At 35.4% G+C, this 189,531-nt stretch carries 185 protein-coding genes, 1 rRNA gene and 1 pseudogene; 94 read left to right on the top strand and 93 right to left on the bottom strand.

Going from position 1 to position 189,531, the window contains the following annotated elements:
* Positions 1 to 142: 142 nt before the first annotated feature.
* The 4 genes from CRV04_RS08930 to CRV04_RS08915 all read right to left on the bottom strand — a co-directional run bounded on the left by CRV04_RS08930 (position 143) and on the right by CRV04_RS08915 (position 5,040).
* Positions 143 to 778: a type II secretion system protein gene (locus CRV04_RS08930; RefSeq protein WP_128996498.1), complete on the bottom strand. Its 636-nt coding sequence runs from the start codon at positions 776 to 778 to the stop codon at positions 143 to 145.
* 3 nt (positions 779 to 781) lie between these two features.
* Positions 782 to 1,993: a glycosyltransferase family 39 protein gene (locus CRV04_RS08925; protein ID WP_128996497.1), complete on the bottom strand. Its 1,212-nt coding sequence runs from the start codon at positions 1,991 to 1,993 to the stop codon at positions 782 to 784.
* Positions 1,990 to 2,559 (bottom strand): anthranilate synthase component II, encoded by a 570-nt coding sequence (locus tag CRV04_RS08920; protein ID WP_128996496.1) that lies wholly within the window; start codon positions 2,557 to 2,559, stop codon positions 1,990 to 1,992. The genes CRV04_RS08925 and CRV04_RS08920 overlap by 4 nt, the downstream gene beginning before the upstream one ends.
* A 120-nt stretch (positions 2,560 to 2,679) precedes the next feature.
* Positions 2,680 to 5,040: a methyl-accepting chemotaxis protein gene (locus tag CRV04_RS08915; RefSeq protein ID WP_128996495.1), complete on the bottom strand. Its 2,361-nt coding sequence runs from the start codon at positions 5,038 to 5,040 to the stop codon at positions 2,680 to 2,682.
* Between the two features lie 189 nt (positions 5,041 to 5,229).
* Here CRV04_RS08915 and CRV04_RS08910 point away from each other — a divergent pair, with 189 nt between their 5' ends.
* From CRV04_RS08910 to CRV04_RS08895, 4 genes are read left to right on the top strand one after another with little or no spacing between them, the layout of a single operon-like run.
* A complete protein-coding gene (locus tag CRV04_RS08910) occupies positions 5,230 to 6,237 on the top strand; it encodes a Fe(3+) ABC transporter substrate-binding protein (protein ID WP_128996494.1) in 1,008 nt (335 codons plus the stop codon).
* Positions 6,238 to 6,246: 9 nt separating this feature from the next.
* Positions 6,247 to 7,848 carry an ABC transporter permease gene (locus CRV04_RS08905; protein WP_128996493.1) on the top strand — a complete coding sequence of 534 codons (1,602 nt, stop codon included), beginning with the start codon at positions 6,247 to 6,249 and terminating at the stop codon, positions 7,846 to 7,848.
* Position 7,849: 1 nt separating this feature from the next.
* A complete protein-coding gene (locus CRV04_RS08900) occupies positions 7,850 to 8,848 on the top strand; it encodes an ABC transporter ATP-binding protein (protein ID WP_128996492.1) in 999 nt (332 codons plus the stop codon).
* A gap of 37 nt (positions 8,849 to 8,885) precedes the next feature.
* On the top strand, positions 8,886 to 11,153 hold the full coding sequence (locus tag CRV04_RS08895) for a transporter substrate-binding domain-containing diguanylate cyclase (protein ID WP_128996491.1): 2,268 nt from the start codon (positions 8,886 to 8,888) through the stop codon (positions 11,151 to 11,153).
* 100 nt (positions 11,154 to 11,253) lie between these two features.
* On the opposite strand, the gene CRV04_RS08890 is transcribed toward CRV04_RS08895, so the two are convergent.
* On the bottom strand, positions 11,254 to 13,071 hold the full coding sequence (locus CRV04_RS08890) for a menaquinone biosynthesis decarboxylase (protein WP_128996490.1): 1,818 nt from the start codon (positions 13,069 to 13,071) through the stop codon (positions 11,254 to 11,256).
* Positions 13,072 to 13,269: 198 nt separating this feature from the next.
* Positions 13,270 to 14,556 carry an adenosylmethionine--8-amino-7-oxononanoate transaminase gene (locus CRV04_RS08885; protein ID WP_128996489.1) on the bottom strand — a complete coding sequence of 429 codons (1,287 nt, stop codon included), beginning with the start codon at positions 14,554 to 14,556 and terminating at the stop codon, positions 13,270 to 13,272.
* 133 nt (positions 14,557 to 14,689) lie between these two features.
* Between CRV04_RS08885 and ovoA the strand changes: the two genes are divergently transcribed.
* The 21 genes from ovoA to CRV04_RS08780 all read left to right on the top strand — a co-directional run bounded on the left by ovoA (position 14,690) and on the right by CRV04_RS08780 (position 40,668).
* The gene (gene ovoA / locus CRV04_RS08880; RefSeq protein WP_128996488.1) at positions 14,690 to 16,549 is read left to right on the top strand and encodes a 5-histidylcysteine sulfoxide synthase; all 1,860 of its coding nucleotides are present in this window, start codon (positions 14,690 to 14,692) and stop codon (positions 16,547 to 16,549) included.
* Entirely contained in the window at positions 16,537 to 17,697 is a 1,161-nt protein-coding gene (locus CRV04_RS08875; RefSeq protein ID WP_228126520.1) for a MalY/PatB family protein, read from the top strand. Before ovoA ends, CRV04_RS08875 begins: the two co-directional genes overlap by 13 nt.
* Positions 17,698 to 17,837: 140 nt before the next feature.
* Positions 17,838 to 18,200 carry an NADH-quinone oxidoreductase subunit A gene (locus CRV04_RS08870; protein WP_128996487.1) on the top strand — a complete coding sequence of 121 codons (363 nt, stop codon included), beginning with the start codon at positions 17,838 to 17,840 and terminating at the stop codon, positions 18,198 to 18,200.
* Positions 18,191 to 18,706 (top strand): NADH-quinone oxidoreductase subunit B, encoded by a 516-nt coding sequence (locus tag CRV04_RS08865; protein ID WP_128996486.1) that lies wholly within the window; start codon positions 18,191 to 18,193, stop codon positions 18,704 to 18,706. Before CRV04_RS08870 ends, CRV04_RS08865 begins: the two co-directional genes overlap by 10 nt.
* Positions 18,699 to 20,333, top strand: coding sequence for an NADH-quinone oxidoreductase subunit D (locus CRV04_RS08860; protein WP_128996485.1), 1,635 nt, complete (start codon positions 18,699 to 18,701; stop codon positions 20,331 to 20,333). The genes CRV04_RS08865 and CRV04_RS08860 overlap by 8 nt, the downstream gene beginning before the upstream one ends.
* Positions 20,333 to 20,809, top strand: a complete 477-nt coding sequence (locus tag CRV04_RS08855; protein WP_128996484.1) for an NADH-quinone oxidoreductase subunit NuoE family protein — start codon at positions 20,333 to 20,335, stop codon at positions 20,807 to 20,809. Before CRV04_RS08860 ends, CRV04_RS08855 begins: the two co-directional genes overlap by 1 nt.
* A 14-nt stretch (positions 20,810 to 20,823) precedes the next feature.
* A complete protein-coding gene (gene nuoF / locus CRV04_RS08850) occupies positions 20,824 to 22,071 on the top strand; it encodes an NADH-quinone oxidoreductase subunit NuoF (protein ID WP_128996505.1) in 1,248 nt (415 codons plus the stop codon).
* A gap of 32 nt (positions 22,072 to 22,103) precedes the next feature.
* On the top strand, positions 22,104 to 23,390 hold the full coding sequence (locus tag CRV04_RS08845; protein WP_128996483.1) for a citrate synthase: 1,287 nt from the start codon (positions 22,104 to 22,106) through the stop codon (positions 23,388 to 23,390).
* A 38-nt stretch (positions 23,391 to 23,428) separates the two neighbouring features.
* Positions 23,429 to 24,847 (top strand): NADH-quinone oxidoreductase subunit G, encoded by a 1,419-nt coding sequence (locus CRV04_RS08840; protein WP_128996482.1) that lies wholly within the window; start codon positions 23,429 to 23,431, stop codon positions 24,845 to 24,847.
* 11 nt (positions 24,848 to 24,858) lie between these two features.
* The gene (locus tag CRV04_RS08835; protein ID WP_128996481.1) at positions 24,859 to 26,142 is read left to right on the top strand and encodes a complex I subunit 1/NuoH family protein; all 1,284 of its coding nucleotides are present in this window, start codon (positions 24,859 to 24,861) and stop codon (positions 26,140 to 26,142) included.
* 1 nt (position 26,143) lies between these two features.
* Positions 26,144 to 26,656, top strand: coding sequence for a NuoI/complex I 23 kDa subunit family protein (locus CRV04_RS08830; RefSeq protein WP_128996480.1), 513 nt, complete (start codon positions 26,144 to 26,146; stop codon positions 26,654 to 26,656).
* Positions 26,649 to 27,161, top strand: a complete 513-nt coding sequence (locus CRV04_RS08825) for an NADH-quinone oxidoreductase subunit J family protein (RefSeq protein ID WP_128996479.1) — start codon at positions 26,649 to 26,651, stop codon at positions 27,159 to 27,161. Before CRV04_RS08830 ends, CRV04_RS08825 begins: the two co-directional genes overlap by 8 nt.
* On the top strand, positions 27,158 to 27,469 hold the full coding sequence (nuoK, locus tag CRV04_RS08820) for an NADH-quinone oxidoreductase subunit NuoK (protein WP_128996478.1): 312 nt from the start codon (positions 27,158 to 27,160) through the stop codon (positions 27,467 to 27,469). Before CRV04_RS08825 ends, nuoK begins: the two co-directional genes overlap by 4 nt.
* Entirely contained in the window at positions 27,469 to 29,358 is a 1,890-nt protein-coding gene (gene nuoL, locus CRV04_RS08815; protein ID WP_128996477.1) for an NADH-quinone oxidoreductase subunit L, read from the top strand. Before nuoK ends, nuoL begins: the two co-directional genes overlap by 1 nt.
* 1 nt (position 29,359) lies before the next feature.
* Entirely contained in the window at positions 29,360 to 30,841 is a 1,482-nt protein-coding gene (locus tag CRV04_RS08810) for a complex I subunit 4 family protein (RefSeq protein WP_128996476.1), read from the top strand.
* Positions 30,838 to 32,337 carry an NADH-quinone oxidoreductase subunit N gene (locus CRV04_RS08805; protein WP_128996475.1) on the top strand — a complete coding sequence of 500 codons (1,500 nt, stop codon included), beginning with the start codon at positions 30,838 to 30,840 and terminating at the stop codon, positions 32,335 to 32,337. The genes CRV04_RS08810 and CRV04_RS08805 overlap by 4 nt, the downstream gene beginning before the upstream one ends.
* A 288-nt stretch (positions 32,338 to 32,625) precedes the next feature.
* Positions 32,626 to 33,408, top strand: coding sequence for a fumarate reductase cytochrome b subunit (locus tag CRV04_RS08800; RefSeq protein ID WP_128996474.1), 783 nt, complete (start codon positions 32,626 to 32,628; stop codon positions 33,406 to 33,408).
* Positions 33,408 to 35,393 (top strand): fumarate reductase flavoprotein subunit, encoded by a 1,986-nt coding sequence (locus CRV04_RS08795; RefSeq protein WP_128996473.1) that lies wholly within the window; start codon positions 33,408 to 33,410, stop codon positions 35,391 to 35,393. The genes CRV04_RS08800 and CRV04_RS08795 overlap by 1 nt, the downstream gene beginning before the upstream one ends.
* Positions 35,393 to 36,124, top strand: a complete 732-nt coding sequence (locus tag CRV04_RS08790; RefSeq protein ID WP_128996472.1) for a fumarate reductase iron-sulfur subunit — start codon at positions 35,393 to 35,395, stop codon at positions 36,122 to 36,124. The genes CRV04_RS08795 and CRV04_RS08790 overlap by 1 nt, the downstream gene beginning before the upstream one ends.
* A gap of 186 nt (positions 36,125 to 36,310) precedes the next feature.
* On the top strand, positions 36,311 to 38,656 hold the full coding sequence (locus CRV04_RS08785) for a dynamin family protein (protein WP_128996471.1): 2,346 nt from the start codon (positions 36,311 to 36,313) through the stop codon (positions 38,654 to 38,656).
* Positions 38,653 to 40,668, top strand: a complete 2,016-nt coding sequence (locus CRV04_RS08780; protein WP_128996470.1) for a dynamin family protein — start codon at positions 38,653 to 38,655, stop codon at positions 40,666 to 40,668. The genes CRV04_RS08785 and CRV04_RS08780 overlap by 4 nt, the downstream gene beginning before the upstream one ends.
* A 10-nt stretch (positions 40,669 to 40,678) precedes the next feature.
* Here CRV04_RS08780 and nhaA (CRV04_RS08775) read toward each other — a convergent pair whose 3' ends face one another.
* From nhaA (CRV04_RS08775) to CRV04_RS08765, 3 genes are all read right to left on the bottom strand, one after another.
* Positions 40,679 to 41,968 (bottom strand): Na+/H+ antiporter NhaA, encoded by a 1,290-nt coding sequence (nhaA, locus tag CRV04_RS08775; RefSeq protein ID WP_128996469.1) that lies wholly within the window; start codon positions 41,966 to 41,968, stop codon positions 40,679 to 40,681.
* Between the two features lie 203 nt (positions 41,969 to 42,171).
* Positions 42,172 to 42,381: a YgaP family membrane protein gene (locus CRV04_RS08770; protein WP_128996468.1), complete on the bottom strand. Its 210-nt coding sequence runs from the start codon at positions 42,379 to 42,381 to the stop codon at positions 42,172 to 42,174.
* Between the two features lie 51 nt (positions 42,382 to 42,432).
* The gene (locus CRV04_RS08765; protein ID WP_128996467.1) at positions 42,433 to 44,352 is read right to left on the bottom strand and encodes a sensor histidine kinase; all 1,920 of its coding nucleotides are present in this window, start codon (positions 44,350 to 44,352) and stop codon (positions 42,433 to 42,435) included.
* Positions 44,353 to 44,413: 61 nt separating this feature from the next.
* On the opposite strand from CRV04_RS08765, the gene CRV04_RS08760 reads away from it, so the two are divergent.
* From CRV04_RS08760 to CRV04_RS08705, 12 genes are all read left to right on the top strand, one after another.
* Positions 44,414 to 44,929: a YgjP-like metallopeptidase domain-containing protein gene (locus CRV04_RS08760; RefSeq protein WP_228126518.1), complete on the top strand. Its 516-nt coding sequence runs from the start codon at positions 44,414 to 44,416 to the stop codon at positions 44,927 to 44,929.
* Positions 44,930 to 45,259: 330 nt separating this feature from the next.
* The gene (locus tag CRV04_RS08755) at positions 45,260 to 46,906 is read left to right on the top strand and encodes an acetolactate synthase large subunit (RefSeq protein ID WP_128996466.1); all 1,647 of its coding nucleotides are present in this window, start codon (positions 45,260 to 45,262) and stop codon (positions 46,904 to 46,906) included.
* 33 nt (positions 46,907 to 46,939) lie between these two features.
* Positions 46,940 to 48,331 (top strand): aldehyde dehydrogenase family protein, encoded by a 1,392-nt coding sequence (locus tag CRV04_RS08750; protein ID WP_128996465.1) that lies wholly within the window; start codon positions 46,940 to 46,942, stop codon positions 48,329 to 48,331.
* 81 nt (positions 48,332 to 48,412) lie between these two features.
* Positions 48,413 to 49,336, top strand: coding sequence for a hypothetical protein (locus CRV04_RS08745; protein ID WP_128996464.1), 924 nt, complete (start codon positions 48,413 to 48,415; stop codon positions 49,334 to 49,336).
* 72 nt (positions 49,337 to 49,408) lie between these two features.
* Positions 49,409 to 49,633 (top strand): hypothetical protein, encoded by a 225-nt coding sequence (locus tag CRV04_RS08740; RefSeq protein ID WP_128996463.1) that lies wholly within the window; start codon positions 49,409 to 49,411, stop codon positions 49,631 to 49,633.
* A 331-nt stretch (positions 49,634 to 49,964) separates the two neighbouring features.
* Positions 49,965 to 50,198 (top strand): hypothetical protein, encoded by a 234-nt coding sequence (locus CRV04_RS08735; RefSeq protein ID WP_128996462.1) that lies wholly within the window; start codon positions 49,965 to 49,967, stop codon positions 50,196 to 50,198.
* A 42-nt stretch (positions 50,199 to 50,240) separates the two neighbouring features.
* The gene (locus CRV04_RS08730; RefSeq protein ID WP_128996461.1) at positions 50,241 to 50,480 is read left to right on the top strand and encodes a hypothetical protein; all 240 of its coding nucleotides are present in this window, start codon (positions 50,241 to 50,243) and stop codon (positions 50,478 to 50,480) included.
* On the top strand, positions 50,477 to 51,595 hold the full coding sequence (locus tag CRV04_RS08725) for a peptidase M42 (protein WP_128996460.1): 1,119 nt from the start codon (positions 50,477 to 50,479) through the stop codon (positions 51,593 to 51,595). The genes CRV04_RS08730 and CRV04_RS08725 overlap by 4 nt, the downstream gene beginning before the upstream one ends.
* Positions 51,596 to 51,602: 7 nt before the next feature.
* Positions 51,603 to 52,016, top strand: a complete 414-nt coding sequence (locus CRV04_RS08720; RefSeq protein WP_128996459.1) for an ester cyclase — start codon at positions 51,603 to 51,605, stop codon at positions 52,014 to 52,016.
* Positions 52,013 to 52,729, top strand: a complete 717-nt coding sequence (locus CRV04_RS12990) for a 2OG-Fe(II) oxygenase (RefSeq protein ID WP_228126517.1) — start codon at positions 52,013 to 52,015, stop codon at positions 52,727 to 52,729. Before CRV04_RS08720 ends, CRV04_RS12990 begins: the two co-directional genes overlap by 4 nt.
* 86 nt (positions 52,730 to 52,815) lie before the next feature.
* Positions 52,816 to 53,043 (top strand): hypothetical protein, encoded by a 228-nt coding sequence (locus tag CRV04_RS08710; RefSeq protein WP_128996458.1) that lies wholly within the window; start codon positions 52,816 to 52,818, stop codon positions 53,041 to 53,043.
* 71 nt (positions 53,044 to 53,114) lie between these two features.
* Complete coding sequence (locus CRV04_RS08705) at positions 53,115 to 53,849, top strand: phytanoyl-CoA dioxygenase family protein (protein WP_128996457.1); 735 nt, start codon at positions 53,115 to 53,117, stop codon at positions 53,847 to 53,849.
* Here CRV04_RS08705 and CRV04_RS08700 read toward each other — a convergent pair.
* From CRV04_RS08700 to CRV04_RS08690, 3 genes are all read right to left on the bottom strand, one after another.
* Entirely contained in the window at positions 53,846 to 55,696 is a 1,851-nt protein-coding gene (locus CRV04_RS08700) for an ATP-binding protein (protein WP_128996456.1), read from the bottom strand. The genes CRV04_RS08705 and CRV04_RS08700 overlap by 4 nt on opposite strands.
* A 78-nt stretch (positions 55,697 to 55,774) precedes the next feature.
* Entirely contained in the window at positions 55,775 to 56,146 is a 372-nt protein-coding gene (locus CRV04_RS08695) for an acyl-CoA thioesterase (protein ID WP_128996455.1), read from the bottom strand.
* A 63-nt stretch (positions 56,147 to 56,209) separates the two neighbouring features.
* A complete protein-coding gene (locus CRV04_RS08690; protein ID WP_128996454.1) occupies positions 56,210 to 56,998 on the bottom strand; it encodes an NUDIX hydrolase in 789 nt (262 codons plus the stop codon).
* Positions 56,999 to 57,087: 89 nt separating this feature from the next.
* On the opposite strand from CRV04_RS08690, the gene CRV04_RS08685 reads away from it, so the two are divergent.
* Positions 57,088 to 57,993: a DMT family transporter gene (locus CRV04_RS08685; RefSeq protein ID WP_128996453.1), complete on the top strand. Its 906-nt coding sequence runs from the start codon at positions 57,088 to 57,090 to the stop codon at positions 57,991 to 57,993.
* On the opposite strand, the gene CRV04_RS08680 is transcribed toward CRV04_RS08685, so the two are convergent.
* The 7 genes from CRV04_RS08680 to CRV04_RS08650 form a co-directional block, all read right to left on the bottom strand.
* Entirely contained in the window at positions 57,994 to 58,782 is a 789-nt protein-coding gene (locus CRV04_RS08680) for a class I SAM-dependent methyltransferase (protein ID WP_128996452.1), read from the bottom strand. It lies immediately after the preceding gene.
* Positions 58,779 to 59,699, bottom strand: coding sequence for a bile acid:sodium symporter family protein (locus CRV04_RS08675; protein WP_128996451.1), 921 nt, complete (start codon positions 59,697 to 59,699; stop codon positions 58,779 to 58,781). Before CRV04_RS08675 ends, CRV04_RS08680 begins: the two co-directional genes overlap by 4 nt.
* Positions 59,700 to 59,746: 47 nt before the next feature.
* Positions 59,747 to 60,100, bottom strand: coding sequence for an EF-hand domain-containing protein (locus CRV04_RS08670; protein ID WP_228126516.1), 354 nt, complete (start codon positions 60,098 to 60,100; stop codon positions 59,747 to 59,749).
* Positions 60,101 to 60,291: 191 nt separating this feature from the next.
* Positions 60,292 to 60,840 carry a cysteine hydrolase family protein gene (locus CRV04_RS08665; RefSeq protein WP_128996450.1) on the bottom strand — a complete coding sequence of 183 codons (549 nt, stop codon included), beginning with the start codon at positions 60,838 to 60,840 and terminating at the stop codon, positions 60,292 to 60,294.
* Positions 60,841 to 61,061: 221 nt separating this feature from the next.
* Positions 61,062 to 61,631: a TetR/AcrR family transcriptional regulator gene (locus CRV04_RS08660; RefSeq protein ID WP_128996449.1), complete on the bottom strand. Its 570-nt coding sequence runs from the start codon at positions 61,629 to 61,631 to the stop codon at positions 61,062 to 61,064.
* Between the two features lie 115 nt (positions 61,632 to 61,746).
* On the bottom strand, positions 61,747 to 62,364 hold the full coding sequence (locus tag CRV04_RS08655; RefSeq protein ID WP_128996448.1) for a Crp/Fnr family transcriptional regulator: 618 nt from the start codon (positions 62,362 to 62,364) through the stop codon (positions 61,747 to 61,749).
* 217 nt (positions 62,365 to 62,581) lie between these two features.
* Complete coding sequence (locus CRV04_RS08650) at positions 62,582 to 63,211, bottom strand: c-type cytochrome (protein ID WP_128996447.1); 630 nt, start codon at positions 63,209 to 63,211, stop codon at positions 62,582 to 62,584.
* A gap of 121 nt (positions 63,212 to 63,332) precedes the next feature.
* On the opposite strand from CRV04_RS08650, the gene CRV04_RS08645 reads away from it, so the two are divergent.
* On the top strand, positions 63,333 to 64,592 hold the full coding sequence (locus tag CRV04_RS08645; protein ID WP_128996446.1) for a cytochrome-c peroxidase: 1,260 nt from the start codon (positions 63,333 to 63,335) through the stop codon (positions 64,590 to 64,592).
* A gap of 54 nt (positions 64,593 to 64,646) precedes the next feature.
* Here the strand turns inward: CRV04_RS08645 and CRV04_RS12985 are convergent, their stop codons facing one another.
* The 3 genes from CRV04_RS12985 to CRV04_RS08630 form a co-directional block, all read right to left on the bottom strand.
* Complete coding sequence (locus tag CRV04_RS12985) at positions 64,647 to 65,099, bottom strand: DUF4242 domain-containing protein (RefSeq protein WP_228126515.1); 453 nt, start codon at positions 65,097 to 65,099, stop codon at positions 64,647 to 64,649.
* A 68-nt stretch (positions 65,100 to 65,167) separates the two neighbouring features.
* A complete protein-coding gene (locus tag CRV04_RS08635) occupies positions 65,168 to 65,464 on the bottom strand; it encodes a DUF4242 domain-containing protein (RefSeq protein ID WP_128996445.1) in 297 nt (98 codons plus the stop codon).
* A gap of 248 nt (positions 65,465 to 65,712) precedes the next feature.
* Complete coding sequence (locus CRV04_RS08630) at positions 65,713 to 66,690, bottom strand: hypothetical protein (RefSeq protein WP_128996444.1); 978 nt, start codon at positions 66,688 to 66,690, stop codon at positions 65,713 to 65,715.
* Positions 66,691 to 66,875: 185 nt separating this feature from the next.
* Here CRV04_RS08630 and prpB point away from each other — a divergent pair, with 185 nt between their 5' ends.
* The 4 genes from prpB to prpF all read left to right on the top strand — a co-directional run bounded on the left by prpB (position 66,876) and on the right by prpF (position 73,069).
* Positions 66,876 to 67,760: a methylisocitrate lyase gene (gene prpB, locus CRV04_RS08625; RefSeq protein WP_128996443.1), complete on the top strand. Its 885-nt coding sequence runs from the start codon at positions 66,876 to 66,878 to the stop codon at positions 67,758 to 67,760.
* A 55-nt stretch (positions 67,761 to 67,815) separates the two neighbouring features.
* Positions 67,816 to 68,922 (top strand): citrate/2-methylcitrate synthase, encoded by a 1,107-nt coding sequence (locus CRV04_RS08620; RefSeq protein ID WP_128996442.1) that lies wholly within the window; start codon positions 67,816 to 67,818, stop codon positions 68,920 to 68,922.
* A gap of 171 nt (positions 68,923 to 69,093) precedes the next feature.
* A complete protein-coding gene (gene acnD / locus CRV04_RS08615; RefSeq protein ID WP_128996441.1) occupies positions 69,094 to 71,685 on the top strand; it encodes a Fe/S-dependent 2-methylisocitrate dehydratase AcnD in 2,592 nt (863 codons plus the stop codon).
* A gap of 211 nt (positions 71,686 to 71,896) precedes the next feature.
* The gene (gene prpF / locus CRV04_RS08610) at positions 71,897 to 73,069 is read left to right on the top strand and encodes a 2-methylaconitate cis-trans isomerase PrpF (RefSeq protein ID WP_128996440.1); all 1,173 of its coding nucleotides are present in this window, start codon (positions 71,897 to 71,899) and stop codon (positions 73,067 to 73,069) included.
* A gap of 113 nt (positions 73,070 to 73,182) precedes the next feature.
* Here the strand turns inward: prpF and CRV04_RS08605 are convergent, their stop codons facing one another.
* On the bottom strand, positions 73,183 to 73,482 hold the full coding sequence (locus CRV04_RS08605; RefSeq protein WP_336470502.1) for a monooxygenase: 300 nt from the start codon (positions 73,480 to 73,482) through the stop codon (positions 73,183 to 73,185).
* A gap of 112 nt (positions 73,483 to 73,594) precedes the next feature.
* Between CRV04_RS08605 and ung the strand changes: the two genes are divergently transcribed.
* Positions 73,595 to 74,245, top strand: coding sequence for a uracil-DNA glycosylase (ung, locus tag CRV04_RS08600; RefSeq protein WP_128996438.1), 651 nt, complete (start codon positions 73,595 to 73,597; stop codon positions 74,243 to 74,245).
* 1 nt (position 74,246) lies between these two features.
* Here the strand turns inward: ung and CRV04_RS08595 are convergent, their stop codons facing one another.
* The 8 genes from CRV04_RS08595 to CRV04_RS08560 form a co-directional block, all read right to left on the bottom strand.
* On the bottom strand, positions 74,247 to 75,662 hold the full coding sequence (locus CRV04_RS08595) for a transporter substrate-binding domain-containing diguanylate cyclase (RefSeq protein WP_128996437.1): 1,416 nt from the start codon (positions 75,660 to 75,662) through the stop codon (positions 74,247 to 74,249).
* A gap of 90 nt (positions 75,663 to 75,752) precedes the next feature.
* Complete coding sequence (locus CRV04_RS08590) at positions 75,753 to 76,295, bottom strand: hydrolase (RefSeq protein WP_128996436.1); 543 nt, start codon at positions 76,293 to 76,295, stop codon at positions 75,753 to 75,755.
* Positions 76,296 to 76,462: 167 nt separating this feature from the next.
* Positions 76,463 to 77,401 (bottom strand): hydroxymethylbilane synthase, encoded by a 939-nt coding sequence (gene hemC / locus CRV04_RS08585; protein WP_128996435.1) that lies wholly within the window; start codon positions 77,399 to 77,401, stop codon positions 76,463 to 76,465.
* Between the two features lie 3 nt (positions 77,402 to 77,404).
* The gene (locus tag CRV04_RS08580; RefSeq protein WP_228126514.1) at positions 77,405 to 78,241 is read right to left on the bottom strand and encodes a DsbA family protein; all 837 of its coding nucleotides are present in this window, start codon (positions 78,239 to 78,241) and stop codon (positions 77,405 to 77,407) included.
* 12 nt (positions 78,242 to 78,253) lie between these two features.
* Entirely contained in the window at positions 78,254 to 80,317 is a 2,064-nt protein-coding gene (locus CRV04_RS08575; RefSeq protein ID WP_128996434.1) for a DNA polymerase III subunit gamma/tau, read from the bottom strand.
* Complete coding sequence (gene murI, locus CRV04_RS08570) at positions 80,310 to 81,062, bottom strand: glutamate racemase (RefSeq protein WP_128996433.1); 753 nt, start codon at positions 81,060 to 81,062, stop codon at positions 80,310 to 80,312. The genes CRV04_RS08575 and murI overlap by 8 nt, the downstream gene beginning before the upstream one ends.
* Positions 81,063 to 81,182: 120 nt before the next feature.
* On the bottom strand, positions 81,183 to 82,373 hold the full coding sequence (locus CRV04_RS08565; RefSeq protein ID WP_128996432.1) for a sensor histidine kinase: 1,191 nt from the start codon (positions 82,371 to 82,373) through the stop codon (positions 81,183 to 81,185).
* Positions 82,364 to 83,422, bottom strand: coding sequence for an FIST C-terminal domain-containing protein (locus CRV04_RS08560; protein ID WP_128996431.1), 1,059 nt, complete (start codon positions 83,420 to 83,422; stop codon positions 82,364 to 82,366). Before CRV04_RS08560 ends, CRV04_RS08565 begins: the two co-directional genes overlap by 10 nt.
* Before the next feature lie 195 nt (positions 83,423 to 83,617).
* Here CRV04_RS08560 and CRV04_RS08555 point away from each other — a divergent pair, with 195 nt between their 5' ends.
* On the top strand, positions 83,618 to 84,292 hold the full coding sequence (locus tag CRV04_RS08555) for a uracil-DNA glycosylase family protein (RefSeq protein WP_128996430.1): 675 nt from the start codon (positions 83,618 to 83,620) through the stop codon (positions 84,290 to 84,292).
* A 3-nt stretch (positions 84,293 to 84,295) separates the two neighbouring features.
* Here the strand turns inward: CRV04_RS08555 and CRV04_RS08550 are convergent, their stop codons facing one another.
* Both CRV04_RS08550 and mutY read right to left on the bottom strand, forming a co-directional pair.
* A complete protein-coding gene (locus CRV04_RS08550; RefSeq protein WP_128996429.1) occupies positions 84,296 to 84,490 on the bottom strand; it encodes a zinc ribbon domain-containing protein in 195 nt (64 codons plus the stop codon).
* Positions 84,491 to 84,525: 35 nt separating this feature from the next.
* Positions 84,526 to 85,479 carry an A/G-specific adenine glycosylase gene (gene mutY, locus CRV04_RS08545; RefSeq protein ID WP_228126513.1) on the bottom strand — a complete coding sequence of 318 codons (954 nt, stop codon included), beginning with the start codon at positions 85,477 to 85,479 and terminating at the stop codon, positions 84,526 to 84,528.
* Positions 85,480 to 85,671: 192 nt separating this feature from the next.
* On the opposite strand from mutY, the gene CRV04_RS08540 reads away from it, so the two are divergent.
* A complete protein-coding gene (locus tag CRV04_RS08540; RefSeq protein ID WP_128996427.1) occupies positions 85,672 to 87,363 on the top strand; it encodes an L-lactate permease in 1,692 nt (563 codons plus the stop codon).
* A gap of 321 nt (positions 87,364 to 87,684) precedes the next feature.
* Here the strand turns inward: CRV04_RS08540 and CRV04_RS08535 are convergent, their stop codons facing one another.
* Positions 87,685 to 88,428, bottom strand: coding sequence for a TRM11 family SAM-dependent methyltransferase (locus CRV04_RS08535; protein ID WP_128996426.1), 744 nt, complete (start codon positions 88,426 to 88,428; stop codon positions 87,685 to 87,687).
* Between the two features lie 161 nt (positions 88,429 to 88,589).
* Here CRV04_RS08535 and CRV04_RS08530 point away from each other — a divergent pair, with 161 nt between their 5' ends.
* Both CRV04_RS08530 and CRV04_RS08525 read left to right on the top strand, forming a co-directional pair.
* A complete protein-coding gene (locus CRV04_RS08530) occupies positions 88,590 to 89,420 on the top strand; it encodes a DNA adenine methylase (protein WP_128996425.1) in 831 nt (276 codons plus the stop codon).
* A complete protein-coding gene (locus tag CRV04_RS08525) occupies positions 89,420 to 90,637 on the top strand; it encodes a type II restriction enzyme (protein WP_128996424.1) in 1,218 nt (405 codons plus the stop codon). Before CRV04_RS08530 ends, CRV04_RS08525 begins: the two co-directional genes overlap by 1 nt.
* 153 nt (positions 90,638 to 90,790) lie before the next feature.
* Here CRV04_RS08525 and rho read toward each other — a convergent pair whose 3' ends face one another.
* Both rho and CRV04_RS08515 read right to left on the bottom strand, forming a co-directional pair.
* Positions 90,791 to 92,146 carry a transcription termination factor Rho gene (gene rho, locus CRV04_RS08520; protein ID WP_128996423.1) on the bottom strand — a complete coding sequence of 452 codons (1,356 nt, stop codon included), beginning with the start codon at positions 92,144 to 92,146 and terminating at the stop codon, positions 90,791 to 90,793.
* Between the two features lie 206 nt (positions 92,147 to 92,352).
* Positions 92,353 to 92,949 carry a peroxiredoxin gene (locus CRV04_RS08515; protein ID WP_128996422.1) on the bottom strand — a complete coding sequence of 199 codons (597 nt, stop codon included), beginning with the start codon at positions 92,947 to 92,949 and terminating at the stop codon, positions 92,353 to 92,355.
* A gap of 199 nt (positions 92,950 to 93,148) precedes the next feature.
* On the opposite strand from CRV04_RS08515, the gene CRV04_RS08510 reads away from it, so the two are divergent.
* The 6 genes from CRV04_RS08510 (at position 93,149) to CRV04_RS08485 (ending at position 96,505) form a co-directional block, all read left to right on the top strand.
* On the top strand, positions 93,149 to 93,409 hold the full coding sequence (locus CRV04_RS08510; RefSeq protein WP_128996421.1) for an NADH-quinone oxidoreductase subunit I: 261 nt from the start codon (positions 93,149 to 93,151) through the stop codon (positions 93,407 to 93,409).
* A 111-nt stretch (positions 93,410 to 93,520) separates the two neighbouring features.
* On the top strand, positions 93,521 to 93,934 hold the full coding sequence (ndk, locus tag CRV04_RS08505; RefSeq protein ID WP_128996420.1) for a nucleoside-diphosphate kinase: 414 nt from the start codon (positions 93,521 to 93,523) through the stop codon (positions 93,932 to 93,934).
* A 13-nt stretch (positions 93,935 to 93,947) separates the two neighbouring features.
* Positions 93,948 to 94,322: a DUF177 domain-containing protein gene (locus CRV04_RS08500; RefSeq protein WP_128996419.1), complete on the top strand. Its 375-nt coding sequence runs from the start codon at positions 93,948 to 93,950 to the stop codon at positions 94,320 to 94,322.
* Positions 94,323 to 94,336: 14 nt separating this feature from the next.
* Positions 94,337 to 94,489 carry a 50S ribosomal protein L32 gene (rpmF, locus tag CRV04_RS08495; RefSeq protein WP_044417204.1) on the top strand — a complete coding sequence of 51 codons (153 nt, stop codon included), beginning with the start codon at positions 94,337 to 94,339 and terminating at the stop codon, positions 94,487 to 94,489.
* Entirely contained in the window at positions 94,489 to 95,490 is a 1,002-nt protein-coding gene (gene plsX / locus CRV04_RS08490) for a phosphate acyltransferase PlsX (protein ID WP_128996418.1), read from the top strand. The genes rpmF and plsX overlap by 1 nt, the downstream gene beginning before the upstream one ends.
* A gap of 16 nt (positions 95,491 to 95,506) precedes the next feature.
* The gene (locus CRV04_RS08485) at positions 95,507 to 96,505 is read left to right on the top strand and encodes a beta-ketoacyl-ACP synthase III (protein ID WP_128996417.1); all 999 of its coding nucleotides are present in this window, start codon (positions 95,507 to 95,509) and stop codon (positions 96,503 to 96,505) included.
* Between the two features lie 12 nt (positions 96,506 to 96,517).
* Here the strand turns inward: CRV04_RS08485 and CRV04_RS08480 are convergent, their stop codons facing one another.
* Positions 96,518 to 96,976 (bottom strand): hypothetical protein, encoded by a 459-nt coding sequence (locus tag CRV04_RS08480; RefSeq protein WP_128996416.1) that lies wholly within the window; start codon positions 96,974 to 96,976, stop codon positions 96,518 to 96,520.
* A 40-nt stretch (positions 96,977 to 97,016) separates the two neighbouring features.
* Here CRV04_RS08480 and CRV04_RS08475 point away from each other — a divergent pair, with 40 nt between their 5' ends.
* Positions 97,017 to 97,652, top strand: a complete 636-nt coding sequence (locus CRV04_RS08475) for a transglutaminase-like cysteine peptidase (protein WP_128996415.1) — start codon at positions 97,017 to 97,019, stop codon at positions 97,650 to 97,652.
* Here CRV04_RS08475 and CRV04_RS08470 read toward each other — a convergent pair.
* Genes CRV04_RS08470 through CRV04_RS08460 form a run of 3 tightly spaced genes read right to left on the bottom strand, consistent with a single transcriptional unit; the run spans position 97,634 to position 100,062 of the window.
* Positions 97,634 to 98,209 carry an aminotransferase class IV gene (locus tag CRV04_RS08470; protein ID WP_128996414.1) on the bottom strand — a complete coding sequence of 192 codons (576 nt, stop codon included), beginning with the start codon at positions 98,207 to 98,209 and terminating at the stop codon, positions 97,634 to 97,636. The two genes, CRV04_RS08475 and CRV04_RS08470, sit on opposite strands and share 19 nt — an antisense overlap.
* A gap of 17 nt (positions 98,210 to 98,226) precedes the next feature.
* Complete coding sequence (locus CRV04_RS08465; RefSeq protein ID WP_128996413.1) at positions 98,227 to 99,180, bottom strand: aminodeoxychorismate synthase component I; 954 nt, start codon at positions 99,178 to 99,180, stop codon at positions 98,227 to 98,229.
* A gap of 6 nt (positions 99,181 to 99,186) precedes the next feature.
* Positions 99,187 to 100,062, bottom strand: a complete 876-nt coding sequence (locus CRV04_RS08460) for an aspartate carbamoyltransferase catalytic subunit (RefSeq protein ID WP_128996412.1) — start codon at positions 100,060 to 100,062, stop codon at positions 99,187 to 99,189.
* A gap of 210 nt (positions 100,063 to 100,272) precedes the next feature.
* Between CRV04_RS08460 and CRV04_RS08455 the strand changes: the two genes are divergently transcribed.
* From CRV04_RS08455 to CRV04_RS08445, 3 genes are all read left to right on the top strand, one after another.
* On the top strand, positions 100,273 to 100,959 hold the full coding sequence (locus tag CRV04_RS08455) for a response regulator transcription factor (RefSeq protein WP_128996411.1): 687 nt from the start codon (positions 100,273 to 100,275) through the stop codon (positions 100,957 to 100,959).
* 79 nt (positions 100,960 to 101,038) lie between these two features.
* Positions 101,039 to 102,220, top strand: a complete 1,182-nt coding sequence (locus tag CRV04_RS08450; protein ID WP_128996410.1) for an aminotransferase class III-fold pyridoxal phosphate-dependent enzyme — start codon at positions 101,039 to 101,041, stop codon at positions 102,218 to 102,220.
* A complete protein-coding gene (locus CRV04_RS08445) occupies positions 102,201 to 103,379 on the top strand; it encodes a TolC family protein (protein WP_128996409.1) in 1,179 nt (392 codons plus the stop codon). The genes CRV04_RS08450 and CRV04_RS08445 overlap by 20 nt, the downstream gene beginning before the upstream one ends.
* A gap of 9 nt (positions 103,380 to 103,388) precedes the next feature.
* On the opposite strand, the gene pyk is transcribed toward CRV04_RS08445, so the two are convergent.
* The gene (pyk, locus tag CRV04_RS08440; RefSeq protein ID WP_128996408.1) at positions 103,389 to 104,834 is read right to left on the bottom strand and encodes a pyruvate kinase; all 1,446 of its coding nucleotides are present in this window, start codon (positions 104,832 to 104,834) and stop codon (positions 103,389 to 103,391) included.
* Between the two features lie 145 nt (positions 104,835 to 104,979).
* Between pyk and CRV04_RS08435 the strand changes: the two genes are divergently transcribed.
* From CRV04_RS08435 to CRV04_RS08410, 6 genes are all read left to right on the top strand, one after another.
* Complete coding sequence (locus CRV04_RS08435) at positions 104,980 to 105,990, top strand: SAM-dependent methyltransferase (RefSeq protein ID WP_128996407.1); 1,011 nt, start codon at positions 104,980 to 104,982, stop codon at positions 105,988 to 105,990.
* Positions 105,990 to 106,520 carry an ankyrin repeat domain-containing protein gene (locus tag CRV04_RS08430; RefSeq protein WP_128996406.1) on the top strand — a complete coding sequence of 177 codons (531 nt, stop codon included), beginning with the start codon at positions 105,990 to 105,992 and terminating at the stop codon, positions 106,518 to 106,520. Before CRV04_RS08435 ends, CRV04_RS08430 begins: the two co-directional genes overlap by 1 nt.
* 91 nt (positions 106,521 to 106,611) lie before the next feature.
* Positions 106,612 to 106,812 (top strand): sulfur carrier protein ThiS, encoded by a 201-nt coding sequence (gene thiS / locus CRV04_RS08425; protein WP_128996405.1) that lies wholly within the window; start codon positions 106,612 to 106,614, stop codon positions 106,810 to 106,812.
* Positions 106,812 to 108,893, top strand: coding sequence for a molybdopterin oxidoreductase family protein (locus CRV04_RS08420; protein WP_128996404.1), 2,082 nt, complete (start codon positions 106,812 to 106,814; stop codon positions 108,891 to 108,893). Before thiS ends, CRV04_RS08420 begins: the two co-directional genes overlap by 1 nt.
* Positions 108,880 to 109,212 carry a YraN family protein gene (locus tag CRV04_RS08415; RefSeq protein WP_128996403.1) on the top strand — a complete coding sequence of 111 codons (333 nt, stop codon included), beginning with the start codon at positions 108,880 to 108,882 and terminating at the stop codon, positions 109,210 to 109,212. The genes CRV04_RS08420 and CRV04_RS08415 overlap by 14 nt, the downstream gene beginning before the upstream one ends.
* Positions 109,213 to 109,342: 130 nt before the next feature.
* Positions 109,343 to 110,836: a c-type heme family protein gene (locus CRV04_RS08410; RefSeq protein WP_128996402.1), complete on the top strand. Its 1,494-nt coding sequence runs from the start codon at positions 109,343 to 109,345 to the stop codon at positions 110,834 to 110,836.
* A gap of 2 nt (positions 110,837 to 110,838) precedes the next feature.
* Here CRV04_RS08410 and CRV04_RS08405 read toward each other — a convergent pair whose 3' ends face one another.
* Entirely contained in the window at positions 110,839 to 111,513 is a 675-nt protein-coding gene (locus CRV04_RS08405; protein ID WP_128996401.1) for a DUF502 domain-containing protein, read from the bottom strand.
* Positions 111,514 to 111,640: 127 nt separating this feature from the next.
* Here CRV04_RS08405 and CRV04_RS08400 point away from each other — a divergent pair, with 127 nt between their 5' ends.
* From CRV04_RS08400 to mqnE, 6 genes are all read left to right on the top strand, one after another.
* Complete coding sequence (locus CRV04_RS08400; RefSeq protein ID WP_128996400.1) at positions 111,641 to 113,257, top strand: cation:proton antiporter domain-containing protein; 1,617 nt, start codon at positions 111,641 to 111,643, stop codon at positions 113,255 to 113,257.
* Between the two features lie 267 nt (positions 113,258 to 113,524).
* Entirely contained in the window at positions 113,525 to 114,622 is a 1,098-nt protein-coding gene (locus CRV04_RS08395) for an aminotransferase class I/II-fold pyridoxal phosphate-dependent enzyme (RefSeq protein WP_128996399.1), read from the top strand.
* Positions 114,619 to 114,858 (top strand): hypothetical protein, encoded by a 240-nt coding sequence (locus CRV04_RS08390; protein WP_128996398.1) that lies wholly within the window; start codon positions 114,619 to 114,621, stop codon positions 114,856 to 114,858. Before CRV04_RS08395 ends, CRV04_RS08390 begins: the two co-directional genes overlap by 4 nt.
* 9 nt (positions 114,859 to 114,867) lie before the next feature.
* Entirely contained in the window at positions 114,868 to 115,515 is a 648-nt protein-coding gene (locus CRV04_RS08385; protein WP_128996397.1) for a carbonic anhydrase, read from the top strand.
* Positions 115,512 to 115,838 carry a hypothetical protein gene (locus CRV04_RS08380; RefSeq protein WP_128996396.1) on the top strand — a complete coding sequence of 109 codons (327 nt, stop codon included), beginning with the start codon at positions 115,512 to 115,514 and terminating at the stop codon, positions 115,836 to 115,838. The genes CRV04_RS08385 and CRV04_RS08380 overlap by 4 nt, the downstream gene beginning before the upstream one ends.
* A 14-nt stretch (positions 115,839 to 115,852) precedes the next feature.
* On the top strand, positions 115,853 to 116,914 hold the full coding sequence (gene mqnE, locus CRV04_RS08375) for an aminofutalosine synthase MqnE (RefSeq protein WP_128996395.1): 1,062 nt from the start codon (positions 115,853 to 115,855) through the stop codon (positions 116,912 to 116,914).
* A gap of 76 nt (positions 116,915 to 116,990) precedes the next feature.
* Here mqnE and CRV04_RS08370 read toward each other — a convergent pair whose 3' ends face one another.
* The 4 genes from CRV04_RS08370 to CRV04_RS08355 are packed head-to-tail and all read right to left on the bottom strand — an operon-like array spanning position 116,991 to position 120,804.
* The gene (locus CRV04_RS08370; RefSeq protein WP_128996394.1) at positions 116,991 to 118,589 is read right to left on the bottom strand and encodes a hypothetical protein; all 1,599 of its coding nucleotides are present in this window, start codon (positions 118,587 to 118,589) and stop codon (positions 116,991 to 116,993) included.
* Between the two features lie 11 nt (positions 118,590 to 118,600).
* Positions 118,601 to 119,218: a lysophospholipid acyltransferase family protein gene (locus CRV04_RS08365; RefSeq protein WP_128996393.1), complete on the bottom strand. Its 618-nt coding sequence runs from the start codon at positions 119,216 to 119,218 to the stop codon at positions 118,601 to 118,603.
* 1 nt (position 119,219) lies between these two features.
* On the bottom strand, positions 119,220 to 120,539 hold the full coding sequence (gene miaB, locus CRV04_RS08360; protein WP_128996392.1) for a tRNA (N6-isopentenyl adenosine(37)-C2)-methylthiotransferase MiaB: 1,320 nt from the start codon (positions 120,537 to 120,539) through the stop codon (positions 119,220 to 119,222).
* Between the two features lie 22 nt (positions 120,540 to 120,561).
* Positions 120,562 to 120,804, bottom strand: coding sequence for an HP0268 family nuclease (locus CRV04_RS08355; protein WP_128996391.1), 243 nt, complete (start codon positions 120,802 to 120,804; stop codon positions 120,562 to 120,564).
* A 167-nt stretch (positions 120,805 to 120,971) separates the two neighbouring features.
* Between CRV04_RS08355 and nusA the strand changes: the two genes are divergently transcribed.
* From nusA to CRV04_RS08340, 3 genes are all read left to right on the top strand, one after another.
* Positions 120,972 to 122,144 (top strand): transcription termination factor NusA, encoded by a 1,173-nt coding sequence (gene nusA, locus CRV04_RS08350; protein WP_128996390.1) that lies wholly within the window; start codon positions 120,972 to 120,974, stop codon positions 122,142 to 122,144.
* A complete protein-coding gene (gene cysS, locus CRV04_RS08345) occupies positions 122,144 to 123,547 on the top strand; it encodes a cysteine--tRNA ligase (protein WP_128996389.1) in 1,404 nt (467 codons plus the stop codon). Before nusA ends, cysS begins: the two co-directional genes overlap by 1 nt.
* Positions 123,548 to 123,631: 84 nt before the next feature.
* Positions 123,632 to 125,608 carry a BCCT family transporter gene (locus tag CRV04_RS08340; protein WP_128996388.1) on the top strand — a complete coding sequence of 659 codons (1,977 nt, stop codon included), beginning with the start codon at positions 123,632 to 123,634 and terminating at the stop codon, positions 125,606 to 125,608.
* Between the two features lie 271 nt (positions 125,609 to 125,879).
* Here CRV04_RS08340 and rpsR read toward each other — a convergent pair whose 3' ends face one another.
* The 7 genes from rpsR to CRV04_RS08305 all read right to left on the bottom strand — a co-directional run bounded on the left by rpsR (position 125,880) and on the right by CRV04_RS08305 (position 131,871).
* Positions 125,880 to 126,137 carry a 30S ribosomal protein S18 gene (gene rpsR, locus CRV04_RS08335; RefSeq protein WP_128996387.1) on the bottom strand — a complete coding sequence of 86 codons (258 nt, stop codon included), beginning with the start codon at positions 126,135 to 126,137 and terminating at the stop codon, positions 125,880 to 125,882.
* A gap of 14 nt (positions 126,138 to 126,151) precedes the next feature.
* Entirely contained in the window at positions 126,152 to 126,673 is a 522-nt protein-coding gene (locus CRV04_RS08330; RefSeq protein WP_128996386.1) for a single-stranded DNA-binding protein, read from the bottom strand.
* Positions 126,674 to 126,694: 21 nt separating this feature from the next.
* Positions 126,695 to 127,048: a 30S ribosomal protein S6 gene (gene rpsF, locus CRV04_RS08325; RefSeq protein WP_128996385.1), complete on the bottom strand. Its 354-nt coding sequence runs from the start codon at positions 127,046 to 127,048 to the stop codon at positions 126,695 to 126,697.
* Between the two features lie 67 nt (positions 127,049 to 127,115).
* Positions 127,116 to 128,096 carry a DNA polymerase III subunit delta gene (gene holA / locus CRV04_RS08320; RefSeq protein WP_128996384.1) on the bottom strand — a complete coding sequence of 327 codons (981 nt, stop codon included), beginning with the start codon at positions 128,094 to 128,096 and terminating at the stop codon, positions 127,116 to 127,118.
* Positions 128,097 to 128,110: 14 nt separating this feature from the next.
* Positions 128,111 to 128,986 carry a carbon-nitrogen hydrolase gene (locus CRV04_RS08315; RefSeq protein ID WP_128996383.1) on the bottom strand — a complete coding sequence of 292 codons (876 nt, stop codon included), beginning with the start codon at positions 128,984 to 128,986 and terminating at the stop codon, positions 128,111 to 128,113.
* 1 nt (position 128,987) lies between these two features.
* Entirely contained in the window at positions 128,988 to 130,001 is a 1,014-nt protein-coding gene (locus tag CRV04_RS08310; RefSeq protein ID WP_128996382.1) for an agmatine deiminase family protein, read from the bottom strand.
* Between the two features lie 10 nt (positions 130,002 to 130,011).
* Positions 130,012 to 131,871, bottom strand: a complete 1,860-nt coding sequence (locus CRV04_RS08305; protein WP_128996381.1) for an RNB domain-containing ribonuclease — start codon at positions 131,869 to 131,871, stop codon at positions 130,012 to 130,014.
* A gap of 95 nt (positions 131,872 to 131,966) precedes the next feature.
* Between CRV04_RS08305 and CRV04_RS08300 the strand changes: the two genes are divergently transcribed.
* Genes CRV04_RS08300 through CRV04_RS08285 form a run of 4 tightly spaced genes read left to right on the top strand, consistent with a single transcriptional unit; the run spans position 131,967 to position 136,931 of the window.
* Positions 131,967 to 132,728, top strand: a complete 762-nt coding sequence (locus CRV04_RS08300; RefSeq protein ID WP_128996380.1) for a substrate-binding domain-containing protein — start codon at positions 131,967 to 131,969, stop codon at positions 132,726 to 132,728.
* Positions 132,729 to 134,798 (top strand): PAS domain-containing sensor histidine kinase, encoded by a 2,070-nt coding sequence (locus CRV04_RS08295; RefSeq protein ID WP_128996379.1) that lies wholly within the window; start codon positions 132,729 to 132,731, stop codon positions 134,796 to 134,798.
* Between the two features lie 48 nt (positions 134,799 to 134,846).
* The gene (gene ilvC / locus CRV04_RS08290; RefSeq protein ID WP_128996378.1) at positions 134,847 to 135,869 is read left to right on the top strand and encodes a ketol-acid reductoisomerase; all 1,023 of its coding nucleotides are present in this window, start codon (positions 134,847 to 134,849) and stop codon (positions 135,867 to 135,869) included.
* 48 nt (positions 135,870 to 135,917) lie between these two features.
* Positions 135,918 to 136,931 (top strand): divergent polysaccharide deacetylase family protein, encoded by a 1,014-nt coding sequence (locus CRV04_RS08285; RefSeq protein ID WP_128996377.1) that lies wholly within the window; start codon positions 135,918 to 135,920, stop codon positions 136,929 to 136,931.
* A 23-nt stretch (positions 136,932 to 136,954) separates the two neighbouring features.
* Here the strand turns inward: CRV04_RS08285 and CRV04_RS08280 are convergent, their stop codons facing one another.
* On the bottom strand, positions 136,955 to 137,977 hold the full coding sequence (locus tag CRV04_RS08280; RefSeq protein ID WP_128996376.1) for a cytochrome-c peroxidase: 1,023 nt from the start codon (positions 137,975 to 137,977) through the stop codon (positions 136,955 to 136,957).
* A gap of 151 nt (positions 137,978 to 138,128) precedes the next feature.
* Here CRV04_RS08280 and CRV04_RS08275 point away from each other — a divergent pair, with 151 nt between their 5' ends.
* The gene (locus tag CRV04_RS08275; protein WP_128996375.1) at positions 138,129 to 138,902 is read left to right on the top strand and encodes a DNA-processing protein DprA; all 774 of its coding nucleotides are present in this window, start codon (positions 138,129 to 138,131) and stop codon (positions 138,900 to 138,902) included.
* On the opposite strand, the gene CRV04_RS08270 is transcribed toward CRV04_RS08275, so the two are convergent.
* The 8 genes from CRV04_RS08270 to CRV04_RS08235 form a co-directional block, all read right to left on the bottom strand.
* Entirely contained in the window at positions 138,897 to 141,074 is a 2,178-nt protein-coding gene (locus CRV04_RS08270; RefSeq protein WP_128996374.1) for a heavy metal translocating P-type ATPase, read from the bottom strand. The genes CRV04_RS08275 and CRV04_RS08270 overlap by 6 nt on opposite strands.
* The gene (locus tag CRV04_RS08265; RefSeq protein WP_128996373.1) at positions 141,074 to 141,439 is read right to left on the bottom strand and encodes an ArsR/SmtB family transcription factor; all 366 of its coding nucleotides are present in this window, start codon (positions 141,437 to 141,439) and stop codon (positions 141,074 to 141,076) included. The genes CRV04_RS08270 and CRV04_RS08265 overlap by 1 nt, the downstream gene beginning before the upstream one ends.
* Before the next feature lies 1 nt (position 141,440).
* Positions 141,441 to 141,647, bottom strand: coding sequence for a heavy-metal-associated domain-containing protein (locus tag CRV04_RS08260; RefSeq protein ID WP_128996372.1), 207 nt, complete (start codon positions 141,645 to 141,647; stop codon positions 141,441 to 141,443).
* Positions 141,648 to 141,734: 87 nt separating this feature from the next.
* Positions 141,735 to 142,922 (bottom strand): Na+/H+ antiporter NhaA, encoded by a 1,188-nt coding sequence (gene nhaA / locus CRV04_RS08255; RefSeq protein WP_128996371.1) that lies wholly within the window; start codon positions 142,920 to 142,922, stop codon positions 141,735 to 141,737.
* A 54-nt stretch (positions 142,923 to 142,976) separates the two neighbouring features.
* Entirely contained in the window at positions 142,977 to 144,275 is a 1,299-nt protein-coding gene (gene murC / locus CRV04_RS08250; RefSeq protein WP_128996370.1) for a UDP-N-acetylmuramate--L-alanine ligase, read from the bottom strand.
* A gap of 9 nt (positions 144,276 to 144,284) precedes the next feature.
* On the bottom strand, positions 144,285 to 144,863 hold the full coding sequence (locus CRV04_RS08245; protein ID WP_128996369.1) for a hypothetical protein: 579 nt from the start codon (positions 144,861 to 144,863) through the stop codon (positions 144,285 to 144,287).
* Entirely contained in the window at positions 144,850 to 145,986 is a 1,137-nt protein-coding gene (locus tag CRV04_RS08240) for a succinyldiaminopimelate transaminase (RefSeq protein ID WP_128996368.1), read from the bottom strand. The genes CRV04_RS08245 and CRV04_RS08240 overlap by 14 nt, the downstream gene beginning before the upstream one ends.
* Positions 145,987 to 146,010: 24 nt before the next feature.
* On the bottom strand, positions 146,011 to 147,441 hold the full coding sequence (locus CRV04_RS08235; protein ID WP_128996367.1) for a COG3400 family protein: 1,431 nt from the start codon (positions 147,439 to 147,441) through the stop codon (positions 146,011 to 146,013).
* A 140-nt stretch (positions 147,442 to 147,581) separates the two neighbouring features.
* On the opposite strand from CRV04_RS08235, the gene tgt reads away from it, so the two are divergent.
* From tgt to CRV04_RS08220, 3 genes are all read left to right on the top strand, one after another.
* Positions 147,582 to 148,703 (top strand): tRNA guanosine(34) transglycosylase Tgt, encoded by a 1,122-nt coding sequence (tgt, locus tag CRV04_RS08230; protein WP_128996366.1) that lies wholly within the window; start codon positions 147,582 to 147,584, stop codon positions 148,701 to 148,703.
* Positions 148,704 to 148,780: 77 nt separating this feature from the next.
* Complete coding sequence (gene gatC, locus CRV04_RS08225) at positions 148,781 to 149,071, top strand: Asp-tRNA(Asn)/Glu-tRNA(Gln) amidotransferase subunit GatC (protein WP_128996365.1); 291 nt, start codon at positions 148,781 to 148,783, stop codon at positions 149,069 to 149,071.
* 161 nt (positions 149,072 to 149,232) lie between these two features.
* Complete coding sequence (locus CRV04_RS08220) at positions 149,233 to 149,574, top strand: arsenate reductase family protein (RefSeq protein WP_128996364.1); 342 nt, start codon at positions 149,233 to 149,235, stop codon at positions 149,572 to 149,574.
* A gap of 22 nt (positions 149,575 to 149,596) precedes the next feature.
* Here CRV04_RS08220 and CRV04_RS08215 read toward each other — a convergent pair whose 3' ends face one another.
* The 4 genes from CRV04_RS08215 to serB all read right to left on the bottom strand — a co-directional run bounded on the left by CRV04_RS08215 (position 149,597) and on the right by serB (position 154,672).
* Positions 149,597 to 150,958 (bottom strand): class II 3-deoxy-7-phosphoheptulonate synthase, encoded by a 1,362-nt coding sequence (locus CRV04_RS08215; RefSeq protein ID WP_128996363.1) that lies wholly within the window; start codon positions 150,956 to 150,958, stop codon positions 149,597 to 149,599.
* Positions 150,959 to 151,030: 72 nt separating this feature from the next.
* Complete coding sequence (locus tag CRV04_RS08210; protein WP_128996362.1) at positions 151,031 to 153,037, bottom strand: FIST N-terminal domain-containing protein; 2,007 nt, start codon at positions 153,035 to 153,037, stop codon at positions 151,031 to 151,033.
* 12 nt (positions 153,038 to 153,049) lie between these two features.
* Positions 153,050 to 154,042 carry a transaldolase gene (locus CRV04_RS08205; protein WP_128996361.1) on the bottom strand — a complete coding sequence of 331 codons (993 nt, stop codon included), beginning with the start codon at positions 154,040 to 154,042 and terminating at the stop codon, positions 153,050 to 153,052.
* Positions 154,043 to 154,051: 9 nt separating this feature from the next.
* Positions 154,052 to 154,672, bottom strand: coding sequence for a phosphoserine phosphatase SerB (gene serB, locus CRV04_RS08200; RefSeq protein WP_228126512.1), 621 nt, complete (start codon positions 154,670 to 154,672; stop codon positions 154,052 to 154,054).
* A gap of 68 nt (positions 154,673 to 154,740) precedes the next feature.
* On the opposite strand from serB, the gene CRV04_RS08195 reads away from it, so the two are divergent.
* Both CRV04_RS08195 and ruvX read left to right on the top strand, forming a co-directional pair.
* Positions 154,741 to 155,658 (top strand): methylenetetrahydrofolate reductase, encoded by a 918-nt coding sequence (locus CRV04_RS08195; protein WP_128996359.1) that lies wholly within the window; start codon positions 154,741 to 154,743, stop codon positions 155,656 to 155,658.
* Complete coding sequence (ruvX, locus tag CRV04_RS08190) at positions 155,655 to 156,041, top strand: Holliday junction resolvase RuvX (protein WP_128996358.1); 387 nt, start codon at positions 155,655 to 155,657, stop codon at positions 156,039 to 156,041. The genes CRV04_RS08195 and ruvX overlap by 4 nt, the downstream gene beginning before the upstream one ends.
* Here the strand turns inward: ruvX and acpS are convergent.
* The gene (acpS, locus tag CRV04_RS08185) at positions 156,038 to 156,388 is read right to left on the bottom strand and encodes a holo-ACP synthase (RefSeq protein WP_128996357.1); all 351 of its coding nucleotides are present in this window, start codon (positions 156,386 to 156,388) and stop codon (positions 156,038 to 156,040) included. The two genes, ruvX and acpS, sit on opposite strands and share 4 nt — an antisense overlap.
* Positions 156,389 to 156,426: 38 nt before the next feature.
* Here acpS and CRV04_RS08180 point away from each other — a divergent pair, with 38 nt between their 5' ends.
* The 4 genes from CRV04_RS08180 (at position 156,427) to tilS (ending at position 160,623) form a co-directional block, all read left to right on the top strand.
* A complete protein-coding gene (locus CRV04_RS08180) occupies positions 156,427 to 157,386 on the top strand; it encodes an ABC transporter permease (RefSeq protein WP_128996356.1) in 960 nt (319 codons plus the stop codon).
* Positions 157,387 to 157,482: 96 nt separating this feature from the next.
* A complete protein-coding gene (gene panC, locus CRV04_RS08175) occupies positions 157,483 to 158,304 on the top strand; it encodes a pantoate--beta-alanine ligase (RefSeq protein ID WP_128996355.1) in 822 nt (273 codons plus the stop codon).
* Between the two features lie 17 nt (positions 158,305 to 158,321).
* Entirely contained in the window at positions 158,322 to 159,662 is a 1,341-nt protein-coding gene (rimO, locus tag CRV04_RS08170) for a 30S ribosomal protein S12 methylthiotransferase RimO (protein ID WP_128996354.1), read from the top strand.
* Entirely contained in the window at positions 159,652 to 160,623 is a 972-nt protein-coding gene (gene tilS, locus CRV04_RS08165) for a tRNA lysidine(34) synthetase TilS (protein WP_128996353.1), read from the top strand. Before rimO ends, tilS begins: the two co-directional genes overlap by 11 nt.
* Here the strand turns inward: tilS and CRV04_RS08160 are convergent.
* The 12 genes from CRV04_RS08160 to CRV04_RS08105 all read right to left on the bottom strand — a co-directional run bounded on the left by CRV04_RS08160 (position 160,609) and on the right by CRV04_RS08105 (position 170,676).
* On the bottom strand, positions 160,609 to 160,884 hold the full coding sequence (locus CRV04_RS08160) for a hypothetical protein (RefSeq protein ID WP_128996352.1): 276 nt from the start codon (positions 160,882 to 160,884) through the stop codon (positions 160,609 to 160,611). The two genes, tilS and CRV04_RS08160, sit on opposite strands and share 15 nt — an antisense overlap.
* Positions 160,860 to 161,216 (bottom strand): flagellar export chaperone FliS, encoded by a 357-nt coding sequence (gene fliS, locus CRV04_RS08155; RefSeq protein WP_128996351.1) that lies wholly within the window; start codon positions 161,214 to 161,216, stop codon positions 160,860 to 160,862. Before fliS ends, CRV04_RS08160 begins: the two co-directional genes overlap by 25 nt.
* A 70-nt stretch (positions 161,217 to 161,286) precedes the next feature.
* Positions 161,287 to 162,867 (bottom strand): flagellar filament capping protein FliD, encoded by a 1,581-nt coding sequence (gene fliD / locus CRV04_RS08150; protein WP_128996350.1) that lies wholly within the window; start codon positions 162,865 to 162,867, stop codon positions 161,287 to 161,289.
* A gap of 12 nt (positions 162,868 to 162,879) precedes the next feature.
* The gene (flgK, locus tag CRV04_RS08145; protein ID WP_128996349.1) at positions 162,880 to 164,754 is read right to left on the bottom strand and encodes a flagellar hook-associated protein FlgK; all 1,875 of its coding nucleotides are present in this window, start codon (positions 164,752 to 164,754) and stop codon (positions 162,880 to 162,882) included.
* Positions 164,755 to 164,843: 89 nt separating this feature from the next.
* On the bottom strand, positions 164,844 to 166,760 hold the full coding sequence (locus CRV04_RS08140; RefSeq protein ID WP_128996348.1) for a FlgK family flagellar hook-associated protein: 1,917 nt from the start codon (positions 166,758 to 166,760) through the stop codon (positions 164,844 to 164,846).
* A gap of 135 nt (positions 166,761 to 166,895) precedes the next feature.
* Complete coding sequence (locus tag CRV04_RS08135; RefSeq protein WP_128996499.1) at positions 166,896 to 167,576, bottom strand: flagellar basal body L-ring protein FlgH; 681 nt, start codon at positions 167,574 to 167,576, stop codon at positions 166,896 to 166,898.
* A gap of 25 nt (positions 167,577 to 167,601) precedes the next feature.
* Positions 167,602 to 168,021: a hypothetical protein gene (locus tag CRV04_RS08130; RefSeq protein ID WP_128996347.1), complete on the bottom strand. Its 420-nt coding sequence runs from the start codon at positions 168,019 to 168,021 to the stop codon at positions 167,602 to 167,604.
* Between the two features lie 10 nt (positions 168,022 to 168,031).
* A complete protein-coding gene (locus CRV04_RS08125) occupies positions 168,032 to 168,577 on the bottom strand; it encodes a flagellar basal body-associated FliL family protein (protein ID WP_128996346.1) in 546 nt (181 codons plus the stop codon).
* 12 nt (positions 168,578 to 168,589) lie between these two features.
* Positions 168,590 to 169,066, bottom strand: coding sequence for a MotE family protein (locus CRV04_RS08120; RefSeq protein ID WP_128996345.1), 477 nt, complete (start codon positions 169,064 to 169,066; stop codon positions 168,590 to 168,592).
* Between the two features lie 8 nt (positions 169,067 to 169,074).
* On the bottom strand, positions 169,075 to 169,479 hold the full coding sequence (locus CRV04_RS08115; protein WP_128996344.1) for a flagellar FliJ family protein: 405 nt from the start codon (positions 169,477 to 169,479) through the stop codon (positions 169,075 to 169,077).
* Between the two features lies 1 nt (position 169,480).
* Complete coding sequence (locus CRV04_RS08110) at positions 169,481 to 169,744, bottom strand: flagellar biosynthetic protein FliQ (RefSeq protein WP_128996343.1); 264 nt, start codon at positions 169,742 to 169,744, stop codon at positions 169,481 to 169,483.
* 2 nt (positions 169,745 to 169,746) lie between these two features.
* The gene (locus tag CRV04_RS08105) at positions 169,747 to 170,676 is read right to left on the bottom strand and encodes a hypothetical protein (RefSeq protein WP_128996342.1); all 930 of its coding nucleotides are present in this window, start codon (positions 170,674 to 170,676) and stop codon (positions 169,747 to 169,749) included.
* A gap of 92 nt (positions 170,677 to 170,768) precedes the next feature.
* On the opposite strand from CRV04_RS08105, the gene CRV04_RS08100 reads away from it, so the two are divergent.
* Both CRV04_RS08100 and fliM read left to right on the top strand, forming a co-directional pair.
* A complete protein-coding gene (locus CRV04_RS08100) occupies positions 170,769 to 171,818 on the top strand; it encodes a flagellar basal body P-ring protein FlgI (RefSeq protein ID WP_128996341.1) in 1,050 nt (349 codons plus the stop codon).
* Between the two features lies 1 nt (position 171,819).
* The gene (gene fliM, locus CRV04_RS08095; RefSeq protein WP_128996340.1) at positions 171,820 to 172,917 is read left to right on the top strand and encodes a flagellar motor switch protein FliM; all 1,098 of its coding nucleotides are present in this window, start codon (positions 171,820 to 171,822) and stop codon (positions 172,915 to 172,917) included.
* Positions 172,918 to 172,940: 23 nt separating this feature from the next.
* On the opposite strand, the gene pyrC is transcribed toward fliM, so the two are convergent.
* The 5 genes from pyrC to CRV04_RS08070 form a co-directional block, all read right to left on the bottom strand.
* Complete coding sequence (gene pyrC, locus CRV04_RS08090; RefSeq protein WP_128996339.1) at positions 172,941 to 173,954, bottom strand: dihydroorotase; 1,014 nt, start codon at positions 173,952 to 173,954, stop codon at positions 172,941 to 172,943.
* Positions 173,954 to 174,292, bottom strand: coding sequence for a P-II family nitrogen regulator (locus tag CRV04_RS08085; RefSeq protein WP_128996338.1), 339 nt, complete (start codon positions 174,290 to 174,292; stop codon positions 173,954 to 173,956). The genes pyrC and CRV04_RS08085 overlap by 1 nt, the downstream gene beginning before the upstream one ends.
* 61 nt (positions 174,293 to 174,353) lie before the next feature.
* The gene (locus tag CRV04_RS08080) at positions 174,354 to 175,541 is read right to left on the bottom strand and encodes an ammonium transporter (RefSeq protein WP_128996337.1); all 1,188 of its coding nucleotides are present in this window, start codon (positions 175,539 to 175,541) and stop codon (positions 174,354 to 174,356) included.
* 208 nt (positions 175,542 to 175,749) lie between these two features.
* Positions 175,750 to 176,088: a P-II family nitrogen regulator gene (locus CRV04_RS08075; protein WP_128996336.1), complete on the bottom strand. Its 339-nt coding sequence runs from the start codon at positions 176,086 to 176,088 to the stop codon at positions 175,750 to 175,752.
* 49 nt (positions 176,089 to 176,137) lie between these two features.
* The gene (locus CRV04_RS08070) at positions 176,138 to 177,352 is read right to left on the bottom strand and encodes an ammonium transporter family protein (protein ID WP_128996335.1); all 1,215 of its coding nucleotides are present in this window, start codon (positions 177,350 to 177,352) and stop codon (positions 176,138 to 176,140) included.
* 215 nt (positions 177,353 to 177,567) lie between these two features.
* Here CRV04_RS08070 and CRV04_RS08065 point away from each other — a divergent pair, with 215 nt between their 5' ends.
* From CRV04_RS08065 to CRV04_RS08055, 3 genes are all read left to right on the top strand, one after another.
* On the top strand, positions 177,568 to 178,434 hold the full coding sequence (locus CRV04_RS08065) for a hypothetical protein (RefSeq protein ID WP_128996334.1): 867 nt from the start codon (positions 177,568 to 177,570) through the stop codon (positions 178,432 to 178,434).
* 63 nt (positions 178,435 to 178,497) lie between these two features.
* Positions 178,498 to 179,247 (top strand): DNA-binding transcriptional response regulator, encoded by a 750-nt coding sequence (locus CRV04_RS08060; protein WP_128996333.1) that lies wholly within the window; start codon positions 178,498 to 178,500, stop codon positions 179,245 to 179,247.
* Positions 179,247 to 181,790: a [protein-PII] uridylyltransferase family protein gene (locus CRV04_RS08055; RefSeq protein ID WP_128996332.1), complete on the top strand. Its 2,544-nt coding sequence runs from the start codon at positions 179,247 to 179,249 to the stop codon at positions 181,788 to 181,790. Before CRV04_RS08060 ends, CRV04_RS08055 begins: the two co-directional genes overlap by 1 nt.
* Positions 181,791 to 181,816: 26 nt before the next feature.
* On the opposite strand, the gene CRV04_RS08050 is transcribed toward CRV04_RS08055, so the two are convergent.
* From CRV04_RS08050 to CRV04_RS08020, 7 genes are read right to left on the bottom strand one after another with little or no spacing between them, the layout of a single operon-like run.
* A complete protein-coding gene (locus CRV04_RS08050) occupies positions 181,817 to 182,146 on the bottom strand; it encodes a YnfA family protein (RefSeq protein WP_128996331.1) in 330 nt (109 codons plus the stop codon).
* A gap of 3 nt (positions 182,147 to 182,149) precedes the next feature.
* Positions 182,150 to 182,383 carry a thioredoxin family protein gene (locus CRV04_RS08045; RefSeq protein WP_128996330.1) on the bottom strand — a complete coding sequence of 78 codons (234 nt, stop codon included), beginning with the start codon at positions 182,381 to 182,383 and terminating at the stop codon, positions 182,150 to 182,152.
* Between the two features lie 12 nt (positions 182,384 to 182,395).
* Positions 182,396 to 183,358, bottom strand: coding sequence for a permease (locus CRV04_RS08040; protein ID WP_128996329.1), 963 nt, complete (start codon positions 183,356 to 183,358; stop codon positions 182,396 to 182,398).
* Positions 183,359 to 183,757 carry an arsenate reductase ArsC gene (locus CRV04_RS08035; protein ID WP_128996328.1) on the bottom strand — a complete coding sequence of 133 codons (399 nt, stop codon included), beginning with the start codon at positions 183,755 to 183,757 and terminating at the stop codon, positions 183,359 to 183,361.
* Positions 183,754 to 184,308 carry a manganese efflux pump MntP gene (locus CRV04_RS08030; RefSeq protein ID WP_128996327.1) on the bottom strand — a complete coding sequence of 185 codons (555 nt, stop codon included), beginning with the start codon at positions 184,306 to 184,308 and terminating at the stop codon, positions 183,754 to 183,756. The genes CRV04_RS08035 and CRV04_RS08030 overlap by 4 nt, the downstream gene beginning before the upstream one ends.
* 8 nt (positions 184,309 to 184,316) lie before the next feature.
* Positions 184,317 to 185,567: an arsenic transporter gene (locus CRV04_RS08025; protein ID WP_128996326.1), complete on the bottom strand. Its 1,251-nt coding sequence runs from the start codon at positions 185,565 to 185,567 to the stop codon at positions 184,317 to 184,319.
* The gene (locus CRV04_RS08020; RefSeq protein ID WP_128996325.1) at positions 185,567 to 185,875 is read right to left on the bottom strand and encodes an ArsR/SmtB family transcription factor; all 309 of its coding nucleotides are present in this window, start codon (positions 185,873 to 185,875) and stop codon (positions 185,567 to 185,569) included. Before CRV04_RS08020 ends, CRV04_RS08025 begins: the two co-directional genes overlap by 1 nt.
* A 232-nt stretch (positions 185,876 to 186,107) precedes the next feature.
* Here CRV04_RS08020 and CRV04_RS08015 point away from each other — a divergent pair.
* Together CRV04_RS08015 and CRV04_RS08010 are read left to right on the top strand one after the other, a co-directional pair.
* Positions 186,108 to 186,485, top strand: a pseudogene (locus CRV04_RS08015) (Fur family transcriptional regulator); the annotation flags it as partial.
* Positions 186,486 to 186,740: 255 nt separating this feature from the next.
* Positions 186,741 to 187,076, top strand: coding sequence for a GlpM family protein (locus CRV04_RS08010; protein WP_228126511.1), 336 nt, complete (start codon positions 186,741 to 186,743; stop codon positions 187,074 to 187,076).
* Between the two features lie 34 nt (positions 187,077 to 187,110).
* Here the strand turns inward: CRV04_RS08010 and tkt are convergent, their stop codons facing one another.
* Together tkt and rrf are read right to left on the bottom strand one after the other, a co-directional pair.
* Positions 187,111 to 189,021, bottom strand: a complete 1,911-nt coding sequence (tkt, locus tag CRV04_RS08005) for a transketolase (protein WP_128996323.1) — start codon at positions 189,019 to 189,021, stop codon at positions 187,111 to 187,113.
* Positions 189,022 to 189,414: 393 nt separating this feature from the next.
* Positions 189,415 to 189,530 (bottom strand): 5S ribosomal RNA (gene rrf / locus CRV04_RS08000).
* Position 189,531 lies beyond the last annotated feature (1 nt).

The following is a 189,531-nucleotide window of genomic DNA, read 5'->3' as shown; positions in this document are numbered from 1 at the left end:
ACAAACCTCTTCTTTTAAAGAACTCTTCAGACCAAAACTTTCTATCGTTCCTCTGAAATTGGACGGGAATTATAGACAAATTCTTACCCCTTGTCAAGGGTTTAATCTAAATATTGGCTTAAATTTTGAAAAATGTCTGTTTTTACTGAAAATGGATGTATCCTGTGATGGGTTCTACCACAATTGTGCGGCTTTGCTTACCATTAGAGAGTCTGATATTACAAGGTTTATCAACCAAATAGGCATCAGAATCATACTCAAGAATTGACAGACGAGAGTAGAGTTTACCATCATAACCAAAAGAGAGTTGCCCAATGGTAGAGGTATCATTACAACTGATTTTAACCTCTGTGATACCAAACTCTTTTGTTAAAAGTGTAAAAGCACTTCTATCTTTTCTCTTTTCACATTGATTATTGTTATAGATATACTTTTGTGTAAGTGGATCTTTAAGTGTTTCATCTTTTGCAATTTGTCCTGTCTTATTAGTATCACTGTAGATTGCATAATAAAGACCATCACTCTCATTGGTACAGTTTAAGAATTTTAATGTCCACCTTTTTTTATGCCATAATGCATCATCAGAACTGTAAGGATTATTTAGCATTGCTTGATAACGTGTCTGTTGCAAATAGAGTATCAAACGTTTTGCTGCTGTGTCTAATTTTGAATTTAAAGGGTTTAAATGAGGCAATATCATCCATGCAACTAAACCAAGAAGTGCTAAAACCAAAATCAACTCTAAAAAACCAAACGCTTTTTTAGATTGCCCCAGCATGACTTACTTCTTTAAGTTGACATAATAAATATTTAATATGTTGGTATTAAAATAATCGATTTGAAATTTTTTATCGTATACATTTAAAGGTTTGATGGATATAAAATTGGTGCTTTTTTTATCTGTATGTATGCCATAAAACTCTAGGCGTTTTAAAAGTTTATAGTCATTTGAAGTCACCGTATAAATATTGCTTTTTTGTAAAAGCTGTGCAATTTCATCGGCAAAGTGATAATTATATGCAAAATGGTCATCACTTTGTTTGAGCATCAAATAAATGGGTTTATTGAACAAAATAACACCTACATTTACAAATAATAAAAAGAGTGTTAATGCTGCAACTTTATAATGCTTATCTCTGAACCTTGGCAGTCGCACTCTTAAAGAGTGAAAAAAGAGTTTCATCATCAAAGGTACTGTTACAACCACAAACGGTGCAAAATCTTCTATGTATATCTTTTGTCGAAAAGAGAGCAGAAAAGAGAACAGAAAAGCCGTCATGGATACGTACCAATAAATTGAACGTTTTCCTTTTACACCAATACGATACATGCTGTAAAAAAAGTACAAAAAAAGCAGTGGTGAAAAAATTGATGCATAAATCGCAAAGGTATCTAGTATGTGGCTTTTGGGTTTTCCAAAGGTATCAAAGCCAAAAATATACATCGATAAACCAAACAAAATAAGCGAAATAATAAAAAGCTGATTTTGTCGATTTTTCATGGCATAAAAGAAGAGTGCTAAAAACAAAATGGCAAACGAGTTGTCTAAAAAAACAAAAATAAAAAGCAATACATAGTTGTGTCGATTATACGTTCTGTAATAATAAAGATATAAAATGGTACAAAAAATAACGATGATGGAGTTATTGACAAGCAGTGAAGCTCCAATAATTCCCGGTAAAAACATAAATATGAGCACGGAAATCAATCGGTCAGATTCATATTTAAAATAATCTGCTGTCATTTTATACATCAAAATAACACTTAAAACATAAAAAAGGATAAAAGGAAATCGAAGAGCTATGTTACTTTGACCTAAAAAATAGACAGAGAGATTACTCAAATAGTGCAGTAAGTTCTTCTCATCATAAAAAGTGAGTGCTTCTTTGTAACTGATACTTAAATTGTCTGCAATTAAAAGTAAAACGGCCGTAAACAAAAAGAGCACAAACCCCAATATATTTACATGCCAGTTTTGAGTTAAGTGTCTCATAGTTTTAAAAAATTATCAATCATTTCATACCCATATTCACTCATAATCGATTCGGGATGAAATTGTACTCCATAAACTTGTTTATCTTTAATCTCTAAAGCCATGATTTCATTGTCATCACAACTCATAGCAGTAGGAATAATTTGACTGGGTAATGTATCTTTTTTCACAATCAAAGAGTGGTATCGTGTTTGAGTAAACTCTTTTGGTAAACCCTTAAAAATAGGACTCTCTTTGATTATTTTGATTTTTGAAATTTTTCCATGCATCATATTACTTGCACGTACCACTTCACCACCAAATACTTGTGCAATACTTTGATGCCCCAAACAAATACCAAAAATTGGTTTGGTGTTAGCAAAATGTTCAATGACTTCCAGACAAACACCTGCTTCATTCGGTGTTGCAGGTCCAGGAGAGAGAATGATTTTTTCAGGATTCAATGCTTCAATCTCTTGGACACTCATCTCATCGTTACGAATAACCTTTAAGTCCGCACCCAACTCTAAACAGTATTGAACGATGTTATACGTAAAACTGTCATAGTTATCAATCATTAATATCATTGTAATAGTTACCTTCAATTTTAAAAGTTTCAAACTCTTTGAACTTTATAATTCTAAATATTTATAAAAGAACCATTATAACCAGTACAATATTGTTTTTACATTAAGTTATTGACTAAATCAAACCTCATCACTCTCCTCATTCGCATTCATCTTTTTCTTACCTATAAACTCTTTTTTCTCAACTTCTTGCAAAATCTGTCTTGCGATATGTTGAGTCTCTTCTGCAATCTCATGACTCAAATTTGCCACACTTGCATTTTGTTGGGTTTGTCGATCCAACGCTGCAATCGCATCATTGATTTGCTCTATTCCTGTTCGTTGCTCTTGACTTGAAGACTCCACGCTTTTAATTAATCCTAAATTCTCTTGAATATTACTTTTTAAAGCAGTGTACCCTTCAATCATCTGTGTAGAGATCACTTTTCCTTCATTGGCTTTAATGGTCGCAGCCTCTACAATACTTTTAATCTCTTTGGCTGCTTCCGCACTTCTTGCTGCTAGATTTCGAACCTCTTGTGCAACCACAGCAAACCCTTTTCCTGCTTCTCCAGCTGTGGCTGCTTCTACTGCAGCATTGAGTGATAAAATATTCGTTTGAAATGCAATTTGATCAATGACCGTAATGGCTTCATTAATGGCAATGACTTCATCATTGATACTGTCCATCGAACTCGTTGTTTTATTTGCCATATCTTCACCCTCTTGCGCAGAAGCCGAGACTTTATTGGCCACATCAACCATTTGCAAGATGTTTTGACTGCTGCTTGCAATATTGGACGTGATTTCTTCTAATGCGGCGGCTGTTTGCTCTAAACTTGCTGCAGATTCATTTGAAGCTGTATTTAATGTCGTCACTGTTTGTAAAAGTTTTTGTGCGTTGTGTTCTAAACTCATTCCATTGTTCATATTATTCATCAACATTTCATTGATAGTATCTGCCAAAGAGTTCAAGGCTTGTGCCACACGCCCATCTGCTTTTTGAAGGCGATGTGTAAAGTTGAGTTTTTTAAACTCATTCAAGGCTTCATCAATCACATTGAGATTATTATTGATCTTATTTGAAATCAGATCAAGCATGTTATTAAAAATATTTTTAAGTTCTTCTAACCCTCTATTGCCCGTTGTATGAGTTACCCTTTGAGTTAAATTTCCTTGGTTGACCTGTTGAACAACACTTTTTACATCATTGATGACTTTTTCATCTTGTTCAATAAGTTTTTTAGTCTGTTCAATATTTTCATTGACAATTTTAGACATGGAACCAATTTCATCGTCATTGTGAATTTCTAATTTATCCACGGTGGTTTTCTCTTTGTTTAAATAACTGAAAAAGTCCAATAACCCTTTTTCAAATGAACTCAATGGTTTATTCACTTGTTGCGTAATAAAAAAGATGACAACAGCCATCACAAGCAAAGAAATAACAAGAGCAATCAACACAATACCCCAAACAATAGAGGAAATCTTTTCATCGGATTGTTCTTGCATTTTTTCAATGTGCTCTGCAATTTCATCTGTATATGCACCTGTTCCAATCATCCATTGCCAATCATCAAATCCCATTACATAACCAATTTTTTCATAGGGTTTATCATCATTGGGTTTGAAAAAATCATATTTAACAGATCCACTACCTTTTTTAGCCACATCAATGAGTTCTTTAATAAAATAGACACCTTTTTTACTCTTAAGATGCATCAAATTTTTACCCACTAATTCAGGTTTAATAGGAAGCACTAAATTTACACCATCATAATCATAAACATAAAAATAACCATTTTTACCATAACGCATCAGTTCAAGCTCATGCAAGGCTTGTCGCTTTAACTCATTGGTAATATTATCTAAATATGCTCCTGTTCCAATCACCCAGTTAAAAGGTTCAAACAGTTTTACATAAGAGACTTTTTCACGAGGTGGTTTATTGGGAACAACTTGTTCATAAGAGACCAATCCTTGTTTATTTTTTAATGCCAAATCTATAAAATTTAGAATGTGAGGTTTGGGATATCGTTTTCCTTCTTTGGTTGGATTAATCGGATGTTTTAAAACAATAGCATCTTTGTTATACACAAAAAAGTAACCATTGTTTGTACCATAACGTGCGGAACCAATCGCATCCAATAAAACTTTTTTTAACTCTGCTTCAGAGACTTTGCCTTTAAATTTTTTATATAAATCTTCCAACATAAAAAACAGAAAGTTCATTTGCCCTTCCAGATCATTTTTTATATCCTGTTTGATTTTATTGATGTCTGATTTTTTGTGATACTCTTCAACCACATTTACAGCAAACTGCACATATGACTTCAGCTCTTTTTCTTGTGCAGCATATGCATTTTTTTCATATTCTTGGATATTCTCTTGTGTCAAAGTATTCAATGAGTGAATGGCTTTAACAGCAATAAGCGTTGCCACTAAAATAATGGTACACACCACGATTAACAGCAGTTTTGATTTTATCGATAACGATTTCATACGGTCTCCCTCTTAAGCAAAGCATTCTTTTTGTAAATAACAATCCAGTGATTATATCACAAAAAATTACAAAAATAACTTTTTAATGACAACAATTGCAACTGATAATCATTCTTAATATTAAGCATACTTAAAGTTTTGTTACATTAGAATTCAATAACAATTATCAATAATAAAAAGGACAGACCAATGTTTAAAAAAATGCTTTTAAGTAGCCTTCTGTTAGCAAACTCAATTTTTGCAGCTTCAGAAGTCAATATATATTCTCACAGACATTACGATACAGACAAACAACTCTTTAAAATGTTTGAAGAAAAAACCGGCATTAAAGTCAATGTTGTTAAAGCCGATGCAAGTGCTTTAATAAAAAGAATTCAAAGTGAAGGGAAAAACTCACCTGCGGACGTTTTAATCACTGTTGATGCCGCTGGACTTTTTCAAGCGAAAGACCAAGGTCTTCTGCAATCTATTCAATCAAATTACCTAACTTCACATATTCCTGAAAAGTTCAGAGATAAAGACAACCAATGGTTTGCCCTTACAAAAAGAGCACGAGTATTTGTTTATAAAGTAGGTTCAGATATTCCAAATGAACTTAAAACTTATGAAGATTTAGCAGATCCTAAATTTAAAGGTCAAGTAATGGTACGTTCATCAAACAACGTTTACAATCAATCTTTACTCGCTGCAGTCATTGCACACCATGGAGAAGAGTATGCACTTAATTGGGCAAAAGGAGTGGTTGCAAATATGGCACATGATCCTAAAGGAAATGACCGATACCAAGTAAAAGCTGTGGCCAATGATATTGGAAGCATTGCGGTTGCCAACACATACTATATTGGTAAAATGGTTGACAACCGAGATATTTCACAAGCAGAAGCCGTTAAGAAAGTGAAAATTCTTTTTCCCGTATTTGAAAATGGTGGAACACATGTGAATGTGAGTGGTGCAGGAGTTGCGAAATATGCACCCAATAAAGAGAATGCGATTAAATTTATTGAATTCCTAGCGTCAAAAGATGCGCAAGATCTTTTTGCAAATGGAAACTTCGAGTACCCTATTTTAGCTGAAGTAGAAAAAAATGATATTTTGAAATCTTGGGGAACATTTGAAGAAGACAACATCTCAATGAATCTTTTAGGTGAAAACAATAAGACAGCTGTTAAAATCTTCGACCAAGCAAACTGGAGATAAACAAACAAGTTGAAACAGATTAATTCGCTCAGTATCAGCAGTGTTATTTTAACATTGCTGATATGCATCCCTGCTGTACTTATTTTTATTCATATCTTTTTTGGTGAAAGCAACAACTGGCAACATCTGGTGGACACGGTTTTATATGAGTATGTCTTTAATTCACTCTATATTATGTTGGGTGTTGCAGTACTGACTTCCATCATTGGTTTCTCAACTGCTTATATCACGACCATGTTCAAGTTCAGTTTCTCTGACTTTTTTCACTATGCTTTGATTCTTCCTTTTGCTATTCCAACCTATATTGTGGCCTATATTTATGGAGGAATGTTTGATATTACAGGAAGTGTTACGACGTTTATTCTAAACCTTTTAAACATGAAGATTTCTGAAGTCTACTTTTTTGACATCATGTCCATCGAAGGAGCCATCATTGTGATGTCGTTGGTTCTTTATCCTTATGTCTATTTGGTTTCAAAAACCTATTTGCGAGCGGAGTCTGCTTCTATTATTGATGCCTCTAAAACCTTAGGTCTTTCACAGTGGCAAATTTTTTATAAAGTCATTATTCCCATCTCTCGTCCAGCCATTGTTGCAGGGGTAATTTTAGCTGTTATGGAAGCAGTGGCAGATTTTGGAGTAATGGACTATTTTGGGGTTTCTACTTTTGTAACAGGTATTTTTAGAACTTGGTTTGGTATGGGAAGTGTAGAGGATGCCTCACGTTTAGCAGGGATGTTGATGCTTTTTATTTTCTTGCTTATATTCTTTGAAAAATACCAACGTAAAAACAAGCAGTATAAAAGCAGTGGAAAAGATTTTAAACCCATCAGTAAAATCCAACTGCATGGAAGCAAAAACATCTTGGCATTTTTAGCATGTTTTTTCCCATTTTTCTTTGGGTTTTTACTCCCATTTTTTCAAATGAGTTACTGGTTTTATCTCTCATATGAGTATGTGATTGATGAGGATTTCTTTACCGTTCTTACTCAAACACTTGTTATTGCAACTTTCAGTGCGCTTTTAATCACTCTCATGGCCTTTGTTTTTGTTTATAATGTCCGTCTGAGCAAAAGCCATTTTTCAGATATGCTCACACAAATTTCAAAATTGGGATACTCCATTCCAGGTGCAGTAATTGCAGTAGGAATTTTAAGTTTCTTTACACTCCTTGATAAAAACATCTTGGCTGCTTTTGATGCAAACTTTTTAATCAGTGGAACCATTGCCGCAGTCATCTTTGGATATTGTGTACGTTTTTTAGCCATTGCCATTAACAACTATGAATCAGGTTTTTCGAAAATACCTTTTACCTATGATGATGCATGTAAAACCATGAACATCAAGCAAAAACGTGTTTTATGGTATGTGATTTTACCTTTGATTAAAAACTCTGGCTTGGCCGCATTTATTATTGTCTTTATTGAAATCATCAAAGAGTTACCACTGACAATGATATTGCGCCCCTTTAACTATGATACCTTAGCTGTATTAACCCATGAATTAGTAATGCAGTCTCAAATAGTTGAATCAAGTGTACCTTCAATGTTCATTGTGGGATTGGGAATAATATCGGTGCTCATATTGGCACGTAAAATGATTAAGGATTAATATGTTTGGAATCAAACTCAAAGATTTTGGAATTTCATTTGGAAATATGGAAATTCTAAAAAACGTCTCTTTTGATGTAAAAGAGGGAGAAATTGTAACTATTTTAGGTCCCAGTGGAAGTGGGAAAAGTACCATTTTAAGAAGCATCGCTTCTTTGCAAGACTCATTTGAAGGAGAGATCCTTTTAAATCAAACCTGTTTAATTTCAGGAAACCAAAAATGTAATAAAGACATTGGCTACATTTTTCAAGATTATGCGCTGTTTCCGCACTTGGATGTCAAAGAAAACATTGGTTTTGCCTTGTACAACCTTCCAAAAATTGAAAAACAAAGAAGAGTGGATGAACTTTTAAAACAGTTTGATTTGGTTGAACATCGAAACAAACAAATTCACGAGCTCTCTGGTGGTCAACAACAACGTGTTTCAATTGCAAGAACCATTGCATATAATCCAAAAATCCTGCTTTTAGATGAGCCTTTTTCAAACCTTGATTCTATTTTACGACATAAAACCAAACTCTGGTTAAAAAACATCATTAAAAATCTTGGATTAAGTGCTATTTTAGTTACTCACGATAAAAAAGAGGCGTTAAGCATCTCGGATAAAATTGGAATTCTACAAAACAAAACACTCGTACAATTTGGAACACCTCAAGAGCTTTTTTTCAAACCAGCCAATTTATATATTGCAAATTTCTTGGGTGAAATCAATATTTTACCCAAAGCATTGATGCAAGATTTACGTATAGATATCCCCGAACATCAAACACCCATAATTCGAATTAATCAATGCCATTTAACTTCAACCCCCTTAGATACAAACCAAGAACTTCTTGTTAAACAAAGCTCTTATTGTGGTGATTATTTTGAACTTGTATTACAATTTACAAAATACTCTGGACACTCTATAACGGTGCATTGTGCACAAGAGCATGAAATAAACAGTACTGTTTACATAAACTTACAAAAAGGAAACATTCTAAAAGTTAATACGCAATAGTTTGGCAATTCCATAAAAAATAGATTATAATTGTTAGATGAGACAATTATTTTTTATACAAATCATTTTTTTATTGTTCCTCACTCAACTGCAAGCACATGAACCTTTGAGAAAAATCTCAGTGCAACTTTCATGGTTGCATCAATTTCAGTTTGCAGGTTATTATATTGCCAAAGAGAAAGGGTATTTTAAAGAGTACGGTTTAGACGTACACTTTAAAGAGATGAACAACAGCGTTGATTTAGTACAAGATGTGCTCACTCAAAAGTCAACTTATGCAGTAGGACGTTCTTCGATTATAATAGACAGACTCAACGGCGAAGAGATTGTTGCACTCAGTGCAATCTTTCAACACTCTCCATTGGTACTTCTGACTTTACAAGAAAAACATATCAAAAATGTAGAAGATTTAAAAAACAAACGAGTGATGCTTACAACCGATGCTAAAAACACCGTTGCTATTCACGCTATGACCGCAAGCAAAGGCTTATCACTTAAAGATATCACGTTCCAACCACATACATACAAACTGGTTGACTTACTCAATGATAAAACCGATGCCATGGGTTCTTACCTCTCTAATGAACCCTATATTTTAAATTCAAAAAATATTCCATACAACATATTAAACCCACAAGATTATGGTTTTGATTTTTATGATGGCATTCTTTTTACTTCTAAAAAAGAGTTGATGCTCAACCCCATAGATGTGCACAACTTTCATGAAGCAGTGTTAAAAGGATGGACATATGCTTTTGAAAACATTGGTGAAACCATCAATATCATCTACCATAAATACAACACGCAAAATAAAAGTTTAGATGCGCTCATTTACGAAGCCTATACCCTCAAAGATTTAGCAGAATATGAACAAGGAAATTTAGGGAATCTCTCTCAAAGCAAAATTGAAGAGATTGGTAAAATCTACTCTTTATTAGGTTTTACAAAAAATGAAACCCGCTTTAATTTAGATAACTTTATTTATGATGCCAACTTAGTGATATTTACTCAAAAAGAGAACGATTATATTGCCCACAATGAGTTTATTTATTATAAACAAGAGTTTGAACCATTCTATCTTGGTCATCATGGTATTGCCGCAGATTTTTGGGCATTGATTCAGAATAAAACGCTCTTAAACGCTCATTCAAAAACTATACGTAACAACAAAAATGGCCGAGAAACAATCAAAAAAGAGCTCAACAGTGTTAAATTGACTTTAACACAAAATGATATTCATGAAAAAAATGTGCTCTTTTCAGAACCCATTCAAAGCTATAAATATGCCATTGCCACAAGAAACGATGAAGGATTTATTTTTAATACCAACATTCTCAGCGGCAAATCCATTGTCATACGAAAAAATGCATCCATCAACAATCTCATTAAACTTCAATACCCCAATATTAACTTTATTGAAGTGAACAGCATGAAAACAGGTCTACAACTCGTTGCCAATGGAGATGCATATGGTGCTATTGAACTTTTGCCTGTGTTAATCTACCATATCAAAGAGGAACAGTTTTCGAACATTAAAATCTCTGGAACAACCGAGTTCAGTCAAGAATTACGGTATATGATCCATCCCGATAACCACACATTAAAGACAATTATTGACAAAGCCATTACTAAAATTTCAAAAGATGAAATTAAAACCATTGAAGAGAAATATTTTCAAGTACGTTATGAAACCTCGACGGACTATACCATGGTGTATAAAATTGGTCTGCCTTTAACACTCTTTTTATGTGTGGTGGTGTTTTATAATGTGCGTTTGAGAAAAGAGATACAAAAAAGAAAAATCATGGAGCAAAAACTCTATAATGCAGCTACCATTGATAAACTCACTGAAACATTCAATCGACGAAAAATTGACTCTAAATTCAAAGAGAAGATCGAGTTATCAAGTCGATATGATCGACCATTTTCCATCATTTTTTACGACATTGATGACTTTAAAAAAATCAATGATGTGCATGGTCACTCACTTGCAGACACGGTGTTACAAGACTTAAGTCAACTCATCAAGACCAATATTCGTTCAACCGATTATTTAGGACGATGGGGAGGAGAAGAGTTTCTGATTTTACTGCCAGAAACCAATCTTGAAGAGGCAAAAACCATGGCCAATCACCTCAAAAAGTTAACTGAAAACTATCAATTTAAAATTGGTCAACAAGTGACGTGCAGTTTTGGAGTAACTGACTTTAAAGACAATGATACGCAAGAGAGCATGTTAAAACGTGTCGATGAATTGATGTATTATGTTAAACGACATGGGAAGAATAGTGTTAAAGCAGAATAGTATTTATTACTAAAACATAAAATCCATATTTTTTGTAAGGAGAAGCAAAAGCAACCTTGTACTAAAGGTACAAGGCAAATTTTACGTGCAAAAAAGGGGTTTAGTTACATAATCTGAACTGTTTCTCCAATACCTCATCCACTTCTATAATCCCTCTTTCAACCAGTGAATCAATCACTGATTTGGTACAGTCCACATCATCTGGCCATCGTCGTTTGAAGTTATCAAAACTGTTTTTATTGGTTGCATCCACACCCAACGTGTGCCCATCTATAAAGAGGTCTCTGTTTGAATCAATGTTATTGGTCACTCTCCATACAAGCATGTATGGGTTATCCACACTGTTCTTTTTGTCATCCACAATGATTAAGATTTTGATATGATCAAAGAGTGATTTCAGCTCTTCAAAAAGATATTTTTGATTGCGTGTTTTATCCACTGTAATCACACACACAGGGTTTTTGGTATGAACGCCATACTGTTTAAGCGCTTTAATTTCAGAAGTTATGGTTTGCATTTTAGATAACAACTCTTCATCGCTTAAGAGTGTGATACCCACTTCTTCAATCTCTTCACCCGTACAATCTAATCCCAGTTTTCCACCCACAGCAAATTTTGGACTTGAGTGGTCAAGGGCATCGACTACTCCTCGTGAGACCAACATCTCTTCTAGGTCAATTCGATTTAAAATGTGCTCTATTATAGCATCGTGCTCAGTTAAATCGGGTGCATCTTCTCCCACAAAAATGGCATGTTTGACAAAACTCATTTGCCCTACTCCCCAAAAAGCATGCATCATCTGGCTTGCGTGTCCTGGGTAAAGCGTTTTGATTTTGGCTAAAATAAGGTTATGAAACACCCCATTTTCTGGCATATAATAATCAATCAAATCGGGTGCTGTGGTTTTAAGAAGCGGCAAAAAAATACGCTCTGTTGCATGTCCCATATATTTATCTTCCAATGGTGGTTTTCCCACAACTGTGGCTAAATAAGTAGGCTCTTTTTTATGCGTAATGGCCGTAACTTCCATAAATGGATACTCTTCTTCAAGGGTGTAATACCCTGTATGGTCACCAAAAGGCCCTTCAATTCTCATCTTACTTGGATCCACAAACCCTTCAATGATAAAGTCATTATCTTTTGGTACATAGATATCATTGGTGATGGATTTAACGAGTTGTGCATTTTTGTTTTTAACAAACCCATACAACATCAACTCAAAAATTCCAATAGGCAACGGTGCTTGTCCACACCATATATACATCGGATCCCCACCAATACCAATTGATACTGGCATCTTTTTACCCGCTTTTTTATACTCATGGAAAAAGTGATTTGAGTCTTTATGAATTTGCCAGTGCATTCCTAATGTTTGGTCATCATAGACTTGCAGTCGATACATTCCTAAATTTTTAAGTTCTCCATTGAGTGAAGTCGTATAGACTTGTCCCATGGTAATAAAGGGACCACCGTCTTGCTCCCATGTCGTTAAAATAGGTAAATCAGATAGTTTAGCATCACTTCCAAGTTTAATGACTTGTTGACATGCCCCTTTTCCTTTGAGTTTTTTAGGAATGGTATTTTTGAGCGCAAAGAGTTTCCCAAAAGTTGAGAGTTTTTCAGAAAAAGTTGATGGTGGCTTCATCTTAAGTAAGCTCTCAATTTCTGCACCAATTTTGTCTCCATCACCAATAAAGAGTTTTACTGCTTCTTCGTTACAAAAAACGTTCATTAATACAGGAATATCAAACTTTTTATTGTTTTTTCTGTCCACCACATTGGTAAATAAAATTGCTTTTGAATCAGGTCGTTTCACCTCAACATATGCCACATGAGGTACCTCTAAATAGATATCCAACTCTTCATCAATGATTTTTAACAAATGATGTTTTTTTAAAAGTTCAATTGCTTCTTTCATATTATTTTATCCTTTAAATTTGTTCCAAAAAAAGGTGCCTAAAAAATAAATTTTTTAAGGGAGCCTAGTAAGGGGAACCCCATTTATAAATATCTACTTTTAACACAATTTATAAAAAATTGTTAAAGTAGCAAACTCTAAAGAGAACAAACGAGTTGTTCCTATAATTTTTTAATATTGTAGCCAATTCTTGCTTTTTTATATTTTTGTTACGATGTCATATGTCGTGTCAATCATCTTTTTTAACTGTTCTTGAGTAAAAATGTATGGTGGCATAAAATAAATCACATGCCCCAATGGTCGTATATACACACCTTGTTTTAATGCCTCTTGAAAAATAGTCAACCCAATACGTTCACTTGGGGCATACCCTTTTAGTTCAATGGCACACACCATTCCTCTTTGACGTATCTCTTGAACATTGGGTAAATCTTTAAAACGCTTCGTTTGCTCTTTTATGAACTCTATTTTGGCTTGATTGTTTTCAATCACGTTCTCATTTTCAAAGATATCCAATACCGCATTGGCAACCGCACACGCTAAGGTGTTTCCCGTATAAGAGTGAGAATCTAAAAAAGATTTCCCTTCACTGTAATCACAATAAAAAGCATCATAAATATCATTGGTAAACAGCACCACAGAAAGAGGCATATACCCACCTGTAATTCCTTTAGACAGACATAAAAAGTCAGGCGTTACATTGGCTTGTTCAATTGCAAAAAGTGTGCCCGTTCGTCCAAATCCTACAGCAATCTCATCAGCAATTAAAAAGACCCCAAACTCATCACACAGTGCTCTTAGCTTTGTAATATATGAAGCATCATACATTTTCATAGACCCCGCACACTGAATAAGTGGTTCAATCACCACAGAGTTTACTTTGCCTTTATTCTCTTCAAGCACCCGTCTCATATCTGCAATGGCTTCATCTTCAGGAACCAAACTTGGGCTTTTTGCATGTACAGATTTAATGAGAATCTCTTCATACACCTCTTTATATAACCCCGTATCACTGACTGCCAAAGCTCCCATGGTTTCACCATGATAAGAGTTTTCAAGTGAGACAAACAAAGGCCGGCTCTCTCCTTTGTTTTTAAAGTATTGAAATGACATTTTCAGGCTGATTTCAATGGCACTTGAACCATTGTCCGCAAAAAATATTTTTTGCAACGGTTCAGGTGTTAGGGAGACCAAACGTTTTGCTAAATCAATGGCAGGCTTATGAGTAAACCCTGCAAAAATAACGTGTTCTAAATCTTGGAGTTGTTCATTGATTTTAGCGTTGATGTACTCATTTGAGTGCCCAAAAATATTGACCCACCAACTGCTGATACAGTCTAAATAGACATTATTTTCAAAATCTTCAATAAAAGCACCCTTCCCTTTTTTTATCGGAATAAGTGGCAATGTTTCGTAGTCTTTCATTTGTGAACAAGGGTGAAAAATATGTTTTAAATCTTCTTGCATAAGTTCGTTATTGGTCATAAAATACCTTTCGTTAAAAGTTTTCTTATTATGTATCGTAGTGTTGCTTATTTTCAAATTAATATGCTTTATTACTTAAGTAAAAGTTTCTTTTAACTATTATTATAAAGAGAAAAAAAGAAGGTACTAAGTGATGAATAAAGAACTGATAACGCGTAATATTAACTTATCTACTGGCACTGTTGAAAGCAAACGAAAAGAGATTTTAAACTATTTTTTAAAAACCTATGAAACTTTTGAAAAACTCTTTGATGATGTGTTTGTCAATGACGATGTTTTCTATTTACAGCCCGAACCTTTACGACACCAACTTATTTTTTATTATGGACACACAGCAACTTTTTATATCAATAAGATGATTTTAGGGGGGTATATCACCGAACGTATTAATCCCAAATATGAATCCATGTTTGCCATTGGGGTGGATGAGATGTCATGGGATGATTTAAACAAAGAGAACTACGCTTGGCCAAGTGTTCAAGAAGTCAGAGATTACCGAACAAAAGCTAAAGAGGTTGTCAGCAACTACATACAAACTTGCACCTTCACGCTTCCTATTGATTGGGATAACCCCATGTGGGTTGTAATGATGGGAATTGAACATGAAAAAATTCATATTGAGACCTCATCCGTGCTACACCGGCAACTTGATATAAAGTATGTCAAGCCCAACTCTTTTGGGCTTGAATGTACAAGCTATGGGAAAAATCTAAGTAACGAACTATTAGAAGTTCCAAGTATGAATATCACGTTAGGAAAAGATAAAAGCAATGCTTATTATGGATGGGACAATGAGTATGGAGAGTATCAAGAGAGCACACCTGCTTTTAAAGCCTCTAAATATCTGGTGAGCAACGGTGAGTTTTTAGAGTTTATTCAAGATGGTGGATACTGCAATGATGCCTTTTGGAGTGAAGAGGGAAAAGGTTGGAAAGAGTACCAAAAAGCGCAATACCCAACCTTTTGGATTAAAGAGGGTGAAACTTTTAAATACCGAACCATGACCAATATCATTGATTTACCACTGAATTGGCCTGTGGATGTTAATTATTTAGAAGCAGAAGCTTTTTGTAACTGGAAGAGCAAAAAAGAGCATAAAAACATCACACTACCCAGTGAAGCATTATGGCATGCCTTACATGAACACACACAAACACCCGATGAACCACAATGGGGTAAAAAAGCACCTGCAAACATCAACTTAGAGCATTTCACGTCATCGTGTCCTGTGGATATGTTTGAATTCAATGGTTTTTACGATGTCATAGGAAATGTATGGCAATGGACTACTACCGCTATTGATGGTTTTGAAGGGTTTGAAGTACACCCCTTGTATGATGATTTCTCCGTGCCCACATTTGATAATCGACACAACATCTTTAAAGGGGGCTCTTACATCTCATGCGGAAATGAAGCACTGAAGGATTCTCGTTATGCCTTCAGACGACACTTCCCTCAACATGCAGGATTCAGATATGTGGAAGTGCCAGCTTCATACAATCAAAAACCAGATGTGAAACCAAACATTGAAGAGGATGAGTACGCCAACTTCTTTAAACTCGCTGTTAAAACAGTGCAACACTATAATAAAACCTTTAAGAAAAACTCAGCTTTGAACTTGGGATGTTATTATGGAACGGCGGCATTTGAGTTAGCAAAAGAGTATAAAAACATTGTAGGAATTGATTTTACAGCCAGAAACATCCTCAATGCGCAAGCTAAAAAAGAGCAAGAAGTAGTGCACAACTGCCAATTTTGGCAAGGGGATGGGTGCAATTTAAAACCTCATTTTAAAGGCTATGACCTTATTTTAATCACCACGGATTTTGACGAGCTTTATAATCTTGAAGCCTTTTTAAGTGACATTCCAACACGTCTGAACAGTGGTGGATTGTTAGTTATCCAAGGACGAAATATCGAAGATGATAAACTCATTGAAGAGAGATTATCTTTGACACTTCACAAAATAGAAAACAATGTATGGAGCAAATAGTGTACAGTTTTGATAAAGAAGTCAACAGAAACCATACCCAATGTGCCAAATATGATGGTTTAGAGAAGTATTTTGGTGTCAATGATGCTTTTCCTATGTGGGTAGCAGACATGGATTTTGAAACCCCTGCATTTATCAATGATGCCATTATTAAAAGAGCACATCATGCGGTATATGGTTATGGGATTGTTACAGAGAGTCTGCAACAAAGTGTTGTAAACTGGATGCAAACACAGCATGGTTGGAAAATTCAAAAGAAGTGGCTGACTTTTTTAAATGGAGTCGTTCCTGCTTACAGTGCTGCTTTAGAAGCTTTCAGTGAAGTCAATGATGAAATCATCGTACAAACGCCTGTTTATTTTCCACTCTTTCAAAGTATCAAACACAACAAACGAAAAGTTGTCTATAACCCTTTAAAAGAACAAAATGGCTACTACACCATGGATTTAGAAGATCTCAAATCTAAAATCACCCCTAAAACCAAAATATTCACACTCTGTTCTCCGCACAACCCCGTAGGACGTATTTGGAGTAAAGAAGAGCTTGAAGCCCTTGCCAAAATCTGTTTAGAACACAACATCACCATTATCAGTGATGAAATTCATGCGGATATTACTTTTAAACCCTTCACACCCCTTGCAAGTATCTCTAAAGAGATTGCCAATATCACCGTTACTCTCAATGCAGCAGGGAAAACTTTTAATATTGCAGGGCTTAATGCTGCGTATGCTATTACCTGCAATGAAGCTCTCAAAACCAAATTAGATGAAGTGGTTAAAGCAAGAGAAATTGGCTCAATTAATGTTTTTGGAACCATTGCCATGGAAGCAGCCTATACGTATGGTCAAGAATGGGTCAAGGAACTCAAAGAGTACTTATTACAAAATATTTTGGTTACAAAAGAGTTACTGAAAAATACAAATATCAAACTCTCTCAACCTGAAGCCACATACTTACTTTGGCTCGATTTTTCATGTTACGATTTGACACACTTGCAAATCAAAGAGCGACTTTTAAAAGAGGCAAAAATAGCTTTAAATGATGGATTAACATTCGGGAAAAACGGCTCTAAGCACTTCAGACTCAACGTTGCATTGCCTGTCACAAGACTTAAAAAATACTTAAATATTATTGCTAAAACATTTTAGTTAGACCCAAAAAAGATAAGAAAAAAGTATTACATTTCTTCTCATTTTAGAAATTTTATTTTTTTTACTTATCTAATAATTTACTTGTATTTATAAATATTGTACAATCATTTCATAATTAATCATATGGGAATAAAACTATGTCAAATGAACTTCTTTTATCATCAGTCATTTTTGTCTTAGTTGGAGTTGTTTTAGTATCAGTATTTTTACTGTCACGATTCCTCGGACCACAAAACAAAGATGATGTTGAAAAAAACACGGTATACGAATCAGGGGTATCTCACCCAATTGGTGGAACAAAGCTACGATTTGCAGTTAAATTCTATTTAGTTGCCATTCTTTTCGTACTGTTTGATGTAGAGATCATTTTTATGTTTCCATGGGCTGTAAACGTTAAAGAGTTAGGAATATTAGGTCTGACCGAAATGTTTATGTTTATGGCTTTACTGTTTGGTGGTTTAATTTATATTTATAAGAAAAAGGCTCTTTCATGGGATTAGGAGTAGAATCTGTATTTGGCGATTCTGTCGTCACAACGAAACTAGACACCGCTGTTAACTGGGCACGTTCATACTCAATGTGGCCAATGGTATTTGGTACAGCATGTTGTGGTATTGAGTTCATGTCCGTTGCAGCAGCAAAATATGATTTATCAAGATTTGGAGCAGAGGTTGTTCGTTTCTCTCCAAGACAAGCGGACCTGATGATTGTTGCAGGAACCATCTCTTTTAAACAAGCACCTGTATTAAAGAAAATCTACGACCAAATGTGCGAGCCAAAATGGGTTATCTCAATGGGAGCCTGTGCTTGTTCAGGTGGTTTTTATGACAACTATACCACCGTTCAAGGAATTGATGAAATCATTCCAGTTGATGAATACATTGCAGGTTGCCCTCCACGACCAGAAGCTGTTTTAGATGCCATCATGAGAATTCAAAAAAAATCTGAAGATGAATCGATCATCAAAGAGAGAGCAAAAAATTTCAAGGGGTATTTAGATGCTTAAGCCAGATATGATTGTAAACCCTAGTGAACTTAAATCGACCATTAAAAATTTAAAAGATAAAGAGAGTTTCACCCTTCTTTTAGATATTACTGCGATTGACTACTTAAAATTCCCAGTCAAACAGCCCACACGTTTTGCATTGGTATATATCTTAAGAGATGCCTCATTTAAAAAAAGTGTCACCATTAAAACATATGTCGATGATGCCACATTAAGCGTGCCATCACTTACAGACATCTATTTTGCTGCTGATTGGGCAGAAAGAGAGACGTTTGACCAATATGGAATCAAATTTGAAGGTCACCCAAATTTAAAAAGAGTGTTAAACCACCACCAATTTGAAGGTCACCCATTAAGAAAAGATTATAACATCACAGACCGACAAATCTGTACTGAAACAGAAGGCTTAATGGATGAAATGCCAAAACTTCTTACTTCAAAAGGGTACACACAACAAGAGCAAGATGACATGATGTACTTAAATATCGGTCCATCTCACCCGGCTTCACACGGTACCATCCGAAACTTCTTAGCATTAGAGGGTGAAACAATTAAAGCGTGTGTTACAGAAATTGGATACTTACATCGAGGTTTTGAAAAGAGTTGTGAAACGCATACGTATTCACAAATTATTCCTTATACTGACCGATTGAACTACTGTAGTGCCATTTTAAACAACATTGGTTATTGTAAAACCATTGAAGAGATGTTAGACATCCAAATCACAGACCGAGCTCAATTTATCAGAGTGATTATTGGTGAGTTATCACGAATCATTGACCACATTGTTTGTAATGCTGCCAACATGGTTGACCTAGGTGGACTTACAAACTTCTGGTTTATTTTCTCTGCACGGGATAAAGCGTATGACCTTCTTTCAAAACTAACAGGAGCAAGACTGACGAACTCTTACACAAGAGTGGGTGGTTTAGAGTATGACTTGTATGATGGTTTTGCTCAAGATTTAGAAGATGTTTTAAAAGCCGTTGAACAAGGAACTGTTGATGCGCTGAGCTTAGTTGAACACAACCGAATCTTCCACGACAGAACGCAAGATGTGGGTGTGATTACAAAAGAGTTTGCAATCAGTGCGGGTATTACGGGAGTGAATTTAAGAGCTGCAGGTGTGAATTATGATATTCGAAAAACAAATCCTTATTATCACTATGACTCATTTGACTTTGACGTGGTTCTTGGAAGTCATGGAGATGTCTATGACCGAATCATGTGTAAATTTGAAGAGATGAGACAAAGTATTCGAATCATCCGACAAGCAATGAAAAACTTACCCGATGGTGAAGTCAATGTCTATGCACCAGATGTACTTCTGCCAGCTAAGAAAGATGTTTACGGAAACATTGAAGGGTTAATGAACCAATTCAAATTAACATTTGAAGGGATTAAAGTGCCACAAGGTGAATACTACAGTGCAACGGAAGCTGGAAACGGTGAATTAGGTTTCTACGTTGTAAGTGATGGTTCAGGGACACCGTATAAGGTTAAATGTAGACCACCGTGTTTCTATGCCTTAGGTGCATATTCAAAAATTGTAGAGGGTGGAATGATTGCTGATGCAGTTGTTACTATGGCTTCTATGAACTTTATTGCTGGGGAGTTTGACAGATAATGGGAAAATTTACATTTACGCAAGAGAACGAAGAAAAATTCCAAACCATTGCAAAAAAGTATCCAAAGATTGATTCAATGATGCTTCCTGGACTTTGGTTGGTTCAAGAGCAAGAGGGTTGGGTGAGTCCTGATGCCATGATTTTTATTGCAGACAAACTGGGAAAATCTCCTATTGAAGTCTATGAATTTGCAACATTTTATACGATGTTTAACCTCAAACCAATTGGTACATACCACATTGAGTTGTGTAAAACACTCTCATGTATGATCATGGGTGCACCTGAATTGAAAAAATTCATCAAAGATACTTTAGGAATTGGACCAGGCGAAACAACCGCCGATGGGAAATTTACTCTCAGCGAAGTGGAGTGCCAAGGCGCATGCGGTGGAGCACCAATGATTGCATTGAACCACCAATATCATGAGAACTTAACCGTTGATAAGTTAAAAACTATCATTGAGGAGTGTAAATAATGGGTGCAAATGAGATGATTGTAAAAATTGTAAGTAAAAACTTTGACATCCCTGATTCACATAAATTGGAAGTGGCATTAAAACATGGACGATATGAATCAATCGATAAACTCTTCACAATGGCTCCAGATGAAGTAACCGAAGAGGTTTGCAAAAGTGGTTTACGAGGAAAAGGTGGAGGTGGTGCACACTGTGGACCCAAATGGAAACTGATGCCACCAGTAGATGAGCGACCACGATATTTAATCGTCAATGGAGATGAGTCTGAACCAGGTACATTTAAAGACCGACAAATCTTCCAATATGACCCGCATTTATTGATTGAGGGAATCATCTGTTCATCATACGCCATTGGCGCGCATGATGCTTTTATCTATATTCGAGGTGAATACAAATGGTTCATTGACAGGCTCAATGAAGCCATTGAGGAAGCATATACTGCTGGAATCATTGGTGAAAAAGTGATGAACAAATATGACTTCAGAATGGACATCACTGTTCATAGAGGTGGTGGAGCTTATATTTGTGGGGAAAAGTCTGCACTGATTGAATCCGTTGAAGGTAAAAGAGGACACCCACGACTTAAACCACACGGGAAAGAGTGTGAGTGGTTCTATGATATGCCAGCAACTGTCAATAACGTTGAGACGATTTCATCTGTTCCAAACATTGTTTTAAATGGCTATGAGTCATACACCAAATATGGGACAGAAAAAGCGCCAGGAACCATGCTGTTTGCAATGAGTGGTCCTGTTAAAAACCCAGGCGTTTATGAACTTCAATATGGTTGTAAAATGACGGATGTCATCAATGAAATTGGTGGAGGAATGAGAGATGGACTTACATTAAAAGCTGTTATTCCAGGTGGAGCTTCATGCCCTATTTTAACCGCCGAAGAAGTTGAAAAAGCCTACTTAGACTATGAATCAATGTGGGACATTGGTTCAACGTTAGGAACAGGGGGAATGATGATCATTCCTGAAGGAACTTCGATGGTAGATGTTGCGAAGAACTTGATTGAGTTTTATCACCACGAATCGTGTGGTCAATGTACACCTTGTCGAGAGGGGACAGGATGGATTGATAAAATTCTTAAAGGAATTATCGAAGGAGTCGGTAAAGAAGAGGACTTAGATACAATTCTTGATGTGTGTGAAACCATGAATGGTAAAACAGTATGTGTATTTGCACCTGCGGTTAAAGATATCATTAAAAGTATCGTTCAAAAATTCAGAGATGAATTTATTGCTGAAATTAAATAAATTAAAAATTAAATTATAAACAGGAGAAAAACATGGCGAAGAATACAATGACGTTGACAGACAACAGAAATGGTAAATCATACGAGTATGATATTGTAAGTGGTACAAGAGGACCAGACGTAGTTAATATCTCTACATTCTATAAAGATTCTGGTATGTTCACTTATGACCCAGGTTATACGTCAACTGCAAGTTGTGAATCTAAAATTACTTTCATTGATGGTGAAAATTCAGAGTTAAGATACAGAGGTTACCCAATCCAAGAGCTTGCTGGTAAACACTCGTATTTAGATGTTTGTTACTTATTAATGAGAGGAAGATTACCTTCTCCTGAAGAGTCAAAAGGTTTCGATTTAGAGATCCGACACCGATCTTTCATCAACGAAGGTTTAGTACGAATTTTTGACGCATTCCCAGATGGTGCACACCCAATGGCGACACTTGGTGCAGCAGTGATGGCTTTATCAACATTTTATAAAGAGCACTTAAACTTAGAAGATGAAGCTGAGTTTAAAGAGATGAGAAGAAGAATTGTAGCAAAAATGCCTACAATTGCTGCGATGGCTTATAGAAACTCTATTGGGGTTCCAATGATTTATCCAGATGTAGACCGATACTTCACTGAAAACTTCTTATACATGTTAAGAGCTTACCCTGGTGGAAAAATGAAAAACCTAGGGAACGGCTTAAAAGATGAAATCAAACAAGTTGAAGTGGATGCATTAGATGCTATTTTTACACTGCATGCGGATCATGAGCAAAATGCCTCTACAACAACTGTTAGAAACGTTGCTTCAACTGAAGCGCACCCATATGTGGCTATTGCTTCGGGTATTGCTGCATTATGGGGATCTGCTCACGGTGGTGCCAATGAAAAAGTGATGGATCAATTACGAATGATTGGGGATGTTAAAAACGTGCCTTCATACATTGCAAAAGCAAAAGACAAAAATGATCCATTCAGATTGATGGGATTTGGTCACCGAGTTTATAAAAACAGGGACCCAAGAGCAGAGACTTTAAAAGGGTTACAAGACAAATTAAGAGAAGAGTTAAATCTTGACTCTCAACTGTTAGACGTCGCAGCAGCAGTTGAAGAAGCAGCACTTAAAGATGACTACTTCAAAGACAGAGGATTGTATCCAAACATCGACTTCTATTCAGGTGTTATTTTAACAGCACTTCGAATTCCAGTAGAGATGTTTACACCAATCTTCGTTATTGGTAGAACCGTAGGATGGATTACACAATGGTCAGAATTAAAACAAGATCCAGCACACAGAATTGCAAGACCAAGACAATTATATACAGGTAAATAATAAATTTTTTTTAAACGGTCAAAAGGAGATAACAAAATATGGGTGAAATGGTTAAGATATCAGTAAATGATCAAGAGTTAGAAGCAGCAAAAGGGAGTTTACTTATTGATGCTTTGATAAAGGAGAATATTCATATTCCCCACTTTTGTTATCACCAAGCCCTTGGTAAAGATGGAAACTGTCGTATGTGTATGGTGGAAATCGAAGGGCAAAAACGTCCACAAATTGCATGTGATACACCAGTTAAAGAGGGTATGATTGTTCGTACCAAAGGTGAAAAAATTGAAGGTGTAAGAAGAGATATCTTAGAGCTTCAACTTGTAAACCACCCTCTTGATTGCCCAACATGTGACCAAGCAGGTGAATGTAAACTACAAGACTACTATATGGACAGTGGTTTTTATGTCAACCGAGTGAATGTTCAAAAGAACCATGCACTCAAAAGCGTTGACTTAGGTCGAAACGTTATGTTAGACCAAGAGCGATGTGTTTTATGTACACGTTGTGTTCGATTCTTTAAAAACGTCACCAAAACCAATGAACTCGGTGTTCATTCAAGAGCTGACCACTCTGTGATTGGAACGTTTCCAGGAATGGAACTTCAAAGTGAATACTCAATGAACGTTGTTGATTTATGCCCCGTGGGAGCTTTAACAAGTAAAGATTTTCGATTCCAACAAAGAGTGTGGTTCATGGAATCATTTGAAGCGATTTGTAATGGGTGTTCAAAAGGGTGTAATATTCATGTGGATCATAGAAAAGGGAAATATGAAGATGACGCCATTTTCAGATTCCGACCACGAGTCAATGAGGCAGTGAATGGACACTTCATTTGTGATACAGGACGTCTTTCATATCACCAAGAAAATGAAGAGCGATTTGTCAGCTCTTTATTAAACAAAAGTGAAGAGAACATCAATAACATCAAAGCTTCATTTGTAAAAGCTCTTAACGACAACCAAAACATCTTGTTTGTTGTTTCTCCTACACTTTCATGCGAAGAGTTAAAAGCAGCTCAAGAGTTGGCTGTAAAAACAAAAGCAACGATTAATGGATACTCTCCACAATACATTGATGAAGCGTTTAAAGATGAGTTGCTTCATACCAATGACCGATCTTGCAACAGAAAAGCATTTGAAGAGATCAACATCAATGAAGATGAAAAGGTGTTTAATAATGCTTTACAAAGCTCAACCTTAATCATCATTCTAGAAAACAGTTATTTTGAAGATAAAACAGAGTTACTCAAGGGGAAAACTGTGGTGAACTTCACTTCACATAACTCAGCTGTGAATGAAGTTGCAAATATCGCCGTTGCAACCAAATCATTCTTAGAAAAATCGGGAACGTACATCAATGTTGATGGCATTAAACAAGAAGTCATTTCACAAATGAAAAAAGAGAATCCTAGTGTGGATGTGAAAGAGTTCTTAGATACCATCAACAGAATGCTTTAAAAAGGAACAAAATGGATTTCGTATCAGTTATTATCATAATTGTTAACATTCTACTGGCTGTGAAACTTGCAGTTGGTACGACACCCATCTTAGTATGGTGGGAGAGACGGGTTGCTGGTTTCATCCAAGGACGAACCGGACCTAACCGATGTAATATTGCGGGTATCAGGCTGGGTGGTTTGATTCAAAGTATTGCAGATATGTTAAAACTAGTATTTAAAGAGGACTTTACTCCAGGACATATCAAGTATAAGTTCTTCTTTACAATTGCGCCTGCAATTGTATTCTTTTGTTCTTTATTAACATTCGCTGTTATTCCATTTGCTGATACCCTCTTTATTGATGGTCAAGCACATATGATGCAAGCCATTCCAATGCATTTAGGAATCATGTGGTTTTTAGCATATGCAGGACTTGCAACCTATGGAATCATTCTAGGGGGTTACTCTTCAAACAGTAAGTATGGTCTTTTAAGTTCGATTCGTACAACCGCACAAGTTATCTCTTATGAAGCTTCAATGGCATTAGCAATCATCTCAGTGATTTTATCGTATGGTTCAATTCACTTAAATGATATGGTTACAGCACAAGGTGAATTACTCTTTGGTTTCTTACCATCATGGGGAATTATCATTCAGCCATTAGCTGCTCTTATTTTCATCGTGTGTGCGTTTGCTGAAGCCAACCGAACACCGTTTGATATTGCCGAAGGTGAGTCAGAAATTGTTGCTGGGTATCACACAGAGTACTCTGCAATGAGATTTGGTCTTTTCCAAGTAGGTGAATTTGCTGCCATGGGTGCATCAGCTGCATTTATTACCACTTTGTTCCTTGGTGGTTATCACATCCCTTGGATGGACACAGCAACACTTAAAGCCAACATTGACAACGTGTTAATGGTATTGATTCTTTTAATTCCAGTATTAACACTTCTTTTCATTGGTTGGATGCAAAAAAACAACACTTGGGATAATCCAAATGACCCACGAGCAAAAGAGACTGCTATTCTGACCAAAGTATTCTTAGGTCTTGGTGGAGTTGTTACGGTTTCTTTGGCGTATGTTTTTTTAAGTGGCTTAAGTGAAAACGGTGTCAACATTGCAACAGCCGTGATTCAAATCAGTACATTCATGTTGAAATTCTTTTTTGTATGTTTTGTATTTATTTGGGTGAGATGGACGCTACTGAGATTTCGATATGACCAACTGCAAATGCTTGGTTGGAAAGTATTGTTGCCATTGGCATTATTAAATATTTTTATTACAGCATTAGTTGTTGTATTCGCAGGAAGTTAATATGGGTGTAAAAGTAATTGAACGACACGGAAGCTCGTTAAAAGACAGACTCTATATCCCTGCTATTGCAGGTGGTATGAAGACGACATTTAAAAAGTTCGTAACCAACTTAAAAGACACATCAAACTTAGAGACACTGCAATATCCAGAGGTTCAACCTACAGATATTACAGAACGATACCGAGGGGTTCATCGTTTGACTAAATGGGATGATGGAAGTGAGAAGTGTGTTGCATGTTATATGTGTGCAACAGCTTGTCCTGCTCAATGTATCTTTATTGATGCCGAAGAGAGAACCGATGGGGTATCTGAAAAACGTCCTAAAGAGTTTAAAATTGATCTTTTAGAGTGTGTATTTTGTGGTTATTGTGTGGATGCTTGTCCGTGTGACGCGATTCGAATGGACACAGGAATTTTCAGTTTTACAGGGGATAAAAGAGAAGATTTTGTGGTCGATAAAAAACGTTTAATGTCTCATGAAGCGTACACAAAAGAGGAGTCTGATAATGATTGATTTTATGTTTGTTGCACTGGGTTTCTTTGCTATTACCGGTGCAATTGCAATGCTTTTATATAAAAGCCCTATTTATGCCGCTTTAGGACTTTTAATCTCAGTATTGTCAATTGGAGGATTGTTTGCATTATTAAGCGCTTCATTTATGTTTATGGTGCAACTCATTGTGTATGCAGGTGCAATCTTAACGCTGTTGTTGTTCATCTTAATGTACTTAAATATCAATGAAGAGGATCTGCCAAAGGAGCCAAATCGAAACTTTTTAATTGGTTTGGGTATTGCCATTATGGTACCTATTAATGCACTGATTTTAGATGCGGTTTCAAAACTGCCTGCAGCAGACATGTCCGTTGTTGCAGAAGGTTTTGGTGGAATTAAAGAGCTTGGTTTAAAACTCTTTACAGAGTGGTTGGTACCATTTGAGTTGATTTCAATCTTGCTTTTAGTGGCGCTTGTGGGTGCCATTGTATTAGCCAAGAAAAAAGATAGAAAGGAGTTAAATTGACTAGTTTATTAGGTTACGCAACCATCTCTATGATCCTCTTTTCTATTGGAGTCATTGGAGTCATTGCACGAAGAAACATCTTTATTATTTATATGTCCATTGAGTTGATGTTAAATGCAATCAACCTCTTCTTGGTTACATTTGCACGATACCATTTCAACATGGATGCACAAATCATCTCTATTATGGTCGTAGCAATTGCTGCAGCAGAAGCAGCTATTTTCTTATCTGTGATTATCTTACTGTTTAGAAGTAAAGGTAAACTTGATACAGATATCTTTACTGAATTAAAACAGGAGGTAGAATAATGCATACTTCTTTTTTAGTTTGGATTATTTTAGCACCACTGATTGGTTCTATTTTAAATGCAGCTTTTTACATCTATCACATTAAAAGAAAGCCTCTTCCAGAGTCACTGTTTGCTTGGATTGGAACAGTAACTCCGTTTCTTGCTTTTCTTTTTACACTGTGCTTATTTACTCAAATGTACCAGACTGGGGTCACATTTGAGCAGTCTGTATTTACTTGGATGGACATTGGTGGTTTAACCATTGAGATGAAATTCTTAGGGGATAACCTTGCAATTTTCATGTCAATGTTTGTTACGTTTGTTGGATGGTTGATTCACATCTATGCTGTTGGATATATGAAGGGAGATGAAGGGTTTGGTAAATTCTTCGCTTACTTCAACTTGTTCTTAGCATCAATGTTGATCCTTGTGCTTGCAGATAACCCAATTATTCTTTTCATCGGATGGGAAGGCGTTGGTGTTTGTTCATACTTGCTTATCTCATTTTATTACACCGATGCGCAAAATGTTATTGCAGGTAATAAAGCGTTTATTGCAAACCGTGTGGGTGATCTTGGGTTTATCCTTGGGGTTGTTACACTCTTCTTCGCATTGAACAAAACAGGATTAAGCTTCTCAGACATGGAAGCAAACATTGATTTGGCTTCAGGAAGCATGTTAGCTGTTGCAGGTTTCTTACTCTTTGTGGGTGCAATGGGTAAATCAGCACAAGTCCCTTTATATGTATGGCTTCCAGATGCGATGGCAGGTCCAACACCAATTTCAGCACTGATTCACGCAGCAACCATGGTTACTGCAGGGGTATATATGGTGGCACGTTTCCACTTCTTATATACAGGAGTGGAAGACATTGGATTGTTCATTTCATACATTGGCGCCATTTCAGCACTGCTTGCAGCCGTGATTGCAACACGACAAACGGATATTAAAAAGATTCTTGCTTACTCTACAATGAGTCAGTTGGGCTATATGTTTATTGCTGTGGGTCTTGGTTTTTACAGTTCAGGGCTTTTCCATGTATTCACACACGCCTTTTTTAAAGCGATGCTGTTCATGGGAGCAGGTGCAGCTATTTTAGCTCTACACCACGAACAAAACATCTTCAAAATGGCTCAACACAGAGTGTACCAACCCATTGTAAAAGCAACTTTTTTAATTGGGGTCATTGCGATTTCAGGTATTCCTCCATTTTCTGGATTCTTCTCAAAAGATGCAATTTTAGCTGCAGCATACCAAGAGGGTGAGTTTGTTCTCTATGGAATTGGTATTTTCACGGCATTCTTAACAGCATTTTATATGTTCCGATTGTATTTTGTTGTATTCGTTGCGCCAAATGGTCATGACGTACACTATGCATCAACTGATAAAACCATCACCTTCCCTCTTTTAGTCTTAGCTATTGGGGCAGTGTTTGCAGGGTTCTTAAACTTTCCAGCCATTTTTGGTGGAAGTCATATGGTCGATACATGGTTGGCACAAACCAACTCGATTGAGTTACACATGTCGCACGCTACAGAGTATATCTTGATGTTATCAAGTATCGTGGTTGCGTCACTTGGTATTTTAGTGGCGTACTTAAAATATGGTAAATATGATGTATCTGTAGAAGAGAAAGAGGATGGCATCATTGGAAACAAATTCTACATTGATGAGTTATATGACATTCTGTTTGTAAAATCTTTACAAAAAGTGAGTCAATTCTTCGACAAAGTTGTGGATGACAAAATTGTGGATGGTTTTATTATGATGGTCAGCCGAGAGTTTATCGAATTCGGTAAAAAACTTGCGTTTTTACAAAATGCAAACGTAAGATTTTATGCATTGTATATGCTTATAGGTATGAGTTGTACATTCTTATATCTTTACAACACACTAATAGGACAGTAGAATGGGTACGGATTTATTATCATTTATTATTTTTCTACCGGCGTTTGTTGCTTTCATTTTAATGGTGACAACAACGAAGGTTGAAGATGTTAGAAATATTGCATTTATTACGACAATAATCACGCTTGTTCTTGTTTTAAAACTTTACTTGAACTATGACCCAGAGAGTGGAATGCAGTTTGTTATCAATGTACCTTGGATTTTAAAATATGGGATCAACTATTATGTGGGTGTAGATGGGTTCTCATTAACCGTTTTAATGATGATTGCTATTTTAATTCCTTCAGCATATTTACTTCTTTGGGATGGACGAACTAAAGGGTACTGGATTAACATGCTTCTTGTTCAAACAGGGGTAACCGGAGCCCTTTTATCATTGGATATCATTCTATTCTACTTCTTTTGGGAAATGATGTTACTGCCAGTATTCTTAATGATTGGTAACTTTGGTACGGGAGATAAAATATTTACAACCATTAAAGTAACAGTTTATACCATGTTTGGTTCATTGTTGATGTTCGTTGCCATTATCTATTTAGGAGTTGCTTACTTTAATGAGTTTGGTCTATGGAGTTTCCAATACTCTGATTTAACTCAAATCACAAACTTGACTTACGCTGAAGAGTTCTGGCTCTTTTTGGCATTCTTAACCGCATTTGCCATTAAGATTCCCCTCTTTCCATTTCATACATGGATCATGGATACGTATAAAAATGCACCAACAGGTGCCGTGTTCTTGCTCTCATCTATTATGGCAAAATTGGGTATCTACGCAGTAGTACGGTTTATGATTCCACTCTTTCCAGAAATATATATCCAATTCTCATCTTGGTTTGTATTTATTGGATTGTTTGGTCTGATTTACTTTGGTATTGCCGCATTGATGCAAGATGACATCAAACGAATGTTCGCTTACTCATCGGCTTCACACCTTTCATTTATTGCTGCGGGTATCTTTTCACTGAATGATTATGGGGTAAGTGGGGCACTGTACTTAGTAATTGCTCACGCCATTGCAACGGGGGCATTGTTCTTACTTATAGGAATTTTATACCATCAAACTGGATATAAAACCATTAAAGATTTAGGGGGCATTGCAAAACAAGCACCTATTTTTACATTTATCTTTGCGATTATGCTGTTTGCAAACGTGGGTCTACCTGGAACAAACGGATTCGTTGCAGAGCTTTTAATTATCTTTGGTATTTACCAATTTAATCCCATCATGGGTTATGTTGCAGCGGTTACGGTTTTAGTTGCTGCTTCATTCATGTTATGGATGTTCCAACGAGCAATTTTACAAAAAAGAGAAGGACCAGCTCTTAAAATGAGAGATTTAAAAATCAAAGAGATTCTTGGTTTGGCTCCATGGGTCATCTTAGTTATCCTTATGGGGGTTTACCCAGATCCATTTATCGATAAATTCGAACCATCAGTGATTCACTATTTAACTGATATCTTAAAATTAGGAGCTGCAAAATGATGGAAGTAATGAACATATTGCCAGTTCTTATTGTATTAACTGGTGCCTTGGTATCGATGTTCTTAAGTATGTACGATAAATTCTCAATGAAGTATCATATTGGGGTTTCTGTACTTTTCTTAGTATTGGCACTGGCTTTTGCTGTTTATCCAGCAGGAGAGATTTATGCCATTCAACCTTTCAGTGATTATTTCAATGACCTATTGATTTTTGATACATATTCAAACTTTTTTACCATTGCATTGATTGTGGGAGCGTTGCTGGTTATTTTAATTGGTGAACACTATTTACAAGCACACTCATTCTTTAAAGGGGAATTCTTATCTATTTTAATGTTCTCACTTTTTGGTATGATTTTATTGGCCAATGCCAATGAACTTATTACGGCCTACATTGCACTTGAAATTGCTTCATTCGCTGTATACGTAATGGTAGGATTTAACACACAAAATCCCATTCGAGTTGAAGCGGTATTTAAATACTTAGTACTGGGATCATTTATTGGTGCATTTTACTTATTGGGGGTGGTTCTGATTTTTGGCGCAACGGGGACCACTCAATTAACAGAGTTAACACAATACATTCTTTCTCACTCAAATGGTGAGTTAACACTGGTGTACATTGGTTTAACACTGATTATATTTACATTTTTCTTTAAAATTGCAGCGTTCCCATTCCAATCATGGGTACTTGATGTGTATCGAGGTGCACCTATTTTAGTTACTGCGTATATGGCGTCGGTATTTAAAATTGCCATTTTCTCTTTCTTCTTAAGAGCCTTTTTACAAAGTTTCCCAACACTTCAGGATTTCTGGGATCCAATCTTAACAGTATTGATTGTGTTCACATTGACGTTAGGTACATGGTTGGCCATCACACAAAAAATTGTTAAAAGAATGTTAGCAGCTTCTTCAATCGTGCACACAGGGTACTTACTCTTAGCATTTATTGCTGTGGGTGAAAACATAGAGAGTGCCTACTCAATCATTTTTTACCTTATTGCATACCTTTTAACTGCCATTGGTTCATTTGGTTTGGTATCGCATATTATTGCCCAAACAAAAGTGAGAGTTACGTATGATGATTTTAAAGGTTTGGCACAAGAGCGACCATTCCTTGCAGCAATGATGACGATATTTATGTTCTCTCTTGCAGGGATTCCATCAACCATTGGGTTTATCGCAAAACTCTATGTATTTACGGAAGCGATTAATGCAGGTTACATCTATTTAGCCATCTATGCCATTTTAGCAACGTGTGTCTCGGTGTACTATTACTTCAAATTGATTGCGATGATGTACTTCTATCCAAGCAATAAAGAGCTTGAAGAAGAGACTTTTGATGATTCAAGAATCTCGACATACGCCATTGCTTTGATTGCAATTTTAATCATTTGGGGTGGTGTAGGATCAGCACTGTTATTCTTCATGCCAATTCCAAGTATTGACGGAATATTTGAGTTAGTACAAATATCTGTGAAATCACTTTTTCTATAGTATGGTAATGTGTTAATATGTAACACTCATTTCATACAATTATCATAAAGCTTAAGAGTGCTTAAGTTTTCCACTAAAGCCCCTTAATTGGGGCTTTTTTACATATTGAATATTCATTCAAAAACAATTTCTGTACAAAATTTTTATGGATTTTGAAGCAATTTTTTGCTATTCTTTTGCTACAAAATTTAACTACAACTATAATACTAATAACTTACATTTATATTACATAAGTTTTTATTATTATACATGTATTAAAGATAAATTCAACCAATGAAAGGATTAACTATGAGTGACCTAATAGAGGGTTATATAGGTACAACAGTTGAGAGAAAGAAAAGTCGAGTACCTGCTAAACTTGATTACATTCAAAGTGCGACAGGTTTAATTCTTGGACTTTTTATGTGGGGACATATGTTTATGGTTGCCTCAATTTTAGTCAGTAAAGATTTTATGTACGCTGTGACTAAATTTTTTGAAGCCAGCTTTATTTTTGATGGAGGAAATCCTTTATTGGTTTCTATTTTGGCTTTGGTCATTTTTATCATTTTCATTACACACGCCGCTATGGGTATGCGAAAACTTCCAGGTAACTTTAAACAGTATCAAGTAATGAAGGCTCATGCAAACAACATGGGTCATGAAGACACTAAACTTTGGTTCACTCAAGCATTCACAGGTTTTGCAATGTTCTTCTTAGGTTCTATTCACTTATACATCATTATGACAAATTCAGATGCAATTGGTCCATATGCAAGTGCAGACAGAGTTTGGTCTGAGTGGATGTGGCCACTTTATATTCTTTTATTATTAGCGGTTGAATTACACGGTACAATTGGTTTATATCGACTCTGTGTTAAGTGGGGATGGTTTGATGGAAACGATCCTAAAGCTTCACGAGCACGACTTAAAAAAATCAAAAAAATCCTTACAGTATTTTTCTTAGTACTTGGATTTGCAACACTTGCAGCATACATGAAAATTGGTATGGAGCATGCAGACAGAGCGGGTGAAAGATACAATCCAACACTTGCACAAGTTGAATCAACGATTATGGAGGGAATTAAATAATGAAAATTAATTACTGTGACGCATTGGTTATTGGTGGAGGGCTTGCAGGTTTAAGAGCTGCAGTTGCTGCACAAAAAAAGGGTTTAAGTACAACAGTTTTATCTTTAGTTCCTGTAAAAAGATCACACTCAGCTGCAGCTCAAGGTGGGATGCAAGCATCTTTAGGTAACTCTAAAATGTCAGATGGTGATAACGAAGATTTACACTTTGCAGATACGGTTAAAGGAAGTGACTGGGGATGTGACCAAGATGTAGCAAGAATGTTCGTGCACACTGCACCAAAAGCAATTCGAGAGTTAGCATCTTGGGGGGTTCCTTGGTCAAGAGTTAAAGCTGGAACACGTGAAGCCGTTATCAATGCTAAAAAAACAACGATTACAGAAGACGAAGACCGACATGGACTTATCACATCAAGAGATTTTGGTGGAACTAAAAAATGGCGAACATGTTATACTGCCGATGCAACAGGACACACTATGCTGTTTGGTGTTGCTAACGAAGCTTTAAAACATGACGTTGATATTCGAGACAGAAAAGAAGCATTAAGCTTAATCCACGAAGATGGACGATGTTATGGTGCAGTTGTAAGAGATTTAATCACGGGTGAATTAGAAGCATACGTTGCTAAAGGAACTTGTATTGCTACAGGTGGATATGGAAGAGTATTTAAACAAACTACAAATGCTGTAATTTGTGAAGGTACAGGTCAAGCAATCGCAATTGAGACTGGTATTGCAACATTGGGGAATATGGAAGCAGTACAATTTCACCCAACACCAATCGTGCCATCAGGTATTTTATTAACTGAAGGTTGTCGAGGTGATGGTGGAATTTTGAGAGACGTTGATGGTCACCGATTCATGCCAGATTATGAGCCAGAGAAAAAAGAGCTTGCTTCAAGAGACGTTGTTTCAAGAAGAATGATCGAGCACATCAGAAACGGTAAAGGGGTTCCTTCACCTTATGGTTACCACGTATGGTTAGATATCTCTATTCTTGGTCGAGAGCACATCGAGAAAAACTTAAGAGACGTACAAGAGATTTGTCAAATCTTTAATGGTATTGATCCAGCAGATGAAGGTCCAAAAGGGTGGGCGCCAGTATTACCAATGCAACACTACTCTATGGGTGGTATCAGAACAAAACCAACAGGTGAGTCTCAAAACTTAAATGGACTGTTTGCTTGTGGAGAAGCTGCTTGTTGGGATATGCATGGGTTTAACCGACTTGGAGGAAACTCAGTATCTGAAACAGTTGTTGCTGGTATGATTATTGGTAACTACTTTGCAGATTACTGTTTAGAAAATGATGTAACAATTCCAACAACAACGGTTCAAAAATTCTTAGATGAGCAAGATGCTTACTTAGATGAGATTTTAGCTTACAATGGAAATGAAAACATCTATAAAATCAAAAACAGAATGAAAGAACTTATGGATGAAAAAGTAGGTATTTTTAGAGATGGTCCACACTTAGCTGAAGCTGTTGAAGAGTTAAAAGAGTTATTACAAAAAACAAAACAAATCACTGTTGCTTCTAAAGAGAGAGCAGGAAACCCTGAACTTGAAGATGCGTACAGAGTACCAAAAATGTTAAAAGTTGCGTTATGTGTAGCTAAAGGTGCACGAGACAGAACAGAATCAAGAGGAGCTCACTACAGAGAAGATTACCTAAAACGAGATGATGCAAACTGGTTAAACAGAACATTGACTTCTTGGCCAAATGCCGATGCTTTAGAGCCAGAAATCACTTATGAGCCATTGGACATCATGAAAATGGAGATGCCTCCAGCATTTAGAGGGTATGGTGCTAAGGGTATGATTATTGAGCATGAGCTTTCTGCAAAACGACAAGCTGAAGTGGATGAAATCACTGAAAAAATGCAAGCAGAAGGTAAAGATAGGCATGAGATTCAAGATGCATTGATGCCGTTTGAATTACCTATGAACTATAAAGAGAAAAATGAAAGAGCAGGAGATAAGTAATGAGCACACAAAAAGGTAGAGAAATTACAATTTCAGTACTTAAATTCAATCCAAGAAGTGCGGTTTCTAAACCACACTTTGTGGATTATAAACTAGAAGAGACTCCAGGAATGACTCTTTTCATTGCTTTAACAAAAATCAGAGAAGAGATTGACCCAGACTTATCTTTTGACTTCGTATGTCGAGCAGGTATTTGTGGTTCGTGTGGTATGGTGGTTAATGGTAAACCAGCCCTTGCTTGTAGAACACTTGTTGCAAGTTACCCTGAAGGAAAATTAACATTAATGCCAATGCCAGCATTTGAACTCATCAAAGACTTATCAGTAAATACTGGTAAATGGATGGATGGTATGTCTAAAAGAGTGGAATCTTGGATTCACTCAGATCATGAAGTCGATATTTCCAAACTTGAAGACAGAATTGACCCAGATGTGGCAAACGATACATTCGAATTAGACCGATGTATTGAGTGCGGTATTTGTGTTGCTTCTTGTGGTACTATGCTTATGAGACCTGATTTTGTAGGACCTGTTGGGTTAAACAGGGTTGCACGTTTTGAAATCGATCCACATGATGCACGAACTGCAGAAGACTACTATGAATTAATCGGTGATGATGACGGTATCTTTGGATGTATGTCATTAATGGCTTGTGAAGACCACTGTCCTAAACACTTACCATTACAAAACAAAATCGCTTACTTAAGAAGAAAGCTTGTAGCACTTCGATAAGCACTTTAAAGATGGGGGATATTCCCATCTTTATTCTTCAAAAAAACAGAAAAAGTTAATCAGCTTGATACAATGGCTGATTAACTTTTTCTATTTTAGGGCTATTTAAATTAGTTCATAAATTTAAAAAAAATTTTAGTTAGTAAAACGCATTGAAACACGAGAGCATCAATAAAAAGGGGTAACATGAATTTGGCCAATAACTACTTTTTACTCTATCACGGTACACAAATTGAGAAAGAGACAACATTTAATACCAATCAATATAAAAATAAAGCAGACTTTTTTGATATTGCCGCGTTGGTTCTATCTCCCACACGCAAAAATGCACAAAACTTTATTGGTCTGAATTCATTTAAAGAACTCGCTGAACAAATCTCAGACAGAGCACCTCACAATCTCAATGACTTATTGCAACTTCAACACTGTTTGATTGATGCCATTACAATTGATACACAAAATGAGGATTTAGAAAAACTCAATAAAGCCTTTACCTATTTAAAAGAGGAAGGAGTATTAGAAGAGGCCAACTACAATAAACTGCTCTCACTTTTTGACCCAAGTGAACTCTCCTCTAGAAATGATGAGAAAGAAACACTACCAACACACCATAACGATGAAGAGAAAAAAAGCTTCCATGAACACAAAGAGCAACTTGAAACATTGATTGCTGAACTTAAAACGCTATTTAACTCTGCAGAGTTCAAAGAGGAACTGGATAGCACACAAACGTACATGAACACACAAAAGTTCTCTATTGGTATTACTGGGGTTATGAATGCGGGTAAATCAACCATGCTTAATGCGCTTATGGGAAAAGAGATTTTAGGTAGTGCCGTTGTTCCAGAGACGGCCAATTTAACCATTGTAAAGTACAATGAAAACCCCAGTGCCAATGTCTTTTTTTGGAACAAACATGAGTGGGAGAACATTCACAGAAGTGCCACAGAGATTGAATCGATTGCTCAATTTTTACAAGAGACCAAAGATACTTTTGGGGATGAGTTAGAAGAGTATATTCTCCCTCAATCACGTTGTGAAGAGGTCGATATTAATAACTTAGCACTTTATACCTCTGCTGAAGCCAGCGGAAAAAAATGCAATTTAGTAAAATATGTTGAACTCAAATCGGATTTAGAGTTTTTAGCTGATGGCATTGAAATTGTGGATACTCCAGGATTGGATGACCCTGTTATTCAAAGAGAAGAAATCACTAAAGAGTACTTAAGTCAATGTGATTTGATGATACACTTAATGAATGTAAGCCAGAGTGCCACACTCAAAGATGTTGCGTTTATTATTGATGCCTTGTTGTATCAAAATATCTCCAAACTTTTAATTGTGATAACTCGAGCAGATATGGTCACTCCTAAAGAGCTTGAAGAGGTGATTAACTACACCAAAAGTTCGATTGAACAACAACTCAAAGCCCAAAACAAAGACAGTAAACTGGACTATATTTTAAATACCATTAAGTTTATTCCTATTTCGGGGCGTATGGCACTGTTACATCGAACAGGACGAGCACAAGAGGCCATTGATGCAGGTTACACTTTAGAGGATACAGGGATTTTAGAAATAGAGAATTATCTCAAAGAGACCCTATTTGGAAAAGATTCAAGCAAAACAGATTTGATTGTCAAATCGACCAAAACACAACTTCAAAAAACCATTGAAAAAGAGGTCAAATCCCTCAATTATGAAATCCTTCTTTTATCAAAATCTAAAGAAGAACTCGAAGCTGATTTACAAGAGTTTAACACTAAAAAAAGCACCAATGAGAAGATTTTTCAAGCCATGAGAGAGGACATTCATGTCTATAAAAATGATGCAAAAAACTACATGGAAACCTTGGAGACATTTTTAGAAAATGAGCTTTTAGATTTGCAAGTAGTAATCAAACAACGCATCTTTAATGACGTGCGATACTCATTTGAAAAGACAAAAAAACGTCCTGCTTCCTCACGAATTAAAACCATCATTGAAACGGCCATTAAAGATGGTATCATTGATGTGGTTCGAGACTATAGATATAAGTTTATTAAAAAATCTCAAGACATTGGAGAAGTGTGTGAACAAAAATATCACGATTTCGGATTTGTTCTAAGCCATAAAAATGACAACTTTGATGCTCGAGGTTTCTTTCAAGATGACTTTAAATCAGGGTTTTTAACCAGTTCCAATGAGGTATTGGTCACTCGAATTATTAATGAAGTAGCAAAAAGTAAAGCCAATAAACTGCCTGAAATGGACAGAAATATTGAGAAGTTTATCAAAGAGGAGTTTGAACCCATTGAAAGAAACATCAAAAGCAAAGCCAATGAAGTTTCTACTCAACTTATTGAGAGCTTCTTTAAAGCACTGCAAGAGCCATTGGATGTTTTTGAAGCCAAGCTGATTAAAGATGAAAAAACACTTCAAAATCAAATTGCACAGTTTGAAGAAAATGAAAAAAACAAAGAGAGTTTAACTCTTGAACTTCATCAAAAAATCAAGCAACTTGAAAACATTAACAAAGGACTTAAATCATGAGTATCTTAAGCAGTTTTGTTAAAGAGTATAAAGCCAACTTTGAACAAAAAGAAGAAGTTTTTGAGCAAGGATTAGTCGGTGACATCAAACGTGTGCGAGCCGCACTTTTGGATTCAAAATTTTTGCCTTCAAGTAAACTCAAAAATATTTTAGATAAACAAATACGCCGTGCCCGTTACCCAATGGAAGTTGCAATTACGGGACAATTTTCTTCAGGAAAATCAACCTTTTTAAATGCCCTACTTTCACGCAATATTTTACCAACAGGAATTACGCCTGTTACCTCTAAAGTAAACTTTATTAACTATGGAGAAGAGTACAAACTCAAAATCACTTATAAATCTGGAGCAGAAGAGTACGCACCCATTGATGCCATTGCAGAGTTTACAGACCAACGTCAAAAAGACATGGACGATATTAAATATCTGACACTCTATGCCCCTATGGATATCTTAAAAGATATCTCATTTGTCGATACCCCTGGTTTGAATTCGCAATCTCAAAGTGATACCGATACTACACGAAAAGTATTAAGAGACGTGGGTGGAATTATCTGGTTAACACTTATTGATAATGCAGGGAAAATGAGTGAGGCAGAAGTTCTGGAAGAGTACATGGAGCACTTCAAAAACAAATCATTGTGTGTTCTTAACCAAAAAGACAAATTCACCCCTGAACAAGTGGAGACCACCACCAAATATGTGAGTGAAAAATTTGCGAAATATTTTGCACAAGTCACACCTATTTCAGCAAAAATGGCATTGGAAGCTCGAGCTTTAGAAGAAGATGTCTTAATACAAGCCGAATACAACAAAGTCATTGACGAATTTAAAAAAGATTTAAAAGAGAATGATGTAGAAGATCTGCACTTTTTTGATGAAAAATTCAAAGCTTATAAAGAGGCAGTCAAAGCCATTCAGAATAAAGACAGCAGTATCAATCAACAATTCATCAAAGAATCCAATATTCAAGAAGTGCTTGACTTTATTGAAGAAAAAATCCGACCCCAAGCCGCTGAAGCAAAAGAGTTTGCGATTAAAAAAGATTTACGAAGTTTTTGCGATATTTTAATCAAAGAGTATGAAACCATCATTGCGGTATTTGATTCATTGGCAGATGTACTTAAAACAAGTGAGAGTGATATTTTAGAGAAGTTTGACCGTGTGCAACAAACCTATTCAAAAGAACTCTTTAGCATCTACAATGCACTTGAAGCCATCATGGAAAAGATGGCCAATGAGACTTTTAAAAATATCAAAAAACAAAAAGCGCACAGATATGAACAGAAGAACTCACTTTTAAGTAAAGATAAGTATGAAAAAATTGAGTATGAGACATACTGGATTGATTCAGACAATGTCTATAAAAATCTCTTTTACGATGACCAAACAGTGGATAAACTCTTTAAGCGAGCGATTAAAGAGCTTAAACAAATTGAGCTTTCAAGTGCAGAAGATTTTAGAAATGTCTATCGAACCCTTAAGCACAACGTCCAACGTTGGCAAGAGCCTTATGAACTTATCAGAAAGCATCGTGAAATTGCTTCTGATTCTGAGTTTTCTATTACACGACACTTTGCAGCCAAAGCGTATGAGAATATTTTAAGAAACTACCATCGAGCCATTTTAGAAAACATCTCAGCACTTCGTAAAAAGTTTGCTTATTTTAATGGTGCATTGAGTTACAGCTACATTCAAACCACACAAGCAACCATTGCGCACTTTGAACAACAAATTGCTGAATCTGTGGCACTGTATGAAAAAGAACCGACGAAATTTACCATTCATCATCCAAGAGAAGATGAAATCCTGACCAAACTCAAAGCCAATTTTGGATTTGAAAAAATAGAGGATTTTTTAACCTCAAAACGAAACTACTTGTTTAAAATTATCAAATACTCAAAAGAGCAATATTTGGAAATCAATCAAGAGCGAATCGAATTTGTTGAGTCTAAAAAAAGTCTTTATTTAGATAAAATCAATGATTTAAAAGCGATTAAAAAAAGCATTTAAGCAAGAGACGTTAATACTCTCTTGCTTTGGCATTTTTCATAATTAATAAAACGCCAATAACCGCAGCGATAAACGAAGCAAAAAATACACCCAATTTCACAGCATCAATCAGACTTTCATCTAAAAATGCCAAATGCGTGATGAAAATTGACATGGTAAACCCAATCCCTCCTAAGAAACCAACCGCCATGATATCACTCCAGTTCATCTCATCGGGTTTTTGAATCAGCTTCATTTTAGTCGCCAAATAAGTAAATCCAAAGATACCAATAGGTTTTCCAACAACAAGCCCTAATACCACCCCTAAAACAATCATAAAATGCGTCGATACGGTAGAAGGATTAATCACCACGCCCGCATTGGAAAACGCGAACAGAGGCATAATAAAAAAAGCTGAGAAGTTGTGTAAACCATGTTCGAGTTTCACTAAAGGATTTTGCACATTATCATAAGCATATGCAATGTTTTCTAATGCATCCATCTGCTTATGACTTAAAAGATTAATCGAATTAGAGTGTTCCTCAAACTCTTTAATGGCATACTGTGTGCTTTCTATAAAATGTATCTCATTGATTTTTGAACGAATAGGAACAGCAAAAGCTAAAAGTACTCCTGCAATGGTTGCATGTATTCCAATTTTATGAATAAAAATCCATAACAATACTCCTAAAATCAAATAAGGCCAAAGTTTAGTGATACCTTTAAAATTCATCAACCACATCATGGCATAAATGACAATGGCTGGTAAAAAGTATTGAGATTGAATTTCTGCTGTATATACAGTGGCAACGACTAAAACAGCACCCAAATCATCCACCACTGCAAGTGCCACTAAAAAAAGTTTAATAGCAGGATTAACACGTTTTCCTAAGAGCATCAAGATACCCAAGGCAAAAGCAATATCTGTGGCCATTGGAATACCAAATCCAAGTGGGTTATCTAAGTTTAATCCCACATAAATAAGTGCAGGTACAACCATACCACCTAAAGCTGCCACAACAGGAAAAGAGGCTTTTTGCACACTTGAAAGTTCACCACAAGCGAGTTCTCGTTTGATTTCTAAACCCACCATTAAAAAAAACAGCGACATTAAACCATCATCAATCCAATGTGTTAAGTCCATAGAGATGGTGGAATCACCTAAAGTCACCCCTAAAGGCATGTGCCATAATTGGTAGTATTCATCTCCCCACGAAGAGTTGGCTACCACAACAGCTAAAAAGGTCGCGATAAAAAGAATAATACCACTGAGCGACTCTTTTGAAACATATCTTTGAAAACTTTTCAACTGACTTATCATACAAAATCCTGTAAAATTTTTTTTATTTTATCAAGGGATTCTTATGCTTATATTAAATATTTCCCTTAAATAGGGATTGGGAATTAACTTTTGTTGATTTTATAGGCAAAGTAAAGACCTAAAATAAGAAAAACTGCAAGATAGAGATACGGATGCTCTGGAACAGGCATGGTTAAAACTCCTTTATAATTTTAAAGAGGAGTTTACTCCTCTTTTTTTTCGCACGACTCTTTTTTGCATGACGTATTAATTTTTAAAGGACAATACAAAGGGCACCATCCGATTAAACCCGTTGCTAAAGGAATAATTCCAATAACTCCCAACCAACTTTGAGCCACAACCCCATAAGCAATAATCGCAATACCTACAATAATTCGAAGTGTTTTATCAATTCCACCTACATTTTTTTGCATCATACATCCTTTTATAATATAATAATAAATTATACAAAAAAGTTGTCACATTCAGATTTCTTTCGGTAATTCAATGGTAATCATTGCCCCTTTATGGTGCTCATTGTCATACTCAAATTCAATATTTTGTGCACTGATCTTCCCTTTAAGATGTTTGGTTACAATCTCTTTACACATATAAAGTCCAATACCCGTACCATGTTTACTCTGTTTGGTGGTAAAATAAGGATCAAAAATCTTTTCAACAATCTTTTCAGGTATCCCAAAACCACTGTCTTTAATTTTAATGATCACCTTATTGTTCTGTTCATACACATCAATAAAAATAAGTTTTTGACCCTTTAATGTGCTTAATTGATCTTTGGCATTATTAAAAATATTGATTAAGACCTGTATGAGTTCATTGTCCAAAGAGTAGAGTTGTACTTCTTGGATATTTTTCACAAAAACAATACCTCTGTTTTGAAACTGTGCTTGAATGAGTTTAAAAGTTTTTTCAAATGCATCTTCAATCATAAAATGCTTTTTTGTTTTTTGTGGAATAAAAAAATTTCTAAAATCATCAATGGTTTGTGCCAAATATTGAGCTGAAGTAGTAATTACATCTAAAAATGAATCAAACTCTTTTTGATTGAGACTCTTCATTTCATATTTCAAACTCAATCCCGTAGCACTTGAAGTGATTGCGGAAAGTGGCTGCCTCCATTGATGTGCAATGTTGCCTATCATCTCTCCCATGGCGGCCATTTTTGATTGTTGCGCCAAAATATTTTGCTGAATAGCATCGTGTTTGGCATGCTCATTAATGGTTCTCTTATACTCATTAAACTTATTTTGAAGCATTTTAGAGACATAGGTTGAAATAAGTAAAAGAATCAAAGTTAAACTTGCTGTTGCCAAAATAATCTTAAGCACGTGCTCATCAAACTCTCTGTCAATATCTTTTTTCATGGATGTTAAAAGACGTTTCATATCATCTTCATAAAAACCTTTCCCAATAATCCAATTCCACGGCTTAAATCCTATTACATAACTGGTTTTTTCAACAAATTCAGAATCATTCTTATGGTGTTCATACTCTATATATCCTCCTGCATTTTCAGCTCTGCTTTTTATGTGTGAAAAAGAGATTTCATTGGAGAGATTTTTTTGTAATTGAGGCAAATCTTGTGCTAAAAAAAGGTTTTTGTCTTGTAGTTTTTTATTGGGATGTAAAAGAAAATCACCCTCATAATTGAGAATAAACATGTAATTATTATTAGACGATGTGAGCCGTTCAATGGTTTGCAAAATATGTTTTTGTTGTGCTTGTTCAAACTCATCGACATACTCTCCCGTACCAATATACCAACCATACGGTTTAAACTTTTTATTAAATCCGATTTTTTTATAACTGTGTTCAAAGTCATTGGGTTTATGATACGACCAAGAGAGGAACCCTTCATTCTCTTTTTTAAGTTGTTCAATAATTTCACGTGTTAAATAACGTCCTGAGCCCTCTTTAAAGTTATAAAAGCTGCTGCCTTCAAGAGATTTATTAATGGGCAATAAAATACATTTATAATCAAAAGAGTAGATAAAAAAGTAGCCTCTTCCATCATTAAAACGAATTGCTCTTAACGCATCTTTGATGAGTTTTGTAACAGCATTTTTCCCTTTATGTTGGTGTTCATTGTAGATTTCTGTCGCAATGGCATGTGCTTCATAGACTCTGTGTTTCAAAGATTCACGCAGTTTTTTTTCTGTAGAGGCTTGCTCTTTTTGAATATAGGTGTGTATCTTTTCAACATCATTTTTTATCTCTTTTTTGCTGGAAAGCATAAAGTTTTGTTCCAACTCTTTTTTTTCTATTTCATACGAGATTTTATTCTCTGTATATAAAAAAAATGTTAAAACTACTGCCAAAAAAAGAATAAATATTGCAGGAGAATATTTAATTATTTTTAATATACGTTGTTCACTTTTATACATTATTTAGCCCTTGAAATGCAAATTCTATCAAATTTTATTTAACAAATCAACAATATTATTTATGTTACAATTTGGCATGTATAACTTAAAATATATTCAACACTATCCAAAAGAGTTGCAACAACAAGTCACTCATCTGATTCAACAGAACAGATTAAAAGATTATTTGCTTCAAAAATATCCCCAAATGCATGATGTCAACAATGACAAACGGTTGTATGAATTTGTCATGGAGTATAAAAATGAACACTTTAAAAAGTATCAGCTTTCAAAAGTTGCCTATGACTCCAAATTGCAATGTAACAACTCTTTAGGAAACAACATTTTCGTCACACGTATTCAAGGCAATAAACTCAAAACCAAAAACAATATCAATATTGCTACGGTGTTTAAAAAAGCACCTTTTTCTTTTTTAGAGATGATTGTGGTGCATGAACTTGCTCATTTGAAAATCAAAGAGCACAACAAAGCGTTTTACAACTTATGTCAACATGTTCAAGAAAACTATGCACAAATTGAGTTCGATTTTAGACTCTTTTTAACCCACATTGAGCATGATAAAAATCCTTTTACCTGATTTTTTTACATCTTAATGACATAAGGGTGTAAACAAAATGTCTCAATTTTTTCGGGTAATAACGTAACACAGCTCCAAAAATTCCCTAAAAAAACCCTTATTTCTTTAAAAAAGCCTTAAAATAGGCTTTCTTAAGTTTTTATCCACTTGCATCGCTATTTTTTGTATATATAATGACCTATAAAAGAAGGTGATATGCCTCTTTTTTTCCTTTTTTACACACTTTAGTCGTTTCAAGTAGCATTATGTGTATAATCTACAGTTTAAGTTTAATTTTCATTTAACATTTATTTTGAGAAACTAACAAAAATTAAAACAATTGGAGAAAATATGAAAGCTTCAGATCTATTTGTAAAAGCTTTGGAAAACGAAGGTGTTGAATATATTTTTGGTATCCCAGGTGAAGAGAACTTGGACCTTCTTGAATCATTACGAGAATCTAAAATCAAACTTATTTTAACAAGACATGAGCAAGGTGCAGGTTTTATGGCAGCGACCTATGGTCGATTAACAGGTAAAGTGGGTGTATGTTTAGCAACACTTGGGCCTGGAGCAACCAACTTTGCAACAGCTGCAGCGTATGCACAACTTGGTGGTATGCCAATGTTGATGATTACAGGACAAAAACCAATTAAAAAATCGAAACAAGGGCGATTCCAAATTGTTGATATTGTTGGTATGATGAAACCCATGACAAAATATGCAAAACAAGTTGTAAATGGTAATAACATCCCTTCAATGGTAAGAGAAGCATTCAAAATTGCAACTTTAGAGCGTCCAGGTGCCGTTCATATTGAACTTCCTGAAGATATTGCTGCGGAAGAAGTGGATGACAACATCTATCCAGTGCAAACATTCAAATACCCATATGCAGATAAAACAGCCATTTTAGATGCGGTTAAAATGATTGAAAAAGCAAAACGACCATTGCTTTGTATTGGTGGTGGGGCAAACCGAACACGAATCGGCAATGCATTAACAGATTTCGTTAACGACACAGGTATTCCATTCTTCTCTACTCAAATGGGTAAAGGGGTTATTGATGAGAACCACAAACTTTGTTTATCAACTGCGGCACTCTCTAAAGATGACTTTATTCACTGTGCCATTGACAGAGCGGACTTAATCATCAACGTTGGTCACGATGTTATTGAAAAACCACCATTTTTCATGGAAAATACGCCAGATGCAACCAAAGTTTTACACATCAATTTCTTCCCATCTGAAGTAGACGATACTTATTTCCCACAAATGGACCTTATTGGGGACATCGCTTCAAACATGAACCAAATCACCAACGCCATTTCAAAACAAGAGCACTGGGATTTTGATTATTATGTACGATTAGCCGATGAGATTCGAACACGATTGAACAAATACTTTGGTGATACACGATTCCCAATCTTACCTCAAAAAGCTGTAAGAACCATCCGACAAACACTCAATGATGAAGATATCGTTACTCTTGACAACGGAGTATATAAAATTTGGTTTGCAAGAAACTACCGATGTGCACAACCAAATACACTTCTTTTAGATAATGCTCTTGCAACAATGGGTGCAGGTCTTCCATCTGGAATGGGAGCTAAAATGGTACATCCTGAAAGAAAAGTTGTTTCTGTGTGTGGTGATGGTGGATTCATGATGAACTCACAAGAGCTTGAAACGGCTGTAAGATTAGGTTTAGACTTAACTGTTATTATTCTAAATGACAATGCATACGGTATGATCAAATGGAAACAAGCAGGTATGGGATTTGATAACTTCGGTCTTGACTTAGGAAACCCTGATTTTGTTAAATATGCAGAGTCATATGGAGCAACAGGTCACCGACCAACATCTTGTGAAGAGTTTGAAAAAACACTTTCTGAGTGTGTAAATGGAAAAGGTGTTCATTTAATTGATTTAGCAGTAGATTATTCACTCAATCACGCCATTTTAAATGAACTGTTAGCTAAAAAAGAGTGTATGCTATAATAAACAAAATTTATCAATAATAAAAGGAATGCAATGAGTACAATAGAAGTAACATCACCATTTGACGGAAAAGTAGTAGGAGAAGTACCATTTAAAACAGTTGAAGAAGTAGAAGCAGCGATTGATTTAGCACATGCAACTTTCTTAGACCACAAAAATGCTTTACCTAAATACAAAAGAGTAGAGATCTTAGAAAAAGTTGCTGAGATCATGTCTTCTCAAGTTGATGAGTTAACAAAACTGTGTGCGAGCGAAGGTGGTAAACCTTGGATGGATTCACAAGTTGAAGTTTACAGAGCCATCAATGGTGTTAAACTTGCTATTGAAGCATTAAGTGCACAAGAGGGGAAAGAGATTGCAATGGGTCACACTGCTTCATCTGCAAACAGAATGGCATATACATTTAAAGAACCTATTGGAGTGGTTGCAGCAATTTCTGCATTCAACCACCCATTTAACTTAGCCGTTCACCAAGTCATTCCAGCGATTGCAGTGGGGTGTCCAGTTGTAATTAAACCTGCAACTCAAACTCCAATGTCTGCAATTCGATTGGTTGAAATCTTAGAAGAAGCAGGTCTTCCAAAAGGTTGGGCACAAGCAGTTGTTTGTGATAGAAACGGTGGAGAACTTTTAGCAACATCTCCAAAAGTAAATTTCTTAACATTTATTGGTTCTGGTGCAGTTGGATGGTACTTAAACTCTAAAGTTGCAAACGGTACAAGAGTAGCGTTAGAGCACGGTGGAGTCGCACCTGTTATCGTTGAGCCAGATGCTGATATTGCTGATTTAATTCCGTCAATTGGTAAAGGTGGTTTCTACCATGCAGGTCAAGTGTGTGTATCGGTTCAAAGAGTATTTGTACACGAATCAATTTGTGAAGAAGTAGCAACTAAATTAGCCAATTACGCTTCTAACTTAGTTGTAGGAGATCAGTTAGACCCTAAAACGGAAGTAGGTCCATTAATCAACAACAATGAAGTTGACAGAGTTGAAGAGTGGGTCAATGAAGCTATAACTAAAGGTGGAAAAATCTTAACTGGTGGTAAGAGAATCTCTGCATCGTGTTATGAACCAACGGTTATTTTAAACCCTGCAGATGATGCACTTGTGTCAACTAAAGAGGTATTTGGACCAGTTGTTTGTGTTTACTCTTACAACGATATGGAAGAGGCAATTGACAGAGCAAACCAATTAGAAGTCTCTTTCCAAGCAGCCGTATTTACTAAAAACATCGACAATGCATTAAGAGCAGTAAAACGACTTAATGGTACGGCCATTATGGTCAATGACCATACTGCATTCAGAGTTGACTGGATGCCATTTGGTGGTGCAAAAGCATCAGGACTTGGATTAGGTGGTATTCATCACTCTATGGAAGAGATGACCAACGAAAAAATGATGGTTATCAAATCACCTGTGCTGTAATCACACACCATTTTCTTTCTTTTAAAAGGGAGGCCTTCGGGCTTTCCTTTTTTTTATACACAATTTTGATACAATAATTTCATGAAAAAAGTAATGACTCTGTTATGCCTGAGCACATGGCTCTTTGGCTTCTCACTAGAAACACTGCAAAGTAAGTTTTACACTGATGTAATTGAGAAGAACATCTATAAACACCATTTTCAATCTTTTTTGCAAAAAGAGTGCACTATTACCGATGAATTCTGTATTGACAAAACCATACAGCGTCTAAAAACGTGGGAATCCACACAAGATAATCGATATTTACAATACCGTCTTAATGAACGTTCACAAGAAATTTTATTAACGCCTTTGCAAGTTCAAAAAATAAAAAACCAAATTCTTAAATTGGTTCAAACCAAAAATATCACAACATCACAGTACATCACTTTTATCAATTTGCAACTGCAACGTTTGAGTATTACTTTTTATGATGCGTCAAACAAAGAGGTATACATCATTGGAACGGACCTGATTTCAACAGGCAACATGGAAAAAGAAAAAGAGGTCAAAAAAGGAGAAGACCACTATTTAAAAACACCCAGTGGCATTTTTAAAAACCTCAAAGGATGGCGTTCAGATGGGGAGTTTAATCCCGTTAAAAAAACTTTAGGATATGGTCAAAAAGGTCGATTTGTTTTCTACTTTGGACGACAACCCTCCGTTCGATACAACACTTTTGACAAAAATAATAATAAAATCTCTAATCCTTTGGATTACAAACTGATTAAAGATGATTTAGAGTTTGCCATGCATTCACATGAATCAACTAAAAAAATGGGGCAACCCCACTCACATGGATGCATTCGAATCACACATGAACTCAACCTTTTTTTAGATGAAGAGTTAATCTTGCATGCCAATAATTTAAAAAATGGTCGTTGGATGAATCTCTCAAAAGCTCCTGAAGATTATAAGAATAAGAGTTATTCCGGTCAATATCTGCTCGTTGTGGATAAAATTTAATAGACTCTTGTTTAAATTTGTATTATAATAGCCAAGGGATAACCCCAACTTCAAATCAAATAGGTTAATGACGTGGATGATTCAAACTCTGTTAAAAGTACGTACCGTGCGTATGATCCCATTTATGACAAAGTAGCGGAGATTTCTACACTTATTCGGGCAAAACAAGACTTCGATGGTGCAGCAAAAATTGCATTAGAGAATAACATTACACTCGAAGAAATTGTCAATAAAACCATGAAACTTGGTATTTTTGATATTGCAAAACTGGCAGATCATATCAACAAACTCAAGTAAAGCTTCAATTTTTTTAAAAAATCTCACTTTTTTGCTTTTTTGCTTTAAAAAAAAGTCCATTTTTTTAAAAAATTTCATTGCTATAAAAGCCTAAAAAAGCCACCTCTTAAAAAAAATCATTTTTTTTAAATTCATTTTGAAATTTTTTTTCAACTTTTAGTTTATAATTCGATAAGTAGAATAAGGAAACGCTCGTTCAGAGGTCTCAAAAACTTCCCGCACCGCCAAATGCATAGAAAAGTTTTTGAGAATTGTTGATGTGTACTCTGCTATAAGAGTGCACTCATAGTAACAAATTAAACTTACTCGTAAGTTAAACAGGAGAAAGCCGATGTTAAAGTTTTTGTTGGTGCCATTATTGGTGTTCAACTTGTTCTTGTATGCCAATGAGATGCCATCAAGCCAAGAGGATTTACAAGTCAATGATGTGTGTGATACACTCTATGACCAATGTATTGAAAAATGCGATGAAAAAGAGACTGAAAATGTTGCATGTTATTCTAAGTGTGAAAACATTTACGAAGAGTGTGTGATTAAACAAGAACAACAAATTCAACAACAGTAACCCTTATTCTCCTTATTCTACAGATTGTCTCGGGAGAATAAAATGAGCGAATTTCTTTTAACAGATGAACAAAAACGAGAAGAGAAGAAAAAAAGAGATCTGTTAAGACAGTTAATCTGTGAAGTGGTACACGAATATAAAAACAATCGACGTTTGGATTCAGCCTCTTCAATCATAATTAATAACAATATTACATTTGAGGATATCGTTAACAGTACCGTTAAATTAAATATTAACAATTTAGCTGTACTTGCAGACAGAGTAATCAGTTTAAAACAATGAAAAAAAAGAGTAAAGAAGAATCACTACAAGCAATTGAAGGCATTAAGAACTTTGTTGCATTTTTAGACATGTTGAAACAACTCATTCGAACCCCATCAGTAATCGGTTCGGAACACTCTTTCTTTCTTTATTTAAAAAGAGAGTTAGAAGAGATTGGAATTCAAACATACTATTATGATGGATTATTAGTAGCACAAGGAAGCCATCCAAATCATGGAATGCTCAGTGCTCATATTGACCGTCATGGATTAGTTTGTACGGGTCCCAACGAGTTTCAATATGCTGCGTTTTTAGCTAAAAACCGCTCTGATTTAAAAGGAAACTCTGTATCAGAACAGACCTTTCAACAAATCACATCACGCTATTTAAATCAAAAAGTACAAGCGTATGAACCTTGGAGTGGAAGCTATTTAGGTATGGGTGAAATCACCAAAAGTTATATGTGTCCAGAGATTAATAACTTGGTATTTGAAATCAATGGCTTGGAACATTTGCAACCAGGAACGCCCATAGCCTTTAACGATAAACTGGAGAACAAAAGTGGTATTTTAAGTGCACAACTGGACAACGTTATCAGTGCAGCGATTATCATCTATTTGTATCAAAATGGGTATCAAGGTACTGCATTTTTCACTGCACAAGAAGAAGCAGGAAAATCGTGGCGTTATGTGCATGAGTGGTTTCAAAAAAAGAGACTCTTTACCAATGAATTGTTGGTTTTAGACACCAGTCCATATGATACAAGAGAACAAGCCGATGCGCAACAGATTGTTTTACGAAACAAAGATGCCAATGCACGATTCAAGTCACCATTGCTAAAGACACTTAAAACATTTTGTCATCACAACAACATAGCGTTTTCATGCAAAGATATGTACATTCAAGAGTTGAATAAACTAAGAAAAGAGAAACACCAACCTCTTCTGTCATTAGGTAGTACAGAGATGGGAAGAATTACAAAAGAGTCGCGAGGTGCCATTCAAGGAACCACACTGCAAATACCAACAACAGGTTATCATACTGTTGAAGAGAGTGCTTCAGTGTTATCGGTTAAAACGGTACTGTATATATTAACGCAACTCTATATTAAACAAAAACAAGAAAAAGGGAAATAACGCCATTATGAAAATAAAATCAAATAAAGAGTTAGTCAAACTCTACTATGAAGAGCTTTGGAATAAAAACAACAAAGACTACATTGACATCTTATTTGATGATAATATCACGTTCCACGGTTCATTGAACATCAATGCTGTGGGGAAAAAAGAGTTTGAAAAGTACATGGACAATATCTTAACAGGTATTCCAAATCTTTTCCACGGTATTGAAACCATGATTTGTGAAGGTGATGCAATTGCCGTTCGAGCCATTTATAATGGAACACACAAAGGTAAGCTTTTTAACTTTGAAGCAAGCGGAAATAGAATCAAATATAACGGTGCTTCATTTTTCAGATTTCAAGAAGGGAAAATTGTAGATATTTGGGTATTGGGAGATTTAACCAACCTCTACAGTCAATTGGAGAAAAAAACATGACACAAATCAGCAATAAAATCTATTGCGATGACTTTTTGCTCCATGTGGATATGCCAACAAAACTGTTGCCCAATCCATACCATGACTTGCCATTTTTAGTGATTAAAAACTTTTTATCATCTGAAAACTGTGAGCATATTTGTGATGCCATTCAAGAAAGCAACAATGCATGCGATGCTAAAATACGCAAAAGTTCTGATTTGGTCTTGGATGAAGCACTTAAAACCGATATTCGAAAGACAAAGATTTATGACTTGGAAACCTTGTATACCAACGTATATAAGAGTGTTTTTTTAGAGCATAAAGAGGAGATTGAAGCATTTTTTTCTGTGGTATTAACCACTTCAACGCAAATTCAAATGCTTGAGTATACGAAAGGGTCATTCTATAAAGCACACAGTGATGACTCCAATGTATTGCTCAAAGAGAGTGAGATTGTGGGTTTTTTACCCGTGGCACCACAAAGAAAAGTGACTTCCGTTCTGTTTTTAACAGAGCACGATGAAACACTGACTACGCCATACTCATTCAGTGGAGGAGAGCTTGTTTTTAACTATTTGTATGATGAAACACAGCAAAATGTAAAACTCTCTCCACAAAAAGGGGACATGGTATTGTTTTTAAGTAATCCATTTTTTACACATGAGGTTCTACCTGTAAAAGAGGGATATAGGCTGACATTGGTACAGTGGCATGATGCAATTGTGCAATAAATGTCTGAAAAAATTTAAAATAAAATCATAAAAGCGTTAAAAAAATACGCTAAAATTATTGTATAGAAATATAAGAGGATTGAGTAATGGATTCGATTATTTATGAGCTTAGAGCAAACAATGTTACAGAGGAACACATTGAGCTCATCATGTCAAAAATCAAAAACAGATTATCTGAAGAGAATCTGGATGCTGAACTGCAAAAATTAGGTTATGACAAAATTTTTACAGTCGATTATGATGATTACTATGATGACGATATTGATGACTTTGAATCAATGCACAAAAGTTCATACCGAGATTTTGAAGAGTAAAACTTACTTTTCAATTTTTTCATCAGTTTTAAGATTGTACAATTACGCTTTAATACAACCAAAGAGATAGTATGCAATTAAATCAAGAACAACTGAATGAATTCAATAAAAATGGTTTTTTAGTTTTACGCAACTTTGCACCACAAACGTTGTGCGAAGCAATATTGCACAAAGCAAAACAACATTTAGAAGCCAAACAGCTTCCCATAGAGAGTGAACAAGAGTATCTCCAACAAGAGGACTCTTCAGTTACAGTACGACGACTGCGACAAGTTTATAAAAGAGAAGCTGTTTTCCAAGAGTGGATGACATATGATGAAATTCGCCCTATTTTAAAACAGGTTTTAAAAGATACCCCTGTACTGACACTCGCACACCACAACTCTATTATGACCAAAATGCCTCAAATCAGTTCTCGCACCTTTTGGCACCAAGATGTACGATACTGGAACTTTGAAACCTCTGATTTGGTCTCAGTATGGTTGGCATTGGATGATGAGTATTTAGAAAATGGTTTATTGGAGTTTATTCCTGGCTCACACACACTTCAACTTGAAAAAGAGCAGTTTGATGAGATGAGTAATTTTTTAGATGATCACCAAAAAAACAAAGCCCTCATTGAACAAAAAGTGCACACCAATTTACATCAAGGAGATGTGGTTCTTTTTCATTGTAAAACCTTGCACCATGCAGGAAAGAATATCACGGATCAAGCTAAAATCTCTTTTGTATATACGGTTAAGGCAGCCCATAACAAAGCTCTTAAAGACACACGAAGTGACTTTGAAGAGGTTGTTTTAGACTAAATCTCTAAAGGAAGCTCCATGACAAAACGAGCTCCTAAAGAGCTGTTGTGTACATACATCTTTCCTTTTAAATGGTCATGAACAATTTTGCGACTCATATGAAGTCCTATTCCTGTACCTCTGCTTTGATGTTTGGTGGTAAAGTACAAATCAAACACTTTTGGTAAAATCTCTTGAGGAATTCCTCCTGCATTATCTTCAATGGAAATAACAACCGTTTCATGGATATTTTCAACATTTAAAACGATCTGAGGATTTTTTATTTTTCGCTCTAAAATAATATCCCGTGCATTGTTAATAACATTGATAAAGACTTGTATGAGCTCTTTTGGAATGGTTTTAATCCGTATTGGTTCCACCGTGTAATTTTTATGTAATTTAATATTATTGGATTTTAATGAATCATTGACAATACTCAAACCTTGTTCTAAAACCTCTTGTACACTTGCTTCTTGAATACTTCGATCATCTTTGACAAAATTCCTAAACGTATCAATGGTTTCAGAGAGATATTGCGTACTTCTTGTAATCCCATCCAAATAATTATACAGCCCCTCTTTGTTTAAAACTTCCAGTTCATAATGCAATTTAATTGCAGAAGAGGATGAAGCAATAGCACTCAAAGGTTGTCGCCATTGATGTGCGATGTTCCCTATCATTTCTCCCATTTGAGCCATCTTTTCTACTTCAAAAAGTTGTAACTCATGCTCTCGACTTTTTTGAACCTCTTTTTTAATTCGCACCTCTAAGGAGTTATTTAATTCTTCGAGCTCTGCTCTTTTTTGTCTGAGTTTTTGTGTACTCTCTTTAATTCTTATAAGCAAATTCTCTCTGAAATTCACCTCTTTATAAATCAAAATAAAAATCAAAATATTGATCAATGTAAAAAGACCATAACTGTAATAACTCTCTTCTTGCAAGTGAGCCAATTCATCGCTGTCTTGATAAACGACAAAATATGCCATCTTTTGATTTTGAATATTAAACAGAGGTAAGAAAGTCGCAATTTTATGTTTGTGCCCTTCACTTGTTTTTCCCAACTCAATTTCTAAACTGAACTCTTTGTTCATACGCATTTTTTCATTGATGGTCTGTTTTAAATCATTTTGAAAAACTTTATAAATTTGTTGCTCTTCTTGTTTGATTTTACGAATGGCTTCTCGCACCAATAAAATATAGGCTTCGCTCTCAATGCTTTTAGAGTAGTAATCTTTATACTCTTCAAAAATCTTACGATCATACACCTCTTTATTAATTAAAAAATGAGTATGTACATCAAACACCTCTTCGACTTTATGAGCAAAAGCTTTAACACTAAAGGAGGTCTCTACACTTCCTAAATACTCTTTTTTTGTATTAAATAAAGGATACACATAACGAAATCCAGGAACCACACGCCCCATTTCTAAGCCCATAATGGGTTTGTGATATTTGTTGACAGACTCTACACTGTAGCGAATATTTGTAAGGTCATCCCCAAAACGTTCAGGTTTATGCATACGCAAAAAAGAGTCATTATTGGGAAGATGAAAATGAATCTGTTTAAAGTTAATCGATGAAAGATAGATATAATCTTCTTTAAGAAGATTATACAACCTTTCTCGTTCTTTGTGTGCAAAGGCATTAATGATTTCGGGTTTATTGATGTACCCTTTAAAGACGGTATTTGCAAGAGTTTCAAAAGAGTTATATACGGTATTAAATTGGGTGGTTACCACTTTATTGGCTGCATTTAAAAGTGTGATTTTTTTAGAATCACTGATTTGATTGATTACGAATACAATCACCATTTCGCACAATAAAAATGCGCCAATGATGTAGAGATTTTTTCTGTTTTTTTTCGTCACTGTAGCCTCAAAAATCTTTAGATAACACTATAGTAACGAAGAGATAATTAAAAGAAAACTTATCACAAAAATGTTATTTTAAAAATCTGCTCCATCTGCGAGTTTATGGACTGTTGGGCGCTTATTGTAGTCCAATGCAACGATCACAATCTCATCAACTTGAATGATGACTTGATTGGTGGTTTTATTACGTAATTCACACTTCACTGTAATGGAGGTTTTCCCCACACGTACAATTTCGACCCCAGAAACTAAAATATCTCCAATATTGGCTGAACTTTTAAAAACCACTTCCGACATCTTCACCATAGCAATACGATTAGTATCCAGTAAGTTTGCTGCAAAAATAATAGCGTCTTCATCTACCCATGCCAATGCCATACCACCAAATAGAATTCCTGCTGCATTTAAATGCGGATACATGACCATTCGTTGTGTACCATACTTCATACTTCTTCTCCGAACTTTTTTCTAATTAATATATACTATATCTTTATTTAAAAAAAGGAATGTTTAATAACTCATTTGCGTTATTTTATCTAATTTAAACAGTTCATACGTTTTGGGGATTTTCTTCAAACTTTCCAAATCAAAAGGCTTTAAGCCTTTGGTATTAAGTGCCAAAGAGATGAGCTCTTTATTGTATTCAAGTACCTCATCATCGTTTAAATACTCTTGCACATCCACCCATTTTGCATCGACAATTTCGGCAGTGTCACTGATATTAATCTCTGCACTTAATGGCGTGGCTTTACAGATAATATACAAATTGCTTTTATCAAATTGATGTGGGTAGAAATGACCCAATGAGATGATGGAATCAAACACCACATCCACCCCTGTCTCTTCTTTGACCTCACGTGCAACTGCTGTTGAAATCATCTCACCATCATCAATATGACCACCAGGTAATTTATACGTTGTTTTAGAGATACGTTCTTGTATGACCAATACTTCATTGGCATCATTAAGCACCACTACACCCACACCCAAGGTATGATTGGATGCTGTAGGAATGATAGGATTATTGGCAATCTTTTTCACCATTAACAGTCGCGTGGTTTGACAGGTATGAAAGGTAAAACCATGCATGCTCAAATAAGGAATTAAATAGGAGTGTTCAATATCCAAATATATCCATAAAAGATTACGTTTTCCCTCTTTAAGTTGTTGGATGAGTTGTTGTAAATTTTTTTCAAATTGCTCTTTATTATTAGGGATGCTTTCACTTTTAACGGTTACGCCATTATAAGGGTCAAATACCACTTCAAAACACCCAATCGATTCTGTAAAATATTCCATTATTTTCCTTTGTGGTATTATAACAAGCTCTTTTGAAACTTATATAAAAATTTTATATAACTTCAATCCAAGATATATTAAAATGCCACATGCAAACAAATTATGAACACATTAAAATCTATACACTTTTAGCACTGTGCGTGCTTTTTTGGTCGGCAAACTTTATCTTAGGACGATACTTACACGATGCACTCTCTCCCATAACTTTGGCTTTTTACCGATGGATGGGTGTATTTTTTTGTATTTTGCCTTTTTTAATTAAAGAGTTTAAACCCATCATGCAGGCTTTAAAAAAAGATTTCATCTATTTAAGCATACTCTCCATACTCTCTGTGAGTTGCTTTAATACGTTTTTATATATTGGCTTACAAGATACCATGGCTACGAATGCATTGTTAATCAACTCTGTTTTCCCTATTTTAGTGCTTGTATTGGCTTTTATTATTTTAAAAGATAAAATCAGTCGATACCAACTTTTAGGAATTGCATCTTCAACGGTTGGGGTTGTTTTTATTGTATTACAAGGGGACTTTCAAAAAATCAGCACGTTTGAACTCAACAGAGGTGATTTATTTGTGATGTTGGCTTCTTTGTCTTGGGCCATGTACTCCGTACTGTTGCGTTATAAAAAAATCACGCTCAATCCCTTGCAGTTTCTCACAACAACGGTCACCATAGGCTTGATTGTACTGAGTCCATTTTATTTTATCTATACTGATAACTTTGCCTATGATTGGATTGAAGTGAAACTGCATTGGCACTTTATTGCTTTTATTATTATCTTTCCCTCTATTTTATCGTTTCTTTTTTGGAATCATGGAATTTTAGAAATCGGGGCCGAAAAAACAGGACAATTCACACACCTTATGCCTATTTTTGGTGCCATTCTGGCTTTTATTTTTTTAAATGAAATGCCAAAATTCTACCACCTCTTAGGAGTGGTATTTATTTTCAGTGGAATTTATTTTTCACTGTTTCTAAAACGTAAACGCTGATTACTTCTCCCAAGCAATCAGTGCCCAGTAGTTATACTGTTCCGCTTGAGCATCTTCATCATCTAAACCATCATAATAGTCTTCAAGCTTCTCAATCTCCTGTGAAGTTAACGTATCCAGACTCCATTGCACGCTCTTTATAAAATTTTCTTTGGAGTCATACTGCTCTCGTCGCCCTTCACTTTTTAAGTACGTCAGTGTTGGATTAATACCCATGCCATATAAAATATTTAATACATAGATATAATCGGGTTTATCAAATATCTGTTTATTTAGCACTTTTAAGATTTTTTTATCTACAAAACTGCCACCCACTTTATAGGTGATATAGACTCTTTTTTTGGCTTTAGCATTGATTTTTGTTAGGGCATCTTTCATGTCCACAACTTCCATTGATCGTGAAGCTAAAACTATATCAGCTTCTGGAATATCCTTCCAATCATCTTCCCAAGAAGCTTGTATAGGTGAGATATTTTGCACACTCTGTTTTTGCATGTTTTCATTCAACAATTCCAACATCACATCAGAGTAATCCAAAGCATACACTTGTTTCACTTTTTGGGCTGCTTTGATACTGATATTTCCCACTCCACACCCCACATCAAGAAAAGAGGAACACTCATCAAAATTGATGTGAGAAAGCAGTTCGTCGTTATAAATGCTTTTATGAATCTTTTTATTCATAGAAGGTGCTTTTTTATTCCATGCTTGTCTATCTTTGAGTTTAAATGTTGAAGCTTGTTTTTGTTTCTTATACAACTCATTAAAATCAATATCTTGGTAATTCATCTGTTTTCCTTTTCACTTTTTTTCACCCAATACCCTGCAATAATTGAACCAGAGATATTATGCCAAATACTAAAAATGGCGCCAGGTAATGCGCCTAAAGCGGTAAAATATTTCATGGCTAATACCACTGCCAATCCTGAGTTTTGCATCCCAACTTCAATGGCGACGGTTTTACAACTTTTATAATCAAAGCCAAACCATTTGGTGATATAAAAACCACCCACTAATCCCACAAAATTATGGCAAATAATAGCCAACATCAATGACAATGCAATGGTGGCGATTTTTTGTTGATTTAATCCAATGATAATACCAATAATAAATACAATTGCTATAATTGATAAAAATGCGAAGAAATCATGCCTTTTATCAATAAAACGATGAAAATAATGATTTAAAATAAGACCCACAACCACGGGAATAAAGACAATTTTTAAAATACTTAAAAGCATACTTGTTGCCGGTACGGGTACGGTTTGCCCCACATACAAAAGTGTCAAATAAGGAGTCACAATAATAGAAAGCAGTGTAGAAACCACTGTCATGGTAATAGAAAGAGCCACATCTGCTTTGGCTAAATAAGCAATCACATTAGATGCCGTACCACCTGAAACCGCTCCTACAAGCACCATCCCCACTAACAGTTCATTCGATAATTCAAACAATTTTGAGATAATAAATGCTGCCAATGGCATCAATAAAAACTGCAATGAAACAGCCAAAGCGATCATTTTAGGACGTTTTAATACACGTTTGAAATCTTCAATTTTAAGGGTAATTCCCATACAAAACATAATGGTAATAAGCAGTGGAATAATCCAACTTTTAAAGCCAACAACTAAGTTGGGTTGAAGATATGATAAAAGGGAAAAAAGAATAGCCCAAAGAGGGAAAAGTGTAACACTTTTTTTTAACATGCAACTCCTAAGTCATCATACTCAATAGAGTATGAAAAATTCATACTCTATTGTTGCATATTTCCTTTGAAGCCCTTATTAGCTCTGTTTTCTTGCATACGTTCGTTTTGACCTTTTAAAAGCTCAAGCTCACTGATTTTACCATCTTTATCTTTATCAAAAGCATTAAAATCAGGGGCATTGCCTGCATTTCTCATGGGCATTCCCATATTGGCTTTTTGCTCCATACGTTTTGCACGAACGTCATAAAACTCTTTTTCACTGATAAAACCATCTTTGTCCACGTCATACATCTCAAATGACATGGGTCCACGTACAGGCATATTTTCAGCACTCAAACCAAATGGCACAATACAGAATAATGACACTAAAAGTGCACCTATTTTCAGTTGCGTTTTCATGATATACTCCTTATTTTTTCTCTATTTTTATTATACTCTTTTTAAAAATAAAAGCACATCAAGGAGTAAAAATAAATCTCGAATAAACAATGCATATAACTATAATACTAAAAAAGATTCACATAGTTTCAGCCATTGCTATGGCGGTTATGCTAAACAGAAATAAAAGATAAAACCATCCCTTTTAAACTCTAAATCAATGGCAACAACTCGTGTGTACTTTTGACTTTGGCAAAAAGGTAATTTAACCCTGCCATAAAAGCATGATGCACCTCGTTAGCTGAGACAACTTTATCACTAAACGTTAAATCTTTTGTTGCACATGCATCGTGTGCCACTTCACACACATACCCTTTATCAAAAGCTGCACGAACCGTTGAATCGACACACATATGACTCATCATTCCACATATGACTAACTCTTTTACTTTCAAAGATTCTAAAACATCTTCCAAATTGGTCTCTAAAAAACTGTTAGGATAATGTTTTTTTATCACTGTTTCATTGCTATTGGGAGCCACATTTTTATGTATCTCTACTCCTTGCGTATTGGGCATAAAAAATGTTGCACCTTTCCGTATATTCACATGTTGTATATGAATGATGGGCAATTTTTTTATTCGAAATGCATTTAAAAGAGCTTGCGCATTTAAACTCGCTTCTTTTGAACACACCAATTCACATTTTCCTTCTTTAAAATAATCATTTTGAATATCAATAATGACCAATGCTTTATTCATCTTTTTTCCTTTTTTATTCCTACATATGCATCTATCGTTTAGACTTTTTCACTGAGAGTCATAACAATGAGTAAAATCAATGATGTGCATAATATAAGGGTTCCAATTATTTGTGACATGAGATACTCCTTGTAAAAATATCATCCATCAAATACTTGACTGTTTAGTCAATTAACACTATAGCAGAAACTTGACTGATTAGTCAAGTTTTTTTAAATAATCTATTTTTTAAGGGTATTTAGAAAATATTCAAGTTGAGAGATACACGTATGAAAATACGTTCCATCTTGTGATTTTTTAGCTGTACCTAAGCACCCTTCAATGGAAGCAACCACATACATAGAGAGTGCTTTTGTATCAGAGTGGGTGATTTCATTGTTAGCAACGGCTTTGTTTAAAACCTCTTCAATGATGCTTTCAAATTTGATATACACACGCTCCAGTGCAATTTTAAAATCGCTGTCTTTAGGTGAGAGCTCTTGTACTAAGTTATTAAGTTTACAACCACAAGAGAAATCAAAACTGTTTCTCTCTTTGATTAAATCCATCAAAGCTTCACAGATATTATTCTCAACTTTAAGAAGTACTGAGTATTTATCTTCAATATAGTTTTTTACTCGCTCATCAATCACTGCCAGCACCAACTCTTTTTTTGATTTAAAGAAGTGATACATGCTTCCTTTGTTCATATTGGCTTTTTTTAAAATCTTATCCACCGATGTTGCTGCGTAACCATTGTGATAAATCTCTTCAAAGGCAATTCGTAATAAATGTTCTTTACTTGTTGGCAATAAGACTCCTTTGTTTTTTTATATTGTAGCATGAGTTGAACAATCAGTCAACTACATACTATTTTTATAGTTATTCAAAAAACTTTGAGTTAAGTACTTTGAACAAAATAGGAGTCTATGTAAGTGCTATTACTCCTCGACCCAATTTAATATATCCTTGTTGTTCAAGTTTTTTAAGATTTCTACTTACTGTTTCTCGAGTCACTCCAATGATTGAAGCAATTTTGTCATGGGTGATTTTGATACTATCTCGACCTTGCACATATAACCAGTTCAATAACCGTTGTTCAATAGTAGTGAATTTAACATCTGAAATCAAAGCTATTAAAGAGTTTAACCTTTTACCAAAAATATCCATTTTAAACTCACGAAAAGCAGGAGAAGTATTGATAAGCCATAATACCGTCTCTTTAGGTATTAACCAACCTTCAATTGGAGTAATGGTTTGTGCTGTTGCTAATGTAGCCGAAGAGCTGATGGTACTAAAAAGATTTACTATACATTGACTACCACTATTTAATTCATAAAGTGTCATCTCTTCAACCCCAATTTCATTAGGTTGAATATATACTTTTACACTTCCACTTTTTAAAAATAGTACATCGTTGCAAATATCTCCTGTATAATATAGAATATGCTCACTTGGAATAATCACACTTCTTGCATTTTGCATTACTTTATTTTGTTCTTGTTCATTTAAACCATTAAAACAGTGATAATCTAAAAGTTCCATAACTTTCCTTTTGTTTTATATTGTTATTGTGGCAAAAAGGTTTTTATAGCATTATTAATTACTAACATTTCTGTTTTTTACAAATAAAAAATAGTAACTCAATCTAAGTAATGGAATAAATCCAATAACTAAGATAAAATAGTTACTATTTAGATATCCATAATAAATTAAAGAAAAACCCACAATCAGTCTTAATATGACTCCAAAAAAAGTAAGATTACAGTTTGTCATACTTTTTCCCTAATTCTCTAATATACATCGCAATAGATTTCATTTGAGCCATAGTTAATCTACCTTTAAAACTTGGCATGGTACCAATAGCTCCTTTTTTTCCATCATGTAATATTGTCATGATTAAATCATCAGTATAGTTTTTAATATTAGGTGCTATATATGCAATGCCTTGTGCATTCTCTCCATGACATGAAGCACATCTATCCCATAATTTTGGTTTTGTTCCTTTGAATCCTTTTGCAACATATTGAGCAATTTCATTTATCTCATGTTTATCAATAAGCCCTGATGGCATAGCTGACGAGTAGTGACTAATAAAATTCTTTGCACCATTTTCTATAGCATGAATCACTGATTTTTTAGATATTCTTTTTGTATGATCATGCGCTTTACCTTTATTTCCTTTACCATCTTGCCCGTGACAGGAAGTACAATAAACCATATATAAATTTTCTCCTGTTTTGACTATTTGAGTATCTATTGATTTTTGCTGTACAATTTTTATTTTTTGTTCAGGATATTTATTAAAATACATTAAATTGACTACTGTGTATACTTTTGATATTAATAATGTAACTATAATTGTAATCCCGCCTATAATGATATATTTCATTTTTCTTCTCCTTATTGTCTATTTATAAAACTATATCTGCTAATTTTATTTTTTTATGTGATTGCTATCACAAACCAAAACAGACTTTTTAACTAAGATTAGAACAACTAAAGGAGAAAATATGAAATGCATATTAATAATACTAATGAGTATATGTCTATTTGCAACTGAGGATTTTGAACTTATTACAAAAGCTTATAAAAATGGGCTGCGACCAGTGCCAAGTGATCTTGAATCATTATTACTTGAGTTAAAACTAGAGTATAAAAATGTATCAAAAGAAAAAGTAGTATTGGGTAAAAAGTTATTTTTTGAAAAAGAGTTATCCAAAAACAGAGATATCAGTTGTGCTTCATGTCATAATTTTAAAAAAGGTGGTGCCGATGGAATTCCAACAGCAATAGGACATAAAGGATTAAAAAATCCTTTCCATTTAAATACACCAACTGTTTTAAATACTGCTTTTTCAAAAAAACTGTTTTGGAATGGGGAAACTGATACTTTAAAAGAACAGGCGAAAGGTCCTCTTCAAGCTCCATTTGAAATGGCAATAACACCTGAACTAGCAGAAAAAAGAATAAAAGAAAAAACACCATATAAAGAACTTTTTAAATATGCTTTTGGAAGTGATAAAATTTCTTTTGAAAAAATTGTAGAGGCTATAGCAGTTTATGAAAAGACTTTGGTTACAAAAGGAAGATATGATAAGTTTTTAACGGGTAATGAAAATGCTTTAAGTTCGAATGAAAAAGAGGGCTTAAATCTATTTATTACAAAAGGCTGTGTAGGTTGTCATAATGGCATAGGACTTGGAGGACAAGAAATTAGAAAGTTTCCCTTAACATATCATCATATTTGGAGTCTAACCACACCTCAAAGAATTGCTCAAATAAAAAGAAATTACTTTACTGTATTAAGCATGTTAAAAAATAAAAACTTTAATACTAATGAACAAAAAATTGATTATATAAAGTATTCAATGGGCTTTGAAGATTTTAAATTGATGGATAAAGGTTTTTTTCATCGAATTGTTGATAATCAGAGGTTAAAAGTTATGACATCAACAGCCTGTAACAGTTGTCATGTAAATAATCAAACAGAAGTTAAAAAAAGTATCATCACAAAAATACCATTTCCTTTTGAAAATAAAGGAGACTTTTTGGGTTCAAAGAGTAAGGAAAAATATTTTCGAGTACCTTTATTAAGAAATATTGTACAAACAAAACCCTACTTTCATAATGGAAGTGTAAATAAACTTCAAGATGCCATTAATCTTATGGGTGTTCACCAAACCAGAAATCAATTAACGCCAAAAGAGATTGATGATTTGGTTGCATTTTTCAAATCAGTAGATGGTGAAATTGTAGAATATCTTAAGTAATAAATAAAGTAATTAACTTGTAATGCCAAGTGGGCATTACAAGTATCAATAAAATCAGTTTAATAAAGCTAAATCAGCAGGTGTAATAGTATTTACTTCTGTGATACTCTCATATGGTAATCCAACTTTATCATGGACTCTTTTGACAGCTTCTACATTAGGTGCCATATTAAAACAGAATGCTTTTCCATCTTCAAAACCTACATGTATTCGAAGAGAGATTACACCTTCTTGGGCACAAGCAGCTTCATACTTTTGATAAAAACTTTCCATTTGTTTAGGTGTAATATCTGCTGGAAAAGTTTGAGTATTTTTATCATGGGTATCAATAAAAAACTTCATCTTACCTTCAACTAGATTTTTCTTTATTTTACTGGCATTGAGTGTCAGTGGTGTAAGAGGAGAGGATAATGCCACTATTCCAGCTACTATGCCTGCTTTTTTAATAAACTCTCGTCGATTTAATTCATCATCCATAATTTCATTGGTTGAATTATCATGGTTCATTTTGATTCCTTTATGAATTTTTGGAGTACTTGTAATGCCAAATGGCATTACAAGTAAATATGATTGGATTAACTTAATAGTGCTAAGTCACCTGGAGTGATGGTATTAACTTCTGTGATACTCTCATAGGGTAATCCAACTTTATCGTGGACTCTTTTGACAGCTTCTACATTAGGTGCCATATTAAAACAGAATGCTTTTCCATCTTCAAAGCCTACATGTATTCGAAGAGAGATTACACCTTCTTGGGCACAAGCAGCTTCATACTTTTGATAAAAACCTTCCATTTGTTCAGGTGTAATACTGGCTGGAAAAGTCTCACTATTTTTGTCATGTGTATCAATGAAAAACTTTAGGTTACTCATTTTTTTCCTTTATTTGATTTTCTAATTAGTTTTTGATGTACATCAGAATAATTGTAGAAAAATATAAAAATTTATTCTGTGATGAGAATCACAATACAAGAGAATAATTGTCTTCATTTACAGAGTTTTTATTTGTTTTAGATTCCCGGCTTGATAGAAAATATATGAAGGAGCCACCTAATAAGTAATGACTAATTCAAACTTTCTATCATAACACCAAGTTTGAGGGGGGAAAGAGAACTCTCACACTAGTTCCTTCTTTGTCCCTCTTTAGGAGGCGTTACTTTTTTTTGTAAATCAATACTTAAGTTGTTGTAAAACAGCTCACCATAATCGGTTGTACGATTAATCGTTTCATAGGCTTGCTCTAAACTGTTGTTGTATTTTAGCGCATCTTGTAAAATTTTGATAATTTTTACAGATTCTAAAAAGTTGACATGCGTTGGTGCTTCTACTGGAGAAGAGTAGTATTTGTGCATACGCTCTACGAGTTTTTTATTTCTTATTTCAATAAACACCGATTCAATAGGCGATTTAAAAAACAGCACTTTTTGTTTGACATTGATAGAGATATAGGTCGTTTCCATTCCATAAATTTTTCGTGAGAATGAGTCAAATAGAAACAGTTTTTTATTATAGTTGTTATTAAACAATTCATATATCAGATCCAAAATAGCAATCTTCTCCTCTTTGGTATAGAAGTTTCCAATGCTGGCAAAACAAAACGACAAAATAGATTTAATCGAGTACCATTCAGTAGTATCATAGTCATATCGAAGCATCTGATCAATTCGTCCTTGTTTAAGCTCTTCTATCTCTGCACTTGTTCTTGTTCTGTACACTTTTTGTACAGCAGAGTCTCGATACATGGGTCCAGGAAACTGTGCTTGTATGACAAATCGTCGGTTTTGTTCCATCTCCATGATGTATTTTAAGCGTCCAGTGTAGTCTTCATCAATGATTCGTACCTCTTTTTGAGGAATTTGTGTGATGGATTTTAAAAAGTCTTCACCCATACACCCCTCTTCCCAAATATAATCAGGGTACCTGAAAGTTTTACAAATATTCTCTTTAACACTTGAAGAAGGTTCAATATCGCTCATTTGGTCAATCCAAGACGTAACAGTGCGTCTGTCTTTTTGAATGAGTGAAGCAAATTTTGATATACTTAAATGGGAACGATTATAGATTTCTATGATTTTTTCAATGCTGTTTTTATAAAACATTTTTTACCTTTTTGTCAAAAAATATTCATTTATTGTACCATAATTATACATAAGAACAAAATATGTACATAAAATAGAAGTATGTAAAAAAAATGTATTTATCCTTGCAAAAACTATACACCTCTAACATTGTTTAATCCTGTATAATAAACTCAACTGAAATTTAACATAAGGAATGTCATATGATGAGCGCAGGAAAAAGATTTAGAGAAGCACTTGCACAAGAAAAACCTCTACAAATTGTAGGTACGATTAATGCTTACCAAGCATTACAAGCTACAAAAGTGGGTCACAAAGCAATTTACCTTTCAGGTGGAGGTATTGCAAACGCATCTTATGGTCTACCTGATTTAGGTATGACGATGATCGAAGACGTATGTATTGATGTTAGAAGAATCACTTCAATTTGTGATACACCATTAATCGTAGATGCTGATACTGGTTGGGGACATGCATTTAATGTGGCTCGTACAGTTAAAGAGTTTATCAGATCTGGTGCAGCTGGTTTACATATTGAAGATCAAGTTGCTGCAAAAAGATGTGGTCACCGACCAAACAAAGAGTTGGTTTCAACAGAAGAAATGTGTGACAGAATCCGAGCAGCAGTGGATGCTAAAAATGAATTAGACCCAGATTTTTATATCATTGCACGAACAGATGCACACGCTTCTGAAGGTCAACAAGCTGCAGTTGACAGAGCATTAGCATACGTTGAAGCGGGAGCAGATGCAATCTTTGCTGAAGCAATCCATACATTAAAAGAGTATAAAGAGTTTACTGAAAAAATGTCAGTACCAGTGTTAGCAAACATCACTGAATTTGGTGCAACACCAATGTTCACAACTGAAGAGCTTGCAGAAGTTGGAATTGATATGGTTCTTTACCCATTATCAGCATTCAGAGCAATGAACAAAGCTGCGCTTGCTGTATATCAAGAGTTAAAAGACAAAGGTACACAAGAAGGTGTTCTTGATACAATGCAAACAAGAATGGAGCTCTACGATATGTTAGGGTATCATGACTATGAGAAAAAAATGGATGCTTTATTTGCTAAAGGTAAAGCAAAATAACATTACAATAAAAATCGAAATTTTTTAATTTTAAATTCAACAAGGGAGAATTAATATGAGTGGATTAGCAGGTGTAACAGCTGGACAATCGTCAATTTGTACGTGTGGATTAGGAAACGGACTTAACTACAGAGGTTATGACATCGCAGATTTAGCTTTAAAAGCAGATTTCGAAGAAGTAGCATACCTTTTATTAGTAGGTGAATTACCAAACAAAAAAGAGTTAAAACTGTTCCAAGACAAAATTATTGAAGCAAGACAACTTCCTGCTGCAGTAAAAGAAGTATTAAGAGCGATCCCAGCATCAGCTCACCCAATGGATGTAATGAAAACTGCAACTTCAGCTTACGGATGTGTATTCCCAGAAGCAGAAGATTTTTCTGATCAAATGGACAAAATCACTAAACTTTTAGGTGCATTTCCATCATTCTTAGTTTACTGGCATCACTGGCACGTAAACGGTAAAGAGATTGATTTAATCTCTGAAGAGCAAACAATGGCAGGGTTCATTGTTGAAAGATTAAAAGAAAAAAAACCTTTTGACGTAGAAGTTAAAGCAATGAATGCTATGTTAACTCTGTATGCTGAGCATGAATTCAATGCTTCAACATTTGCAAACAGAATTACTGCATCAACTTTATCAGACATCTACTCTTGTATGACAACGGGTATTGGTACATTAAAAGGTCACTTACATGGTGGAGCAAATGAAGTTGCCATTAAATTCGTATTACAATTTGATAACGTAGAGCATGCATTGGCTGAAGTTGATAAATTGTTCGCTAAAAAAGAGAAAATCATGGGATTTGGTCACCGAGTTTACAGAGAATTAGACCCAAGATCTCCTATTGGATTTGAGTTAGCAAAAGAGTTAAAAGAGTTAGAGACTTCTGATCCTAAACTGTTCGATATTGCTAAAGCAATCAGAGATAAAGTAAAAGCTGAAAAAGGTCTTCCAGACAATATCGACTTCTTCGGTGGATTAATCTATCACTACATGCAAATTGAAAGATTATACTACACGCCTCTATTTATTATGTCAAGAGCTGCTGGATGGGCTGCTCACGCATTTGAACAACGAGCTAACAACAGAATCATCAGACCAAGTTCTGAGTATACTGGTCCTGAACCAAGAGCGTTCGTAGCGCTTGCTGACAGATAAGAGCTCTCTCTTATCTGCCCCTTGGGGTATCAACACCAAACTGAACAAATACGATTTTCAGTGGCTTCAACACGATTGAGGCAACTGAAGAGTGTGCTAGTACTGCATCATTGCAGAAAAATAGGATAAGCAATTGCACATTCCTATGAGATTACAATATGGGATAGAACAATGACAAACGAAAAATATCTTAAACAATTAGATGGTTTAGATGTAAAATATTATGACGTGAAAAGTGCCGTTGAAGATATTCAACTGGGTTCTTTTGAGAAGTTGAACTACACTTCAAGAGTGTTGGCTGAGAACTTAATTCGAAAATGTCCAAGTGAAGATTTAAAAGACTCTTTAATTCAATTAATTGAAAAAAGAACCGACAAAGATTTCCCTTGGTACCCTTCAAGAGTTATCTGTCACGATATCTTAGGTTTAACGGCATTTGTTGACTTAGCTGGTCTTAGAGAGGCGGTTGCTTCAAAAGGTGGAAATCCAGATAAAGTGAACCCAGTGGTTCCTACACAACTTATCGTGGATCACTCACTAGCAGTAGAGTGTGGTGGATTTGACCCAGATGCGTTCCAAAAAAACAGAGACATAGAAGACAGAAGAAATGCGGACAGATTCCACTTTATTAACTGGACTAAAGAAGCCTTTAATAATGTTGACGTTATTCCTCCAGGTAATGGTATCATGCACCAAATCAACTTAGAAAAAATGTCTCCAGTTGTTCACAACATCGATGGAATTGCCTCTCCTGATACATTAGTAGGAACTGATTCACACACGCCACACGTTGACGCATTGGGTGTAATTGCTGTGGGTGTTGGTGGATTAGAAGCTGAAAACGTCATGCTTGGTAATCCATCATATATGAGGGTTCCAGAAATCATTGGCATTGAAATTGTAGGTACAAGAGCACCTGGAATTACTGCAACGGATATTGCGTTAGCATTGACTTCATTCTTACGAGAAAATAATGTCATCTCTGCATACTTAGAGTTCTTTGGTTCTGGGGTTCAATACCTTAACTTAGGGGATCGAGCGACCATTGCAAACATGACTCCTGAGTATGGTGCAAGTGCTGGTATGTTTGCAATCGATGAACAAACCATTGACTACTTAAAATTAACAGGTCGAGATTCTGATCAAGTTAAATTAGTAGAAGCGTATGCAAAAGCAAATGGTTTATGGGCAGATGCCTTTGATAAAGCAACCTATGCACGAACTTTAAAATTTGATTTAACAAACGTTACAAGAAGTTTAGCTGGTCCTTCTAAACCACACAAATTGGTTCCTACATCAACACTTAAAGATGAAGGAATTGTAAAAGAGTGGACTCAAGAGGGTGACTTCATTCCAGATGGTGGTATCTTGATTGCTGCAATTACGTCATGTACCAATACTTCAAACCCAAGAAACGTGGTTGCAGCTGGTTTACTGGCTAAAAAAGCAAACGCACTTGGATTAGACAGAAAACCTTGGGTTAAGTCTTCTTTAGCACCTGGATCTAAAGTGGCGGAAGTATACTTAAAAGAAGCGGGACTTTTACCAGAGCTTGAAAAATTAGGTTTTGGTATTGTTGGTTTTGCGTGTACTACATGTAACGGTATGTCCGGAGCTCTTGATCCAAAAATTCAACAAGAAGTGGTTGACAGAGATATCTATACAACTGCGGTACTTTCAGGTAATCGAAACTTTGATGGACGAATCCATCCATACGTAAAAGAGGCGTTTTTAGCTTCTCCAGCATTGGTTATTGCATACGCATTGGCTGGAACAATCCGATTTGATATTGAAAACGACTCACTTGGAAAAGATGCCAACGGTAATGATATCAAACTTAAAGATTTATGGCCAACAGATGAAGAGATTGATGCAGTCATTGCTTCTTCTGTTAAACCAGAAATGTTTAATGAAATCTATGAGCCAATGTTCAACCGAGATGGATTAACTGCTGTAAAAGCGGAGCCATTTTATAAATGGAATCCAAACTCAACGTATATTCAAAAACCACCATATTGGGAAGATGAGTATATGCAAATGCCAGCGCTTAAAGGGTTAAGACCACTTGGAGTTTTCCCAGATAACATCACAACAGACCACTTATCACCTTCGAATGCAATCCTGCCAGATTCAGCTTCAGGTGAATATTGTCTGAAAATGGGACTTCCAGTAGAAGACTTAAACTCTTATGCAACACACAGAGGGGATCACAATACAGCTAGTAGAGCTACTTTAGCCAACCCTAAACTTTTTAACGAAATGGTTAAAGATGAAAATGGAAACGTGAAACAAGGTTCCTTGACAAAAATCATGCCAGAAGGTACTGAGTCAAGAATGTGGGAAGCCATTGAAGAGTATAACAAAAGAAAACAACCGCTTATCATTATTGCAGGTACAAACTATGGACAAGGGTCGTCAAGAGACTGGGCAGCTAAAGGTGTAAGACTTGCAGGTGTTGAAGTTTTAATTGCAGAATCAATTGAAAGAATTCATAGAACAAACCTTGTTGGAATGGGTGTACTTCCTTTACAATTCAAAGAGGGTGAAACACGATTTACATACAACATTGATGGAAGCGAAACGTTTGATATTGAAGGAGAAATTACTCCAAGATGTGACTTAACGGTTGTTATGACACGAGCAAATGGTGAAGTGGTTAAATTCAACGTGCTTTGTAGACTTGATACTTCTGCTGAAGTTGAAGTCTATAAAAACGGTGGTATTTTACAAAAATTCGCTAAAGACGTTGTTGCTGAAGGGTAACACAAATTTTAGGGCTTTAAGCCCTAGAATGTTTTTTAAAGAAGTTAAATAAACTTTTTTAATAACCATTCAAACTTGAGAGACACAAGGCTAACTCGTTAGCCTCTTTAGGATTTTGCTTCTTTTAAATGGGATTTATTCCCATCGATAAAAAGAAGACAAACACTAAAAGGTCCCTTCAAAAATGGAACATTTTTTAAGGAACAATCATATGGCATATAAACCACAATTCAAAGTAAAAGCAACCTATATGCGAGGTGGTACTTCAAAAGGAACATTTTTTAACATTGCTGATTTACCAGAAGAGACAAAAAATGACCCTGCAAAAAGAGACAAACTGCTTCAAAGAATCGTAGGTTCTCCTGATTTATATAAAAAGCAAATTGATGGTATGGGTGGAGCAACTTCATCAACATCAAAAGCGATTTTAGTAGGAAAATCAGAGGTACCCGGTCACGATGTAGACTACTACTTCTGCCAAGTAGCCATTGATAAAGATTTTGTGGATATGAGTGGAAACTGCGGAAACTTATCAAGTGCAGTGGGTCCATTTGCCATTAAAGAAGGTTTAGTCGATAACGTTCCAGACAATGGGGTATGTTGTGTACGAATTTGGCAAGCCAATATCAAAAAAACCATTCTTTGTTATGTCACCATGGAAGACGGTATGGTAAAAGAGATGGGAGATTACGAAATTGATGGTGTTGCATTCCCTGCTGAAGAGATTGTATTAGAATTCGTTGAACCCGTAGACCCTTCTGAAGAACTTTTCCCTACAGGAAATTTAGTCGATGATTTAGAAGTTCCTGGTGTGGGTACATTTAAAGCAACCATGATTACTGCGGGTATTCCAACCGTATTTGTAAATGCAGATGAGATTGGATACAAAGGATGCGAACTTCAAGGAGATATTAACTCTGACACTGAAGCTTTAGAGCGATTTGAAAAAATCAGAATTGCAGGTGCTCTTAAGATGGGTGTGATGAAATCTCCTGAAGATGCTCAAACACAACAACACACACCAAAAATTGCATTTGTATCTCCTGCTCAAGACTTTATCACATCAAGTGGTAAAGCAATGAAAGCAACTGAAATGGATTTGCATGTACGAGCACTTTCGATGCAACAACTGCATCACGCCATGATGGGTACAGCCTCTGTTGCAATTGGAGTAGCGGCTTGTATTCCAGGAACTTTAGTCAATATTGCTGCTGGTGGTGGAGAGAAAGACTCTGTAACTTTTGGTCATCCAAGTGGTGCGATTAAAGTGGGTGCAACGCTGTCTAAAAATGGCGATAATTACACGGTTGAAAAAGCAAGTATGAGCAGAAGTGCAAGAATCATCATGGACGGATACGTTTTCGTTCCAGCTGATACCTACTGATCTTTGACCTAAAAAGGGGCAATGTAGTCATACATTGCTTTGTAAGAACCGGTCAAGCTTACACATACAAACAGATTAAATAAAGAAGGTCCCCCTTAAACCTTCTTTATTTTTTAAAAAACTGCTTTGCTTAGTCTACTTAAATCTTCATTGATATCAAACACTTTACTGTTAATATTGCTGTACCCAAAACTCTCTAATCTTTTGGTGTGTTTATCCAAATAGTTCAATGCCTCTTCTTTGTTATCAAACAGATAAATACCACCTGCTTCTTTGGTTTGTTCATTCTCTGTCCAAAGTTTATAACGTAAACCCTTTTCTTGTGCAATATCTTTTGCTAAATCACTCATCATTTGCACCATCTCTTGACCAAAAGGCCCTTGATGTGGAAAATCTATTTGAAGTAGTGTCATTATTCATCCTTATAAATATATATGTTAATGTATCCAATACCCTAATAAAATTGGTTTAAACAATCCATACTTAACCCTATTTTTGCGATAATATGTCTATAAAAGGATAAAGATGAAAACATGGAATGAAATCATACACAACGAACAACAACAACCCTATTTTAAACATTTACAACACGAAATAGAGAAACGTTACGAAACCAGCCAAGTCTTTCCTGCTAAAAAGAACATTTACAATGCATTTAAACAAACCCCACTTGAAAAGCTTAAAGTCGTCATTTTAGGACAAGACCCTTATCATGGAGAAGGACAAGCGCAAGGATTGGCATTTTCAACTCCAAGTGAGATTAAAAACCCACCTTCCATGCAAAATATTTTAAAAGAGATTAAAGATGATTTGGGGCGAGATTCATGCTGTTTAAATGGGAATTTAACCCCTTGGGCCAATGAAGGCGTACTTCTTTTGAACACCATTTTAACCGTAGAAGAAGCCAAACCCAAATCTCACCATAAATTGGGATGGGAAATCTTCACAGATAATATCATCAAACATATCTCACAACAGTGTGATAATGTGGTCTTTTTATTGTGGGGAGCCCCTGCTATTTCAAAGAGTAAACTCATAGATGCAAGTAAACACCATATTTTAACTGCCCCTCATCCCAGTCCCCTCTCTTCATATCGAGGGTTTTTTGGATGCAAACACTTCTCAAAAACGAATGATATTTTACAATCCAAAGGCAAAACAATGATTCATTGGTAGCTTAAAGAAGCACTTGATTTTTACCGCTTTTTTTTGCTTTGTAGAGAAGTTCATCGGCTCGTTTAAATATGCTTTGGGCGTTGTCCTCTTTTTGCACTTGCGTTAACCCCATACTTACTGTAACGGTGTGGTTATCTAATGTGGTTAACTCTTTTTCTATGTTTTCTCGTAATTTTTCAGCAACCTTACGTGCATCTTCGAGTTCAGTATTCGCAAAAAGTATAACAAACTCTTCTCCTCCAATTCTGAACAAGTAATCGGTGATTCGTATGTGTTGATTCACCATTTGTGTCAACTCTATTAAAACCCTGTCCCCTAAAGCATGACCAAAGGTGTCATTGATTTTTTTAAAATCATCAATATCAAAAATAACAAAAGAGAAAACCATATCATACCGCTCAAACAGTGAAAGAAACTCCAACAGTTTTTGATTATAAAACTTACGATTATAAATGTTGGTCAATGTATCTTTGTTGAGTTGCTCTTTAAGCTCTTCTTGAAGACGTGTCAACTCTTGGTTTTGATCTTCTAAAAGTTGAGTCTGTTTTTTCACTTCCTTTTGAAGCATGTCATTGGTCATTAACCATTTTTTCTTATTGATAAAATAGGCAATAATAACCAATGTTGTAAAGGAAATTCCTAAAAAGCTTAACACTACAAAGATGGTTTCACTTCGAGTTAATTCAATATAACTCTTTTTATTAAACCACTTTTTATGCAGTTTACTCAACTCCCCTGTAAGCTTAAGATTGGTAATGGCATCATCCAAAAGAGGCAATAAGTCAAAATTTTCTTTGGTCACCCCAACACCTCGTTTGATCTCTACGAGTGCTTTTCCCAACGAGACAATAGAGGAGTGTTCCCCATTTTCAAAATCAATAAGAGGCTTAGGATAACAAAAAACATCCACATCTTTATTTAATAAACCATTAATGAGTGCTTTATAGTCCATATAAAACCTCTGTTTGGTTTGAGTATACTTTTGATTCAATATTTTTGTGCAAATGTTATTGCGTACCAAACCCACTCTTTTATCATTGATATCATCTAAGTTTTTTATTTCTGTTGAAGTGTTGCGTTTATAGATATTAACTAAAAAATCATCTGTGGGTTGAGTAAAAAGTAAAAGAGATTGTCGATCACTTGAAATACTGATATTGGGAATAATATCCACGCTCCCCTCTTGCAATAATTGAACGATTTCTTGAAAATTATTGGCAAGCACAAATTTATAATCAAGATGTGCCTCTTTAGCAATCAAATCAAACAATTCCACGGCGTAACCGTCAGGTTTGCCTTGTGTATTGATAAAATAGTAAGGTTGCCAGTCACTTCGTATGACCACTTTATAAACTTTGTCTGAATGGCTTAAAAGTAACATAGGTAAAAGTAAGACAATAAAAAATAACTTTTTCATATGACTATTATAGCACAGAATTATAAAATGTGACACTGTTTGAAAAAATTGTGCAGAGACAGAAGCACCTTAAGTGCTTCTGTCTAAGCGTTATTTTACTAATGAAGCGATTGCTTTAAAGTTAGGATGTTTTGCATTCACTGTTAATTCAAACAACAATGACTCATACGTTGTAGGAATCACACCTGCTTGTACCAACCGCATGATTGCAACATCAGTATCGTTTTGTTTTCTTGAAGAACAACAATCGGTTACTAAAACCACTTGAAATCCCTCTTCTAAAAGATCCAAGCACGTTTGAAGTACACACACATGCGTCTCAATACCTGCTACAATAATCTGTTTTTTCCCTGTCGCTTTGATGGCATTAAGTGCATCATCATTTCCACAACAAGAAAACGTGGTTTTTTCATAGTGTGCATAGGCTGAAACCAACTCTTCCAGCGATGGAATCGTTTCACCAATCCCTTTTTTATACTGTTCATTGACCACAAAAGGAACCTCATGCACCTGCAGACCTTTTGCTAAAATCACTAAATTTTTTTCCAATTGCTCTTTATTGGTAATGTGAGGGAAGAGTCTCTCTTGCACATCCACCAAACAAAATGCAACATTGTTGACATCAATTTTCATCGGTACTCCTTAATAATCTGGTTCATAAATGTCTATAATGATACAAAAAGTGCACAAAAAAGTCCAGTAAAAGAGTTGATTTTAAGGGCAATTGAAGCCAAAAAGAAGAGTTTTGCATCCAAAGAGCACAAAGCTCTTTAAAATGCTATTTTAATGCTATGTTAAACCTATTGAAAAGCGACTTTTTCTGCACGTGCAAGAAGTTCTTTGGCACCTCGGGCAATAAACTCTTGTGCCATTTTTGACCCTGCCGTTTTATACTCATCCATATTCACAACAAAGTTTTCTTGAATAAGCTCACTGCCATCAGGCATACCAACGATGGCTCGTACATCCACAGATTTTTCATCTAAAATCGTTGCTTTAATACCAATTGGCACTTGACAACCACCCTCGAGTGTTCGTACAAAGTCTCGTTCAATGGTCGATTCAATCTCAGCATCTTTATCGTGCAGTACTGAAAGCAGTTCTACAAGTTCAGGATTATCAAGCGTTTCAATGCCTAAAGTGGCTTGTCCCATCGATGGAATCATAAGCTCTGTATCAATGGGAGTGAAGTAGTTGACTTCTCCTTCTATTTGAAGTTTTTGAACACCTGTTGCAGCTAAGATAATCGCATCATACTCCCCTGCTTTGAGTTTGGCAATTCGTGTATTGATGTTTCCTCGTAAATCTTTAAGTTCAATATCGGGTCGAAGAAGTTTAATTTCCATTCTTCTTCTTAAACTTGTCGTTCCTATAACTGCACCTTGTGGCAGTTCATCAATACTGGCATACTTTTCACTTAAAAAAGCATCTCTTGGGTCAAATCGTTTTGTAAGTGCTGCAAGGACAAACCCCTCTTCAAACTCTACAGGAACATCTTTAAGAGAGTGTACGGCGATATCGGCTTCTTTATTGGCAAGTGCAATTTCCAACTCTTTAGTAAACAGTCCTTTCCCCCCAATTTTTGCTAAAGGCACATCTAAAATCTTATCTGCTTTGGTTGAAAACGTTTTAAGCTCAATGGTCATATCCGGATAATGTTTTAATAACTCTGCTTTGATATATTCACTTTGCCATAAAGCCAACTGACTCTTTCTCGTTGCAATTACTAATTTCTTCATCAATTACTTTCCTAACTCTAAAAATTTTGTTTTATTACTGTCTTTTTCTCCATTGACAAAAATGGTTGGGGTTCCTTGTACCAAGGCATTTTCACCCATTTGGATGTCATCTAAAATCTTCTCATTGATTTTTTTTGTTTGAATTTGCTCCAAAGTAATGTGGGTGTTTAACTCTTTATTAAATGCCTCTAATATTTTGATTTCATTGGTCTCTTGTTCTGTAAAGTATTTGTCCCAATCGGCTTCATAAACTTTCAATACAATATCTTTATTTCCTTGCTCAATCGCCACATCCATCAATCGTGTTAAGACTCCTGATGCGGGGTGCAGTTGCAATAATGGAAAATGATAATAGTATAAAGCAATGCTGTTTTTATGTTTTTGTACGTGTCGAATCACATCGGGAATAAAATCCATACAAAAAGGGCATAAAGGATCAGAGAAGACGACAATTGTATCTTTTGCTTCAGGGTTCCCAAGCAACAAATTCTCTTTTTTATAATAAGCATTGGTTAATTTGGGCATGACATCTTTTTTGATGCTCTCATGGGTATCAATGTGAATCAAATCAAGAGCAATGTACTCTCCATTTGAAAACACAATGTCTTTGAACTTGACTTGTTTTCCTTTGAAGTTGGCATCAATATCAAACAAAAATCCATACCACTCTTTTTGAGGCAACTCTTTTTTAAAACTCAACTGAATATCTTGCACCTCAATTTGTTTATTGGCTTTGAGTCGCTGTTTTTCAAAATCCAATACTTTATCATCGATTGCAATGGCAGATGCACTCAAAGAGAGTAACACGGTTGATAAAAAATAGGTCATTGCTTTTTGCATCTCTTCTCCTTCTTATGTTTTTGTTCGTATTGTGATACGTTTAATATCAAAGAGCTCTTTGGCTCTGTTAACCATGGGTGAATCCAAGACATCTTGTATTTGAATCTCTTGTTCAGCAGGTTTGGGTTGGCTTGATTTGGTCATATCTGCCACACACCCTGCACTGGTTGATTCGGCACCATTGAGTTCAATATCTTCTAACATTGACCCCGCACTGCTGGCATCTTGCTCCTGTGCAGTGGGGGTTTCATCCTTTTTTTCAACATCCCCTTTTGAAAACTCCATTTGTGTATTGACCCCGAAAACATCGGCCACAAATGTACGTATGAGTGCAAAGTTACTATACAGCATCTTTCTCTCTTCATCCACTGCATACGACGTGATATGTAAAATGTCATTCTCAAAGGAGGTGTACTCAAAGTTTTTCTCAAACACCACACCCAAGTCATAACTTCGATCAAAGATTTTATCAATAAGTTCCTCATACTTTTGTTCATATGGGTCCATTGGTTTTTCAGGCTCACTGATGATATCTCCCAATGGAATATCGGCAATTGCAGGTGAAGGTTCATAACTGGTCTCCTCTTGCGCACTGACATCATCAAAACTGTTATTGCTATCAAATGGTGTTTCATCAGAATACTCATCAAATGGCGTTGGGTAAGGCACACTTGGCTCCGGTTGCACTTGTGGTTCTACCACTTGTGGTGCTGGTTGAGAAGGAGCTGGAACCTCTTGCTCCACTGTTTCTTGCACAACGGGGTTTGGTTCTGGCATGGTTGGCATGGATTCAGGCTCTTGTGCAACCGCAGTTTGTACGGGTTCAACTGTTTTTATTGGTTCAGGTTCAGTTAGTGTTGGCTTCGCCTCTTGAGGTTGTTCAACAACAGCTTCTGATTCGGCTGTTTGCACGGGTTGAACAGGTGCAGAAACAGTCACTTCATTTTGTACAGATTGAGTTGTTGGTGCAACGTCTGTTTTTACTTGTACCTCTTTGATTGGCGTCTCTTTGACCTCTACGTTTTCAACTTCGTTAATGATCTCTTCAATGCTTTTTAAGTTGGTCGCTTCAATCATTTTTGAAAGCATTAAAATAAGCACAAAGCCACTGTCAGAATTCAGACTCAACAGATGTTTGGCATCAGCTACAATTCTAAAAAATCGATCATACAACAAGACATCAAATTTAGGATCACGTTCCAACATTTTTTGTTTTAAATAGATGGTAATCTCATCACAAATTTGCCCTGCTTCATACTCTTCAAGTGCGCTAATAATAGGGTTAATATCCCCTTTTGTTAATACCGTTTGGAAAATATTGTCCATGAATTTTGGATCAATCAATCCCAACATATCCGTCACTGAACTCGTTGTAATACGTCCTTTTGAGAAGATAATGGCTTGATCCATCAGTGTCAGGGTATCTCGTAAACTTCCTTGTCCACTTCGACTTAACACTTCCAACGCTTCAGTTTCAAACTCAATATTCTCTTCATGCAAAATATGAGAGAGGTGATGAATCACATCTTTTTGAGAAATCTTTTTAAACCTGAAGTGTTGCGTTCGACTCAAAATCGTTGCTGGCAGTTTCAGTGGATCAGTTGTTGCTAAAATAAACTTAACAAATCCTGGAGGTTCTTCAAGTGTTTTAAGCAAGGCATTAAACGCTTGTGGAGTGAGCATATGAACCTCATCGATGATGAAGACTTTAAATCGTGCGCTGCTTGGTTTATACTTGGTGTGTTCAATCAAATCTTTAATATCATCAATCCCACGGTTACTTGCTGCATCCATCTCAATAATATCTAAATGTCGATTGGTATTGGCACTTTGACAATTTTCACACACATCACACGGTTTTGATGTGGGTCCTTGCGAACATAACAGTGCTTTGGCCATGATTCTTGCCGTACTTGTTTTACCGCTTCCTCGAAGCCCAGAGAACAAATAAGCATGTGAAAGACGATTGGAGTCAAGCGCCAAACTCAATGTTTGTGAAATGGTGCTTTGACCAATAAGATCCTCAAATCGTTTCGGACGATACTTTAACGCCAGTACACGTTTTTCTTCAATCATTTAAAAGACTCCCTAACCAGTTTTTAGCAACTTTTTTTAACCCTTCTGGATTTTCTGAAGCAAAAAAAGTCACCTTTGTTTTTTCAAAATTTTTATCATGTTTATGTTCATGGATTAAGTAATCCACGATGGCCTCTCCTGAGTGGATGGTTTGACACCCATCTAAATAAGAAGCAATTTTATCTGCAATCAAAGGGAAGTGCGTACAACCTAAAATGACGGCATCTACACCTTTAATGCCATTAAAGTAGTGTTTTAAAGTGGCGTCCAATACTTCACCTTCAAAAATCCCCTCTTCAACAATAGGAACAAATAAACCCGTTTGAATCGCATTGATATTTTTATAACCCAATGCATGCAGTTCATTTTGATAACGATTGGATTGAATGGTTCCTTTGGTTGCAATAACCAAAATATTGGACTCTTTATTTTCAAGTCGGTTTTGTACAGCTAAGACCCCCGGTTGAATCACTCCCACCACAGGAATGGATGCAACCTCTTTTAAATCTTGGATAGCAAAAGCCGAAGCAGTATTACAAGCAACAATGAGCATGTCAATATCGAAGTTTTTAAAAAACTCTAAGGCCTCTAAAGAGTAGCGAATAATTGTATTTTTATCTTTGGCTCCATACGGAACACGTGCAGTGTCTCCATAGTATATAATCTCTTCAAACAACTTGTGTTCAATGAGTGATTTAACCACCGTTAAACCACCAATCCCTGAATCAAATACGCCTACTTTCAATTTTTGCCTTTGTTTTTACGAACAAACCTTCGGGCTTGTTTACAATATAATAATCGAAGATTCTATCATAAGTTTGTATATAAATTGATTAGTGAGAAGAAGTTTATCGTAAGAGTGCCGCTAAATCACATAATTGATTTGCAACGGCAACTCCATAAAAAATTTAGCACCACTTGAGGTATTTTCAACTCGTAAATTTCCACCTAAATGATTGACCACAATATCATAACAGGTATACAGTCCAATCCCCGTACCTTGGGTTTGATGTTTGGTCGTAAAGTAAGGGTTAAAAATCTTATCTAAAATGCTTTCAGGAATACCGCCTGCATTGTCTTCTAACGTGATGATGATATTATACTCACTTTTACGCACGGCATATTTTAGCCACTTTTCTTTTTGCTCTTTGACCATCAACGCCTCTTTGGCATTGTTTAAAATAGGCAGCATGGCTTGTAAAAGCTCCCCTAAAATCAGACGAAAAGTAAGCGGTTTTGGCTCCATAAACTCTTCAATGATTTGTATGCCTTCCATCTTATAACTGGACTCCACCATTGTTAATGCCATTTTAATTCTGTCTTGAACAATGATCTCTTTTTCACGATTGCTCTCTTTGATATAATCACGAAACTCATCAATGGTTTTAGACAAATACATGACAGTGTCTAATACCCCATCGCAGTACTCATAAAAGTCTTGATCGGTTAAGATACTCATCTCTTTTTTCAAACGCAAGCCACTAATAGCCGTGGAGATTACGCTTAAAGGTTGTCGCCATTGGTGTGCAATATTCCCAATGAGTTCTCCCATTTGTGCCATTTTAAGTTGTTCAAAAAACTGTTTCTCTTTCTCTTTACTTTTATCAAGTGCTTTTTTGACTTCTTGTTCAAGTGAGAGGTTTTTTTCCTGCACGGTTTGATAGTTCAAACAGGAGTTAATGCTGATATTGAGTCTGTTTCGAAGATTTTCATAAATACTGCAAATAAAGTTTAAATCGATGCTTTTATCATACATAAACAGCAACAAACCATTTTCAAGTTTAAATAAAACAACCGTCAAACTCTCTTCATAAGAGCATTGTGTGATTTGCTGCTCATCGCACAATGACAAAAACTGATTGATGTCATACGGTATCTCTTTTCCAAAACAACCAATTTGTTCAAATGAATTTTTCATTAAATAAAAGGTTGCAAAAATAGCATCGGTCTCTTGTGTAAAGGTCTGTAAGACCTCATCAATCATGGTATGAAGATTGAGACTGTTTCCGATTGAACTGTGGCATTTATAAGAGACTGAGAGTTGATTTAAAAGCATATTCCACCTATCACACACGTTTTATTAAAGAATTTTATATAATCTTTCCCATCATTGGCCACTTCTCCAATGCTGATAGCACCCATGACATTCAATGATTTTTTTTGGCTGAAAATTATATCCAATTCCTCTTCAAATTTTTCTTCGAGAAAATTTTTACGTGTGAGACAGTCGAACATTAAAATAAATTCGCACTCATTTTTAAGGGCATCAAAACTGGCCTCTTTGGTGGCATTTAAAAGGGTCTGTTTATCCCCTTTAAGGATATTAACAACCGTGTTTTGAGTCATTTGACCTGCAAGCGTCATGACTCCATTTTCAACGCCAATGGGATCTCTGACGAGTTGCTCTCCTTGATATTTCACCACGCCCAAAGGATAATTTTTGGAGACTTCTAAAAAATTGGTTTCATCCAAAGTAACACCTGAATCTTTATAGACAATCTCTTTATACACATCATACGCATTTTTAAAATCAAGCTCTTTGAGCGTATTGCTTTCACAAGAAGTCACCACAAACGGACCTTCCAAATACTGCCAACCATGTTTCACTCCCAAATCCATGCGATTGTCTAGGGTCAACAACACAGCACAACACTTTAACAATCCTTCATTGGTAAAAAAGACCTTTTCATTCTTTGCATCTAAAGACCCTGCCCCCGCACCAAAAATATTGGTTTGAAGCCCTGAGTATTGAAAGAGTTGATTTAAGAAGTATTCATTTTGATTGCAAATACCATCCACAATCGTCAAAACGGTTGGTGTCTGTTTTAAAGGAATATGCGAAAAATCTAGATTGTTCATATCTTTGATTAAAAAAAGTTGTATATTGGAAGTGATTTCTAGAGCAATCAAACCCTTTTTGTGTAAGCGATTGTTAAAAATAATTTCAGGGAAAAAAGCACCTGTGATTTTTGCAGTTGCATTGTGGAGTGCTTCAAGACAAAAAGACGTTTGTTCAGCCACCAGTAAGAAAAACTCTTTTTGCAAAGAACCATTAAGTTGCAAAAATGAATCAAAATTTTCATAAAATTGTGCTTCTAGTTTCATGGGGAACCGCCTTTAATCTATAGGATCAAATTAAAAAATAACTCCAAAAACAAATATGCATCTACAATTTTATCGTTACATTTTTAATATATTTATAAAATATAATTTTACTATTTTTCTTAAATAAATCTTAAGATATAAAATCGCCAACGTCACTGTTTTTTACTTTTTATGGCTTTAGTGTATAATACATTTATGACAAAACCATTTCACCACTTTCATCCCTTTGCGCCTTTTTTAAATGAACAAACACAAAAAGTGATTGTTGGCACCCTTCCTCCTCCACGGTTTTGCACCCAAGTCTTTAAACCACGTGATGTCAACTTCTGTTATGGTTCGCAAGACAATCTTCTGTGGCAAGCGTTGGATAAAATCTATGATTTAAATTTGTTATTTGATAACTGTCATGAAGCAGTACATCAAAGAAAAATCTTTTTAGAACAACACAACATTGGCATTTGTGATATTGTGCAATCGTGTACAAGAGAGAAAATCGATGCTTCAGATATGGGCATGAGTGAGGTAAAGTTACGCAATCTTGTTGGATTTATAAACAAGTTTACAAACATTCATACACTCATTTTTACAGGGGGCAGCTCACAAAATGGGCCTGAATATTTTTTTAAACAGCAGTTACAAACGTATGGGCTGAAACTGAAAAAAATAGAGCATGAAACTCTGCGTATACATGAAGTTATGATTGATAAAAGAGTCATTCGTACCTACTCTTTGACTTCCCCTTCCAATGCCGCCAATCGAAGTATAGGAGCTAACCCACTATATAAAGAAAAAAGACAAAAAAATCCTCTCTACTCTACGTTGGATTTTCGAATTGAACAATATGAAAAGGTTTTTAAAGGTATCCTTTAATATTTAAAACTCATTGCCCTCAATGCTTTGGTACGAATAAGAGGTGATCTCTTCATCGTGCACATCATAGGAAACTTCAATGGGTCGGCAACACACTTCGCAATCTTCTACTACCGTGGTGTGCTCAAAAACGCCCGTATCTAAAAGTATCGATATGGCTTGATGACAATAAGGACACTGTATATGAATCTCATCCATTTTTCATCCTTTATTTCATAACATTATAACATAGCTTAGACTTTTTGAGAGAACAACTCCAATGCTTTGTGATCGGCTCGACTCAAAGCCATCTGCCCCAATGTCTCTTCATCAAACCACTGCTTAAAAGTGCTCTTTGAAACCTCTTTGGTGTAGACTTTGGCGCGTAAAGAGATATGTGAATACTCATGTTTGATTTCACCCAAATAGACATACGACTCATCCACTTCCTCTTCGTACTGTTTGAAACTGTACAACCCTTTAAGCAAGTTTTGTTCATTTTGAAACAGTGCAATGCTGTTTTTATGCGTATAAATCACCAAATATCGATTGCGGAGCTCTTTTGCTTTTTTCTTCTTTTTTTCTGGATAAGAGTGAGGCTCATTTTTTCCTAAACACTCATTTTCAAAAGGGCATTGCTCACACTTGGGGTTTCGCAAAGTACAGATAAAAGAGCCTATGTCCATCATCGCTTGGTTGTGTTCATACGCAAAGTTTTTGTTGGGTGCAAAAAGCTTAGTTGAAAGCGCCCACAACTCTTTGTCATTGGCTTTTGTTTTGGCAAAGTATCGGTATAAAATCCGTTTGACATTTCCATCAAGTATGGGAACACTCACCCCAAATGCAAAACAAGCAATGGCTCGCGCCGTTGAGGGACCTATTCCAGCTAAACTCTCCAACGCTTCCACAGAGTTTGGCAAAACACCTTGCGTCATTTGTGCTGTTTTATGCAAGTTTCTGGCACGTGTATAATAACCCAAACCTTCCCACGCTTTTAAAACCTCATCTTCTTTTGCTTTTGCAAGGGATTCTAAGGTCGGAAATTTCTCTAAAAATTGAAAATAAAACCGCTCTAACACCGTCTTTACTTGTGTTTGTTGAAGCATGATTTCACTTAAGTATATATGGTAAGGGTTGGTTGTTTTTCGCCACGGCAAACCGTGCCGTCCATGTTGTTCATACCATTTAATCAAAGCTGTTTTTTTCAATACGTATCTTTTTAGTTTTTGTGTAGTTATAATCTATTTTTACTTAAAAGTAAATCTCCTTTGAAGCCTTCTTATACGTTTCATATCGTTACAATTATTTTTTTATATCTAAATCTGTAATCGATATTATTTTTATCATGTCAATATCATTCTTTTTGATTAAGATTGGCTTTAAAATAAGGAGAAGAAGTCATGGATGTATCTATACAAGCCCTTTTTGCGGCACTGCCAATAGTTGTTGCAGCAATTTTGTTAGTAGGGTTAAGGTTGCCTGCAAAGAAAGCGATGCCTGTTGTTTTTATTGCCACAGTGCTTGTTGCTTTTTATGTATGGGATGTCAGTTTCAACAGAATCGTTGCTTCATCGATTCAAGGTTTTTTAATTACAATAGCAGTACTTTGGATAATTTTTGGTGCAATTTTATTGCTCAATACGCTTAAACACTCAGGTGCTATCAAAGTGATTCGAGAAGGCTTTAACAATGTAAGTCCCGACAGAAGAGTTCAAGTCATAATTATTGCTTGGTTGTTTGGTTCATTTATCGAAGGAGCATCTGGGTTTGGAACACCTGCTGCTATTGCTGCCCCTCTTTTAGTTGCCATTGGTTTTCCTGCAATGGCTGCCGTTATGATTGGGATGATGATTCAAAGTACGCCTGTCTCATTTGGTGCAGTGGGTACGCCTATTTTAATAGGAGTCAACAAAGGATTGGATGCTCAGAGTATTGGACTTTCACTTGAAGCAGTGGGATCAAACTGGGAGACGTTCTTGCAACTCATCACCAGTGAAGTTGCTATTATACATGGTATTACAGGGACATTGATACCTCTTTTTATGGTTATCATGTTGACACGATTTTTTGGTGAAAACCGTTCATGGACAGAAGGTTTGTCTATTGTACCATTTGCTATTTTTAGTGGTTTGGCTTTTACCATTCCATATGCGCTTACAGGTATCTTTTTAGGAGCAGAGTTTCCATCACTGATTGGTGCATTGATTGGACTTCCGCTTGTCATATTTGCTGCTAAAAAAGGTTTTTTAATTCCTAAAGACAGTTGGGATTTTGCTCCAAAAGAGAAATGGCCTATCCATTGGGTTTCCAAACTTGAGATGAACCTAGATGCTATGAATACAAAAGTGGATATGTCACTGAGAAGAGCTTGGTTACCTTATGTGCTTGTAGCTCTTATTTTGGTTATTACACGAGTATCTGATGAAGCAAAAGCGTTTGTACAATCATGGGTGATTCCTTTTAAAGATATCATGGGTGAAGGCTTAGGTTACTCTATCGTACCTCTTTATTTACCAGGTGGGATATTGGTTTTTGTTGTTTTAATCACCTATTTTTTACATAAAATGGATTTTAAAGAGATGAAAGAGGCTTTAAGTGAATCCTCTAAAGTTATGTTAGGTGCAGGGTTTGTTTTGATGTTTACCATTCCTTTGGTAAGAATTTTAATTAACTCAGGTGTCAATGGTGCCGGTTTTGACTCCATGCCCGTCGCCATGGCCAACTTTGTAGCCACATCAGTTGGAGACATCTACCCAATGTTTGCACCAGCAATAGGTGCTTTGGGTGCATTTATTGCAGGTTCAAATACCGTTTCTAATATGATGCTGAGTCAATTTCAGTTCGGTGTGGCTGACGCACTTGGTGTTTCAACTGCGCTCATGGTAGCTCTGCAAGCAGTTGGTGCTGCTGCGGGTAATATGATAGCCATTCACAATGTCGTCGCCGCATCTGCAACGGTTGGATTGCTTGATCAAGAGGGTGAGACGTTGAGAAAAACGGTCATACCAACTCTTTATTACTGTTTAATCAGTGGTCTATTAGGTCTGTTTGCCCTATACTATTTAGGCATAACCGACCCCTTAGTCAAATAGCTTAAAAAGAGGGGTTCCCCCTCTTTTTGATTTGTGAAAAGGATAATCAACTCTTCGCTTTTTTCTTTTTAATAGTAAAAAGAAAGCCACCAACGGCTTTGCAGATGTTGGAACCTCTTCCCTCTCTCAATTAAACTAAAATGATATTATAGTTTGCATGTTAAGTATTATTCTCGATACAATAAAATATGAAAAAGAAAAAACCTATACATCAAAAAACAGCTAAACAGTGGGAAGAAGAAAATAAAAAGCCATTGAGCATTACAATAATTTAGTTACAAAAAAAGGACTCATTTTAAAACAAAGTAGATTATTTTAATTTCATACTAGCTTTTGAAATATAAATAAATGTTCATGCATGATAAGTAAAAAATTATAATTTTTTGATTTATTTACGCAAAAACCTGTAGCTTTGCAGTTATGTTGATGTTTAATGATATCTTCTTTTAAAGCAAATCCATTTTCTAAAAATTTACTCATTACCATATAAGCTAAAGGTTGATACATTTTATTTCTTCTTGTATCACCTATTAATATAGCACAAAATTTATTTGGTTTTAGAACTCTATGCATCTCTTTAATTACTTGCTCATATTCATCACAAAACTTTTCTAAATCATGAATATTTGATAAGTCTTCTTTTATTTGTTTATCACTATATTTTACTATATCAGCATAAGGTGGATGATTTAGTACAAAATCAATACTTTCATCTTTTAACATAGTTAGTTTTCTACTATCATTAAGTTCAACTTTTATATTTGGTGTATATTCACATTCAAAATTTAAAGCTGTATTTGTTAATTCTATTGCATTAGGATTAATATCTAGTGCTAGCAAGTTTCGATTTAAAAGTTTACACTCTATAGCTGTGGTACCACCGCCTATCATTGGATCAAGTAAATAATCTTCTTCATTTGAGTAACGAAGAATAAGATTTCTTACAATCTCAGGAGCCCAGTTACCTCTATATTTAGAATTATGAGTTGCCCAACTTCCACGTCTTGAAAAGCTCCAAACAGTAGTACACTCTTCTTCAAAAATCTCTGGATTTAAATCTTTCATTTATACCCTTTTCATTATTTATTATTTTAAATATTAACACATTGATATATTCTATCTATACTTTTATTGCATTTTGTAATTTTTTTAAACAAGAATAAAAAATTTATCTATAATTATATTAACTATATGTTATATTACATTTATGAAAGTAGAGAAACAAAATGTGTAAGCCAGTTATAAAGTGGGTTGGAGGAAAACGCCAACTTTTAAATGAATTAAAAAAATATATGCCAGAAAAATTCAATACATATTTTGAGCCATTTATTGGAGGTGGCGCATTATTTTTTGATTTAAAATTAGAAAAAAGTTTCATTAATGATTATAACTCAGAGCTAACAAATTTATACGAAATAATAAAAAATAACCCTAAAGAACTTATTAAGGATTTAGGCAAACATCAAAATAACGCAGACTACTACTATAAAATAAGAGCACTAGATAGAACACCTACAAAATATAAAAGATTAACAAACATAAAGAAAGCAAGTAGATTTATTTATTTAAATAAAACTGGATTTAATGGACTTTATAGAGTGAATAAAAGCGGGCAATTTAATGTGCCTTTTGGTAAATATAAAAACCCTAATTATGCTGACTTTGATAATATTTTTGCATGCAGTGATTTATTACAAGAAACAACTATTCTAAATGGAGATTTTGAGATTATTAAGCCATATATTTGCAAAGGAGATTTTATATATTTTGATCCTCCATATGTTCCGTTAAATGAAACTTCTAGTTTTACAGAATACACAGATAAAGGATTTGATGAAGATATGCAGTTTAGATTAAAAGAATTATGTGATTATATTCATAGTATAGGTGCATTCTTTATGTTATCTAATTCATATACGGACTATATAAAAGACTTATATAATGAATATGAGTTAATAACTGTACAAGCGAATAGAGCATTAAATTGCAAGGCTTCTGGTAGAGGAAAAATAAATGAATATATTGTAGTAAATTATAAAATCAAAAAAGGGAACTAATGTCTAAAATCACAACACATGATTCTTGGAAAAATATTTTTGATAATTTTAAGATAGTTAATGAGATTAAAAAAAATAAATATTTTGATATTACTGCTGATCAAATAAAATCTATTGATGGCAAAGAAGCAAGACTTATGACAAAAGTCGATTTTAGAGAGAATTTACCAAACATTATGAAACAAGAAGGCTTATCAATTTTAGCCATTAAAAATGGTTTATATAGGATTGCTAAAAATGACCCATTTATTGATATTACAAAAGAAATTAAAACTAAAATTATAGAACTAAATCCACCATCAAACGTAATAAGTCTTGACCCTTATAATATAAAAAGTGAAAGTGGAGCCTTAGATATAGCAACAATAACAGAGATGTCTAAAATTGTTTTCAATGAAAAAACTAACTTAGCTATTCGAGGAAGATTAAGAGGTACTTTAGACTTCAATATAGAAAATATTCCATACAATATAGATGGTGTACAAATAGAAGTAGATGGGGGATATGAAGGTGATACTTCAATAAATTTAGTTGAAGCGAAAATAGGTTTTAGAAATAATATTAATATAAGACAGCTATTGTATCCTGAACTATACTGGAAACAAGAAATTCAAAATAAGAAAGCTATTAAAAGTTATATATTTTATTTACAAGATGATATATATAGATTTATTCCTTATATTTATGATGGTGTAATTGGTTATGCCGATCATGAAAATGAAAAAGCATTCAAATTTAAAGAAAAATCATCAGACTTTTCTATTTATACAATTCAAATAAATCAAAATAATGTTTGTTTAAATACTCCATTTCCACAAGCTGATAAATTTGACACTATTCATAGTATGTTTCTTTTAATCTCAGAGCACCCTTGCATGACAAAAGACGAATTGAAATTAAACTTTGATATTGTAGATCGACAAATAGACTACTATTATAATGTTTTAAAATGGTTAAAACTATGTGAAGAAAAAAATAATTGTCTAATTTTAACCTCATTAGGCGAACACCTATTACAACTACAATTTAAAGATAGAGTGATCGAAATTGCAAAAATTGTATTTTCTGAACCCATTTTTAATAATGTTTTACATAATAGAGAAGTTAAACTTCAACTATTTCAACGATATAATGTGAATAGTGAAAGTACAAAAAATCGAAGATTACAAACAGTAAATGCTTGGATATCTTATTTTAAAAATATACTAGAAAAATAATTAATCCTAAAAAAGGTTTAGAAAACAGACTATTTTAAGATAGTTCAAGGCCAGAGTAAAATTTCTGATAGGAGTTTACTATTAGTAAATGAGTGAGAAAATTTCTGCGATAACGCAGAAATCTCATAAAAGAGGTTGTTTTATAAACCTCTTTTATTCGTTCATAGAGGCAAAAAACTCCTCATTATTACTCGTCTTCTGCATCTTAGAGTACAAGAACTTCAACGCTTCCACTTCATCCATACTTGAAATCGCATTACGTAAAATCCATGTTTTTTGTAAGATATCTGGTGAAAGAAGCAACTCTTCTTTTCTTGTTCCTGATTTAATGATATCAAGAGCTGGGTAGACTCTTCTGTTGGCGGCATTTCTGCTTAACACCACCTCTGAGTTACCTGTTCCTTTGAACTCTTCAAAAATAACTTCATCCATTTTTGATCCTGTTTCAACCAAAGCCGTTGAAATAATGGTCAAACTTCCACCCTCTTCAATATTACGTGCCGCACCGAAGAATCGTTTTGGTTTATGCAACGCATTGGCATCGACCCCACCAGAGAGTACTTTACCAGAACTTGGTGTTACAGTGTTGTATGCACGAGCCAATCTTGTAATAGAGTCCAATAAAATCACAACATCTTTTTTCATCTCAACCAAACGTTTTGCTTTTTCAATCACAATTTCAGCTACTCGAACGTGATTGTGTGCTGGAAGGTCAAATGTAGAAGAGTAAACCTCGCCTTTAACACTTCGTTGCATGTCGGTCACCTCTTCAGGTCGTTCATCAATGAGTAAAACCATCAAGTGTGTCTCTGGGTGGTTTCTTTTAATACCGTGTGCCAACTCTTTAAGTAACTCTGTTTTACCTGTTTTAGGAGGAGCAACGATCAATCCTCTTTGCCCTTTACCCATTGGAGCAAACAGATCAATCATTCGTCCTGTCATTCGAGTTTGTTCATATTCAAAAGAGAATCTGTCTGTTGAGAAAAGCGGTGTTAAGTTGTCAAACAGTGGTCTGTTTTTTGATTCATTGATCGGTAAGTAATTAATCGCTTCAATTTTTAAAAGTGCGTAGTACTTTTCACTCTCTTTATTAGGTGGTCGAACTTGTCCTGTTACAATGTCCCCTGTTCTTAAAGCAAATTTTCGAATTTGAGTGGCACTTACGTATGAATCATTTGAAGTATCTGAAAAGTTTGCATCCATGGCTCGTAAGAATCCAAAGCCACCATCTTTAATCTCTAAAATTCCTGTAAATAGAATAAACCCACCCGCATCGATTTGTGATTTTAAGATTGAAAACATCAACTCTTGACGTTTCAGCTCTTGGGGGTTTTCTACTTTAAGTTCTTTGGCGATTTTTAAAAGCTCTTCTAAGGGGAGTTCTCGAAGCTTTTCAATGGTGTGTCCCTCAACAGGGATATGTGTTCTGGCCTTACTGGCTCTACTGGTTCCATTTGTCTTTGAAGCAGACTTCGTGGCTTGTTTTGTTTGAGTTTGTGACTCTTCCATGAGTTTTTTTAACCTTTTTAGATGTATTAAAACTGAGTAGTTTTTAATGTAGTTTATTTCAGTATTGAATTTTTAGATGTGTAATTGTAGTACGTATTTTTAAATTTGTCAATTAAAGAGAATCTTACAAAATAAATCTATCATAAATAAAGATGCTCTCAATAAAAAAAGGCACCCCGTGCAGGATGCCTTTTAATCGTTACTTATTATAAGTCACCTTCGTGTTTACCTAAGTATTCAGCCACACCTTCAGTAGAAGCTTTCATACCTTCATCCCCTTTGTTCCATCCTGCAGGACATACTTCACCATGCTCATTTGTAAATAACATAGTGTCTACCATTCGGATCATTTCATCAATGTTTCTCCCCAGTGGTAAGTCATTGATAACGGCGTGTCTGACTGTTCCATCTGCATCAATTAAGAAAGAACCTCTAAGTGCTACAGACTCTCCGAATAATACGTCGTAGTCTCTAGAAATTTGTTTACTTAAGTCAGCAACTAATGGGTATTTAATTCTTCCAATCCCACCTTTATCAACTGGCGTCTCTCTCCATGCAAAGTGTGAGAACTGTGAATCAACAGATACACCAATAACATTTACACCTCTTGAAGTGAACTCTTCAATTCTTTTAGAGAATGCAATAATTTCTGAAGGACATACAAAAGTAAAGTCTAATGGGTAGAAGAAAAGAACCGCACCTTTTTCACCTAAGTTTTCATATAAATTAAAATCTTCAACAATTTGTCCGTCAGCAAGTACTGCTGTTGCTGTAAAGTCTGGAGCCTTTTTAGTAACTAACATTTTTTTTCCTTTTATGTGTGTTTTTGTATAATACTTGAGTGAAATTGTACAATAACTTCTTTAAAGAAAAAGTAACGTTAAAGTACAGTTTAAAAATTTAAGAAAAACTTTATTTTAAGATAAACTTTTTCCATAAATTTTAAACTTACATTTATTTTACATGTGCTAAAGTTACCCAAAATTATACAAGGAGTTTACTATGGCAGTAGTAATTACAGATATTTGTATCAGCTGTGACGCATGTTTAGATGAGTGTCCTACTGAAGCAATCGTTGATAACGATGAGAACCCAACGGGTGAAGATATTTATTATGTTTACGAAGATAAATGTGTAGAGTGTATTGGACACAACGATTCACCAGCATGTGCTGACGCCTGTCCTACTGAAGGATGTATTGTATGGGGTCAAAACCCAGATACTGAAGGTGCAGTTGCTGGTCAACCATGTGTTGAAGACTGATCATTTATTTCAGTTTTAACTCACTTTAAAAAGGCAGGTAGTTTTTACTACTTGCCTTTTTTTATTTTTTTAGGTATAATCCGCGACTTAAATTTAAAATAGGATTTATCTATGGAACAAACACTATCAATCATCAAGCCTGACGCAGTTGCAAAAAACGTAGTTGGTAAGATTTTAGACAGATTCGAGTCTGCTGGTCTTAGAATTGCCGCAACAAAAAAACTTCAATTAAGCAAAGCAGACGCTGAAGCTTTCTACGCAGTACACGCTGAGCGACCTTTTTTCGGTGAATTAGTTGAATTCATGATTTCTGGACCGGTTGTTGTTTCTGTTTTAGAAGGTGACAACGCTATGGCTAAAAACAGAGATTTAATGGGTGCTACTAACCCTAAAGAAGCAGCAGCTGGAACAATCAGAGCTGATTTTGCAGATTCAATTGATGCAAACGCAGTACACGGGTCTGACTCTTTAGAAAACGCAGCAAACGAAATTAAATTTTTCTTTTCTGACAGAGAAATTTGCTAATTAGTTAAAATCTATGAAAATAGAGTTCAGAAAAGTACCTCAAACCGCTAAAGAGTTTGAAACTGAATTTAATTCAGTAAAGTTAGAGGGTACTTTTTGTAAAATATCGCCATCGTTAATCAAAATCAGCGCCAAAATGTCTGGAACAACTGAAATTGAGTGTTGCCGATGCGGTAAAACAGAAGAGTATACACTTAATGAAGAGCTGGATTTTTTGTTAAGTGATGGCATTTTCAATAAAGAATCAGACGATTTGGTTATTGAAATAGAGAACAATACAATCGATTTTGATGAAATCATTCAAAATGAAATTGCTTCTTTACAGAGTGAATACCACTATTGCAGTGAGTGTGAAACCAGTACAGAAGCTTACGAAAAAGAATTTTAAATAAGGAGAATAACATGGCAGTACCAAAAAGAAGAGTGAGTCATACACGAGCAGCGAAAAGAAGAACACACTACAAAATTACTTTAAAACGACCAGTAAAAGACAGTGACGGTTCTTGGAAAATGCCTCACATGGTAAACCCAAATACTGGTGAATACAAAAACTAATGGTTAAAATTGCAATTGACGCGATGGGTGGGGACTTCGGTCCAGCACCTATCATGGAAGGCCTTGTTGCCGCTTTAAAACAAAACAAAAACTTTACTGCTATTGCAGTTGGAAAGAAAGACGTTTTACTTCCTTTAATCCCCCGAATCTATGATAATCGAATAGAAATACTTGATACAGAAGATGTCATCTCAATGCATGACAGTGCTACAGATGCACTTAAACGTAAAGAGAGTACCATTTATAAAGCCATTGAGTTGGTTAAAAATGGTGAGGCACAAGCAGTTGTTTCTGCGGGTCACTCTGGGGCATCTATGTCATTAGCTACGTTGAGAATTGGAAGAATCAAAGGGGTGAGCAGACCTGCAATTGCAACGTTAATGCCAACCAGTGAAAACCAAAATACGTTGGTTTTAGACGTTGGAGCGAACGTCGATTGTGATGCAAAAAATCTTTTTGAATTTGCCATCATGGGACAAGTATATGCGCAAGTGGTACTTGAACTGGATGAACCTATTGTTGGATTACTCAGCAATGGTGAAGAAGAATCAAAAGGAAATGAAGCAACAAAAGAGGCTTATGAACTTATTTCTAAAGCCCAACTACCAAACTTTGCTGGAAACGTTGAAGGTTCTGATATCTTCAAAGGAACAGTAGACGTCGTAGTTTGTGATGGATTTATTGGAAATATTTTACTGAAAACAGCCGAAGGTGTTGCAGATACCATCGGAAAAATCTTAAAGAAAAATCTTAAACGATCACTTATCTCTATTGCGGGAGCAGTATTGATGAGAAAAGTGTTCAGAAACTTAAAAGTAAGAGTTGATTATGCAGAGTATGGTGGAGCACCTCTATTGGGTGTGAAGTCTCCTGTCATTATTGCTCATGGGAAATCCAACCCTAAAGCGATAAAAAATGCTATTTTCCAAGCAATTGGAGCTGCAACTTCAAGTCTAGACGAAGATATCGAACACAGATTACATAAATACACACAAAAATAATAATTAAGGATTTTTAATGACTTATGCAGCTTTTAGATCGATTGGTGCGTATATTCCTTCAAAAGTTATGACAAATGCAGATTTTGAAAAAATTATTGACACAACAGATGAATGGATTACAAAAAGAACAGGAATTAAAGAACGAAGAATTTCTGAAAAAGATGAGGCATCATCAGATTTAGGAGCTAGGGCTGCCGAACAAGCAATTGAACGAGCAGGTATAAGCAAAGAGGAAATCGACTTAATCATTTGTGCAACTGTAACTCCTGACTATTTATGTATGCCATCAACGGCGTGTTTGATTGCATCAAAGTTGGGATTACCAAACTTAATGGCATTTGACATCAGTGCGGCATGCACAGGGTTTGTTTATGCCCTTTCTATTGCAAAAGCCTTCATTGAATCAGGGATGAAAAAAAATGTACTGATTATTGGAGCTGAAACATATACTTCAATTTTAGACTACACTGACCGAGGAACGTGTTTCATCTTTGGTGATGGTGCTGGAGCAGCAATCATCTCTGCTACAGATAAAAAAGAGGAAGCCATTGTGGATGTCAACTGTTCAAGTGACGGTAACTACGATGACCTCATCAAAACACCCGGTGGTGGAAGTAAAAATCCATGTTCACAACAAGTACTTGATGAGAAGATGGCGTGCATTCGAATGAAAGGGAATGAAACCTTTAAACTTGCCGTTAAAACACTCACTGCTGATGTTAAAGTGATGCTTGAAAAACACAACTTAAGTAATGAAGACATTCAACACTTTATTCCTCACCAAGCGAACTATCGAATCATTAAAGCTGTAGGCGATGCACTTGGATTGGGTGATGATAAAACCGTTGTAACGGTGGATAAATATGGAAACACATCAGCCGCTTCTATTCCAATGGCAATGAACTATGCATATGAGCAAGGCAGAATCAAAGCAGGCGATACGGTTCTGTTTGATGCATTTGGAGCAGGATTAACTTGGGGAAGTGCCTTGTTCCCATTTTCCCCTAAAAAATAACATCTTTTGATGTTATTTTTGATGTCCTTTATCAACTAACTTTTTATTATGCGGATTGTTTTTAAACACATCCATCGATTTTTTTTCTAACTTCTCTTTTTCAAAAAACTTATCAAATGTTGCAATGGGATTGATGTAAATAATCGATTCATCAATAATAATTTGAAAGATTCCCGTCAGTGGTATTTTTACTTGTGAGCCAAAATTCTCTTTTCCAAATCCCGCTTCAAAATATAAAAACTCGTTATCAATCTTAATAGTGCTGTAGGTATAGTTTGACAATACAAATAAAGAGAAGTTTGAGAGTTGGTCTAAAATAGAAGTTGGAAGTTGGGGGTGAAACGTAATTCCTTTGACATTTGCCGTAATCGCAAACTCCTGATTGCTGTTCAATAAAAAAGTCATTACCTCTTTTATTTGAAGACGCACCATCTGTTTATAATCTCTGTTTTCTACTATTTCATGTATCATTCTGCGGCCTAATTTTTAAATATTTATGTTATTATAACTTATGAAATTGATAATTACACTTATACTCTTGTGTCTGCAAATCATCACGGCTAAAGAGTTAACACTCACGCCAAAAGATATTCAAACCATCAATAATTCACCTCAAAAAAGTTTTATTATAAAGCGGTTTCAAGCGTATGAACGCATGAGAGATGAAGTCAAACCCTATCCTTTGATGAAAAAACTCGCCCACGTCAATACTTTTTTTAACCGTATTTTACCCGTGCAAGACGAGACCAAATACAGCTCCGATGATTATTGGGCCACACGTAAAGAGTTTCTAATCAACGGTCATGGAGACTGCGAAGATTATGTGATAGCAAAATACTTTACGCTTTCAGAATTGGGCATTGATAAAAAAAATCTCTATTTTTCAGTGGTGCAAGTCAAAGGGAAAACCACCTATCATATGGTGCTTTTATATAAACAAAAACAGACTTTTTATGTGTTAGATAACTTAAGTTTTAGAACCTTACCACTTTCAAAACGTGTAGATTTAAAACCAATGGTGGCATTTAATGAGTTTGAATCGCGTGTCTTAAAACGTAATGGTCTGGGTAAAAAAGCAAAAGTGAATTGGGGGAAAATAGACAAATGGGAAGAGCTTTTAAAACGCGTTTACATCAATAACGAATAGTTCTCTAATACATCCATGCCAATCATCGCATTTAACAATGCGATTTTTTTTGCACTTTTTAAATCTGCAATGGTTAAATTGGCTTCAATCAACTCTTTATGTTCAAGCAGTCTCTCTCTGGTCGTACCTAAAAGCAGTGGTTTTTTAGGAGTGAGCCAATGGCTTCCATCGTATAAAGCAATATTCGATATAGAAGTATCAGTTAATAATCCATCTTTTACAATGATAATTTCATCGGCCGTTTGTCGTTGGTTAAAAGCCAACTCCAACACACTTCTGTCCAACGATTTTTTAGCATACTCAATGCTGTTATCTTCAATGATTTTAAACGATTGAATGGTACGCTTTTCATACTCTGAATACTCTACATCCACTACGCCATACTCATCATAAAGCACTTTGCATTTTAAAAAGTTATCATTAATAGGCAGAATATACTCTTGAAGGTTGATGTTCAATGAAATAGTGCGAGCAATGCGTCGGTTGTGATACTCCAAATTAAAAGCAATGCCGTCATCGCATTTAATGGTTTCAAAGTAAGTTTCCTCTTCGTTCATCATCTCACCTTTTCATTTTATGTGGGAATGTATATTTTATCCATTAATTCTTGATATTCACTAAAAGCATCGGAATCGCATGTGATTCCTCCCCCACTTTTATAGACAACCTCTCCATCTTGGTTTTTTTCAATAAAACGTATCATCACGGCACTGTCTAAATTTTCTCCATCGAAAATCCCAAAAATACCCGTATAATACCCTCGCTCATACCCTTCAATGGACTCTAAAATCTCTATGGTTTTTCTTTTGGGTGTTCCAGTAATGGAACCAGCAGGCAACAATTTAACAATTATTTCCCCTAAATTGTCTTGCCAATTTAAAGGCAACTCTCCAGTGATTTTAGAACTGACTTGCAATAACTCTTTCTTTCCAGCTTTGATTTTATCAATATATCGAAACTTCTTTACGCGTACTTTTTTTGCCACAATTGAGAGGTCATTACGCAGTAAATCCACGACCATGGTATGCTCTGCCATCTCTTTAACATTGTTTAAAATACGCTCTTTGGCATTAGGAATGTTTGCATCAATGGTGCCTTTCATAGGGTACGTACTGATTTGATTGTTGTGTATTTTTACAAACCGTTCAGGGGAGAAACAGACAAACTTCTCTTTATATTTAAGTTTAAACTTCGCATGTGCTTTTTCATAAATGGTTTGCAAGCTCTCATTACACATGATATTTGTGGCTGTGGTTAAATTAAGGAGATAACTGTTTCCTGCTTTGATGTGCTCTTGCAAGGCATCAAATTTTTGTTTGTATTGTTCAAACGTAATGGGTTTTTTATGCAATTCAATCAGCGGTTCAAGCCGTTCACAATACGTTTCAGAGATTTGAAACTGAATACTGGGGGGGAGATTTTTAAGAGGTTGTACATCAAATGATTTTAAATCATATGAGATCATAAAGAAGCATGGCTCTTTCAAAGAGCCATACGTATTGAGTTGTGCAATCAGTGTTTCATTCAATAAGGCTTAACTCAATAACTTTTTTAAAATCGCCATTCTCACTGCAACGCCATTGCTCACTTGTTCTAAGACTTTGCATCGTGGGTCTTTTAACATCTCATCACTGATGTCAATATTTCTGTTCACTGGTCCTGGGTGCAGAAGTAAAATATCTCGCTCACCCAAGGTCTCTTCAGTGATACAGTAATCTTTTGCATACTCATTTAAAGACTCAAAATAGACTTCATGGTGTCGTTCAAGTTGCGTTCGTAAACTCATGATGACATCCACTTCATCAATGATTTCAGAAATATGATTATATTGTTTATACTCATCACCCTCATATTTAAAACAATCAGGAGCAACAAAACAAACTTCCATACCAAATCTTGGAAGCAGTTTTCGGTTTGACCCAGCAACACGAGAGGATTTTACATCTCCAATAATGGCCACCTTTTTCCCTTCGGTCTCCCCTTTAAAATGCTCTACAATGGTAAAAAGGTCTAACAATGCTTGCGTTGGGTGCGCGTGTGTACCATCACCTGCATTGATAATCGGACAATTTACATGCTCAATCAGACTTCCAGGAAGTCCACACTCCGAGTGTCGAATGGTAATCGCATCGGGTTTCATAGCATTGATATTGGCAATGGTATCAAAGATGGTTTCCCCTTTACTTCTTGAACTTCGTCCCACATCTAAAGAGATTACTTGAGCTCCCAAACGTTTAGCCGCTATTTCAAACGCACTTCTGGTACGTGTTGAATTTTCAAAAAATAGATTTACAATGATTTTTCCGTTTAAGTAGTTGTTTGATGTAAGATCTTTAAAGAGTCTTGCATCCTCAAAAAGCTCTAAAATTTCTTCTTTTGAGAAGTCAGATGTAGTGATTAAGTGTTGCATGGTCAGCCTTGATTTTTGATTTTAATTTTATCTAAAAAAAAATTAAAAAAAATAAAAAAATTTAAATTGTTACACTCCATTTAAAAAAAAGATGTTATAATAGAAACAAAAATGTAATATTTGTCAATTTCATGACAAATGTGACAATGTTGCTACAATATTGTGATAATATTGTGTGATTAAAAAAACCAAATATAAAAAGAGTTTATTATGATAGAAAATTATACACTTCTTTATGCACAAGGTGACGACGCGCAACGTGATGATTGCTTATCATATCTGAAAGGTTTATTCAAAAACGTTTTCGAAGCAAACAGCGGAAAGAAAGCTTGGGAAGTATTCAAAGAACACAAACCAAAGATTTTAATTCTTGATACCAACCTCTCAGAAATGAATGGACTCGAGTTAGCCCAAAAAATTAGAGCGCTCGATAAAACATGTAAAATTGTTATTTTAACCAAAGACACCAACGTTGAAGAACTGTTAGTGGCCATTAAATTAAACTTAACAGAGTACATCATCAAACCAATCAACGCAGAAGATTTAGGCATTATTATCAGAAGAGCCGTTGATGAGTTAAAAGAGGATGACAACAAAGTCAATCTCCTTGAATTAGCAAACAACTTCTACTGGGATAAAAAACTTGATAAATTGTATAAAAATACAAAAGAGATTAAGCTGACCAAAAAAGAGACCGAATTGCTTAAACTGTTAACATCAAGACTCAATTCAACCGTAAGTACAGAAGAGATTATGAGTTTTATTTATGACGATGCGGTTTGTAATACAAGTAAATTCAGAACACTTTTATACCGATTAAAACTTAAAATCAATTTTGAATTGATTGAATCAATTTATGCAATCGGTTACCGACTAAAAGTCAAAAATAAAAAATAATTATAATATTTAGCCTCACTTCTAAATATTTTTTGGATATAATCCTCTTAAATTTAAATGAATTTAAGAGGATTTTTTTATGCTTGAAAATATTGATAAACAGTATGTTTTACACACTTATGCACGAAATTATGTCAACTTCAAAAAAGGGATTAATGCCACACTTTTTGATGAAAACAGCAAAGATTATATCGACTTTACCTCAGGGATTGGTGTGGTTTCAGTCGGTCATGGAAACCAAAAAGTTGCCGATGCTATTTATGAACAAGTTCAAAATATTACCCATATTTCAAACCTCTATTTAATTGAACCTCAAGCACTTTTAGCACAAAAAATCCAAGAGCTAAGTGGTTATGATATGGCCATGTTCTTTGCAAACTCAGGAGCAGAAGCAAATGAGGGTGCCATTAAAATTGCTCGTAAATATGGAAGAACAAAGTTTGGAAACCAACGATACAAAGTGATTACTTTAGAGCACTCATTTCATGGCCGAACCATTACAACAGTCAAAGCAACCGGTCAAGAGAAGATGCACTCTCCAAACTTTTCACCCTATCCTGAAGGGTTTTCATACAACAATGTCTTAAATGATATTTATACGAGTATCGATGATGAAACCGTTGCCGTGATGTTAGAGCTTGTTCAAGGAGAAGGTGGTGTTCAACCCTTTGACAAAGATGAGATTCAACAACTGGCGAAATTTTTAAAAGAGAAAGAGATTCTTTTAATCATCGATGAAGTACAAACAGGTGCTTATAGAACAGGTGAGTTTTTAGCCTCAAATTTGTATGAGATTGAACCCGATATCATCACCATGGCAAAAGGTGTTGGAGGAGGTGTTCCTATTGGTGTAGTAATGACCAAACATAAAGACATCTTCTCTCCTGGAGATCATGGTTCAACTTTTGGAGGAAACTTCTTAGTTACTGCTGCAGCTAAAGAGGTATTAACCCAATTGGATGAATACAAAACCGCTGGGGCTTTAGATGAAGCCATCATCTATTTTGAAAAAAAATTGAATGAGATTTATGAAAAATATTCAGAATACTTCACGCAAAAAGTAGGTCTTGGTCTTATGAGAGGATTAAGAGCCAAAGATGAAGAGACACTCAGTGCCATCATCAAATCTGCTTTTAATGAGGGTGTTTTAGTCTTAAAAGCAGGGAAAAATACCTTACGACTTCTGCCACCTCTTACAATCAGTAAAGAGGAGATGGATGAAGGGTTTAAAAGGTTAGATAATGCGATTTCTAAAATCTAAAACCCTTTTAACGACACTTTTATTATGTTCATCATTACTCGCAAGTGATGATGAACAAATCTTGTCCAATGACCGTCTGAAACTCTTTGATTTAAGTAAAGAACAGGTTCAAGAAGATGCAGCAAAACTGCAAAAAGATTGGATCAACCCAGTTACATATAAACTCTCACGAACTTATAATGAACAGACCAATCCTTTAAAATCAACCATCACGGTTAATCAACCCATCTTTAAAAGTGGTGGGATTTATGAAGCAATTCAATACGCCAACTCTGTTGAAAAATACTCCAACTTGGATATTGATTTACAGAAAAAAGCGATGATCAAAGATGCCACTGCGTTGTTGTTTGAAATTCATAAAATGAACTACACCCTTAAAAAACAAGAACTCTTAGTGGCCAATGCCAACTTGGATATCATGAGAAAACGTGAGCAGGTAATGAGTGGATTATTGGATGCTTCTTATTTAGACAATGCCATTTTAGATGCCAATACAGCAAAAAATACCCTCATAGATTTGGAATATCAAAACAAAGAGTTGATCAACAACTTTAATAACTTGGCTTCACAACCGTATCAAAAGTTTTCATTGCCTGTGTTTGATGTGGTTAAAGATGAAGAGTTTTTAAACAACAACCTCAACATTCAACTTGCAAAAGAGGACATTGAAAAGAAAGATCACTTAAGTTTTATGACCATTTCACAATATCTTCCAACCATTAACTTTACGTACGATTACACCAAATATCATGACAAAGATGGCGATTTAACACTCAAAGAACAAAATGAAACAATTGGTTTAAATGTTACGTTGCCTTTAGACGTTCGATTTTTAAACGACATTCAAAGTGCTCGAATCGATTATCTAAAATCTCGTATTACACACAATACGACGATTTTAGAAGAGACCAACTACTATAAAACACAAATGGCGAAAATAGAGAAAATTGAAGCAAAAGATGAAATTGCCAAAGAAGATTATAAACTCTATGACTCGTTATTAAATGATATTACACAAGCCGTAAAAGCAGGGTTAAATGCACAAGCAGATTTAGATACTTTACAAAACTCTAAACAGATAAAAGCGTATGATATTGAGATACTCAAATTGGAGCGTCAAATTGAGTTACTGGATGTGTATGCACGAATCAATCGCTAAAACAGAAGATTAACTCTTCTGTTTTAAGTTAAGATAGTATTGAATCTCTGATTCATTTAAAATCTTAATGGTATTGGTGCTTCCAGGCATTCCAACTGGATAACCAATGGTTGTGATGTAGGGTCCTTTATGATCTAAAATCCCATTTCTTTCCAATGTTTTTAACATCTTATTGAACATCACCGAAGCATGCCCCTCTTTAATCGTACCAATAGGTGAAACACCCCAAACCCCTGCAAGTGAATTGAGCACTTTTTTCTTATGCGTAAAAGCATAAATATTGGTTTTTGGTCGATATCTTGACATTTTAATTGCACTTTGCCCCGAACTTGTTACGGCTAAAATTCCTTTGGCATTGATATCATCTGCCAGTTTTGTTGCCGTTGCTTGAATCACATCAAATTGGTCAAGGTATGGCATTTTATACTGTTTTTCATAGTTATAAATACCCTCTGTTGTACCAATGATATTGCTCATGGTATCCACAACATTAATTGGGTCAACCCCAATAGCACTCTCTTCAGAAAGCATCACCACATCCGTACCATCAAGTACCGCATTGGCAACGTCTGAAATCTCTGCTCGTGTTGCTCGTTCTGAATTGGTCATAGAAAGCAACATTTGCGTTGCTGTAATTACAGGTTTGCAAGCAAGATTTGCTTTTTTAATCAATTTTTTCTGAATGGTTGGAACATCATAGTATGGTACTTCAATACCTAAATCCCCACGAGCCACCATCAAACCATCACTGGCATCTAAAATTTCATCAATATTTTCAACTGCATCAAATTTTTCGATTTTAGCAATGAGTTTTCCTTTGTAACCACCTAAAAGTTGTCGTGCATGTTTCATATCTTTTGCATTTTGTACAAATGAAATAGCAAAGTAATCCACTTTATTTTCAACTCCCCATTTGATATCTTCTATATCTTTGGGTGTAATAACATCAATATCAATTGAAGTATTAGGGAAATTCACCCCTTTTCTAGAACTTAACATTCCGTGGTTTTCAATCATCGCTTTAAGCTCTTTTTTCGTCTCAATTACTTTTGCTCGAATGGTTCCATCATATAAATAAATGTATTCACCCTCTTTGATTTTATCAATAATATTAGGATAATTAATAGAGACAATATACTCATTATCGCTTTTTTGATACCCCACAATCTCTTTTTTTTGTAAGGTAATAATATCACCACGTTTTAAATCAAATGGTTCTTTTAAATCTCCTATTCTCACTTTTGGTCCAGAGATATCTTGCAGTACACTTACTACGGTGTTCAGATTTTTCATGGCAGTTCGAATGTTGGCTAAAGTTTGTGCGTGATACTCATGGCTACCATGAGAGAAATTGAGTCTGAACATATTTGCACCGGCTTTAATTAAGCCCTCTATCGTTTCAACACTGTCGCTTGCTGGCCCTAACGTTGCTAAAATTTTTGTTCTTTTTTCCATTGGCCGAATCCTTTATAATTTTATTTCCCTTATTATAACAAAAAAAAGGCATTTTACAATTACAACTTGTAACTTAAAACGTTTACCTTGATTGACATATAATAAGTAAAAATGTACAATTTCCCAATATAAAGGATAAACCAAGATGAATTTCAGTACCTATTTTAATGATTGGCTTTATGGCAAAAATGGCTACTACACCAAATACCGAACCATAGGAAAAGATGGGGATTTTTACACCTCTGTTTCGACCTCTAAATTTTTTGGTGGCGCCATTGGTAAAAAAGTCATTCAAACCATTGAAGAGGGCTTTGTCTCCAACAACACCACGCTTGTAGAAGTAGGCGCTCATCACGGTTATTTACTGGCAGATATGATTGAATTTATTCATACACTCAAACCGGAACTGCTTAGCACCATGACTTTTGCCATTGTAGAGCGGTTTAAACCTTTGCAAGAGCAACAAAAAGCCTACTTCAAAGAAGCCTTTGGAGATGCCATAAAACTCGTACACTATAATGATATTTCGGAAGTGAAACTGGACAGTGCGATTATTGTAGCCAATGAGATTTTTGATGCATTTTCATGCGAATTGGTCTATACCACACAAGAAGGAGAACTGCAACAAGCCCTTGTCAATGAGCATAGCATAAGTTTTGAGCCGTGTGAAGATGCATCCATACAAACCATCTGTTCAAAATATGGCATCACTAAAGGGGAAGTGGCTTTAGGTTTTGACAGCTTTGCGCAAAACCTTGCAAAAAACATTCAAACCTTTGAGTTCATTACCTTTGATTATGGAGAGAAGTATCCACGAAACGACTTTTCAACCCGTATCTATCATAAACACCAAGTGCACCCTATCTTTGAAGAGGGTTTAGATTTAAAACAACTTTTTGGCCAGAGTGATATTACGTATGATGTCAATTTCATGCACCTCATTGACAGTTTTAAAAGTGCTGGTATTAAAAACGTCAGTTACCAAACACAACTCAAAGCTTTAGTGGAGTTTGGTATCATTGAACTGCTTGAAATGGTTAAAATATATTCAGGTGAAAATATCTACTTACGTGAAGTTCAAAAAGTCAAAACCCTGCTTGAACCAACAGGCATGGGTGACCGTTTTAAAGTGGCCGTTTTTAGAAAAGAGGCGTAGTGTTACGTCTTGTTTTTTTACTGTTGCCACTTTTTATATGGGCCAATAATGGTTGGAACGCTCTTCATAAAGCTGTCTATGAAGAGGATATTCAAAAAGTGCAACACGCTTTAGAAACTGAAGATATTGACTCAACAACCACTGCTGGGTTATCCAGCTTGCATATGTCCGTAAAAAAACGCGATTTAGCGATGGTGAAATTTTTAGTTGATCAAGGTGCCAATATTGATGCCCAAGACAACAAAGGCTTCAGTGTTTTATACTATGCGGTACTGCAAAACAATATCCCCATTGCAAAATATCTTTTAACACACAAAGCCAATCCCAATTTAAAAAACAACATTGGCAATGCACCCATGCACAACATTGCCTATAATAGCCGTTTTGAAATGCTTGAACTCTTTATTTTTTTTGGTGCAAATTTAAAAATCAAAAATGCATACGGTATGCGCCCTTATGATTTTGCTCAAAGAAAAGGGAATAAAGGAATGATGGCAGAGTTGTCCCAGTATGAGCATAATCTTAAGTAATTCAGTCAAGAAATTTAATTGTTCACTTTGATTTAACATAAAGATATTTTCGATAAAATCACACCATTAAATAAAATCTCAAGGTTATATCATGCAAGTAATTGTAAATGGTCAAACAAAAGAGTTTGAACCTTCCATTTCATTGCAAGAAGTGATTACCTCTTTACAAATAGAGGATAAAGTCATGGCTGCAGCAGTGAACATGGAGATTGTTAAAAAAGATAATTGGTCCACCCATGCACTCAATGAAAATGATAAAGTAGAACTGTTACAGTTTGTAGGTGGTGGTTGATGATTTCAGATATCAACTCAGTCTGTACGTATTGTGGCGTTGGTTGTGACATCACTGCTCAAGTACAAGAGAATAAAATTTTAAAAATCTATGCTCAAAATGATGGGTACGTTTCACAAGGAAAACTCTGCATCAAAGGAAAATCAGGTTTTGGTTTTGTAGCAAGTCCTGATAGAATCCGAAACTGTCGAGTGAAAAAAAGTTTCATTGAAGTCAACTTAGAGAACATGCCGCGTGAGCTTAAAGCACGGGCAAAAACACTCAAAGAGTTTGATGAAACCTACTTTGAAACACCCTATGAGTTCACCACTTCATTAGCCGCTTGGAAACTTTTAGAAATCAAAGAGAAGTACGGACGACACAGTTTTTGTGGTATGGGAGGAGCACGAACGTCATGTGAGAGCTCTTACATGTTTCAAAAGTTTGTACGAGAAGCGATGCACTCTCCACACGTAGACAACTGTGCACGTGTCTGCCACAGCCCCAGTCTAAAAGGAATGAAAACAACCATTGGAGAAGGGGCAGCAACCAACCCATTCGATGATATTTTCCAAACAGAAAACATCATTGTCATGGGTTCAAATACCACTGAAGCACACCCGATTGTTGCCAATCGAATCATCAAAGCAGCACGTGAAAAAACAGCTGATTTAACAGTGATGGATGTTCGACACATTCAATTGGGTAAATTTGCAAAAAATGAGTTGATCATACCTTATGAAGCCAATTTGCTCGTTTTAAACATGATGTCCTATGTTATTTTAGATGAGAAACTCTATAACAACGAGTTCATTGATGCACGCTGTAAAGGTTTTGAAGCATATAAAGAATCTATTTTAAATGATGAATATGCCAATCCAGAGTTTATGAAAAATGTCAAGGGATATGAACTCTTAGCAGAACAAATCCCTGAAGTAGCACGTGCGTATGCCACTAAAAAATCGATGTTTTTTTGGGGACTTGGTATTACCGAACATTTAGATGGTTCATATGCGGTTATGGCTATTACTAACTTAGCAATGCTCACTGGTAATATTGGAAAAACAGGTGCTGGCTTGATGCCACTTCGAGGACAAAACAATGTACAAGGAGCCTGTGATACGGGATGTTTACCTTACTTTGCCCCCGATTATCAAACACCAAAAGAGATTGGTTTAATGACCCCACAACTTATGGATGAGATGATTGCTGGAAACATCAAAGCGATGTACGTTATGGGTGAAGACATTGCACACATTCACCCCAACCAAAACAAAGTACATAAAGCACTGGGCAACTTAGAGCTCATCATCTCAAATGAGTTATTTATGAATGAAGTGACGAAAATGGCAGACATTGTATTTGGTGTAAAATCTGCGTATGAAAAAGTGGGTGTTTATGTCAATGCGATGCGACGTCTTCATCTTTCTCAACCTCTTGTAGAAGCAAATATGCCAGATGATTGGGAAGTCTTACGAGATATTGAAAACAAAATCACAGGGGATTTTAACTACACCGATGTGGAATCTGTTTGGAATGAAGCCAAAGAAGCCGTAGGGTCACGATTCAGTGGTGCCACGTATCATAAGCTTTCTAAAAACAGAAACCGAGGGATGCAATGGCCAATCACCAAAGAGGATACACCCATTTTACACGTAGAAGAGTTCAGAACAGAAGATGGAAAAGGAACATTCCAATACAACCAATACAAACTGCGAGAACAGATTAAAAAACTCGTAACCAATGAATCATTTCATAAAAATGAGTTCTATTTAACAACGGGTCGAACTATTGTACACTATAACAATGCTGCACAAACGATTCAAAGTGAATCATTGAACTCAAAATATGACACCGATGTTATTTTAGCCAGTATTGAAGACAAAGAGCGCATTGGAAGCGATAAAGTTATTCTTAAAACACAATACGGTGAAACAGCCATCATGCCAGTGAAATATGTTAAAACGATTAAACCCAATACTCTTTTTACAACCTTTCACCATGCCAAATCAAAAGTCAACTTTATTTTTGGTGATGAAGCGGATGAACTGATTATGACGGCATGTTTTAAATCCATACGAGTTGAAATTGAGCCGGTCTAAGGGTGACAAAGCAGAACAAAAAGCGTGCGATTATCTGCAATCGCACGGCTTTACCATCATTGAACAAAACTTTTATGCTAAAAAACTGGGTGAGATTGATATCATTGCTTCTAAAAACGGCGTATATCACTTTATTGAAGTCAAATCAGCCAATGAGTATGAAACGGCTGTGTATAACATCACTGCATCTAAACTCTCAAAACTCATGCGCAGTATTGATTACTATGTACAACAAAAAAATCTGAAAAATGACTACACTTTGGATGCCATCATTGTAACTCAAGAGCAAATAGAGTTTCTTGAAAACATTACGCTTTAAACAATATTTGACTTATAAAACAAAACTTTCACACGGACTCTTTTTTCTAAGACAAACTAGATTGTAATTTTAATGTAACTTTTTATTTTTTATGTTATAGTAACTTATATAGTGAGAAGAGGTGGTCGCTATGAACAGTTTAAATCGATTAAATAAAGTTACAATTATCATTACTTTATTATTAACTTTTACCGTTGCCGTATCGGCTGCTTATGCGATTTATAACGCTTATCATCAAAAGCAAGAGCTCGTTTTAGAACAAGCCAAGAACGCATTTGAGAAGAACCTCAACTTTAGAAAATGGGTTGCCATGCATGGAGGTGTGTATGTCTTTCCCACAGAAAAAACACAACCCAATCCCTATTTAAAAAATCATCCTTTCAGAGATTTAGAGACCACCGATGGTAAAAAGCTCACATTAATGAATCCTGCTTACAGTTTACGAGAGATGTTGGAAAACTTCAAAGGTCGATTCGATGAGTATGGACATATCACCAGTCTGAATCCTGTCAACCCAAAAAATCATCCTGATAAGTGGGAAGAAGCTGTTTTAAAACGGTTTGAAAATAAAGAGATTTCAGAATATTATGAGATATATAACTATAAAGGAGAAGAGCATCTTCGCTATATGAAAGTTTTAAACACAGAAGCCGAATGTTTTGCCTGTCATGAGACGCATGGTTATGAATTGGGAGATGTTCGTGGAGGAATCTCTATTACAATACCCATGATCTATTACAATGAAAAAAGCTTTCAAGAGGTTCAAAAAATTTTGTTTATGCACCTCTTTATACTTTTAGTGTTGTATGGCATTATTTACTTTTTTTATCAACGACTTAAAAACTCTATTTTAGAAGAGCAAAAACTGATCTCGCAATTGGCATTAAAAGATCAAATGCTCTTTAAACAATCCAAAATTGCCTCTTTGGGAGAGATGCTCAATAACATCGCTCATCACTGGCGACAGCCTCTGAGTATTATTTCAACAAGTGCCAGTGGTATTAAACTGCAAAGAGAGTTTAATACCATTACCCCAGATATGATTGATAAAGCGATGGATGAAATCATTCATACCACCAAATATCTTTCACAAACCATTGAAGATTTCACCAATTTAATTGATGAACATTCATCAAAAATAACATTTAATATCTCAGAGTATTTACTGAATGATGTGCAAATTTTAAAAGCCAATACCAAGTGCCAAAATATTCATTTTATAATTGAAGTTGAACCCAATATTGAAGTTAAAAACTATAAATATGCTTTCACCAAAGCGATTTTATATATTTTTAACTACTTACAAAAACTCTATGAAAATAGCTTGCTAGAGCCTAAAGTATTACTCCTTCAACTCACACGCAAAGAGAATGAAGTGCATATTATGATTAAAGAGAACACCAATTGTATCGATGATGAAGCAATTAAAAAACTTTTTGAACCCTCTATTACAAGTCGTTATGACTACCAAACCAACAATCTAAGTCTCTTTTTAGCATCGAAATTGATCAGTGAAAATCTCAATGGAAGTATCAACGTAACCCACTCCACGCTTTCATATGAGAATAAGGATTATTCAGGTGTATGTTTTAAAATCACTTTGCCACTTGAAAATAAAGAGTAACACTACTCTTTATTATTTAAAAAATGTTTCAAAGTAGGTAACTCTTCTAAAGATTTGGGTTGAATTTTTAAAATCTCAGGTAACGACTTCACTCCCATAGAGAGGAGATATTGTAAATTGCTGTCAAACGTGGCCTCTTGAATGACATAAATTTTATCTTGATGAATTTCAAACATATATCCTCCATTGGGAATAGGTGTCATTGAAAGTGTTACGGTGTAATGCTCTTTTAAAATACTCTCTTTGGTTGAGTACATTAATCCCACGTTATACCCTTGCTTACCAAACCCTTTAATGAGTACCACTAAAACCTTTTTTTCACCCGATTTTGAGGTATTGAAAATATCCACCAAATCTTTAATGGTTTCATAACCAGGAATTTTAGCATAGAGTCGTTGGATAAAATCTCCAAATCGAGTCTCTACAAAAAGACCAATCACATACGCCATAAACCCTAAAATCATCAAACCTATGAGGGTCCATAAAAAAGGATGATTTTCTGGATTAAATCCAAAAAGTTCAAACAAACTTCCCGTGAGTGCATTTATTTTGTCATAAATCCACAAAATTATAATACTAACAGCAATGATAGGTGCTAACCAAAAAAGACCTTTTAAAATAAGTGAGAAGATATGACTCTTCCCTTGACTTAAAAATTGACGAAATGTATCTAACATCTGCTTTTCCTTTATGCAGATGATAATAGCATGTTACAACTCAATTTTCATTGATAATTGAAACCATTTTGTATAGTTTCTATACATATTTTTTTCAAAACTATAAAAAATTTTGCTAAAATACTCCATGGAATCAATACTACTTATCATATTTATCTCACTTGCCATTTCAACCGTACTGAACCTTATTTTAAAAAAACTCTCAATCTCACATATTATTGGTTATATCATCACAGGTACACTTATCAGTAACATTTTTAATTTTAATGGAGACAACGACCTTGATGCACTCAATCTCATTGCGGAGTTTGGTATTGTTTTTTTAATGTTCACCATTGGCTTGGAGATGTCCTTTAATAAACTTAAAAAGATGAAAGAGATTTTGTTGGTCAATGGGGCCTTACAAGTGGGTTTGAGTGCAAGCATTATTTTTATAGTCTCAAAATTTGTTTTTATTATCCCTACCACGGCCTCTATTATCATTGCCTTGGCATTTTCTCTTTCATCGACGGCCATTGTTTTAACCTATTTAAAGCAATCCAAAGATATCTATACCCCCTATGGTGAAAAAGCCACCGCAATTTTAATTTTCCAAGATTTAGCGGTTATTCCTATTTTACTTCTCATCAGCTTTTTGTCCAACGACACATTAAGTCTTGATCAAGTCATCGTACAGACGGTATTCAGTGCCATTATTATTATTGTGTTTATGTTCACAGTCGGAAAAAAAGTAATGAATTGGTTGTTGCACTTCTCATCTAATGCCAAACTTGAAGAGCTCTTTTTGGGTTCTGTTCTCTCCATTGTAATTGGTGCTTCTCTACTCGCACACGCTTTGGGCTTCACCTACTCTTTGGGTGCTTTTATTGCAGGAATGATCATTGCAGAAACCTCATATCATGTTAAAGTAGAATCCGATATTGCTTCATATAAAGACCTTCTGCTGGGAGCCTTTTTCTTCTCAGTGGGAACCAAAATTGATGTTGTCTTTTTGATGACCAACCTACACTGGGTAGTCATGATATTCATTGCAGTGATGCTCATAAAAGCAGTCATTGTCTACTTTCTTATTAGGCGTAAGGCCAACAAAAGTGACAGCGTTAAAGCAGCACTCGCTCTTTGTCAAATCGGAGAATTCTCCTTTGCAGTGTTTGCTTTAGCATCCAATCAACACTTGCTTTCAGACGAGCTCAGTAAGTTTCTGATTTTAATCACCGTGTTATCTATGATTATAACGCCCTTTATTGTTAATAACATCTATAAACTCGCTTCTTATGTGGTCGTAGAGTTTTATGAATCCGATAAAATTACACCCATTGAGGCTAAAAACCACATCATCATTTGTGGATTTGATACTTTAGGACGGATTGTTGCACGTACTTTAGAAGAGAAAAAGATACAATTTGTCATCATCTCAGATGACTTACGACACGTATTACTTGCACGTAAGCAAGGTTATATGGCCTACTTTGGTCACTTAGATAAATTGCCGGTATTAGAATCACTTAAAGCCGATGAAGCGCGAAGTTTGATTATTACACTGAGCAATGTAACAAAGAAAAGATTGATTTGTGAAGCCGTACAAAAGTTTATCCCTCATGCCAATTTGGTTGTAAAAGTAGACTCCATAGAGGAGCGAAAAGATTTAAAAGAGCTCAATATTAAGAATTTTGTACATGCACAACAAGAAGTTGCAAAACTGTTGGTTGAAAGTGGAACGACGTGTAAACTGTATGATGAGTAGAAAGAGTTAAGCTTAACGACTTCTTGAACTCTGTTGCCGCAAAACAGAGTCAGAAGTCATGTCAAGCCTAAACTGAACGATTTAAAATATGGAAGTCTTGTATATCAACAAATGTAATGTAACATATCATTGTAGCAATTGTATAGCTTTTTAGAAAATTTCCTATAAATTGAGTTTAATCTATAATTTAATATAATTCCAGACACAGGAGACCTCTAAAAATGAATGATATTAATTTTTAGAGATCTCCTCAATATAGGAGCTTTTTTGTACGATAAAGAGTTAACTGCCATTAAAAAATCTAATCGCTATCGACAACGCCAGATTCACGACCCCTCTTTAGTTGATTTGGCCTCAAATGACTACTTGGGATTGGCTCAAAATCGTGTTCTTTTCATGAGTGCGTATGAACGTGTTTTAAATCACCACTACCAAGGCCCCAAAGCATCGACTTTAGTCAATGGATACACTTCCATTCATCAAGAGTTTGAACAAGCCCTTTACCAAGCCAATGGTTTTGAAGATGGGGTGATTGTCGGAAGTGGTTTTTTGGCCAATGTTTCTATGATTGAAGCGTTGGTGCGAAAAAAAGATATTCTTTTCATTGATGAAGAGTATCATGCCAGTGGTATGTTAGCGACCCGACTTTTAAAAAAAGAACAAGTGATTGTATTTAATCACAATGATGCCTCAGACTTACAAGATAAAATTTCACAACTCTCATCCAACTATGACCGACTGATTATTGCCATTGAAGGGGTTTACTCCATGCATGGTGATGTCGCACCCAAAGCTATTTTTAATATTGCAGATGAACACAACGCGCTTCTTTTAGTGGATGAAGCGCACAGTTCAGGAGTCATTGGAGAGCATCTTTTAGGCATCTTTGATTATTATAACATCACACCCCAAGCCAACCATGTAAAAATGGGAACACTGGGAAAAGCGTATGGAAGTTACGGCGCTTATATCTTGGCTTCACACACGGTGATTGATTTTTTAATCAATCGTGCCAAAGCCATCATCTATACCACGGCACCCTCTTTATTTGACACAGCCATGGGGTTAGAGTCACTGCACTATATTTTACACAATCAAAAAGAGTTAAAAAAGCGCATTGCTGCTCATCTTCATATTATTCAACAAGAGTTGGGAATCAGATCTGAAAGCTTGATTATTCCCATTGTAATTAATGATAACCAAAAAGTTTTAAGCATACAAACACGTTTAAAAGAGCACGGATTTTTAGTGGGGGCTATAAGACAACCTACAGTTAAAGAGGCTATAATAAGACTCATAGCTAAAATAGATATTCCGTGTGATGATTTAAAAAAAGTATGTCAACTGCTCAAGGAGTTCTTATGAAAAAATATTTAATACTGCTATTTATCTGTACACTTCCACTCTTAGCACAAGAGAGTGTGGTTGTACCTCAAAAAAAATGTGAAGTTATAAAATTATCCAACTTTAATACCCTTGTTTCATGTCACAACTTTGACTATTTAATAGAGTATCAAGAGACACGTCGAGACGATGAAGACAGCGTAAAAAAAATTACGGCCATCTCTTTAAAAGAGACAAAAATTATTAAAACCCAATAAGAGGATATTATGACAAGAATTCAACACTTAATCAAAGGAAATGAAAAATTCAGAAGTCTCTATTTCCCCTATTTTGAAAAAGATTTAAAAAAATCGGTTAAAATAGGACAAAAACCTGAAGTGCTGTTTATTGGATGCTCTGACAGTCGAGTAACGCCTGATTTGATGCTTGATACCAAACCAGGGGACATGTTCATTTTACGAAACGTGGGCAATTTTATCCCTCCATTTAAAGCCGATAATGACTTCCACGGTAGTGCAGCAGGGATTGAATATGCGGTTTCTGTCTTAAAAGTAAGAGACATCATTGTATGTGGCCACTCACATTGTGGAGCATGTAAAAGTCTGTATGAAGAGATTCCTAATGAACCTTCCATGATTCATATTAAAAAGTGGCTTGAGTTGGGACAAAAAGCCAAAGAGTTTACGCTTAAAAACATCAAAGACCCTAATGACATGGAAGAGCTTTATCGTCAAACAGAGCGTAACTCGATTTTGTACCAAGTTGAAAATCTTTTTTCATATCCTGCTGTTAAGCAAAGAATTGAATCAGGAGATTTACGAATCCATGGTTGGTACTACTCGATTGAAACAGGTACCTTAGAATATTATGACAGAGAAGAAAAAATCTATAAACCACTGAAAGAGATAAAATGAGTCAAGAAAACGTAGAAGTAAGAAAAATCCCGAAAAAACATATGATTGCAATCATTATTGTTGTACTTGTTGGTATCGCATACTATATTGTAAGCTCGCAGTTGCGTGCAGATAAACTTGAAGAGATTCTTGGAAAACTTGGGCATCCAAATGTTACGGATGTAACCGTTTATAAAGTTCACAAAGTAGAAGACCCTGAAGTTAAGAAAAAAGGAACCCTTTATAGTTTAAAATTCAAAGATTTAAATACCAACAAAGAGTGCAATGGATTTGTACTTTACAATTATAAACATGAGTACAGTAAAGATTTAGACTGTAACTAACACATTGGACAATTATGACACTAGAAGAAAAAATTTTTAACCAAGAGCGTCTGACATTTGAAGAAGCCGTCGCACTTTATGATTTAGACCTCTTTACTTTAGGCAAAGTCGCCAATAAAATACGACGAGAAAAGTTTGCTAATAAAAGCTACTTTAATATCAATCGGCACATCAATCCAACCAACATCTGTAAAGACGTGTGCCAATTTTGTGCTTACAGTTCAAGTAGAAAAAATCCCAACCCTTATACCATGTCTCATGAAGAGATTATGGCAGATGTGGCAAAAGCCGTTGAAAAAGATATTAAAGAGGTACATATCGTATCTGCGCATAATCCTGATACAGGTTTAGAGTGGTACATGGATATCTTTAAAAAAATCAAAGACACCTACCCTCAACTGCATGTCAAAGCACTCACTGCAGCTGAAATTCACTTTTTAAGCCAAGAGTATAACCTTACATATGAAGAGATCATTGCAAAAATGCTTGAAAGTGGTGTGGATTCTATGCCAGGTGGGGGTGCAGAAATCTTTGATGAAAAGGTACGTAAGAAAATCTGTGGAGGAAAAGTGACGTCTCAACAGTGGTTGGATATTCACCAACTCTGGCACCAACAAGGCAAACAAAGTAATGCTACGATGCTCTTTGGACACGTAGAGACAAGAGAACATAGAATTGATCATATGTTGCGACTGCGTGATTTACAAGACAAAACGGGTGGCTTTAACGCCTTTATTCCTCTTGTTTATCAAAAAGAGAATAACTATTTAAAAGTCAAAGAGTTTCCAACAGGACAAGAGATTTTAAAAACCTTTGCCATTGCAAGAATTTTACTCAACAATATTCCACATATCAAAGCCTATTGGGTGACTTCTACCATGAAACTGGCTCTTCTAGCGCAAGAGTTTGGTGCTGATGATTTAGATGGAACCATTCAAAAAGAGTCCATTCAAAGTGCAGCAGGAGCAGCAAGTGCCAATGGTATGCCACTGCAAACATTTATAGATGTGATTAAAAATTCTGGATTTGTTCCAGTGGAGAGAGACTCCGTATATAACGAAATAAAAGTGTGGTAATACCTTTTTATTTCTCTTCAGTTTTTAATAAAAAGCTATAACAAACCACGACTTTCATCGTCGTGGCCCAGAGCAGTTATCTGTTTTGGTGAAATTGTACAATAAATTGCGTTCGTATTCCTTCATCTGTTTTCTCCATGATTATAGGATAAGAGATGTTCACAGAATACAATGCAATGTTTAATCGTTCAATTAAGTCAAAAAGCTCTTTTGGTGTTTTATAAACCGTATCAACTTGATAATTAAATGTACTCACTTCTGATTGAAAATCCGATTTAAACTCAAAATTTACATCTTTACCTAAAAGTCCTGCTAGAACTTCATGTACTCTTTGTTTTGGCAAAAATTCGTTGACTATATAGTTGGGTAAAATCTCTTTGATGTTGCTTGTCTCTTCAATCTTATCACGGTTGATAATGGTCGCGTTTAAAACGGTGCTCTTTCCATCAATAAACTCAATATCTGAATGTGCATAGAGTTTTAAAAAATTGGGTTGCATTGATCGAATAAAGGTGTCATCTTCAAGTAAACTCACACTCATAGTAGACTGTTTGGCTTCCAGTTTCAATGAGTTAAGTACCACATTGTATGGAATATTTTCAAACAGCTCTAAAAGGTGTTTAGAAATTGCTCTGTTTTTAACCATATGATTTGGCAATGCAGGTTTTTTTGCCAACAGCTCTTTTTGTTTTTTAAGCGCTTCTTTTTGAATTTTCTCTTGCACTATTTTTTCTTCCACGCTCTGTTTTTTTATCTCCATAAATGTGTAAATCGTATAAACAGACGCCGCAGAAATAATTAAAAAAAGCAACAGAGAAATAAAAGTAAATTTACTTTTGACCTTTTTTCGTGGTGCAATAAAACTCTTTTGCTGTTTTAAAGGCTGTTTGGCCAACTCATAGATGTAATCATCCATTGAGATAGGATGATAGTTCACTTCGATTAAAAGCTCTTTATGTAAGGTATTAACCTGTTCATCATTGAGCTGTTTAATCATATGTAATATGGTTACTCTGTCAATAAAAGTTTTATCTTTAGTGGCATAAAATTCAGCTAAAACCGTGCTGATGATGTTCTCTATTTCATAATAGTAAATCTCATCAAAGAGTTTTTGCCCTGAAATTTCATTATCATAAAAGTGCGACTCTTTAATCTCAGCAAATGAGGTCAACGCTTTAATGGCATAATAGACAATTTTGTTCTCTTCATTTAAAATCACCAAATACAATGAGTCATTTAAAATAAGCCCTGTTAAGGCTGAAGCACTTGGGTTTTGTTCACAATGCAGATTTAAAATATGAAAAGGGGAATAGATATAATCAATTCCGCTGGCATCAAAATAGTATTTGGTTTCAAAAAGTGTACTTTTATCTAAAGCCACTTTATAATCACTGTTTAAATTAACCACCACATTAGTATCAGCATCGGGTTTATCCCCTTTTGCATAAAGTTTTTGAGTGGGGGCATCACACACCGTTGAGAAGTAGGTTTCAGGTTCATTTTGTTCCAATGTACGCAATTTAATCACCACATCCTCAGGCAGACTCAACCCTGAAGTTAAAAATGTAGATTGTTCCGCTTTGATGATATCGTCATTGTTTAACAGTTTATAATCAAGCTTCAATTGATTATAGTACTTTATAATACTTACATATTGTGAACTTTTACCAAACATGATCCCCTCGATTATTTCATTACATTATTTTGATGCAGTTTCTCTCGTATGAGTGCCTTTGCGTCATCCATCTCTAACCCCGTGATACTAAATGGTTCTCCCACATAAAAATCAATACGTCCAAATGGTTTAGGCACTACAAATTTATCCCATGATTTAAACTGCCAATATTTACTGGGTTGTGCATTGAGTGCAACAATTTGGCAATCGGTTTTTTGTGCTATGGCAACGATTCCATTGGCCACACTGAATCGTGGTCCTCTTGGACCATCGGGTGTGATGGCCACGTCATTACCTTGCTTTATCTCTTTGATGGCATTCATTAAGGCTTTTAATCCCCCTTTTGAACTGGAACCATCAATCCCTCCAACGCCTAGGTATTGTACAATTTTTTTAATTAATTCGCCATCACGATGCTCACTGACAATCACCTTCACTTTTCCATTTTTTCTAAAGTGTCGGTAGTTCAATGGTTGCATCAATAGATCCCCATGCCACATTGCAATAATCAATGGTCTCTTCTCATCTACCTTGGCATAGAAGTAGCGTTTTTTGTTTGTTAAATAGATGAATCGAACAAAGAGTTGCAGTAAGTAAGGTATGACGGTTTTTCTTAAGAACTCTTTCATGTTACTTTACAATTTCACCTTTTAACGCCGTTCTTGTTGCTTCTGTGATTTTAACATCCACAAACTGCCCCAACAATTCATCACTTCCTTTGACAAAAACCTGACAGTAGTTATCTGTAAAGCCTGAAATCTCTCCATTGGGTTTAAGGTTTTCAAACAGCACGGTCATGGTTTTTCCTACATTGACTTGCATCAATTCACTTTGATGCTTTTTATGCAGTTCAATCACTTCAATAAGTCGTTTACTTCCAATTTCATCGGGTACAGTTTGTTCTTCTAATGCAAGTGCAGCCGTGTTTGGTCGTGGAGAGTATTTGAAATTGAAAATTTGGTCGAACTTCACTTGCTCAATCACATCAATGGTGTCTTCAAAATCCTCTTGCGTTTCACCCGGGAATGCCACAATGATATCCGTGGTAATTCGCACATTTGGAACCAATTCTCTGATTTTTTTTGCACGATTTAAAAACCACTCTTTGGTGTATCCTCGTTTCATCGCTTTTAAGATATTGGTTGATCCACTTTGAAGTGGCATGTGAATGCATTTTGAGATTTTGGGATTTTGTGCAAACTCTTCAATGAACTCATCATCCATGTGCAATGGGTGAGGAGAGGTAAATCGAATACGCTCTAAGCCATCAATTTTTGAGACCTCTTGAAGCAGTTTTGTAAACGTTGTTTTCTCACGTTTATCACTGAACCGACGTCCATATGAATTGACATTTTGTCCTAAAAGCATCACTTCAACGGCCCCATTAGCGACATCTTTTTTGATTTGTTCCACAATCATTTCAGGTGGAATAGAGATTTCATCCCCTCGTGTTGCAGGAACAATACAGTATGTACACTCTTTATCGCATCCAATCGAAATATTAACCGAAGTTTTATACATCGATGTTTCTGCACGTGCAAACTCATACGTACTGTCATCATTATCAATAGCGATCTCTACAGCACCTTTGGTATCAACCACATCTTTTATTTTAGAAATATTTCGAGCCCCTACGACAAAATCAACATAAGGTGCTCTTTTAATAATATCTTCGCCCAAGTGGCTTGCCGTACATCCGCAAACCCCAATCTTAGCACCCTCTTTTTTCTTAGTGTTAAACTGACCAATCTCTGAGAATAGTTTCTGTACAGGTTTTTCTCGAACCGAACAGGTATTGATAATAATAAGGTCAGCCTCTTCAATATTGTGTGTTGGAGTGTAGTTTTTATGTTTGTTTAACTCAGCAGCAATATGAGCAGAGTCGGTGTCGTTCATTTGACACCCCAACGTTTGAATAAATAGTTTTTTTGATTCTTCTTTATTTTGCATTAACGTCTCTGATTCCTAACTCTTAAAGTGCGTGCACCTCATACATATATTCATCATCAGCAAGACCATATCGTACCTCTCTAAAGTATACGTTAAAACCTTCTGCTTCTAATGTATCCACTAATGCCATCATATCTTTATGTGAATTATCTTTGTCGAAATAGAAAATCTTCTCTCCTGCTTCTTTTAATTGTTCAATCAATTTATCAAGTTGAACCTTCTTTGGTTTTTCTGTAAGCTCTTTTCGTGCTAATAATACGTCCATTGTATTAACCCTTTGTATGTATGTTTAAGATAAGTCAAATATTTTATCTAAAAATCACTTTAATTTGTATAAAGAGATATCAAAGTAGTTTTAGATATAATATCTATCTACATCACATTGAAAATCATTTTTTATCATTTCAATGTTAAAATTTTAAGGGTTAATACATGGATAAAATTATTGATATTTTAGATTCAATAGCATATGAAAAGGGATTAAAAATTACTGAGATTGAAGAGGCTTTAAAAGAGGCTCTTATTATCACTGCAAAGAAAATGGTGGATGACACACTCACATTTGATGCAGAAATTGATCGCGTCAATAAACAGTTAAAACTGTTCCAAAAAATTGAAGTCGTAGCTGATGATGACAAACGATTAACGGGTGAAGAAGTTGACTTATACGGAAACCCTATTAATAAAGAGAATTTTATTACCATCACAGAAGCATGCGACATTGATCCCGATTTAGAAATTGGTGACTTCATGGAGTACGAACTAGAGTTTGAAAACATGGGAAGAAATGCCGCCACCATATTAAACAACAATTTCGAATATCGAATTCAACGATTTTTAGAACAAACCTTAATGAGTAAATACCAAGACAAAATTGGGAAAATTATCAACGGAAGTGTTACACGAGTTGATCGAAGCGAGAACACTTTTGTGGAGATTGGCGAAGTCAAAGGAATGCTTCCAAGAAAGAGCCGAATCAAGGGTGAAAGCTTTAAAGTGGGTGATAACTTAAAAGCAGTCGTAAAAGGGGTGAATATTGATAAAACCAATGGGCTTATCATTGAACTTTCACGAACATCTCCAAAATTCTTAGAAGCCCTTTTAAAACTTGAAGTGCCTGAACTCAAAGATGAACGAGTGACCATTGAAGCCAGTGCCAGAATCCCTGGAAGCCGAGCAAAAATCGCTTTAAGTACCATTGAATCTACAATAGACCCGATTGGTTCAGTGGTGGGTGTTAAAGGGGTGAGAATCTCTGCAGTGAGCCAACAACTCAATGGTGAGAGCATTGACTGCGTTGAGTACTCAACCATTCCTGAAATGTTTATTTCACGTGCACTTTCACCTGCTATTATCAACAGTGTGGTCATTGAGAAATCAACCGTTGAGGGCGAAAAAGATAAAGCCATTGTTACTATTCCAAGTGATCAAAAGTCAAAAGCAATTGGAAAAGCAGGTTTAAATATCCGATTGGCTTCAATGCTCACACAATGTACCATTGAACTCAAAGAGGTGGGCGGAACAAGTATGCCTACAAGTGATTCAGAAGGTGCTTCACAAGACAGAACCAACGATACAACATCATTGGAGGCATTGTTTAAATAATGAACGCATTGTCTTTTTATGATTCGGTTAAAAAAAGTAAAGAGCCTTTTGTCTCTTTAGAAAAAAACAAAGCACGTGTGTATGTCTGTGGGCCTACTGTGTATGATGATTCACACTTGGGTCATGCACGAAGTGCCATTGCATTTGATTTACTGCACCGAGTCTTAAAAGCCAATGGGTATGAAGTGACCATGACCAAAAACTTCACCGATATTGATGATAAAATCATCAAAAAAATGCAAGAGAAAAACCTCTCATTAGAAGAAATCACCACACACTACATCAATGAATATCAAAAAGATATGGATGCACTGAATGTGTTGCCCAATACACTTGAACCCAAAGCCACCGATAATCTTGAAGCCATGAAAGAGATGATTGAAACGCTTTTAAAAAAAGATACGGCTTATATCATTGATGATGGGGTCTATTTTGATACATCAAAAGATGGCACATACGGCAGTCTCAGCCATCGTTTTGAAGATGAAAATGCCCAAGCAAGAGTCGAAGAGAACTCACAAAAAAGAAATCAAAAAGATTTTGCACTGTGGAAAGTCAAAGCAGATGAAAACATCACTTTTGAAGCCTCATTTGGAAAAGGACGACCAGGATGGCACATTGAGTGCAGTGCGATGATTAACAAGCATTTAGCGTATGAAAATAAAGAGTATCAAATCGATATTCACGGTGGTGGAGCAGACTTGCTTTTCCCTCACCATGAAAATGAAGCAGCACAAACACGATGTGCTACAGGGAAAAATCTTGCAAAATATTGGATTCATAACGGCTTTGTCAATGTCAATGGGGAGAAAATGAGTAAGTCTTTGGGCAACTCCTTTTTCTTAAAAGATATTTTAAAAGTGTATATGGGAGAAGTGGTACGATTTTATATCTTAACCGCACACTATCGAACAGATTTTAACTTCAATGAAGAGGATTTGCTCGCCTCAAAAAAAAGACTTGATAAACTTTATCGAGTGAAAAAGAGAGTCTATGGAATGGGTGCAAGCAGTGTCAATAAAACCTTTCAAGAGAGTCTCTTAAGCGCCCTTAATGATGATATGAACTCTTCAAAAGCTCTTGCAATAGTTGATGAGATGATCAATCATGCCAATGAGACGCTTGATAAAGAGCCTAAAAATAAAAACTTTAAAAAAGAGTTGATTGCCAACTTAGAGTATGTTGCAGAGATATTAGGGGTTGGACTTCAAGATGCTTACAGCTACTTCCAATTTGGAATCGATGAACAAATGATTACAAAAATCGAGGAACTTATTGCCAAACGTAATGAAGCAAAAAAAGCAAAAGATTTTGAAACTGCGGATAATGTACGAGATGAACTCACTGCTTTAGGGATTTCTGTGATGGATACACCCAATGGCGTAGTGTGGGAAAAACAATAAAATCTTACTTTACATTGCTTCTTTCAATACACTATTATCTTTTTTCTATATAATGAAAGTATCATTATATAGAGGAAACCCACTGTGACTGCCAAATTAAATAAAACTGTATTTTTTATCTCATCCGGACTTATCCTAGTTCTAGCTCTTTTCGCTTCTATTTTTCCAAAAATAGCCGATGCCTTTTTCAAACACTTACAAGCTGTGATTGTTGAAAACGGCAGTTGGTTTTATGTGCTTACAGTAGCCATCATTCTCATTACTGTTGCCTTTTTAGCCTTTTCAAAATATGGAGACATCAAACTAGGTCCAGATCACTCAACAGCTGATTATAATAATCTCTCATGGTTTGCCATGCTTTTTTCTGCAGGTATGGGTATTGGATTGATGTTCTTTGGTGTAGCAGAACCAGTGATGCACTTTTTAAATCCTCCAGTAGGAGATGGAAGTACCGTTGAGGCTGCACGACAAGCCATGCGTTTAACTTTCTTTCACTGGGGCTTACATGCTTGGGCCATTTATGCTATTGTTGCTATTATTTTAGCGTTTTTTAGTTATCGACACAATCTTCCTTTAACACTTCGTTCTGCTTTGTATCCTATTATCGGGGATAAGATTTATGGTCCCATTGGACATGCCGTGGATATCTTTGCGGTTATTGGTACACTTTTTGGTGTTGCGACGTCATTGGGATATGGGGTTTTACAAGTCAATACAGGGTTGAATTACTTATGGGATATACCTGTTTCAACATTTTCTCAAGTGATACTTATTTTAGCCATTACTGCTTTAGCAACGCTTTCTGTGACCACGGGTTTAGATAAAGGGATCAAACGTTTATCTGAAATCAATCTGCTTTTAGCCGTAGGCCTTATGCTGTTTATTTTGGTTGCTGGTCCCACCGTCTTTTTACTACAAGCCTATGTACAAAACCTCGGTTCTTATGCTTCCAATATTTTAAGCAGTACTTTTAACCTTTTTGCGTATGAAAAAACCGATTGGATTGGAGGGTGGACAATTCTTTATTGGGCATGGTGGATTTCTTGGTCGCCATTTGTGGGGCTTTTTATTGCAAGAATCTCACGAGGACGAACCATCAAAGAGTTTACCTTAGGTGTCTTATTAGTACCAACTGGGTTTACCTTGATGTGGATGACTTTTTTTGGGAATTCTGCCATTCATCTTATTTTAAATGAAGGATTTACGCAGTTGGGAGCAACCGTATCCAACGACGTTACTCTTGCACTGTTTGCCTTTTTAGAGCACTTCCCTTTCAGTGCATTTACCTCAGTAGTTGCAACGATTATGGTTATTGTCTTCTTTGTTACCTCTTCAGATTCTGGGTCAATGGTCATTGATATGTTGTGTTCAAATGGACACGATGACACGCCAATATGGCAACGAGTCTATTGGGCAGTGGGAGAAGGTGTCATTGCCTCTATTTTAATCCTTGCAGGAGGCTTGGCTGCTCTTCAAACCATGACCATTGCCAGTGCTTTACCTTTTAGTATTGTTTTACTTGTTGCAACGTATGGTTTGATTAAAGCTTTACGGCTGGATATTGCTAAAAAAGAGAGTCTTCAATACTCTACAAGCTTTACAAACACCACCTCCAACGCAGACGATTGGGACAAACGATTAAACAACCTTGTGAATTATCCCACTGAAAAAAATGTGCATCGCTTCTTAGAAAAAGTGGTACAACCTGCGCTTGAAGATGTGGCCAAAGTCTTACAGAAAAATGCCTTAGATGCTGAAGTCAATATGAGTGAAAGTAAAGATAAAATTACGTTGGTTGTTAATCTGGGAGAAGAGACCAATTTTGGTGAAAATAAAAACTTTTTATACCAAGTTAAAAATGTCTCTCGTTCAAAACCTACATTTACTTATGATGAAAGCGGTGAGAGCACAGAAGAGGATGAACTCTATTATTGTGCAATCGTCTACCTCATTGAAGGGGGGCAAGATTATGATATCATGGGATGGGATAAAGAGAGCATTCGAAATGATGTGGTTGACCAGTATGAGAAACACATGCACTTCATGCATTTAATTAATTAATGCAGAAAGTGCACACTTGCTTTTTATAGCAAAGTATTTTCTAATTCTTAGCTTTTTATCAATGTATATAAAGATAAAACATCAAAATAAAAATTTATATTTTAAAGAAGTTCAAGAAAGAGAAATAAATTTAGAAGTAAATTTACTATAAATAAATGAGCAAAAAATTTCTCTGTATGACGAAGAGATTTGTTAAAAGATGGATTTTAAATAAGGCATAAAAAAAGGGGAAGCAATCTGCTTCCCCTTTTTCCTTGTCGTAAACTTTTACTTATCTAGCGAATGCTGCGTCAGTAACGTTTTTAGTATCAACAATATATGGAACTAATGCCATGTGTCTTGCTCTTTTGATTGCCATTTCTACCATCTCTTGAGCACTTTTAGAGTTACCAGTAAGTCTTCGAGGCATAATTTTTCCTCTTTCACTCATAGATAATTTAAGTAAATCTACATTTTTATAGTCAATGAAATCAACTTTCATCTCAGTATATTTACAATATTTTTTTCCGTATTTTCTTCTTTCAGCCATTGTATATCCTTATTCTAAAACGGTATTTCGTCTTCATCAATATCAATTTCAGGTATTGAGTACTCTTGTTTTGGTTGGTTACTCATACCACCACCTTGTTGAGGAGCATTACCATAGTTATTTGGTTGTTGCCCTTGTCCATATTGGTTCGCATTTGATTGAGCATACTCTGAGTTGTTATAATCACCTTGAGTGTTGTTTTGAGCATCAGATTTAGAATCCAACATTTTCATGTTGTCCACTCTTAAAGAGTGTTTACTTCTGTTTGTTCCATCTTGTGCTGTCCACTGCTCTAATACAAGTCGCCCTTCTAATAAAACTTTAGAACCTTTTCGTAAATATTGATTTGCAACTTCTGCACTTCTTCCAAAAATATTGAAATCTAAAAAACAAACTTCATCTTTTTGTTCTCCAGTTGATGTTTTATATTTATAAGAAGTTGCGATTGCACTTTTAGCAATTGCTGCACCACTTGGTAAATATCTTAATTCAATATCTCTGGTTAAATTTCCGACCATTACTACTTTATTATACATAACAGGTTCCTATCTTATTGATTAGTTTGCTTTTTTAGCAGCCTCTTCACTCATTTTTGTCCATGCAACAACTTCTTTTTTGCTCTCATATTTAATAAAAATGAATCGGATAATGTTTTCGTTGATTCTGTAGTTTCTCTCTAACTCTAAGATTGCACTTGGAGCAGCTTTAAAGTAAGCTACGAAATAGTAACCTCTTTTGTTCTTTTGAATCTCGTATGCTAAAGGTCGAGTACCCATATCATCGCATGCAACGATCTCACCACCATTTTTTTCGATGTTAGATTTAACTAAATCGATTTGAGCCGCAGTCTCTTCTTCAGTTAGCGTTGGCTTCAAAATAAACATTGTTTCATAATGTTTAACTTTTGACATTTAATCTCCTTCTAGATTTCGCCGGTATTCTAAAATATCAGCAAGGTTTTTTATAAAGTCTGTGATTTTATCTAAACAAAGCTGAAAATTTTCTAAGGTGAGCTTGCACATATGCATTTTGGTCATTTATTTTCAAAGTTTTCAGCTCTAACTCTAAATGATTTAAAAAATCCATCATCTCTAAAAAAGTATTGGGTTTAATTGAAATAGCAAGTTTACTCTTCTTTTCCCACACAGGTTTGGGAGGAACAAAGCCTAAAATCTCTTTGGCATTAGGTGCACCTACGGTTCTGGCATACGCACTTATCATAAAGAGTTGTTGGATAAAAGCTGTAATTTGAGTAATGAGATAAATCTCATTCATCCCCTCATCTAAAAGCGCCACCAAATCCAAATCAATATTCTCTCCACTGAGCAATTTATGTAAAAAATCCTCCAAAGAAACGGCACCAAAACCAAAACATTGTTGTTCTACTGTTTTTGCTGTGATGGTTTCATTTAACACAGCAAGTTTCTTTAAGTCATTCATGGTCAACGATAAATCATGTCGATGCATAAAGTAAAGATGATTGAGTGCTGAGACTTCATACTGTAAGTTTAAAGCTCTGGCTTGCTCTTCTATGAGTCGTATGGCTTCATTGGGGAAAGGTTGAAACATTCGTACTGCAACGGCATCATTTTTTTGTGTAAAGTAGCCTTCCATCGCTTTAAAATCACTGTCCCCCATGCATGCAAATATGACCGTACTATCACTATTGGTCGTGCACGCTTGAATGAGTTCCGTCACCTCAGCCTTTGGCAATTTTTTATCGATTTTTATAATCACCACATTGCTTGATGCAAACAGCGATGACTGTAATAACTTATCTTTACAATATTTGAAGTTATACTCATCATAATAAATTTTCTCTATATCTTCTACAGGTGCAAAGGACAATGCCACTTGCAGTGCATAATACTCTATTAAGTAGTTACTTTGCCCATAAAACATATAAGCACTGAACTTCTTGTTTTGTCGTAATAAGTTATCAAATTCGTTTTTATACATCAGTCACATTTGCCTTAATCTGCATATCGTTTTGTAATATCAGCGTAGTTTTCAATTCGTCTGTCTCGTAAAAATGGCCACCATCGTCGCACATTTTCACTTCGTTGTAAGTCAATATCACACAAAATAATCTCTTCTTGATCTGAACTTGCATGTTTTAAAAGTTCTCCTTGAGGTCCAAAAATAAATGAGTTCCCCCAAAACTTTGTGCCTGCCATTACTTTGGCATCATCGGCTTCAAACCCTACTCGATTAACCGTTAATACAGGCAACCCATTGGCCACAGCATGTCCTCGTTGAACCGCAATCCAAGCATCGAGCTGTCGTTGTTTTTCATCTTGTTCATCTCCTTCAAACCATCCAATGGCCGTTGGGTAAATGAGCATTTGTGCCCCTTTTAAAGCCATAAGACGTGCGGCTTCAGGATACCATTGATCCCAACAGACCAATACTCCCAATTTCCCCACACTCGTTTGAATAGGCTCAAATCCCATGTCTCCAGGAGTGAAATAGAATTTTTCATAAAACCCTGGATCATCAGGTATGTGCATCTTTCTGTATTTTCCAGCCACACTGCCATCTTTTTCAAACACCACAGCAGTGTTGTGATACAACCCAGCAGCTCTTTTTTCAAACAAAGAGGTGACCAATACAACGCCATTCTTTTTTGCAATGCTTGACCAAAAAACAATGTCCTCTTCCCAAGAGTTCGCTAAATTAAACGTATCGACGTTTTCATTTTGGCAAAAATAGTGTGTTTGGTGCAACTCTTGTAAAATCACCAATTGCGCTTTAGCTTTGACCGCTTGCTCAATCATTGCAACTGTTTTTTCAATGGTTGCTTCTTTGCTTCCGTAATATTTTTGTTGAATCATTGCAACTTTACACATCTTACATTCCTTTTAATACTGGATATTGCATCGTCACACAGTGCAGTGAACCATGCTGTTTAATCAAGGTTGAACAATCAATGGGAATAATTTCCTCTTTTTTAAAGACCTCTTTGAATACTTCTAATGCTTTTTTATCGTTTTTGTCATTGTATGTTGGTACCAATACTGCCCCGTTGATGATTAAAAAGTTTGCATACGTTGCAGGCAATCGTTCATCGTCAAAAATCTTTGCTTCAATCCATGGAAGCTCTACAAGTTTATAAAGTTTTCCGTCCACATTTTTAAACGTTCGCAACTGTTTTTTCATCTTTTTAAATGCTTTATAGTGCTCATCATTTTTATCATCACACCCTTGATAGATGATGGTGTTTTCATTGGCAAATCGAGCCAGTGTGTCAATATGTGCATCGGTGTCATCCCCTGCTAAAAAGCCATGGTTCAACCACAACACTTTTTGTGCCCCTAAATACTCTTTTAAAGTTCGTGTTATCTCTTTTTTTGAAAACTGTGGATTTCTGTTGGGTTCAAGCAGACAGTTTGAAGTGGTCATAATCACACCATTACCATCGCTCTCAATCGCACCACCTTCTAACACAAAGTTATAGGTTTTAAGTCCATAGCCTTCAAAAAAACCTTTTTTATAAAGTTTTTGTGTGATTTGGTTGTCTTCATTAAAAGCAAACTTTCCACCCCACGCATTAAAACTGAAATTTAAAATAGTTGATTTTTTACCCTCTTGAATCGTAATACCACCAAAATCACGACTCCACGTATCATTGTTCTTAGCTTGCACAAACATCAAGTTGGTTTTATCTTCAAAAAGAGCTTTTACTTCTTTAAGGTTTTGCGCCACAATCAAACAAGGTTGAAATTGTTGTATGGCTTTTGCTATATTGACAAAATTAACAATGGCATCCTCTAAATAAGGTGCCCAATCGGTCTTTTGATGAGGGAAAACCAACTGCACAAAAGCTTGTTTTTCCCACTCTGCTGGCATACGTTTTTTTGCCATGTTTACTCGCTTAGTATTTAATTGAACCAATAATGGTTTTTGAAATTATATTAGAAGATTTTAAAATTACTCTTATTTTTGTACACAAAAGTTGACCTTTGTAATTATCAATCAAAATCTTCATTCCTGGAAGCTCTCCATACGTGATACAACGTGCTGGTTCAGTGGTATTGATTTTCGCTTTTAACTCTTGACCAATATTTTGTGCCGCCCAACGTGCGTACTTTCTGTCTTCCAAATCCCAGACCAGTTGGTCCACTTTTCGTTGTTGATTGGAAATATGGTCGCAAATGGTATCAATCTCTTCAGGTGTTTGTTTGGTTTTTAACATACGGTGCAACACCAAGTCTGCATATCTTCGAATAGGTGAAGTGAAGTGACTGTAGGATTTAAATCCTAAACCAAAGTGCCCTTGATTGGTTGAACTGTAGTGGGCTTGTACTTGTGATTGAATAATCAACTCATCCACTTCTGCTGCATACAAAGTACGTTTGGCTTTCTCTTGAATGGCCACAATGGTATCGTGCACATTGCCTTGCATTTTTACTTTGATTCCCAAAGTATTCACCGTATCCACCAGTTTTGAAATCGCTTCAAACGAAGGGTCTTCGTGTACTCTATAAATGCCTACAGTGTTCACTTTTTTACTCGCTTCAATATTGGCTAAAAGCATACACTCTTCAACCAATTGGTGAGAAGAACTTGACTCTTCAGAGCTGATACTCTCTAACTCTCCTTTGTGATTTAAGCGTTGTCGGTACTCAATGGTTCTAAAGTCATACCCCGTTTCAAGCCGTTTAGCTCGTGTTTGTTGAGTGACTTTATACAAACTCACCAGTGAGTCAAAAATAATCTTTTCTATTTCAGAATATTGGTCAAAGTGCCCTTCTAATACTCTGTCGATTCGACCGTATGAAAACTTTTTACGCGATTGAATCACCGCTTCAAACAGTTCTGAACCTTCTACTTCACACTTCTCATTGAGCTTGATTTTAAAAACATACGCATATCGATTGACATTCTCTTTAAGTGAACACAACTCCTCACTTAAACTCGCAGGCAACATTGGTAATACTTTATTGGGCAAATAAATACTCGTTGATTTTTGAAACGCAAGTTTGTCCAACTCACTGTTTTGCTCCACAAAATAGGAAACATCCGCAATGGCTACATAAAGCTCGTTATTCTTAGCATCATAATAAATAGTATCATCATGGTCTTTTGCACTTGCTGGGTCAATCGTACTAAAAGGCAGATGCGTCAAATCGACTCTTTTTGAGAAATCCTTTAAATCATAATCGTCAGGGTTGATATCCACATGTGTTTTTAAACGATAATCCTCTCCATACAAATACAAAGAGATTTTTTCATCAATGGTTGCATCGGTGATATTTCCAAAGAATTCCAACACTTCATTGCTTTTGTTGTTAAAAACAAATACATCACCCTCTTGAAGTTGTTCTGGTTTTTTATTACTTAAAAGCAATGACTCTTTAAGTGTATAGATTTTCCCTTCTTGAATAAACGTAAGTACAGCTGTTTTAGAGGAGTTTACAATCTTCACCACTTTTGATTTGGTTTGACTTCGTGGATTAAAGGAACGCTTTACTATGACCAAATCATCATCCAATGCGCCATTAAGATTTTCAAACTCCAGTTTAATATTTTTATGTTCATTGGAGATATCTTTTAAAATGGCAAAATTTTTTTGAAATTCTAAAACACCAATCTTATATTTTCGATTGAGTGTAAATTCTCCATTTTCCTCTTTTACAATCTCTGCTTTTTGTAAATTATTTAGAAACTTTAATTCCTCTTCATCATTTGTGACAAAGCCGTCATAAAGCGCTTTTAAAACCTCTTTTTTCAAAAGAAACCTTTGTAAAAATATAATTTTTAATTATTTTATAATATAATCTTTTAATGCAAATTATATTACCATAAAGTTTATTTAAGGGGTCTGTAATGTTCAAACGACTGTTATTTTCTATGATCAGCTTTTTGTACTTCTCAACAAACACCTTTGCTCATGACAAATCCATACTCATTTTTTATTGTGGTATTACCATGGTCAAACCCATTACAGAAATGGCAAAAATCATCGAAAAAAAACACAATTGTGAAATTAAAATCTCACAAGGTGGTTCCAAAGACCTTTACGATGCTCTCAAATTTAGTCAAAAAGGGGATCTTTACCTCCCTGGAAGTGACTCATACCGAAAAAACAATTTAAAAGATGGTTTCTTATTGGACTCTAAATACATTGGATACAATCAAGCAGCTCTTTTTGTACAAAAAGGCAACCCTTTGCATATACAAGGATTAGATGACTTGATAAGACAGGACCTCTCTGTAATTTTATGTGATCCCAACAGTGGAAGTATTGGACGTATGACAAAAAAGAGTCTGGTTACTTATAAAGACGAAGCCTTTTTTTATAAAGTCTTTGACAATGCGTCCCAAATTGGGACAGATTCTCGTAATTTAAATAAAGCGTTGATTGAAAAAAAAGCGGATTTAACCATCAACTGGCGAGCTACTGCATTTTGGCCTGAAAACAATCAACACATTGACGTCCTTGAATTGCCCGAAGAGATTGCTTCGAAAAAAAAACTTGTAATCAATCTGCTCAGTTTTTCACAACACAAAGAGATTGCCCGTGATTTTATCAATTTCGCAGCTTCCAAAGAGGGTCAAGCCATCATGAAAAAATATGGATTTTTATAAATGATACAAAATACACTTACATTAACACTCAAAAAACTCATTCTGCTTTTAAGTGTATTTTTTGTTGGTATTTTACTGCTCATTTCTATTCATCTTGTGTTTATAAAACTCATTGATAAACTCGATAAAAAAACCGATAACCTCAAAGCAAAAATACAACTGGGCGAATACATCGTTACAGATTTGTATAAAATACGTGCTGATTTTTATGAATTAGCTACGACCACATCCAATGAAAAAGGGCGTCTTCTTATCATAGATAAAATCAACCATCGTATCAGTATCATACGCGAAATTTTAAATATTTTAGAACATGGTGGAGAGTTTACACGAGAGATTAAACTCAATATCACGGGGCATCTTAAAACCACAAAAACCATCACTTATGAAAATGTATCGCACAATATTTCACTTGAAACCATTGATATTCGACCTAAAATTGAAGAGTTGGTTGAAATGACTCAAATGCTGACGCATTTGGTGCAAAAAAGAGACAGTTTTTTACAACTCAATGACAAAGAGAAGTATTTTGAATACTCTCGGGAAATCAAACGTTTTTATAAAACCACACCTGCATATTTTACACGAATGAGCGAAAACACCAGTCGACTTTTGTATGAAGGGGAGATTGAATTAGCCAAGCTTGAAGAAAATATTTTAAAAGAGAAAAGTTTCTACTTGTATATTGAGATTTTGACGGTTTTAGTCATTGTTTTATGTGTGATTTTATTGGGATACATCATTGCCAAACAGATACACCAAAACAGTAAAAAACTGCAAAACCTCAATGAAGAACTTGCTAATAGCATGTTTGACCTTAAACGTCAAGAGAAATTTATTCGGGGTATTTTGGATTCACAACCCAATATTGTTGTTGTCAGTGATGGAGAGAAAATGATCGATTCCAATGAAGCACTCATTGATTTTTTTGAAGGCTATGACAGTTTTGAAGACTTTAAGAAAAAACATGCATGTATTTGTGATTATTTTGAAAATCTCAACAACGATGAATATATCACAGACAAAGATTATGGGAAGGGAAAAAAATGGTATGAATACATTCTTGAAACCCCTAATCGAATTCATAAAGTTGCCATGTACAAAGGTCATGAACTGCACTATTTTACCATCACAGCAAAAAAGAATTACATCGATAAAGAGAATTTTATTGTGGTGGTTTCACTCAACGATATTACTGAGCTTATTTATGCTCAAACCAAACTCAAATCGCTCAATGATAACCTTGAAGGCATGGTCAATAAAAAGACCAATGAACTTAAAAAACTCAATGATAACCTCGAACAACGTATCAAAAAAGAGGTTGAGATTAACCGTCAAAGAGATAAACAACTTATCCAACAATCCCGCTTTGCTTCGATGGGAGAGATGATTGGTAATATTGCACACCAATGGCGACAACCCTTAAGTGCAATCTCTTCAACCGTGTCAGCCATGCAACTGCAACGACAAATCCAGATTGCTTCGCAAGAGGATGTGGACAAATCCTACTCAGACATCATGAAATATGTTGATTTTTTAACCCACACCATTGAAGATTTTAGAAGCTTCTTTAAACAAGATAAACAACTCGTAAATATTGATATTTTAGATGTCATGGAAAAAACCATCAACATCACACATGCAACGTATAAAAACCAACGTATTGAAATCATCAAAGAGTATGAAAATCAAAATTTAGAATCGTTTGGGCTTCCCAATGAGCTTTCACAAGTCTTTTTAAATCTTTTAACCAACTCCAAAGATGCGCTTATAGAGAACAAAGTTGAGAAAAAATTTGTAAAAATCCGTGCTTATACTCAAGAAGAAATGCATATCATTGAAATAGTAGACAACGCAGGGGGGATTAAAAAAGAGGTCATCGATAAAATTTTTGACCCATACTTTACAACCAAACACCAAAGTCAAGGAACTGGTATTGGGCTTTATATCAGCAAAGACATCATCGAAAAACACCTCAAAGGACTTATCACCGTCTATAACGAAACCAATGAGTTTTCAGGCGAAAAATATACGGGCGCTTGCTTTAAAATAACATTACCTAAAATTTAGTTTCCTTTCGTTATAATCCACCTAAAATTATATTTAGAGGAAATGATAATGGCATTAAACGTTTATTATGACAAAGATTGTAACATCGATTTAATCAAATCTAAAAAAGTTGCAATGATTGGTTTTGGTTCTCAAGGACACGCACACGCAGAAAACTTAAGAGACTCTGGTGTTGAAGTTATCGTAGGTCTTAGAAAAGGTGGATCTTCTTGGGCAAAAGCTGAAGCTAAAGGTTTTGAAACTTTAACTGTTGCAGAAGCTACAGCTAAGGCAGATGTAGTAATGATTTTATTACCAGATGAAAATCAAGCAGACATCTATGCAAACGAAATTAAGCCAAATCTTAAAGATGGTGCTTACTTAGCATTTGGACACGGATTTAACATCCACTACGGAAGAATCACTCCTGATGCAAACACAAACGTAATGATGGTTGCTCCTAAAGCTCCAGGTCATACAGTACGTTCTGAGTTTACTAAAGGTGGGGGAATTCCTGACTTAATCGCAATTCACCAAGACGCTTCTGGAGATACTAAAGACGTTGCTTTAGCATACGCTTCAGCAATTGGTGGTGGTCGAACTGGAATTATTGAAACTACTTTCAAAGACGAAACAGAGACGGATCTTTTCGGTGAGCAAGCTGTATTATGTGGTGGCGCGACTGCATTAGTTCAAGCTGGATTTGAGACATTAACTGAAGCTGGATATGACCCAATGATGGCATACTTCGAGTGTTTACATGAGTTAAAATTAATCGTTGACTTAATGTATGAAGGTGGTATTGCAGATATGAGATATTCTATTTCTAATACTGCTGAGTACGGTGATTATATTGCTGGAAAAAGAGTTATCAATGATGAGTCTAAACAAGCAATGAGAGAACTTTTAAAAGAGATTCAAGACGGAAGATTTGCTAAAGACTTTATCTTAGAAGGTCAAGCAGGATACCCAAGAATGAACGCTGAAAGAAAGAACTCTAAAGCTTCTTTAATTGAGCAAACAGGTGCACAATTAAGATCTATGATGCCATGGATTGCAGCTAAAAAAATCGTTCAACAAGACAAAAACTAATTTCTTATTGTGAGGCAATGCGCCTCGCAATATCTCAAACGGCACTGAATGGCAAAAAGAAAAACTAGAAAAAAAACAACCGCAAAAAAAAATCAAAATCATACAAAATTAAAAATCATTAATATTATTTTACTGATTCTGGTGATTACACTGAGTGTCACTATCATAAGTTACTACTTTATTTTACAAGACAAACAAACCACTTCACAAACAAAAACTGAAACTCAAAAAAAAACAACCGTTAAAAAACCTTCTGTAACTCAAAAGATTCAAGAAGAATTAACCCATGTTGAAAAAGCATTTGAAGAGTACACAGATGAACTGAAAAAAGATTACACGCATGAACCTGTTTTACCAACAGAAAAACCTTCTGTAATAAACCCTGAACAACCAAAAGCAACAACTAAAAGTGATAAGCCTAAAATTGCCATTGTGATTGACGATGTGACCTTAAAATCACAAGTAAAAAACTTACAAAACATTAATTACAAAGTAAACATGTCTTTTATGCCACCTACAAAAACACATCCAAATTCTGCGAAAATTGCACAAAATCTTCCTTTTTATATGATACATTTTCCAATGCAAGCCAACAGCTTTAAATTTGAAGAAGCGAACACTTTGCATATTGGGGACAGTTATGAAAAAATTGAACAACGTGTAAAAGCCATAAGAGAGTTTTATCCAGAAGCTGTTTTTACAAACAATCACACCGGAAGTAAATTCACATCCGACCATGATTCAATGGACAAACTGTTCAGAGCACTTAAAAAATATAATTTTTCGTTCTTAGACAGTCGAACCACAGCAAAAACCGTTGCAAAAGAGTATGCAACCAAATATGGTGTACCCTTTTTAGCACGTAATATCTTTTTAGATAATGAGTTAAAATATGATTACATTCAAGGTCAACTCAAAAAAGCAATCGCCATTGCGAAAAAAAGTGGTTATGCTATTGCCATTGGACATCCACATTCCATTACGATTCAAGTTCTAAAAGAGTCAAAAGATTTATTAAAAGATTTAGATGTTGTTTATATCAATGAGTTGCCGATAAACTAAAAGCCCGAAGGCTTTTAGTCTGACTAATCAAATGAAGGTTTTGGAGTTTTATCCGTACTTGCTGGAAGAATTGGATAGGTAATTGTAGGTTTCTCTCCTGTTAAAGAGTTTAAGAACGTTACAATTTCCCCGGCTTCTTTATCACTGATGTTAATTCCTAATTGTACAGAACCCATCTCTTTAACTGCTTCAGTTAAAGACCAGATAGCACCATTATGGAAATAAGGACCTGTTTCAGTAATGTTTCTCAGTGTTGGTGTTTTTACCATACCATTAGCATTACCTTTAAAATCTCCCACTTCAGAAAATTTATACTTAGCCGCTATTTCAAACGGTTGAAGTGTTCCACCTAATGCAATACCATTATGACAAGAGGCACACCCTTTATCAATAAAAGTATTGAGACCTTTTTTCTCAGCTTTTGTCAAAGCATTGGCATTTCCATTTAAAAATTGGTCAAATCTTGAAGGTGTAACCAATGTTTTTTCGAAAATTGCAATCGTTGATGTAATTCGCTCGAAGTTTACATCCACTTTATCCCCATACGCTTTTTTGAACTCTTCCACGTATGCAGGAATAGAGTTCACTCTTTGTTCCACTAGCTCTTTAGGCGAAGCCATTTCTGGACCTGCTTGAACAGGACCTTGAGCTTGGTCAGCTAAGTGAGCACTTCGCCCATCCCAGAACTGAGCATCAAAAAAGACTGAGTTGTATACTGTGGGTGAATTTAAATGATGAGGATTGGCTGTCCATTTATGACCAATTGCCGCACTGATACCGTCTGCTCCCCCCAGAGCTAAGTTGTGACATGTATTACAGCTGATTAAATTACTTCGTGAAAGTCGTGGATCAAAATAGAGTTTTTTACCTAACTCTACTTTTTCACTGGTAATTGGGTCTTTCTTATCATCAATAATGGTAAGAAGTTCATGTTGACTTTGTGGAATTGCTTTAATCCCACTTTTTTTTACTTTTTCTACAAGTGCATCTGCACAAACAAAACTTGACACTAATAACAGTGTGCTTACTATTTTTGTTGTTTTCATCTCTTCTCCTTAATTTTGAGATGTACAATTATAGAATAAGTTTTATTAAAAGAAAATAATTATTATAAAATATTTATACTCTAGTATAACATAACAAAGTTACATTTTTGTAATCTTATGGGAATAAAGTTATAATAATTCAGGAGTTCACATGTATCAACAAATCCACCATACTCTTGAAGAGTTACAACAGATGACCAATCCCCTTGAAATGTTCTATTATAAAGGCAATATTGAACTTTTACAATCACAAAAAGTCTCTGTGGTAGGCACCCGTCATCCCAATCAATATACCAAAAATTTCACCTTTCAACTTAGTAATAAATTAGCTCAAGCCAATACAACAGTAGTCAGTGGCGGTGCCATGGGTGTAGATGCCATTGCCCATAAAGCAAGTAAGCCATACACCATTATGATAAGTCCTTGTGGTATTAATCACAGATATCCCAAAATAAACAAAAAGCTTATTGAAGAGTTAGAGCACACTGCTTTGGTTATGAGTCAATTTGAACCCAATTACGAAGCCACACCTTACAGTTTCGTTCAAAGAAATGAAGTCGTTGTTGCTTTGGGAGAATGCTTGGTTGTCACTCAGTGTGATTTAAAAAGTGGCAGTATGAGAAGTGTGGAGTTTGCTCTGAAGATGCAAAAGCCTATTTATGTTCTGCCTCATCAAATTGGACAAAGTGAAGGCACAAACTATCTTTTAAAGGAAGGGTTAGCTCAAGCGATTTACGACATCGATGCTTTTGTTCAAACTTACAGTTCTAAAGAGAGTTTTTTACAAACTTCATCCTCTTTTTTAAATTATTGTAAAAGTACTCCTTTATATGAAGAGGCACTTAAAGAGTTCAAAAAAGAACTCTTTGAAGCGGAACTCAATGGTGAGATTCAAATTATCAACGGTCGAGTGCAACTGCTATAATTTTTTAAATTTTAATCGTAAAGAGTTCAATACCACAGTAACGGAACTAAAACTCATTGCAATTCCAGCATACATTGGAGTAAGCATCACACCCCAAATTGGGTATAAAATACCTGCAGCAATTGGAATACCTAAAGCATTGTAAATAAATGCCCAAAACAGATTTTGTTTGATGATTTTCATGGTGGCAGCAGAGAGGTTAATGCTTTTAGTCACTGAGAGCATCTCATTGTTCACTAAGATAATATCTCCCGCATCTTTACTGATATCTGCACCTGAGTTCAACGTCACCCCAATATCGGCTTGTTTAATGGATGGTGCATCATTAATCCCATCACCCACAAACATCACTTTTCCCTCTTGTTGTAGACGCTCTATCACCCCATATTTTTCTGTCGGAATCACTTCACTGTAAACCTTTTCAATTCCCAGCTGTAAAGCGATATTGTGTGCAGTGATTTCATTATCTCCCGTGAGTAAAATAGGTTCGATGCCCATTTTTTTAAGCCGTTCAATCATCTGCTTTGAGTCATCTTTGAGCTGGTCTTCCAGTGAAAAAGAACCAATACTTTGACCATCAATCGCAGCTAAAATAACTCCATTGGCACTTTCAAGTTCGCTTTTATACATATTCAAATGTTCTTGTGAAATCTTGATCGCATACTCATCTAAAAGTTTTTTATTTCCCAATAGAACTGTTTTTCCATCTACGGTGGCTTTTATGCCTTTCCCCACAAAAATATCTACATCTTCAACATGCATATTCATTGCAACATCATTGTTTTTAAGATACTTTACAATGGCTTTTGATATGGGGTGTTCACTTAATTTTTCAATGGAACCAATCAAAGAGAAGTACTCTTTACTCACATTGGTTTGAGCCACACTGATTTCACCTTTTGTAACCGTACCTGTTTTATCAAACACTGCAAATTTAATCTCTTTGATCACCTCTAAAATCTCTGGATTTTTAATAAGGATTCCTTCATTGGCTCCTTTACTCACAGAACTTACAATTGCAATGGGTGTTGCTAAACCTAGAGCGCATGGGCAAGAGATAATCAATACACTGATACTGGCTAAAATGGCATTTTGCATATCTCCTACTAACGACCAAACAATAAAAGTTAGAATCGATAAAGAAATCACTGTAGGTACAAAAATATTGGCAATCTTATCTGCAAAGCGGCTGATAGGTATTTGTTTGCTTTGTGCAGATTTAAGAAGATGAATGATTTTTGAAAGCGTGGTATCGTTTGAGAGTTTTGATACCTCAATAGTTATCACTCCATTGGTATTGAGTGTTCCGGATAATACCTCATCATCAATGCTTTTATATACAGGCATCGACTCCCCTGTTATCATTGAAGTATCCACATCGGCTTTCCCTTCAACAATCACACCATCTGTGGCAATCTTTTCACCCGACTTGACTAAAACCTTATCGCCTATTTGAAGCTCTTTAACATCCACAGATTTTGTACTGCCATCTTCTTGTAGTAAATTGGCAATCTCTGGAGCTAAGGTCATCAATTTCTTTAAAAAATCACTCGCTTTTTGTTTTGAACACTCTTCAAGGTATCGTCCTAAAAGTACAAAAGTGATAATCACAGCTGCGCCATCAAAATAAGCAAATCGTAAATGTTCAGGAAAAAGTGTAGGAGCAAAGACCACCAAAGTAGAGTAAAAATATGCTGCACTTGTTCCCAGTGCGACCAATACATTCATGTCATAATTTCTATTTTTAAGGGCTTTATAGGAAAGCGTATAAAATCTGCTTCCGCAATAAAACTGTACTATTGAAGCCAAAGCAAACACCAAATACATATTTAAAGGCTCTGCAATCAAAGAGGTCATGGCTAAAATAAAAATGAGAATGGTTAACGACATCGAAACCGTAAAGACATATTTAAGTTTCGTAAAGGCTTTAAGTTGTGCGGCTTCTAAATGTTTGAAATCTTCTTGAACCCCATATCCTAAAAGCTCAATTTTACTGATGAGTTTCTCTTTTGAGATTTGTTCTGTGTCAATGGTAAACTCACCCTCACTGGATGCAAAACTCACTTGTGCACTTTTTACTCCAGCATCTTTATTTAAAAACTTTTCAATTCCATTTGAGCAGTTCACACACGTCATTCCTGAAATATTCAAATGAATCTTCTCTTTTGACATTACGGCTCCTTTCTTTTACTGAGCATGAACTGTAAGAGTTCACGTATATACTCCTCTTTGATGTGATAAAAAGACATTTTTTTATCTTTTTCAAAATCCACAATACCATACTTCTTTAATATACGCAATTGATGTGAAACATGCGATTGAGGTATTTGAAGCAAATTGGACATCTCCCCCACACAAATCTCATATTCCATTAGAGCATACAACATCTTCACACGAGTTGGGTCACTCAATGCTTTAAATACATTGGTTATATTGATAAGTTCATTGTTTGTTGGAAGTTGTTTATTAATATCTGAGATATAACTCACCCCTTCACAACATGAACGCACAAGCTTTTTTTCATCTTTTGTTTTCATACTACTCTTCTATAACATCAAATCCAATATCTTTCATCTCATCTTTGAATTTTTGCTCTTGAGCCTCGTTTTTAATCTCCACCGTTACCTCTTTTGGATTGGCCTCTAAGTTCACACTGATTTCTCCAAACTCTTCAGTTAAAGAGGCTTTAATCATATTCGCGCAGTTTCCACACGAAATATTATTGGCTTTATAAGTTTTTTTCACTCTGTATCCTTCTATATGATGTTTTTTTCATATGATAATTTTATCATATGAAAAAAGAGAAGTCAATATTTAAAAAGAAAATAAGTTTTAAATATTACACGCTTTACGTTTTTTTGCGATTCTTAAAATCACAAATCCAACCACACCAGAAAGCAAAGAACCAATTAAAATAGAGAGTTTATCTGTGTGCATAAATGCATTGGAGTCGTAATATGCCAAGGAATCGACAAACAGACTCATGGTAAATCCAATCCCCGTGAGCACTGCTACACCGTACATCTGCATCCACGTTACACACTTGGGCAGTTGTGCCCAATGCAATCGCACAGCAATAAACACACACAACATTACTCCAATTTGTTTCCCTAAAAACAGACCTAAAATAACCCCTAAAGAGACAGGATTAACAAAATCCTGCACAGATATACTTTTTAAATCCACCCCTGCATTCATAAAAGCAAAGATAGGCAAGACAAAGTAAGCCACCCAAAAGTGCAAGTTCTTCTCTAATATACGTGAAGGTGAAATATGTTTTTCATGTTCACGCTTCACATTCAATGGTATGGTGAAAGCTAAGATAATGCCTGCAAGTGTGGCATGAACTCCTGATTTTAAAACAGAAATCCAAAGAATAATTCCTATGATAATATATGCTGTAATTCGCACCACATTAAGCTTATTCATAATAAGCAAAATAACAAAACAGCCTAAGGCTAAAAGCATAGAAATATAAGAGAGTTCGGTGGTATAAAAAACAGAAATGATGATAATTGCACCAATATCATCAATGATGGCCAATGCCATTAAAAAAACTTTCAAAGAAGCAGGAATTCGCCCACCTAAAAGCGACAAAATCCCTAATGCAAAAGCGATGTCTGTGGCAGTAGGGATTGCCCATCCTCGCATTGCAAACTCATCTCCATGATTAAAGGCAATAAAAATCAAAGCAGGCACAAGCATACCACCTAAAGCAGCAAATCCAGGCAGTGCAATTTTAGAGAAACTGGAAAGGTGTCCAGCAAGCAGTTCACGTTTGATTTCAAGTCCAATAAGCAAAAAGAAAAGTGCCATGAGACCATCATTGATCCAAAGCACCAAAGGTTTTTCTAAAGAGAGTAACTCTCCCACATAGACTTCCACGTTGGTGTATAAAATAAGGGTGTAATATTCAGACAAAGGAGAATTTCGCAAGCTTAAAGCTAAGAATGTTATAAAAATAAGAATAATCCCAGCAGAGGACTCTTTTTTAATAAACTCTTTAACTAAAATTCTCACATTGATCCTTTTAAGTCTTTGCTTTAGTGTACAATGTTTTTATAAAATTTTCAATTACGGTCGTAACTGATAGGTGATATCTCCTGCACCAACACCTACAAGCAAGCCGTGCTCATAACTCTTCATGATGCCACTGTTACTTAAGATTTCTACTTTTCCATTGTGCGAAACAATACGCTCGGCAAACATTGGGTTATAACGTTTAAACTCCTCTTGGAAGTCAATTTTCACCTCTTTTTCACCTGCACTGTACACAGGAAGAATAATGAGTTCATCCACCCCTTGAAAACACTCTTTAAACTCTGCAAGGTTATCAATGGTTCGTGAATATTTATGTGGTTGCCAAATCACAACGGTTTTATTCATTTTCTTTAAATCACTGTATAAACTCACTGATTTAATCGTGGCTTTAATCTCTGTTGGATGGTGTGCATAATCATCAATGACAACCAAACCATTCGTACGTTGTACAATATCAAATCGCTTTTTAATGCCACGATAGTTTTGAATATTGGTTTTAATGCTCTGTAAATCCATTTCGTTAAGTGCTGCTAAAATAGCCAAAGAGGCATCAAGTGCAATATGGTATCCAAATCCCCATACTTTAAATTCACCCAAATCTTTAAGTTCAAACGCTGTATACGGTTCCCCTTCACACAGTGTAAATGAGATATTTCTGATATCTTTTGAAGGGTAAAGTCGTGTCGCTTCTAAATCAGAAAATTGTGCCATGAGTTCATCTTCTGCATTAATCACACGCACTTTTGCAATATCTAAAAACTGTCGATAGGCATCTTGAAAGGTTTTTAAATCGTGTTTATAGTACTCCATGTGCTCTGGTTCAGCATTTGTAACTATCGCACAATATGGATTTGATAAAAGGAAACTTCCATCACTTTCATCTGCTTCAAACGCAACCAAATCATTCACATATCTGAAGTTTGAGTCAAACTCTTTTGAAATAGCCCCAATGAGTGCCGAAGAGTTTAAAATAGATGCCAGTATCGCTGTGGTCGTACTCTTTCCATGCGCTCCAGCTACACAGTAATTCTTTTTATCGCCTAAAATCAGTGGTAATGCTGCTTTTCGAGAGATGGTTTTAATCTGCTGTTTGTTTGCTTCAACAAGTTCAGCGTTGTCCTCTTTGACTGCTGCAGAGTAGATGATAATATCTTGGGCATTTATTGCGCTTCCATCGTGTGGAATATTGACTTTAATGCCTTCATCTTCTAACTGTTTTGTCAACGGTGATGCTTTCATATCTGACCCGCTTACTGTGTGACCATCATGCTTTAAAAAACGTGCCAAAGCAGACAGGCCTATTCCCCCAATTCCAACAAAATGTATGTTCATCTTCTCTCTTTAATCCAATAAATGTTTGAGTTTTGCAAACTCAACGTTCAACACTGCTTCATGCTCTTTGATATAACTTGCTTCATCAAACAAAAAGTGAATGATAAAGTATCCATACTGCTCCACCACATCCATCACATTGGTGTCTACTTTTGTCTCATAGAAACCATCTAAATCTAATTTATCGCAACATGCAATAAAGTGTACGGTTAAGGCGTTGATGAGTTTTTCATCTTCAATGATATGAATCAAAAGAAACAAGAACTCTTTTGCCCCTTCAAAATCATTGTAACTCCACTTTTCAATCGCATGCTCATAAAAAGAACGGATATATAAAATCTCATCATTTTGCAGTTTGAGTTTTTTATTGGCATTGACAATCTTCTCAATTTGTTCAAATGAAATTTTTAAAATATTTTCATAGACATTGTTGATTTTCTCTTCATCTAAATCTAAAATCAACATGGAGTCAAGCACCTCATAAAGCGCAGAAATATTCTCTGTTTCAATCGCATCCAATCGTGTCTGTTCTAAATAGTTTAGAAAGTCTGGATTGGTACGAGCTTCATGAAGTTCAGCTTTGTCCATCAATAAAATCCTTCAATCGTGTTAATACTTTTCGTGTTTTTTGAGCACTCTCAACAAGTGCGATTCGAACATACCCTTGTCCCATACCATTTCGTCCTAAGAAGCTTCCTGGAAGCACTTTGATGTGTTTTTCTTTGTAGAGTTCTTGCGTAAATTTCAACTCATCTTTGACTTCCAACCAGATGTAAAAGGTCGCTTGGGGTATCTCAACACCCAATAACTCTTTGGCAATTTCAAAGTTCTCTTTATAGGTTTCTTGAAATACTTTTACATGTGCTTCATCACTCCATGCCGTTGCAGCAGCTTTTTGCAAAGGGATAGGAGAAGCACACCCCACATAAGTGCGATACTTCATGTACTCTTTTAACAGTGCTTCATCTCCCGCAATAAATCCACTTCTAAGACCTGGTGCACTGCTTCGTTTTGAAATAGAGTTCAATGCCAACACATTTTTAAATGTTGGGTTCCCTGCTTTAATTGAGGCTTCTAAAACTGAGCATGGTTTGTTGTTTTCATCGAAGTAAATCTCACTGTAGCACTCATCATTGATTAAAACAAAATCAAACTCTACGGCTTTTTTAACCCAAGTAGCCAAATCATCCACTGAGATGTTGGCAGAAGTTGGGTTATTTGGATAGTTTAAAATCACCAAATCACATTTTTTAAGTGTTTCATCATCTAAAATGGGTTGAAAATCATTCTCTTTGGTTAAATCAATGTGAATAATTTCTGCTCGACTTGCAATGGCTGCACCCTCATAAATTTGGTAAAAAGGGTTTGTAAATGCAATCGTTGGGTTTGTTTTATCAAACAAATAAAACTGTGGAAAGTTAAAGAGTACTTCTCTTGTTCCAAACGTAGGTATGATTTGTGAAGCAGACAACTCCACACCAAATCGTTTTTGAATAAACCCCTGCATGGCATCTTTTAAGTACTCTTCCCCAGCTGTTTTTGGGTATTTGTTTAAAAGAGTGCTTGAGTCTTGCAGACTTCTTTGAATAAATTGTGGGGTATCAAATTGTGGTTCCCCAATGGTCAAAGAGCTGAGCTCATACTCACTGTTTGAGGTAATATCTTCTAACAAATCGTTCAATTTCTCGAACGGATAGGTCTCAAAATTCATCTATTTCCTTTAAAATATAAAAAACTAATCTTCAATAATTGGTATAAGCAACTGATTAAATCGCGATAAATCAAACGCTAATAAATCGGAGTTTGTATAGAAAAATTCATAAAAATATCGCTTTTTAAACATCGATTGCTTCAATGGTAATATTTGTAAAATATCTCGTTGCTCTTTAAGTACTCGAATGGGGTTCTTTTCATCATTAACAATTTGAATCTTTTGGTTAAAGATTTTTGCCAAATTCTCAAAGTGATCTAAAATATCGGTTTTATCCTCTTCTTCATCCCCTATTGGGTCAAGGTTAAAGAGTTTTGTTTTGGTTTTAATTTGCGTTGAAATATCAAATACAATGGGTGAAATCTGCTCATATGATTTCTTATCATCTAATACCACCACGGTCTCTTTGATTTTTTCAATTTTATCTAATCCCAGTTTTAAAATAGGAATACGCAAGGTAATCAACTCTCGCATTTGTACTTTATCTTTAAAGAGTTCATATGAAAGCATAAACATTCCCACATCATACTTTTTAACATCCATCGATATGATTCTTTTAAAGCCCAAACTATGGTAGTCAATCTCTAAAATCACATCTTCTACATCAAATAACTCTTCTTTGATGGCATTCATAATATGCACATTGGTTGGTCGAGTCACTTTGACAATTAAAGCTCTGTTTTTAAGTCGTTCATGTAAAAACTTTGCCTCTTTAACGGCTTTAATGACCTCATACTCTTTTTGAGCCACAAGATCCAAGTACAAATAGATATTATGTCCAAATGGCATCGGAAACTGACCCTCGTTTTTAGACATTGCATTATAGACTTGCATCAATACTTTTGGTTTTCCAATAACCAAAATCACATCATTGGGTTTTAAAATCAATGAAGGCTTTACAGCAATAAGTCGATCATTGCGATACAAACCAAAGATTTTCCACTCGACTTGTTCAATCGAACCAATGTAACGATAGGCATACGAACTTCCAAAAGGAATTCGTATCTCCATAATTTCCCCTTGTCGCAAACCAATGTTTTGTGCAACCACAGGAATATTAGGGAGTCTTTCAATCATACCATTGGCTAAGACATCAATTCCTTTGTAGATATTGACATACGGGTCTTTCAAATCAATACCCCAGTAATCCAGAACATTCATCTGCATGTTGGCTTTTTTTCGCTTGATGTTTTCAATAACATTCAGCATCTCATCTTTTGAGTTTAACGCAATCAAAGCCTCTGTGTGTACGTTTTTATCTAAAATCATTCCCAGTTTTGAAAATGAAGTGGGGTCAAACTTATAAAATGTAAAATTAGATGGTTTTTTTGCTGGCATAATTTGGTCATTAATGTAAATAACATCATAGTAATTTTCACCAGTATTGGACTCCACAATTCTGTGAAGCAACTTCTTTGCAACAATACCATCGAGTATAACGAGTATCTTTTTCATAAGCGATATTATATCGAAATATTATGATAACAATTTGAAAACCATTCACAATTTTGAAATATGGCGTTTCATGCTAAATATATTACACATATAGTTTTTGATACAATACAATTTTAGATAAACAAAGGACAATAAATTTAATGCAATTCAACATTGATGCAACGCAAAACAAAGCACGTGCTTGTACGATTAAAACGGCGCACAGTACCATTCAAACTCCTGTATTTATGCCAGTTGGAACGCAAGCAACGGTCAAAGCACTCGATGCCAATGATATGCTCTCATTAGGCGCTCAAATCATTTTGGGAAACACCTATCACCTCTACTTACGCCCTGGAAGCAAACTGATTAAAAAGTTTGGTGGACTTCATGGATTTTCAAAATTTCCCAACTCATTTTTAACCGATTCGGGAGGCTTTCAAGCCTTTTCACTCAGTGATAACTCAAAACCAGATGAAAATGGAATCATGTTTCGTTCACACATTGATGGAAGTAAACACTACTTTACACCTCAAAGTGTTTTAGATACGCAATACGATTTGGGTTCTGATATTATGATGATTTTAGATGACTTGGTTGCTTTACCCAATACCAAAGAGCGTATCAAACTCTCAATTGAGAGAACGACCAAATGGGCACAAGAAGCCATAAAGTACCACAAAGAGCAACAAGCCAAAGGCATCGGTCTAGAGCAAAATATCTTTGCCATTATTCAAGGGGGAATTGATAAGGAGTTTCGAAAACTCAGTGCCCAGCAACTTTGCGCACTTGAAGATTATGATGGTTTTGCTATTGGTGGACTTTCAGTGGGTGAAGCCAATGAAGATATGTATGACACGGTTGAGTGGACCACACAATTTATGCCAACAGACAAACCTCGATACTTAATGGGGGTAGGAACGCCTGAAGATTTGATTGAAAACATTGACCGTGGCGTGGATATGTTTGACTGCGTTATGCCCACACGAAATGCACGAAATGGAACCCTCTTTACCTCTTTTGGTCGAGTCAATATTAAAAAAGCGTGCTTCAAAGAGGATGAAAAGCCTATTGATGAAACGTGCGAGTGTTATACCTGTAAGAACTTCTCAAAAGCGTACTTAAACCACCTCTTTAGAGCGGGAGAAATCACTTATTTTAGACTGGCATCCATTCATAATATCCACTACTATTTGGATTTAATGCGTCAAGCACGAGAAGCTATTTTACAGCAAAGATGGCCTGAGTTTAAAAAAGAGTTTTACGCCAAAAGAAGCAAATAAACTACTTTTCGATAAAATAAAAAATTGATTAAGACGGATTCACAATAGAAGAATCCTCCTTTAAAGGGATAAACAAGATGACAATTGATGATAAAACAATAGAAAAACTGGCAAAACTTTCAAGTTTAGAGATTGATGATGCAAAAAAAGAGAGCCTAAAACAAGAGCTTGGAGACATCATTAACTTCGTTGAAAACCTCAATGAGATTGATGTAAGCCACATTGAAGCCACGTTTACAACGGTTGAAGGTGGAACACCTTTAAGAGAAGATGTTGCCAAACAAGATTTGGAGGTTTCAGAGCATATTGTAAAACATGCACCCAAAAGTGAAGAGGGATTCTTCATCGTTCCAAAGATTATTGAGTAACGCTTTATTTATATAGCCCTTTAGGGTTTTGCTACTTTTAAATGGATTTTACATCCATTGGTCTTCATAGCGTAGTCTTGTGACGAACACAGTGAAGGCAAAAAAGTAGACATATATGATTATAGGTCCCTTTCAAAATGGGACATTTTTAAAGGATATTGATGATTACAGTATACGGAATTAAAACCTGTGGAAGTGTACAAAAAGCACTGAAATTTTTTAAAGAAAATGGCATGGACGTAGAGTTCTTTGATTTTAAAAAAGAGACACCAGAACCAAGCAAAATCGAAAACTGGGTGGATAAAACCGATATTAATATCGCTTTTAACTCAAAAGGAACCAAATATCGAACTTTAAAACTCAAAGAACTTAACCTTGATGAAAAGGGAAAATTTGAGTGGTTATGTAAAGAGCCTATGCTTTTAAAACGACCCGTGATTGAGTTTAATGACGATGTTGTTATTGGATTTAATGAAGAGCTTTATAAAGAAAAATTTCTCTAACAGAGAGTTTTCTCTGTTAAAGTTATGCTAAGTTAGAACGCGCCTCTTTAAGCGTATCGGCAATCATAAAAGCAAGTTCCAATGCTTGGTCTGCATTCAATCTTGGGTCACATTGTGTGTGATATCTGCTTGCTAATCCCTCTTGTGTAATAGCTGAAGAGCATGAACCTGTACACTCAGTTACATTTTGCCCTGTCATCTCTAAGTGAATTCCACCTGCATACGTACCTTCAGCTTTATGGATTTGGAAGAACTGTTTTACTTCACTTAAAATCGCCTCAAAATCTCGAGTTTTATAACCGTTGTCTGCTTTGATGGTATTTCCATGCATTGGGTCACACGACCATAATACATTTTTCCCCTCTGCTTTTACTTTTCGTAAAAGATTTGGGAAAATATCTGCCACTTTTTGAGCTCCCATTCGAACAATCAAGTTGAGTCGCCCTGCTTCATTATCTGGGTTCAAAGCATCAATAAGTTCAATGAGTTCATCCTCTTTCATTGATGGTCCCACTTTACACCCAATAGGGTTTTTAATCCCTCTGAAATACTCAATATGTGCATCATTCAGTCCTCGTGTTCGATCTCCAATCCATAACATATGAGCAGAACAATCGAACCAATCACCTGTGATTGAATCACGTCGTGTCAGTGCCTCTTCGTAGTTTAATAAAAGTGCTTCATGTGAGGTATAAAGTGTTGTTTGATTCAGTTGTGGTGTGTTTTGACTTGTGATACCACACGCTTTCATAAACTTCAATGTTTTTGAAATTTCATTGGCCAACTCTTCATACTTTTCACCTAAAGCATTCCCTTTAACAAAATCCAAATTCCATAAATGTACTTGATTTAAATCTGCCATTCCACCTCGCGCAAATGCTCGAAGAAGGTTCAGTGTTGCCGCACTTTGATTGTATGCTTTTAACAACTTCTTTGCTTTGGGTACCCTTGATTTTTCATCAAAATCAACACCATTGACAATGTCTCCTCGATATGAAGGCAGTGAAATACCATTGATCTCTTCAAAATCAGCACTTCTGGGTTTCGCAAATTGTCCTGCTACTCGTCCCACTTTTACAATCGGGCATCCACCTGAAAACGTCAACACGACAGCCATTTGCATCATAACTTTGAATAAATCTTTAATATTATTGGCATCAAAAGAGGTAAAACTCTCAGCACAATCTCCACCTTGAAGTAAAAATGCTTTTCGGTTTACTACATCTGCTAAATCACCTTTTAATTTCAGTGCTTCCCCTGCAAAAATAAGTGGTGGGTATGATTTTAATTCGGCTTCAACTTTTTTAAGTTTGTCCAAGTCTGTATAAATAGGTTGTTGTTTTATTGGAAAGTTTCTCCAACTGTTGGGATTCCAATTCATCATAAAATACCTCTGTTTGTTTAATTAAGCAAATATTCTAACCAATTCTTACTTAATTTCAATCTAGGCTTAAGCTCATGTATGTAACGGAATTGTAATCGTAAAAACTGCACCTTGTTTCACATTTCCAGCAGTAAGAGTGCCATGTAAGTGCTCTTCAACAATCGTTTTACTCATATCAAGACCAATTCCTGTTCCATGAGTTTCTCCTTTAGTCGTAAAACGCTTATCAAATATTTTGGGTAAAATATCCAGTGGAATTCCCCCCGCATTGTCCATGATTTCAAAAATACAGCAGTTCTTTTGTTTATAGACACGACATGCAATCACGGGGGAAGTAATATCATTCTCTTCAATAGCATCCACCGCATTTTTAAAGATGTTTAACACCACTTGTATGAGTTCGCTGCTGCACACTTCAAAGGTTTCATCAAACTCAACTTTACGATGCAATTCAATGCCCAATTTCTTAAACATCGATTCAAACAACACACAACATTTATCCAAAATTTTTGAAGGCTCAATGCGCTCTTTAACTTGTGTATTTTTAAAAAAGCCTCGGAAATCTTCAATGGTACTGTTTAAAAAATCGACGTTTTTTAAAACTTGCATGGTGGTTTGATTAAAAACTTCATCTGTTAAAACCCCCATATTATGATAGAGTTGTAAAGAGCTTACTCCCGCAGAGAAAACATTCAGTGGTTGTCGCCATTGGTGTACAATCATATCAAGAATTTCACCCATTTGTGCATGTCGTGCTGTAGCATAAAGCACTTCATCTTTTTCCAAACTTTTGCGAACCTCATCACGTACGCGTTGTTCCAAGGTATCATTGAGTTCTTCTAACTCTTTGGTGGTTTTTGAGATCAGTTTTGAAAGGGCTTGTGTTCTATAAAAATGCATGGATTGCTCTTTTTCAGCCACTTTTACTTGCAAAGAGTCTTCCTCGATATGGTGTATATCCTCACTTTCAGAAAGCGCTAAAATCGTCATGCTTTGATTTAAAAGTCGTGCATATTTATTACCATAATAAAACTCCCCATAGGTAAAAAAGCCTGTGGTAGGAGCTATTTGATTTAATGGTTTAATTTCATGGCGAATTTCATCTTGCAAGAGTGCTTTTCGTGCAGTACAAGAGTAGATAAAAATGGCTTCAACGGGTTGATTGATCAATTGTTTGGCTTTAAAAAGTCCTCGTTGCAAAATCATTTGCACATCCCCATAACCAAACTTAACCAAACTGTCTTGGGGAATATTGCCTGCAAATCCCAAACTGCCATCATCAAAACGATTGAGCACAGCTCGCGCAATATCCAGGCCATCTTTTTTAATCACCAGTGGAAATTCAACTCCCACAGAAGGCAACATCTGTGCAATCTCATCGCCCAAATAATACGCATAAAAATCTATCGCACTCATACCATCAATGGTATAGACTCTGTTTTTTTCAGATTTCTCTATCACATGACTTTTGCCCAAAGATTGCCAAGAGAAGTTATAATCCATATAGACTTGCAAATCATTGTTATACAAAGCCACACACACTGCACCTTGTTCAACAATGGTATTTTTTGCAAAAACATACGTTTGTGTAAACAGGGAATTGTCTCCTGCCATTCCTCCTGCAATAGGTATATTGGAATCAATACTGTTCATACCATTTAAATACTCTTCCCCATTGGTCTTCAGACCATCTGTAAAGGTAATGATTGTTTTGAGTTTCTGGTTGTGATGCTCTTTGTCAATATTTTGCATCATCGTTTGTCCCAGTTCAAAACTGCAAGCAGTCTCATTGGGTTGAATAAAAGTTTTTATATGGGTGTGTTCAAAATAGGTAAAAGAAAGAACCGTTGAATGCGTTAAAATATCCTCTTGGGATATCTCTCCTGCAGTGGTCGTTCCTATTATTTGGGCGTGAGGCAATAAAGCATTCAGTTCATTCAAAAGCATTTGTATAAATCGATGTTCATTGATGCCTGTAAAAACTTGAATCAACAATGATTTTTCTTCACTCCACGATTGTTCGTTAATAAAGTTTTTAAGTTGTTCATGGTTTTTATAGTTCAACGAACAATTGATCATTTAAACCCTTTTTTATGATACTAATTTAGACAACAAGTCCTTAAAGGAGTCTTTGAAAGCATCCAAACCATCTTTTAAAAGATCATCATAAACTGCTTTCATATTCACATTTTTCTCTTCTAAAATTTTGAAAAATTCATCACAACGCTCTTCAGTCATGATTTTGCTTTTCTCTTTTTGACCATCATTCACCCAATGTTCAATGGTTAAAAGAGGTGCTGTGTTGACGGAGTTTGGATATAAAAGATTATCCACATAGTAGCTTTGTGGTAACTCTTCAGATTTTACTCCAGTACTTGCAAAGAGTGTTCGAATATTCCTGTTTTTAATTTTATTGACTTCATGATAACACTTCGTTGCATTGATAATCCCAAGCTTTGAAGTAGGTATTCCTTTACTCTCTAAAAGTGGATCACACATTCTGTCCAGTCGACTTACAAAAACAGAAATGACTGCTTTGATGTCTTTGTTGCTCTCTTTAATTCCTTCATCCAATGCTTTAGCACACTCTATGGCTTGTTGGGGTGAGAAAATAAGTGTCGCATTGACATGAATTCCTTGAGAAGTTAACGCTTTCATTGCTCCATACCCAGCCTTAGTTGCAGGTACTTTAATCATAACATTATCATTTCCAATAGTGTTAAAAAGCCGAAGTCCCTCTTCAATTGTACCTTTTTCATCATCACATAAAAGTGGGTCTACTTCAATTGAGATAAACCCGTCATCGGCATTTTCATCATGCAGTGGTGCTAAAATTTCAGAAGCTCGTTTAATATCTGTAACGGCCAACTCTTCATAAATCACTTTTTCTGGATTGGCTTGAAGCATGTCCAGTTGTTGTCGATACGCCACTGAGTTAGAAATAGCTGATTCAAAAATCGCAGGATTACTAGTAGCTCCATGAATAATCTCTTTGTCAATCAACTCTTTAAATTGATTCTCTAAGAAATCTCTCTCAATAAAATCACACCAAAGTGAAAAATTAATATCCTCTTTTAAAGCCATCTGTTTCCTTTAAATTTTCTCTAAAATTTGAGTCAAATCTTTTTGTTCAATCACAATATTTGCCTCTTTTTTCAAAATATCGTGCGCACAAAATGCCACACGTTTGTCTGCATGTGCAAACATAGAGACATCGTTTGCTCCATCACCTGCAACCAAAGTATCTTTTGCAGAAATTCCCATAACCGCTTGCATTCTTTGAAGCATGTCCCCTTTAGAAAATCCAAACATCATCTCACCACCAATAAGACCTGTTAAAAGCCCATCTTTTTGGTGAAGAACGTTTGAAAAATCTGCATCTAAGCCATATTTTTCTTTAAAAGGTTGTGTTCCTATTCGAAAACCACCTGAAAAACAGACCACTTTGTAACCCATTTTTTGTAACTCTTTAATCGTCTCTTGTGCTCCTGGCATTGCTGGAAGTGCTGCACAAATATCAACCGCCTTTTGGTACGGCATCCCTTGAAGCAGTGCCACACGTGTCGTTAAACTCTCAAAAAAATCTAAACGTCCGGACATTGCTTCTTCAGTTATTCTTGCTACTTTCTCTTTAATTCCTAACTCTTGTGCTAAAAAATCAATTGTTTCGCCATCCATTAATGTTGAATCAAAATCAAACACGGCTAATTTCATCATAAATCCTAAGTTTAATATTTAAAGGGTATAATTATAGCTAAATAACTATTAAGGAAGCAATTTTAATGTTTGATGCGCTCATAGATAAGCTCAAAAATGGAAGCTATTTAACCCTAGAGACCACCCCTCAACATGAACCTACGATGGATACTATTATTGACAAAATCAAACAATATGATTTGGTCTCAAAAATTGATGGTTTCTCTGCAACAGATAGCCCTTTAGCCAAACTAAAATACAATTCCATTTTAGCCGCACTCAAACTTCAAATGGAGTTTAAAAAACCCGTCATAACTACTCTTACTATGAGAGATCGAAACAAAATTGCCTTGCAATCAGACATCATGGGTGCCAATGATTTTGACATACGAAGTTTTTTATGTCTTACAGGAGACCCTGCAAAAATGAGTGATCAGCCTAACACCAAAGGGGTGTTTGAAAGCAATTCAACCATGCTTTTAAAAATCATCAAATCCTTTAATCACGGAATGGATTTTGCAGGACGTCCTTTTAAAGTAGAACCAAAGCCTATTTATCCCTTTGCAGTGACCAACTCTTTTTCAAAAAGTTTTAAATCGTTAGAGAAAAAAATGCATAAAAAAATCCAAGAAGGTGCAGTGGGAATTATCTCACAACCGGTGTATGAACTTGACAATGCCAAACAACTTTTGGAGAGTTTTGAAAATGCCAAAGAGCATGTGAGTGACCACAAACAAGAGTGTCAACTTATCTTTGGGCTGTTTCCTATAGTGAAACTTCGAACAGCTCTGTTTTTATCAGCGCAAGTTCCAGGAATTCATGTACCACAATCATGGATTGATAAACTTGAAAAAGCAAATCAAAAAGGGGAAGAAGAGGAGAAAAAAGTGGGACTTGAGCTCAACCACAAACTCTTTGAGGATTTACAAAAGTTTCATCCTAAAATTCATTTGATGACGGCCAATAACTTTGGGTTGGCCAACGAGTTAATCAACAATCGATGAGTTTCAAACTTGCCTGCATTGACATAGGGCTGAAGCGCATTGGTATGGCTGTGTGTCTGCATGGCGACATCGTCACACCACAAGAAGCCATCTTACGAAAAAACAGAAACCAAGCAGCACGAGAGGTGAATGCGTTTTTAAAAGAGTGGGAGATTGACAAACTTATTGTCGGTCTTCCCAGTGCTTCAGAAGATATGCAAAAACGCATTGCTCACTTTGTTAATCTGCTTGAACTTCACATACCTTATGAGTTTCAAGAAGAGAATATGAGCTCCATTGAAGCAGAGGATTTGATGAAAGGTGAAATCAAATACAAACGTGATGGACGCGTAGATTCCATTGCTGCCAAAATTATTTTGGAGCGTTTTTTAGCCAAACGTTAGTGTTGTTCTATGTGAACAACGGCTGCTGCAAAGCCACCGTCATGCGTGATGCTGACACTTACACTTTTAATATCAAACTTTTTCATGAGTCTTTTTTTGAGTTTGACTTTTGGGGCATTCTTTTTTGTTTTCGAAATTTTAATATCATGAAACCCGCAGGTCTTTCCAATCCCACATCCTAAAGCTTTACTTGTTGCTTCTTTCACTGCCCAAAAACCAGCTGCGGTGGAACTTGATTTAACCAGTTCTATCTCTTCAGCATTTAAAAAACGTTTTAACGCTTTTTGATCATACTTTTGAATGAGTCTGTCAATTCTATCTATGGAAGTGATGTCAATACCAATCATTAAAACTCCTATTAATCATAATTGATTATAATACTGATATGAAACTGTTTATCAAGAAGGTATTATACCTTATCATCATGCTGTTTATCATTAGCCTCATCTCTTTTTTGGCGATTCACCTTGCACCCAACTCATTTTTTGCAAGCGGTGAACTCAACCCCAATATTACGCAAGAGAGCATTGAACACTTAAAGGCTATTTATGGTTTGGATAAACCACTGTATGTGCAATACTTCTCTTGGGCTGCAGCCATTGTACAACTTGATTTTGGTATCTCATTTGCAAGTGGAGCGATGGTTAAAGAGGAGATTTTATCTCGTATTCCTATTACATTGACCATCAATATCATCAGTATGGTATTGGTCTTTATACTCTCATTATATTTAGGCATTAAAGCAGCACTTAATAAAAACAGATGGATAGATAAATTCACAGGACAACTCTCACTTTTGAGTTTTTCAATGCCCTCATTTTACTTGGCCCTGCTTTTGGTCATGGTTTTTTCTCTGTATTTAGAGATTTTACCCATTGCGGGGCTTCACTCAAAAACCAATGTTACTGGATTAGAGTACTATTTAGATATGGCATGGCACCTCATCTTACCAATTTCCATTATCACTTTTGGTGGGATTGGAAGTTTGACATTGTATATTCGCTCTCTGACCATTGAGATTTTAAAAAGTGATTACATCTTTTTTGCAAAAGCCAGAGGCTTAAACAATAAACAAATTCTCAGACACTATATTTTGCCCAACCTTTATCCACCAGTGATAACATTGCTTGGACTTTCACTTCCAGGAATTATTGGAGGAAGTGTTATTTTAGAATCGATTTTTTCTATTGATGGAATGGGATTATTGTTTTATCAAAGTGCGTTAAGTCACGATTATCCAGTCATTATGGGGATACTTATCATTGGGGCATTTCTAACACTTTTAGGAAATATGTTAGCAGATGTTATACTTTTAAAACTCAATCCAAACTATGACCAACAATAACCCAAGAAGAACTCTCAAAGTTAACTCATCTTTTTAAATTTCAATCAGTCATTTTATAGTATAATTCTCTCTTTTAAATCGTTTTAAGGACCATGATTGAAAATTATTCAAACCATTGAAGAGTTACAAGAGATACGAAAAAGCATTTCAAGCAGTGTGGGATTTGTTCCAACAATGGGTGCATTGCATGATGGACACATCTCATTAATCAAACAAGCGCGCAGTGAAAACGACATTGTCATTGTCTCTATTTTTGTAAATCCAACACAATTTTTAAAAGGGGAAGATTTAGATAAATACCCTAAAAAAATAGAAGCGGACAGCAAGATTTGCGAACTGTGCAAAGTCAATTATCTCTTTTTGCCTCAAATTTCTACCATGTATGGTGAAGATGAAGTGCTTGTAAAAGCACCCAATATCAAAAGCTATACCTTAGAAGGGGAAAGACGACCGGGACACTTTGATGGTGTTTTACAAGTGGTACTCAAACTTTTTGGTTTGACCAAACCTAATCGAGCTTACTTTGGAAAGAAAGATGCCCAACAGTTAGCCCTCATTAAACAGATGGTTGAAAACCTCTTCTTAGGCATTGACATCATTGAGTGTGAAATCAAACGAGAGAGTGATGGCTTGGCTTTGAGCAGTCGAAATGTCTACTTAACGGCTGAACAACGAAGTGATGCTTTAGCGATTTCAAAATCGCTTCATGCAGCTGCAGCTATTATTGGAAAAAAAGAGTTTGATTGCCATGTCATAAAAGAGCATATGCAAACGATTATGTCGCAACTGGATGTTGAATACATCGCATTTGTTAACCGACAATTTGAAGAGATTCAAACCATAGAATTAAAAAACAGTATTATCCTAGTTGCCGTTAAAGTTGGCAACACACGATTGATTGATAATATCTGGATATAACAGGAAAAATATATTATATGAAATTTACAACAAACAAGCCTAAAAAACAACTCCACTTGGTCTCACTTGGGTGCACTAAAAACCTAGTAGACTCTGAAGTAATGCTTTCAAAACTCAACGAATATGAACTCACCAATGATATTGACAATGCGGATGTGATTATTGTCAATACGTGTGGGTTTATTGACTCAGCCAAAGAGGAGAGCATCAACACTGTTCTTAACTTGCACGAACAAAGAAAAGAAGAATCTGTTCTTGTAATGGCGGGATGTTTAAGTGAACGATACAAAGAGGAGCTTCAAAAAGAGCTTGTGGAAGTCGATATCTTTACAGGGGTTGGAGATTATGACAAGATTGATGCGCTTGTACATGAAAAGCGAAGTTCATTTACCAATGAAGTCTTCTTACAAACAGAGCTTAATGAGCGGGTGATTACGGGTTCAAACTATCATGCTTATATTAAGCTCAGCGAAGGGTGTAATCAAACCTGTTCATTCTGTGCCATTCCTTCATTTAAAGGAAAGCTTTTCTCACGTACGTTAGAGTCTCTTGTGAAAGAGGTAAAAAACTTGGTTGCTAAAGGGTATTTTGACTTCTCTTTTGTATCCCAAGACTCCTCCTCATATCTAAGAGATCATGGAGTAAATAACGGATTAGAACAACTCATTGAACAAATTGAGAAAATTGATGGAGTTAAGAGTGCACGTATTTTATACCTTTATCCATCTACCACTTCATTAGGACTCATTGACAAAATTGCTGCTTCGAATGTGTTTCAAAACTACTTTGACATGCCACTTCAACACATCAGTCAAAATATACTTAAAATCATGAAACGAGGGAAAGGCAGTGAGAAACTCAAAGAGCTTATGCAGCACATGAGAAATACTCCTAATTCGTTTGTAAGAACAACCTTTATTGTAGGACACCCCGGTGAAACTCAAGAAGACTTTGATGAACTGTGTGAATATGTGCAAAGTTATGGATTTGACAGAGCCAATGTGTTTGCTTATTCAGATGAAGAGGGAACAACAGCTTATGACAGAGAGGATAAAGTTCCACAAGAAATCATTGATGAACGAGCTGAAATCCTAGGGGAACTCATAGAGCAAACCACTCTTGCTTCCCTTGAAAATGAAGTAGGAAAAACAGTAGACGTTGTGGTTGATGGTGAGAGCGATGAACATGAATATCTTCTTAGTGCCAGAAACCTTCTCTGGGCGCCTGAGATTGACGGAGAGATTTACATCAATGACAATGAGCTAAAAGGCGAAATCAAATTTGGAGTGATTTACAAAGCGAAAATCTCAGAACTTGTTGGTGATAAACTCTTGGCCACCATTTTACATGAAGCTTAATATCACTACACAAAAAAACCTTTTAGCCTTCTCTGCAGGTGTAGACTCAACTGCACTTTTTTTTATGCTCTTAGAACAAGATATTCCATTTGATATAGCCATTGTGAATTATAACTTAAGAGAGCAATCCAAAGAGGAAGTGACCTACGCTTTAAGCTTGGCTCTTGAGTATAACAAGCAGTGTTTTGTTCACGATGTTAAGCTTGATTCCCAAAGCAACTTTGAGAAAAATGCGCGTGATATTCGATATGAGTTCTTTGAAGAGATTATTGAAGAGTATAGTTATGAAACACTTTTAACTGCCCACCAACTCAATGACAAACTAGAGTGGTTCTTAATGCAACTTTCTAAAGGAGCAGGTCTGTCTGAACTTTTAGGACTACAAGAACAGACACAAAAAGAGCACTATAGACTTCTTAGACCCCTTCTAAATATCTCTAAAGAGTGTTTAGAAGAGTATTTGATTGCAAAAAAAGTAAAATACTTCTATGATCAAAGCAATGATGAACTCAAATACAGACGTAATTTTATGCGTCATGAGTTTGCCAATAAGTTTTTAAAAGAGTTTGAAAGTGGCATTAAACACTCTTTTGAATATTTACAAAAAGATTTGCACTCTTTACATATTAAGCTCACACCGCTTTTAAAAAAGAAAAAGCTTGAAGTGTTTGAAAAACCTCAGGATGAGAACAAGCTGATTCGTATCATTGATAACAGTCTAAAAAAAAGAGGCTATTTGCTCAGCCATGCCCAAAGAGAAGAGATCTTAAGACAACAAGAGTGTGTGATTGATCATTTTGCAATTGCCATTACTCCATCACATCTTTGGATTGCACCTGTGGTTGAAATCAAAATGCCAAAAGAGTTTAAAGAGAAGTGTCGAATTGCAAGAATTCCAAAAAAGATTCGTCCCTATTTATTTGAAAAGAGTATAGAAGTAGACTTTTTATCCATTCTTTAAAAAAGTCTGCATTTTTCTGTTTTTTCGCATCTGATCTTGCATTTTATTTTTGTAGTTTTTTAAAAATTGTAGATTTTTATAATAAAGCTCAGAAAGTCTTTCTAAATCTTGGATTTCTAAGTCGAAATCTAAACTCTCATCTTCATTTGAGATATATTTTGTGCCCCAACGAACCAAACCATCTGCACGCTCTTGGTCATCTAAGGAATCAAGAAATTGAAGCTCTTTGAGGGCTTTTAAAGACCAGTCTCGTCTTTCCATGCTTCAATTAATCCTTGAACTACTTTCATTACTTGATTCATTGAACCAACATTATTATCAATTCCAGCAGAAAAAAGTGTTTCAATTTGGTAAAGATATAATCCATCTAAATAATACGCCACATCTCCACCATCAAAATCAAGCACATTTCTTAACTCGTCAAAAATAGCAATAGATTTGTTGATATAAGTGAATTTTGCTTCAATATCACCCTCTTCCATTGCAGCTTTTGCAAGAGATAAAAATTTTAAGAGTCCTTCATACAGCTTTAAAATTAATACATAAGGATCATCACTGATAGCATTTTGTTGGTTGTATACTTCAATCCCCATTTAAATACTCCATAATATACTTGTCATAAAAACACAACAAGTATATTATATAAAAGCTTAAATAACTATATTAGTTGCTCGCTTTTGACTGCGCAATCATCATTTGTAACCCACCAAACGCACTTTCAAATTTAGAAATAATAGCTGTATACGCTGCAAACTGATTGGCCAATTGAGCATATTTACTGTCCAGTGCCTCAATTGCTTTTGTTTTTTCCTCTTCTAAATTGTCTTTTCGTGTGGACATCGCATCCCCATAGACCGTCAACAGACCTTCAAAGCTGTCTAAATCGTCAAGATACTCTTTAAGTTTGGTACCAATACCTCTGTCTTCAGCAACACCAATAAAGAGAGACTTTAGTCCATCTAAATCATCTGTCACAGCTTTATTAAACTCAGTCGAATCAATTGTAATATGTCCAGATTTATCTAAATTAAATCCATAACTAAAAATACTTTTTTCATCGTTTTCACCATAAGCACCAAAAAGAATATCTTTTACTTGGCTCATGACGCTTCGTAATGTTGCTTTATCTTCGATTTTAGAATCGGCACTGATGGTATAGTTTGAAACTATATCATTCAACTCATTATATTTTGTAACAAGCTCTTGCATTTTTGTCTCAATATTTGCCGTATCTTGTTGCATAGAGATAGAACCTGTACCTACTTCTAAAGCAGAGATTGTCAATCCATTTTGCATCGTAATCTGATTTGAAGAGAGATTATAATCAATTCCATCCACTGTAGCTAACATATTTTGTGCTGTTAAGGTTTGACTTTTGTCTTCTAAGCCCAACATTGTATCATTGGTAATCGAAATGGCACTTCCATCATCACTTGTAATGACAAATTTTCCATCACTAATACTTGCAGTCACGTTAATTGAACCATCTGAAGATATTTCTGAAGCAATGTCATTATAGGTTTTATTACCATCAGCCACAAATGTAACGCCGTTAACAGTAATCTCTTGCCCCGCCGTTGGAATATCAGTACCCACAATCGTACTGCCACTTTCAACCACAGAGTTACCTAATCCAATGTTAACGCCACCACTTTGAGTGATGTCTAAAGCATTCGACAGACCACTCTCTCCACTTTTAATAATCAAACGGTATTCACTGTCACCCACTTGTTCCAATGAAGCATCCAATGATGGATAGTTGTTCATCTCTGCTACAATTTGTTCATACGTCTTACCGGTTGTGTCAAAATCAATTGGGGTATCACCTCCCACTGAAATGGATATGGTTCCTGCATCCATTGTTGCCGTTTTATCTGCAATAATACTTGACTGGTAGACATCTTTTTGAGCCAGTTGAGTGACTTCAACATTGATTGTACCTGGTTTAAGTTTACTGGTATCTGCAGCATCAAAAGCAACTGCAGTTCCACTGGTAGTTGCAAAGATTTGCTCAAATGCGTTCGCCCCATTTTTAAATAAGTCAAACTCTTTTGCAATGGCTAAAAGTTCATTAACTTTCGCTTCAAACTCTCCAAATTGTTCAACTTCTGTATCCCAATCTTCAAGTCTTGTTTCAATGGGTTGAACACGAGCTTTTCTTTCTGCCTCTTTTAATTTATCGATTAATTCTTGATTTAATCCTGTTGATCCTGAACTTCCTAGTCCTAAAATACCATCAGCCATAATAGCCTCCTATTATCTCTTAATACCTAAGAGTGTTTGTAATATCTGATCCATTACTGTTATTGTTTTTGCATTGGCTTCGTAAGCCGCTTGAAACTTGACCAAATCTAACATCTGTTCATCTTTATCGACTTTAACAACTTGATCATACGTCGATGACAAGGATTGAGTTACACTTAGTTGAGACTCCAATAAAAAGTCTGTATTCTCTTTATCTGAAGAGACTTTGACCAATATATCTTTATAAAAATCCATGAATGACATTGATGAAATTGAATCAGGGTTTTGTGGTCCATTTTCAAACGAAAGATCCGATTTTGATTGTAAGGTCACTAAATAATCCAAATCCATAGTATCCAAATCTTGTACAGCCAACTCATTAAATTCCAATGTCTTCACACTGCTTCCAGAAAAAAGATTTAATGCGTGTGCATTTTGCACATTGGTTCCCACATTATTTAAAGAATCTTCCCCATAATAATAAGAACCATCTGTTGAAGACACTGCATATTCTCTGTGCAAGTCACTGAATGTAAATGCAAATTGATCCAATAAATCTTTATACGCTTGATATTTATTTTTTCCTGAATCTGTGGTTAAGTTTTCAAAACGTGCCAACAAAGAACCACCCGTGATATCAACACGTCGACCTTTGCTCTCTAAGTAGACTTCTGTTTTCCCATCTCGGCTTTGTGATTCAGTACGTTCAAATGCCATATTTTCAGTAACACCCGTAGCATCTGCCCGTTTAAACTCCAATGTGCTTTCAAAGTCACCTTGTGGGCCTCCCTTTTTTGCCTCAACCAATAAATATCGCTCAGCGCTCAAATCAGGTTCAATAATATTACCATCGACATCTTTGCTGTAACTTCCATTATAAGCTGTAACAAGTTTATTCATATAAGGGTCATTATTGATTGCCACACCCAATGCACGTACGTAGTTTGTATCATCGACTCTGTCTGAAGCATCTACAATATTGTCACCATTGATATCCAAAGCGTTGCCTTGAGAATCGGTCACAAATTCACCAAATTTGATTTCAACACTTCCCACATTATTAACCGTATATACAATCGTATCGTCTGCATCCATTGTTCCAATACGCGCAGCCAAGGAGCTTGTGGTGCCATCAGCCGCAACATATTTATCTCTTTGTGGTGAATCGCTTTGTCCAACGCTGAATTCTCGAGCGCTGTCATGCCAAACTGCAGTGACTCCATTGATACTCAATTCGTAGGGTTCTTGTTCACGGTGTACTTCAATATCAACATATTTCGCCAACTGTTTTTCCAATAAATCTCGTTTATCCAATAAATCATTCGTTGGTTCAGATTTGGTTCCTAACTCATGATTGATATCTGCAATTTGTTGCAATAAAGAGTTCACTTCTTTTACATCAAGCTCAGCACTCTCTTTTGCAATCGCTTCTTGTGCTTCAATTCCTGAATAAATCGTTTTAAGATCTTCTACGAGTGTTTTGGCTTGCGCAATATAACTGCTGATATAATTGGCATCTGTTGGATTACTTTTTAAATTATCCAATGCTTTAAAGTACTTATCCAAATCTGTTGCTAGTCCTGCTGTTTCAGTACCTTGAAACAATGCCTCAATTTGTCCAAGCATACTTGATAATTCATCAAGATAGGCCTCTTTTGTTGTTTCATCCATGATGTTATCATACAAATAATCACTTGTAGCACGTACCACATCACCAACTGTTGTTCCTCGACCAATACCAGAACTATTGTTTCCTGTTTCAGAAACATTCACGGTTCGTTTCTTATAACCAGGAGTATTTTCATTGGCAATATTGTTAGTGACGTTCTCAAGAGAGACACGAGCAGACCATAAGCCAGACTCTGCTATATAGATGCCATTTAACATTGTATACTCCTTTTATAAGATTTAGTATATTTTGACATTACATTTCTTAAAACTAGATTAATTTTATATCTACTTCTTTTTCTTAAACTCTATTTATTCACCATATTCAAAGTCGTTTGTATCATATCTTGAAGCACTCTTGCTATCTTAGCATTGGCTTCATATGCTGCTTGAAATTTCATGATGTTCAACATCTCTACATCTTCATCAACCTTGACCAACTGATTGTATGAGTTCTCTAAAGATTGCGTCACAATTTGTTGTGTATCAAATTTATAATCTGTATTACTCTTTGTAAAAGCAATATCGACTTGGAATCCTTGAAAATATTTTGAAAAACTCGTACCGTTTGTTCCATCACTTGTTAAATCTTCATACGTTTGTGTGGTACTGACTTGCCCTTTTGAACTGAACAAAATATCACTTTTATATTGTAAAGAAGAGAGATAATCATAATCTTGTTGGTCTAAATACGCCACAGTCGATTTATTAAATGAGAGCGTTGCAATACTGTTTCCATTAAAGAGTTTCATGCTTTGTTTATTGTTATACTCTTCACCACTGTTATTGATTGCGGTTTCTCCATAAATATAACTGCCATCTTGATTTAAAACATACTTTTCTGTCATATCACTGAGTGTTGCAGCAAACATATCCAACTTATCTTTAAACATCTGAATATAGTTATTAGGTGACGTGGTATCCAAATTTTCAATTTTAGCTTTTACCGGTCCACCTGCAATTTCAACTTTTTGTTCATAACTGCTGATATAACTCTCACTGCTTCCAACCACACTTCGAGTTTCATCTTTATTGTACGTAGAGACTTCATATTGATTATTCGCATCACTGTCAGTTAAATAGATCAAATCGCCTTTAAATTTTCCTTCAGCGCCCTCTTTTTTTGATTCAATGACCAAATATCGATCAACCGTATTATCAGGGTCGGGAGTAATGTTTCCATCACTGTCTTTGGTATAATTCCCATTATATGCTGTAATCATTTGACTCATTTCAGGATCATTGTTAATGGTTAAAACCAAAGCCCGAACAATATTGGTATCATCAACCACATCTGCAGCATCTATTATATTATCTCCATTTAAATCGAGTTGATTTCCATTGGCATCATACACCGCTTGTCCATATGTGAGTTCAATACTCGTGGTATCATTCAATTCATAAATAACTTTATCATTGGCATTGCCCATGATACCATCAAATGAACTGATTACATTTCCGCTACCATCCTCTTTTGTATAGCGATCCAATTGAGCAATATGCTCTTCACCATAGCTAAATTCACGTGCAATATCATTTCGAACCGCGGTCACGTTTCCAATTTTAAGGATATATTCTCCGTTTTGTTTTGACACATCGATATCCACGAGTTGTGCCAACTCTTTTTCCAACGCATCACGTTTATCTAAAAGGGTGTTTTGTGGCACCAACGTTGTTGCAAGATGTTCATTGATATTGGCAATATCATGCACAATTCGATTGATATTTCGTGCGTCTGATTTTAACTCAGATCTGAGTTCTGCTTCTTGAGTATTGAGATGTTGATATAACCCTTTTAAATCATCAACGACAATTTGTCCTCGTGTTTTTAATTCTGCTTGAAATGTTGTATTACTTGGATTGCTTTTTAAATCTTCAATGGCTTGAAAAAAGGCATCCAAATCTTTTGAGAAACCACTGTTTTCAGTCTCTTTAAAAAATGATTCAATCGTACTTAAGGCATCTGAAACCTCTTTATAATAGTTCATTGAAGTGGATTCACCAAGAAAGTTTTGGTAAATAAAATCATTGGCATTACGAATGGTTTCTCCGATATCCACACCACGACCTGTTGCGCGATTATCAATATGTGCAGCTTCTGAAATAGATGTTGAACGACGAACATACTCTTTATTCATCTGATTTGCAACATTGTTATTGGCAGCATCTGCGGCACGCTTCGATATTGAAAGCCCTGAATAGGCGACATCCAATGTATTTAACATAGCGTACTCCTTTTCTGAATTTTAGATTAAAACAATCCCTTTTTTGACATTATATTACTTTTTTTATTATTTATCAAGTATTTTTATTATTTTTTACCTATTTTACAGTAATTTATAATTTATTACAAGTTTTTATTAAAATGGCCATAATGCACGAAGTATCTTTAAACCCCACGGTGTACGTAATGCATCTGCTTCTTCACCATCTTTTTCATACATAATTTTTAAGTTTGCAATTTGTGAGGAGAGTACACTGTTTTCTGGAGAGATATCATATGGACGAATCACACCACTTACTTTAATCTCTTGGCTTTGTCCATCAATGAGCATCTGTTTGGAACCTTTGATAAAGTAGTTTCCATTTTGGTAGGTTTGTTCAATGATCACAGAAATCGTTGTTTCAAACTTTTCATCAATTTGCTTTTCAGCCGTACCTGAAAATGAAGACTTTGAGCCCACATCAATATTAAACCCTAAATTACTGTTCAACTTCTCTGAGAGTTTATTGATTGTTGAAGAGGGGTTGGTATTGGTTGCATTGGGTCCTGAAACAATTCCATTAAAGCCACCACTTGAATTACCTGTTGTATCTCGACTGTTATCACTGTCGGCGGTTAAAGCTTCATTAATAATGACTTGAATGATATCCCCAATTTGTAGATCTTTTTTATCTGCAAACAGCGACCCTCCTTGACTGGAGTATAAAGAACCTTTTTTATTTTGTGGTCGCTCTTGCTTTTTAGGAATCTGTATCTTCGGTTGTTCAAAATCCAACTCTTTTTGTACGCACCCTGAAAAAAGAACACTCACAAGCATCCCACTTATAAGATATAAAAAAGGCTTACTCTTCACGATATTTACTCTCAATAATCTGTTTTAAATCAATGGCAATTTTTGTATCATTAACCGACGTTTTTACCAATGCCATCACCCCATATCGTACCATCAATGCATCCAAATTTGTTTGCGGATCACATACAATATAAAGACGATTTGCAATAACTTTGATATTTCTTACATGCTCCTGATTTAATAAATCCACCGCAATTTGTGCCTCATTATAAATGATATTTTCAATGGCAGCTGAGCGTTCTTGTTTGAGTTTTTGTTCTTGTGCCAAATCTGCTTTTGCTTGTTCCTCTTGCGCAAATTTCTCACTCATATGAAAATAGTAAGCAATAAACATTGTAACCAATGCAACAAATGATATTACTTTGATGACCATCTTTTTATAACTTGAACGTTTGACTGCTACTATCATGTTTGACTCGCTATTTAATTACAAAGGCTGTGAAGTAGATATTCTTCACACTGTCTTTTTGAAAATCAGTATTCTCTCCAATGGCTTGATTTAACACCGCATTAATCTCTTGAATCAACTCCTCTTTTAAAAGCTCTTTCCCTCCAACAGTTAAAAGCTCTTCAGAGTTTCTTGAACTGATTTGTGAAATCACCACATCAATGATTTCAGCTTTATTCTCTTCAACAAGTTGCTCAATCATCTCATCGGTACTCTTGATTGAAAAAGACAACTTCATCAACTTCTCACGCCCTTTAGCATTGGTAATATTTAAAACCATATCATTAATATCAACTTTAAAATAATCACCTGTTCGTGCTTGAGGCTCTTCTTGCTGGACTGCACCATTTTGAGCAGTTGGATTATTGTTTGAACTGAATGCTCCATTTGAGTAGAGTAAATATCCCCCACCAATGACCACTAAGATTAAAATAACAATGAGTGCAATGAGTGCAATCATCAATCCTTTTCCACCAGATTTCGTCTCTTGTACTACTACTTCTTCATTTTCAGCCATTCTATCTACCCTTTATTTTGTGTGATAATTTTTTAACTTCTCTGTTATTGTTGCAGCGTTTGGAACACTTAGAAATTTCATTAACGTCGTAACGTTTTTTTCTTTGAGTTTTAAGATTATATCAAAAACATCTTCAACTTTTCCCTCATCCATCATTTGATTGAGAATTGCTGCAGCTACTTTTGGTTTCATCTTATTATATATTTTTGCCGTTTTACTTGCTACTTCACCTTTAATGTCTTTGAGAATCTCTTGATTTCTTTTGACAAGCTCCGTGGTCTCTTTTTTCTCTTTTTGAATGGTTGCAAGCAGTTGTTCAAGTTCTTTTTTCTGTTTTTGATACTCTGCTTCTTTGGTGTTGTAAAACTGTGTCAACTCTTTTTTTAATGCATTAATCTCATCTTTTTGTTTGATGTATGACAACTCATCTTGTGGTGCAGATAAAGCGATACTTGCGGTTATAAAAAATAGAATTAAACTTCGTCTCAACGTCTCTCCTAACTTGCAATATATTTACTTTGAACGTACTCTTCAGTAAACTCTTCTTCTTTTTTAAGAAGCTTTTTAAAGGCCTCTTTTTTCTCTTCTTCAACAAGATACTTAAACTGTTCGGTCTCTTTTAGAAGCTCTTTGATCTCTTCATCAATTTTTTCAACCTCTTGTTCAAGCCGGTTTTTGACCATATTAAGTTTTCCAATATGGGCTTTCATCGTATTTTTATGAATTTGTAAAATAGCAAAATCAGAGATGGCACCAAACTTATCTACACTGGTCGTTTCAAGTTTGGTTTGGGTCATAAGTATTTCAGCAGAGAGCTCTTCAATTTTATTTTGTACACGAGCACGTTGTAGAATTTTTTGATCGGTCTGATTTTTCTTTAAATTATAGATTTTTGTAATCATTTCACTGACCTCCAAATTCCAAGATTAAATCCCACAAATCATGTGTATATTGATTCATACTGTCTCCAATCCAAGGCAGGGTAATCAAAATAAACACCGACACCAAAATCATTTTAGGTACAAATGTTAACGAAGCATCACTTACTTGCGTCACAGCCTGAAAAATACTGATCAAAAGACCAATCACCATACTTACAATTAAAGAAGGTAACCCTAAAAGCAAAATAACTTTAACTGTATTCTCAGCAATAGCAAGTAAATCCATGCTTACTCTTTTATCTTAATTGTAATCTCCAAAGTCTTATTATTAAGCAGTTGTGTAATTAATGATGACAAGTCATTAATATTACTGCTGTTTAATTCAACTTCATTGCTGTTTGAGTCTTTATTTGAAGCTTTTGCAGCTGCAGGAGCTGTTGCTTCTGTATCCATACCGTTTAAAGCAGCCAACATTTCATCTTCATTTAAATTATCCAATTCAGAAAACTCATCTGACATATCACTTTCCCCTTTTTGCTCAATTTCTTCTACAACCAGACCAAAATCATCTTCTTCTATTTTTACATCATCGTCTGGTTCAATATCTTCTTTTTCTTCTTTAACTTCATCCAATTCATCCAATGACAGTTCACTGGACTCATCATCTTTATCCAAATAGCTCACCACATCATCGATATCAAAATCATCTTCATCATAGTTATAGTGCAGTGCATCATCTTCTTCATCCAAAGAAGAGTCTTCAATGGATTCAAGTGTTTGTTCTTCTGCTTCTTTATCATACACTAAGTTGGCATTATTCTCTTGAAGAGCTTCATTCAAAGCCTCATAATCATCCACATCTCCATGCTTTTCATTATGGACTTCATCCAATCTTCGCTTGACATGTATTGCAATATCTTCGATGGTGTCAACACTCATATCTCCGATACCATGCTCTTTTAAAAACTCCTCTTCAATCCCATCTTTGGGCTGTAAAAACTTGATTTTATCATTCAAACTGTTTTTACGAAGAATTTTTTCATCATCAATCAAAAAAATATTATTGGGATTATCTTCTATGGCTTGTTTCAACCGTATTACGGAATTAACCTCTTCAATAGAATCGTCCTCTTCAAGCTTAAACTTTATATTTGCATGGTTCAAAACTTCATGAATACTATTCTTAAAACTTTTACTTCCGTAAATATATACAGTCACGCACTACCTTAAATTATTTTTACAATCATTATACCTATATTTTATAAAATTTTAGATAAAATTGACAAAGTTAACTTACGTAAGGTTTTATATTGAGATACATAGCGAGTATTATTTTACTTATTACATCACTTTATGCACAAACAATTAAAGACATTACTTCTGTGGTTGGGATTCGAGAAAACCAACTTATTGGTTATGGTTTAGTTGTGGGACTTGCTGGAACAGGCGATAAAAGTAAATTTACGATGCAAAGTTTGCAAAACTTGCTTCGAAACTCTTATATCAAAATACCTACTTCATCAATTAATTCAAAAAATATTGCAGCTGTAATGGTCACTGCAGATTTGCCTGCTTTTGCACGACAAGGAGATAAAATCCCTGTTAAAGTCTCCGCCATTGGTGATGCCAAATCAATCAATCAAGGAGAACTTTTATTGACCCAACTCAAAGGGGTTGATGGAAATGTTTATGCATTAGCTCAAGGAACCATTCTTTCAGATGACAATGCCACAACAGGTTCAATTTATGATGGTGCGATTATTGAAAACGAAGTGCAATACTCTCTTCAAAATGAAGAGGATATCACACTCAGTCTTTTACAAGCATCTGCTAAAAATGCTGATTTAATAGAGACAAAAATCAATCAACGATTTGGTCAACAACTTGCAAAAGCAGTCGATACAAGAACCATTGTTGCTAAAAAACCCAAAGATATTTCGATAGTTAAATTTTTATCCATTGTTCAAAACATTAACATAGAGACCGAATTTAAAAAGAAAATCATCATTGATATGAGAAAAGAGAGTATAATTGTGGGAGCTGACGTTGAAATCAAACCCGTCACCATCACACGGGATAAATTCACACTGCGTATCAAACAAACCGAACTCAATGATACGCAATGGAAAGACCCAGCAGTCAATTCAGGAAAAGATATTGGAGATGATGCCAGACTGGATCATAAACCTGCTGTTGTTAATATCGACAATGCCTTATTAAATACTAAGAAACAACCCACTGTTGCCGATTTAATGCGTGCCATGAAAGTGATGAAACTACCAATGAGCGATATCATAGAGACACTTAAAATGATTCGTGACATGGGTGCAATTGATGTAGAAATGGAAATTAGAGGTTAATATGGCTGAATTTTTAAGTCAAGATGAAATTGATGCACTTTTAGATATCGCTGAACAAGGCGAGGATATTGATGGAGCGGAAGAAGAGCAGATAGTCTCTAAAGAGAAGAATTACTCGATTTATGATTTTAAAAAGCCCAATCGTATCTCCAATGAGCAGTTTAAAGCCTTCTCAACGCTTCACGATAAAATGCTTCGAGACCTTATTACGGATCTGTCAGCAATGCTTCGTAAAATTGTGGATATCAAGCTTTACTCTATTGAGCAAATGACCTATGGAGAGTTTATCCTCTCTATCCCTCAACTCACCTCGCTAAACACACTCTCACTTAAACCACTTGATGGTCGGATTGTTGTTGAATGTAACCCTGGTATTTCTCACAAAATCATTGCAGAACTTCTTGGAAGTGGTGCCATTGCAGCAAGTGATAACCTAGATAGAGAACTCACAGAGATTGAAGTAGAGATTTTTGAACACTTTTATAAAGTACTGGTGACCCACATGCAAAAAGCATGGAATGAAATCACACGAATCAATTTTAAGATTGAATCACGTGATACCAATGCCAATGCTATCCAAGTTATTTCAGACCACGAAATTGTTCTTTTAGTGGTACTTGAAATCACGATTGATGAAGACTCAGGGTTTTTATCTATTTGTTACCCTATTTCATACATTGATATGCTGTTGCATAAAATTGTTGAGAAAATCTTCTCAGAGGGGCGAAATAAAAAGGTGAGTAAAAAACGAGATATTACGACGTTGATTTCTGGGGCAAAAATGCATATTGATGCCATTATGGCAGAGACGGAACTCAATGTATTTGATATACTCAACCTTAAAAAAGATGATGTCATTGTCTTTAATAAAAATGCCACATCCCCACAAGCGAAACTCTATATCAATAAAAAAGAGAAGTTTTTATCTATAAGTGGTCTTTCAAATGGCCGAAAAGCAGTACAGATTAAAGCCAATATTGATCATGAAAAACAAGAGACATTAGAGATGTTACGCACAATGAGAGAAGAGCGTAATGAACAACAACAACGACAAACTGAAACCGTTAAAAAACTGCTTGAAGAGAGAAATAAATTTTAAGTCTTAGTTTGTAAAATTACAAACTAAGCCAAACTCCAAGAGAGTGTTTGTCCTGCATACATAGGAACAACCATTTCCCCTTCACCACTGTAATTTTCTGGTACTAAAAAAGGCTCTTTTACTAATGTAATCTCTTTTTTAGGTGGTGTTATGCCATAAATATTCAATGCATTATCACTGATGAATGCTTGAAGATTATCTAACTTACCGTGCGTTTCAAAAAGCCCTGCAAGTATCTGTAAAGCGATAGGTGCTGTAAAAACTCCAGCGGCGCATCCGCATGCCTCTTTTTTATGTTTAGGGTGTGGTGCAGAATCACTTCCAAACATCACTTTAGGGTGAGCATTGAGTGCCACTTTCACTAAAGCATCTCGGTCTTCATATCGTTTTGCAATGGGTTTACAAAAAAGATGGGGTTGCAACATTCCACCAGCAACATCATCAAGAGTAATTAGAAGGTGTTGAACGGTAATCGTTGCATAAAGATTCTCATACTTATCAAGTAACTCTACAGCATCTTTTGTAGTGATGTGCTCCATGATGATTTTAAGCTTTGGAAAGTTTTGAGCCAAGCTTTCATAAATGGGCATAAACTCTTTCTCTCTGTCCATCACAAAACCATTGGTTTCACCATGTACACACAATGGAATTCCTAAATCACTCATGGCCTCCAATGTAGGTCGTAATGTCTCAGAATCAATCGATGAAACACCGGTTTCAGAGTTGGTTGTAATTCCTGCAGGATAGAGTTTAATTCCAATAATATGCTCTTTGACTTTTTCTAAAAAAGCTTTGTCATATTGTTGGAAAAAAAGCGTCATGTACGGTTTAAAATCTTCATATGAAGCTGCATCCAAAATACGTTGTTCATACGCTTTTAATGCTTCAAAAGTAGTTACAGGAGGTACAAGATTAGGCATTACTAACGCTCCGCTGAATGTCTGAGCAGTCAATGGAGCAACCAATTTAAGCATCGCTTCATCACGAAGATGAAGGTGCATGTCTAAAGGAGTATTCAGTGTCAACGAAGTAGCCACTAAATTGCTTCCTCATCTTCTTCACCCGTTCTAATACGTACCACTTTTTGTACGGATGTAACGAAAATTTTACCATCACCAATTTTTCCTGTTCGAGCAGCATCAGTGATAATTCGAATGGTTTCATCCACACTTCTTTCATCTACAATCAATTCAAGTTTGATTTTTGGTAAGAAATCAACCACATACTCTGCTCCTCTGTAAAGCTCAGAGTGACCTTGTTGTCGTCCATAACCCTTTACGTCTGAAACGGTCATACCCGTAATACCTGCTTCCGTTAAAGCATCCTTTACGTCTTCAAGTTTAAATGGTTTGATAATTGCTTCAATCTTTTTCAATGTAAATCCTTTATTTGATGAGTTATTTTAACAAAATTTTTTTAAATTCTTTATTGGTTCATTAGAATGCGCGTTTAAACTCAGGATACGCTTCTAAACCACACTCTTCTACATCAAGTCCTTGCATCTCTTCATCATTAGCCGCTCTTAATGCAAAAAGTTTATTAATAATAAACAAGATAACAAATGATACCACAAATGCAAACACACCTACAACAATCACACCTTTTAACTGACCTAAAAGTGTAATATTATCACCATTACTTGCAAAAATTCCCACGGCAAGTGTTCCCCAAATACCATTGACCAAATGAACAGAAAGTGCACCCACAGGATCATCGATTCTTAACTTATCAAACAGTGGTACAGCAAATACAACCAATGCCCCACCAATCGCACCAATAATAATTGGTTGATAAATCGTATACAAATCAGGTCCTGCTGTAATTGCAACCAAACCACCTAAGGCCCCATTTAGAATCATTGTAATATCCAGTTTTCTGTATTGTACATACATTAAAAGACCCACCACAATTGCTCCAGCAAGTCCAGCTGTATTGGTATTCATAATTGTCAACGCTACTGCATCGGCACTCTCTTTAGAAGCAATTGAACCTACACTTCCGCCATTGAATCCAAACCATCCAATCCATAAAAGAAACGCTCCTAACGTTACTAATGGCACATTTGATGCAGGAATAACACGAACTCCACCCTCTTTTGGATAACGCCCTTTTCTTGAACCAATGATTAAAATGGCAGCCAACAGTGCCCAACCACCAGTACTGTGAATAACTGTAGATCCAGCCAAATCGTACATACTCAATTCAAGCATGGTTCCTTCAAGCATATTTGCTCCCCATGTCCAGTTCACAATGATTGGGTACAACACACTTCCCATAATCACTGTAAATAGTGCCAATGGAAGCACTCTTGCACGTTCACTCACACCACCACTCATGATATTCACAACTTTTCCTACAAATGCCATTTGAAATAGAAAGGCTGCCCAAGCACTCATGCTGTCACTTCCAAAATCTCCAAATGCAATGGAGTACCCAATGAGTAAAAACCCCAATGATGCTACTGCATAAATCATGGTATTGACCATCAATACTGTTGAAACATTTTTTGTTCGAACCAATCCTGCTTCAAGCATTGCAAAGCCTGGCACCATAAAAATAATGAGTGTCATCGCAAATAGCGTAAAAAAAGTATCAATGACATAATTCACTTCTGTTAAATCCATAAGACTCCCTTTGTCTGTTTTATATAGAATGTATTATAGACTTTTTCTGAACTTCTAAAAAGGGATTGGTTATTTATTTTTTATACAAATGTGAGAACTTATATTGTATAGTAAGTTTTTGAGTGTATATTTTTTAAACAGTCAAAAGAGAGGAGCCTCTCTTTGACTTGATTTTATTCAATCAACAAGGAAATGTCAAACCAAAAGCTTATACCGCTTCGCTTCCAGTTTCACCTGTTCTGATTCGAACAACGTTTTCTACATCCGTAACAAAGATTTTACCGTCACCGATTTTCCCCGTTTTAGCAGCTTCCACAATGGTTGCAATTGTTTTATCTACTTCATCATCATTAACAATCAGTTCAATTCTGATTTTTGCTAAAAAATCAACAATATATTCAGCACCTCTGTAAAGCTCTGAGTGACCTTGTTGTCTTCCGTAACCTTTAACGTCAGTTACAGTCATACCTGTAACACCACTTTCAACTAAAGCTTCTTTTACATCTTCAAGTTTAAATGGTTTAATTACTGCTTCAATCTTTTTCATACTTTATTCCTTAATCTTATTTTGTATTCAAGTTATTCAAAAAAGCGAATTACGCTTTTTTGAACTCAGGATAACACTCTAAACCAGTTTCATGAATATCTAAACCAGTTACTTCAGTCTCTTCATCAACTCTTAATCCAACAATTAAGTCAAGGATTTTCCATACGATGAATGATGCTACGAATACAAACACACCGATTACAACAATACCTTTAATTTGAGCTAAAATTGTAACATCTGGATTAAAAATACCCACTGCAATTGTTCCCCAGATACCTGCAACTAAGTGAACAGAAAGTGCACCAACAGGATCATCAATTCTTAATTTGTCAAAGAATGGTACGGCTAATACTACAAGGATACCACCAACGATACCTTCAATAAACGCAACCATCATACCTAAGTCTGGACCCGCTGTACAAGAAACAAGACCTGCTAAAGCACCATTTAAAACAAATGTTAAATCCACTTTTTTATAAATAATTTGAGTTAAAATTGCTGCTGCAATCGCACCTGCTGCTGCTGCCATGTTTGTATCAGCAACAACTAACGCAATACCTTCGATGTCTGCTTTTGAACCTAAAGCCAGTTGTGATCCACCATTGAATCCAAACCATCCCATCCATAAGATGAATGTACCCAATGTAGCAAGCGTTAAATTTGAACCAGGAATTGGTTTTACTTGACCATCTTTACTATATTTACCTTTTCTAGCACCTAAGATAAGAACACCTGCTAACGCAGCCCATCCTCCAACAGAGTGAACAATTGTTGACCCTGCAAAGTCAGAGAAACCAGCAATGATTCCACCTAATTCAGATCCACCCCATGTCCAGTGACCTTGTAATGGGTAAATAACACCACTTAATACAACAACGAAGATTAAGAATGGCCACAATTTCATTCTCTCTGCAATTGTTCCAGAAATAACTGAAGCTGCAGTTGCTACGAACATTACTTGGAAGAAGAAGTCTGAAGCTGCAGGATAAGATGCATCTGCACCTGTTGTCATATCCATGATTGCAAAGCTTCCCATGAAAGCTCCACCTTCACCATACATAAGTTGATAACCAACAAAGTAATACATTACACAAGAGATTGCAAATAATGCAATGTTCTTAGTTAAAACCGTTGCGTTATTTTTACTTCGGGTTAATCCCGCTTCTAACATAGCGAACCCAGCCGCCATCCACATAACTAAAATTCCTGATACTACAAACAGAAATCCGTTAAGAATAAATCCTACATCAGTAAAATTTTCCATACTCGTCCTTTTTGAAATTTAATCTGTTCAAATTGTAATATAAAAAATATTCATTGGGAAGTGACTTATTGTATAAAAAATAAACAATAAATTATTTTTTTAACTTCTTCTGAATATTGTATAGTTTATAGTCAGTACTAAATAATAATTTCTATTAAGACATGATATACTTTTGCGTATATATAAATAATGTAGAGATTTTATAAAGGAGAGTGATGAAAGAGTATTTAAACATATACGAAAATCATAAAGATAAAATTGAAGATTTCATTCACGAAAGTTTGATTAATATCGGTGAACTTAAAAAATTAGAGAAAGGAAACTATAAAGTGCTTTTTTCACTTTTCCCTTCCTTGGAACTGGTTTATTCTGTAGATAAAAACAATCAAGTACAAACCTCACCTAATTATTATCGATATAAACTTGATGAGAGTGCACAAGATCACGACCGAAGTTACCTCTTTTCTAAACTGCACTTCAAGCAAGATGATATCGCTTTCTCTTCTGTGTATGTCAGCAGTGCAACAAGAAACAACTGCATTACTGCAACGGTCAAAGATGGGGATTCGATTATCTTTTTAGATTTTAACATTGAAATTTTACTTGAAAAACTCAATCTCATAGAGTTTAACAAACCGTTTCACACCGTGACCAAGGCTTTTTATGCATTGGCTGGGTTTTCAATGGGATTTTTATCCTTGTTTATTATTTTGTATGCCATGTATGAGTTTGTCACCCACTTTTTATTGGGACATGACTTTGCGTTGGATGCGATATTTAAACCCGTCATTGCATTGACGCTGGGAATTGCTATTTTTGACTTAGCAAAAACCATTTTGGAACAAGAGGTCTTTTTCAAATCCTATTCACAAGATTCAAGAGTGGAAACCAAAATGATTACCAAGTTTTTAATCACCATCATCATTGCATTAAGTATTGAAGCCTTGATGGTTGTATTTAAAATTGCCCTTAAAGATTATGATAAAATGGTCAATGCTCTTTATCTGATCTCAGGGGTATCTTTAATTATCATTGCGCTTTCACTCTTTATTTATTTGACCAAACGTCCAAGTAAAAAGTAGTTTAATTGACAATTTTGTATAATGTGCCATTCTATGCCAAAGAAGTAACTGGAGTTTTATAACATGCAACAATTCATAGCGGTATCTCCCGCTTCAAAAGAGATTCTCAACTCAGCAACCCTTTTAAAAACACTGGGTGTTCATGCCTTGATTTCAGGTTCCATAGGTACAGGTAAAAAAACCCTTGCTTCATATATTACTCCTGAAGCAAAAATCTATAACGCCAATGAACTTCAAAGAGACATTGCAGATAAAGTAATGCACATCAGCCATGAATCAATCATTGTAGAGTGTATTGAAGATATCACCAACATTGAGCTCTTTTTAAAATGGGTCGAAGAGAATGACATTCGTGTCATTGCCACCTCACTTAAAGATGATTTGAACAACAGACTCAAAGATTTTTTCAGTATTACACTGTTTATTCCCAATTTAGAGAGCCGTAAAGAGGACATCAAACCTTTAGCCAATAAGTTCTCTGCAGAAGCCATGCAGATTTTAGGGGCAGAAAAAAAACCTGAAAAACTCATTATCAACACCTCCCAAAATGCAATCAGCTTACGAAAATCCATTTACTTTTCGTATCTGTTTGAAAGCATTGGTGAAAATGAAATCATGATGTTGATGGAGAAGTTTATGCTTGATAATATGGAAGGGGAAAACTCTTATAGAGACTTCCTTTACCTTTTTGAAGCACCGCTGCTTCGTGCAAGTCAAAAGAAATACAAAAGTCAATTGCAGATGTCAAAACATCTGGGATTAAACCGAATCACCCTTCGAAAAAAGTTGGAAATGCATAAAGAGCTATTGTAATGACAGATTTGAATATCCAAGTTGAAGACTTGATTGAAAAAAAAGCAAATGACTTTGAGATATCAAAAGTATTTAAAACACACCTTAAAGCGTATTTAAACTCCATAGATACACAGTTTGATGAAAACGGTGGCAAAGAATTTTTTGTACAACACACCAAAAAAATTGACCGTTTTCTTATAACCCTCTATAAATACATGTTGCGAAAATATTTTGGCTCTTATTTGCCAATGGGAAGTTCTATTCCGATTACACTGATTGCTCTTGGAAGTTATGGACGAGAACAACTCTGTTTATACTCGGACATTGATTTGATGGTTCTGTTTGAAGATATTCCAGGATACAACCTGAAACCCATGATTCAAGAGTTCATCACATTTGCTTGGGATTGTGGACTGAAACTGGGTTCACGAGTACATGAGTTGCTTGATGTTTCCAGTTGTGTACAAGAAGACATCACCATTAAAACCTCTATTTTAGAATCACGTATGATTTACGGTTCGAAACATTTGTGGTATGGTTACCAAAGTGTTTTAAAACAGATTCGACGAACCAATCAAAAAGCCTTTGTTTTAGAAAAACTGGAAGAGCACAAACAACGTCTTTTAAAATACCCTCTTAAAATGGAACCCAACATCAAAGATGGTTATGGAGGCATGAGAGAAGCCAACATGCTTTTTTGGATTGCCAATATTTTGTATGGGGTCGATGATGTTAAATCCTTAAGCGGACAACTTTTCAGTGATGAAGAGTATAAACGATATCGAATGGGATTGGAGTTCATCTTCCAAGCTCGAAGTATTTTGCACACCATCTCTAAGAAAAAACTCGATCAAGTCAACTTTGATGTAATGCCAGAGCTCAGTTTAAAAATGGGGTTCAGTAATACACCCCGTCTGACAAAAGAGAGACAGTGTGTTTCAAAACTCTTTAATGCCTTGCATGCCATTCATTTTTTTACAACGGTGATGGTTGAAAAACTCACACGAAAAATGCATTTAGAACCTCATCGATTAAGTGCTTTAAAAAAGTCCAGATTTTCAAAAAACCTTTATGTGATTGATAACACACTGTATACCTCTTTTAACAACCGTCCCAAAGAACTCAAAGCGTTTCTCAATGAGTTATTAAGTCTGCCTGAATGCATTGAGAAGTTCGACCGTGCATACATCTATTATGCAAGTAAAACACAACTTCCTAAAAAACAGACTCATGAACACAAAACATTGATTAAACAGTTGCTGTTTCAACCAACACTCTATCCTATCATTAAACTTTTGTACAACAGCAGTCTGTTTCAAGCCATTATCCCTACCACTAAAAAAATTATCAATCAACCGCAATTTGATGGTTATCATCAACAACCCGTTGACATTCATTCGATTAACACCTTAAAGTTTGTCGAAGATATTCAAGACCTTTTTGTTAGAAATATCTATGATAACTTAACACTTCATCAACAATCCATGGCTAAACTGGCGGCACTCTTTCATGATGTAGGCAAAGGTCGACAAACAGACCATCACATTTCAGGAGAAAAGCTCTTTAAAAATATGGCCAGAGCCTATGGCTTTTCAAAACAAGAGACCTCCTTGATTGCACGACTCATTCGATACCACAACCTGATGAGTAAAGTCGCCACCAATGAAGACATCTATTCACAAAAAGTCATTTTGGCTTTTACAGCGAATATGAAAACGAAACTGGCCTTAGACATGCTCTATGTGGTAACCTATGCCGATATTTCAGCAGTGGGAAAACATATCTATAACAGTGCCACAGCCACACTTTTAAAAGAGCTCTATTTACAAAGTTTGCCGGCATTTGACAATGAAGAGTTGCTCAATGAAAGCGCTCGTAGAGTGGCTAAAATCAACAGTATTAAAAAACTGCCTGCATATAAAGAACTCTCAGCGATTATGAAGAAAAAAATCAGCTACATTGCTTCAAACCAAATTTTTTTACAACTTAAAGCCAGTGACATTTTAGATTTGGCCATTCGAGCAAAAACAGTCGAAGACTACACCTATAAAATCATCAATGATGAGACTCTGACCATACGAATTATTCGAGCCATTCCTTTAAACTTAGGATACCTACTTGGGAAACTGGAGTTTTTAAATATTGTCAATATGCGTATATTTAAACTCTTTGATGAGAAGAAGTGTTTTGAAGTTATTTTCAGTGAAAAACTCGATGAAGGAGATTTACTCTTTATTGAAGAGATTATTCAAAACTCATTTGATATGACCAAAAATACACGTCATATCATTCCCCAAATTAAAAAAAGTGAAATAGAGATTGATTGCAATCATACACAACAATTGGCCTCAATGAAAGTAAAAACAAAAGACCAAAAAGGACTTTTAGCCTATATTGCAAAAGTTTTTGATGACTTTAATATTGAAATAGAGAGTGCCAAAATCTACACCAGTCGTGGCAAAGCACGTGATCTATTTTTAATTGAAAAAAATGGAAACTTTTGTGCTAATGCTGATGAAATTGTCGATTTAATTTGTAACCACACTCCAAACAACCATTAAGTAAAAGTTGCAGATAATGTAGAAGCTTATACTTTTGCATTGCCTGCAAAAATGATAAATGCTCCCAGTATTGCGACACTCGCCCCTATAATATCCCAACGATTAAAACTCTCTTTTTCAACCAATATCAACCATATAAGCGAAGCTACGATATAAATACCTCCGTAAATGGCATAAACTCTCCCAGCATGTTCTACATCAATTTTGGTTAATACATAGGCAAAAAGCATTAATGAAATGACCCCTAAAGCTACCCACCACGGTGTTTTTTCAAGCCTAAAATACAACCAAAAAGCAAAACAACCAAAAATCTCAAAAAAAGCGGCTAAGAAAAATAAACCCAAATTAATTATCATATTTTAGTCCTTAAGCAATTGTACAATCTCATCCACGCTTAAAAGTTTTCCACTACTTTTAACGACACCATCAACAACCAATGCGGGTGTACTCATCACACCATAATTCATGATTTCAACTATATCTTCTACTTTACTAACCTCATGAAAGCCTCCTATTTGTACTACAGCTTGTTTGGCGGCTTCTTCTAAGGTTGTGCACTTTGTACATCCTGTTCCTAAAACTTCTATTTTCATCTCTTATCCTTTTTATAAAATCATATTAAATACAAATCCCACCAATAAAATGGCACACCCTACAATTCCAAAAAATATACCTATAAGTTTCATACTTAAAACACGTTTTAAAATCATTGCTTCAGGAAGGCTCAGTGCCACGACTGCCATCATGAAACTCAGTGCCGTTCCTAAAAGCATCCCTTTTTGCGTAAGCACTTCAACCAAAGGTAAAATACCTGCAGCATTAGAGTACATAGGAATTCCCATAAGTACCGCCACCATTGGGGCATACCATACATCTCCTCCAGCATATTTACTGATGAAATCTGCAGGAATATATCCATGAATAAAGGCCCCAATTCCAATACCTATAATGACATAAATATAGATTTTTTTAAAAATATCCATGGTATATTCCCATGCCTCTTTGAATCGTTGTTGCAACAATATAGTTATTTCCATCGAACCGTTGCAACAGCTGTTTATGGGTTTTACTTCAATTAAAACCTCTTTTTCTAACTTCATCGTTCCTATAATGAGTCCTGAAATAATAGCTATGAGCAATGCAAACCCAATATAAAGCAGAGTAATTTTCCAACCAAACATTGAAAACAATAAGGCAATCACCACGGCATCACTTAAAGGCGCTGAAATAAGATATGAAAAAGTGACTCCCAAAGGAATTCGAGCTTGTAAAAAACCTAAAAATAAAGGAATGGCACTGCATGAACAAAAAGGCGTCAGCATGCCAAAAAATGCAGCAAAGATGTGTCCTACGAACCTGTGTTTTCCCACTAAATAATCACGAATTTTCTCAACAGGAAAATAACTTCGTAAAAAAGTTACGAAATAAATAATCGTAATAAGAAGAATAAAAATCTTAATCGTATCATAAATAAAAAAGTGCAACGCTTTCCCAAAGTGAGTTAACTCTCCTATTCCCAATATCTCAAAGACCAATATCGCACTTACATCAACAAGCCAATCAAACATCTATTTTAACGCCTCAACCACTGCTGGAAGTAACACCTCTTCTATCTCTTTATAGGTTTGTTCAAACGCATCAAATCCTTTTCCGTCTGGGTCTTCAAAACCGACATGAATCACTTTAACTGCTTTGGGGAACATGGGACAAGTCTCATTGGCATGATCACACACGGTGACAACCAAATCATAAGCATTATCCAACACGGTATCAATCGTTTTTGAGTGGTATTCTTCTTTCCAGATGCCTTTTTGTTCCAACAGTTTTTGCGCATTGGAATTCACATGTCCACTTGCACGTACTCCAGAAGAGTCTGCCTGCACTCCCTCTAACTGGGCATTAATTAAAGCTTCTGCAATGATGCTTCGACAACTGTTCCCTGTACATAAAACCAATACTTTTTTCATCCTAAAACTCCTATTCCTTCCAATAAAATTTTAAATGCCAGTACAATCAATATGGCTCCACCTAAAAACTCTGCTTTATCTTCTAAAAATCCACCCAACATCTTTCCAATATAAACAGCAATAATACATAAAATAAAAGTAATCCCAGCAATAAGTGAAACAGCATACCAAATTGGGGTGTCATCAAAAGAGAAGGTGATCCCAATGGCCAAAGCATCAATACTTGTAGCGATGGCTAAAAAAAAGAGTGTTTTGTTTCTTAAATCACTGACTTCCTCTTCAAAATCCTCTTCCATGGCCTCTTTAATCATTCGATACCCCAAGAAAATTAGTATTGCAAATGCCAAGTAGTGGTCAAAACTGTCCACAAATTTCGCAAACATGCTTCCTAAAAAGTATCCAATTAAGGGCATCAACCCTTGAAAAAAGCCAAAAAAGAGTGCAATTTTCAGTGTGGTTAAAAAATCAATTGTCCGATATTTGCTCCCACTGGCAATCGATACAGCCACACTGTCCATGGCCAATGCAATCGCAATTAATATAAGTTCCATTATTATCCTTAAAGTGCTAATAATACAAGTAACAATACGGGTGGAGTTATCAATAAACCAAACTTACTGTATTGTAAAAATGATATTTCCACCCCTTTTTTTGCCAATACATGCAACCAAAGCAGTGTTGCTAAACTTCCAAATGGGGTCATCTTTGGTCCCAAGTTACACCCTATGATATTGGCATACGCCAACGCTTCATTGGAGATATTTTGCAACGCTATGTCCATAACCATCACCGTTGGCATATTGTTCATAATCGCACTTAAAAAGGCACTGATAAATCCTGTACCAATAATAGCAACGGTCTCATTTTGTCCATTTAAGTATTTCAATACCACGGTTATGTACTCTGTAAGACCTGCATTTTTAAGTCCATACACCACAATGTATAAACCTATACTGAACCACACCACCTGCCAAGGTGCTTCACGAATAATTTTTTGTGCTTTGATTACTTTAAACTGCTTTGCAATCATTAGAAAAGTCAATCCTCCTCCCAATGCAAAGAGTGATACGGGTAAATCATACGCATCACCTATAAAATATCCCACGAGTAAAACTGCCAAAAACATCCATGATAATTTAAACAATTTTTCATTTTTAATTGCACTCTTAGGCTCCTTTAGCAAACGAATATCAACTTGCTTTGGAATATCTTTATGTAAAAACAGATATAAAAAAACAATGGATACAATCACACTCACCACATAAGGCAACCACATGTTCATCAAATACTCTACAAACCCAATATCAAAATAGTTTGCTGTTACAATATTAGTCAAATTAGAAAAGACAAAAGGCAACGATGCACTGTCACTGATGAATCCACCTGCAAGTAAAAAAGCGACAATGGTTTTGATATTGAGTTGTAATATACGCATTTTTGCTAACAGTATGGGCGTTAAAATCAATGCTGCACCATCATTGGCAAAAAGTGCGGAAACAAAAGCACCCAATACAATCGAGTAAATAAACATTTTCAATCCACTGCCATGTGAAAGTTTGGCCATTTTTAATGCACACCACTCAAAAAAACCAATCTCATCTAAAACCATAGAGAGAATAATAATTCCTATAAAAGCCAAAGTTGCATCCCACACAATTTCTGTGACCACTTTTACATCATCAAAAGTGACAATACCTAAAAGAAGAGCAACTATGGCTCCTATAACCGCACTTGTACCTATTTGTATATTTTTAGGTTGCAATATGACCATCAATAAAGTCAAAGCAAAAACAACGGAAGCCAGTATCATTATAAAGTACACCCCTTTTTATATTCTGGTAATTCAATGGACAAACAGGATATCTCTTTTAAAACTGATTGCCTAAAAACATCTAAAGGGGAGCGAATACTGTAATACGCCCACCGCCCTTCACGTTTAACTTTTAAAAAGCCTCCCTCTTTTAATATTTTAAGATGTCGCGAGATACGCGATTGAATCATATTAAAAGATTGTTCAATATCACAAACACATACCTCTTCATTTTGATTTATAAAAGCAAGTATTTTGATACGTGTCTCATCATTGATTGCACCTACAGTATTTAAAAAAAGTTCCATTATGCCTCTTTTTGTTTTTTAAATCATAGCGATTTTTTTCTTATATATCAATATATCTTTATATATTAATATTTATAACATTGCTTTAAGGTTAAGGAAATATAATTTTGATTATAGTTATCATTTTTATATAAAGAGTACACATGTCAAAAAATCAAATAGAAAACAATATCACTTTTGATGAATATATCGTGAAGTTTCGTGGACTTATCAGTAATTAGGGTTAAATACTTCTACTCAAAGAGAGTATGTCTTAAAAGTCTTTTTTAATACTCATGAACATCTCAATGCAGATGAAATCTTACAAAAAGTCAAAGAAGAGTACAATGTCAACATCTCCATCGCAACTGTTTATCGTATCTTAACCTTTTTAGAAGATATGCATATCATTCACTCTTTAAGCATTGAAAATGAAAATGTGAAACGGTATGAACTCACTTTTAAACCACATCATGATCACTTGGTCTGCCATGAATGTGGTCAAGTTGTAGAGTTTTACGACAGTGAACTGGAACGACTTCAAGAACTCATTGCTTCAGAAAAAGGCTTTGAACTCAAAAGCCACAATATGGTTTTATATGGTATTTGTAATAAATGTCAAACAAAATAGCTTCTCAACGGTACTTTTTTTGCATTTAAGTTAAAACACAGAATATTTTACTATAATTTTAATATTCATTATCATTATTAAGGAATAAAAATGCCATTTATTTTACCCGTAGCTGCTTTAATAACAGTTGCTTTAACTTATGAAACAGGTAAAAATGCCAAACGTAAATTTGAACGAAAAAGAAAAAGAAAATCTGCACTTTAATATTTAACTTTTAGTTGTGCTATAATCTCATAATTCAGATAAAGGAAGATTATGGGATTAGCATTTAAAGCACTCATTGGTGCAGTGATGGTTATCATCATGGCACTTCTAGCAAAAAGCAGAAACTACTACATTGCAGGCTTAGTACCACTTTTCCCAACCTTTGCACTGATTGCCCACGCCATAGTAGGCATCGAACGAGGTCCTGTAGAATTAAAGACCACCGCTCTGTTTGGAATATTCTCTATCATCCCTTATTTGGCCTATCTTTTAAGTGTGTATATTTTAGCTGAAAAGTATGATCTTTGGATGAACTTAATGATTTCAACATTTATTTGGATTATTTTTGCAGCCATTTTGATTGTTGTTTGGCAGAAGTTGGTATAAAACAGAAGAGAGGTTCTTCTGTTTTAGTGTGTTATTATAAAGAGGCTTTTACTCTAGCTACTACTGATTCAACGGTGAAACCGAACTCTTTAAAGAGTTCATCAGCTGGACCACTGGCTCCAAATGTATCCATTCCAATCACCTCGTCCGCAAATTTATAGTACTCCAGACCACGTGCAGCTTCTAACGCAAATACTTTTGTAGATGAATCAATCACAGCATCAATGTATGATTTATCTTGCTCTACAAACAGATCAAAACAAGGCACAGAAACAATGTTTGCTTTGACACCCTCTTTTTCTAATTGACACCCTGCTTTAAGTGCCAACATCAATTCACTCCCACTGGCCATAATAGTAACCGTTGCACCATCTCGTTTTCTCATAAGGTATCCGCCGTTGCTGACTTCACCAAAATCTCTTTTTGGTTTAAGTGTCTCTAACCCTTGTCGAGAACAAACAAATGCACTTGGTGCATTCATTTTAAGAGCAGTTTTCCAACACGCCACATTTTCAGTTGCATCTGCAGGTCTGAATACATAAAAGTTGGGTAACGCTCTAAACTGAGATAAGTGTTCAATTGGTTGGTGTGTTGGTCCATCTTCACCTACACCAATAGAGTCATGTGTCCAAATAAAATGTTGTGGAATATTTGCCAACGCTGCAATTCTTGCAGCGGGTTTTAAATAATCAGAGAACACAAAAAATGTTGCAGAGAATACTCTAAAAAGTCCATACAAGTTCATCGCATTACTCATTGCAGCCATTGCATGCTCTTTAATTCCAAAGTGAATGTTCTTACCCTTTGGAAAATCACCCATCTCTTTAAGTTCTGTTTTGTTTGATGGTGCTAAATCGGCACTTCCACCAATAAACCCAGGTACTGCTTTTGCAATTGCATTTAAGATTTTATGGTTTGAATCTCTGGTTGCAGTTTTAGGTACGTCAGAAAAATCTGGATACTCTATAGCATCAAAATCTGGATTTTGAAGTGCCTCAATTTTTGCTTTTACTTCTTGAGTTAATGCACTGTTCCATGCATCTTCAAGTGCTTGACCACTTTGTGTTTTATCAAAAGCTGCTTTCACATCATCAGATACTACAAATGAAGCCTCAGGATCAAATCCTGCTTTTATTTTTGACGCTTTAATCTCATCAACGCCTAATGGCGCACCGTGTGTGTGATGACTGCCTTCCATCGTAGCTGCACCTTTTCCAATAGCCGTATTGGCTTTGATGAGAACAGGTCGTGATGCGTTTTTTGCTTTTGCAAGTGCAGCATCTATGACTCTGTGATCATGTCCATCAATCTCCAACACTTCAAAGTTCATCGCTTCAAATCGTTGTAATACATCTTCATCCCAAGCAATAGAAGTATCCCCTTCAATGGTGATATTATTTGAATCATAAATAATCACTAAGTTATCAAGCTTTTGGTGACCTGCCGTTGAACACGCCTCATATGAAATACCCTCTTGTAAATCTCCATCTCCACATAAGCAGTACACTTTATGATTGATGGTCTCTTTCCCTAAAAGGTTTTGTGCATATTTAGCAGCCCATGCAAAACCAACGGCATTGGCAATTCCTTGTCCCAAAGGTCCCGTTGTAATTTCTACACCATGTGTATGACCAAACTCGGGGTGACCTGGAGTTTTAGAACCACTTTGTCTGAAATTTTTCATATCTTCTACTGAGACATCAAATCCCCATAAGTGAAGCAATGAGTATACTAACCCCGTTGCATGTCCACCACTAAATACTAAACGGTCTCTGTTTAACCATGAAGAATTATTTGGGTTTACATTTAAATGTTTGCTTAATACTGTTGCAATATCAGCAAGACCCATTGGTGCACCTGGGTGTCCGCTGTTTGCTTTTTGCACCATATCCGCTGCTAAGAAACGAATCGTATCGGCTTGTTTTTGATAAATATTTTCTGACATAATATTCCTATATTCTATAACTTGGTTTTTTAAGTAATTGCGATTATATCCAATTTTATATTAAACTACTTTTTAGACCATTTCTTGGTGTTTGAAGTTAACTTCTAAAAGCTTACGGGTGCATTTAAATATCCTCTATTTTTATATAATCGATACTCAATTGTATAAGATTGATTTTTTTATATTTAAACATCAATGAGTTTATTTAAATTTTAAATAACCATCTTATTGTGTAAACAGACTCTTTGGTCTAAAAATGATTTAAGTTATATTACTATAATAATAAGGGAGTCAAATGAGGAAAAAGGAGAAAAAATGAGGTAAAAAAAAGCCATTAACAAGTCCATCGAAGAGATAGGTTTGTTAAAGGCTAAAAGATAAATAAATACTCAAAGCTGGCAGCGGCTTACGTTTCCACACCTGAAAGGTGCAGTATTATCAGCGATGAAGTGCTTGACTTCCAGGTTCGGAATGGAGCTGGGTATTTCCACTTCTCTATAGCCACCAGCA

This window comes from Candidatus Marinarcus aquaticus (genome assembly GCF_004116335.1).
In the GTDB taxonomy this organism is placed as follows: Bacteria; Campylobacterota; Campylobacteria; order Campylobacterales; family Arcobacteraceae; genus Marinarcus; species Marinarcus aquaticus.
The sequence above is the reverse complement of the archived record's forward strand: the minus strand, read 5'-3'. Positions and strand labels throughout refer to the sequence as shown.

What these genes read in the sequence shown, in the direction of transcription:
- prpF (WP_128996440.1), top strand. Translation starts at nt 71,897, where the DNA reads ATGGCATATAAACCACAATTCAAAGTAAAAGCAACCTATATGCGAGGT.
- CRV04_RS08825 (WP_128996479.1), top strand. Translation starts at nt 26,649, where the DNA reads ATGATTGATTTTATGTTTGTTGCACTGGGTTTCTTTGCTATTACCGGT.
- nusA (WP_128996390.1), top strand. Translation starts at nt 120,972, where the DNA reads ATGGATAAAATTATTGATATTTTAGATTCAATAGCATATGAAAAGGGA.
- CRV04_RS08895 (WP_128996491.1), top strand. Translation starts at nt 8,886, where the DNA reads ATGAGACAATTATTTTTTATACAAATCATTTTTTTATTGTTCCTCACT.
- rimO (WP_128996354.1), top strand. Translation starts at nt 158,322, where the DNA reads ATGAAATTTACAACAAACAAGCCTAAAAAACAACTCCACTTGGTCTCA.
- CRV04_RS08405 (WP_128996401.1), bottom strand. Translation starts at nt 111,513, where the DNA reads ATGTTAGATACATTTCGTCAATTTTTAAGTCAAGGGAAGAGTCATATC.
- CRV04_RS08280 (WP_128996376.1), bottom strand. Translation starts at nt 137,977, where the DNA reads ATGAAAACAACAAAAATAGTAAGCACACTGTTATTAGTGTCAAGTTTT.
- CRV04_RS08065 (WP_128996334.1), top strand. Translation starts at nt 177,568, where the DNA reads ATGAAAGAGTATTTAAACATATACGAAAATCATAAAGATAAAATTGAA.
- CRV04_RS08070 (WP_128996335.1), bottom strand. Translation starts at nt 177,352, where the DNA reads ATGGAAAATTTTACTGATGTAGGATTTATTCTTAACGGATTTCTGTTT.
- CRV04_RS08285 (WP_128996377.1), top strand. Translation starts at nt 135,918, where the DNA reads ATGGCAAAAAGAAAAACTAGAAAAAAAACAACCGCAAAAAAAAATCAA.
- CRV04_RS08855 (WP_128996484.1), top strand. Translation starts at nt 20,333, where the DNA reads ATGGGAAAATTTACATTTACGCAAGAGAACGAAGAAAAATTCCAAACC.
- flgK (WP_128996349.1), bottom strand. Translation starts at nt 164,754, where the DNA reads ATGTTAAATGGCATCTATATAGCAGAGTCTGGCTTATGGTCTGCTCGT.
- CRV04_RS08890 (WP_128996490.1), bottom strand. Translation starts at nt 13,071, where the DNA reads ATGAAAGAAGCAATTGAACTTTTAAAAAAACATCATTTGTTAAAAATC.
- CRV04_RS08560 (WP_128996431.1), bottom strand. Translation starts at nt 83,422, where the DNA reads ATGAAACTAGAAGCACAATTTTATGAAAATTTTGATTCATTTTTGCAA.
- CRV04_RS08735 (WP_128996462.1), top strand. Translation starts at nt 49,965, where the DNA reads ATGTTAAAGTTTTTGTTGGTGCCATTATTGGTGTTCAACTTGTTCTTG.
- CRV04_RS08760 (WP_228126518.1), top strand. Translation starts at nt 44,414, where the DNA reads ATGTTACAATTTGGCATGTATAACTTAAAATATATTCAACACTATCCA.
- CRV04_RS08665 (WP_128996450.1), bottom strand. Translation starts at nt 60,840, where the DNA reads ATGAATAAAGCATTGGTCATTATTGATATTCAAAATGATTATTTTAAA.
- CRV04_RS08020 (WP_128996325.1), bottom strand. Translation starts at nt 185,875, where the DNA reads ATGGAACTTTTTTTAAATACTGTAGGTGCAATCAATGATGAGACACGT.
- CRV04_RS08800 (WP_128996474.1), top strand. Translation starts at nt 32,626, where the DNA reads ATGAGTGACCTAATAGAGGGTTATATAGGTACAACAGTTGAGAGAAAG.
- CRV04_RS08535 (WP_128996426.1), bottom strand. Translation starts at nt 88,428, where the DNA reads ATGAAAGATTTAAATCCAGAGATTTTTGAAGAAGAGTGTACTACTGTT.
- CRV04_RS08770 (WP_128996468.1), bottom strand. Translation starts at nt 42,381, where the DNA reads ATGCAAAAAAATGTAGGTGGAATTGATAAAACACTTCGAATTATTGTA.
- fliS (WP_128996351.1), bottom strand. Translation starts at nt 161,216, where the DNA reads ATGGGGATTGAAGTATACAACCAACAAAATGCTATCAGTGATGATCCT.
- CRV04_RS08475 (WP_128996415.1), top strand. Translation starts at nt 97,017, where the DNA reads ATGAAATTGATAATTACACTTATACTCTTGTGTCTGCAAATCATCACG.
- CRV04_RS08900 (WP_128996492.1), top strand. Translation starts at nt 7,850, where the DNA reads ATGTTTGGAATCAAACTCAAAGATTTTGGAATTTCATTTGGAAATATG.
- CRV04_RS08515 (WP_128996422.1), bottom strand. Translation starts at nt 92,949, where the DNA reads ATGTTAGTTACTAAAAAGGCTCCAGACTTTACAGCAACAGCAGTACTT.
- CRV04_RS08780 (WP_128996470.1), top strand. Translation starts at nt 38,653, where the DNA reads ATGAGTATCTTAAGCAGTTTTGTTAAAGAGTATAAAGCCAACTTTGAA.
- CRV04_RS08125 (WP_128996346.1), bottom strand. Translation starts at nt 168,577, where the DNA reads ATGGCTGAAAATGAAGAAGTAGTAGTACAAGAGACGAAATCTGGTGGA.
- CRV04_RS08365 (WP_128996393.1), bottom strand. Translation starts at nt 119,218, where the DNA reads ATGAAAGAGTTCTTAAGAAAAACCGTCATACCTTACTTACTGCAACTC.
- gatC (WP_128996365.1), top strand. Translation starts at nt 148,781, where the DNA reads ATGACAATTGATGATAAAACAATAGAAAAACTGGCAAAACTTTCAAGT.
- CRV04_RS08920 (WP_128996496.1), bottom strand. Translation starts at nt 2,559, where the DNA reads ATGATATTAATGATTGATAACTATGACAGTTTTACGTATAACATCGTT.
- CRV04_RS08270 (WP_128996374.1), bottom strand. Translation starts at nt 141,074, where the DNA reads ATGTCAAAAGAGAAGATTCATTTGAATATTTCAGGAATGACGTGTGTG.
- CRV04_RS08685 (WP_128996453.1), top strand. Translation starts at nt 57,088, where the DNA reads ATGCAAACAAATTATGAACACATTAAAATCTATACACTTTTAGCACTG.
- CRV04_RS08530 (WP_128996425.1), top strand. Translation starts at nt 88,590, where the DNA reads ATGTGTAAGCCAGTTATAAAGTGGGTTGGAGGAAAACGCCAACTTTTA.
- tgt (WP_128996366.1), top strand. Translation starts at nt 147,582, where the DNA reads ATGCAATTCAACATTGATGCAACGCAAAACAAAGCACGTGCTTGTACG.
- CRV04_RS08450 (WP_128996410.1), top strand. Translation starts at nt 101,039, where the DNA reads ATGCTTGAAAATATTGATAAACAGTATGTTTTACACACTTATGCACGA.
- CRV04_RS08675 (WP_128996451.1), bottom strand. Translation starts at nt 59,699, where the DNA reads ATGTTAAAAAAAAGTGTTACACTTTTCCCTCTTTGGGCTATTCTTTTT.
- CRV04_RS08470 (WP_128996414.1), bottom strand. Translation starts at nt 98,209, where the DNA reads ATGAACGAAGAGGAAACTTACTTTGAAACCATTAAATGCGATGACGGC.
- ilvC (WP_128996378.1), top strand. Translation starts at nt 134,847, where the DNA reads ATGGCATTAAACGTTTATTATGACAAAGATTGTAACATCGATTTAATC.
- CRV04_RS08210 (WP_128996362.1), bottom strand. Translation starts at nt 153,037, where the DNA reads ATGATCAATTGTTCGTTGAACTATAAAAACCATGAACAACTTAAAAAC.
- CRV04_RS08010 (WP_228126511.1), top strand. Translation starts at nt 186,741, where the DNA reads ATGGGATTAGCATTTAAAGCACTCATTGGTGCAGTGATGGTTATCATC.
- CRV04_RS08135 (WP_128996499.1), bottom strand. Translation starts at nt 167,576, where the DNA reads ATGCTTGTGAGTGTTCTTTTTTCAGGGTGCGTACAAAAAGAGTTGGAT.
- fliM (WP_128996340.1), top strand. Translation starts at nt 171,820, where the DNA reads ATGGCTGAATTTTTAAGTCAAGATGAAATTGATGCACTTTTAGATATC.
- CRV04_RS08040 (WP_128996329.1), bottom strand. Translation starts at nt 183,358, where the DNA reads ATGTTTGATTGGCTTGTTGATGTAAGTGCGATATTGGTCTTTGAGATA.
- CRV04_RS08650 (WP_128996447.1), bottom strand. Translation starts at nt 63,211, where the DNA reads ATGAAATATATCATTATAGGCGGGATTACAATTATAGTTACATTATTA.
- CRV04_RS08435 (WP_128996407.1), top strand. Translation starts at nt 104,980, where the DNA reads ATGAATTTCAGTACCTATTTTAATGATTGGCTTTATGGCAAAAATGGC.
- CRV04_RS08160 (WP_128996352.1), bottom strand. Translation starts at nt 160,884, where the DNA reads ATGGAAAGACGAGACTGGTCTTTAAAAGCCCTCAAAGAGCTTCAATTT.
- CRV04_RS08575 (WP_128996434.1), bottom strand. Translation starts at nt 80,317, where the DNA reads ATGATTGAAGAAAAACGTGTACTGGCGTTAAAGTATCGTCCGAAACGA.
- CRV04_RS08730 (WP_128996461.1), top strand. Translation starts at nt 50,241, where the DNA reads ATGAGCGAATTTCTTTTAACAGATGAACAAAAACGAGAAGAGAAGAAA.
- CRV04_RS08300 (WP_128996380.1), top strand. Translation starts at nt 131,967, where the DNA reads ATGTTCAAACGACTGTTATTTTCTATGATCAGCTTTTTGTACTTCTCA.
- CRV04_RS08805 (WP_128996475.1), top strand. Translation starts at nt 30,838, where the DNA reads ATGATGGAAGTAATGAACATATTGCCAGTTCTTATTGTATTAACTGGT.
- tilS (WP_128996353.1), top strand. Translation starts at nt 159,652, where the DNA reads ATGAAGCTTAATATCACTACACAAAAAAACCTTTTAGCCTTCTCTGCA.
- CRV04_RS08030 (WP_128996327.1), bottom strand. Translation starts at nt 184,308, where the DNA reads ATGGAACTTATATTAATTGCGATTGCATTGGCCATGGACAGTGTGGCT.
- ung (WP_128996438.1), top strand. Translation starts at nt 73,595, where the DNA reads ATGAAAACATGGAATGAAATCATACACAACGAACAACAACAACCCTAT.
- CRV04_RS08485 (WP_128996417.1), top strand. Translation starts at nt 95,507, where the DNA reads ATGACTTATGCAGCTTTTAGATCGATTGGTGCGTATATTCCTTCAAAA.
- nuoF (WP_128996505.1), top strand. Translation starts at nt 20,824, where the DNA reads ATGATTGTAAAAATTGTAAGTAAAAACTTTGACATCCCTGATTCACAT.
- CRV04_RS08525 (WP_128996424.1), top strand. Translation starts at nt 89,420, where the DNA reads ATGTCTAAAATCACAACACATGATTCTTGGAAAAATATTTTTGATAAT.
- CRV04_RS08080 (WP_128996337.1), bottom strand. Translation starts at nt 175,541, where the DNA reads ATGGATTTAACAGAAGTGAATTATGTCATTGATACTTTTTTTACGCTA.
- CRV04_RS08580 (WP_228126514.1), bottom strand. Translation starts at nt 78,241, where the DNA reads ATGCAAAAAGCAATGACCTATTTTTTATCAACCGTGTTACTCTCTTTG.
- CRV04_RS08860 (WP_128996485.1), top strand. Translation starts at nt 18,699, where the DNA reads ATGCTTAAGCCAGATATGATTGTAAACCCTAGTGAACTTAAATCGACC.
- cysS (WP_128996389.1), top strand. Translation starts at nt 122,144, where the DNA reads ATGAACGCATTGTCTTTTTATGATTCGGTTAAAAAAAGTAAAGAGCCT.
- CRV04_RS08840 (WP_128996482.1), top strand. Translation starts at nt 23,429, where the DNA reads ATGGGTGAAATGGTTAAGATATCAGTAAATGATCAAGAGTTAGAAGCA.
- CRV04_RS08870 (WP_128996487.1), top strand. Translation starts at nt 17,838, where the DNA reads ATGTCAAATGAACTTCTTTTATCATCAGTCATTTTTGTCTTAGTTGGA.
- CRV04_RS08410 (WP_128996402.1), top strand. Translation starts at nt 109,343, where the DNA reads ATGAACAGTTTAAATCGATTAAATAAAGTTACAATTATCATTACTTTA.
- nuoL (WP_128996477.1), top strand. Translation starts at nt 27,469, where the DNA reads ATGCATACTTCTTTTTTAGTTTGGATTATTTTAGCACCACTGATTGGT.
- CRV04_RS08310 (WP_128996382.1), bottom strand. Translation starts at nt 130,001, where the DNA reads ATGGCAAAAAAACGTATGCCAGCAGAGTGGGAAAAACAAGCTTTTGTG.
- CRV04_RS08875 (WP_228126520.1), top strand. Translation starts at nt 16,537, where the DNA reads ATGGAGCAAATAGTGTACAGTTTTGATAAAGAAGTCAACAGAAACCAT.
- CRV04_RS08605 (WP_336470502.1), bottom strand. Translation starts at nt 73,482, where the DNA reads ATGACACTACTTCAAATAGATTTTCCACATCAAGGGCCTTTTGGTCAA.
- fliD (WP_128996350.1), bottom strand. Translation starts at nt 162,867, where the DNA reads ATGGCTGATGGTATTTTAGGACTAGGAAGTTCAGGATCAACAGGATTA.
- CRV04_RS08025 (WP_128996326.1), bottom strand. Translation starts at nt 185,567, where the DNA reads ATGATACTGGCTTCCGTTGTTTTTGCTTTGACTTTATTGATGGTCATA.
- CRV04_RS08275 (WP_128996375.1), top strand. Translation starts at nt 138,129, where the DNA reads ATGTATCAACAAATCCACCATACTCTTGAAGAGTTACAACAGATGACC.
- rpsF (WP_128996385.1), bottom strand. Translation starts at nt 127,048, where the DNA reads ATGTCAAAAGTTAAACATTATGAAACAATGTTTATTTTGAAGCCAACG.
- holA (WP_128996384.1), bottom strand. Translation starts at nt 128,096, where the DNA reads ATGTATAAAAACGAATTTGATAACTTATTACGACAAAACAAGAAGTTC.
- CRV04_RS08745 (WP_128996464.1), top strand. Translation starts at nt 48,413, where the DNA reads ATGAAAAAAGTAATGACTCTGTTATGCCTGAGCACATGGCTCTTTGGC.
- prpB (WP_128996443.1), top strand. Translation starts at nt 66,876, where the DNA reads ATGAGCGCAGGAAAAAGATTTAGAGAAGCACTTGCACAAGAAAAACCT.
- CRV04_RS08925 (WP_128996497.1), bottom strand. Translation starts at nt 1,993, where the DNA reads ATGAGACACTTAACTCAAAACTGGCATGTAAATATATTGGGGTTTGTG.
- plsX (WP_128996418.1), top strand. Translation starts at nt 94,489, where the DNA reads ATGGTTAAAATTGCAATTGACGCGATGGGTGGGGACTTCGGTCCAGCA.
- miaB (WP_128996392.1), bottom strand. Translation starts at nt 120,539, where the DNA reads ATGCAAAATAAAGAAGAATCAAAAAAACTATTTATTCAAACGTTGGGG.
- CRV04_RS08790 (WP_128996472.1), top strand. Translation starts at nt 35,393, where the DNA reads ATGAGCACACAAAAAGGTAGAGAAATTACAATTTCAGTACTTAAATTC.
- CRV04_RS08420 (WP_128996404.1), top strand. Translation starts at nt 106,812, where the DNA reads ATGATTTCAGATATCAACTCAGTCTGTACGTATTGTGGCGTTGGTTGT.
- CRV04_RS08500 (WP_128996419.1), top strand. Translation starts at nt 93,948, where the DNA reads ATGAAAATAGAGTTCAGAAAAGTACCTCAAACCGCTAAAGAGTTTGAA.
- CRV04_RS08355 (WP_128996391.1), bottom strand. Translation starts at nt 120,804, where the DNA reads ATGGACGTATTATTAGCACGAAAAGAGCTTACAGAAAAACCAAAGAAG.
- CRV04_RS08765 (WP_128996467.1), bottom strand. Translation starts at nt 44,352, where the DNA reads ATGTATAAAAGTGAACAACGTATATTAAAAATAATTAAATATTCTCCT.
- CRV04_RS08370 (WP_128996394.1), bottom strand. Translation starts at nt 118,589, where the DNA reads ATGTTTGGTAAAAGTTCACAATATGTAAGTATTATAAAGTACTATAAT.
- pyk (WP_128996408.1), bottom strand. Translation starts at nt 104,834, where the DNA reads ATGGAAAAAAGAACAAAAATTTTAGCAACGTTAGGGCCAGCAAGCGAC.
- hemC (WP_128996435.1), bottom strand. Translation starts at nt 77,401, where the DNA reads ATGAAGAAATTAGTAATTGCAACGAGAAAGAGTCAGTTGGCTTTATGG.
- CRV04_RS08630 (WP_128996444.1), bottom strand. Translation starts at nt 66,690, where the DNA reads ATGTTTTATAAAAACAGCATTGAAAAAATCATAGAAATCTATAATCGT.
- CRV04_RS08590 (WP_128996436.1), bottom strand. Translation starts at nt 76,295, where the DNA reads ATGAAAATTGATGTCAACAATGTTGCATTTTGTTTGGTGGATGTGCAA.
- ruvX (WP_128996358.1), top strand. Translation starts at nt 155,655, where the DNA reads ATGAGTTTCAAACTTGCCTGCATTGACATAGGGCTGAAGCGCATTGGT.
- CRV04_RS08140 (WP_128996348.1), bottom strand. Translation starts at nt 166,760, where the DNA reads ATGTTAAATACATTGGATGTCGCCTATTCAGGGCTTTCAATATCGAAG.
- CRV04_RS08220 (WP_128996364.1), top strand. Translation starts at nt 149,233, where the DNA reads ATGATTACAGTATACGGAATTAAAACCTGTGGAAGTGTACAAAAAGCA.
- CRV04_RS08385 (WP_128996397.1), top strand. Translation starts at nt 114,868, where the DNA reads ATGACAAGAATTCAACACTTAATCAAAGGAAATGAAAAATTCAGAAGT.
- CRV04_RS12985 (WP_228126515.1), bottom strand. Translation starts at nt 65,099, where the DNA reads ATGAACCATGATAATTCAACCAATGAAATTATGGATGATGAATTAAAT.
- CRV04_RS08445 (WP_128996409.1), top strand. Translation starts at nt 102,201, where the DNA reads ATGCGATTTCTAAAATCTAAAACCCTTTTAACGACACTTTTATTATGT.
- CRV04_RS08480 (WP_128996416.1), bottom strand. Translation starts at nt 96,976, where the DNA reads ATGATACATGAAATAGTAGAAAACAGAGATTATAAACAGATGGTGCGT.
- CRV04_RS08075 (WP_128996336.1), bottom strand. Translation starts at nt 176,088, where the DNA reads ATGAAAAAGATTGAAGCAGTAATTAAACCATTTAAACTTGAAGATGTA.
- CRV04_RS08110 (WP_128996343.1), bottom strand. Translation starts at nt 169,744, where the DNA reads ATGGATTTACTTGCTATTGCTGAGAATACAGTTAAAGTTATTTTGCTT.
- CRV04_RS08595 (WP_128996437.1), bottom strand. Translation starts at nt 75,662, where the DNA reads ATGAAAAAGTTATTTTTTATTGTCTTACTTTTACCTATGTTACTTTTA.
- CRV04_RS08785 (WP_128996471.1), top strand. Translation starts at nt 36,311, where the DNA reads ATGAATTTGGCCAATAACTACTTTTTACTCTATCACGGTACACAAATT.
- CRV04_RS08330 (WP_128996386.1), bottom strand. Translation starts at nt 126,673, where the DNA reads ATGTATAATAAAGTAGTAATGGTCGGAAATTTAACCAGAGATATTGAA.
- CRV04_RS08810 (WP_128996476.1), top strand. Translation starts at nt 29,360, where the DNA reads ATGGGTACGGATTTATTATCATTTATTATTTTTCTACCGGCGTTTGTT.
- thiS (WP_128996405.1), top strand. Translation starts at nt 106,612, where the DNA reads ATGCAAGTAATTGTAAATGGTCAAACAAAAGAGTTTGAACCTTCCATT.
- CRV04_RS12990 (WP_228126517.1), top strand. Translation starts at nt 52,013, where the DNA reads ATGACACAAATCAGCAATAAAATCTATTGCGATGACTTTTTGCTCCAT.
- CRV04_RS08060 (WP_128996333.1), top strand. Translation starts at nt 178,498, where the DNA reads ATGCAACAATTCATAGCGGTATCTCCCGCTTCAAAAGAGATTCTCAAC.
- murC (WP_128996370.1), bottom strand. Translation starts at nt 144,275, where the DNA reads ATGAACATACATTTTGTTGGAATTGGGGGAATAGGCCTGTCTGCTTTG.
- CRV04_RS08620 (WP_128996442.1), top strand. Translation starts at nt 67,816, where the DNA reads ATGAGTGGATTAGCAGGTGTAACAGCTGGACAATCGTCAATTTGTACG.
- CRV04_RS08755 (WP_128996466.1), top strand. Translation starts at nt 45,260, where the DNA reads ATGAAAGCTTCAGATCTATTTGTAAAAGCTTTGGAAAACGAAGGTGTT.
- CRV04_RS08195 (WP_128996359.1), top strand. Translation starts at nt 154,741, where the DNA reads ATGTTTGATGCGCTCATAGATAAGCTCAAAAATGGAAGCTATTTAACC.
- CRV04_RS08510 (WP_128996421.1), top strand. Translation starts at nt 93,149, where the DNA reads ATGGCAGTAGTAATTACAGATATTTGTATCAGCTGTGACGCATGTTTA.
- CRV04_RS08205 (WP_128996361.1), bottom strand. Translation starts at nt 154,042, where the DNA reads ATGGCTTTAAAAGAGGATATTAATTTTTCACTTTGGTGTGATTTTATT.
- ovoA (WP_128996488.1), top strand. Translation starts at nt 14,690, where the DNA reads ATGAATAAAGAACTGATAACGCGTAATATTAACTTATCTACTGGCACT.
- CRV04_RS08680 (WP_128996452.1), bottom strand. Translation starts at nt 58,782, where the DNA reads ATGAATTACCAAGATATTGATTTTAATGAGTTGTATAAGAAACAAAAA.
- CRV04_RS08315 (WP_128996383.1), bottom strand. Translation starts at nt 128,986, where the DNA reads ATGTGTAAAGTTGCAATGATTCAACAAAAATATTACGGAAGCAAAGAA.
- CRV04_RS08180 (WP_128996356.1), top strand. Translation starts at nt 156,427, where the DNA reads ATGAAACTGTTTATCAAGAAGGTATTATACCTTATCATCATGCTGTTT.
- CRV04_RS08655 (WP_128996448.1), bottom strand. Translation starts at nt 62,364, where the DNA reads ATGGAACTTTTAGATTATCACTGTTTTAATGGTTTAAATGAACAAGAA.
- serB (WP_228126512.1), bottom strand. Translation starts at nt 154,672, where the DNA reads ATGAAATTAGCCGTGTTTGATTTTGATTCAACATTAATGGATGGCGAA.
- CRV04_RS08910 (WP_128996494.1), top strand. Translation starts at nt 5,230, where the DNA reads ATGTTTAAAAAAATGCTTTTAAGTAGCCTTCTGTTAGCAAACTCAATT.
- CRV04_RS08705 (WP_128996457.1), top strand. Translation starts at nt 53,115, where the DNA reads ATGCAATTAAATCAAGAACAACTGAATGAATTCAATAAAAATGGTTTT.
- rpmF (WP_044417204.1), top strand. Translation starts at nt 94,337, where the DNA reads ATGGCAGTACCAAAAAGAAGAGTGAGTCATACACGAGCAGCGAAAAGA.
- CRV04_RS08795 (WP_128996473.1), top strand. Translation starts at nt 33,408, where the DNA reads ATGAAAATTAATTACTGTGACGCATTGGTTATTGGTGGAGGGCTTGCA.
- CRV04_RS08550 (WP_128996429.1), bottom strand. Translation starts at nt 84,490, where the DNA reads ATGGATGAGATTCATATACAGTGTCCTTATTGTCATCAAGCCATATCG.
- CRV04_RS08690 (WP_128996454.1), bottom strand. Translation starts at nt 56,998, where the DNA reads ATGGAATATTTTACAGAATCGATTGGGTGTTTTGAAGTGGTATTTGAC.
- CRV04_RS08915 (WP_128996495.1), bottom strand. Translation starts at nt 5,040, where the DNA reads ATGAAATCGTTATCGATAAAATCAAAACTGCTGTTAATCGTGGTGTGT.
- CRV04_RS08930 (WP_128996498.1), bottom strand. Translation starts at nt 778, where the DNA reads ATGCTGGGGCAATCTAAAAAAGCGTTTGGTTTTTTAGAGTTGATTTTG.
- CRV04_RS08695 (WP_128996455.1), bottom strand. Translation starts at nt 56,146, where the DNA reads ATGAAGTATGGTACACAACGAATGGTCATGTATCCGCATTTAAATGCA.
- CRV04_RS08645 (WP_128996446.1), top strand. Translation starts at nt 63,333, where the DNA reads ATGAAATGCATATTAATAATACTAATGAGTATATGTCTATTTGCAACT.
- CRV04_RS08050 (WP_128996331.1), bottom strand. Translation starts at nt 182,146, where the DNA reads ATGATAATTAATTTGGGTTTATTTTTCTTAGCCGCTTTTTTTGAGATT.
- CRV04_RS08565 (WP_128996432.1), bottom strand. Translation starts at nt 82,373, where the DNA reads ATGCTTTTAAATCAACTCTCAGTCTCTTATAAATGCCACAGTTCAATC.
- CRV04_RS08245 (WP_128996369.1), bottom strand. Translation starts at nt 144,863, where the DNA reads ATGGACAAAGCTGAACTTCATGAAGCTCGTACCAATCCAGACTTTCTA.
- CRV04_RS08035 (WP_128996328.1), bottom strand. Translation starts at nt 183,757, where the DNA reads ATGAAAAAAGTATTGGTTTTATGTACAGGGAACAGTTGTCGAAGCATC.
- mqnE (WP_128996395.1), top strand. Translation starts at nt 115,853, where the DNA reads ATGACACTAGAAGAAAAAATTTTTAACCAAGAGCGTCTGACATTTGAA.
- CRV04_RS08055 (WP_128996332.1), top strand. Translation starts at nt 179,247, where the DNA reads ATGACAGATTTGAATATCCAAGTTGAAGACTTGATTGAAAAAAAAGCA.
- CRV04_RS08540 (WP_128996427.1), top strand. Translation starts at nt 85,672, where the DNA reads ATGGATGTATCTATACAAGCCCTTTTTGCGGCACTGCCAATAGTTGTT.
- acpS (WP_128996357.1), bottom strand. Translation starts at nt 156,388, where the DNA reads ATGATTGGTATTGACATCACTTCCATAGATAGAATTGACAGACTCATT.
- acnD (WP_128996441.1), top strand. Translation starts at nt 69,094, where the DNA reads ATGACAAACGAAAAATATCTTAAACAATTAGATGGTTTAGATGTAAAA.
- CRV04_RS08130 (WP_128996347.1), bottom strand. Translation starts at nt 168,021, where the DNA reads ATGATAGTAGCAGTCAAACGTTCAAGTTATAAAAAGATGGTCATCAAA.
- CRV04_RS08845 (WP_128996483.1), top strand. Translation starts at nt 22,104, where the DNA reads ATGGCGAAGAATACAATGACGTTGACAGACAACAGAAATGGTAAATCA.
- ndk (WP_128996420.1), top strand. Translation starts at nt 93,521, where the DNA reads ATGGAACAAACACTATCAATCATCAAGCCTGACGCAGTTGCAAAAAAC.
- rho (WP_128996423.1), bottom strand. Translation starts at nt 92,146, where the DNA reads ATGGAAGAGTCACAAACTCAAACAAAACAAGCCACGAAGTCTGCTTCA.
- CRV04_RS08265 (WP_128996373.1), bottom strand. Translation starts at nt 141,439, where the DNA reads ATGAAAACAAAAGATGAAAAAAAGCTTGTGCGTTCATGTTGTGAAGGG.
- CRV04_RS08400 (WP_128996400.1), top strand. Translation starts at nt 111,641, where the DNA reads ATGGAATCAATACTACTTATCATATTTATCTCACTTGCCATTTCAACC.
- CRV04_RS08835 (WP_128996481.1), top strand. Translation starts at nt 24,859, where the DNA reads ATGGATTTCGTATCAGTTATTATCATAATTGTTAACATTCTACTGGCT.
- CRV04_RS08240 (WP_128996368.1), bottom strand. Translation starts at nt 145,986, where the DNA reads ATGAATTTTGAGACCTATCCGTTCGAGAAATTGAACGATTTGTTAGAA.
- CRV04_RS08725 (WP_128996460.1), top strand. Translation starts at nt 50,477, where the DNA reads ATGAAAAAAAAGAGTAAAGAAGAATCACTACAAGCAATTGAAGGCATT.
- rpsR (WP_128996387.1), bottom strand. Translation starts at nt 126,137, where the DNA reads ATGGCTGAAAGAAGAAAATACGGAAAAAAATATTGTAAATATACTGAG.
- CRV04_RS08635 (WP_128996445.1), bottom strand. Translation starts at nt 65,464, where the DNA reads ATGAGTAACCTAAAGTTTTTCATTGATACACATGACAAAAATAGTGAG.
- CRV04_RS08455 (WP_128996411.1), top strand. Translation starts at nt 100,273, where the DNA reads ATGATAGAAAATTATACACTTCTTTATGCACAAGGTGACGACGCGCAA.
- nhaA (WP_128996469.1), bottom strand. Translation starts at nt 41,968, where the DNA reads ATGATAAGTCAGTTGAAAAGTTTTCAAAGATATGTTTCAAAAGAGTCG.
- CRV04_RS08865 (WP_128996486.1), top strand. Translation starts at nt 18,191, where the DNA reads ATGGGATTAGGAGTAGAATCTGTATTTGGCGATTCTGTCGTCACAACG.
- CRV04_RS08720 (WP_128996459.1), top strand. Translation starts at nt 51,603, where the DNA reads ATGAAAATAAAATCAAATAAAGAGTTAGTCAAACTCTACTATGAAGAG.
- CRV04_RS08830 (WP_128996480.1), top strand. Translation starts at nt 26,144, where the DNA reads ATGGGTGTAAAAGTAATTGAACGACACGGAAGCTCGTTAAAAGACAGA.
- CRV04_RS08460 (WP_128996412.1), bottom strand. Translation starts at nt 100,062, where the DNA reads ATGCAACACTTAATCACTACATCTGACTTCTCAAAAGAAGAAATTTTA.
- CRV04_RS08670 (WP_228126516.1), bottom strand. Translation starts at nt 60,100, where the DNA reads ATGAAAACGCAACTGAAAATAGGTGCACTTTTAGTGTCATTATTCTGT.
- CRV04_RS08215 (WP_128996363.1), bottom strand. Translation starts at nt 150,958, where the DNA reads ATGATGAATTGGAATCCCAACAGTTGGAGAAACTTTCCAATAAAACAA.
- CRV04_RS08235 (WP_128996367.1), bottom strand. Translation starts at nt 147,441, where the DNA reads ATGAAAAAGATACTCGTTATACTCGATGGTATTGTTGCAAAGAAGTTG.
- CRV04_RS08750 (WP_128996465.1), top strand. Translation starts at nt 46,940, where the DNA reads ATGAGTACAATAGAAGTAACATCACCATTTGACGGAAAAGTAGTAGGA.
- CRV04_RS08295 (WP_128996379.1), top strand. Translation starts at nt 132,729, where the DNA reads ATGATACAAAATACACTTACATTAACACTCAAAAAACTCATTCTGCTT.
- CRV04_RS08045 (WP_128996330.1), bottom strand. Translation starts at nt 182,383, where the DNA reads ATGAAAATAGAAGTTTTAGGAACAGGATGTACAAAGTGCACAACCTTA.
- tkt (WP_128996323.1), bottom strand. Translation starts at nt 189,021, where the DNA reads ATGTCAGAAAATATTTATCAAAAACAAGCCGATACGATTCGTTTCTTA.
- CRV04_RS08555 (WP_128996430.1), top strand. Translation starts at nt 83,618, where the DNA reads ATGACAAAACCATTTCACCACTTTCATCCCTTTGCGCCTTTTTTAAAT.
- CRV04_RS08390 (WP_128996398.1), top strand. Translation starts at nt 114,619, where the DNA reads ATGAAAAAATATTTAATACTGCTATTTATCTGTACACTTCCACTCTTA.
- CRV04_RS08710 (WP_128996458.1), top strand. Translation starts at nt 52,816, where the DNA reads ATGGATTCGATTATTTATGAGCTTAGAGCAAACAATGTTACAGAGGAA.
- CRV04_RS08380 (WP_128996396.1), top strand. Translation starts at nt 115,512, where the DNA reads ATGAGTCAAGAAAACGTAGAAGTAAGAAAAATCCCGAAAAAACATATG.
- CRV04_RS08885 (WP_128996489.1), bottom strand. Translation starts at nt 14,556, where the DNA reads ATGACCAATAACGAACTTATGCAAGAAGATTTAAAACATATTTTTCAC.
- CRV04_RS08115 (WP_128996344.1), bottom strand. Translation starts at nt 169,479, where the DNA reads ATGATTACAAAAATCTATAATTTAAAGAAAAATCAGACCGATCAAAAA.